Origin of the sequence: Marinomonas algicola, assembly GCF_014805825.1 — a bacterium.
Lineage (GTDB): Bacteria > Pseudomonadota > Gammaproteobacteria > Pseudomonadales > Marinomonadaceae > Marinomonas > Marinomonas algicola.
On sequence record NZ_CP061941.1, the window covers coordinates 576,716 to 807,401 of the forward strand.

Annotated in this window: 188 protein-coding genes, 2 pseudogenes and 1 CRISPR repeat array (1 of these 191 only partly in view); of the genes and pseudogenes, 123 read left to right on the forward strand and 67 right to left on the reverse strand. The window is 41.9% G+C overall.

The window, feature by feature from the left end:
- From IEZ33_RS02620 to IEZ33_RS02655, 8 genes are all read left to right on the forward strand, one after another.
- Window positions 1-395, forward strand: the 3' portion of a protein-coding gene (locus tag IEZ33_RS02620) for a hypothetical protein (protein WP_191602182.1). Its footprint begins 484 nt before the window's first position; 395 of the gene's 879 nt are visible here — the last part of the coding sequence; the start codon falls outside the window, past its left edge; its stop codon occupies window positions 393-395.
- Window positions 395-1,585 carry a type IV pilus secretin PilQ gene (locus IEZ33_RS02625; protein ID WP_191602183.1) on the forward strand — a complete coding sequence of 397 codons (1,191 nt, stop codon included), beginning with the start codon at window positions 395-397 and terminating at the stop codon, window positions 1,583-1,585. Before IEZ33_RS02620 ends, IEZ33_RS02625 begins: the two co-directional genes overlap by 1 nt.
- Before the next feature lie 42 nt (window positions 1,586-1,627).
- Window positions 1,628-2,170 (forward strand): shikimate kinase AroK, encoded by a 543-nt coding sequence (gene aroK, locus IEZ33_RS02630; protein ID WP_191602184.1) that lies wholly within the window; start codon window positions 1,628-1,630, stop codon window positions 2,168-2,170.
- Window position 2,171: 1 nt separating this feature from the next.
- Window positions 2,172-3,263, forward strand: coding sequence for a 3-dehydroquinate synthase (gene aroB, locus IEZ33_RS02635; protein ID WP_191602185.1), 1,092 nt, complete (start codon window positions 2,172-2,174; stop codon window positions 3,261-3,263).
- A 67-nt stretch (window positions 3,264-3,330) separates the two neighbouring features.
- Window positions 3,331-4,932, forward strand: coding sequence for an SPOR domain-containing protein (locus tag IEZ33_RS02640; RefSeq protein WP_191602186.1), 1,602 nt, complete (start codon window positions 3,331-3,333; stop codon window positions 4,930-4,932).
- A gap of 357 nt (window positions 4,933-5,289) precedes the next feature.
- Window positions 5,290-9,741 carry a glutamate synthase large subunit gene (gltB, locus tag IEZ33_RS02645; RefSeq protein WP_191602187.1) on the forward strand — a complete coding sequence of 1,484 codons (4,452 nt, stop codon included), beginning with the start codon at window positions 5,290-5,292 and terminating at the stop codon, window positions 9,739-9,741.
- Window positions 9,742-9,848: 107 nt separating this feature from the next.
- Window positions 9,849-11,270 (forward strand): FAD-dependent oxidoreductase, encoded by a 1,422-nt coding sequence (locus IEZ33_RS02650; protein ID WP_191602188.1) that lies wholly within the window; start codon window positions 9,849-9,851, stop codon window positions 11,268-11,270.
- Between the two features lie 215 nt (window positions 11,271-11,485).
- Window positions 11,486-13,033 carry a methyl-accepting chemotaxis protein gene (locus IEZ33_RS02655; protein WP_191602189.1) on the forward strand — a complete coding sequence of 516 codons (1,548 nt, stop codon included), beginning with the start codon at window positions 11,486-11,488 and terminating at the stop codon, window positions 13,031-13,033.
- A 90-nt stretch (window positions 13,034-13,123) separates the two neighbouring features.
- On the opposite strand, the gene IEZ33_RS02660 is transcribed toward IEZ33_RS02655, so the two are convergent.
- Window positions 13,124-14,722 carry a cation:proton antiporter family protein gene (locus IEZ33_RS02660; protein WP_191602190.1) on the reverse strand — a complete coding sequence of 533 codons (1,599 nt, stop codon included), beginning with the start codon at window positions 14,720-14,722 and terminating at the stop codon, window positions 13,124-13,126.
- A gap of 138 nt (window positions 14,723-14,860) precedes the next feature.
- Complete coding sequence (locus tag IEZ33_RS02665) at window positions 14,861-16,750, reverse strand: methyl-accepting chemotaxis protein (RefSeq protein ID WP_191602191.1); 1,890 nt, start codon at window positions 16,748-16,750, stop codon at window positions 14,861-14,863.
- 350 nt (window positions 16,751-17,100) lie between these two features.
- On the opposite strand from IEZ33_RS02665, the gene IEZ33_RS02670 reads away from it, so the two are divergent.
- The 7 genes from IEZ33_RS02670 (at window position 17,101) to IEZ33_RS02700 (ending at window position 25,751) form a co-directional block, all read left to right on the forward strand.
- Window positions 17,101-18,432: an MATE family efflux transporter gene (locus IEZ33_RS02670; RefSeq protein WP_191602192.1), complete on the forward strand. Its 1,332-nt coding sequence runs from the start codon at window positions 17,101-17,103 to the stop codon at window positions 18,430-18,432.
- A 164-nt stretch (window positions 18,433-18,596) separates the two neighbouring features.
- The gene (locus tag IEZ33_RS02675; RefSeq protein ID WP_191602193.1) at window positions 18,597-20,582 is read left to right on the forward strand and encodes a TonB-dependent receptor plug domain-containing protein; all 1,986 of its coding nucleotides are present in this window, start codon (window positions 18,597-18,599) and stop codon (window positions 20,580-20,582) included.
- 55 nt (window positions 20,583-20,637) lie between these two features.
- Window positions 20,638-21,837, forward strand: a complete 1,200-nt coding sequence (locus tag IEZ33_RS02680) for an HmuY family protein (protein WP_191602194.1) — start codon at window positions 20,638-20,640, stop codon at window positions 21,835-21,837.
- 27 nt (window positions 21,838-21,864) lie between these two features.
- On the forward strand, window positions 21,865-22,929 hold the full coding sequence (locus tag IEZ33_RS02685; RefSeq protein WP_191602195.1) for a hemin-degrading factor: 1,065 nt from the start codon (window positions 21,865-21,867) through the stop codon (window positions 22,927-22,929).
- Window positions 22,926-23,837 carry a heme/hemin ABC transporter substrate-binding protein gene (locus IEZ33_RS02690; RefSeq protein WP_191602196.1) on the forward strand — a complete coding sequence of 304 codons (912 nt, stop codon included), beginning with the start codon at window positions 22,926-22,928 and terminating at the stop codon, window positions 23,835-23,837. Before IEZ33_RS02685 ends, IEZ33_RS02690 begins: the two co-directional genes overlap by 4 nt.
- Window positions 23,838-23,841: 4 nt before the next feature.
- Window positions 23,842-24,897 carry a FecCD family ABC transporter permease gene (locus IEZ33_RS02695; protein ID WP_240009612.1) on the forward strand — a complete coding sequence of 352 codons (1,056 nt, stop codon included), beginning with the start codon at window positions 23,842-23,844 and terminating at the stop codon, window positions 24,895-24,897.
- Between the two features lie 83 nt (window positions 24,898-24,980).
- Window positions 24,981-25,751 carry a heme ABC transporter ATP-binding protein gene (locus IEZ33_RS02700; RefSeq protein ID WP_191602197.1) on the forward strand — a complete coding sequence of 257 codons (771 nt, stop codon included), beginning with the start codon at window positions 24,981-24,983 and terminating at the stop codon, window positions 25,749-25,751.
- A 15-nt stretch (window positions 25,752-25,766) separates the two neighbouring features.
- Here the strand turns inward: IEZ33_RS02700 and mltA are convergent, their stop codons facing one another.
- The 3 genes from mltA to IEZ33_RS02715 all read right to left on the reverse strand — a co-directional run bounded on the left by mltA (window position 25,767) and on the right by IEZ33_RS02715 (window position 30,257).
- Complete coding sequence (gene mltA / locus IEZ33_RS02705) at window positions 25,767-26,954, reverse strand: murein transglycosylase A (RefSeq protein WP_191602198.1); 1,188 nt, start codon at window positions 26,952-26,954, stop codon at window positions 25,767-25,769.
- 78 nt (window positions 26,955-27,032) lie between these two features.
- Window positions 27,033-29,504 (reverse strand): EAL domain-containing protein, encoded by a 2,472-nt coding sequence (locus IEZ33_RS02710; protein ID WP_191602199.1) that lies wholly within the window; start codon window positions 29,502-29,504, stop codon window positions 27,033-27,035.
- 156 nt (window positions 29,505-29,660) lie between these two features.
- Complete coding sequence (locus IEZ33_RS02715; RefSeq protein ID WP_191602200.1) at window positions 29,661-30,257, reverse strand: DNA-J related domain-containing protein; 597 nt, start codon at window positions 30,255-30,257, stop codon at window positions 29,661-29,663.
- A gap of 137 nt (window positions 30,258-30,394) precedes the next feature.
- On the opposite strand from IEZ33_RS02715, the gene IEZ33_RS02720 reads away from it, so the two are divergent.
- Window positions 30,395-31,066, forward strand: coding sequence for a zinc metallopeptidase (locus IEZ33_RS02720; RefSeq protein ID WP_191602201.1), 672 nt, complete (start codon window positions 30,395-30,397; stop codon window positions 31,064-31,066).
- 136 nt (window positions 31,067-31,202) lie between these two features.
- On the forward strand, window positions 31,203-33,140 hold the full coding sequence (locus IEZ33_RS02725; RefSeq protein WP_191602202.1) for a bifunctional 2',3'-cyclic-nucleotide 2'-phosphodiesterase/3'-nucleotidase: 1,938 nt from the start codon (window positions 31,203-31,205) through the stop codon (window positions 33,138-33,140).
- A gap of 66 nt (window positions 33,141-33,206) precedes the next feature.
- Here the strand turns inward: IEZ33_RS02725 and betA are convergent, their stop codons facing one another.
- From betA to IEZ33_RS02740, 3 genes are all read right to left on the reverse strand, one after another.
- Entirely contained in the window at window positions 33,207-34,874 is a 1,668-nt protein-coding gene (gene betA / locus IEZ33_RS02730; protein WP_191602203.1) for a choline dehydrogenase, read from the reverse strand.
- Between the two features lie 12 nt (window positions 34,875-34,886).
- Window positions 34,887-36,344 (reverse strand): betaine-aldehyde dehydrogenase, encoded by a 1,458-nt coding sequence (betB, locus tag IEZ33_RS02735; RefSeq protein WP_191603506.1) that lies wholly within the window; start codon window positions 36,342-36,344, stop codon window positions 34,887-34,889.
- 190 nt (window positions 36,345-36,534) lie between these two features.
- Window positions 36,535-36,840 (reverse strand): isoamylase early set domain-containing protein, encoded by a 306-nt coding sequence (locus IEZ33_RS02740; protein WP_191602204.1) that lies wholly within the window; start codon window positions 36,838-36,840, stop codon window positions 36,535-36,537.
- A 323-nt stretch (window positions 36,841-37,163) separates the two neighbouring features.
- Between IEZ33_RS02740 and IEZ33_RS02745 the strand changes: the two genes are divergently transcribed.
- Complete coding sequence (locus IEZ33_RS02745) at window positions 37,164-37,313, forward strand: hypothetical protein (RefSeq protein WP_191602205.1); 150 nt, start codon at window positions 37,164-37,166, stop codon at window positions 37,311-37,313.
- Window positions 37,314-37,384: 71 nt separating this feature from the next.
- Here IEZ33_RS02745 and olsF read toward each other — a convergent pair whose 3' ends face one another.
- The 5 genes from olsF to IEZ33_RS02770 form a co-directional block, all read right to left on the reverse strand.
- Window positions 37,385-39,124 carry a bifunctional ornithine lipid synthase OlsF gene (gene olsF / locus IEZ33_RS02750; protein ID WP_240009613.1) on the reverse strand — a complete coding sequence of 580 codons (1,740 nt, stop codon included), beginning with the start codon at window positions 39,122-39,124 and terminating at the stop codon, window positions 37,385-37,387.
- A gap of 125 nt (window positions 39,125-39,249) precedes the next feature.
- Window positions 39,250-39,726: a LabA-like NYN domain-containing protein gene (locus IEZ33_RS02755; protein ID WP_191602207.1), complete on the reverse strand. Its 477-nt coding sequence runs from the start codon at window positions 39,724-39,726 to the stop codon at window positions 39,250-39,252.
- Between the two features lie 12 nt (window positions 39,727-39,738).
- A complete protein-coding gene (locus IEZ33_RS02760; RefSeq protein WP_191602208.1) occupies window positions 39,739-39,930 on the reverse strand; it encodes a hypothetical protein in 192 nt (63 codons plus the stop codon).
- A 130-nt stretch (window positions 39,931-40,060) separates the two neighbouring features.
- Window positions 40,061-40,762, reverse strand: a complete 702-nt coding sequence (locus IEZ33_RS02765; RefSeq protein WP_191602209.1) for a ChrR family anti-sigma-E factor — start codon at window positions 40,760-40,762, stop codon at window positions 40,061-40,063.
- 5 nt (window positions 40,763-40,767) lie between these two features.
- Window positions 40,768-41,340: a sigma-70 family RNA polymerase sigma factor gene (locus IEZ33_RS02770; protein WP_191602210.1), complete on the reverse strand. Its 573-nt coding sequence runs from the start codon at window positions 41,338-41,340 to the stop codon at window positions 40,768-40,770.
- A 354-nt stretch (window positions 41,341-41,694) separates the two neighbouring features.
- On the opposite strand from IEZ33_RS02770, the gene IEZ33_RS02775 reads away from it, so the two are divergent.
- From IEZ33_RS02775 to rlmF, 11 genes are all read left to right on the forward strand, one after another.
- Window positions 41,695-42,162 (forward strand): nuclear transport factor 2 family protein, encoded by a 468-nt coding sequence (locus tag IEZ33_RS02775; RefSeq protein ID WP_191602211.1) that lies wholly within the window; start codon window positions 41,695-41,697, stop codon window positions 42,160-42,162.
- Between the two features lie 72 nt (window positions 42,163-42,234).
- Window positions 42,235-42,987: an SDR family NAD(P)-dependent oxidoreductase gene (locus IEZ33_RS02780; protein ID WP_191602212.1), complete on the forward strand. Its 753-nt coding sequence runs from the start codon at window positions 42,235-42,237 to the stop codon at window positions 42,985-42,987.
- 47 nt (window positions 42,988-43,034) lie between these two features.
- Complete coding sequence (locus IEZ33_RS02785) at window positions 43,035-44,285, forward strand: NAD(P)/FAD-dependent oxidoreductase (RefSeq protein ID WP_191602213.1); 1,251 nt, start codon at window positions 43,035-43,037, stop codon at window positions 44,283-44,285.
- Complete coding sequence (locus IEZ33_RS02790) at window positions 44,286-45,089, forward strand: DUF1365 domain-containing protein (RefSeq protein WP_191602214.1); 804 nt, start codon at window positions 44,286-44,288, stop codon at window positions 45,087-45,089.
- 15 nt (window positions 45,090-45,104) lie between these two features.
- Window positions 45,105-46,394, forward strand: coding sequence for an SAM-dependent methyltransferase (locus IEZ33_RS02795; RefSeq protein WP_191602215.1), 1,290 nt, complete (start codon window positions 45,105-45,107; stop codon window positions 46,392-46,394).
- A gap of 32 nt (window positions 46,395-46,426) precedes the next feature.
- Window positions 46,427-47,023 (forward strand): DUF2878 domain-containing protein, encoded by a 597-nt coding sequence (locus IEZ33_RS02800; RefSeq protein WP_191602216.1) that lies wholly within the window; start codon window positions 46,427-46,429, stop codon window positions 47,021-47,023.
- Window positions 47,024-47,085: 62 nt separating this feature from the next.
- Window positions 47,086-47,808, forward strand: a complete 723-nt coding sequence (locus IEZ33_RS02805; RefSeq protein WP_191602217.1) for a hypothetical protein — start codon at window positions 47,086-47,088, stop codon at window positions 47,806-47,808.
- A gap of 40 nt (window positions 47,809-47,848) precedes the next feature.
- Entirely contained in the window at window positions 47,849-48,409 is a 561-nt protein-coding gene (locus tag IEZ33_RS02810) for a DUF3833 domain-containing protein (protein WP_206696894.1), read from the forward strand.
- Between the two features lie 247 nt (window positions 48,410-48,656).
- The gene (locus IEZ33_RS02815) at window positions 48,657-50,282 is read left to right on the forward strand and encodes an EAL domain-containing protein (protein WP_191602219.1); all 1,626 of its coding nucleotides are present in this window, start codon (window positions 48,657-48,659) and stop codon (window positions 50,280-50,282) included.
- Between the two features lie 53 nt (window positions 50,283-50,335).
- Entirely contained in the window at window positions 50,336-50,683 is a 348-nt protein-coding gene (locus IEZ33_RS02820) for a DUF6164 family protein (RefSeq protein ID WP_191602220.1), read from the forward strand.
- Between the two features lie 155 nt (window positions 50,684-50,838).
- On the forward strand, window positions 50,839-51,831 hold the full coding sequence (gene rlmF, locus IEZ33_RS02825) for a 23S rRNA (adenine(1618)-N(6))-methyltransferase RlmF (RefSeq protein WP_191602221.1): 993 nt from the start codon (window positions 50,839-50,841) through the stop codon (window positions 51,829-51,831).
- Between the two features lie 61 nt (window positions 51,832-51,892).
- Here rlmF and IEZ33_RS02830 read toward each other — a convergent pair whose 3' ends face one another.
- Together IEZ33_RS02830 and IEZ33_RS02835 are read right to left on the reverse strand one after the other, a co-directional pair.
- The gene (locus tag IEZ33_RS02830) at window positions 51,893-52,804 is read right to left on the reverse strand and encodes a pseudouridine-5'-phosphate glycosidase (protein ID WP_191602222.1); all 912 of its coding nucleotides are present in this window, start codon (window positions 52,802-52,804) and stop codon (window positions 51,893-51,895) included.
- Window positions 52,805-52,846: 42 nt separating this feature from the next.
- Complete coding sequence (locus IEZ33_RS02835) at window positions 52,847-53,950, reverse strand: PfkB family carbohydrate kinase (protein ID WP_191602223.1); 1,104 nt, start codon at window positions 53,948-53,950, stop codon at window positions 52,847-52,849.
- Between the two features lie 405 nt (window positions 53,951-54,355).
- On the opposite strand from IEZ33_RS02835, the gene IEZ33_RS02840 reads away from it, so the two are divergent.
- The 3 genes from IEZ33_RS02840 to IEZ33_RS20930 all read left to right on the forward strand — a co-directional run bounded on the left by IEZ33_RS02840 (window position 54,356) and on the right by IEZ33_RS20930 (window position 58,161).
- On the forward strand, window positions 54,356-55,000 hold the full coding sequence (locus IEZ33_RS02840) for a methylamine utilization protein (protein WP_191602224.1): 645 nt from the start codon (window positions 54,356-54,358) through the stop codon (window positions 54,998-55,000).
- Between the two features lie 29 nt (window positions 55,001-55,029).
- Window positions 55,030-57,348, forward strand: coding sequence for a bifunctional diguanylate cyclase/phosphodiesterase (locus IEZ33_RS02845; protein WP_191602225.1), 2,319 nt, complete (start codon window positions 55,030-55,032; stop codon window positions 57,346-57,348).
- Between the two features lie 66 nt (window positions 57,349-57,414).
- Window positions 57,415-58,161 (forward strand): 1-acylglycerol-3-phosphate O-acyltransferase, encoded by a 747-nt coding sequence (locus tag IEZ33_RS20930; protein WP_338040937.1) that lies wholly within the window; start codon window positions 57,415-57,417, stop codon window positions 58,159-58,161.
- Window positions 58,162-58,263: 102 nt separating this feature from the next.
- Here IEZ33_RS20930 and IEZ33_RS02855 read toward each other — a convergent pair whose 3' ends face one another.
- Window positions 58,264-59,262: a branched-chain amino acid aminotransferase gene (locus IEZ33_RS02855; RefSeq protein WP_191602226.1), complete on the reverse strand. Its 999-nt coding sequence runs from the start codon at window positions 59,260-59,262 to the stop codon at window positions 58,264-58,266.
- A 256-nt stretch (window positions 59,263-59,518) separates the two neighbouring features.
- Entirely contained in the window at window positions 59,519-59,992 is a 474-nt protein-coding gene (locus tag IEZ33_RS02860) for an Lrp/AsnC family transcriptional regulator (RefSeq protein ID WP_240009614.1), read from the reverse strand.
- A gap of 180 nt (window positions 59,993-60,172) precedes the next feature.
- On the opposite strand from IEZ33_RS02860, the gene IEZ33_RS02865 reads away from it, so the two are divergent.
- The 16 genes from IEZ33_RS02865 to IEZ33_RS02940 all read left to right on the forward strand — a co-directional run bounded on the left by IEZ33_RS02865 (window position 60,173) and on the right by IEZ33_RS02940 (window position 79,958).
- The gene (locus tag IEZ33_RS02865; protein ID WP_191602227.1) at window positions 60,173-61,165 is read left to right on the forward strand and encodes a DMT family transporter; all 993 of its coding nucleotides are present in this window, start codon (window positions 60,173-60,175) and stop codon (window positions 61,163-61,165) included.
- A 49-nt stretch (window positions 61,166-61,214) separates the two neighbouring features.
- Window positions 61,215-62,396 (forward strand): amino acid aminotransferase, encoded by a 1,182-nt coding sequence (locus IEZ33_RS02870; RefSeq protein WP_206696895.1) that lies wholly within the window; start codon window positions 61,215-61,217, stop codon window positions 62,394-62,396.
- Window positions 62,397-62,420: 24 nt separating this feature from the next.
- The gene (galE, locus tag IEZ33_RS02875) at window positions 62,421-63,491 is read left to right on the forward strand and encodes a UDP-glucose 4-epimerase GalE (RefSeq protein WP_275672792.1); all 1,071 of its coding nucleotides are present in this window, start codon (window positions 62,421-62,423) and stop codon (window positions 63,489-63,491) included.
- Between the two features lie 177 nt (window positions 63,492-63,668).
- Complete coding sequence (glmU, locus tag IEZ33_RS02880) at window positions 63,669-65,033, forward strand: bifunctional UDP-N-acetylglucosamine diphosphorylase/glucosamine-1-phosphate N-acetyltransferase GlmU (protein ID WP_191602228.1); 1,365 nt, start codon at window positions 63,669-63,671, stop codon at window positions 65,031-65,033.
- Between the two features lie 134 nt (window positions 65,034-65,167).
- Window positions 65,168-66,994, forward strand: a complete 1,827-nt coding sequence (gene glmS / locus IEZ33_RS02885) for a glutamine--fructose-6-phosphate transaminase (isomerizing) (RefSeq protein ID WP_191602229.1) — start codon at window positions 65,168-65,170, stop codon at window positions 66,992-66,994.
- Window positions 66,995-67,200: 206 nt separating this feature from the next.
- Complete coding sequence (locus IEZ33_RS02890) at window positions 67,201-69,099, forward strand: beta-galactosidase (protein WP_191602230.1); 1,899 nt, start codon at window positions 67,201-67,203, stop codon at window positions 69,097-69,099.
- A gap of 224 nt (window positions 69,100-69,323) precedes the next feature.
- Entirely contained in the window at window positions 69,324-71,168 is a 1,845-nt protein-coding gene (locus tag IEZ33_RS02895) for a hypothetical protein (RefSeq protein WP_191602231.1), read from the forward strand.
- A complete protein-coding gene (locus IEZ33_RS02900) occupies window positions 71,168-72,124 on the forward strand; it encodes a glycosyltransferase family 2 protein (RefSeq protein WP_240009615.1) in 957 nt (318 codons plus the stop codon). Before IEZ33_RS02895 ends, IEZ33_RS02900 begins: the two co-directional genes overlap by 1 nt.
- On the forward strand, window positions 72,121-72,507 hold the full coding sequence (locus IEZ33_RS02905) for a GtrA family protein (protein ID WP_191602233.1): 387 nt from the start codon (window positions 72,121-72,123) through the stop codon (window positions 72,505-72,507). Before IEZ33_RS02900 ends, IEZ33_RS02905 begins: the two co-directional genes overlap by 4 nt.
- A gap of 95 nt (window positions 72,508-72,602) precedes the next feature.
- Window positions 72,603-74,216, forward strand: a complete 1,614-nt coding sequence (locus tag IEZ33_RS02910; protein ID WP_191602234.1) for a hypothetical protein — start codon at window positions 72,603-72,605, stop codon at window positions 74,214-74,216.
- 106 nt (window positions 74,217-74,322) lie between these two features.
- Window positions 74,323-75,282, forward strand: a complete 960-nt coding sequence (locus IEZ33_RS02915; RefSeq protein ID WP_191602235.1) for a glycosyltransferase family 2 protein — start codon at window positions 74,323-74,325, stop codon at window positions 75,280-75,282.
- Window positions 75,283-75,461: 179 nt separating this feature from the next.
- Window positions 75,462-76,544, forward strand: coding sequence for a dTDP-glucose 4,6-dehydratase (rfbB, locus tag IEZ33_RS02920; protein ID WP_191602236.1), 1,083 nt, complete (start codon window positions 75,462-75,464; stop codon window positions 76,542-76,544).
- Between the two features lie 15 nt (window positions 76,545-76,559).
- Window positions 76,560-77,441 (forward strand): glucose-1-phosphate thymidylyltransferase RfbA, encoded by an 882-nt coding sequence (gene rfbA, locus IEZ33_RS02925; RefSeq protein WP_191602237.1) that lies wholly within the window; start codon window positions 76,560-76,562, stop codon window positions 77,439-77,441.
- A 17-nt stretch (window positions 77,442-77,458) separates the two neighbouring features.
- The gene (gene rfbC, locus IEZ33_RS02930; RefSeq protein ID WP_191602238.1) at window positions 77,459-77,992 is read left to right on the forward strand and encodes a dTDP-4-dehydrorhamnose 3,5-epimerase; all 534 of its coding nucleotides are present in this window, start codon (window positions 77,459-77,461) and stop codon (window positions 77,990-77,992) included.
- A gap of 48 nt (window positions 77,993-78,040) precedes the next feature.
- Window positions 78,041-78,916 (forward strand): dTDP-4-dehydrorhamnose reductase, encoded by an 876-nt coding sequence (gene rfbD, locus IEZ33_RS02935; protein ID WP_191602239.1) that lies wholly within the window; start codon window positions 78,041-78,043, stop codon window positions 78,914-78,916.
- Between the two features lie 64 nt (window positions 78,917-78,980).
- Entirely contained in the window at window positions 78,981-79,958 is a 978-nt protein-coding gene (locus IEZ33_RS02940) for a glycosyltransferase family 2 protein (protein WP_206696896.1), read from the forward strand.
- 3 nt (window positions 79,959-79,961) lie between these two features.
- Here the strand turns inward: IEZ33_RS02940 and IEZ33_RS02945 are convergent, their stop codons facing one another.
- The 3 genes from IEZ33_RS02945 to IEZ33_RS02955 form a co-directional block, all read right to left on the reverse strand.
- Window positions 79,962-81,341 (reverse strand): tetratricopeptide repeat protein, encoded by a 1,380-nt coding sequence (locus tag IEZ33_RS02945; RefSeq protein ID WP_191602240.1) that lies wholly within the window; start codon window positions 81,339-81,341, stop codon window positions 79,962-79,964.
- A gap of 175 nt (window positions 81,342-81,516) precedes the next feature.
- Complete coding sequence (locus IEZ33_RS02950) at window positions 81,517-83,547, reverse strand: CHASE2 domain-containing protein (RefSeq protein WP_191602241.1); 2,031 nt, start codon at window positions 83,545-83,547, stop codon at window positions 81,517-81,519.
- A gap of 2 nt (window positions 83,548-83,549) precedes the next feature.
- Entirely contained in the window at window positions 83,550-85,226 is a 1,677-nt protein-coding gene (locus IEZ33_RS02955; protein WP_191602242.1) for a FecR family protein, read from the reverse strand.
- A gap of 555 nt (window positions 85,227-85,781) precedes the next feature.
- On the opposite strand from IEZ33_RS02955, the gene IEZ33_RS02960 reads away from it, so the two are divergent.
- On the forward strand, window positions 85,782-86,477 hold the full coding sequence (locus tag IEZ33_RS02960) for a Crp/Fnr family transcriptional regulator (RefSeq protein WP_191602243.1): 696 nt from the start codon (window positions 85,782-85,784) through the stop codon (window positions 86,475-86,477).
- A gap of 354 nt (window positions 86,478-86,831) precedes the next feature.
- Here the strand turns inward: IEZ33_RS02960 and IEZ33_RS02965 are convergent, their stop codons facing one another.
- Both IEZ33_RS02965 and IEZ33_RS02970 read right to left on the reverse strand, forming a co-directional pair.
- Window positions 86,832-89,096: a glycosyltransferase gene (locus IEZ33_RS02965; protein WP_191602244.1), complete on the reverse strand. Its 2,265-nt coding sequence runs from the start codon at window positions 89,094-89,096 to the stop codon at window positions 86,832-86,834.
- 8 nt (window positions 89,097-89,104) lie between these two features.
- Window positions 89,105-90,343 (reverse strand): glycosyltransferase family 2 protein, encoded by a 1,239-nt coding sequence (locus IEZ33_RS02970; RefSeq protein ID WP_191602245.1) that lies wholly within the window; start codon window positions 90,341-90,343, stop codon window positions 89,105-89,107.
- Between the two features lie 446 nt (window positions 90,344-90,789).
- On the opposite strand from IEZ33_RS02970, the gene IEZ33_RS02975 reads away from it, so the two are divergent.
- The 4 genes from IEZ33_RS02975 (at window position 90,790) to IEZ33_RS02990 (ending at window position 100,164) form a co-directional block, all read left to right on the forward strand.
- A complete protein-coding gene (locus tag IEZ33_RS02975) occupies window positions 90,790-91,605 on the forward strand; it encodes an ABC transporter permease (protein ID WP_191602246.1) in 816 nt (271 codons plus the stop codon).
- A complete protein-coding gene (locus IEZ33_RS02980) occupies window positions 91,595-94,414 on the forward strand; it encodes an ABC transporter ATP-binding protein (RefSeq protein WP_206696897.1) in 2,820 nt (939 codons plus the stop codon). Before IEZ33_RS02975 ends, IEZ33_RS02980 begins: the two co-directional genes overlap by 11 nt.
- Entirely contained in the window at window positions 94,411-95,505 is a 1,095-nt protein-coding gene (locus IEZ33_RS02985) for a PIG-L deacetylase family protein (protein WP_191602247.1), read from the forward strand. Before IEZ33_RS02980 ends, IEZ33_RS02985 begins: the two co-directional genes overlap by 4 nt.
- A gap of 684 nt (window positions 95,506-96,189) precedes the next feature.
- Window positions 96,190-100,164 carry a beta strand repeat-containing protein gene (locus IEZ33_RS02990; protein WP_191602248.1) on the forward strand — a complete coding sequence of 1,325 codons (3,975 nt, stop codon included), beginning with the start codon at window positions 96,190-96,192 and terminating at the stop codon, window positions 100,162-100,164.
- Between the two features lie 316 nt (window positions 100,165-100,480).
- Here IEZ33_RS02990 and IEZ33_RS02995 read toward each other — a convergent pair whose 3' ends face one another.
- Both IEZ33_RS02995 and IEZ33_RS03000 read right to left on the reverse strand, forming a co-directional pair.
- A complete protein-coding gene (locus IEZ33_RS02995) occupies window positions 100,481-100,663 on the reverse strand; it encodes a hypothetical protein (protein ID WP_191602249.1) in 183 nt (60 codons plus the stop codon).
- A gap of 475 nt (window positions 100,664-101,138) precedes the next feature.
- Window positions 101,139-102,107 (reverse strand): transposase, encoded by a 969-nt coding sequence (locus tag IEZ33_RS03000; RefSeq protein ID WP_191602250.1) that lies wholly within the window; start codon window positions 102,105-102,107, stop codon window positions 101,139-101,141.
- Window positions 102,108-102,405: 298 nt separating this feature from the next.
- Here IEZ33_RS03000 and IEZ33_RS03005 point away from each other — a divergent pair, with 298 nt between their 5' ends.
- From IEZ33_RS03005 to IEZ33_RS03015, 3 genes are all read left to right on the forward strand, one after another.
- Window positions 102,406-103,452 carry a hypothetical protein gene (locus IEZ33_RS03005; RefSeq protein ID WP_191602251.1) on the forward strand — a complete coding sequence of 349 codons (1,047 nt, stop codon included), beginning with the start codon at window positions 102,406-102,408 and terminating at the stop codon, window positions 103,450-103,452.
- A gap of 185 nt (window positions 103,453-103,637) precedes the next feature.
- Window positions 103,638-103,982: a DUF6447 family protein gene (locus tag IEZ33_RS03010; protein WP_191602252.1), complete on the forward strand. Its 345-nt coding sequence runs from the start codon at window positions 103,638-103,640 to the stop codon at window positions 103,980-103,982.
- Window positions 103,983-104,046: 64 nt separating this feature from the next.
- On the forward strand, window positions 104,047-104,634 hold the full coding sequence (locus IEZ33_RS03015) for a hypothetical protein (protein WP_191602253.1): 588 nt from the start codon (window positions 104,047-104,049) through the stop codon (window positions 104,632-104,634).
- A 123-nt stretch (window positions 104,635-104,757) separates the two neighbouring features.
- Here the strand turns inward: IEZ33_RS03015 and IEZ33_RS03020 are convergent, their stop codons facing one another.
- The 4 genes from IEZ33_RS03020 to IEZ33_RS03035 all read right to left on the reverse strand — a co-directional run bounded on the left by IEZ33_RS03020 (window position 104,758) and on the right by IEZ33_RS03035 (window position 110,480).
- Window positions 104,758-106,173: a TolC family protein gene (locus IEZ33_RS03020; protein ID WP_191602254.1), complete on the reverse strand. Its 1,416-nt coding sequence runs from the start codon at window positions 106,171-106,173 to the stop codon at window positions 104,758-104,760.
- Window positions 106,174-107,676, reverse strand: coding sequence for an HlyD family type I secretion periplasmic adaptor subunit (locus IEZ33_RS03025; RefSeq protein ID WP_191602255.1), 1,503 nt, complete (start codon window positions 107,674-107,676; stop codon window positions 106,174-106,176). It lies immediately after the preceding gene.
- Between the two features lie 79 nt (window positions 107,677-107,755).
- Window positions 107,756-109,471 carry a type I secretion system permease/ATPase gene (locus tag IEZ33_RS03030; RefSeq protein ID WP_191602256.1) on the reverse strand — a complete coding sequence of 572 codons (1,716 nt, stop codon included), beginning with the start codon at window positions 109,469-109,471 and terminating at the stop codon, window positions 107,756-107,758.
- Window positions 109,472-109,667: 196 nt separating this feature from the next.
- Window positions 109,668-110,480, reverse strand: coding sequence for a SapC family protein (locus IEZ33_RS03035; RefSeq protein WP_191602257.1), 813 nt, complete (start codon window positions 110,478-110,480; stop codon window positions 109,668-109,670).
- A 300-nt stretch (window positions 110,481-110,780) separates the two neighbouring features.
- Between IEZ33_RS03035 and IEZ33_RS03040 the strand changes: the two genes are divergently transcribed.
- Window positions 110,781-112,175: an undecaprenyl-phosphate glucose phosphotransferase gene (locus IEZ33_RS03040; RefSeq protein ID WP_191602258.1), complete on the forward strand. Its 1,395-nt coding sequence runs from the start codon at window positions 110,781-110,783 to the stop codon at window positions 112,173-112,175.
- Window positions 112,165-113,442: an O-antigen ligase family protein gene (locus tag IEZ33_RS03045; protein ID WP_191602259.1), complete on the forward strand. Its 1,278-nt coding sequence runs from the start codon at window positions 112,165-112,167 to the stop codon at window positions 113,440-113,442. The genes IEZ33_RS03040 and IEZ33_RS03045 overlap by 11 nt, the downstream gene beginning before the upstream one ends.
- A gap of 147 nt (window positions 113,443-113,589) precedes the next feature.
- Here the strand turns inward: IEZ33_RS03045 and IEZ33_RS03050 are convergent, their stop codons facing one another.
- From IEZ33_RS03050 to mqo, 3 genes are all read right to left on the reverse strand, one after another.
- Window positions 113,590-114,327 carry a BamJ family beta-barrel-assembly machinery protein gene (locus IEZ33_RS03050; RefSeq protein ID WP_191602260.1) on the reverse strand — a complete coding sequence of 246 codons (738 nt, stop codon included), beginning with the start codon at window positions 114,325-114,327 and terminating at the stop codon, window positions 113,590-113,592.
- Between the two features lie 177 nt (window positions 114,328-114,504).
- Entirely contained in the window at window positions 114,505-114,765 is a 261-nt protein-coding gene (locus IEZ33_RS03055; RefSeq protein WP_191603513.1) for a hypothetical protein, read from the reverse strand.
- A gap of 101 nt (window positions 114,766-114,866) precedes the next feature.
- A complete protein-coding gene (gene mqo, locus IEZ33_RS03060; protein ID WP_191602261.1) occupies window positions 114,867-116,348 on the reverse strand; it encodes a malate dehydrogenase (quinone) in 1,482 nt (493 codons plus the stop codon).
- Window positions 116,349-116,653: 305 nt separating this feature from the next.
- Between mqo and IEZ33_RS03065 the strand changes: the two genes are divergently transcribed.
- On the forward strand, window positions 116,654-116,818 hold the full coding sequence (locus tag IEZ33_RS03065; protein ID WP_191602262.1) for a hypothetical protein: 165 nt from the start codon (window positions 116,654-116,656) through the stop codon (window positions 116,816-116,818).
- A 113-nt stretch (window positions 116,819-116,931) separates the two neighbouring features.
- Complete coding sequence (locus tag IEZ33_RS03070; RefSeq protein WP_240009616.1) at window positions 116,932-117,360, forward strand: CBS domain-containing protein; 429 nt, start codon at window positions 116,932-116,934, stop codon at window positions 117,358-117,360.
- A gap of 10 nt (window positions 117,361-117,370) precedes the next feature.
- Here the strand turns inward: IEZ33_RS03070 and hslO are convergent, their stop codons facing one another.
- Window positions 117,371-118,231: an Hsp33 family molecular chaperone HslO gene (gene hslO / locus IEZ33_RS03075; protein ID WP_191602263.1), complete on the reverse strand. Its 861-nt coding sequence runs from the start codon at window positions 118,229-118,231 to the stop codon at window positions 117,371-117,373.
- 335 nt (window positions 118,232-118,566) lie between these two features.
- Here hslO and IEZ33_RS03080 point away from each other — a divergent pair, with 335 nt between their 5' ends.
- From IEZ33_RS03080 to ppk1, 3 genes are all read left to right on the forward strand, one after another.
- A complete protein-coding gene (locus tag IEZ33_RS03080; protein ID WP_191602264.1) occupies window positions 118,567-120,486 on the forward strand; it encodes an ATP-binding cassette domain-containing protein in 1,920 nt (639 codons plus the stop codon).
- 66 nt (window positions 120,487-120,552) lie between these two features.
- On the forward strand, window positions 120,553-121,545 hold the full coding sequence (gene hemB / locus IEZ33_RS03085; RefSeq protein ID WP_191602265.1) for a porphobilinogen synthase: 993 nt from the start codon (window positions 120,553-120,555) through the stop codon (window positions 121,543-121,545).
- A gap of 143 nt (window positions 121,546-121,688) precedes the next feature.
- Window positions 121,689-123,908 carry a polyphosphate kinase 1 gene (gene ppk1, locus IEZ33_RS03090; RefSeq protein WP_191602266.1) on the forward strand — a complete coding sequence of 740 codons (2,220 nt, stop codon included), beginning with the start codon at window positions 121,689-121,691 and terminating at the stop codon, window positions 123,906-123,908.
- Window positions 123,909-124,019: 111 nt separating this feature from the next.
- On the opposite strand, the gene IEZ33_RS03095 is transcribed toward ppk1, so the two are convergent.
- Window positions 124,020-125,537: a Ppx/GppA phosphatase family protein gene (locus tag IEZ33_RS03095; protein WP_191602267.1), complete on the reverse strand. Its 1,518-nt coding sequence runs from the start codon at window positions 125,535-125,537 to the stop codon at window positions 124,020-124,022.
- A 439-nt stretch (window positions 125,538-125,976) separates the two neighbouring features.
- On the opposite strand from IEZ33_RS03095, the gene rho reads away from it, so the two are divergent.
- A complete protein-coding gene (gene rho, locus IEZ33_RS03100; RefSeq protein WP_191602268.1) occupies window positions 125,977-127,242 on the forward strand; it encodes a transcription termination factor Rho in 1,266 nt (421 codons plus the stop codon).
- 172 nt (window positions 127,243-127,414) lie between these two features.
- Window positions 127,415-128,131, forward strand: coding sequence for an NAD(P)H-flavin reductase (locus IEZ33_RS03105; RefSeq protein ID WP_191602269.1), 717 nt, complete (start codon window positions 127,415-127,417; stop codon window positions 128,129-128,131).
- 124 nt (window positions 128,132-128,255) lie between these two features.
- On the opposite strand, the gene IEZ33_RS03110 is transcribed toward IEZ33_RS03105, so the two are convergent.
- A complete protein-coding gene (locus IEZ33_RS03110) occupies window positions 128,256-129,191 on the reverse strand; it encodes a LysO family transporter (RefSeq protein ID WP_191602270.1) in 936 nt (311 codons plus the stop codon).
- Between the two features lie 202 nt (window positions 129,192-129,393).
- On the opposite strand from IEZ33_RS03110, the gene IEZ33_RS03115 reads away from it, so the two are divergent.
- On the forward strand, window positions 129,394-130,761 hold the full coding sequence (locus IEZ33_RS03115) for an MATE family efflux transporter (protein ID WP_240009617.1): 1,368 nt from the start codon (window positions 129,394-129,396) through the stop codon (window positions 130,759-130,761).
- Window positions 130,762-130,874: 113 nt separating this feature from the next.
- Here the strand turns inward: IEZ33_RS03115 and IEZ33_RS03120 are convergent, their stop codons facing one another.
- Window positions 130,875-132,383: a cobyric acid synthase gene (locus IEZ33_RS03120; RefSeq protein WP_191602271.1), complete on the reverse strand. Its 1,509-nt coding sequence runs from the start codon at window positions 132,381-132,383 to the stop codon at window positions 130,875-130,877.
- 87 nt (window positions 132,384-132,470) lie between these two features.
- Here IEZ33_RS03120 and cbiB point away from each other — a divergent pair, with 87 nt between their 5' ends.
- From cbiB to IEZ33_RS03150, 6 genes are all read left to right on the forward strand, one after another.
- Entirely contained in the window at window positions 132,471-133,415 is a 945-nt protein-coding gene (gene cbiB, locus IEZ33_RS03125; protein ID WP_191602272.1) for an adenosylcobinamide-phosphate synthase CbiB, read from the forward strand.
- Window positions 133,385-134,494 carry an aminotransferase class I/II-fold pyridoxal phosphate-dependent enzyme gene (locus IEZ33_RS03130; RefSeq protein ID WP_191602273.1) on the forward strand — a complete coding sequence of 370 codons (1,110 nt, stop codon included), beginning with the start codon at window positions 133,385-133,387 and terminating at the stop codon, window positions 134,492-134,494. Before cbiB ends, IEZ33_RS03130 begins: the two co-directional genes overlap by 31 nt.
- A 1-nt stretch (window position 134,495) precedes the next feature.
- Window positions 134,496-135,020, forward strand: a complete 525-nt coding sequence (cobU, locus tag IEZ33_RS03135; RefSeq protein WP_191602274.1) for a bifunctional adenosylcobinamide kinase/adenosylcobinamide-phosphate guanylyltransferase — start codon at window positions 134,496-134,498, stop codon at window positions 135,018-135,020.
- 157 nt (window positions 135,021-135,177) lie between these two features.
- Window positions 135,178-135,672 carry a xanthine phosphoribosyltransferase gene (gene gpt, locus IEZ33_RS03140; protein WP_191602275.1) on the forward strand — a complete coding sequence of 165 codons (495 nt, stop codon included), beginning with the start codon at window positions 135,178-135,180 and terminating at the stop codon, window positions 135,670-135,672.
- Window positions 135,673-135,850: 178 nt separating this feature from the next.
- Window positions 135,851-136,261, forward strand: coding sequence for a DUF2914 domain-containing protein (locus IEZ33_RS03145; protein WP_240009618.1), 411 nt, complete (start codon window positions 135,851-135,853; stop codon window positions 136,259-136,261).
- 70 nt (window positions 136,262-136,331) lie between these two features.
- Window positions 136,332-136,664, forward strand: coding sequence for a DUF1904 family protein (locus IEZ33_RS03150; protein ID WP_191602276.1), 333 nt, complete (start codon window positions 136,332-136,334; stop codon window positions 136,662-136,664).
- Window positions 136,665-136,739: 75 nt separating this feature from the next.
- On the opposite strand, the gene astB is transcribed toward IEZ33_RS03150, so the two are convergent.
- The 4 genes from astB to IEZ33_RS03170 form a co-directional block, all read right to left on the reverse strand.
- Entirely contained in the window at window positions 136,740-138,089 is a 1,350-nt protein-coding gene (gene astB / locus IEZ33_RS03155; protein ID WP_191602277.1) for an N-succinylarginine dihydrolase, read from the reverse strand.
- 93 nt (window positions 138,090-138,182) lie between these two features.
- On the reverse strand, window positions 138,183-139,679 hold the full coding sequence (gene astD, locus IEZ33_RS03160; RefSeq protein ID WP_191602278.1) for a succinylglutamate-semialdehyde dehydrogenase: 1,497 nt from the start codon (window positions 139,677-139,679) through the stop codon (window positions 138,183-138,185).
- A 30-nt stretch (window positions 139,680-139,709) separates the two neighbouring features.
- The gene (gene astA, locus IEZ33_RS03165) at window positions 139,710-140,747 is read right to left on the reverse strand and encodes an arginine N-succinyltransferase (RefSeq protein WP_191602279.1); all 1,038 of its coding nucleotides are present in this window, start codon (window positions 140,745-140,747) and stop codon (window positions 139,710-139,712) included.
- Window positions 140,748-140,802: 55 nt separating this feature from the next.
- Window positions 140,803-141,816 carry an arginine N-succinyltransferase gene (locus tag IEZ33_RS03170; protein WP_191602280.1) on the reverse strand — a complete coding sequence of 338 codons (1,014 nt, stop codon included), beginning with the start codon at window positions 141,814-141,816 and terminating at the stop codon, window positions 140,803-140,805.
- A gap of 211 nt (window positions 141,817-142,027) precedes the next feature.
- Here IEZ33_RS03170 and IEZ33_RS03175 point away from each other — a divergent pair, with 211 nt between their 5' ends.
- The gene (locus IEZ33_RS03175; RefSeq protein ID WP_191602281.1) at window positions 142,028-142,294 is read left to right on the forward strand and encodes a DUF1653 domain-containing protein; all 267 of its coding nucleotides are present in this window, start codon (window positions 142,028-142,030) and stop codon (window positions 142,292-142,294) included.
- Window positions 142,295-142,365: 71 nt separating this feature from the next.
- On the opposite strand, the gene IEZ33_RS03180 is transcribed toward IEZ33_RS03175, so the two are convergent.
- The 3 genes from IEZ33_RS03180 to IEZ33_RS03190 form a co-directional block, all read right to left on the reverse strand.
- A complete protein-coding gene (locus tag IEZ33_RS03180; RefSeq protein ID WP_191602282.1) occupies window positions 142,366-143,340 on the reverse strand; it encodes a LysR family transcriptional regulator in 975 nt (324 codons plus the stop codon).
- A gap of 69 nt (window positions 143,341-143,409) precedes the next feature.
- Window positions 143,410-146,490, reverse strand: coding sequence for an efflux RND transporter permease subunit (locus IEZ33_RS03185; protein WP_191602283.1), 3,081 nt, complete (start codon window positions 146,488-146,490; stop codon window positions 143,410-143,412).
- The gene (locus IEZ33_RS03190; RefSeq protein ID WP_191602284.1) at window positions 146,491-147,600 is read right to left on the reverse strand and encodes an efflux RND transporter periplasmic adaptor subunit; all 1,110 of its coding nucleotides are present in this window, start codon (window positions 147,598-147,600) and stop codon (window positions 146,491-146,493) included. It lies immediately after the preceding gene.
- A 234-nt stretch (window positions 147,601-147,834) separates the two neighbouring features.
- On the opposite strand from IEZ33_RS03190, the gene IEZ33_RS03195 reads away from it, so the two are divergent.
- Together IEZ33_RS03195 and IEZ33_RS03200 are read left to right on the forward strand one after the other, a co-directional pair.
- The gene (locus IEZ33_RS03195) at window positions 147,835-148,449 is read left to right on the forward strand and encodes a COG3904 family protein (RefSeq protein ID WP_191602285.1); all 615 of its coding nucleotides are present in this window, start codon (window positions 147,835-147,837) and stop codon (window positions 148,447-148,449) included.
- A gap of 47 nt (window positions 148,450-148,496) precedes the next feature.
- Window positions 148,497-148,781 (forward strand): DUF1289 domain-containing protein, encoded by a 285-nt coding sequence (locus IEZ33_RS03200; protein ID WP_191602286.1) that lies wholly within the window; start codon window positions 148,497-148,499, stop codon window positions 148,779-148,781.
- Window positions 148,782-148,803: 22 nt separating this feature from the next.
- On the opposite strand, the gene radA is transcribed toward IEZ33_RS03200, so the two are convergent.
- From radA to glnK, 4 genes are all read right to left on the reverse strand, one after another.
- Window positions 148,804-150,192, reverse strand: coding sequence for a DNA repair protein RadA (gene radA / locus IEZ33_RS03205; protein ID WP_191602287.1), 1,389 nt, complete (start codon window positions 150,190-150,192; stop codon window positions 148,804-148,806).
- 164 nt (window positions 150,193-150,356) lie between these two features.
- On the reverse strand, window positions 150,357-151,892 hold the full coding sequence (locus IEZ33_RS03210) for a carbon-nitrogen hydrolase family protein (protein ID WP_191602288.1): 1,536 nt from the start codon (window positions 151,890-151,892) through the stop codon (window positions 150,357-150,359).
- A 191-nt stretch (window positions 151,893-152,083) separates the two neighbouring features.
- Complete coding sequence (locus IEZ33_RS03215) at window positions 152,084-153,346, reverse strand: ammonium transporter (RefSeq protein ID WP_191602289.1); 1,263 nt, start codon at window positions 153,344-153,346, stop codon at window positions 152,084-152,086.
- Window positions 153,347-153,383: 37 nt separating this feature from the next.
- A complete protein-coding gene (glnK, locus tag IEZ33_RS03220) occupies window positions 153,384-153,722 on the reverse strand; it encodes a P-II family nitrogen regulator (RefSeq protein ID WP_191602290.1) in 339 nt (112 codons plus the stop codon).
- 390 nt (window positions 153,723-154,112) lie between these two features.
- Between glnK and IEZ33_RS03225 the strand changes: the two genes are divergently transcribed.
- From IEZ33_RS03225 to IEZ33_RS03240, 4 genes are all read left to right on the forward strand, one after another.
- On the forward strand, window positions 154,113-154,349 hold the full coding sequence (locus IEZ33_RS03225; RefSeq protein WP_191602291.1) for an accessory factor UbiK family protein: 237 nt from the start codon (window positions 154,113-154,115) through the stop codon (window positions 154,347-154,349).
- Window positions 154,350-154,443: 94 nt separating this feature from the next.
- Window positions 154,444-157,356 (forward strand): M16 family metallopeptidase, encoded by a 2,913-nt coding sequence (locus IEZ33_RS03230; protein WP_191602292.1) that lies wholly within the window; start codon window positions 154,444-154,446, stop codon window positions 157,354-157,356.
- Between the two features lie 220 nt (window positions 157,357-157,576).
- Window positions 157,577-157,954 carry a hypothetical protein gene (locus IEZ33_RS03235; protein WP_191602293.1) on the forward strand — a complete coding sequence of 126 codons (378 nt, stop codon included), beginning with the start codon at window positions 157,577-157,579 and terminating at the stop codon, window positions 157,952-157,954.
- 50 nt (window positions 157,955-158,004) lie between these two features.
- Window positions 158,005-158,673, forward strand: coding sequence for a hypothetical protein (locus tag IEZ33_RS03240; protein WP_191602294.1), 669 nt, complete (start codon window positions 158,005-158,007; stop codon window positions 158,671-158,673).
- Window positions 158,674-158,792: 119 nt separating this feature from the next.
- Here the strand turns inward: IEZ33_RS03240 and IEZ33_RS03245 are convergent, their stop codons facing one another.
- Entirely contained in the window at window positions 158,793-159,008 is a 216-nt protein-coding gene (locus tag IEZ33_RS03245; RefSeq protein ID WP_191602295.1) for a TIGR02450 family Trp-rich protein, read from the reverse strand.
- A gap of 160 nt (window positions 159,009-159,168) precedes the next feature.
- Between IEZ33_RS03245 and IEZ33_RS03250 the strand changes: the two genes are divergently transcribed.
- On the forward strand, window positions 159,169-160,680 hold the full coding sequence (locus IEZ33_RS03250) for a YifB family Mg chelatase-like AAA ATPase (protein ID WP_191602296.1): 1,512 nt from the start codon (window positions 159,169-159,171) through the stop codon (window positions 160,678-160,680).
- Window positions 160,681-160,706: 26 nt separating this feature from the next.
- On the opposite strand, the pseudogene IEZ33_RS03255 reads toward IEZ33_RS03250, so the two are convergent.
- Both IEZ33_RS03255 and IEZ33_RS03260 read right to left on the reverse strand, forming a co-directional pair.
- Window positions 160,707-160,862 (reverse strand): annotated as a pseudogene (locus IEZ33_RS03255) (transposase); the annotation flags it as partial.
- Window positions 160,863-161,051: 189 nt separating this feature from the next.
- Window positions 161,052-161,513 carry an Lrp/AsnC family transcriptional regulator gene (locus IEZ33_RS03260; protein WP_191602297.1) on the reverse strand — a complete coding sequence of 154 codons (462 nt, stop codon included), beginning with the start codon at window positions 161,511-161,513 and terminating at the stop codon, window positions 161,052-161,054.
- Window positions 161,514-161,702: 189 nt separating this feature from the next.
- Here IEZ33_RS03260 and IEZ33_RS03265 point away from each other — a divergent pair, with 189 nt between their 5' ends.
- From IEZ33_RS03265 to IEZ33_RS03280, 5 genes and pseudogenes are all read left to right on the forward strand, one after another.
- Complete coding sequence (locus IEZ33_RS03265; RefSeq protein ID WP_191602298.1) at window positions 161,703-162,317, forward strand: LysE family translocator; 615 nt, start codon at window positions 161,703-161,705, stop codon at window positions 162,315-162,317.
- Window positions 162,318-162,368: 51 nt separating this feature from the next.
- Window positions 162,369-162,464 (forward strand): DDE-type integrase/transposase/recombinase, encoded by a 96-nt coding sequence (locus IEZ33_RS20965; RefSeq protein ID WP_420844874.1) that lies wholly within the window; start codon window positions 162,369-162,371, stop codon window positions 162,462-162,464.
- 58 nt (window positions 162,465-162,522) lie between these two features.
- A pseudogene (locus tag IEZ33_RS20935) lies at window positions 162,523-162,657 on the forward strand (NadS family protein); the annotation flags it as partial.
- Window positions 162,658-162,962: 305 nt separating this feature from the next.
- Complete coding sequence (locus IEZ33_RS03275; protein ID WP_191602299.1) at window positions 162,963-164,048, forward strand: isocitrate/isopropylmalate dehydrogenase family protein; 1,086 nt, start codon at window positions 162,963-162,965, stop codon at window positions 164,046-164,048.
- 201 nt (window positions 164,049-164,249) lie between these two features.
- Window positions 164,250-165,176: an AEC family transporter gene (locus tag IEZ33_RS03280; protein WP_191602300.1), complete on the forward strand. Its 927-nt coding sequence runs from the start codon at window positions 164,250-164,252 to the stop codon at window positions 165,174-165,176.
- A gap of 113 nt (window positions 165,177-165,289) precedes the next feature.
- On the opposite strand, the gene IEZ33_RS03285 is transcribed toward IEZ33_RS03280, so the two are convergent.
- From IEZ33_RS03285 to IEZ33_RS03295, 3 genes are all read right to left on the reverse strand, one after another.
- Window positions 165,290-165,970: a GntR family transcriptional regulator gene (locus IEZ33_RS03285; protein ID WP_191602301.1), complete on the reverse strand. Its 681-nt coding sequence runs from the start codon at window positions 165,968-165,970 to the stop codon at window positions 165,290-165,292.
- Between the two features lie 30 nt (window positions 165,971-166,000).
- Complete coding sequence (locus IEZ33_RS03290; RefSeq protein WP_191602302.1) at window positions 166,001-167,035, reverse strand: Gfo/Idh/MocA family protein; 1,035 nt, start codon at window positions 167,033-167,035, stop codon at window positions 166,001-166,003.
- 139 nt (window positions 167,036-167,174) lie between these two features.
- Entirely contained in the window at window positions 167,175-168,164 is a 990-nt protein-coding gene (locus IEZ33_RS03295; RefSeq protein ID WP_191602303.1) for an SMP-30/gluconolactonase/LRE family protein, read from the reverse strand.
- Window positions 168,165-168,341: 177 nt separating this feature from the next.
- On the opposite strand from IEZ33_RS03295, the gene IEZ33_RS03300 reads away from it, so the two are divergent.
- The 6 genes from IEZ33_RS03300 to otnC all read left to right on the forward strand — a co-directional run bounded on the left by IEZ33_RS03300 (window position 168,342) and on the right by otnC (window position 174,083).
- Window positions 168,342-169,364 (forward strand): tripartite tricarboxylate transporter substrate binding protein, encoded by a 1,023-nt coding sequence (locus tag IEZ33_RS03300; RefSeq protein WP_191602304.1) that lies wholly within the window; start codon window positions 168,342-168,344, stop codon window positions 169,362-169,364.
- Window positions 169,365-169,451: 87 nt separating this feature from the next.
- Window positions 169,452-170,198 (forward strand): tripartite tricarboxylate transporter TctB family protein, encoded by a 747-nt coding sequence (locus IEZ33_RS03305; RefSeq protein WP_191602305.1) that lies wholly within the window; start codon window positions 169,452-169,454, stop codon window positions 170,196-170,198.
- The gene (locus IEZ33_RS03310) at window positions 170,198-171,715 is read left to right on the forward strand and encodes a tripartite tricarboxylate transporter permease (protein ID WP_191602306.1); all 1,518 of its coding nucleotides are present in this window, start codon (window positions 170,198-170,200) and stop codon (window positions 171,713-171,715) included. Before IEZ33_RS03305 ends, IEZ33_RS03310 begins: the two co-directional genes overlap by 1 nt.
- Window positions 171,716-171,831: 116 nt before the next feature.
- On the forward strand, window positions 171,832-172,125 hold the full coding sequence (locus tag IEZ33_RS03315; protein WP_191602307.1) for a putative quinol monooxygenase: 294 nt from the start codon (window positions 171,832-171,834) through the stop codon (window positions 172,123-172,125).
- Window positions 172,126-172,170: 45 nt separating this feature from the next.
- Window positions 172,171-173,436 carry a 3-oxo-tetronate kinase gene (gene otnK / locus IEZ33_RS03320; protein ID WP_191602308.1) on the forward strand — a complete coding sequence of 422 codons (1,266 nt, stop codon included), beginning with the start codon at window positions 172,171-172,173 and terminating at the stop codon, window positions 173,434-173,436.
- Window positions 173,433-174,083: a 3-oxo-tetronate 4-phosphate decarboxylase gene (otnC, locus tag IEZ33_RS03325; protein ID WP_191602309.1), complete on the forward strand. Its 651-nt coding sequence runs from the start codon at window positions 173,433-173,435 to the stop codon at window positions 174,081-174,083. Before otnK ends, otnC begins: the two co-directional genes overlap by 4 nt.
- Window positions 174,084-174,446: 363 nt before the next feature.
- Here the strand turns inward: otnC and IEZ33_RS03330 are convergent, their stop codons facing one another.
- On the reverse strand, window positions 174,447-176,045 hold the full coding sequence (locus IEZ33_RS03330) for a sigma 54-interacting transcriptional regulator (protein ID WP_191602310.1): 1,599 nt from the start codon (window positions 176,043-176,045) through the stop codon (window positions 174,447-174,449).
- 424 nt (window positions 176,046-176,469) lie between these two features.
- Between IEZ33_RS03330 and IEZ33_RS03335 the strand changes: the two genes are divergently transcribed.
- Window positions 176,470-177,699, forward strand: a complete 1,230-nt coding sequence (locus IEZ33_RS03335; protein ID WP_191602311.1) for a trans-sulfuration enzyme family protein — start codon at window positions 176,470-176,472, stop codon at window positions 177,697-177,699.
- Between the two features lie 11 nt (window positions 177,700-177,710).
- On the opposite strand, the gene IEZ33_RS03340 is transcribed toward IEZ33_RS03335, so the two are convergent.
- Together IEZ33_RS03340 and IEZ33_RS03345 are read right to left on the reverse strand one after the other, a co-directional pair.
- The gene (locus IEZ33_RS03340; RefSeq protein ID WP_191602312.1) at window positions 177,711-178,262 is read right to left on the reverse strand and encodes a rhomboid family intramembrane serine protease; all 552 of its coding nucleotides are present in this window, start codon (window positions 178,260-178,262) and stop codon (window positions 177,711-177,713) included.
- Window positions 178,255-178,533 (reverse strand): DUF6471 domain-containing protein, encoded by a 279-nt coding sequence (locus IEZ33_RS03345; protein WP_191602313.1) that lies wholly within the window; start codon window positions 178,531-178,533, stop codon window positions 178,255-178,257. Before IEZ33_RS03345 ends, IEZ33_RS03340 begins: the two co-directional genes overlap by 8 nt.
- A gap of 194 nt (window positions 178,534-178,727) precedes the next feature.
- On the opposite strand from IEZ33_RS03345, the gene IEZ33_RS03350 reads away from it, so the two are divergent.
- The 6 genes from IEZ33_RS03350 to IEZ33_RS03375 all read left to right on the forward strand — a co-directional run bounded on the left by IEZ33_RS03350 (window position 178,728) and on the right by IEZ33_RS03375 (window position 182,939).
- A complete protein-coding gene (locus IEZ33_RS03350; protein ID WP_191602314.1) occupies window positions 178,728-179,132 on the forward strand; it encodes a DUF2170 family protein in 405 nt (134 codons plus the stop codon).
- Window positions 179,129-179,827 (forward strand): PspA/IM30 family protein, encoded by a 699-nt coding sequence (locus IEZ33_RS03355; RefSeq protein WP_191602315.1) that lies wholly within the window; start codon window positions 179,129-179,131, stop codon window positions 179,825-179,827. The genes IEZ33_RS03350 and IEZ33_RS03355 overlap by 4 nt, the downstream gene beginning before the upstream one ends.
- Before the next feature lie 162 nt (window positions 179,828-179,989).
- Entirely contained in the window at window positions 179,990-180,637 is a 648-nt protein-coding gene (locus tag IEZ33_RS03360; protein ID WP_191602316.1) for a YjfK family protein, read from the forward strand.
- A gap of 104 nt (window positions 180,638-180,741) precedes the next feature.
- Window positions 180,742-181,155: a DUF350 domain-containing protein gene (locus IEZ33_RS03365; protein WP_191602317.1), complete on the forward strand. Its 414-nt coding sequence runs from the start codon at window positions 180,742-180,744 to the stop codon at window positions 181,153-181,155.
- Window positions 181,156-181,165: 10 nt separating this feature from the next.
- Complete coding sequence (locus IEZ33_RS03370; protein WP_191602318.1) at window positions 181,166-181,771, forward strand: DUF1190 domain-containing protein; 606 nt, start codon at window positions 181,166-181,168, stop codon at window positions 181,769-181,771.
- A gap of 1 nt (window position 181,772) precedes the next feature.
- Window positions 181,773-182,939 carry a glutathionylspermidine synthase family protein gene (locus IEZ33_RS03375; protein WP_191603517.1) on the forward strand — a complete coding sequence of 389 codons (1,167 nt, stop codon included), beginning with the start codon at window positions 181,773-181,775 and terminating at the stop codon, window positions 182,937-182,939.
- A gap of 123 nt (window positions 182,940-183,062) precedes the next feature.
- On the opposite strand, the gene IEZ33_RS20970 is transcribed toward IEZ33_RS03375, so the two are convergent.
- The 4 genes from IEZ33_RS20970 to IEZ33_RS03395 form a co-directional block, all read right to left on the reverse strand.
- Entirely contained in the window at window positions 183,063-183,272 is a 210-nt protein-coding gene (locus IEZ33_RS20970; RefSeq protein ID WP_420844875.1) for a GNAT family N-acetyltransferase, read from the reverse strand.
- A gap of 69 nt (window positions 183,273-183,341) precedes the next feature.
- Window positions 183,342-183,929, reverse strand: a complete 588-nt coding sequence (locus IEZ33_RS03385) for a Crp/Fnr family transcriptional regulator (RefSeq protein WP_191602320.1) — start codon at window positions 183,927-183,929, stop codon at window positions 183,342-183,344.
- Window positions 183,930-183,939: 10 nt separating this feature from the next.
- Window positions 183,940-184,953 carry a DMT family transporter gene (locus tag IEZ33_RS03390; protein WP_240009619.1) on the reverse strand — a complete coding sequence of 338 codons (1,014 nt, stop codon included), beginning with the start codon at window positions 184,951-184,953 and terminating at the stop codon, window positions 183,940-183,942.
- Entirely contained in the window at window positions 184,953-185,828 is an 876-nt protein-coding gene (locus IEZ33_RS03395; protein ID WP_191602321.1) for an arylamine N-acetyltransferase family protein, read from the reverse strand. The genes IEZ33_RS03390 and IEZ33_RS03395 overlap by 1 nt, the downstream gene beginning before the upstream one ends.
- 163 nt (window positions 185,829-185,991) lie before the next feature.
- On the opposite strand from IEZ33_RS03395, the gene IEZ33_RS03400 reads away from it, so the two are divergent.
- From IEZ33_RS03400 to IEZ33_RS03415, 4 genes are all read left to right on the forward strand, one after another.
- Window positions 185,992-187,086: a bifunctional transcriptional activator/DNA repair enzyme AdaA gene (locus IEZ33_RS03400; protein ID WP_275672793.1), complete on the forward strand. Its 1,095-nt coding sequence runs from the start codon at window positions 185,992-185,994 to the stop codon at window positions 187,084-187,086.
- A gap of 137 nt (window positions 187,087-187,223) precedes the next feature.
- The gene (gene rep / locus IEZ33_RS03405) at window positions 187,224-189,272 is read left to right on the forward strand and encodes a DNA helicase Rep (protein WP_191602322.1); all 2,049 of its coding nucleotides are present in this window, start codon (window positions 187,224-187,226) and stop codon (window positions 189,270-189,272) included.
- A 350-nt stretch (window positions 189,273-189,622) separates the two neighbouring features.
- On the forward strand, window positions 189,623-190,915 hold the full coding sequence (locus tag IEZ33_RS03410; protein ID WP_191602323.1) for a cation:proton antiporter: 1,293 nt from the start codon (window positions 189,623-189,625) through the stop codon (window positions 190,913-190,915).
- Between the two features lie 316 nt (window positions 190,916-191,231).
- A complete protein-coding gene (locus tag IEZ33_RS03415) occupies window positions 191,232-192,524 on the forward strand; it encodes a multidrug effflux MFS transporter (protein ID WP_191602324.1) in 1,293 nt (430 codons plus the stop codon).
- A 123-nt stretch (window positions 192,525-192,647) separates the two neighbouring features.
- Here the strand turns inward: IEZ33_RS03415 and IEZ33_RS03420 are convergent, their stop codons facing one another.
- A complete protein-coding gene (locus IEZ33_RS03420) occupies window positions 192,648-193,538 on the reverse strand; it encodes a helix-turn-helix domain-containing protein (protein WP_191602325.1) in 891 nt (296 codons plus the stop codon).
- A gap of 284 nt (window positions 193,539-193,822) precedes the next feature.
- On the opposite strand from IEZ33_RS03420, the gene IEZ33_RS03425 reads away from it, so the two are divergent.
- The 8 genes from IEZ33_RS03425 (at window position 193,823) to IEZ33_RS03460 (ending at window position 202,384) form a co-directional block, all read left to right on the forward strand.
- Window positions 193,823-195,325, forward strand: a complete 1,503-nt coding sequence (locus IEZ33_RS03425; protein ID WP_191602326.1) for an aldehyde dehydrogenase — start codon at window positions 193,823-193,825, stop codon at window positions 195,323-195,325.
- A 73-nt stretch (window positions 195,326-195,398) separates the two neighbouring features.
- Window positions 195,399-196,691, forward strand: coding sequence for an ABC transporter substrate-binding protein (locus IEZ33_RS03430; protein WP_191602327.1), 1,293 nt, complete (start codon window positions 195,399-195,401; stop codon window positions 196,689-196,691).
- Between the two features lie 10 nt (window positions 196,692-196,701).
- Window positions 196,702-197,448, forward strand: a complete 747-nt coding sequence (locus IEZ33_RS03435) for an ABC transporter ATP-binding protein (protein WP_191602328.1) — start codon at window positions 196,702-196,704, stop codon at window positions 197,446-197,448.
- Window positions 197,435-198,154 (forward strand): ABC transporter ATP-binding protein, encoded by a 720-nt coding sequence (locus IEZ33_RS03440; RefSeq protein ID WP_191602329.1) that lies wholly within the window; start codon window positions 197,435-197,437, stop codon window positions 198,152-198,154. Before IEZ33_RS03435 ends, IEZ33_RS03440 begins: the two co-directional genes overlap by 14 nt.
- A complete protein-coding gene (locus IEZ33_RS03445; RefSeq protein WP_191602330.1) occupies window positions 198,151-199,062 on the forward strand; it encodes a branched-chain amino acid ABC transporter permease in 912 nt (303 codons plus the stop codon). The genes IEZ33_RS03440 and IEZ33_RS03445 overlap by 4 nt, the downstream gene beginning before the upstream one ends.
- Window positions 199,052-200,110, forward strand: coding sequence for a branched-chain amino acid ABC transporter permease (locus IEZ33_RS03450; protein ID WP_191602331.1), 1,059 nt, complete (start codon window positions 199,052-199,054; stop codon window positions 200,108-200,110). Before IEZ33_RS03445 ends, IEZ33_RS03450 begins: the two co-directional genes overlap by 11 nt.
- A gap of 28 nt (window positions 200,111-200,138) precedes the next feature.
- Window positions 200,139-200,927 (forward strand): coniferyl-alcohol dehydrogenase, encoded by a 789-nt coding sequence (locus tag IEZ33_RS03455; protein ID WP_206696898.1) that lies wholly within the window; start codon window positions 200,139-200,141, stop codon window positions 200,925-200,927.
- Between the two features lie 11 nt (window positions 200,928-200,938).
- Window positions 200,939-202,384: an aldehyde dehydrogenase gene (locus tag IEZ33_RS03460; RefSeq protein ID WP_191602332.1), complete on the forward strand. Its 1,446-nt coding sequence runs from the start codon at window positions 200,939-200,941 to the stop codon at window positions 202,382-202,384.
- Between the two features lie 111 nt (window positions 202,385-202,495).
- Here the strand turns inward: IEZ33_RS03460 and IEZ33_RS03465 are convergent, their stop codons facing one another.
- Window positions 202,496-202,768, reverse strand: coding sequence for a 4a-hydroxytetrahydrobiopterin dehydratase (locus IEZ33_RS03465; protein ID WP_191602333.1), 273 nt, complete (start codon window positions 202,766-202,768; stop codon window positions 202,496-202,498).
- A 42-nt stretch (window positions 202,769-202,810) separates the two neighbouring features.
- On the reverse strand, window positions 202,811-203,614 hold the full coding sequence (gene phhA / locus IEZ33_RS03470) for a phenylalanine 4-monooxygenase (protein ID WP_191602334.1): 804 nt from the start codon (window positions 203,612-203,614) through the stop codon (window positions 202,811-202,813).
- A 218-nt stretch (window positions 203,615-203,832) separates the two neighbouring features.
- Here phhA and IEZ33_RS03475 point away from each other — a divergent pair, with 218 nt between their 5' ends.
- The 11 genes from IEZ33_RS03475 (at window position 203,833) to IEZ33_RS03520 (ending at window position 219,093) form a co-directional block, all read left to right on the forward strand.
- Entirely contained in the window at window positions 203,833-204,669 is an 837-nt protein-coding gene (locus IEZ33_RS03475; protein ID WP_191602335.1) for a BrxR family transcriptional regulator, read from the forward strand.
- Between the two features lie 137 nt (window positions 204,670-204,806).
- On the forward strand, window positions 204,807-205,799 hold the full coding sequence (cas1f, locus tag IEZ33_RS03480) for a type I-F CRISPR-associated endonuclease Cas1f (protein ID WP_191602336.1): 993 nt from the start codon (window positions 204,807-204,809) through the stop codon (window positions 205,797-205,799).
- The gene (cas3f, locus tag IEZ33_RS20580) at window positions 205,796-207,949 is read left to right on the forward strand and encodes a type I-F CRISPR-associated helicase Cas3f (protein WP_206696899.1); all 2,154 of its coding nucleotides are present in this window, start codon (window positions 205,796-205,798) and stop codon (window positions 207,947-207,949) included. The genes cas1f and cas3f overlap by 4 nt, the downstream gene beginning before the upstream one ends.
- Window positions 207,950-208,023: 74 nt before the next feature.
- Entirely contained in the window at window positions 208,024-209,211 is a 1,188-nt protein-coding gene (locus IEZ33_RS20585) for a P-loop NTPase family protein (RefSeq protein ID WP_206696900.1), read from the forward strand.
- 11 nt (window positions 209,212-209,222) lie between these two features.
- Complete coding sequence (locus IEZ33_RS03490) at window positions 209,223-210,707, forward strand: type I-F CRISPR-associated protein Csy1 (protein ID WP_191602337.1); 1,485 nt, start codon at window positions 209,223-209,225, stop codon at window positions 210,705-210,707.
- A complete protein-coding gene (gene csy2, locus IEZ33_RS03495) occupies window positions 210,704-211,657 on the forward strand; it encodes a type I-F CRISPR-associated protein Csy2 (RefSeq protein WP_191602338.1) in 954 nt (317 codons plus the stop codon). The genes IEZ33_RS03490 and csy2 overlap by 4 nt, the downstream gene beginning before the upstream one ends.
- A gap of 36 nt (window positions 211,658-211,693) precedes the next feature.
- The gene (csy3, locus tag IEZ33_RS03500) at window positions 211,694-212,731 is read left to right on the forward strand and encodes a type I-F CRISPR-associated protein Csy3 (protein WP_191602339.1); all 1,038 of its coding nucleotides are present in this window, start codon (window positions 211,694-211,696) and stop codon (window positions 212,729-212,731) included.
- A gap of 9 nt (window positions 212,732-212,740) precedes the next feature.
- Window positions 212,741-213,352 (forward strand): type I-F CRISPR-associated endoribonuclease Cas6/Csy4, encoded by a 612-nt coding sequence (gene cas6f, locus IEZ33_RS03505; RefSeq protein WP_191602340.1) that lies wholly within the window; start codon window positions 212,741-212,743, stop codon window positions 213,350-213,352.
- Window positions 213,353-213,482: 130 nt separating this feature from the next.
- Window positions 213,483-214,771: a CRISPR direct-repeat array (repeat unit 28 nt; unit sequence GTTCGCTGCCGCACACGCAGCTTAGAAA).
- Window positions 214,772-215,029: 258 nt separating this feature from the next.
- The gene (locus tag IEZ33_RS03510; protein WP_191602341.1) at window positions 215,030-217,129 is read left to right on the forward strand and encodes a ferritin-like domain-containing protein; all 2,100 of its coding nucleotides are present in this window, start codon (window positions 215,030-215,032) and stop codon (window positions 217,127-217,129) included.
- 159 nt (window positions 217,130-217,288) lie between these two features.
- Window positions 217,289-218,209: an MNIO family bufferin maturase gene (gene bufB, locus IEZ33_RS03515; RefSeq protein ID WP_240009620.1), complete on the forward strand. Its 921-nt coding sequence runs from the start codon at window positions 217,289-217,291 to the stop codon at window positions 218,207-218,209.
- Between the two features lie 29 nt (window positions 218,210-218,238).
- Entirely contained in the window at window positions 218,239-219,093 is an 855-nt protein-coding gene (locus IEZ33_RS03520) for an HvfC/BufC N-terminal domain-containing protein (protein WP_191602342.1), read from the forward strand.
- Window positions 219,094-219,212: 119 nt separating this feature from the next.
- Here the strand turns inward: IEZ33_RS03520 and lpdA are convergent, their stop codons facing one another.
- Complete coding sequence (gene lpdA, locus IEZ33_RS03525; protein WP_191602343.1) at window positions 219,213-220,634, reverse strand: dihydrolipoyl dehydrogenase; 1,422 nt, start codon at window positions 220,632-220,634, stop codon at window positions 219,213-219,215.
- Window positions 220,635-221,021: 387 nt separating this feature from the next.
- Complete coding sequence (locus tag IEZ33_RS03530; RefSeq protein WP_240009621.1) at window positions 221,022-221,468, reverse strand: c-type cytochrome; 447 nt, start codon at window positions 221,466-221,468, stop codon at window positions 221,022-221,024.
- A 284-nt stretch (window positions 221,469-221,752) separates the two neighbouring features.
- Here IEZ33_RS03530 and IEZ33_RS03535 point away from each other — a divergent pair, with 284 nt between their 5' ends.
- Window positions 221,753-224,539 (forward strand): EAL domain-containing protein, encoded by a 2,787-nt coding sequence (locus IEZ33_RS03535; RefSeq protein WP_191602344.1) that lies wholly within the window; start codon window positions 221,753-221,755, stop codon window positions 224,537-224,539.
- Window positions 224,540-224,567: 28 nt separating this feature from the next.
- Here IEZ33_RS03535 and IEZ33_RS03540 read toward each other — a convergent pair whose 3' ends face one another.
- Window positions 224,568-225,956 carry an MFS transporter gene (locus tag IEZ33_RS03540; protein WP_191602345.1) on the reverse strand — a complete coding sequence of 463 codons (1,389 nt, stop codon included), beginning with the start codon at window positions 225,954-225,956 and terminating at the stop codon, window positions 224,568-224,570.
- A gap of 341 nt (window positions 225,957-226,297) precedes the next feature.
- On the opposite strand from IEZ33_RS03540, the gene IEZ33_RS03545 reads away from it, so the two are divergent.
- Window positions 226,298-228,061 carry an ABC transporter transmembrane domain-containing protein gene (locus IEZ33_RS03545; protein WP_191602346.1) on the forward strand — a complete coding sequence of 588 codons (1,764 nt, stop codon included), beginning with the start codon at window positions 226,298-226,300 and terminating at the stop codon, window positions 228,059-228,061.
- A 104-nt stretch (window positions 228,062-228,165) separates the two neighbouring features.
- Here IEZ33_RS03545 and IEZ33_RS03550 read toward each other — a convergent pair whose 3' ends face one another.
- Complete coding sequence (locus IEZ33_RS03550) at window positions 228,166-228,861, reverse strand: response regulator (RefSeq protein ID WP_191602347.1); 696 nt, start codon at window positions 228,859-228,861, stop codon at window positions 228,166-228,168.
- Complete coding sequence (locus tag IEZ33_RS03555; RefSeq protein WP_191602348.1) at window positions 228,858-230,507, reverse strand: ATP-binding protein; 1,650 nt, start codon at window positions 230,505-230,507, stop codon at window positions 228,858-228,860. The genes IEZ33_RS03550 and IEZ33_RS03555 overlap by 4 nt, the downstream gene beginning before the upstream one ends.
- Window positions 230,508-230,686: the final 179 nt, after the last annotated feature.

Genomic DNA, 230,686 nt, shown 5'->3' on the forward strand with positions numbered 1-230,686 from the left:
TCGCCTTGAATCAACTGGATGAATTCGCCCATTTTTTTCCCGTCGCCATGCGGTGGCGGCGTGTCGATCATAAGGCGGTTGAAGGTACGCTGAGGTTGCAGATTATAAAAAATACCGCTAATCGATTGGCTCAGTCATTTTATCCTTTTGCTTTTTACCCCGATGCTACTTTTTCAGATGACATTCAGCTGGTGGGGAGTGCGTTTACGCAGCACACATGGCGGAGCTTATTGGTTATTGATGGCCACAGCGTATCGGTAGGTGTGGGCGATTGGCTACCAGATGTATTGGCCAGTGTGGTGTCCATTGATAAACATAAAATAGAGTTGGAATATTTAAATGGAAAAACAGTCTTTGTGTTTTTACGCCATCAGCTTAAAGGAGAGAATATCTAATGGTCTTGCATTTTTTCCGTTATTTGACAGTTATTTTCTGGATAGTACTGAGTCGTACCGTGTTTGCCCTAGACGTCCAAATCAATGATCGAGAAATAAATGAGGTATTGCCGTGGCTTGCTAATGAAGCCGGCGAGAGTCTCGTCATGAGCCCAGATATATCTGGGAGGCTGAGTTTGGTTTTATACGACACCAGTTGGCGTGAGTTTTTACAGATCGTTTCAGAAAAGCAAGGTCTTGAATTAACATGGCAAGGTAAAACCGCTCTTCTAGCCAAGACGACTGTTGCAACGCAGTCAACATCCGCATCCGTGCAATCCGACTCTTGTGTAACGCATTTCGTGTCATTAGAACACGCTAAAGCCGAAAAAGTCGGTGGCCACCTAAAAACGCTTTTTCCTAAAATGAGCGTCAGTATTGATGAGCGTACAAATTCCTTAATAGCCATAAACTGCCAATCAAAAGAAGAGCTAATGCGTGTTGTACGTTGGTTAGACAGTCCTCTGCGACAAATTGAAATCAGCGCTCGAATTGCGCAAGTAAGAGGCAATGCGCAATCTCAGTTTGGGGTGAATTGGGAAACGCAAACAGCCAATACCCTGATTGAATCAGGTTTTGGCGGTGCGATTGATCTAGGTGCCTTAGAGGCTTCAGGTGCTTTTACCTTTGCATTGACAAAAGGGGAGAAAATATTAGCACTGACTTTGGATCTACTTGAGAGTGAAGGTCGCGCTAATATTATTTCTGAGCCAAAAATCGTGACGGCCGAAGGGCACGCGGCCCGAATTGAATCGGGAACAGAGGTGCCGTATCAGACACATGAAGACGATGCGGTTAGCGTTGAGTTTAAACAAGTGGGTTTAATGTTAGAAGTTACCCCATTTGTGAAAGACGGTGATAAAATACAGCTAAACTTAACCATTCACCAAGATGCTGTAGGTGATTTAGTTAATGGTATACCGAGTTTAGAAACAAATCGCATTAAAACGCAGGTTGTTGTAGTGGATCAAGAAACCTTGGTGTTGGGTGGTATCTTTAGAGATGAAAACTTGATCAGTGAAAGTAAAGTGCCTCTGTTGGGCGACTTACCTTTATTGGGTGGACTCTTTAAAAGACGCATTGAGCGACAAGAAAAAGTGGAATTACTTGTATTTATTACTCCAAAGCTGCTACAAATGACAACTAACTAGGTGTAAGCCTAAATCCGCTAAATATCAATATAAAAAAAGACCATGATTATTGCCCCCAATATAATTCTAGTGGGCCCAATGGGTGCTGGAAAAACGACAATAGGTCGTTTACTGTCACAATCTCTCGGTAATGAGTTTTACGACTCGGACCGAGTGATTGAAGAAAACGCTGGGGCTGACATCCCATGGATTTTTGAAAAAGAAGGTGAGGATGGTTTTCGTCGTCGCGAAACACACGCCCTTTACGAGCTAACCAACAATATGGATAAACCCATTGTATTAGCCACGGGTGGTGGTGCGGTTATGCGAGAAGAGAACAGAGCTATTTTGCATGATGGTGGTTTGGTTGTTTATTTGTACGCAACAGTAAATCAGCAGTTAGTTCGAACGTCAAAAAGTAATCACCGGCCTTTGTTGCAAAATGGAAACCCGAGAGCCACTTTAAGTAAATTATTTGCATTACGTGACCCCTTATATAAAGAAGTGGCTCATATTGTAGTGGAGACGGATACGCGCCACCCAAAATCAGTGGCTAAAAAAGTGTGGGATGCCATCGAACACTATGTGAAATTGGAGGACGCTTAAAATGCGTACATTAGAGGTAGATCTTGGAGATCGAAGTTACCCTATTTATATCGGCTCTGGGATTCGTCATTCGAAGTCGCTATTTGATCAAGCGATACAAGGTAAGCAAGTGATGATAGTGACCAATGAAACGGTGGCTCCGCTTTATCTTGATGCATTGGTTTCCCTATTAGCAGGTGACTATCAAGTTGATACTTGTATATTGCCTGATGGTGAGTCTTTTAAGACACTTGATACCTATCAAATGATCATGACGCGTTTACTGGAAGTGCGACATAATCGAACCACCACCATTATTGCGTTAGGCGGTGGCGTTGTTGGCGATATGGCGGGTTTTGCAGCCGCAACTTACCAAAGAGGGGTGAACTTTATTCAAGTGCCCACCACTCTACTGTCACAAGTGGATTCGTCTGTTGGTGGTAAAACAGGTGTGAACCATCCTCTAGGCAAGAATATGATAGGCGCCTTCCACCAGCCGCAAGCGGTAATTATTGATATTGATTCTTTGGTCACCCTACCGAGACGAGAATTGTCCGCTGGTATGGCGGAAGTCATCAAATACGGTTTGATTTGTGATGCTTCAATGTTTGATTGGTTAGAAGTGAATATGGCTGAGATAATGGGCTTAGATTCTGATTTAATTACAGAGGCTATTTATTTGTCTTGTGTGGCTAAAAGTAAAGTAGTATCCCAAGACGAAAGAGAAGGTGGAATTCGAGCGATTCTAAATCTTGGGCATACTTTTGGTCATGCCATTGAAACTGAAATGGGGTATGGTGTTTGGTTACATGGCGAGGCTGTTGCGGCTGGATCAATGCTAGCATTAGACCTGTCTTGGAGAATGGGAAATCTAGATAACCGTGATTTAGAGCGCAGTGCTGATTTATTTAAAGCCGCGGATTTGCCTATTCTGCCTCCCAAAGAAATGCGTCTAGACTCGTTTGTAGCGCGTATGTCTGTGGATAAAAAAGTGCTTGATGGAAGCCTTCGCTTGGTTCTTTTGGAAAAGCTTGGTACGGCTATGGTCACCTCAGACTTCCCATTAGACTTATTTAATGAAACAATTTTAGATGCGTTGGAAGCGGTTAAGTAAATGTTAGCGTGTCAGAGTATAAAGGTATGATTAGTTGTCTTTGTTAGCGGGAGATGAAATATAGGCTATGGCCGAACCGAACTTTCAGTTTGATTTAGAAAGTGCGTTAGATCAGCAACCCAGAGGAGTGCTGAGAGACCCTTTTGGCTCAAATAATACGCCTTACTTCACAACGGAAGTTCGTAATCAACAGTTAGCGATGCTAGAACACTTGAGCCGCTACAGCTCTATGTTGCTTGTCGTGGAAGGTGAACAAGGAAGCGGCAAAACCGCTTTTATGAAAGAGTTCGCTGTTCATCAAACTGAATCGGCTGTTATCAGCCAAGTTTATGGCTCCATGTTGATGACGGCAGGGCAGTTGTTAAGCGCTATTTACAGTGGCTTTGACCGTGCTCTAGATCATCTGAGCCCAGATTCTACTTTTGGCCCATTATTGGCTTATGCTAAAGAACAGGAACAGACAGGGCTAGTTGCGCTGATTATGATTGATAATGCGCAAGAGTTAAATACTGACGCTATTATTATGTTGCTGGATATGGTGTCAATGTCCAGTGAACATCAAGCGGTGCCGCATGTCTTGCTTTTTAGTGAATACCCCCTACAGCGTAATTTAGATACATTTCAAAAAAATCGCTTTGAACAATTAAGCCACCATCAAGTGTTACAGCCTTTTACATTGGAAGAAACAAGAGCGTATTTGCTGCATCGGGTTCGAAGTGTCAGCGGTGAGATTAACCTGCCTTTTACGGATAAGCAGGTGCGCGGGATTTTTAAAGAGTCCAAAGGTTTACCTGGTCGAATAAACCATGTCGCTCAATCACAACTTGGCATAGGAACAGCGAGTGCGGCCAATAGTAAGGCGAAATTCAAAATGAATTTTGCTTTGGGTTTTCCGATGGTTCATATGGTACTTTTATCGTTGATCATGTTTGGTATTTTAATCACTGTTGTGTTCTCTGGTAGTGACGATGAAAAAGCATCCAACGTTACTGGACGTTCTATTGCTTTAGAGGGAAATGCTATTTCTCAAAATACCTCTCCAACCATTGCTAAAATAGAAGAGATGCAAAAACGTTTAGGCCGTGCTGAAAACACGCTTTCCTTACCTCCTATTCCTGATGATGTTATTCTAAAAGACAATGCGACTGATCGTTCGCAAAGAGAGGGGACCTCTAATGGAGGCATAGTGGCTGCACCAATTAAATTGAATGAGCCAGCGCCATTAGCACCGATCCCGTTGGAACCAACAAATGTGGGTGTTCCTCGTGTACAAAGTCCTGTTCTACAAACATCCCCTGTCGTGCAAAATGGTTCATCGACGCTTTCTAATAACGCAGAGAAAACGCCTATAGAGGAGCCCTCTGACCGGTTTGAGAAAACTTCGTGGTGGCTGACTCAAAGCCCAAACCGTTATTCTTTGCAGTTATTGGGAACCTACAATTTAAAAACAGTAAAGGAATTTATTCGTGATCAAGGAAGTCTTGATGGATTCAGCTACTTTCAGGCGGTTCATAATAATAGGGACTGGTTTGTTGTAGTGTATGGGAACTATCGTAACCGCAGTGAAGCGATTGCGGCGGTAGAGACCCTGCCTCGAGAATTGCAGTCTCTTAACCCATGGGCAAGGAGTGTCAGAGGGATACAGCAAGACATTAGAAAGGCTCAATAAGCTAAAGCCGCCTGTTTTTTGATCGCTGAGGCGACAAAAGGTAAAAAAAGTAAAAAAAACCGTATTTATTAAAAAAACTAGATTCCCTAGTGGAATTTCCTGTCTAGAAAAAATCCAACCATAGATAATCCTACTAAGAGGATGGTTAAGCCGCATTAACCCCACTCAATCGCCTGAAAACAGCCCTCTCTTCTCGCTTGCTCATTTGAGCACTGAAAATTATCAAGGTAAGATTGCCATCAATTTTAGTATCGGAAAAATTGGCTGCATAAATGTTTGTATTTTTATAAGTGAAAAAAGCAGCCTATTGCGCTTTCGATTTTTTGTTCTTCTTAGATATCTTGTGGGAGTTGGTGTATGAGTACAGGCCTTTATCGTCCTGGTGAATTTAAAGACAATTGTGGGTTCGGATTAATTGCCCACATGGAAGGCACAGCCAGCCATCACCTATTAAAAACAGCCATTGAATCGCTTACTTGCATGACTCACCGGGGCGGCATTGCCGCCGACGGTAAAACAGGTGATGGTTGTGGATTACTTATTCAAAAACCAGATAGCTTCTTACGTAGCGAAGCACTGTCATTATTCAATCATACCTTTTCTGATTTATATGGTGTGGGTATGGTGTTCTTCGATCAAGATGAAACACTTGCAAAAGAGCAAAGAGAAACGCTAACAGCGAAACTATTAGATCAAGAAGTGAATGTTGTTGGGTGGCGCGAAGTGCCTGTTGATGCCGCTTGTTTAGGCCGAATTGCAGAAGACTGCTTGCCTAGAATTGAGCAAGTTTTTATTGATAGTAACCGAATGGATGCCAGAACATTCTCAACGCGTTTATTCGTGGCTCGTCGCCAAGCTGAAATTGCTTTGTCGCATTTTGAAAACTTTTATGTTTGTTCTTTGTCAGATAAAGTGCTGTCCTATAAAGGCTTAATGATGCCTGTGGATTTGCCTTCTTTCTATAAAGACCTTGGAAATGACGCATTAAAAACCGCGATCTGTGTATTTCACCAACGTTTCTCGACGAATACTCTGCCTAAATGGCCGTTGGCTCAACCGTTCAGAATGTTGGCTCACAATGGTGAAATTAACACGATTGAAGGTAACCGGAACTGGGCTTTAGCAAGGGCTAATAAGCTACTTTCTCCTTTATTACCTGAACTGAAAGATTTGCAGCCATTAGTTAACCTGACCGGCTCTGATTCCTCATCGATGGACAATATGCTGGAAATCATGGTGATGGGTGGTATGGACATTTTCCGCGCATCACGCTTGATGATTCCGCCTGCTTGGCAAAATGTGGAAAACATGGACCCTGAGCTACGTGCTTTTTATGAATACAATTCCATGCATATGGAGCCTTGGGATGGTCCTGCGGGACTGGTTCTATCGGACGGTCGCCACGCTGTTTGTATGTTGGATCGTAATGGTCTGCGTCCAGCTCGTTGGGTGATGACGAAAAATGGGTATTTAACCGTGGCTTCTGAAATAGGCACATATGCCTACGAACCTTCTGACGTGATTGCGAAAGGTCGAGTTGGTCCTGGTCAGATGTTGGTGGTAGACACTCAAAGCGGTAAAATCATGCATACGCAAGATATTGATAATCGCTTGAAAGTGGCTCATCCATATAAAAAATGGTTAAAGCAAGAAGTTATCCGTATTGAGACCATGTTGGTTGAATCAAGCCAAGAGTTTGATCACTTTACATCGGAAGAGATGTTGACCTATCAAAAAATGTTCCAAGTGAGTTTTGAAGAGCGCGAACAGATTTTCCGTCCTTTAGCAGAAAGTGGTCATGAAGCGGTTGGTTCTATGGGTGATGATACACCTATGGCCGTGATGTCTAGTCAGACTCGTCCCGTCACCGATTACTTCCGCCAAAAGTTTGCTCAAGTGACTAACCCACCAATCGACCCGTTGCGTGAGTCTGTGGTGATGTCGCTTGAAACCTGTATTGGTGTTGAACGAAACCTTTTTGAAGAAACGCCGAGGCATGCGAATCGTATTATCTTGTCTTCTCCCATTCTTTCGCCACGTAAGTTCAGTCGATTATTGGCGTTAGAGGATTATCGCTTTCGTTTGGTGCGTTTGAATACCAATTATAATCCTGATGACGTTACTTTAGAGCAAGCGATTAAAAACTTGCAAATCAGTGCTGAAGAAGTGGTTAAAAATGGTGCTGTTATTGTTGTGTTAACGGACCGAGATATAGAAAAGGGGCATTTACCTATTCCTGCGCCCATGGCGACTGGCGCTGTGCATCACCATTTAACCAAAGTGGGCTTGCGTTGCGATTCGAATATTATCTGCGATACGGGATTTGCACGTGATCCACATCAGTTTGCTGTTTTACTCGGTTTTGGTGCAACGGCTGTGTACCCTTACTTAAGCTATCGATTAATCAATGACATGATTGATAAAGGTGAAGTGTTGGGCGACCCTATAATGTGTCACAGCAAATACCGTAAGGGCATTAATAAGGGGTTGATGAAAATTCTTTCAAAAATGGGGATTTCCACTGTTGCTTCTTACCGTGGTGCTCAGCTTTTTGAAGCGGTTGGTTTATCGGATGCGGTTACTGAGCTGTGCTTTAAAGGCGTAGCGAGTCGCATTAAAGGGGCTTGTTTTAAAGATTTCCAAAAAGAGCAGACCCGTATTGCGAATTACGCTTGGAAACAACGCAAGCCAATACAGCAAGGTGGTTATTTAAAATATGTGCATGATTCGGAATATCATGCCTTTAATCCAGATGTTGTGCGTAATCTGCAAAAATCGGTATCCAGTGGAAAGTTCGAGGACTTCACTGTCTATGCGGACTTGGTAAATACTCGCCCAGCTTCTATGTTGCGTGATTTATTTACCCTTTCAGATAAGGCAAAACCCATTGCTTTAGATAAGGTAGAATCAATCGAATCAATTTTACCTCGCTTTGACTCGGCTGGTATGTCTTTAGGTGCTTTGTCACCAGAAGCTCACGAGTCACTTGCTCAGGCAATGAATGAGTTAGGTTGTCGTTCTAACTCTGGTGAAGGGGGGGAAGATCCAGCCCGCCACGGTACGGAAAAACGTTCTAAAATCAAACAAATTGCCTCCGGTCGATTTGGCGTAACACCAGAATACTTAGTAAACGCAGAAGTACTGCAAATTAAAGTGGCGCAGGGGGCTAAACCTGGAGAAGGTGGTCAGCTACCGGGCGGTAAAGTAAACAGCTTGATTGCAAGATTGCGTTACTCGGTCCCAGGTGTCACTTTGATTTCTCCGCCACCACATCATGATATTTATTCGATTGAAGATTTAGCACAGCTGATTTTTGATTTAAAACAAGTGAACCCAGAGGCATTAGTCTCTGTGAAGTTAGTATCTGAACCGGGAGTGGGTACCATTGCCGCTGGTGTAGCGAAAGCCTATGCCGACTTAATTACCATATCTGGTTATGACGGTGGAACAGCCGCATCGCCAATCACGTCTATCCGTCATGCTGGTTCTCCATGGGAGTTAGGTCTAGCGGAAGCGCAACAGGCGTTACGTTCAAATGATCTACGAGGTAAAATTCGTTTACAAACAGACGGTGGCTTAAAAACCGGTTTGGATGTTGTTAAAGCCGCCATCCTTGGCGCTGAAAGCTTTGGTTTTGGTACGACGCCAATGATTGCTATGGGGTGTAAATTCCTCCGTATTTGCCATTTGAATAACTGTGCAACAGGTGTTGCAACACAAGATCAGCATTTACGTGATGATTTCTTCCTTGGTACGGTTGCTATGATTAAGAACTTCTTCTTATTTATGGCCGAAGATACGCGTCAATGGCTCGCTAAATTAGGCGTTGCAAGTCTCGGTGAATTAATTGGGCGAGTGGACTTATTGGCATTATTACCGGGTGAAACGGAGAAACAATCAGGCTTAGACCTATCGCCGATACTTAATAATGATGCGATCCCTGCGGATAAACCACAATTCTGCCAAGTGCCTTTTAACCCACCACACGATAAAGGCCTAATGGCGTTGAAAATGTGGGAAGCGGTGCAAGAGGTTATTGAAGAAAAAGAAGGTGGTGAATTTGAATTCACTATAACCAACTGTGATCGTTCCATTGGTGCTCGCCTTTCTGGCGAAATTGCCAAACGTTATGGTAATCAAGGTATGAGTGACACACCGGTTACATTACGTCTTAAAGGTACGGCAGGACAAAGCTTCGGTGTTTGGAATGCTGGTGGTCTTAACATGTATCTTGAAGGCGATGCTAACGATTACGTAGGCAAAGGCATGACAGCGGGTAAGCTGGTTATTTACCCACCGAAGGGCTCTCTATTCGAATCGCAGAATACCGCAATTATTGGTAACACCTGTTTGTATGGTGCGACTGGCGGTAAGTTGTTTGCGGCCGGTACAGCGGGAGAGCGATTCGCTGTCCGTAACTCTGGCGCACACGCTGTTGTCGAAGGGGCTGGTGATCATTGTTGTGAGTACATGACGGGCGGTTCTGTGACCATTTTAGGGCCAACTGGGTATAACTTTGGTGCTGGTATGACAGGTGGTTTTGCCTATGTACTGGATATGGATCGTACTTTTGTTGATAAATACAATCATGAGTTAGTTGAGATCCACCGCATCGGGACTGAAACAACAGAAGAATACCGTTCACACTTACGAAGTGTAATAGAAGAATATGTCAGTGAAACCAACAGTGAATGGGGGCGCGAGCTCTTAGAAAACTTCTATGATTACATTGGTAAATTCTGGTTAGTGAAACCTAAAGCGGCGAGTTTGAGCAATCTGTTAGCGAATACTCGCCAACGCCCAGAATAAGATATTGAGATTTGATTGCAGAGGTGAACCTAACCTCTGCAAATTTGATTTTTTACTGTTTAGCAAGAATGGCATTCTATGAATGTCTTCAGAGGAGTTGGCTGCTTATGTCTGAGCGCTTGAATAATGTATTTCAATTTGTAGAGGTCGATCGCAAAGATCCAAAGAAAAAACCTCTTATTACTCGTAAAGGGCAGTTTGTTGAAATTTACAAGCCCTTCCAAGAAGAAGTGGCTAAAGACCAAGCCCATCGTTGTTTAGAGTGTGGTAACCCTTATTGTGAGTGGAAGTGCCCAGTACACAACTATATTCCTAACTGGCTGAAGTTGGTTAGTGAAGGCAATATTATGGAAGCGGCTGAGTTGAGTCATCAAACCAATTCTTTGCCAGAGGTGTGTGGTCGTGTCTGCCCTCAAGATCGACTTTGTGAAGGGGCCTGTACGCTTGGAGAAGGGGGTTTTGGTGCCGTAACAATAGGGTCCGTTGAAAAGTACATTACGGATACCGCCTTTGCACTGGGTTGGAGGCCTGATATGTCTAAGGTTGTCCCTGTTGGTAAAACCGTGGCGATTGTCGGTGCTGGTCCGGCTGGATTAGCGTGTGCGGACATTCTTGTTCGTAATGGGGTGAAGCCTGTTGTCTTTGATCGTAACCCGGAAATTGGTGGTCTACTGACGTTTGGTATTCCAGAATTTAAGTTAGAAAAGTCTGTAATGACGCTTCGCCGAGAAATTTTTGAAGAAATGGGCGTTGAGTTTGTACTTGGAACCTCTGTTGGTGATGATGTGCCATTTGAGCATATTTTGGCTGAGTACGATGCTGTATTCCTTGGAATGGGAACCTATAAAGCCATGAAAGGTGGGTTCCCTGGTGAAGCATTACCGGGTGTATATGAAGCGTTAGACTTCTTGGTGTCAAATGTGAATCATTGCCAAGGTTATGAAGAAGATGAAGAGGATTACATTAACCTGAAAGGCAAGCAGGTTGTTGTTTTAGGCGGTGGTGATACAGCGATGGACTGTAACCGTACCTCGATTCGCCAAGGCGCAAAATCGGTTTCTTGTGTTTATCGTCGTGATGAAGAGAACATGCCTGGTTCTCGGCGTGAAGTGAAAAACGCCCGTGAAGAAGGTGTTCAGTTCTTATTTAATCGCCAGCCTGTTGAAATTATAGGCAAAGATAAAGTGGAAGGCATTAAAGTAGTTGAAACCGTTATGGGGGAGCCCGACGAAAATGGGCGTCGCAGGGCCGAAATCGTTGCAGGCAGTGAACAAATTATACCTGCAGATGCGGTTTTGGTGGCGTTTGGTTTCCAAGCAAGTCCATCCCCTTGGTTCAAAGAGTTTGGTATTGATACAGATTCTTACGGGCGTGTTGTTGCGCCGAAAAAAGCACAATACATGTACCAAACGACCAATGAAAAAATCTTTGCCGGCGGTGACATGGTACGAGGTTCGGATTTGGTGGTCACCGCCATTGATGAAGGTCGAAAAGCCGCCGAAGGTATTATGGATTATCTAGATATTTAATCTCTCTAATAGTGTAAAATTGTTTGGTAAATTTTGAAAAACAGCGGCCTAGGTCGCTGTTTTTTTGTTTTTTTGTTTTTTTGTTTTTATGGCCTGATGCTCTCTAAATAGGATGCCGTTTACCTATTCTTAGCGTATTTGAAAAAAAATTGTTCGTTAGAGGTTTACTGATCTAGTCTGTAAGTACCTATTGAGAAAAAATAAGGAAAAAAGTCATGAGTTCAGGTAAAGAAGTCACATTTCCAGATGGTATACAATTGGTATCTACCACTGACTTAGACAGTATCGTGACATACGCTAATCAATCATTTTGTGACATTGCAGGTTATTCAGTCGATGAACTTATTGGAAAGCCACACAATCAAGTGCGCCATGTTGATATGCCGAAGGACGCTTTCGCAAATATGTGGTCTGATCTTAAAGCCGATCGATCTTGGCGTGGTCTAGTAAAAAACCGCTGTAAAAATGGTGATTATTATTGGGTAGATGCGTATGTTTCCCCTGTATTTGATCATGGTAAAAAAGTGGGTTATCAATCTGTCAGAGTGAAGCCAACTCGGGAGCAAGTCGTAAAAGCTGAGGTGTTATACACACAAATTAAGAGTGGAAAACGAGCGGCGTCCATTAAAACACATTCATTTTTTGGCCGCTTTTTTGTGCATTATGGTTTGTTTTGCGGTATATCGGATCTTCTGTTATACGCCTCTGGAATGATCGATCTAACGACCCTTGGTGTCATGATATTATTGCAGCTAGTGGCGTTGTTATTCACTTTACCAATGGTTAAAAAAGTCAAGGCATTAAAAGAGCTAAGCCGCCAGGTCTGTAATAACCCTCTTATTCAGAAAGTCTTTTCAGGTTCAATGGATGAGATTGGGCATGCTGAATCCAGTATAGGCATGTTGCAAGCACAAAATAGAACGGTTGTCGGTCGATTAGACGATTATTCCTCTCTGATGTCGGCCTCGGTCAGTCGCACTAAGCAAGCCATGCTTGAAGCTTATAATGGCAGCACCAAAATACAACAACAAGTTGAAATGGTGTCATCGGCTGTGAGTGAATCTGCCAGCGCAACAGAAGAAATTGCTCACAGTATCAGTGCAACATCAGAAGCAAGTAAAAAAGCGTCTTCAACCGTTCAGCAAGGTCTAGAGAACGTTTCTAAAGTGCAGTCGAATATAGAGGCGCTTAACGCTAATATGGTGATGACTTCTGAAAAAACCTTAACCTTACAAAGTAGCACGGATGAAATTGAAAATATTTTATTGGTCATCAGTCAAATAGCAGAGCAAACAAATTTATTGGCACTAAATGCCGCTATTGAGGCGGCTCGCGCGGGCGAGCAGGGGCGAGGCTTTGCGGTTGTTGCTGATGAAGTTAGAAATCTAGCCAGTAAGACTCAAGGGTCAACAGAAGAAATTCGCTTAGCGATCGAGCAAGTTCAGTGTTCTGTAAAAGAAACGGTTAATAATATTAAGAGTAATCAAGAAAGCTTAGCGGACCTTTCTATTGGAGTGAAAAGTAACAGTGAACTTTTTTCTGCATTAAATACACTAATGACAGAAGTGTCTGATAGAACCATTCAAGTGGCGAGTGCCGCCGAAGAGCAATCTTCAGTAGCGATTGAAATTCAAGATAATATGTTACAGATTCAAGCTGGTGTAGAAGTGAATCTTGAGTCTTCTAAGAAGACTCAAGATCAAAGTGATCGGCTGGGTAAATTAGCAGGCGATCTTGGATCAATTGTGACGGCTTTTAAGTAAGAGACTCATATAAAAACTCAGGCTTTGTCTTAAACAGACCTGAGTTTTTTATAGTGAAAATCAATAACAACGATAGGTTCATGGTCTTATTTATGTGGCCTGCTGTTCGCTGGCGGCTGTGCTCGATAAACCAATGAGTTGTAAACTTTCTTCCGCGAAGCCCGTTCCAGCTTCGGTGTAAAAGTTAAAGACATTGTCTATATCCGCCGCGAGCAATTCTTCTCTTTCATCTTGGTAGCGAGCAATGGCGGCGATTTGTTTGCTGTAGCCCGCTTTACGTAATTGCATGGTAATGTTACTGCTGTCTTTTATGGTAGGTAATGCCAATAAGACAAGCTCTATTTCTCTTGTATCCAGTTTTTCCCATAAGTCAGCGTCCTCACCGTCACCAAAGAAAACATTGTCTCCTTCTTTTGCCATGGATGTTATTCGAACCCGATCGGCATCCATCCCAGCGACTTGGTTTCCTAGTGTTTGGCGTAACGATTCAAATGCGCCACGGCCGACACGGCCAAGACCAACAACTAATATACGGACGTCCTTTGGTTGGATGAAATGGTCTTCGTCTAAGCAATCGGCTAGTTCAACGTGTTTAATCGTTTCTTTATGGCGTAAATACAGTTCATGAGCATTTTTATACAGTATGCTGGTGACAATAAAAGAAATTGAAACAGAAAGCGCTAAAATAACCAGCCATTCTTTGCTCAGCCAGCCACTGTCGACACTGAGTGCGGCCACAATTAAGCCAAATTCACTGTAATTGGACATAGAGAGCGCGGTGAGAAACGCGGTACGCCCTCTGAGCTTTAAACGAGTAAAGATGATAAAGAAGAGTGCAAATTTGATAATCAAAAACAAGCTTAAGATCATCGACATTCCTAACATGGCTAGGGTGGGAAGTGCGGTAAACCCTATCGACAAAAAGAACCCAATTAAAAAAACATCTTTGAAATTCATTAAGGCTTTATTTAGTTCTGATGCTTTTGAGTGTGAGGCGAGTAATATTCCGAGAATGAGAGCGCCTAGATCTCCTTTCACTCCAACAGCATAAAATAACTCGTAGCCGCCAAACGCAAGAAACAAGCCGGCGAGTGGAAGCATCTCGCCATGGCCTACTTTGTCGAGCAATCGATATAATATAGGTCGAACTAACAGTAATCCAAACAGTCCTAGAGCCCAAATCGTGGGTATCTTTCCTGTTGCAAGCACTAAGAATATGACGGCAACAATATCTTGCATGACCAATACGCCAAGTGCAATTTGACCATGGCGAGTTTTCATTTCACCGGCCTCTTCCAAAAGCTTGATAACGCATACTGTGCTACTAAAACTTAATGCAAAGCCTATGATTAAGGCCGTTTTGAAATCGAGATCGCTGAAGTAAGGTAAATTTAACGCTGTAAAAAATAATAAACAGGAAGCGATTATTATGCTCCACAATGCTTTATGGGAAAGGGTTCCTGCCCATATTTCGCTTTTTAATAGATCTTTTACATGCAGCTTTAGACCAATGCAAAACAGCATTAGTGTGATACCTACATTGGCTAATGTGTCTAATGATGAAGAGGCTTCAATACCTAAGAAGTTGAGCAAGAAGCCGGCGGCTAAGAAACCAATCAGGGGCGGCATATTGAGCACCTTCACCCCTAAGCCACACAAAAATGCACATAATATCCAAATAAACTCCATTAAAAGCCTCTATTTAAACGATCAAGATAACGTAATAATAAAACAATCTAAGAGTAAACGGAGATTGTTTTCACAAAAAAAGGCTAAGTAATAATGTACTTAGCCTTTTAAAATACATGGTAGATGAGAAGGTGTTAACTACACTTTAAATTTATCTAATGCACTTGATTGTTGATTGGTTAAATCAACCATCGTTTTACACAAATCCTCTTGATGTTTTGCACTTTCAGCAACGGATTGGCTGATATCTCGAATATTTGTGGTGTTACGATTAATTTCATTTGATGTCGCACTTTGTTGCTCGGCTGCTGTCGCAATTTGAACGTTCATATTATTGATTTCAATGATACTTTCTCGAATGGCATTCAAAGAGCTACTTGCTTTACTGGCCACTGTTTGAGTGGCATTTGCATTCTCGCGACTGGTTAAAATAACCGATTCAGCGTTACGCACACCGACTTGCAGCTGATTAATCATTTTTTGGATTTGTTCAGTAGATTCTTGTGTTTTCGAAGCTAATGTTCTTACTTCATCGGCAACAACAGCAAACCCTCGACCTTGTTCCCCTGCGCGTGCCGCTTCAATAGCCGCATTGAGGGCAAGCAAGTTAGTTTGATCAGCGATATCGGTAATAACGGTTAAGATAGATTCAATATTATTACTGTAGTTCACCAGCTCATTAATCGTGGTTACGACACTGCCCATTTGGTCGGTTAATTCCACAATGGAAGACGTCGTTTGGTTAACAATGTTGACCCCTTCTTTAGCTGCAATATCGGCTTTGTTTGCTCTATCCGCCGCTGTTTGAGCATTGTCAGCCACATCATGAGCCGTGGCTGACATCTCATGCATGGCCGTTGCCAATTGATCCAGTTCATTAAGTTGCATTTGCAATTGCGATGCAGAATGAGAGGAAGAGGATTCTGTCTCATTGGTGTTTGAGCGAACTTCAGTAGATAAGGATTTTACCTCTATTATCAGTTTTTGCAGATAATCTATGAATTGATTAAAGGCTGAAGATACTTCGCCAAACTCGTCATTACTCACAACATCTAGGCGCTTTGTCAGGTCTCCATCACCGCTATTGATGTCTTGTAATGAAGAGCGAAGTGCCTGCAGTGGTAATAGCAGCCGAATGACAACGAGGTAAAGAATAATAGAACAAATGAAGGCCGCTATAATAGTGCTAAAGAAGGCGGTCCAGCCGAACTCTCTTACGTCTTTCAATACTTTGTTCTGATCTAATGCCACCCCAATATACCAATCAGTACCGTATAGGTTTGGTAGAGAGTTGAAAGAGATAAATACATCGCTACCATCAGTTAACTTTGCTTCGGAGAGGTCTGTTGTGAGCTCTGGCACTCCGCCTGCTAAAAACTCAGAGACAGACTTACCATTCAATTCCATATTTGGGTGACTCACGATGGTGCCTTTTTTATCTAATAGGAAAGCGTAGCCAGTATTATTAAAATTTAGTGTGTTAATCGCATCAGATACCGTTTTTAAGCTTAAATCTCCACCAAACGCACCTTTGAATTTGCCTTTATCAGTGAAATTCGCAACGGCAGAGATTAATATCTCACCTGTACTTGCATCAGCGTAAGGAGGCGTTAATACGGCTCTATTATAAGATTTAGCTTCGGCATACCATGGTCGTTTTCTGGCGTCCCAACCTGGAGCAGGAATCCAAGAAGGATCATTGCCTATGGCTTTGCCTCCTTCGGAGTCCAGTCCGCCAAAAATGAGAATAAATTCATTTTTGTAAAGAGGTAGATTAAAGGTGTTTTGTATTGTATCTTTGTTAAAATTGGCATCGATATTTTGTGCCGCAAGATCAATTAAACCGACCTTGGCATTTAGCCAATTATTAATTTGTAAGGCGAGTGCTTTACTGGTTTCTTGAGTGCTTGTTGCTGTTTTTTCAAAAAGCGCATTCCGTAGGCTATTATATTGCATCCATGAATACAGAGAAAACATGATAACAACGATTAGGGACGCGCACAGTGCGACTTTATGAGATACTTTCATTCAAACACCATATTAGTTGGTAGTGATCATATTTTTTTGGTTGACAATTGTCAGTATATTTCACTTTTAAAGAATTGCCTTTGTTTAAAGCAATTAATTTGCCATTTTAGTTTTTTTTATTAATGTATACGATCGTTTTATACATAAAGCCGTGATTATATATGTGTTTTGACTGTTTAAAGAAAGGGCGTATCAACGAGTTGTAAGAATTAGTGGAATACGAGGTAATTGTTAGAGTAAAAAGCGTCTTCCCCCCCTCAAGATAAAGTATAGATATCTAGCTTGTTATACTAAAGTAACCGACTATCACGTAAAATAACCGCATTCTAATTCACTGGCACACTTTCATTATGTTTTTTGGTAAACCCTCTTTCCAGTCCCCGTTAGCAAAAGAATTGTGGCACATGACTCTGCCAATGGTCTTTGGTATTTTTTCTTTATTAAGTTTTCAATTGGTTGATAGTGCGTTTATTGGACAGCTAGGCGTTCAACCTCTTGCCGCTCAAGGGTTCACCTTACCGATTCAAATGATCATTATTGGGCTGCAAGTCGGTTTGGGAATTGCGACTACTTCGATCATTTCTCGTGCATTAGGTGCTAATAATACTCAATATGCTCGTCAATTAGGTGGACTGGTGCTTCTCATTGGAGGCGTTGGGATTATTCTTTTCTGTTTATTTATTTGGGTGTATTGGCAAACAATTCTTTCGTTTTTAGGTGCTCCTCAATCGCTTTTTGGCGTGATTGAACGCTATTGGCCACATTGGTTGTTAAGTGCATGGTTAGGAGCCTTTATCTACTTTTTAAACAGCATTTGTCGAGCTAATGGCAATACTATGTTGCCTGGAGTCATGATGGTGGTAACGAGCATTGTCAATGTGATTTTAGATCCTTTGTTTATTTTTACCTTTGGACTTGGCTTAAATGGTGCGGCTATGGCGACATCTTGTGCTTTTTTGGTTGGCATTATAATGGCTATGTTGAAAATCTGGCAAAGCCATTGGGTGTGTTTTAAGTGGAGCAATTTGGATATTGCCTCAAGTGTAAAGTCAATCTCCCATATTATGGGGCCAGCTTTGATTAGTCAGTTATTACCTTCGATCTCGGCTGTACTCGCCACAAAACTCATCGCTACTTTTGGCGCTGTCGCCGTAGGAGCGTGGGCGTTAGGCACTCGTTTCGAATTTTTCTTATTGGTGGTTGTGCTGGCGTTAACTATGTCAGTTCCGCCAATGGTTGGTCGATTATTGGGAGCAAAAGATTACCATCAAATAGAAGCTCTGGTTGGTATTGCCGTTAAATTTGTTCTCTTATTACAAGTGTTCTTCGCGTTGATTGCTTTTGTTTTTTCTGGATTATTAGCTGGCTGGGTAACAAGCGATCCAAATGTTGAAGACAGTTTGCGCGTTTATTTGATGATTGTTCCTATCAGCCTGAGCTCTTTAGGAATAGGTATGTTAATGGTGTCCGTGTCGAATGCTATGGGTCATTCTTATGTGGCGTTAACCATGTCGGCTTTAAGGCTGTTTGCTTTTTTCCTTCCTTGTATTTGGCTTGGTGCTTGGATTGGTGATTTAGAAGGTGTTTTTGTTGGCGTATTATTCGGTAATGTTTTTGCAGGCATCGCTGCTTGGATAATGTATAAGAATGTGATGCGGTCTCTCCAACAAGGCACGGTATAACTTTATTTAGTCATGCGTTAATTGATTTAGGAAAGGCGCTCTTTGGCGTCATCGTTCTTGCTATTGCGTTTTTAACCTGACTAATTTAAATGATAATCATTATTGACATAGAAAATTAAAAAGCAAATAATAACCATTATCATTTATGTGTTTTGGCTATTATCATGCGATTTTTTCTAACCACAACTCTTATTCTTGTAAATTTATCTGTTTATGCTTCAGAGCAAGAAGCGATCTCTAAGATTCAATTAGACCCATTTGTCGTTACTGGAACGCGGTCACAAAAAGCGCTTTCAGACACCCCCGTACGTACCGAGGTTATTACCAAAGAGCAACTGCAAAATCACAACGCCAAAACGGTCGCTGAAGCGTTAAAAGGTACACCAAATATTCTCTTAAAACCGATCCATGGTAAAAGTGGTTTTGAAGTCTGGATGCAGGGATTGTCAAGTGATCGAGTAAAGGTGCTTATTGATGGATTGCCAGTATCGGCCACCACCGGTTCAAGTGTCGATGTTACGCAAATATCGACAGTGGGTGTTGATCGAATTGAAATCGTTAAAGGAGCGACCTCTGCTTTATACGGCAGTTCGGCCATGGGAGGCGTTATTAACGTAATAACCGATAAAACCTCTCTTACTGGACCACATTATGCTTTATCCATAGAAAGCGGAAGTTTTGCTGAAGATAACCCTGATGGTGAAACGTTTAGTCCCGCTTTTCGTCGTTTGAGTGCGACGGGAGTCGGTCATTCTGGTGATTGGAATGGGCGTCTGACAGCCGACATAAGTGATTCAGATGGTTTTGATGCAACCCCAGAAAATTGGTCGACTCAAGGCGCCAGAGGACAGCGTTCAACTGTGGGTGTTGATCTAGTATGGGATAAAACGACAAGCAGCGAGTACACTTTTGGCCTTGAGCGTTATGCAGAAGATTTAAAAAGTAACCTGCAAGACAATGTGGGGGGGAAGTCGATAAACAAAATCAAATTGGAAGACACAAGTCGTATCAGGCTTGATGCTACGGCGAAATGGATTTTAGATGACAGCGTATTAAGTGCGTCCATTATGAGAGAAACTTTAGCGAACACTACCTTCCAAGATGTGATTATTACGCCTGAAAAAGAGCAACGAAGAGAGGCCGAGTTAGCCTTTAGTCAGGTTAATTTAGATTGGATGCGGCCTATTTCTGATAAGAGTACAGTAAATCTAGGCGGTCAAATCTTTGAAGAAACACTTGATCAGACAAAAGAACAGCTAAATGAGGTGGATCCTAATAGTAAACGAAGCAGTGCGGATTTTTATGCGCAACATGATGTTTTTTATGGGAACTGGGAGTTTCTACCAGGTGTGAGAATGCAGGATGACAGTGATTTTGGGTTTCATCTTGCGCCTAAAGTAAACCTGAGATACGACTTTGATACGGCCTCTGAATGGGAAACCTATTTAAGAGCTGGAGTGGGAGCTGGATATCGCGTCCCGAATTTAAAAGAGCGACATTATCTTTTTGATCACAGCCATTTGGGCTATATCGTTAATGGAAACAATGACTTAGTTCCCGAAGAGTCGCTAAGTTATCAGTTTGGTTTAGGGTTTGAGAACGGCCAAAATCAGCGCTATGAAATCAATGTTTTTGTTAATAATATCAAAAACATGATCAATACAAGCTTTGACTCAGAGAGCACCGCATCAAGAACGGATAATGTCCAGGTATTTCGCTATCAAAATACTGAAAAAGCGCGTACGTACGGCGCGGAATTTAGCCTTCAACAACAGCTCTCCAGTCATGTATTTTTGCAGGCTGGGTACACTTGGATGCAAAGTGAAAACCGAAAAACAGGCCATTCATTAACTCGCCGACCAGATCATCAAATCAATCTCGCTTTAGAAGCTGAGCTACCTAAATGGGATGCTAAAGTCTCTCTTTTAGGTCGATATCAGTCCTCTGAATATGTGGATGAGTTATCCACAATGCGTTCTCCATCTTGGAGTGAATTTGATATTAAATTAAATAAAGCATTGGGTGATCGATTCAGCTTCTTTACTGGCCTAAATAATCTCGCGGATACTCAGCGGGATTTTTCCAGTGGTGCTGATTTTAGACCAGAAATTGGACGTTATATTTATCTTGGATTTACTTATTCGGGCTAATAAACGGTTTATAAAAATCTAGTTAACAATAAATGTATGAATAAAAGAGGGGTTTATGTCTGTCCTATTAAAAACGGGTTTTTCAAAAGCAATAGTGTGTCCAACGAGCGTTATTTTGGGGTCTATTTTATTGGTTGCATGTGGCGGAGGCGGTGATGGCGGTAGTAATGATGCTAATACAGCAACGCCGCCAGAAGAAAATAACAGTACCTTGTCGCAAATTATGGATGCCAGTGACTATGATGCTTTTACCTATTTTAATTTCGATACAAATCAAGTGGTTGAGTTGACGGCAGAAGAAGCGAAAACGTCTCAAAATTGGCATATAGGGTTTCGTCGTACCGAGATTGTTTTAAATGGTGGGACGTCTGGTTCAGGTAATGTTGCTGGAGCCTTAGCCGCTGTTCAAGCCGACTTTTATAATCAAGAAGAGCCGAATGCCAGTGTATTTCTAAATGCGACGCCGGAAGCCGAGCTAGAGCATTTAACCTCTACTATTGAGTTAACGGATTTAGTGTATCAGACAGATGCTTTTTCTTATGCGGTATCTGGGTCAGGAGAAACCCAAGGTACCAGTCTTGATATGGGGTGGTATAACTATGATTTCACGACGCATGTGATCAGTGCCAATACCAACAATATGTGGTTACTGAAATCGTCTACAGGTGACAGTTACGCACGCTTTTCTACCCATTCTTTGGAATACGGAGATGAGCTAACGGTTACCTTTAGTTTTGATGTACAGGCGAAAGATACGCATCAATTTGTGGATAACAGTGCGACTTTTACCGCATCTATCCCCAATACGGGAGGCAAAGCGTGCTTTGATTTTGACACTAACAGGTCGGTTGATTGTGACCTCAATGAAAATTGGGACCTACAGTTAGTGCTGCAAGGAAGAGATTTTATTCTTAAAACCAATAGTGGACCGTCTGGAGCAGGCCGTGGCGGAGCGTTTGGTCCAATTTTGATTTCAGATAAATCAACCTACTTATCCGGTACAACAACGGCCACAGGTGCGGACATTAGTCGTCATTATGTGGGCGACAGTAATGCGGGTATTTTTTCTGATCAATCTTGGTATGCCTACAACCTTGAAGGCGGTCATAAATTATGGCCGAACTATCGTGTGTACATTATCGACACCGATCAAACGGATGAGCAATCCACTCAATATAAGCTGCAAGTGACGAACTACTACTCCGATACTGGAGTAAGTGGTCATCCTAATATACGGTTCCAAGATGCCAATTAAATGGCTTTTAGGTAAGGAGAAAAAAATATGTCTATACAAGAAGTTGGATCATCCAGTAATGAGAATGCTGTGGCCTTAAAGCAAGGGTGGAATGGGTTAAAAGAATCGGAGCCAGGCATTCGCATTCGTAATGCCGCCGAAGCACTTAATGTTAGTGAGCTTGAGTTACTACTGATTCAACCATTAGAGCTGCGTATTAGATTGAGAGCAGAAATTGAAACCATTTTAAAGAAGGTTGAAACGTTTGGTGACGTAATGGCGTTGAGTCGCAATGACCACGCGGTTCACGAAAGAAAGGGCGTTTATAAAGGTTTAAAAGTCTATGGTGGTGCCATGGGGCTGTATTTGGGCGATATTGACTTGAGGATGTTTTTGACTCATTGGCAGCATGTTTTTGCGGTATCTGAATCCATGTCGAATGGCATTCGTCGTAGTCTGCAGTTTTTTGACGGTTCTGGAGCGGCCATACACAAAATCTATGCGACGGATAAAACAGAGGTATCAAAGTGGGACCAACTCGTTGAAGACATGAGGGACAAAGATCAAACAGAACGTGTGAGTTTGCAAGAGAGTCCACAAAGTCGTTTTGCCAACATTGGTAAAGTAACAGAGCAAGAGGTTAAAGAGCCTTGGTCTAAATTAACCGATGTGCATGAATTTAATGATCTATTAAAAAGCCTGCAAATAGACCGACTTGAAGCATTGGAAAAAGTGGGTGAAGAGTACGCTCAGCCGCTTCATTTAAACAGTGTTGAGCGGGTATTAGAAGCCGTGGCTAAAACGCAATTAGAGATTATGGTGTTTGTTGGCAATCGAGGCATCGTTCAAATTTATACCGGGTCTGTTAGTCGATTGCTGAGGATGAATCAATGGTTCAATGTATTGGATCCTCAGTTTAGTTTGCATTTAAATACAGCAAAAATTACGTCTTGTTGGCGAGTAAAACGCCCATCAAAAGATGGCATGATTACCTCTATAGAGTGTTTTAACGCCAAGCGAGAGCTGGTAATCAGTTTGTTTGGTGCTAGAAAGCCCGGCCAGAGGGAACTAGAAGGATGGCAGCAATTAACAGGTGAATTGGAGGCGTTATGAAATGGTATACGCCAATGTGCATCACTTTTGTTAGCCTGTTATGTTGCGCGTCTTTATTTGCATTTGCTTTTCAAGCGTCCAACGCCATATCGGCAGAGCAACCCCATTTATCGGGCTCAGTTGAGCCCGTGCCGGTCAAGGTGGTGAGTATTGGAGGGGCTAATACAGAAATATTATTTAAGTTAGGGCTAGGAAATAGGGTCATCGGTTCTGATACGACCAGTTATTATCCTGAAGAGGCTCAAAAAATGCCAAAAGTTGGGTACATGCGTGCGCTTTCTGCTGAAGGTATTTTGTCTTTAGAGCCGGATGTTATTTTTGCTTCCGAAGGCTCTGGCCCAGTGAAAGTATTAACTCAATTAAAAGACTTATCGACGCCTTGGGTAACGTTACCAGAGGTTACATCGCTGGATGTTTTGTATAAAAACATTGCCAAAATAGGTCAAGTTATGTCGGTTGAAACTCAATCATTAGCGTTAATCAATGCGCTAAAAAAAGAGCAGAGCCTACTTGAGGGTGTTATTCAACACGATACGCATAAGCCGAAAGTTCTGTTTGTCATGCAGCACACAGGGACGCCTATGGTGGCAGGCAATAACACCGCTGCAGATCGTATAATTCGTTTAGCAGGAGGTGAAAATGTTGCGGCAACAATAGAGGGCTATAAGCCTTTGACAACCGAAGCGTTAATAGCGCTTAACCCTCAATGGATTTTGTCCACATTTTTTGGTGAGGGCAAGCAGGCCAGTATAGAAGGGATTAGCAAGATCCCAGGGCTCTCTTTTACAGATGCATCTGAGATAAGTCATATTATTGCAATGGATGCTTTGTTACTGGTTGGATTTGGACCAAGAACCATAGACGCGGCCAATCAATTAAGAGCATCTTGGCAAGCGGGTAAGCGTTAGTTTTATGATCAAAGTCGAAAGAAGAAACCGCCAGCGACCATCTTGGTTGATGGTTTTTTTTCCTAATAAAGTCTTATCCATATGGGCGATGGCGTTATTAGGTTTAGCGTGTGTTATGTTCTGGTCTTTGTCCATTGGCGCTTATACGTTAAATTGGGGAAATATTTTACGATCTGGATGGAATAATCGAGATGCGTTGATCTTATTGGACATTCGTTTGCCAAGAGTCTTGTTGTCGGCTTCCGTTGGCGCGGCTCTCGCTGTCAGTGGAGCCGCATTACAAGGGCTATTTAGAAATCCTTTAGCCGATCCAGGCTTAATAGGCATCTCCAGCGGGGCGGTTCTGTCTGTTGCTTTGGTGATTGTTGTTTTTCCTGCGTGGACGGCGTGGAGTGGCTTGTATGGTTTGAGTTTTGCGGCTTTTATTGGCGGTGCTTTAACCTGTATGTTGATCTTTAGGATTGGCCGCATAAAAGGGGCAAACTCAGTGTTACAACTGATTTTAGCGGGTGTGGCGATTAATGCTTTAGCGGGTGCGGCGGTGGGTTTTTTAACCTATTTGAGTACAGATTCTCAATTAAGGACGTTAACATTTTGGACCATGGGCAGTTTTGGCGGTGCTATGTGGCCTGCCGTTTGGCTGATTAGCGGTGTTACCATGGCGTGTGTTGGTTTCTTGATGCATCAAGCAGGCCACCTTAATCGCTTACTTTTAGGTGAGGCTGAAGCTCGTTTCTTAGGCACAGATACCAAGAAATTAAAGCGAAGGATTATCTTTTTAACGGCTTTAGCTGTGGGGTGTGCTGTGGCTGTCTCTGGAATAATTGGCTTTGTTGGATTGGTCGTACCTCATTTGATTCGTTTAATGTGGAAAGCCGATCATCGAGTTTTAATTCCCGCTTCGGCCTTATTAGGTGCGGGGTTAATGGTTTTAGCCGATACTTTTGCACGTATTGTGGTGACCCCTGCCGAGCTTCCAGTTGGCATTGTGACCAGTCTCTTAGGTGGCCCTTTTTTTCTATGGTTACTTTTTAGACCAAATCAATCGATGTCTTCTTGATGGTGTTTCGTGTCTATTTAATGGCCTATCTATCTGGTCCTCTATATTGCGTTTTTTGTTAGATTTTCAATGAGGTGAAGTAAGTGTTAGAACTGCAAGCCGTCTCTTTAAAGAAGGGCAATAAGTATTTATTGAATACTCTCAATGTGCGTATTCAGCCGGGAGAATTAACCATTATTCTAGGACCGAATGGCGCGGGTAAATCCACATTATTGAACTGTATGACAGGCGCGGAACCAGATTATCATGGATGTATTCAATTTGAAGGTAAAGCACTACGAGACTGGTCTATAGGTGAGTTAAGTAAGAGGCGTGCTGTACTTTCTCAATTGTCGGCGATTACTTTTTCTTTTTCGGTATTGGAAGTGGTGCAAATGGGGATTCAAAACGACGCCATACTAGAAGACAGTCGAGCGGTTTGTTTGGATGCACTAGATCAAATGGGGGTAATCTCATTAGCCGATACATCGTATCCCTTACTGTCCGGAGGTGAGCGGCAGAGGGTTCAAATAGCGCGTACTTTTGTACAATTAGCAACCAGTGAGGACTCACTGACAAAATATTTATTTTTAGACGAACCAACGTCAGCCTTGGATTTACATCATCAGTTAGCGCTTATGAAAAAGTTGAAAAGGTTAGCAAACAATGGCATGGCCATCGTCTGTGTGTTACATGATTTGCAGTTAGCATCTCAGTATGCTGATAAAATCATTCTACTAAAACAAGGTGAGCTTGTTGGCATGGGGGATGCGTCGACTCAATTAACGGAGCTCACTATTGAATCTCTGTATCATGTGCCAAACCATGTTATTGCACATCCCACAAGTGGTCGCCCCATGGTGCTGTTAAAATAACCTGATCAGTAACGTTTATTTGGCTATTGTGGATTCACGTGGCAGTAATAACCAAACATTGCCGAAGTGCTTTAACTGCCCGGCTAATACTTTAGCGTCTGCGCCAATTCCTTGATACCAATCTATGTGTCCTGGCCCTTTAATTGCACCGCCTTTATCTTGCGCTAACAATAAATGAAATTCATGGTCAATTAAATTTCCTGCTGCGTCTAACTTTGGTAATTTTCCTAGTAGAATTGAGCCAAGAGGAATAACGCTGGGGTCTACAGCAATGGAATACCTGGGTGTTAAAGGCAAATTAGCGGCACCTACTGGCGTCGTTGGGCCTTCAGAAAAAAATAAATAGCTTGGATTAGTCGACATAATTTCTCTTTGTCGCTCAGGGTGATCGGCTAACCATTTTCGAATCGCTTGCGCTGACATCTTGCTTTTTTCTATTTCGTTTCTCTCTATCAGCTCTTTTCCTAAGCTACGGTATGCGTGTCCATTGACTCCCCCCCAAGAAAGCAGTCTCTTTTGACCATCTTCATATTCGACAACCCCAGACCCTTGGACATGCAAAAAGAAGTTATCAACGAGACTATTGGTGTAAGCCAGTTCTAAATTCATTCCGTCTAGCGCACCGTCAAAATCAATTTCTTCTCGACTTGGTAAGGGTTTACCTTGAGGCCAAATAGGCGCTTTAGGCTTTTTATAAAGTGGGAATTTATAGTCATTATCTGGAGTATGCCTGACCGATAAAATAGGCACATAATACCCTGTTATTTGTACATTAGCTCTTTGGTCTTGGCCAGAGATTTGATGCGCTACGAGCTGAGGGGTATAGGTTGGATTTTGTAGCCAAAGATTAATTTCATTGGTGACTGATAATAATGAAGACTTACTAAAGTTCAGCGTATCAAGCTGGTAATCTTGTTCTTTTATTCGGTTGAGATAATGTATTTGTTGTTGTAATCCTTGTTGAAATTGCGGTGAAGGATAGGGCAGACCTGGCGACATTTGCTCTTCTAAGTACAAGGCTTTTCTTTTTTGAGCCGTCAGGTCTCTACCATTATTATCAAAATGGTTACTGTCATCAATTTCTAATTGTGTACAGGCATTAAGTAAAGAGAGAGCGCATAAAGCGGTGCCTAATTTAATCCATGGTTGAATTAGGCCTTGGCGAAAAAAGAGTGCGTTAAGAAAGATTTTTGACGTGATCATAGGTTGCAGTACTTACTTCAAGTTTTTAAAAAATGGGTCTTATCTCTAAACAATTGAGATGATTGGTTAGAATCCAAGTCATGGCGATAAACTACTTAGACAATCTTCATGATTGAGTAATGCTAAATAGTTTTCTGGAGGCATAGGCTTATGAAATAAATAGCCTTGTCCCACTTGGCAAGATAAGGCTTGTAATGTCTGCATTTCCTCAACTGTTTCAATCCCCTCCGCTGTACTTTGAGATCGTGTTCTTTCACATAGATCAATAATGCAGTTACTGAGAATGTAATTGATTTTAGACTGATCAATGTCTTGGACAAACATCCGATCAATTTTAATTTCAACAGGTTCTAAAGCAATCACGTTATGCATAGAGCTGTAACCCGTACCGAAGTCATCAATTGAAAAGTTAAATCCATGCTGCCTTAGTAAAGATAAATTTATTCTGAACGTTTCATTGTCTTCAAATATTGAGGTTTCCGTTACTTCTAAAATAACGTTACTCGCTGGAATGTTATAATGCTTTTTCATGGCTATTATCTTCTGAGAGAAATCGGCAAGCAAAAGGTCTTTTGCCGAAATGTTAATAGAAACATGTCGGTGTTGAACCAAACTTGGGTTTTCACTAATCCATAAAAACACTTCCTGGATAATGAACTGTGTGATTTTAAGGATTAAACCGGTTTTTTCGGCTAAAGGAATGAACAGCGCAGGGGATACATGGCCTAGCTCATGATTATGCCAGCGCAATAGAACTTCAGCGCCAACGATGGATTTGTCTATTAAGCTAACTTGAGGCTGAACATGAAAACTCAATTTTTTATGTTTCAAATCTCGGTTTAGTAAAGACAATATATTAAGTTGATTCTTATGATCGGATTTGAGTTTTCGATCGTATGCCGTCCAATCGTTTTGACTATGCTGGTTGGCTTCTGTTGCTAGCTGTGCGTTTTGAAAAAGCTTCTCTACATTGTCGGCATCTAAAGGATATTGAGCGATACCCATGTTGATACTGTGTTTGAATTCTAAATCGCCAAACCAAATGCTTTTTTCGAGTGTTGGCATCAACTTAGTGAGCAGTGCATCAATATCCTTAGAATAGGTTAAAAATAGGCAATTACTTGAGCCAATTCGAATTAATTTTACGATTGATCGCTCTACCCAGTGAAATTTTACGATATCGTCAAGCGTCATTAAGGCCTTATTAATTTCTAGGAATGCTTGCCCGGCGGCATTGTCTGCACTGGCTGGTCCTACCGCTTGGCTAAGAGTATGGTGGTCAGCGAGTCGAATTAACACCAAGCTAATAATGCGATTGTCTTTGCGGGCTTTTTTAAATACTGAGTCTAGCTGAGAAAGGAAAAACTGACGATTGGGTAAGCCTGAGACTGAGTCAATAAGAGAGTGTAAATGACGATCCATATCGGATTGCCTTACTCTGGCACTGAATGCAAAGGAAAATCCAAGTAACTGAATGATTGACGATAAGAGGAATGAGTACTCTGTGTAGCCATTGTAAGGAATAAGGTTCCAGTAAATACCAGAACCGATTAAGGCACCAATTAACATGACCCCCCAAGAAAAAATATACAATTTAGTGGCTAATGTATGGGTGGATTTTGTGTAAAAAGCCCAATAAGCACATAGGACTGAAATCATAATTTGCAAAAACAGAAAGATGGGAGCCATCGTACTTTCGGTAAGAAAATAACTTATGATGACGAAGCCAAATAAAGAGGCATCCACTTTGAATCGATGCACCCAAAAAATAGGGTGATGTTTTTTTAGGTTAAGGAAGAGCAAACTAAAGCGATAAACCGCCCAAATCAATACAGTGTGTAAGGTCAATAAGTGTAAGGCAAGCCATTGAAATAGAAACTCGTTAGGCAAGAACCACCTGCCAAAGCCTAATATCATTCCAAGAGAAACAATCAAGCCGATATTAAAGGACACATAGTAAATAAACGCAGAGACTCGAGTGAGTAAATAAATCACAATATTGTAAAGCAGCAAAATGGTTAACGATGTGAAGGCAATAACCCAAAAAGTGTGCTGTTGTTTCTTTCCTGCCTCAATATTGGACTCATTATAAAACGAGATCGGAAAGAGAATGGGGCCATTACTCTGTCTGCGAATCAAGAGGTGGGTGGGGCGATTTTGATCAAACTGAATCGGTATCCAGATACCGTCATAGAGTTTGTCTGTATTCCATTCTTGTGTATCTCCATAGACCCATTCCTGCACCCGCTCTTCGCCATGAAACAGATAGAAATTCAAATTATCTATCATGTAATTACTTATTTTTAAATAAAGGACATGAGGGTCTTCGTCTACGTTTATGGGGAAAGACAGTTTGTGCCAAAAAGTTTTGTCAGAGAAACTTATGGCAGATGGATAGGCTTGTGGGGTAAAGGTTTGTTGTAACGCTTGATCGGAAGACAGTGGCGTTTTGGTTTCTACCCATGTGGGTAAGGGCTTATGGTAAAAAGAGCCATCAGCAATCGGTGTTTCAAGCCCACTGACAGAAATTGAAAAAAATATACTAATCAAACTGAGTAAAAACCTAAGCATCCTGTGCGGCCTTTTATTAAACAGCGCTATATAAATAACGAGTTAATTTACGTTAGAGTGAATGTAAAACTATCTTATCGGTACTATCGTATCTTTTAGGTCGAGCTGTCACTGGCGGCCATGGTATTTTATGTATTACTTACGACTAGACAAGAGTTCAAATGCTTCTCGTAATTCAATGAACTCAGTGGCCGAACCGCCTTTGTCCGGGTGAGATAAACTCGCTAATTTACGGTATTGATTTTTTATCTCGTTATAAGAGGCGTTTTTATGGAGTTTTAACGTTTTATAAGCATGCTCAGTTGCAGAAGGATTATGCAATCCTTTAAAAAAACTCTGCAATAGCGCTTCAACTTCTGCCTCATCCGTTTTAATGTACTCATTCCAATCTAAATAATAGCTTATGATTTTCGCTTCTGCCGAATCTTTTACTTGAGTTTGGCCTTTTTTTTCATTGACGTTATTTTTTGGCCTTTGGTTGAAATTAATTTGGATATGAGTGGGTGAAATAGACAAGGTTAAACCCTCTTCCAGCCATAATTGTGTTTGTAGCTGATAGAGGGCATTCATCACTAGGAAATGCTGCCGAAATAAACATAAACTTGATTCTTTTGCTAATGAGCAAAATTCGGGAAACTGTATCTTCAGAGCACGTAAAATTTCATACTCAGAAAGCCCATCAGGGTGTGTCTTTAAAATGCTTAAGATAGGTAAAATAAATGGATTTTTCATAATGTATAATGTTTGTTGTCGGGGACGGGTGGCCGTATGATTGACGACAATGATGGCTTTAATAATAAATTGACTAAACTAAGCGTAACGTTTTTAGGCTCTTAATTGAATGGTTTTCTTAACCTTAAGGATTGTCTGTGTGGGTTTTATTGCTCGTTTTATTTGTCCTACTTGCTTTTGGACCAAGTCTTTGGGTTCGGTATACATTGAAGCGTTACGCCTATAACCGAGACGATTTTCCTGGAACCGGAGGGCAATTTGCCCAGCATTTAATTGATAAATTTGAGTTACAGGTTCGTGTGGAAAAAACACGGCAAGGGAAAGATCATTATGACACGGTGGACAAGACGGTTCGTCTTAGCCCCAGCTATTATGATGGTAAATCATTAACGGCCATTACGGTCGCCGCTCATGAAGTGGGTCATGCAATTCAATATGAAAAGCAGGAAAAGATTACTCGCCTGCGTATGAGATATTTACCGTTGGCGCATTTTTTAAAAAAAACGGGGTCTTTTGTGTTGTTTGGCTGGCCCGTTGTAACGGCTCTTTTACAGATACCTTATGCGGTTCCTTTACATATATTCGCGGTTGGTGTGACAGGGGTAGCAAGTGTTCTGGTGTATGTTGTCATTTTGCCTGAAGAATTGGATGCCAGCTTTCGTAAAGCATTGCCTATTTTAGTGGAAGGGGGCTATATTGAAAAGCAAGATATAACAGCCGCGAATAAAATTCTTAAAGCCTGTGCGTATACCTATATTGCAACGGCCTTGGTTAATATGATTTTTATATGGCGTTGGCTGAAACGTTGAGTTTACCTCGGACGCCTTTTTCTGTTTGTCATTAACCTGTCATGATTTTAATTCACATTATTTTACTTTGTTGATAATCTGTCTATTAGGTCAAGATTATATTTTTATCATAACAAGCGAATTGTGGAGAGAGTACATGAAATCAAGGTTATTTTTAAAAACCTCTATTGCCTCATTTATGGCCATTACCATGGCCGGTGCTGTTCAGTCTCAAACAATAAATTTACGAGTTCTGGAAACAACCGATATTCATATGAACCTTGTTGATTATGATTACTATGGCGATAAGCAAAGTAATACGGTTGGACTCTCTCGCGTTGCCAGTTTGATTACTCAAGCGCGTTCTGAAGTGAAAAACTCAGTGTTAGTCGACAATGGAGACCTGCTTCAAGGAACGCCATTAGGAGATTACATGGCAAAAGGTCGAGTATTACGCTTTGGTGAGATTCACCCAGCTTACAAAGCCATGAATTTACTAAATTATGATGTTGGTAATATTGGTAATCATGAGTTCAACTTTGGTTTAGATTTTCTTGCAAAATCCCTTCACGGAGCCAATTTTCCTTATGTATCATCCAATGTATATGCCGATGATGGCGATGATAATCCAGATAACGACCAACCTTACTTCCAACCCTACATTATCAAAGACAAAAAGTTAATTGATAGTGAAGGCAATGAGCAAATCGTCAAGGTGGGCTACATAGGTTTTACACCACCACAGATTATGAATTGGGATAAAGACAATTTAACTGGAAAGGTCATCGCGAAAGACATTGTTGCGAGCGCCAAAAAATATGTACCGGAAATGAAGTCAAAAGGCGCAGATGTTGTGATCGCGATTCCTCATAGTGGTATGTACAATAATCCTCATAAAATAGGGGAAGAACATGCAAGCTATCATCTTGCAAAAGTAGAGGGTATTGATGCTATTTTATTTGGGCACTCTCACCGCGTTTTTCCAGGAGATAAAACCATTGGTGCCTATGAAGGGGTCGATAATGAAAAAGGCACCGTGTTTGGCATTCCAGCGACTATGCCTGGATTCTGGGGTAGTCACCTTGGTGTGATTGATTTAATTCTTGAGCCCAATGGCGAGGGATGGAAAGTCCAAGACGGGACGGGATCTGTGAGAGCCATTTATCGCCGCGAAGGAAGAGATAAGCTGCCTCTAGTTGAAGCCGATGAGCGTATCAATGAAGCGGTTCGTCATGAGCATGAAGGAACACTTGAGTATATGCGTCGAAAAGTGGGTGTAACAACATCGGATATCAACAGTTTCTTTGCTCTAGTGCAAGATGACCCTTCTATTCAAATCGTTAATAACGCTCAAATATGGTACGCCAAGAACATTGTTCGCGGTACGTCTTACGATAATATGCCGATTTTATCGGCGGCCGCGCCATTTAAAGCCGGTGGACGAGGTGGCGCGGATTACTTCACGGATGTGCCAAAAGGAGACATTGCGCTAAAGAATGTGAGTGATTTATACATTTATCCAAATGACTTGAAAGTAGTGCAATTAACAGGCGCTCAAGTAGTTGAATGGTTAGAGCGATCTGCTGGACAGTTTAATCAAATTGATCCAGGTTCTTCTACTAAACAAGCGCTTATTAACTCGACTTACCCAACTTATAATTTCGATGTGTTAGATGGGATTGAGTATAAAATTGATGTAACACAGCCTAATCGTTACGACGATAAAGGGGGGTTAATAGCGGCTAACCATCGTATTAAGAATGTGACTTATATGGGAGAGCCAATTGATTTAAAACAGGATTTCCTCGTTGTAACAAATAATTATCGCGCTGGTGGCGGTGGCAAGTTTCCTAGTTTAGATGGTTCAACAGTTGTGATTCATGCTCCCGATAAGAACCGCGATGTGGTGGCTAATTACCTTCTATCTCAAAATACGATTGACCCTAAAGAAGATCAAAATTGGTCTTTTTCGGACACCTTTGGCAAGGCTGAGGTGAGTTTTAAAACCTCTCCAAAAGCCCGAGCTGTCGCGCCTGATTCAATGAAATTTGTTGATGTGGGTGAGGATGGTTTTGCTGAATTTATTTTAAACTAAGACAGTCTAAAGCAAGATGCCATTTAATCATGTATTAAATGGCATCGGCGATTTTTATAAAGAACCTTATCTTTGTTGAGTTTCCCAGTTAGGGTGAATCCAAACATCGACATTATTACTGGCTAAGGCCGGTTTCTCTAAAATCATATCCGCGGCTTTTTCTGCAACCATAATGGTCGGTGCATTGAGGTTACCATTGGTAATCGTAGGGAAAATAGAGGAATCCACAACACGAAGTCCCTCTACGCCCCTGACTTTGCAAGACTCATCCAAAACGGCCATAGGGTCCGTATCAGAACCTATCTTGCAGGTACAAGAAGGGTGATAGGCACTTTCTACGTTTTCTTTTACCCATTGATCAATTTCCGCATCCGTATTAATGTCTTTACCTGGTTGAATCTCATCACCACGAAATGCATCAAATGGCTGCTGTGCAATAATCTCTCGAGTTAAACGAATGCAATCACGCCAATCTTGTTTGTCTTGATCCGTTGTTAAATAGTTAAACAGAATACGTGGTTTGGCTTTTGGATCATTTGATTCAATCCAAACACGTCCACGACTTTCTGGTTTATTGGGTCCAACATGGACTTGAAAACCGTGCCCTTTTACAGCGGCTTGACCATCGTAGCGCATGGCCGCAGGTAAAAAGTGGTACTGAATATTTGGTGCTTTTAGGCCCGCACGAGAACGAATAAATGCACAGGATTCAAAGTGGTTGGTTGCACCCAACCCATCTTTAAAGAGTATCCAGCGAGTACCAATCATGCCCTTACTGATAAGGTCGAGTTTACTGTTCAAACTCACCGGCTGTTTGCAGTAGTATTGAAAATACACTTCTAAATGGTCTTGAAGGTTTTCCCCCACACCAGGTAAGTCATGAACCAAGGGCACATTAGCCTGCTTTAATACGTTGGCAGGACCAACGCCAGAAAGTTGCAGTAACTGAGGGGATCCTATGGAGCCCGCAGACAAAATAACTTCTTTGGAAGCGAGGGCTTGTTCAACAGAACCTTCTTTTGAATATTCAATGCCAGTGGCGTTCTTACCATCAAACAATACTTTATGCGTCAGTACCTTAGTACGAACAGTGAGGTTTGAACGTTTCATTGCGCGACGTAAATAAGCATTAGACGTGGAAGCACGGACACCGTTTTTAACCGTCATGTGCATCGCGCCGAAGCCTTCCTGACGATAGCCGTTGTAGTCCTCTGTTCGGCCATAACCGGCGGCCTCACCTGCTTTTATGAAAGTCTCATAAAGCGGGTTTAGCTTCATATCATTACCATTATTGGTGCTTAATGGTCCCGAGTCGCCACGGTAAATGTCACCTCCCTGAATCCAGGTCTCCGCTTTTTTAAAATAAGGTAGGCACGTTTGGTAATTCCAGCCTGACGCGCCACTTGTTTCCCACTCATTGAAGTCTTCTGCATGACCACGGACATACACCATGCCATTAATAGAAGAGGACCCCCCCAATACTTTGCCACGAGGACAATGCATTTCACGATCATCCACTCCTGGCTCTTTATCCGTATGAAACTGCCAGGCATATTTCTCCGTGTTCATTGGGTAAGAAAGGGCCGTTGGCATTTGAATAAAAATGCTTTTATCACTGCCACCCATCTCAAGTAGTAGGACTTTATGCTGCCCACTTTCGGTTAAACGATCCGCCAGTACGCAACCAGCCGATCCAGCACCAACAATAATGAAATCAAAGGTTTCTTTAGACATTGAAGGTTCCTATTAGTAAGGGTTCGGGATGTCATCTAAAGAGACAAACACACTTTTGTTTTGAGTGTAGTGGTATAAAGTTTCGATGCCGTTTTCACGACCTATACCAGATTCTTTATAGCCGCCTACAGGCATTTCAGCGGGTGATGCCCCCCAGTTATTGATCCAACAAATACCGGCTTGCATTTGACCTATTACTCTATGAGCGCGGCTAATGTCTTTGGTAAATACGCCAGCCGCTAGTCCAAACTCAGTGTCATTGGCTCTTTTAATCACCTCTGCTTCATCGGTAAAGCTTAAAACAGACATCACTGGACCGAAAATTTCTTCGCGCACTTGCGGCATATCGTCTGTGCAATCAGTAAAAACAGTAGGCACAACAAACGCCCCTTTATCCAAACCATTTTCTGTGGCTTGGTAACCACCGCACAGCAAGGTCGCACCCGCTTCTTTCGCGGCTTCTACATACCCTAGCACTTTTTCCATATGTGCTTTTGAAATAAGCGCACCGACTTGGGTTTCTATATTCAAAGGATCACCCACTACCATGGCTTCTGTGCGAGTTTTGAGTTCCGCATTAAATGCCTCTAGGATGTCGGCATGAACGAATACGCGTGTTCCATTGGTACAGACTTCACCTTGAGTATAGAAATTCGCTAGCATGGCGCCAGAAACGGCTTGATCGATAGGCATGTCAGGGAAGATAATTAGTGGTGATTTACCCCCTAATTCCATCGTTACTTGTTTTAACGACTGTGCTGAAGCCGTCATAACTTTTTTGCCCGTTCCACACTCACCGGTGAAAGAGACTTTAGCAATGTCAGGGTGGTTGGTGATCAGTTGACCGGTACGAGCATCACCTTGTACGACATTAAATACACCGTCCGGTAGTCCAGCTTGAGTATAAATCTCGGCCAGTTTTAAGGCGGTTAACGGCGTTTCCTCGGAGGGTTTAAAAATCATGGCATTACCTGCGGCTAATGCAGGGCCTGACTTCCAGCAAGCAATTTGAATCGGGTAATTCCACGCACCTATCCCGGCACAAACGCCAAGAGGCTCTTTGCGCGTATAATAAAAGTTGCCATCGCCTAGGTCTTGGTATTCACCTTGTATTTTATTAGCAAGCCCTGCGTAATACTCAATAACGTCGGCGCCACTTTCTATATCGACGCAAATGGCTTCTTGTAATGGTTTGCCAGTATCCAATACTTCTAATCGAGCCAGCTCTTCATTGTGTTCTCTTAGTAGTTGCGCTGCTTTGAATAAAATTCGGCTACGTTCAACAGCACTCATAGCCGCCCATACTTTTTGGCCTTCTTGAGCGGCGGCAACGGCGGCATTTACTTCATGAGCGCCTGCCAGTTCAATAGTATCAATTATTTCGCCTGTCGCTGGATTGATCGTATCAAAGTGTTCATTTGTAGTTGAAGCGTGGTAACGACCATTAATATATTGTTGTTGCATGCTGATAACCTCATCTTGAAATGGTTTTTATTAAACGTGCATTTAATAAAAACAATTGTACCGTTTTTTTTCAATTAGGTCAGCAAATGAACAGAAAATTAATTGGTCGTTATATTTTTGAATAAAATAAACAATAAAAAAGCACGCTAAATCAAAGGTTAACGTGCTTAAAAAAAGATATTAATGATGTGAAGGTTTAAATTGATAATAAACCATTTTGCTCTTTTCCTATATTTGCAGGCACATAGCGGTCTGCATTTTCATCATTTATCCATACTTCGCCATCAAGAACATAGCGAAATTGGTAGTCTTCATTGATTTTTAAATCGATTGTTGAGGCAAAATTACCGGTCTTTTGTTTTTTTAAAGGATTGGCCGATGCATCCCAGTTATTAAAATCACCAACAACGGAGACTGTTTTCGCTGACTCGGTTTCATTTTTAGCGAGTGAAAATTTGACTTTGCAGATGGGCTTACTTTTAAGATACTTTTTCTCAATCATGTTGATCTCCACATTCTTTAGCTTACTAAACCTACATTTTAGCAAGACTTAGGCCATGTCTTAGGTCGTGTTGTTAATCTGTCCTAGAGTACAAGTTTAATGTGACAATCAGGCTAAAATATAAAATTGAGCGTTTTTTTGTTTTTATGCTGTTCAAAAAAAGTACCGTTTTCTGTTGCTTGCCCATAGGCGGTGCAAGTTAGCTTAACTGTAACATCCGATTTATGGAGGCTCATTTGCTGTTTAAGTGTTGTAAGTCATCTCGTTGTACCACACGAAGTGCTACACTCAATTGTCATATGAATGAAAACAGGAGAATCGCAATGAACCCAACTAGCATCGCGCTTTGGTCTTTAGGTGTTTTATTTGTATTGAAATTGATTGGTTATCTGGTTTATAAACATTTGAGTAAAAAAAAGCGCCGAAATGATAAGCAAGAAATGAGTAAAGAGAATAGCGACAATAATAAGTGAGCTTAAACAGAATAATCGCATGTTTGATTGCACATCATTACTCTTTAAACTGGATGATGTGCAATCTATCGTTAGGTTAGATCCGCACTGTCCTCTAAGGGGTTGATCCCTCGATAACGTTTATTTTTGGCGTCTTTAACTTGGCTTAGATCAACAAGTACAAGACCATCGATACAAAAACCAAAGTCAGCATCAACGCCAAAGTCTAAAAATCGAACGCCATTATTGTCGCATAATTCACTGTACTGTTTGTATAAAGTGGGTACCGAAACGTTTAAATGATTCAGCTGTTCTTTCAGTGTTTTAAAGTCTTCGTCGTAGGCTTTTCCCTTGATGAGAGAGGTAACGTAGTTCTTATTATCTAAAGATATTTGATAAGGGGAAAAAGACGACGCTAATGAATCTGTATCTGGAAAGTGCACTGAATAGAAGTAAACCAGTAAATCTTTTGCTAACTGGGGATAGTTATTACTTAGGCTCACTGGTCCAAATAAATATCTTACTTCAGGGTGGCGGTTTAAATATGCTCCTATACCGTACCAAAGATAATCTAGACTTCTCTTCCCCCAATATTTCGGCTGGACAAAACTGCGTCCTAATTCAACCCCTTGTTCTAAATAAGGAATCATGTCGGGTGACAGTTGGAATAGATCTTCGGTATAAATAGCGTGGGTACTGCCACTTTTAATGTATTTATTAATTTCTCCGATACGGTACGCGCCAACAATTTCAAGTTGCTCTTCATCCCAAAGAACCAAATGTCGATAGTATTGATCAAACTTATCGAGGTCAGCGCTTTGTCCTGTGCCTTCTCCTACCGTGCGAAACGAAATCTCTCTTAACCGACCAATTTCCTTGATCGTCGAAGATTGGTCGAGATAGTCGAATAAATAAATGTGTTTCCCGTCTTTGGTGCTACCAAGAAACTCGGAATGACTTAATTCCGCTTTTATTCGCTTGCTGTCTTGTGGGTGGGAAATGGTGGTTTCCGTTTGTAGCAGTGGCTTTTTACCCTTTGCAATACGGTAAAGGTGGCGCTTGACGAGTTTATTTTTTTCTTTATTACTCAGAGGTAATTTGGCTAATTCTTGAATCGGAATTTGTTGGCCTATTTGAATTGGCACATGGCGATTCTGCTGTTTAAACATTTCATGGGCAAGCTGAATAGTCGATAAAGGGCGGTAAATAATAGAGCTAGTGTAAAAGAGCAGAGAGTTACGGCCGTTAATATAAACAGGGAGTAGGGGGCTATTGGTTTTTTGAGCCAATTTTAGGTAACTTGCACTCCATTTTTGATCTTTAATGCCACTGGGTGAGAGGCGGGAAACTTCTCCAGCGGGGAAAATAATGACGGCTTGCTCTTTTCGCAGACAGTCAATAATGTTTTTGAGCTGTTTACTGCTGCTTTTCCTTGAAAGATTATCGACAGGCAAGATCAAATTTTTTAAGGCGTCAAAATGCATCAACATGTCATTAGCTATGATTTTTACATCATTTCTGACTTCACCGACAAGCCGTAATAACGCTAAGCCGTCAAGTGCTCCCAAAGGGTGATTGGCGATAATAATAACGCGACCGGTTGCCGGAATATTTCGACGATCTATCTGACTGGCTTGATAGTTAAAGTTAAAGTGATTTAACACGCGATCGATAAACTCGAAGCCTAAACAATCTTTGTTTTGATCTAAAAAGTTATTTACTTCTTGCTCGTGAAATAAATGCTTCAAAATTTCCAGTGTTGGTCTGGTAAATAATGGGTGTTTTTGCAGGAAGTTGGGGGACTTTTCCGCAATAATTTGCTCTATGTGCATCAACGTAATGTCTCCAGTGCCCTAAATTGACAGAGTGAATCTAGAGTAGAGTGAAGAAGTGACATTTAGGTGACAATTGAGTTTCAAAAATAAGACGAAATGCTATTCAGAATAGTGAGGGAGGATTAGTTTAAAAGCAGAGACGCCTCAATTTCTCGAAAGACATCACAAGCACGTATAAGTGATTGAGCCGTGAGTTTATTGACACCATACACCCGCGTAGAGACCGCGTGTTTGTCCTTGACATGAGTGAGTAAGCGATCAAAATCACCATCACCAGACAAGAGGATAATTTCATCGACTTTGGAGGCATTGTCTAGCACATCGATTGTGATGCCAACATCCCAATCGCCTTTGGCCGAGCCATCACTTCGCTGAATGAACGGCTTAAGCTTGACATCAAACCCGATGCTTTTAAGTATGTTTTGAAATTGGTGCTGTTTACTGTCGCCGCGATCAATCGCATAGGCAAAAGCACAGTGGACTTCTCCTATCTGGCTAATTTCACGCCAAAATGTGGAATAATCAAAGTGCTTGCCAAATGTGTGTTTTGTTGTGTAGTAAATATTTTGTACATCAACAAAAACCGCGATTTTTTTCAATGCAATTAACGACTAGGATTTTTTGTTTAGGGTAATGTGCTTAGGACCTGCAACACTGACTTGTCCGCTCACTCCTGATTCGATTACATCTATTTTACCACCTGATGCTAAGAAGGCTTCCATTTGAGATTCTATTGACGCTGATGTTTCGGATGCCGCAGGTTGCTTTTTCTTAGATGTCGAAGATTTAGGTTTGGCTGCCATGATTTGGGCCTTCCATGTTATAAATTGAATCCACAGTATACCCTATTTTTAGGTCGGGGTCGCCTACAGATAAAAAGCCTGTGACAATCGCGTGTATCACAGGCTTTTATGGATTTATATTTATTGAAAACTACCCTCTATATGGGTGTACTTTACGTAACACTGGATTCAGTAAACGGGTTAAAAAACCAGTAAACTGGATGGGTGCATCGACCACAGTTAAACAAATGCATTCGGCGTCCCGAGTGACGACAGGCTGATGTGTATCTTGCTCATTAAGTTGAACAAAATCCCCTCTCTTGTAAATACCGCTTTGATCGGAGAAACTTCCTTCTAAAACCAAAGTGAACTCATCACCTGTGTGTTTATGAGTAGGTATATGGCTACCCGCCTTAACCCGAGTAAGCGCAATTTGTGTGCCATTTTCCTCGTTAGATAAAATAGCGGTTTGGAATGAAGGCGATATACGTATCCAATTTAATGCATCATATCCGTCTGGCACAAATTGTCTAAGGCTTCTTGGAACATTGTAACCTTCTGGATCTTCTGCTGTGTGTTTCTGTGCAGAAGCGTTTGCTTTCTCTGTCGCTTGGTTCTGTGCGTCTAATCGAGCAAAGAGAGCGAGTTTCAGTTCATCGATATTTGAGCTGGTTTTTTCTAACGGCTCTATTTCATCGAATAAAACACTACCAACTTGCTCCAATTTCTTAATTTGCTTACGACATTCTTGGCACTGCTCTAAGTGAGTGGCAATGCACAATGAGTAAGACAAGGCGAGGGAGCCCGCCGCGTAGTCGGTCAATAGTTCTATGGTCGGATGGTAGTTAAGCATAGTGACTACCTCTTAATGTAAATAGTGAGTTTATGTAATGCCAAACGAACACGAGACTTAATCGTGCCAAGTGGCAATCCAAGTTCTTCAGCCGCTTCTACGTGAGTTTTACCTTCTAAGTAAACTTTCGCTAAGACTTGCTTTTGATCTGTGGGCAATTGCGCTAAGCCAGCATTGATCCGCGTTTTATCTCTGGCTTGTTGTGCATCCCTAAATAAATCGACACGGTCATCTTCGATATCGCCCCATAAAAGCTCAGGATCAATGTGCGATGTATGTCGTCCATTTTTACGCAGATAATCAATACGAGCATTACGAGCTATGGTAAAGATCCATGTGTTTAGCGAAGCGGCAGATGGATTAAAGGTATCCGCTTTATTCCACACTCTGATCATCACTTCTTGAGCAATATCGTCTGCCATTAGGGACGCTCCGGGCTGCGCGGCCAAACAAAAACCTCTAATTTTTGGGACATAATGATCAAATAAGCGCCCCAATGCGGCTTGGTCACGTTTTGTGGCGACTGCAACAATGTCATCTGCCAGTGTCGAGTCTTGCTGGCCTATCGCTCTGTTCATTCTATGTGACTCCAGAGTGTTGAAGTAAGTAAGTAAGATAATTATATATAGTGACTTTAACGAAATAGTACAGCACAAAAGCCTGTCTAACAGTGTTACTTCCTATAAATTCAATACTATTCATTATGAGAACATAAGGCTTTATACGTCCAGCAAAACCCACTGGATCACTTTTATTTGGGTTTAAACCTACTCACTTTTATTTGGGTTTAAATCTACTGAATAGCCCGTTGTGCTATTTTTCGAGTTTCTATTAAGTGCTTGGTGATCCAAAGAAGAGGAATCAGGCGTATAAGTAATGAAACGCTAATCCAAACTATGGCCGATTTCTAGCCAAGGTACAGGTAAAAAGATATGGAAAAAGTAAGTCCGAATAATGATGCCGCGAGCAGGTTACACCAACATGCATTAATCGACCGCTTTAAAGCCTTTTATAAGGATGTGAAAAACCCTCCTTTGAATGATATGGGGGACGTTTATTCTGACACGATTCATTTTAAGGACCCTGTTCATGAAGTGCGAGGTATGGATGCTCTGTATGCCTACATGGAAGACGTTTGTCACAGTGTAGAGAGCGGTCGTTTTGAGTATTTGGACGAGTTAGTAGGAGAGGGCAAAGCTTACATTAAGTGGAATATGTACTTCAAGCACCCAAAACTTGGCAATGAAACTATTGTGGTTCGTGGGATGTCACAGATTCAATTTAATGAACGGATTTATTACCACGAAGACATTTATGATTTGGGTGAAATGCTTTATGAACACATTCCGGTGGTTCGCTTTTTAGTAAAAAAATTGAAGCAAAGATTGTCTAATCAATGATCTAAATATTCGTCCAATCGACAATTCTCATCACATTTTTTCAACGCCAGCATGAATAAAGGTTGCCACATAATGCAAGCGAAAACGGCTCAACTTAAAAATGAAACAATTTGGATTACCGGTGGTAGCTCTGGAATTGGATACGCCTTGGTTGCAAAGCTAGCCGAGCACAATAAGGTTATTGTCAGCGCAAGAGATCAATCTAAGTTAGAGGCCATGTCTGAAAACTTACCAAATGTGTCTTTTGTGGTGTTTGATGTCTCCGATAAAACTCAGATTGACAGGGTAACCAATGAGTTAAGCCAAATCACGCCACATATAGACAGAGCCATTTTAAATGCTGGGCATTGCGAATACCTAGATATTGACCAGCCAGATTGGGACATTATGGAAAGAATGATGGCGGTAAATTTTTTAGGTATGGTGAATTCGTTACACGCTTGCTTATCATTATTAAAGAAGGCGCCTCATCCTCACCTTATTGGTGTCAGTTCTCAGGCCATTGCGGCACCCTTTACCCAAGCCGAAGGGTATGGTGCGTCAAAGGCCGCGATACAATACTGGTTGGCGTCTTTACGAATCGATCTGGTCAAGTTCAATATTGATGTAACCAGCATCATGCCAGGCTTTGTTGATACCCCACTAACACAAAAAAACACCTTTGATATGCCTTTTATAATGAATTCTGAGCAGGCCGCGACCAGAATTATCGACGCCATTGATAAGAGAGTCCTTAATTGTGCTTTCCCTAAAAGGCTTTCGGCCATGTTGTGGTTTGCGAGAAAAATGCCCCGTTCTTGGATGAAGTTGCAACAGCCAAAATAAGCCTTCATCTAAACTAAAAATAACGAATAATACCTAAGGAGAATTAGGTGAAAATAGCCATTATTGGAACAGGTATTTCCGGTTTATCAGCGGCCTACCATTTATCCCAGTCTCATGATATTACTCTGTTTGAGTCCGCCGACAGAATTGGTGGTCATACGGCCACTATTGATGTGGATTATCAAGGAAAAAAATACGCCATCGACACGGGCTTTATTGTTTACAACGATTGGACTTACCCTAAGTTTATTGAGCTAATGACGGCCTTAAATGTAGAGTCTTCGGCGACTGAGATGAGCTTTAGTGTCAGTTGTGAATATTCCGGTTTAGAGTATGGCGGTAACAATTTAGATACTTTGTTTGCGCAACGCAAAAACCTATTCAATCTCCCTTATCTACGCATGTTAAAAGACATTGTGAGTTTTAATAAAAGTGCGATTGAGGATCTGGAAAGCGGCCGCTTAGACGAATCAACCACCTTAGGAGAATATTTAAAAAAACAAGGTTATGGAAAACTGTTCGCTAGCCATTATTTAATCCCTATGGGAAGTGCTATCTGGTCATCGACTTTGGCTGAAATGTTGGATTTTCCTCTGGTTTTTTTCGTCCGATTTTTTAAGAACCATGGATTGTTAAGTGTCAATAATCGCCCCCAGTGGAGAGTAATCAAAGGCGGCTCAAGAGCGTATTTGGAACCACTAACGGCCGGTTTTAAGGACAGAATTAAACTCAACACTCGGATCAAACAGGTCGTTAGAAACAATGACGGTGTCGAAATTTATTTTGATGACCAATCTCATGATGTGTTTGATCAAATTGTCTTCGCTTGTCATAGTGATCAGGCGCTTTCACTACTGAATGATCCCTCGGCAGAGGAAACCCGTATCTTGAGTGCTATGCCGTATCGAATGAATGAAGTCGTTCTGCATACGGATGACAGCATCTTACCAAAAGCGAAGAAAGCTTGGTCTAGCTGGAACTACCATTTAGGTGAAGACAGTAATCGTCCTGCTACACTCAGTTATAATATGAATATTTTGCAAGGTATCGAAAGCAATACCACTTTTGTTGTGACTTTGAATGATGATGGAAACATTGCAGCAGATAAGGTAATAGGTCGTTATCACTATGCCCATCCGGTCTTTACGTTGGAAGGTATTGCCGCCCAAGGTCGTTGGTCTGATATTAACGGTGTCAATAAAACGTGGTTTTGTGGGGCTTATTGGCGTAATGGATTCCATGAGGATGGTTGTATGAGTGGAATACGTGTAGCTGAAAAAATACAGGAGATGCATTAAGTGAACTCTCAACCCATGGGGCTGAAAAGCGGTATCTATCATGGTTGGGTGCGTCACCGTCGCTTTACGCCTAAGCAACATGATTTTAAATACCAGGTTTTTATGATGTATTTAGACCTTGATGAATTGGATAAGGTATTTTCTCAATCCTCTTTATGGTCAATGAAACCCTGGGGGGTTGCTCGCTTTAAACGCGCTGATTATTTGGGTGACCCTAAAACAGATCTTGCGCAGGCCGTTCGGGAAAAAGTAAAAGCAAGCCTAGATATAGAGCTTGATGGCCCAGTTCGAGTGCTGACCAATTTGCGTTATTTTGGTTTTATCATTAACCCTATTACTGTCTACTATTGTTTTGATCAGGTGGGCGCTTTACAAGCCATGGTGTTAGAAGTAACGAACACACCGTGGGGAGAAAAAATTCAATATGTTTTAAATTGTGATCCAACGGGGCAAACGCAGCGTATAAGTTTTAATAAGGAGATGCATGTATCACCATTTCATCCAATGACACACTTTTATGATTGGCGAAGTAATTATCCGAACGAAAAAATCGCCGTTCATATGGAGAATAAAACCTGCATCGAGTCTGAAGATTTAGAAATTAATAGCGTGGTATTTGATGCCACATTAAGTTTGCAACGAGAGGAGATTTCTTCGGTAAGTTTACGGCGTATTCTGTTGCGTTATCCAATGATGACGCTGAAAGTAGTAATGAGTATTTACTGGCAAGCTTTTAAACTGTTCAAAAAAGGCATACCAGTTCAAGACCATCCTAAGAATGCCGCCGCAAAACAGAAGGAATAGAGGGGTCAACAGTGTATGGGTTCAGTAAATATCGCCAATCAAAAAGTGAGTGAAAGACGTTCCTCAAGCTTTTTAGATAAATTGGCTAAAAAGTATGTAATGAGAGCGCTAAGTAAACTTCGGGTCGGTCATCTTATCATAGAAGAGCATTTTCATGAGCCGGGTGAAGCGGATGAAAGAGTGTTTCATTTTGGTGAGCATAAAGACAGCGCAAAATGCATTGCTCATATCCACATACACGATAGGGCGGTCTATTGGGATATGTTTATGAATGCCAGTATTGGAGCGGGTGAAGCGTTTATGTTGAATCGTTGGACAACCCCTGATCTGCTAGCCGTAATTCAACTTATGGTAAAAAACCTCACGTTAATTAATAAGATGGATGGCGATCGTCCTTTTTTGAATCGAATCGCTACTAAGATTGCTCACGTGGTTAATGCCAATACTCAGAAAGGGTCGAGAAAGAATATCTCGGCGCATTATGATTTAGGTAATGATTTTTTCTCTCTTTTTCTAGATCCAACTATGATGTATTCCGCTGCGGTTTACCCTCACGCAAAGGCCACGCTGGAAGAAGCATCCACTTATAAATTAGATCGTATTTGCCAAAAATTAGAGTTGACCTCTGACGACCATTTACTTGAAATTGGTACCGGTTGGGGGGGATTAGCCGTGCATGCCGCTAAGTATTATGGCTGTAAGGTAACGACCACAACCATCTCTCAAGAACAATATGATTTTGCTAAAGCACGAGTTGTTCAAGAAAATCTAACGAATCAAGTAACCTTGCTACTTGATGATTATCGAGATCTGACTGGCCAGTACGACAAACTGGTTTCCATCGAAATGATCGAGGCCGTTGGTCATGAGTACTATGACAGCTATTTTTCTAAGTGCAGCAATCTACTTAAAGAAGACGGCTTGATGCTGATACAAGCGATTACCATTGCCGATCAGCGCTATAATTACGCTAAAAGGTCCGTGGATTTTATCCAACGATACATTTTTCCTGGTGGTTGTTTGCCTTCAAATGAAGTCATCGCATCTAAAGTGTCGAAAAAAACCAATTTACAAATTGTTGCGGTGGAAGACATTACGGAACACTATGCGGATACACTAAAAGATTGGCGTATTGCGTTTATGCAAAAAAAGCATCAAGTGCGTGAAATGGGGTTTGATGATGTTTTTTGTCGGATGTGGGAGTTTTATCTTTGCTACTGTGAAGGTGGTTTTAGAGAAAGGGCAATTAGTACAGGGCAGTTTCTATTTGCGAAACCTGACTGGCGTTTTCCGGCCAATCGATAGTCATTATTCCACTTCTATTAGGACGTTAAATTATGGCGAATTCATTAAGAGAAAAAGAGACTGACATCGAAAACGACAGTTTAAAAATTAATTCTATGCCATCGGATGTTGGCAATGCCATTTTTTTTCAAATTGTTTGGTTTATTTGTGTTGTCACTACGGATGTAATGTCACTTATAGCGGTTGCTGTATTACTGATTATACATTCTCGTTTTATGATTCGTGATAATCGTGAATGGTTGTTTATTTTAGGGTTTACCTCAGTCGGCATTTTAATAGACAGTTTTTTACAAAGCGTAGGCGTGATCCAGTTTTCTAAAGCCATAGAGGTCAGTGGTTCTGTTTCTATCATTCCTGTTTGGATGATGTGTTTATGGGTCGCCTTTTCTACCACCTTAATGCATGGTCTTTTCTGGCTTCATGGGAGGTTTCGATTTGCTATGTTAATAGGCGGTTTTGCTGTTCCTGGAAGCTACTATGGCGGCCTTATCTTATCGAGATCTTCCGCCATAGAGCCGATTTGGATTATGCTCATTATTGTCGGGTTGATTTGGGCGGCGCTTCTACCATCGGTGTTATTCATGGCTCAAAAATGTGGTTTAACGCGGCTTAGAAAGGTCCCTCTTTAATATTTTCCCGTTCCACCCAAGGGTTAGGCTCTACAATTCATCATCAAAAGGCTGATATGTTCATGATAAAACCGTCCACAATGTTATTGGGAGCCTTACTTTTCAGCTTCTCCAATCTTTCGCTGGCGCTAGATAAGGTTGATCAACTCATTACAGGTCGTGCTTATGATCTGAATACCGGTGAATTATTGTATACCGAGACCCATGAAAAGCCGTCTCTAAAGGAACATATTGTGACTTATCGTGAAGCGTCAGGAGAGGTGTTCGCGACCAAAGTCATTCAATATTCATACTCCCCCCTTGTACCTGATTTCTATCAAACGAATAAACGTAATGGTGAAGTCATTGATGTTAAAACCGAAGTGAATGATCGGTTAATAGTCAATTATCAAGCGTCGGAAAGTGACAAAGTAAAATCCAAGCAGATCAATATCAATAACCGCTTAATTGTTGATGCCGGTTTTGATAATTTTGTTAGAAACTATTGGAATAACTTAGCAAAAGGCGATGATTTAAAGGTCGATTTTTTAGCGCCAACACGCCAGATTGTCGCCCCTTTTAAAATAGTAAAAGCATCCTGTAAAGAAGGGGAAGACGATGCCCTGTGTTTGACTATGTCGCCAGATGCATGGTGGCTTAAGCTGGTGGTGGATCCCATTTACCTTGCTTATGATTTCAATACTCAGAATCTCAAGCGTTATTTGGGACGTGGAAATATTTCAGAAACGAATGGTGATTATCTATCCGTAGACATTCATTATCAATACCAAATAAGTACAGATTGATTCAGTAATGAACCGCCTAAAAGACAAATGGAGAAGGGTCATGCGCACTATTAATAGAGTAAATGTCAGCCGAATAGTGGGTTTGTTTACCCTGGTACTGTCATCATTATGGATTGCTTCGTGTTCTTCTGTAACGGTAGAAAGCTATTCTGGAAATTCCCCAAAACTCATTGTAGATGAATTTTTTGACGGTGACCTTAGTGCCCATGGCGTGGTGAAAAATCGTTCTGGAAAGGTGATTCGCTATTTTACGGCGGACCTAAAGGCTTACTGGAAAGAGGGTATCGGAACATTAGATGAGTCCTTTGTCTTTGACGATGGAGAACGACAAAAGCGTATTTGGACATTAACACCAAACCAAGGCAAAGGTTACACAGCAACAGCGGGTGATGTTGTTGGTTCAGGTGATTTAATGACATCAGGCAATGCTTTGTTTATGAAATACGTCTTACAGGTTCCTTATAATGGTGACCTTATTAATGTAAACGTAGACGATCGCATGTATTTAGTTGAAGATAATGTGCTATTGAATGAGTCAATACTGACAAAATTTGGTTTTCATGTCGGTTCGGTAACGTTAGTGATCCTAAAAAGCCCCTAGTCTGAGTGGTATTTGCTATCATAATGGAAAGCACCATAATGGGTTAGCGCATCCATTTCGTTATAACCTACTCGTGCCAATAAAAAGCATTTAATAGGCGAAAACTCGTCTAATAAATTGATTTAAATATCAAAATACCTAGCCGTTATTAATAGACGCGACATTATAAACCTTTGCAAACTGCATTATACCTAGATATATTCAAAAGTAAGACGTGCTAACTTCTTTGATTATATTTGAGGCCGGATTGATTTATTCTCCTTTAATGATAGGTTCTTCAAGTTTAAGTCGTTTTTACAAAACCATAGCGACTTCCCTATCTTATTACTTTTTTTTCATCTTATTTTGCTGGGGTGTATTTTCTTTATGGGAAACGCAGCGTGAGTTAGAAAATAGATCTCATTATGCCGCATTGATAATTGAACGCTTCCTAACATCCCACAAAGACGAGTTAGCGTCTTTGATCGTAGATCCAACAGAGTCTTGTAATGGGTCCACCGTGGACTTTTTAAGAAAGAAAACGTTTCAATCACCTTACGCTAAAGAACTGAGTTTAATTAAGTATAATGAAGATAAGCAGTTGAGTGTCTTCTGTACAAATATGGGTGAAATGGACATTCTCATTTGGAAAACGATTCAAAAAAGGTTGGAGAAAAATAGCGAAAATTTCACTATTTCATATACAGAAGCTAAATTAACAGGAGAACCTTCTCTTTTTGGTTTCTATCTCAACGGGCGAGGGTATGGTTCAAACAGTGTTATGCCATCAGGGCTACTGATTAAAGAAATTTTAAGTGAGTTAAAAAATGACGTTGTTTTCCGGTTCCATATCGGTAAAAAATTACTTTATAGTTCCCCTGTTTTATTAGATATAGGCACGGACCCTATTGAAAGATCGGACGGCATTTGGTCTGCATCGACGCATCAATTTCTTAATAAGGAAATACGGTTAGAGTCTGCCATTACAACCGATTATTTGATTGGTCGTTTATGGTCGAATTCCATTCTATTTCTATTTATTTGGATCGCCTGTGCGTCCGTGACCCAATTGGTCCTACTTTGGTACAGGGAGTATTTTCACTCGTTTAGACGTTATTTGAAGGTAGCGATAGAGAATCATGAAATGGAGTTGCATTATCAACCCATCATTGATGTGTTAAATAAAAAAACACTCAAAGTTGAAGCGCTATTGCGCTGGAATTCTGAGCGTTTTGGCTATGTTTCCCCGATATTAGTCGTGGAAAAAGCCATCGAATACTCTCTTATGGTAAACCTCACTAATATGGTATTCGCTAAAGCCGTACAGTTTGTGCTTCGAAACGATAAAAACTGCGCCGATATTATGGTTAATATTAATATTGATAGAGAGAGCTTTTTGAATGTGGATTTCATTAACCAGGTCGTCGTGACAATGGAAGCGAACCCCGCGTTAATAGGTCGAATTGGCTTTGAGGTGACTGAGAACAATGGTTTTAATGATGAAGAAATGAAAGTGGCTTTAACACAATTTCAACGATTAAAAAGGTGTGGAATTGGTTTGTCCATCGACGATTTCGGCACGGGGTATTCCGGACTGGATTTCTTGCGGCAATTCCCCTTTGAGGTATTAAAAATAGATAAGGTCTTTATTCAAAATTTGAGTAATGACAAAGTCACTACTCAAATTTTGGAGCATGTGATCACGTTGGCCCAAGAGCTTGATATGGCCTTGGTTGCTGAAGGCGTTGAGACAGAAGAACAATTGTCTTTAGTCACGGCAATGGGGATTCACTGCATTCAAGGCTATTACTTTAGTAAACCTCTACCGGAAGAGCGTATTTTAGAATGGCTGGTAAATCAGGGTAGAGATCTAAAGACGGTTGCATTGTCCTAATACAAGGTCATAATAGCGGACAAATTGTTAACAGCGAGTTTGCGTGAGTTCTTATGGCTAAATTGGTCTTTGCTTTGAAATACGTTCCTGATGACGAGGCGGCTTGTGTTCGACAAATTCTAAGCGAACATCACATTGAGTTCTACGAAACAACAGCGGGTCGCTGGCAAATTTCTCTCGCGGCACTTTGGGTACGTCATGACGCCGATTATCAAAGGGCGAGAGAGCTAATATACCAAGACCAGCTAAAAAGGCAGCAAGTCTACCAAGAACAAAAGTTGGCCTTTTGGCCTGCTACGTTATCCCATTTGAAAGAAAACCCGCTGGAATTCGCGTTTACTGTGTTTGCAATTGCATTTGTTACGGGTCTATCAACATTGCCTTTTTTTCTTACTTTATAGCCATGATAGGGTCATTTGTAAATGACTGTCACTGTAATCGAGCGGGTAAAAATTAAACGAGTGTTTTAGTTCTTTATTTTTTATTTACCTTGGTTCTGGATCTATCTTGTAATTTGATACATTCATTCATGAACAAAAATAGCTGATCTTCAAACATGAAAAAAAAGCCAAACATAAGGCAAAAAAAATCGTTGGATAGAGCGCCCTTTCCTAAAAACAAGCTTGAGCTCCATCCTCGAAACCCGCATAAAATGCGCTATGATTTTTCTTTGCTTGCCGATTCTTGTGCAGAATTAACTCAATATGTGGTGAAAAATGCCTATGGGAATGAGTCAATTGACTTTGCTAATCCATTGGCGGTAAAAGCCTTAAATAAGGCGCTATTAAGCCATTTTTATGGTGTCCCATTCTGGGACATTCCGGCGGGCTTCTTATGTCCTCCTATTCCAGGAAGAGCCGATTACATTCATTACTTAGCGGATTTACTGGCCGACTCCAACGATGATCTTATTCCTCGTGGTTCCACGGTTAAAGCGCTTGACATAGGAATGGGGGCGAACTGCGTTTACCCTATTATAGGAAATAGAGAGTATGGCTGGAAATTTGTTGGTTCAGACATTAACAAGATAGCGATTGATTCGTCCAAAATGTTGATTAAGTCAAATACCAACCTTACCGGAAATATACAGGTGCGTTTACAAACCAATAAAAACGATTTTTTTAATGGTGTATGGCTTGCTAATGAAAGGTTTGATCTTACTCTGTGTAACCCACCATTTCATGCTTCAGAGTCGGCCATGAAGTCAGAGTCAGAGCGTAAATGGCGCGGCTTAAAAGGGCAGCAAAAATCGACCTTGAATTTTGGTGGTCAATCTGATGAGTTGTGGTGTGATGGAGGAGAGGAACGCTTTATTTGCCGGATGATCCAAGAAAGTAAAGCCTATCACGATCGCTGCTATTGGTTTACCTCTTTGGTAGCTAGGCAGAGTAGCTTATCTGCAATATACAGAACACTGGAAAGTGTAGGAGCCGTTCAAGTTAAAACAGTCGATATGGCTCAAGGGAAAAAAGTGAGTCGTTTTGTGGCTTGGAGTTTTCTTGAATCGGACCAGCGAGATTACTGGCAAGATACCTATTGGACTGTTTGATAGTGGGAGTCGGATGATACGAGGCTGAACAGGTTTTCTCAGCCTCGTATCATCATCTCGCTTATTTAGCCATTTCCACGGCTACAGCCGATGCTAAACGGGCGTTGTTATAAACCAATTGAATGTTGCTCGTTAAGCTGTTACCGCCAGTCAGTTCGGCCACTCTAGCGAGCAAAAAGGGCGTTGATTCTTTTCCGCCAACACCTTGTTCTTCTAATTCTGTTAATGCTTGCTGTATGGCATTGTCTATACTGGCTTTATCCATCGCAAACTCTTCTGGGATTGGGTTTGTGATAACGACACCGCCATTTAATTCCATAGACCATTTTGCCTGTAAAAAATCAGAAATTTGCTTGGCATCGGTCAAGTTATAATCAACAGTATAATCACTTTCGCGAGTATAAAAAGCAGGTAAGGAATCGGTGTTATAACCTATCACAGGAACACCTTGAGTTTCTAAGTACTCTCGAGTCAGAGCTAAATCAAGAATAGACTTAGCGCCAGCACAAACAACGGCGACATTGGTTTTTGCCAGTTCCTGTAGATCAGCAGAAATATCAAATGTTTTCTGTGCGCCGCGGTGAACACCACCAATTCCTCCAGTTGCAAACACCTTGATGCCTGCCATCGCTGCAATAATCATAGTGGCCGCGACCGTTGTTGCACCATGCTGGCCTTTTGCGATCACGAAAGGTAAGTCACGACGAGAGCATTTAATAACAGATAAGCCAGCTTTGCCTAAAGTGTCTATTTCATCATGACTTAAGCCGGCTTTTAAGCGACCATTAATAATGGCGATTGTGGCGGGTACGGCGCCATTCTCTCTAATCAAATCTTCGACTTTTTTAGCCGTTTCAGCATTTTGCGGCCACGGCATACCATGGGAAATAATGGTGCTTTCTAGGGCGACAATTGGTTTGTTGTTAGCGAGCGCGTTGGCGACTTCTGGACTAATATCGAGAAATTTATTCATGGTTACTTCCAACCTCATTGAATTATTGTTAGATGATGTTATTTACAGTAGGGCTTTAGTAGATTTTGTTTTAATCCAGTTAAGCACTGTTTCTTCTGAAAGATTTGGATCGTTTGCCTGTTCGCATTCTAGTGTGACACCGGCACAAGCCACGGCAAACTCAAGCTTTTTTTGCAGGTCCCATTCTTTTGATTGTGCATGTATGAAGCCAGCAAAAAGCGCGTCACCGGCGCCGGTATCACTGATAGGCTTTGTTGAAAAAACAGGAACACGAAGATGGTTTTGAGCATTCTTAAAGAGAAGACCGTCGCTTCCTAGACTCAGTAAAACGGCTTTGACCCCTTGGTTAATCAAGCCATCAGCCAACACATCGTCGGTAACTGGTTGATCCAGAGAAAGGCCTTGCAAGGATTTAGCTTCATCACGATTGACTTTTAAAAGACTCAATCTTGACAAGATAGGCTGCAATCGAGAGGCTTTTGTTGCGGAAACAGCGTCCGCGTAAAATTCCACGTTCAATGATAATTTTGCTAACCACTCAATGCTGGCGGACGGTAAGTTTGCTTCGATAAGGATTCGATTAGTAGATTGCAGCAAAGGCATCTTGCTTTCTAATCGTCGACTATCCAGTGCATCAATAATTTTCATATCGGCAATGGCTGAAACCAGTTGTCCTTTCTCATCATTGATCGATAAGTAGCTGCTGGTATTAAATTCAGGATGACGAATAATGTCTTGGGTATTAATGCCACATTGTCTATTTTTTTCGAGTAACCAATCGCCTGAGCTATCCTGTCCAACAATGGATAAAAAATGCACTTGATTGTTTAAACGGACAATATTCTCAGCAATATTTCGGCCGACCCCACCAGCACTTTGTTGAATAATTCCTGGGTTAGAGTCGGCTAACTTCATCCTGTGGATAGGTGAGCCATTAATGTCGAGGTTACAACCACCAATGATTAACAAGGTATCAGGTTGAGGAATAATATAACCCTTCCCTAATATGTGTCCGGCACGAATGAGCCGCATAATATGTCCAGCAATTGACTCTCTTGTCATATTCAAGCTGTCTGCAATTTCTTGCTGAGTAGCTAAAGGAGACTGCTTAACCGCGGTGAGTACTCTTTCTTCTTGTTCTGTCATAATATTAAATCACGCTAATAAACAAAAGTTTTATTGTTAAACTTTAGTTATGTTGCTTTTGTTTTCTGACAAAGTCAAGTTCAATTAGCTGTCGTTTTTAGGTATGGTCACTCATTAAAGAAGGGGTAGAGCCAATTTTGGCTTAGGAGTGAGATATGGCTTTTCATCAATCAAACAAGTGAACAATCTTTTTTTAAGACGGATAGGATCTATACCAAACATCATTTACACTAATTTTACCGCTGTTAGGGGGGATTATTGTGTAATTTGATGCATGTATTTACCGGTGAAATCAGCAAAAAGACGATTTCTCCACTATAATAGAGCGTAAGTCTGATTCGAGCTCAAGATAAGGTGTGGGTTGTTCTCGACGTTGGAAAAAGTAATTTAATAGAGGTTTAAAGCGTGCCGCTGATCAACATTAAACGAGTGTTAACCGTGCTAAGTGCCTTTTGTAGCGTTTCTATTTTTGCCGCAGATCTAACGGTTACGGTAGGTGATCTTGATAACCAACCTATACAAAATGCGGTGGTTGAATTGTATAACGCAAAATATACGATGAGTGATACAGAGCTTGATAAACCCAAAGAATACGAAGTGGCTCAAAAAATGCGAGAGTTCACTCCTTTTGTATTGGCTGTTCCGGTCGGTTCAAGTGTGACCTTTCCTAATTATGATAAAACACGTCATCATGTTTACTCGTTTTCGGCTGTTAAAACGTTCGAACTCAAACTATTTTCTGGTGAGTCCCATGCTCCAGTTGTTCTTGATAAAGAAGGCATTGTTGCGCTTGGTTGTAATATTCATGATGCAATGCAGGCGTATATTTATGTAACCAAAAGTCGGTATGTTGCTATTACCGATGAGCATGGACAAGCGCATTTTACTGAGTTACCAGCTGATCTCTTTGATGTAAAAACATGGCATCCTTTACAGGAAGAAGCAGTGGATTCTAGTAAAATCACAACCAGAGATGGCTCTTTATCTATGGATGTAGCATTGTCTATTGTGGATACATTTGATGACACTGAATCAGAATATGCCTATTAATATTAGCAACACTTTATTTAAGGTCGAGTATGCTAGTTAGCTTCCGCTCCCGATTAATTGCCCTATTTATTGGCTTGCTGACCTTGGTTCAATTAGGGTCGGCAGTCGCTGTTTTAGATTCTATGAAGAGCGATAACTTAGAGCAAGGTATACAGAGTTTAAAAGTAGCCAGTAATGTATTTCAACTAACATTAGATGATAGGGCGACTCAACTGATTACGGGTGTGAGAATACTCGTTTCAGATTTTGGCTTTAAACAAGCCGTTGCCACAAGAGAAAACGATACCATCCGCTCGGTGTTAGAAAATCATGGAAAAAGAATCAATGCCGAAATTTCGTTATTGCTTTCTCCTCGAGGAGAGTTACTCACTTCTACCAAGGGGGTAATTAAGCAAGAGCAATTTCAAGATATTATTTTATTAGCGCGCCGAAGTGGTCGCTTGAGTGTAGCGAATATTGTAGAGGTAGAAAACCAAACGTATCAAATGGTGTTTGTACCAGTGAGAGCGCCAAATGTGATTGCTTGGGTAGGCATGGGGTTTTTATTGGATGATGCTTTGGCAAAGCAAGTAAAGAATGTCACTCACCTAGACATCAGTTTCTTAAATAAATCTCCTGAGTATGGTCGCTCCAGTGTGTCGACGTTACCAGCAGCAACGCAAAAACTGGTGTTATCTGAATTGATAGACTTGCAGGCTGTTTCTAAAGCCCCCCAATTTACCAATGATGAGGAATATTTATCGCTTTCTGTTAAGCTCAACGCTGATAATCAATGGGCTATTTTACATCTACCATTTCATCCCTGGTTAGAAAATTATCAAAGTGCACGTAATCAACTGATTAGTATTTTTGCGATGACATTAAGTTTGGCTATTTTGTCTGCTTGGTTTGCGGCTAAGTCCATGGTTAGACCCATTCAGGTATTGGTAGAATTTGCCAAGCAAATTGGTCGTGGTGAAACGCATACACCACCAAATATGAAAGGAGAATTTGGGGTTTTATCTGGCACCATGACAGCGATGCAGGCCGACATTGTTAAGCGTGAAGAAGAGCTCACTTATCGAGCCTCTCATGATCTATTAACAGGGCTTTACAATCGCTCTGCAGTAGAAAGGTTTTTATCGGAGTCTCTTCCTCGAGATAGCGGTTGTCTCATATTGATTAATATTCGTCATTTTAAAGACATTAACAATATGATGGGCTTTGAAAATGGAGATCGTCTTTTACAACTGTTTGCGAACCGTTTAATTGAAGTATCGAACCAAAGTGAGCTTTTGGCTCGTTTAGGTGGCGATGAATTCTTAATTATGCACTTAGACAATCTACCTGAAAAAAGCATTAAGGCGTTAATTCATTCTTGTTGTGATCAGTTTGAATTAGCCGGATCTTGTATAAATTTACAGTTAAGTGTTGGCATTCTGCCTTTTGCTCATTCTTCAAGTGATGTGAATAAAGTGATGCGTCGAATTGACATTGCGACGAATCTGGCAAAAGAAACATCGAATGGCATTGTTGTCTATGAAATGGGGCAAGATGAGAGTCATCAACGAGAATTGACCATTATTAGAGACCTACCAGAAGCACTGGAAACTGGCCAATTATTTATGGTCTATCAACCCAAGGTAAATCTTGCTAAGCGTCAATGTTTATCCTCAGAAGCCCTTATTCGATGGGTTCATCCTGTGCTGGGTTTTATCCCACCAGATGAATTTATTCGCTTAATAGAACAATCTGGAAATATAAAGCTGCTAACGCAGTGGGTAATTAAACAAGTCTTAGCTCAGCAAGTGATTTGGCAAAAGAATGGTCTTCAAATGCAAGTGGCTATTAATTTGTCGGCCCATGACCTGCAAGACACTCACTTGCCAAGGCAAATTCAGGCGTATTTAGATGAGTTCAATTTAGACGCTAGTTTGTTGGCTTTGGAAGTAACCGAAAGTGCCGTGATGGCAGACACAGAAACCGTTATCCACGTATTAAGTGAATTAAAAAAATTAGGTTGTAAACTGTCTATTGATGACTTTGGGACAGGACAATCTTCTTTGGCGTATTTGCGAGACTTACCAGTAAACGAAGTGAAGATAGACCGAACCTTTGTGAAAGACATTGATACCAATAAAAATGACGCCTTAATCGTCAGTGCAACCGTTAAATTGTCACATGGCTTTGGCTTCACCGTAACGGCGGAGGGAATGGAAAATCACGTTGGGCTTTCTATTTTGGAGTCTTTTGAATGTGATACAATTCAAGGGTATTATTTTTCTAAACCTTTGCCTGCAAATGATTTTGGTGAGTGGGTTATCGCGTTTAATGGAGATCATTCTAAATGGTGGCAATCTCGCTCTTAAAAAAGAGTGGTAAGCACATAAAATATGACTTAGCCTCGCTAGGTTATGCAAAATGATAGGTCATATATGCCGTTTTTTCTAAGCCCGTTGTTGTTTATTCTGCGTTCTCTTCTGTTGGTTTGTATCTTGGTATCCGTTACTTTTTTAGGATTAGCCTTTTTTATAATCATGTTTCGTTCATTGAATAAGGTGTACTACGTTTGTCATGCCTTCGCTTATTCCAGCCGGTTTCTGGGTATGTCCGTCGAGGCGCGCTTGTCCGATCAAGCGGAGCGACCAGAGCAAGCGGTTTACGTTGGTAATCACCAAAACAACTTCGACCTATTTATTTTTCCAACGCTTTTTCCAAAAAGAACGGTCACCGTGGGGAAAAAAAGTATTGTTTGGATTCCAATCTTTGGTCTTTTATATTGGGCAAGTGGAAATATTTTAATTAATCGAACCAATCGGCAAAAAGCCAGAGCGACTATTGATCAAATTGTTGATCAGATGAAGGTGAGCCATTTATCGATTTGGATGTTTCCTGAAGGAACTCGAAGCCGAGGAAGAGGGTTGTTACCTTTTAAAACCGGTGCATTTCATGCCGCCATAAAGGCGGGTTTACCGATTGTGCCCGTGGTTAGCAGCCTTACTCATAATAAAATTAAGTTAAGTCGCTGGAATAATGGGCGCTTTATCGTAGAAATGTTGCCGCCAATCCCTACAAAAAACATGACAGTTGAGGACATCCCCGCTTTAATTGAGCAGTGTCATCAAATGATGGAAGAGAGGTCTTTGTTATTGACACAAGAATGTGAGGCGTCACATAGATAGCGTTATTCGTTTATATTTCCATAAGTGCATTAAAAAGCCTCATTTCCTTGCGTGCTAATAAACAGCAAAGAAAATGAGGCTTTTTTAGTGGCGGTGCTTTGATTATTTAACTTGGGTTAACCAACCGTGTTTGTCTTCCGCTCTACCCCATTGAATATCATTTAATGCGGTACGAAGCTTCAGCATCGTTTGACCCACTTGACCATCACCTACTGTGTGTTCCTTGCCTTGATAAATGAAGGTGCCAACTGGAGCTAATACCGCTGCGGTACCAGAAAGAGCCGCTTCACAGCCTGGTTTTGCCGCACGTTCTAGTAACTCAGAAACTGAAATATCACGTTCCGATACCGTCATTCCCATATCTTTTGCTAAAATCAATAAAGAGTCACGGGTCACACCGTGTAAGAAACTCTCATCTAATGCTTTAGTGATAATTTCATTTCCATCAATAAGCAGGAAGTTGGCCGCGCCGGTTTCTTGAACATCGCCATCAGGACAGAATAATACTTGGTCTGCTTGAACGTCATCGCGTGCCCGGCTGATAGGGCCTAACGCACTCGCGTAGTTACCACCACTTTTGATCATTCCCATGTGCGGAGCACAGCGCATGCCGTTGTCTTCTAATAACAAACGTAACATTTTATCACCGCCAGCAAAGTAGTCTCCTACGGGAGACGTTAGCACGAAAAAGCAGGATTCACTGGAGGCAACAGCGGCTTTACCGATGGCTGGCTCGGTACCGAAATGCGTTGGACGAACATATAAGGAGCCTGGAGGCGAAGGGACTTCATCCGCAAAATGCGCAACCGTCTCTTTTATCATGTCTGCAACCGTCTCTTCATTGAGTTCAGGTAAAAACAGTAAGCGGCTGCTTTGTGCTAAACGCGCAATATTTTTATCCATTCTGAATAAATGAACAGATCCATCGTCATGACGAAATGCTTTTAAACCTTCAAAACACGTGCTGGAATAATGTAAGACATGTGCACCAGGATGTAGGCTAATGGAATCGCTTGGGACCATTTTGGATGGGCTCCAGCGAGAACCATCAAACCACGAGATTGCCATTTCAGGCATGAAAACGGTACCAAATGCTGACATGTTATGTATCCTCTACTTTTTATATTTAATTAAATCTGGCTTTGAAAAGGCCTTAAGTGGCATAAAATACTTGGTCCATACGTATTTTTCGTATGCGCTCTATCCTAAGCCGTTTTGCTCTATAAGACTATAATCACCCTAGATTAAAAATGGAATTGCTCAGCGGGAATTAAATCCTCGGGTTGGTGTTTGTTGGCCATTTTTTTGCGCTGTATTGTGCTCTATTCCATACAGATGAGTAAAAAGCACCGCATTTTCATTCATCTAGCAGTGGTAACGGCGCATCCGTCTTGATTGTTCGAATCGCAAAATTACTGTGAATGTCTTTAACAAAAGGCAAGGTTTGGATTTTTTTCAGAATAATTTCGTAATGTTGCAGATCTCTCACTACAACCTCTAAGTGATAGTCCGCCATGCCGGATATGACAAAGCAACTGATCACATTAGGCATATTTAATATGGCCTCTTCAAACGCCGTGCTGGCTTGATCTCGATGGTTTTCTAAGGTGACATCAACAAAAATCGTCATAGTAAAACCAACCTCTGTTCTGGCAACACTGGCTTTGTATCTGGTAATCACGCCTTGTTCTTCAAGCTTTTTTACTCTTCTTAAACAAGGTGATGGTGACAGATTTATTTTTTCTGCGAGTTCAACATTCGTTAAACGACCTTCTTTTTGAAGAATCCCTAAAATATTAAGATCTGTCTTATCTATTTCCATATTTGGCATAAATTCTCGAAAATTATCTCTAAAAAGCTATAGTGTGCCAAAAAATAGATTTTTTCAATCTGTATTAGCAAGGACATGCTCCGCTTGATCACCCCATAATACAGTCTGTTATATCAACCTTTCATTGACTCCATAAAGCATGTGATTGAAAGGCGTCATTATAGGCAGAGGAAAAACTGTATGTCAGATCAAAGAGTTGAAATACTTATTGCGAAACCGTCCACCATCGAACCAGAGTATCGTCGAATGGCAAGTGGCTTGGATCTTCAATTAGGTATCGCGGCGGCTTTTATTACCATTATGATTTGGGCTAGCTGGCTTATTTCTGTGAAGGTAGGCACCTCGTCTAATCTAACCACCTTTGATTTGGCGATAATGCGTTACGTTGCTCCGGCGTTGGTGCTTTTGCCCTTTCTGTATAAGTCATGGAGCAAAGTGATGGCCGTACCAAAACGGATTTTGGCGGGCATTGTGTTAGGCGCTGGGGTGCCTTTTTTCTTTTTAAGTTCGGCTGGCATGCAGTATGCGCCAGTCTCTCATGCGGGGTTATTAATTCCGGGTACCTTTCCGCTTTTTGTAACGGCCATTGCGGTACTGGTATATAAGGAGTCTCTTAGTAAGCAACGACTTATTGGTTTGCTATCTATTGGTATCGGCGTCTTTGCACTTGTCTTATTGTCGTTTTTAAAGAGTGATCAAGGTATTTGGAAGGGCGATTTATACTTTTTAGCGGCCAGTTTCTGTTGGGCCATTTTTACTATTTGTTTGCGTGTTGCCGGTCTACCCCCTCTAGCCGCAACCGCGGCATTGGGTCTGGTGTCAACGGCGTTATTGTTGCTACTTTACGCATTTGGTGTTGTTGAATCTGGAATGAGTCTGGTGTCTTCAGAAACCTTAGCGGGACAGTTCATAGTACAGGCCGTAATGGTTGGTTTGCTAACCGGTTTCACTTATGGGTTCGCAATTAATCGAATTGGTGCCGAAAGTACGGCGGCGATAGGTTCTTTGACGCCTGTTATGGCAACGTTAGCCGCCATACCCTTATTGTCTGAGTCCATCACGGTAGAGTCTGTGCTAGGCATCATTTTAATTTGCTTAGGGGTTTTCTTTGCCAGTGGCGTTAAGTTGCCGTTTAAAAACAAACACGGCGTGAATTCAAACCATAAGTGTTAATATAGTTTGCAATGGTTCAAGTGCGTTATCGCAGTGATTAGGATAAAACATGATTTTAGAAAATTTAAAAGAAGCACCAAAAGACCCTATTTTGTCGCTTTCTGCGGCCTGTAGACTGGATGAAAACCCAAATAAAGTGGATTTAGGCATTGGTGTATACCGTGATGAGCGGGGCATTACTCCGGTCATGGAGGCGATTAAGCTTGCTGAAGCCAAGCTATTACAAGAACAAAGCACAAAAGCTTATGTTGGTTTGGCTGGTAATGAAGCGTTTAATACGTCGATGATTGAACTCATGTTAGGCGATAGCCGCAGCAAGGAGCGCGCAGTGGGTGTACAGACTCCAGGGGCCAGTGGTGCATTAAGGATGTTGGCGGATGTTATTAAATCTTCAGCGCCAGATGCAACCGTGTGGTTAAGTGATCTAAGTTACGCAAATCATGCCCCTATAATGTGGACGGCAGGGTTAAAAGTTCGTTATTACCCTTATTTTGATACCACAACCAAGTTGGTGCAAACAGACGCCATGATGGACAGCTTAAAAGAAGCCGGCACAAATGATGTGGTGTTATTGCACGGTTGTTGCCATAACCCAACAGGTGCCGATCTTTCATTTGAGGCTTGGAAAACCATTACTGACATGGCGATTCAACAAGGTTTCTTACCCTTTATTGATATTGCGTACCAAGGCTTTGGTGACGGTATGGAGGAAGATGTTAAAGGGTTTCGATATCTAGCCGATCGAGTAGAGTCTTATGTACTAACAGGATCGTGTTCTAAAAACTTTGGTCTATACCGCGAGCGAGCAGGCATTGCGGTGGTTGCGGCAAAAACGATAGAGCAAAGTAACCGTATTAAAACGCGTATTTTAGAGGCGGCTCGCAGTACGTACACTATGCCACCTGATCATGGAGCCGAGTTGGTTAATATCATTTTAAACAACCCATTATTGAAATCCAATTGGCTAAATGAAGTAGAAACCATGCGCCTTAGAGTTGAGGGGCTAAGAAGCAAGTTGGCCAGCGCGTTGAGAGACAAAAGTGGTACGTCACACTACGATTTCATTGCCCAGCATAAAGGGATGTTTTCTGTATTAGGACTATCGGTTGAAGACGCTCACATTTTACGTGAAAAACAGTCTATTTATTTGGTTGATAGTGGCCGAATTAACATTGCAGGTATGCAAGAGAGTCAAATTGATTACATTGCAGAAAGTTTGCTGAGCTTGTAGAGTTTATGGATTTGGGAATGTGTCTTGTCATTCCCTTTTCTGGCCGATTCAACAAACACAGGAACAACAGGCGTGAAAACAATTTTAGTAACGGGTGGTATGGGGTTTATAGGGAGTCACGTGTGTGTGTCCCTTTTAGAAGAAAATCAACAGGTTATTATTGTTGATAATCTGTGCAATTCGAACAAAAAAGTGCTTAGTCGGATAGAGAAAATTACTGGAAAAGTACCTGCTTTTTACTCAGTTGATTTAATGGATGAGGAGGCATTGAGCTCGGTATTTAAACGCCATAATATCGATGCGGTTATTCACTTCGCGGCGCTGAAAGCGGTGGGAGAATCGTCACAGATTCCTTTGTCGTATTATCATAACAACATTACGGGTTCGTTAGTTCTTTTTAAAGTGATGGAGAAGTACCAGGTCTTGAACTTGGTATTTAGTTCTTCTGCCACTGTGTATGGAGAGAATAACCCCATTCCCTATGCTGAACACTTTCCTTTGAGTGCAACCAGTCCTTATGGTCGTACGAAAGTCATGATTGAAGATATTTTACAGGATGTATTTAAAGCAAACCCAAAATGGAATATTTCATTATTGCGTTATTTTAATCCTATTGGTGCGCACCCAAGTGGTTTAATGGGTGAAGATCCAAATGGTATCCCAAATAATTTAATGCCTTATATTGCCCAAGTCGCTGTGGGAAAAAGGGATGTGCTGAGTGTGTTTGGCGGAGATTACCCAACGCCTGATGGCACTGGCGTTAGAGATTATATTCATGTGGTTGATTTAGCCTCTGGGCATTCAAAAGCGTTGCAAAAATTGTTTGCGGCGGAGTTTCCCAGTATTGATGCTTATAACCTTGGGGCAGGTAAGGGCTACAGTGTATTAGATGTCGTTAAAGCCTTTGAAAAATCATCAGGTAAAGACATTCATTATGTGATCGTTCCTCGCAGAGAGGGTGATATTGCCGAATTTTATGCCGATACCACCAAGGCGGCTAAAGAGCTCGATTGGCAAGTAGAAAATTCGTTAGATGATATGTGTCGTGACACTTGGAATTGGCAGCAGAAAAATCCCAATGGGTATCAATCCTAAGCGATCATCATAAAATACAGCGCGTTTTATTTAAGGTAGAAATGTTGCTTTTACAAGGCGGTTTTGTTTTTTTGTCAATTTTAATGTGACAATTCATCTTGTTCACTTTTCCTTGATACGGTTTAATGCGTTCCTATAAATCAATCTTTCAAACGTTAGAAAAAAATAGGAATCACTATGAAGCAAGACATCGTAATTTTAGCCGCAGGAAAGGGCAGTAGAATGAAATCGGCGTTGTCAAAAGTATTGCATCCTATTGGTGGCCTATCTATGGTTCACCATGTTTTAACGACCGCTTCCCAGTTAGATAAGGCCAATTTGCATTTGATAGTAGGCCATCAAGGGGAGCAGGTAGTCACACATTGTCAGGATTTTTCAGCCAATATTGTCTGGCAAGACAACCCGCAAGGAACGGGAGATGCACTGCGCCGAGTGGCGTCTGATCTTTCGAAAGAGGGTCGTACCTTAACGTTATACGGAGACGTTCCGCTTATCAAGAAGAGTACGTTAGAAAAAATGCAATTGGCGGCCGATGAAAACACCTTGGTTCTGTTGACGGCTTTCTTAGATAATCCTACGGGTTATGGACGTATTGTGCGTGATTTGGCTGAAGAGGTTAAAGCCATCGTTGAGCATAAAGACGCAACACCTGAACAGCATCAAATAAAAGAGGTGAATACCGGCATTTTACTCACGCCAAATAAGCACCTAATTGGCTGGCTGGATCGATTAACGAATGACAATGCACAGGGCGAATACTATTTAACAGACATTATCTCGATGGCGTCTGCAGACGGGTTAAAAATCGTCACTGTGCACCCAGAAAGCATAGCGGAAGTTACCGGAGTAAACGATAGGCTCCAATTAAGCTGGCTTGAACGAGAGTATCAGCAATCTCAAGCGCAAAGATTAATGTCAGAAGGCTTAACGTTATTGGATCCAGCTCGTTTTGACTTGAGAGGCTCATTGGAAGTGGGGGTAGACTGTTCAATAGACATTAACTGCATCATTGAAGGTAAGGTAACCTTAGGTAATGGGGTGCGTATCGGACCAAACTGTCACTTGAAAAATTGCCATATTGGTAACAACTGCGACATTAAAGACAATACTTTAATTGAAGACAGCGCGCTCGAAAGCGGTTGTGATGTTGGTCCATTTGCTCGTTTAAGACCGGGAACTCAGCTTGGAGCGAACGCAAAAATTGGCAATTTTGTAGAAACGAAAAAAGCCCTCATTGGTACAGGCAGTAAAGTCAGTCATTTAAGTTACATTGGTGATACCACAATGGGTGAAGAGGTGAACGTTGGTGCGGGCACCATTACTTGTAATTACGATGGTGTGAATAAGTTCCAAACCAGTATCGGTGATCGAGTATTTGTGGGTTCTAATAGTAGCCTAGTGGCGCCAGTGACTATTGCGGCTGGTGCGACCATTGCCGCAGGCTCGACCATTACGAAAACCGTAGAGAAAGATCAATTGGCCTTTGCTAGGGCACGCCAGAACAATAAAGATAATTGGCCGCGGCCAGTAAAAAAGTCATAAAACGTGTTTAATAAAACGTCTTATCTGTCTAAATCTAAATAAACTCTGAAATAAAGCCATAAGTTAGTTTTATTTCACTTAGCTGTTTCTATCATGGGTAATGCCGTTTTAGGAAAGCACAATAGGAAAGTATTATGTGTGGAATTGTTGGCGCTATTGCTCGCCGAAACGTGGCTAAAATTTTATTGGAAGGCTTGAGTCGCCTTGAATATCGTGGGTACGACTCTTCTGGTATGGCCATCAATAATGCTAATGGTGTGCACGCACACAGAGCCGTTGGAAAGGTACAAGCATTAAAAAACAAATGTGAAGAGGCGCCTTTAGATGGGCATATTGGTATTGCACACACACGTTGGGCAACCCATGGCAAACCAACAGAAGTAAATGCTCACCCACACTTTTCTGGTGATGATCTAGCGATTGTGCATAATGGCATTATTGAGAATCATGCATTATTACGCCGAGAATTAATCGATAAAGGCTATCTATTTAAATCGGAAACCGATACGGAAGTCATTGTTCACTTAATATTTGATGAGCTTAAAGCCGGTAAAAATTTGTTGGAAGCGGTGCAAACTTCTTTGGTGAGGTTGGAAGGCGCGTTTGCTCTTGCGGTTACTTATAATGACGACAATGAACGTTTTATTGCGGCTCGTAAAGGCAGCCCTTTGGTTGTTGGTGTCGGTATAGAAGAGAGCTTTGTCGCGTCTGACCAGCTGGCGCTATTGCATGTAACGGACCAGTTTATCTTTCTTGAAGAAGGCGATGTGGCGGATGTGAGTCGTGACAAAGTGGTCATTTATGACGACAAAGGAAACGAGCAAGATCGTCCTGTAAGCCTATTTAACCACCATTTAGATTCAACCGATAAAGGTGAGTTTCGTCATTATATGTTGAAAGAAATTTATGAACAGCCAAAAGTGATTGCGGCTTGTTTAGAGGGTAGGGTCAGCGAAACCTCGGTACTAACAAGTTGTTTTGGTGCCGATTCCGATTTTTTAAAAGAAGTAGAGAACATTCATATTGTCGCCTGTGGTACAAGCTACCACGCGGGTATGGTGGCAAAATATTGGCTGGAAGAGTTGGCGGGTTTACCTTGCTCTGTCGAGGTGGCCAGTGAATATCGTTATCGTAAAGTAGCGGTACCAAAAAATACCTTATTTTTAACCTTATCTCAATCTGGAGAAACCGCCGATACACTAGCGGCCTTGAAAATGGCGAAACAACTCGGTTATTTAACCACGCTAGCCATATGTAATGTGCCATCGAGTTCTTTGGTTAGGGAGTCCGCCCTTACTTTATTGACCAATGCGGGTACAGAAATTGGGGTAGCCTCAACAAAAGCGTTCACAACACAACTGACCGCGTTATTGGTCACCAGTGTGGCCATTGCGGTACAGCATGGGTTAAGTGCGTCAAGAGAGGCTGAATTGGTGCGTAGCTTACGAAGCTTACCGGCCTACATTGATCTAGCCTTAAAACAAGACAGCTCGATTAAACGGCTCGCAGATCGGTTTGCCCATAAGCAAAATGCCATCTTCCTAGGTCGAGGGTCAATGTTTCCAATCGCGCTTGAAGGCGCATTAAAGCTAAAGGAAATTTCCTATATCCACGCAGAGGCTTACCCTGCAGGTGAATTGAAACACGGCCCATTGGCGCTGGTGGACGAAGAAATGCCGATTATTACCGTCGTGCCAAATAACAATCTATTGGATAAACTAAAATCCAATTTACAGGAAGTAAGTGCTCGAGGTGGTGAATTGTATGTCTTTGCTGATCTTGACACAGACTTCCACGAAGAAGTAGGAATTACCTTTACGGAAGTACCAAAAGTGCCCGATATCCTTGCACCAATAGTGCATACGATTCCGTTGCAACTTTTAGCGTATTACGTGGCTGTGGTTAAAGGAACAGACGTAGATCAGCCGAGAAACCTAGCGAAATCAGTTACGGTCGAATAAAGATTAGTTATACTAATGGGCATTAAGTAGCGGCTGATGTTATTAATGCCTTTGGTTGGCGTATTTCTTATTTTTGCCTAAAGGATTTTGTTTTTGAGCGTTATTGAGCATCCAATAAACACGGTGCTCATTATTTTTTAGTCGTTATTCACTCAGTTTATCTAAGAATGTCTTATTGTTCTGACATTAAAAAAGGTTAGGAAGCCATGTATTCATCAACACCAAAGTTTGTACCGATAATTTGCCTATCAGTTTTAATCTCTGCATGTGATCCTTCAAAGGATGATGATCTTAAAGTAGCTCAAAGACCATTAACCCAAGTTAAGACAGACGCTTCAACGGCTAAGCTAAATCGTGAGGAGCAACCTTATTTGATCGCGCCAATGATTGAAGGTCTTCATTACTGCGAGCAAGCGATTCAGACAGATCACGCATCTCCTAACTATCAGTACTGTCAAGAACGCAACTTCTCAATGACTGCTGAGTTAAGTGATTTACTCTCAACACTTGAGCCTGGAGGCGCGACAGGTCAGGTTCAAGTGGGGTATACCTATGGTATCCCTGTGTCCAGTCTGTACGAAAAAGTGAACGGGAAATGGGTTATAGAAAGGAAAAAAATCGAAACTATATTTAATAATATAGAGTCTGTTGATAGGCCTGTTGTTATTTACCCATTCATGGATCATTTTGATTCTAGTAGTGAGCTTGCAAAGGAATTGGCTTTGGATAACACCAACTTGATGCTTTTAAGTAATGGTGAGCCACCTATAGATAGATATTTCGACTCTTCCATTATTCCCTATACGTTATCTACCGATGAAAGTATCCCTGTAAATAAATACAGATTTGATGCATTTCGCGCCATTATTCGTTATTACAGTTCCCTGTCTGATGACCAGAAACAGCGAATTAAGGCCATCAGTCTAGCGGGTGAAACGCATCATATGTTTGAAGACTTTCAATCGGGTATGGGAAAGTTTGCGGATATAAAATTGACAGATTACAGTGATAGCAGCAAATTAGGCTTCAGGGAGTGGCTAAAAGCGAAGTACAGTACCATTGAAGATGTAAATGCCTTTTTATCGACTCACTATACTAAATGGGCTGACATAGAGCCGCCGAGTAAAGACATTCACACAGACAAACTGACTGACTTTTCAGAGCATATAGACAGCTATGCTCACGGAGTGCTCCCTATTTTCGGTTGGCTTTGGAATGATTCGGATAAACCTTTCCATGCCATACATGTTTATGTTGATGGCCAGTTGAGTGGCGAAGCGGATTACCATTTAAATCGCATGGATGTCTATCAAGCGCTTGATCAACTTCAAGACCCCAGTGTAGGGTTTAGATACGATTTAAATTTCTCACAATTAACGCCTGGAATTCATGAAATTCAGGTGGTCGCCTCCATAGGCAATAAACGATACGAACTGACTCAGCAAACATTTGCCTACGTAGATAGAAATCAAACAACACCGAAGACGGCGCCAGTAAAGTCAAATGATCTTGATATTGTGGCCGCCAGCGAGCTTGAGGGGTTACGTTTTTATCTGGATCATCCTAAAGGTTTGCAAGATGTCTATTACAACCCACTTGCTGATCTGTGGAATCAGTATCGGGGCTCTCAAGTTGAAGATTTTATTAACTATGTGTGGTTGCAAGCGATTAATAGTGGCGCAGAAAAACGTAAACTATTTTCACATCAAATACCGACTTACCTAAACTCTTCTTGGAATACCATCTTGTTTGCTACAGAGCAATCGGTTTCTGCCGAGTCAAATTATCTTCCTGGAGTGACTTTGTATGGCGGCAGTACGGATGGTATTGGGTTAACTAAACGGTTTCCATTTTTAAACGGCAGCCCATACAGCATGCCTGAATTCCATCCACAACAATATAAGTCCAAGATCCGTACGTATAATGCTCTTATGACGCACTATAATACATCGGCGGCCTTTGTAACCCCTTATTATATGTCAATCGTCCCTGAGTTTATTCGTTATTCAAGTCCTGCACATGCCAAATTTTTAATTGAAGATAAAAACGAACAGTACGGTTCTAACTATCTTTATCAATCTATTTTAGAGGCGGCCAGAATGTAGCGCGAATTCTATTCAGTGTGATTTTTTCATCTTAGGTTTTTAAATAACTTGAATCTATTTGTTCATTTGTTCACTTATTAATGTTTTAAGGCGATGGCCATCACGTGCTGTTTATTGATTACCTAGTACTAATAATCTAGTACTAATAATCTAGTACTAATAAGCACTCCCTAGGGGAATTGGAATGGCTGGCCTATAACGCTTTAGTTTATTTGAGAGGAAATATGGAAATTATTCCTACGGTTTTGGTTTATCTGCAAAGTTTGCTATTGGTTGTGTTGTTTTATTCTGTTTTTTACATGTCAGGGCATGTGTTAAAACAACAATTTTACGGGGCCATGTGCGCTCAAGATAGGCCAGCAAAAATAACGATTATTGATCTGTTTTTTACGGGTTTTTTAGGCTTTATTCTTTTTATCAAATGTGCATTTATTCTGGCATTGTTTGACGTTTTTTACGCGGAGCCTTTGCTTGTCTTAGCTTTTTTGATGACAGGATGGTTTCTATTTAACGCAAGAAAAGACAACAGAAACACGAGAAAAGACAATAGGCGTCGATTATCCTTTCATTTAGGTCATGGCTTAACCCTGATATTAATGCTTATTTTAGGGTTGAATGTAACCGGACTGCTTTTTGGTGCGGATGACCTGTCTTATCATTTGCCTTATTCACGAGCTTTTGTCGAAAATCATGGATTGGTTGTGCAAACGCACCTTATTTATCCGTTCCAGACATTAGAAATTAATCTTCTTTATGCTTTTGGTTTAATGGTAGGCGATGAATTTTTTCTAAGAATGTTGAACTTTTCTTTTATGGCCGTTTTAGTTCTGATGGTTTATGAGTTAGTGCAACAAAAAACCAATCCTTGGATTGCTTTCATTGTTACTGTTACCGTTTATTGTTCGACAAAAATTCAATCTCTATCGTGGGTTATATACGTTGATTTTGGGTACGCTTTATTTGCTAGTATTGCCTTTGTTGCATTCGTAAAATGGCAAGAGGCGACCTCGAAACGAGAGTCTTTATATTATTTAGTTGTGGCCGCTTTAGGCATTGCAGAAGCCGCGAGCACTAAATATTTCGGTTTAGTGTGTGGCTTACTTGTCTTTGTATTTTTTATGTATTACAGCAAGCAAAAAATAAAAGAAGCGACTGTTTTTTTGGGCGTATGTGCGTGTTTTGGTACTTGGTGGTATATCCGCAATATTGCGTTATCGGGTAACCCAGTTCATCCTTTTTTAAGTGATGTTTTTGGGTTTTATATATGGAATCAGGCGGATTTAAACTCAAACCTTGCCGAATTAAGTACCTATGGAACCGCCGAATCCTTCAATCATTATTTTAAACAACTTAAAAAAGCAACTTTCGCCTTTTCATATTATTTTTATGCCAGTTTTTTAGTGGCTTTATTTTTTAGAATAAAGCAGCCTCAAAATGCATTGGTAAGAATAAACTTCAATCTTGCGCTGATGACGATACTGTTTTCTTTATTTTGGTACTTTTCAGCGCATATTGATCGTTATCTATTGCCTGTCCTAGGTACAGCGTGTGCATCTATCGCGATATCAATGTATTTGTTATTAAGCGCGCTAAAAATTGAAAATAAAATTTATACAAAACTGTCCGTTTTTCTTGTGTGTTTTTATTTTGTATTACCCAGCATAAAAAGGGATGTGAATCGCTTTATAACCTACCCTGTACACCTACAAGAAGCGTTTTTGTCTGATGTCATCACGGGATACAGGTTATTAAAGAAAGCCAATGATTTAAATTTTCCGAATAGACGCATATACCAAGTTGGTTTTGCTGATAAAGCCTATTACTACAATGGTGTAGCGGCAGGGCATTGGACAGGGGAAGCTCGTTGGTCTGGCGTCGCATCTAATGTACCCGATGGTAGGTTTCTGATGAAGCCAGCAAAGGAACTAGTGCGTTATCTAAAGGAAAATGATTACAGTGCGATAGTATTGGTTGCTACGGCTATTTTTGATAGAGACGCGTTCTTGCTAGAATTTGATATTGTATTCGAAGATGATTTTGGATTAATTGCTGTACCTAAGGATTTATGATGAAAGTATCCGTTGTTATACCTTCATATAAGGTTAAGAAATTTGTATTAGAGGTGATCTCCCAAATTGGTCAAGAGGTAGATCGTATTTATGTTGTGGACGATTGCTGCCCAGAACACAGCGGTCAATATGTAAAAGATCAGTGTCAAGATAAACGAATAAAAGTCGTGTTTCATGAAGTGAATCAAGGCGTTGGTGGTGCGGTAAGCACAGGGTATAAGGCCGCTCTTGCTGATGGCATGGATGTTGTGGTGAAGGTAGATGGGGATGGGCAAATGGACCCAACGTTGATCCCTAAATTTATACAGCCGATTATTGACGGGCAAGCGGATTACACAAAAGGCAATCGTTTCTTCAATATAGACGATGCCAGTGACATGCCAAAAGTACGCTTTTTTGGCAATATCGCGTTATCATTTTTAACAAAGGTATCAAGTGGTTACTGGAAAAGTTTTGATCCGACTAATGGGTATACGGCGATTTCGACGAAAGTCTTGTCACTGATTAATATCGACAAAGTCAGTAAAGACTACTTTTTTGAAAGTGACATGTTATACCGTCTTGGTATTTATCGAGCAAAGGTTGTTGATATCCCCATGCTGGCTAAGTACGAAGATGAAGAGTCAAACCTAAAGATTAAAAAGATTTTTTTTCTGTTCCTAAAGAAAAACATCCATAATTTTAACCGCCGCATTGTATATAGTTACTTTATGAGGGATTTTTCAGCGGCTTCGGTAGAATTACTGGCAGGAACCTTTGCGTTTTTCTTTGGGGTTATTTTTGGTGCTTATCACTGGGGTGCCTCATCCTCATCAGGAATACCCGCTACCAGCGGAACAGTGATGATATCAGGTCTGTCGATTATTATTGGCCTGCAGCTCTTGCTCTCATTTTTAAATTATGACATTGGTAATGTACCGAAAGAAACATTACACACTAAGTTAAAAGACTTATGAGTCGGCAGTTCCTACTGTTTCTGCTCATAGGTGGGGTTCAATATGCATTGGACGCGTCCACGTTTGCTTTATGCATTGTGTTTGTTTCGGCTGAGGTAGCCAATGTCTTCGCTCGATTTATTGGAGCCATGTCGGGTTATTTTTTAAATGGTCTATTTACCTTTAAAAAACTAGACAGCAAACAAAAAATCGCGCCTAAAATATTGCTTAAGTTTGTCCTGCTTTGGTGTGTTATGACACTGCTTAGCACCTTCATGATTCAGTACTCTATCGGCTTTTTCGAAATTGAACGTTGGCATTGGGTTGTTGGGGCTAAACTGCTTGTTGAGGCTGTGCTGGTTGTGTTGAGTTTTTCTTTGCAAAAATTTGTTGTGTATCGATAGTATCTTATTGTATTCGATGAGGCGTTAATGCAAGGTATGCAATGTATCTGTTAACAACACTCGCTTAGGTTAGAGTGTATCAAGGACTTTTTATCATGAAAGTGTGGCCAACCCCCATATTTTACGCACTGGCATTAGCGTCGTTCTTAATTTTCTTTAGTCAATACAGTGCCTTATCCTGGGGGACCTTCTCTGACGACGACACTCATATGTCACAACTTTCTCTGTCTTACGGTTGGTTTGCGCCTTATTTCACTCCGGAAGTGTATCAACAACTTTCTATTGTTCATTTTACCCCTGTTGTATTGACACTCTATAAAGCCGTTTTGACTTGGTTTGGTTTTAATAATGTGGCGTTTATTATTGTGCAGCTAACGTTAATCTCTCTTATTGGCTTTACTTCAGCGTACTTATGTTCCAAAAAAACACAAAATGGCCTTGCTGGCTTTGCGTGTTTATTGCTCATATACAGCAACATGAGTGTGTTCCCTATGATTAGTCGTTTTTATACTGTCCACTATTTGCTAGGTGCTCTTCTATCGGTGGTCATTTTATTGCTCGTCTATCGAGCTTGGTATGCCAACAAACTCAATAATTATGTTTTTTTAACGTCGCTTTTTATGCTTTCGTTCTTTGCTTTATTAAGTAAAGAAATTTATATCATGTTAATCCCTTTACTGTGGTGTGTATTTTGGCGGATAAAAGCATGGAAGGCTTTTGCTCTAGTGAGTGTGTCGTTACTCACGTATTTCTGCTTACGTTTTTATATGCTTGGCGTTTCAGCTGATGGACGGGATGGGGAGGGCTTTGTTAGCAGCCTGTTGTCCTTATCGCTTGACTCTTGGATACGCTTTCTGGCCTGGTATGTAACGAATAAATGGCTAATTTGTCTTGCGGCTTTTATGGCGCTATTTTTTGCACCCAAAAAAATGCTTATCTACACCATGATGGCGGGTCTGTTTGCGGCACCATCTTTAGCTGCGCCGCATGCTTTTCAACATCCTGAGCTTCATGGGGACAGAGTTTTTTTTATGTTCGATTTGGCGCTTTCAATGGCCTCTATCCTAGCTGTTTTTTCAAGTGATAAGACGCGTATTCAGAGGCCATTGGCGCTTCAATATGGGGCGATTTGCCTGCCTTTAATGGCTTTGGTTTTTATCCAGCGCCATGAGCTTGTCTTATTTTCAAAAAGCCAAACCAGTACGCCATGGTATTTCATTAATGAGCAACTAATGCATCGGCTTGAAAAAAGACCAACCGTCGTGTTGACGCCTTTGGGTTATCTTCAAGGAGAAATCATGAATATATACAGGCTTTTGGGAAATGATTGGTTAGAAATAACGCAAAACTGCCAACAATTCATGGAGCAAGCGACGTTAAGTACAGCAACGTCATTTTTGGCATTTGATCAAGCCGGTCAAAGTATCTCTGTAACGCAAGTCCAGAAAAATTGCCAGCCAAGCCAGAATCACGTTAATATAAAAAAACCGCCTACTTTTGAGGACGGTGTCTTGTCTTGGTCTCTTGATTCTTCCAATGCAGAATCGGTTGGTATTTTGTTTCCTGATAGAGGCATTGCTGTTGGTGCGGCGGTATTCAAACAACGGCTGGTAAGGCCCAAGCCAAACGAAACCTATCAAGTCTATAAAAGAGAGCATGGGAACTCATGGTGGTTTTCAGACATAATGGCAATACAGGTTATTGAATAATTAAGGTGAGTGTTAGTAAAAACGTCACTCCCCAAAAGGCTTTTTATGCGAATCAACTGGTTCGTAAAAGTCATCATTCTGATTTAAGAGAACCCATTTTCTGTATATGAAAAAAATCACGATTCTTTGTCCCGCGTTTAATGAAGAAGCTGGCATTCAGTCCTTTCTTTCAGTACTAGACAGTACGCTAGAACCATTGTCTGCAAACTACCTGTTCCATGTCGTTATTTTAAATGACGGCTCTACAGATAAAACGGCGATGGCTGTCAGTCAATATGACGCCAAAAACCTTTCTATTACCTTATGCAATTTTACTCGAAACTTTGGAAAAGAAGCGGCAATTTATGCGGGCTTAGAGCGTTACTCCTCGGATGCCTATATTGTGATGGATACCGATTTACAGCATCCGCCAAGCTTAATTCCTCAAATGCTAGAATATTGGGAGCAAGGTTTCAAAGTGGTTGAATCGGTTAAAAGCGCACGTGGTAAAGAGTCTTTGCTCTATAAACTCTTTAGTACGGCTTTTTATAGAGGGCTAAGTCTACTAAGCTCTTTAGAGTTAGAAAATCACAGCGACTATAAACTACTGGATAATGAGATAGCCGAACACATTAATAAACTACCGGAAAAGCAACGGTTTTTTCGCGGCTTGGTCGAATGGCTGGGGTTTCCGAGTGTTCAAATTCCCTTTACGGTTCCAGAAAGAGAAGGGGACAGCTCTTCTTGGAGCGCATTAGGTCTATTCAAATACTCTATTCATAACATTGTTTCTTTTACGTCTGCCCCTTTACATCTAGTAACGCTAATTGGTTTTTTAATGTTAATCATTAGCAGTATTATAGGCAGTGTATCACTATATCAATGGGTTATAGGCGTTGCCGTGACAGGCTTTACCACGGTGATATTGCTACTGCTCTTTATCGGCAGCATACTCATGATTAGTTTGGGCTTAATTGGCCTCTATCTTGCTAAAATCTACGATGAAATTAAAGCACGACCAACCTACCTTGTTCAAAATGAAATCAACTACCCTCTGAAACAGAGAAGCCAGGAGGAGAGTCCGTAATCCAGTTACGCTTCAAACACGCATTTTCATTCTCGATGAGGTCGCCGATAGACTCCTTGCACGGATCCTAAATTTTTGCAGATAAAGAGGACACTTATTGTTCTCTTCAGCACAATAAATACAGGCGATTTATTCTCGTTTCAGGTACAATCAAGCCTTTATTTTTTGAGGGATGGGTCGTGAAAATACTAATCACTGGCGGTGCGGGTTTTATTGGAAGTGCATTGGTTAGATATATACTTTCAGAAACTCAACACAGCGTTATTAATGTCGATAAATTAACCTATGCAGGCAACCTTAATTCTATCCCTGACGCGTTACAAAGCAAAGATAGATATCGTTTTGAGCAATTGGATATTTGCGATTCGACCGCGATACGTAAGGTGCTTCAAGAGACTCAACCCACGGTTATAATGCATTTAGCGGCCGAAAGTCATGTAGATCGCTCCATTGATGGCCCTGGTGATTTTATGCAGACGAATATCATGGGGACGTTTGTTCTACTAGAAGAAGCCAGGCAGTATTGGTCTACCCTAGAAGGGGCGGCCAAAGCCGATTTTCGTTTCCATCACATATCAACAGATGAAGTGTATGGTGATTTGCCTCACCCGGATGACGTTCAAGGTGAGTTGCCTCTTTTTACTGAGTCTACCTCTTATGCACCAAGCTCTCCTTATTCAGCCAGTAAAGCCAGTTCTGACCACTTAGTACGAGCGTGGCAGCGAACCTATGGCTTACCTACCATCATTACGAATTGTTCTAATAATTATGGCCCTTATCACTTTCCTGAAAAGCTGGTGCCGCATATCATTTTAAATGCACTGGCGGGCAAACCTTTACCTGTGTATGGAAATGGTTCGCAAATTCGTGACTGGTTGTATGTAGAAGATCATGCAAGAGCGTTATTTACCGTAGTGACACAAGGTAAAATAGGTGAGACATACAACATTGGCGGCCATAATGAAAAACGCAATATCGAAGTGGTACGGACCATCTGTGCATTATTAGAAGACATGGTTCCCACTAAGCCTGCAGGTGTCGATCATTATCAAGATTTGATAACATTCGTGCAAGATCGTCCAGGTCACGACGCCAGATACGCCATTGATGCCAGCAAGATGTCCGCAGAATTAGATTGGGCACCGCAAGAGACGTTTGAATCCGGCATTAAAAAAACCGTCCAATGGTATTTAGATAATGCCACTTGGTGGCAACAAGTATTGAATGGCGAATACCAATTAGACCGTTTAGGTAAAGAATAATTCTAAGGTGAAAACGTGAAGAATCGTAAAGGTATTATTTTAGCGGGAGGGAGTGGTACCAGGTTGCACCCGCTTACATTAGGTTGCTCAAAGCAACTGATGCCAATCTATGACAAACCAATGATTTATTATCCGCTTTCCGTGTTGATGTTGGCTGGTATTCGTGAAGTCTTGATTATAACAACCCCAGAAGATCAGCAAAATTTCAAGAAAGTGCTCGGTGATGGGCAGCAATTTGGTATGTCTTTAGAGTATGCCGTGCAACCTTCGCCAGATGGATTAGCGCAAGCGTTTATTATCGGTGAAGAATTCATAGGAGAAGATAATGTCGCGCTATTATTAGGCGATAATATTTTCTTCGGTCAACGCTTTTCAGAAATACTTCAAGAATCGACTGAGCAGCAGACAGGCGCCACCGTCTTTGGTTACCATGTGACCGACCCTGAGCGTTTTGGTGTGGTCGAATTTGATGACAAGGGAAACGTTTTGAGCATCGAAGAAAAGCCACAAGAGCCACGTTCTCAATACGCTGTGACGGGCATGTATTTTTATGATAACGATGTGATTGACATTGCCAAGACGATCAAGCCTTCTTCTCGTGGAGAGCTGGAAATTACCGATATTAATTTAGCGTATTTGAAACGCGGTGATTTAAAGGTGTCGTTATTGGGACGAGGCTTTGCATGGCTAGACACGGGAACGCATGACGCCTTACTGGAAGCAGGGCAGTTTGTGCAAACCGTTGAGCATCGCCAAGGCTTAAAAGTCGCCTGCCTTGAAGAAATTGCGTTCTTAAAAAAATGGATTACCAAAGAACAATTAATTGAAGCGGGTACGCAATTACAGAAAACCGGCTATGGTCAATATCTATTGAAAATTGCCAACGGCTACCGATAAACAAACGGGAAAAAATAATGCAAGTAACCAAAACAGCCGTAGACGGAGTGTTAATTATCGAGCCAAACGTGTTCGGTGATGAAAGAGGCTTCTTCTTAGAAAGCTTTCAAGAATCCCGTTATCAAGAGTTGTGTGGCATCACCGATCGTTTCGTGCAGGACAACCATTCGCGTTCAGGCAAAAACGTACTCAGAGGCCTTCACTTTCAAAAATCAAAGCCCCAAGGCAAATTGGTTCGAGTCGTTCGAGGGGAAGTGTTTGACGTTGCGGTCGACATTCGAAAAGGCTCTCCGACCTATGGTCAGTGGGCTGGAGTGATGTTATCCGAAGAGAATAAAAAACAATTTTGGGTGCCACCTGGTTTAGCGCATGGTTTTGTGGTGTTGTCAGAGGTCGCCGATTTTGAATACAAGTGCACAGATTATTATGATCCCAGTGACGAGGGATGCCTTATTTGGGATGACCCTACGGTCGCGATTGAATGGCCTAAGGGAATTCGCCCTGTTTTATCAGAGAAAGACAAATTAGGTTTAAATTTCGTTGATTTATAATGGTTATAAATCAAGAATGTTGGTGTATTAAACTTCAGAGACAGTGGTATGAGAATCTTACTAATAGGTAAAAATGGTCAATTAGGTCGCTCTGTCACAGAGCAATTCAATTTATCTAATGTGGATAATATGGAATTAGTTTCATACGACTCGTCTGAATTTGATATCACTAATAAAGCGCAAATGGCACATCGAATTTTACAAGATAAACCCAATGTTATTATTAATGCCTCGGCTTACACTAAGGTTGACCTAGCGGAATCGGAATGTAAAGAGGCCGATAAGGTTAATCATCTCGGTGTGAAGGCGTTAGGAGAAGTGGCGGCGGCTCATACTATTCCAGTCATCCATGTGTCGACAGATTATGTGTTTGATGGTGACGCTGTATTTCCTTACAAACCAGACGATTCAACAAACCCTCAAAGCGTCTATGGTAAAACAAAGCTAGCAGGTGAAGACGCCTTACAGCAAGTAAACCCTCAGCACCTTATTATTAGAACCGCTTGGGTATTCAGCGAGTTTGGTAATAACTTTGTTAAAACCATGGTTCGCCTATCCGATAAAGAAGAATTGAGTGTGGTGGCCGATCAATATGGTTGCCCTACCTACGCCGGTGATTTAGCTAACTGTTTATTAACCTTATGTCAGGCAATCCAGGTTAATGAAGTCCAATGGGGTGTATATCATTTTGGAGGGGATGCAGAAACCAGCTGGCATGGGTTTGCAAAGACGATTTTTTCTATTGCACAGAGCCAAAACCGTATTAAATCAGCCCCAAAAGTCAAGGCGATTAGTACTGAGGAATACCCGACCCCGGCTTCAAGGCCTCAGTATTCATCATTAGATTGCCAAAAATTAGCGGTATATGGTATTCAGCCTTCAAATTGGCGTCTAGCACTAGTTAACATTTTACCTAGCGTTTAACCGAAATGATCTTTTTTAGCCTCTCTATTTTGCTTGTTCAGCTGCGTTTTATAAAGGGGACGATATGACCGTAGGTGAACCTAACATAGAGAGACACAACTCTTATCTGCCATTTTCGATTGTCATACCGACCTATAATGCCGGACCATTATTTAAACACGTTGTGGATAGTATTCTTAGATCGAGCCAACGACCTGAGAAAGTCCTAGTCATAGATTCAAGTTCAATTGACGCAACAGCACAGATTGCAATTGATGCAGGGTTTGAGTTGATGAGTATCCCTCAGGCTGAGTTTGATCATGGTGGGACTCGTAATTTAGCCTTATCTAAGGTCAATACAGAGGTTGTTCTGTTTATGACACAAGACGCCATTCTGCAGCATGAAAATACTCTATTACGTTTGTTAGTATCGTTTGAAAACACTCAAGTTACCGCGGCCTATGGGCGTCAGTTGCCCCACTTGAATGCTAAACCATTGGGTGCATTTGCAAGATTACATAACTATCCAGAGGACGGTTATCTTACGAGTTTAGAGTCGAGCCGTCCTAAGGGTATCCAGAAAATTTTTATGTCTAATTCTTTTGCGGCCTATCGTTATTCGTCGCTTCAAGCTGTTGGTGGCTTTCCTGAGAAGCTAATATTAGGTGAAGATTCCTATTTGGCTGGAAAGTTGCTTTTGGCTGGTGGCAAAATAGAGTATGTGAGTGAGGCGTGTGTGCAGCACTCTCATAATTATTCGTTAACAGAGGAATTTAAGCGTTATTTTGATATAGGTGTTTTTCATAGAGAGCAGCATTGGTTGTTAGAGACATTTGGAACGCCAGAAAAAATGGGTTTTCAGTTTGCTATTAAGCAAACCCATTTTTTAATTCGTCATAAACGGGCGTATTTGATACCCTATTCAGGGCTTTCTCTGGTCGCAAAATACCTTGGTTATCGCTTGGGAAGGTCATATCGGTCTTTGCCACATAACGTCAATGTCCTTTGCTCAATGCATAAGAAATACTGGCATAATAAATCGACTTCCAAGCCGTCAAATTAAACGTTAAAAGCTAAACGTTAAACCAATGTCTGCGCTTTTAGACTCTGTCTCAAACAAGGATAGATTGCTGCTTTGTTCTTGATAGTAAACGCCAGATTGCAGCATAAGGCTATTGGTTAGTGGATAGAAGAAACGCAAAGACGCGTTCGTTGTGTTCGTATTTCGTGTCTCATTGTTGCTTAAAAGGGGATTATACCCTTTTTCATCTTCTGTGGATGTGAAAGATACCTCAGATAAGAAGATGCCTTTCCCTAGGTTTTTTTTCCATTGCAAATTGACTTCTTTAATAAGTCGGTCACCACCAGGTCTGTTCTGTAATGACTCGTTGTGGGCCATGGAAAAAGAAAAATCAATTTGGTTGTTGGCTGGCCCACAAACAGCGCCCCATTTAAATTCTAAATCGGCTTCGTTAGATTGTGACTGATCAGGAAAGTACAAAGAGCTGAGTTCAGTGGCCACATAGGTGGAGCAACTTTCTTGTTTCCAGTAGCGATTAGCGCGGCTTGAAGAAGATAGGTAAAGGCCTTTTCCACCAAAAAAAATGTATTGTGAATCGATATCCCAAATAAAGGATCCATCTTCTAAAATTCGCTCTCTTTCATAGGATACGCCAACAGATTCAGTATCGACGCGCTCTAAGTCACTTAATCGACTGGCGGCACTAATGGATAAACGGCTTACCCCATTTTCCGTTAAGGCCGTCCTGTGCGTCGAGGCATTAATTCCTTTATAGTTTCCTGGTATCGGTCTAGAGTTCTTGTCGAGCCTAACGATTATGTCACGATCATCAAAGGTAAGAATTAAATCCTTTAGGTTAGCAACCCCGTTCAGGTTATTGTGATAACCGCTTGATAAGGCAATCTTATTTTGCCAATGGACTCTTTGTTGGTTCCATGTCTTCCCACGTTCTGTTAACGGTTCTCGTAAATAGCTCGGGAGATCCTCACGATTAAGTACCTGCTGATTCACTTGTATCGCAGCCAGCAGTTGATCCGAGAGATACAGTGCTTCAGCGTAATCTATCAGGGCACTTCCATTATTTGGGTCAATCAATAAGGCTCTCTCTAAGTTCTCAATTGATTGTGCCGTCAGTCCTGAATGCAATAGAGACGCGCCATATAAGGCAAAAAAAGCCGAGTCATTTAAACAGAGGTCGAGCTGCCTGCCAAGTTGGTGTCTAAGGTCAATCCACTCCTCAGTTGTTGGCTGGGCATGAATGTTTGGTAATGTTGGGCAAGAGGCATGGCCCTTTGTAGAGGTATCGGCGAATAAGGCTGACGAATTGAAGCCTAGGCCAATGGTCACCGTGATTGCCCCAAATAAAGAGTGGCAACTGAAATAACGAAAAAAATGATGTTTTAATAAATGAGGCGGCTTCTGCATAATGACGAATTATCCCGTAATCATGCCTAGTAGGTAAACAAAAAAATCGTAAGATGTGGAAAAATCTAAAGAAAATGTTAAGCCAATAAGAAAAGGAGTGGAATACATCTGTTTATAATCACTCTGGCGGTGAGATTATAACAATGAAACCCGTCTTTAAATAAGTTGGTTAGGGTTAATAATGTTTGCCGCCAGAGATAACACGCAAAGGAGTAACTTCTATGTTGTCACTAGGGTCTGTATCGTAGAGTTCGGCTGTATGGATAATTTTAGGGGCAAACAAAATATGGGGTGTGCGTAACCCATCAAGTAAATAGGAACCTTGTGATTCTAGTTCTTTATTGCTCAATGATCTTGCGGCGCACTCACCAATGAGAATAGGTTGAGCCAACTCCTGAGTCATTTCTTGGATGCGTAAGGTAATAGTAACAGTATCGCCTAAAATAGTATGGCTTCGTCGATGGGAAGGGCCAATTGAGCCAACTAGGGTCGGGCCTTTTTCAATGGCGATGCCAAGCGCCATTGGCTCAAGGCCAGCGGGAGGTCGACTTGGGATAACGGTTGAAATCATAGCTTGCAGTTCATTGGCGGCTTTTAGCGCCATAGTGGCCGCATCACTTTTATCGCACGCCCAGCTAGATAAAACAGAGTCGCCCTTAAACTCTTCTACTTGACCACCATTTTTTTCAATGATTTCAGAGGCCTGCACAAAAAAGCAATGCAATAGCGCGGCGGCTTCTTCTGGTGGTCTTGATTCTTCATAGGAAGAGAAGTTACGTAAGTCGGCGCACATCAAGACAAGTTCTGAGCGATGCGCTTCAACAGCACCGCTTGGCAAATTAAAAGCAATATTATGAGCCGCTTGCCCTGGTAGATAACTGCTTAAGTTATTAAACACTCGTTGCTTTTCTACTCGTACTCGTCCATGTTCAAGCAGCGCTAAAAAGCTGGCTGCAATTAACGCGTAAGTAAAGGGGATAAACCAACCTAGCCAAATACTGGATTGCAGAAACTGCATGTGTGTTATCAAGGTAACAACCGGAAGGATAACCGCCGCTAAAGGAAGACCAATGGCAGAGGATCTGTTTCGGCTAGAGGCGAGAAGCAATAAAATAGCGGTGATTGCAAAGCACTCAAATAACCAAATTATATTGGCGTTTGTCGGTGTGTAAGGCGTGTCACCATCCAAAAGACTCGTCAGTAGGCGAGCTTGCAACTCAACACCTGGCGTGGCGCCAGAATGGGGGGTTGGTACAATGTCACCTAACCCAAAAGCCGTGGCCCCGATGAGAGTCCAAGCACCATCAAGTAAATTGCTCGGCGCTCTATTCAGCAGGACATCCGCCGCCGAAACGACTTGAAAGGCATCTGGCTGTAATGAATAAGAAATTCTTACATTACCCTCTTTGTCTAAAGGTATTTTAACGCCAAAATAAGATGGAAAATGAAGGTTCCATGCCGGGGCAAAGAAGCCGCTACCCTTAGCAATTTGAATCGATTTTTCCGATTGTTTATTTGGAAGGTTCTGTAACAAGGCTTCTAATGATAATGAAGGATAAACACGACCTTGCACACAAATCAGAGGCGGTTGTTTGCGAATCATACCGTCAGCATCTACGATAGGGGTAATATGGCCTTTAGGAAGGCTAGCAAAAGTGGCGTGATTGGCTAAATAATTTGATGTACTGGGCAAGGGGGGTTGGCAGCGCATACCAGCCAGCTCACCAGACATGGTGCCTGTTTGGATGCTATTCGTATTCCCAAGGACGGGCACTTGCGCCAATACACTGTTATGTTGTTGCAATACAGAAGCAAGTAGGTCATCGCCGTTTTTTGACTCAGGCAAGACAATATCATACAGCTGCAAAGCCGCTCCAGCCTCGCCAAGTTTATTAGACAGCTCAGCAAGAACGTCTCTAGGCCAAGGCCAAGGCCCTATTTCAGAGAGACTTTGTTCGTCAATGGCGACAATAGTGACTCTTTCTTCAGTCTCGTTAGAAGGGAACAGAGTCCAGCCTAATGAACCGAATTTTTCTTCTGTAGAGTAACGCCATTCGCTAAAAAATGTGCTTAGAAAAACCGTTAGCATGCCAGCCAAAGCAACCACTGCAATTTTTGTCGCTATGGGAGGCATATCAAACACAGAAAGCGTATTAAGGCTCTCAGACTTTGATGCGGTGATAGGGGAAGCGTTCTTAAAAAACATCGTTAAGGTCTGCCATTCCAATACGTTAGACCTTCAATGGTTCCAAGGTCAATTTCCTTATTGAAAAGATAGCTTGCTTCCGTTCCGTCAAGAGACGTTGCACCACTAATACGTGTTCCATCACTGTTGCTATTAAAAAAACCTTTATTATTAATTTGTCCGGAAGACTGTATTGTCGTCTCATCCGTAAGGGTATGACTCAGAGATAAACTGGTATCAAACGTATTGTTATTAAAGTTAATGTTTAAACGGCCATCAGAAACTGACATAAGTTCTTTTCTGCCATCAATATTAAGCACCGCTTGAGCATCGACCAGATTGAATCGAACATCACCTAAGTTTGGCTCAACGGAATCGCCATTTGAACTGTCTCTGTATAAAACATACTCAGTCGTTCCAATTGTCGCAGAACGACCATCTACTATTTCTGACCTTATGGCAACGATACGGTCTGTGTTTTCAGTTTGATTGCTCCAGCGCCCCCAAACTAATTGCCTTTTATTCAGTTCGTCTGTATTGGTTGCTGTTGATGGGACATAGTTATCTGGTAGAGGTGAGATGCCTCCAACCTCATTAATAACTTCTTCTAAACGGTCTTTTTTTAGATCGGTTATTGAGTCTGTGTCGTCTTTCGAGTCCAAATCAGACGATGGATTTTTAGTGCTGTCATTCGAAGGGCTATAAGTGACGGTAGGTGTGGTGCTAGAGTCCACATCGCTAACGCTTTCATCAGAGAGGTCACTGTCTTCAGTGTTGCTACTGTCTTCAGTGTTGCTACTGTCTTCAGTTTGACCTGTGCTCTGTGCTTTTGAGCTGGACTCGTTTTCTGAAGCGTCGTTATCAGTGGTATTTACCTCATCAGTGTTTGAGTCAGACTTTCCATCTTCGCTGGCGCTGTCTTCATTGGTGCTGTTGTTATCTTCATCGGAATGGCTGTCGGAGCTGTCTAATGAAGAATGGCCATTGGACTGTTTTTCCATCAGCTCAGGCACAAACTTACTGGATAAAGGCACTAGGATGGGTTTTTCTGATAGGGCGCTCATTTCAAGCAGTTGTTTTGATATATCATCCAATTCAACAGAATTTGTTTCGCAAGGTCCAAAACCATCACTCGAACAGAGGTCAGAAAAAGGCGCGACGACAATCGCACCTTCATTAACGACAGCCTGTACTAGGTGGCTTTTTGCACTGACAACAAAGTCTGTGCCTCGTACACCAATCGCAGCGATAGGCGTATTTAAACGAAATTTATCGCGTGCCGCTTTAGCGCCTTTGCCGGAGATAGATCGTGCCACACCTTTAGATAAATCAAATCGAATAACAGATGCATTAGGATTGGTTTCATCATATTGATAATAATCAATCGCTAACTCGCTATTTGGTCTAACACTGACCATGGCGTTATCGATAAAACGAATGTGGACATGGCCGCCATTTGAGGTAGTGATATGATCGCCTTCAAAAATCGGCGTGCCACTTTTGACTCTAATGTTTTTCTTGTTCAGTGCCGTGTTGGATAAAAAGGCTTTGCCAATGACAAAAGACACATGGCCTGCGGGAGCGTCTGTTTGTTTTGCAAAAGTCATAGAGCAGATTGAAGCCAATAACAGCACAGATAAGGATTTTTTATACGCAAAAAAACTGGTATAAAATTTGTATATGTTTCCTATGGTTTTCATCGCTATATGACCTCAGGGCAATAAAATGGGTAATCCGCCCCCAAGCAACGTAAAAATGTTACTTGGTTTATTGTAAAGGCGACATTACCGAAAAAAATTATAGGATGAATCATACTCTTTGTAATGTAAAAGAAAGTGATGGCAATCACATCCTGTTCAATAAAAATGGTGAATGATGAAACTCGATATCAGCAATAGCAGGCCGTGGGCGACTGAAGTGTTTGTGTGCGAGTTTAATTCCCCATAATGAATTATGTTACTCGGTGTCTTGTCATGATAGGTGTCTTGTCATGATAGGTGTCTGCCATAATGTTTCCTCTCGTGTCTTAGTGGTCTCTGATTAGTTGTCACTGGTAGAATGCGGTTTTGTCGGCGCGGGTCGAGTTTTGTGGCGAGAGGCAATTTACGACCTCTTGTGCGGCGGTTTTTTGCCTATATTAAGGGCCCAACGGAAAGTCTATTCTCCGTTCGGCTAATGAATGGTAAATGGCAATGTAGGTGAGTTAGAATGGTGTCTGCATAAATGAGTGCGAGCAAATGCGTAATGAGGTGTAAATGGCCGTTTCAAAAGAGCTGTTAAAGCGTTTTGAAATTTTAAGTGATTTATCTGAGCCAGCCTTAGATTCTTTAGCTTCTTATGCGGTTCTTCGTAGTGTGGGGCGTCGCGGCATAGTCATCACGGGGGGGCAACGAAGTGACAGTGTCTGTTTTTTATTCGAGGGACGTTTGCAAGGAGTGGATTTTACGCTGGATGGCCGTGAGGTCGGTTTGTATTTTGTTGAACCCGGAGATTTTTGTGGCGAACTGGGGTTGTTTGACGAAGAGGGCCAGCCTGAAAGTGTGATTGCGTTGGCGAAGTCTCAGGTTGTGGTGGTCCCATCCTCAGCCATGAAATCTGTGTTACAGGAAAGTTATACGCTAGTAGAAAAAATGTTTGTTAGGATGGCTGGTCGAGTGCGTCAGTTATCCGCGCAACGGGCCTTGCTGGGTTTGCCAAGCACTACCGGACGGGTTTGTGGGCAGTTATGGATGATGTTAATGAAGCAAGAAAAAATAAATAAAGAGGAAGGTGTGATCTTAAACCCACCCACCCATCAAGAATTAGGCATAATGCTTAATCTAAGTCGGGAAACCGTGACTCGCGTCTTCCAAACGTTGCAGTCTAAGGCCATTGTGAAGCGAGATGGTTCGGCGAGACTTGTGATTCTCGATCCGGATGCCTTGAAAGATTTGGCCGAGTCTAAGGATTAACGCTTTCTAAAAAGTGTCAGATCGTCTTTAATGGATGGCTATCTTATTTCTCATTGTCGGGATAAATCCCGACCGCCATGGAGAGTGTAGGTCAGTCTTCAGGCTGACTCTTTTGGTGCTTATGTAGGTCAGTCTTCAGGCTGACTCTTTTGGTGCTTATGTAGGTCAGTCTTCAGGCTGACTCTTTTGGTGCTTATGTAGATCAATCTTCAGGCTGACTCTTTTGGTGCGTATGTAGGTCAGTCTTCAGGCTGACTCTTTTGGTGCGTATGTAGGTCAGTCTTCAGGCTGACTCTTTTAGAGCCTGTTATTGAAACAAGTCCCAATAACAGGCTATTCGTGTGTGGTGTTAATTTATTTCACCAGCTTTTCTTTTATGCGTCTTTGTAATGTGTGAGGGATCAGCTTTACAACCCGGCGAAGGATTTTCATTCCTCTTAGTGTATACAACAAGTTTAAAAGCCCAACCCGAGCTTTATCCTCAAGGGATTGCTTTGGCTTCCGTTGGGATAAAATGCTGTCAATCCAATCTTTTATTTCAATCGTGGTGAGTGTATCAATTTTAGTCAGATTGATTGGTTTTGTCAGTGCCAAATAATGTGTTTTATAGTGAAAGCTGTTTTCTGTAGATGGAATTTTGCTAAGGTACTTTGTTTGAGCCTGTCCCATAGACCCTTTGCTTAGTTGTTCTTTCAATTCTAAAAAGACAGTGGCAAAAGTGTGGGTGTCACTTTCCCATGGCACAATCCAGGCTTGATCATTTTGATACAAACGTTCAGGGAAGGCGCCGATATCGGGGGCAATAATGGGAAGTCCTGATTCAATGGCCGTACTGAGTGTATAGCTAAATGTTTCCGGCCAGAGGGCGGTGAACCAAATGGCATCGACTTGATGGTTGAGTATCTTGTCTTCAATGGATGTTAATAAATTACTTTCATTGTACCGGCCTTCAACATGCAAATGGCTATCAGGCAGGGTAAGTAGATTGCGATAGGCGTAACCAGTTAAGGTAAATTGAATGTCTAAGTGATTGTTTTTACAATGAACGGCCAGGTTTTCTAATAAGTCCGCACCCTTTATTTTGCTTAAAGCGCCAATCACTAAAACATTCAGTGTTTTTCCATTGTGATCGCTAGAGAGTTGTGGTGAAACGGTTTTAAAATCCTTTCTAAGGTGTTTGCCTTCTTGATGGTAGACGGTTGTGACCTTCGCTTCTGGGAAATAATGTAAAAATCTTTTTCTCGTGTCTTCGCTTGGCGCAAAACACAAGGTGGCTGAGGTTAAAAAGTCGCGAAACTGATTTCTCCAGTTGACAATGTCTGCACTGTCCTGCGGTAAATTTCTTTTGATGCAGCTATTGCAGGCCTCAATACCTTTTTCTTTGCAGTATTGGTCTGTTTCATCGGTTAATGACACTTGTGGGCAGGCCATATAGTAGTCATGAAGGCTAACAAACCAAGGTAAAGAAAGTTGGGTTCCTAACGTCTTAATCCATTCAGGCAATCCAATGAGGTGGTGATAGTGCAATGAACCTATAGGGAGGTTCGCTAATAAAGAGAGCAACGCGTCTTTGTCTTCTTGTTCGTGAAAAAATAAGCAATAATCTTTTTCTTCTGGGCAAAGTGCCGCGTCATGAGTGTGTACTTGGGAGAGTGTTAAATAGCCCGGTTTAGACGTGCTTGGCTTTAGCATGAGAGAAGCGGCTTGCGGCTTTAATTCATCGCTCAGCTCTTCAAGAAAGCGTAATGTCCCGCCCCCTCGATTGTGTGATACATGAACAATGATCGGTGTCGTCGAACACTTTAAGCTGGCGAGCCAGACCCGTTCACGGAAAGGCTTGGCCTTGTCGTCAAATATATGTTGTTGGACCTGCTGGTCGTAAGTTGGGTGTTTTGCGGTCAGCTTACCTAATGCCGCGTGCTTTAAATCATTGTGTTCATCACCAAAGCTGACGTTTCCGGTGTGTAAGACAAAAGTATCGAGAGCGAACTTGTTGCACCACCCAGCTTGAATGACTCTTTGGCAAAAATCATTCTCTTCGCCGTAACCCTTGCCAAAGGTGTCTACATCAAAGTAACCAACAAGGTCTAAGCAGGCGCGACGAATAAACATGCAAAAGCCAACACCGGTTGGAATGTCAATGCTTTCACCCGCATTACAACGAGCAAACACCTGATCCAATTCGGCTACGCTCCAGCTTTTAGGGAAGGCATTGTCTTGACAAAAATTGGGGTAACTGCAAATGGTGGCGTTATTGGAAAAAGGCGTTACCGTACCGACATTATCGGAAGCGTAAGCACAATGTACGATTCGATCTAACCAATCGTTGGCGACAACAGTATCACTGTTTAGAAGTAACACATCGCGTTCAGGGTGCTGTTGCATGCCTCTGTTGACTGTCGCAACAAACCCTAAATTTTCTTCGTTAATTAACAGCGTGAATTTGCCTTTTGCGGCTTCTTCTTTTAAGTAAGCGCTAACCGCCGGTTCAGGAGAGCAGTCATCAATTACTATGATTTCATAATCAGTTTTATAGTGAGCGGAATAAACGCTTTCCAAACAGTCCTGAACGTCTTTAAGTCCTTTATAGACTGGGATGATAATATTTACTGGTGTCATGTGGTTACTCAATTAATTAAGCTCTTTATCTTGCTATACAGTCGCCAAGTAAAAGTAGACTTGAGATGATTCAATTCCTTCTTTGTGGAAATAAGGGAATGATCTAAATTCTCCACTTGGTTTCTTAAATCTTCTATTTGACTGTTTGACTCTTTTATTGCAATTTCTTGTTCTGCGATTATCGTTTGATAATCAATGTTCTTTAATTCTAAAGTATGAATGTCACGGTTTATTCGCTCAATATCCAAATCTTTTGCTTCAATAACGCTAATAGCATGCTGGTATAAGTTATCTAGGTGGTCGATGTTATCATCTTTTGTTTCAATTGTATTAATCGCGTTTTTATAGAGTGACTCTAAATGCGCTATGTTTTTATCTTTTTGATGGATGACTGTTAGTGCGTGAGAGTGTTGTTCGCCAATTTTATTAAGTTGTTTTTGGTTTTCTTCTTGGATTGAGTGAATCTGTTCTTCTGTGTCAGTGTTGGCTTGTTGGATCAGTAGCGCGATTTCTGTAGAGGAAAGCGTTGGCAGCCATTTATGATAAAGGCTGAGGGCGGCGGCATTCGCTAAGGTATGATCATGAACACCAGAGGCGCCTTCATGGAGGCGATAAATGGCTGAAATCTCTGGGATGTGCTTGAATTGACATTTTTGCTGTATCTGCAACCAAAAGTCCCAGTCTTCAAAAAGATCAAATTGAGAGTCGAAACGCACACCTTCGTCAATCCAGCGTCTTAAAAATAGGGCGCTCATAATAGGGATGAAGTTATTTCTGACAAGGTGTAGTGGGTCAAAGGGGGTTTCAAATATGGATAAAAGGTGCTCCTCACCGTCATTATCGACTTTTACCGCTTTGGTTGAGCTGTAAACCACGCCCAAAAGGGATTCTTGGTTGTTCGCCGCTGATTCTGATAAAGGCAAAGCCAAAGTCTGCAAATGATGTGGCAGCCAATAATCGTCATCGTCTAAAAAGCAAAGAAAATCCCCTGTCGCGTGCTCTAGGCCCATATTGGCCGCCGCGGTTCGTCCAATGTTTTTTTCAAGTTCAATCAGTTTTGTGGTTAGGTTAGTGGGCAGCTGTTCTATAAGAGTTAAAACCGATTTGCCGCCGTCATTAATCACCACGATTTCGATAGGTCGATAGGTTTGTTTAGCGATAGAATCGATGCAATGACGTAAACTCTCTGCCCTATCCTTGGTTCTCACTATTACACTCACCAACGGCTGTGATGTAATGGCTTGCATTAGACTCTCCTAAGTAACTGAAAAAATAGCGAAAAAAACGCACGAAATCACAAGCGTAAAAAAGGGCTTGGGAGTGAAAAAAAGTAAACAGGTTTCCGAATGTAAATGAATCTTAGCCGTCGTATTCTACTGCGTTAACACGTCAGTTTACAAACCAGTGAAAACATCGGTTCAACATGTTCAAACATTGACACTTTTTTATCTGTTGAAGAAAAGCTCGGCGTTTAACGGTATGGATCTAATTTACACTGTTTGCTCATTTTAATGAATAAACAGTGTAAAGGATTCTAACCTGCTCTGAGCCTTCAATATGTGCATAGGGTCACATTTAGACAAAAAATCGTAAGTGGATTGTAATGCTATAAGTCGCCTTATTGCGTGCTTTATAGCATGGTGTTAAGGTAGCCGACTTCATTTTGGTCAGTTTTTTAAGGTTCGAGGGTGGTATGCTAAGAGTTAGATGGACGAAAGAATATCTCTTCCCCATTAAACATAAGGAACTGCTCTTTCAACTCATAAAGCGTGAAGTAAAACAAAAGTTTCAAGGCTCATGGCTGGGGCTTGGTTGGGCCTTGTTAACACCGATCGCGATGTTGGCGGTATATACCTTTGTTTTTCGTTCTGTATTGAAGGCAAAATGGCCAGGTAACGAAAGCGCGACCAATGCTGAATTTGCCTTGCAAATTTTTTCAGGACTGCTGGTGTTTACTTTTTTTGCGGAAGTGGTTGGGCGAGCGCCAACCTTAATATCGGATCAGCCAAATATGGTCAAAAAAGTCATTTTCCCCTTGTCTATTTTGCCATGGGTAAATGTAGGTGCCTCGGCTTTTTTTGCGCTGATTAGCTTGGTGGTTTTGGCGTGCGCGTCCATTATATCGAAAGGGTATGCGACCGAACATGTATTGGCGTTACCGTTAATTGCGGTGAGCTTTTTGCCGATTTTACTGGGGTTAGGGTGGTTACTCTCATCATTAGGGGTTTACCTAAGGGATTTAGGGCATGTAGTGGGGTTGGTATTAACGCCCTTAATGTTCTTGTCGCCTATTTTTTACCCTATCACGGCGTTGCCCGATTTTGTGCAGAGCCTTATGGTGTTTAATCCATTGGCGTTAATTATTGAATCGATTCGAAAGGTTGTGCTAGAAGAACAATGGCCAAATTTCCTAGCACTAGCCTGCTATTTTATCGTCAGTGGTTTTGTCGCGCTTGTTGGCGCTGCGTGTTTCCATAAAACGCGCAAAGGCTTTGCCGATGTACTCTAAAAACCGTGCATTACAAACAAGCGCTGAAGAAAATCAAGCCGACGCCCAAGAAAATCAAACGAACGCTCAAGAAAATATTGTTATGTTGACTAATGAGAATAAAAGTGAGTTGGCCGTGTCCGCTGATGACGGTGCCGTAACAGAAAGCAATCGGCCAAATAACACTTCAGAGCCGTCTAACCTTGATTTTGCGTTACGTGCCGTTGAGTTAGGCAAAACCTACCAACTTTACAGCACACCCTCTGACCGATTAAAGCAAATCCTTTTTGGTAAAAAGAAGCAATACTTTAAAGAATTCAGCGCCTTGAAAAGCATTAGCTTTGATTTACCTAAAGGCGAGGTCCTAGGATTGGTTGGCCGCAACGGTGCGGGTAAATCAACCTTACTGCAACTGATTTGTGGCACATTAACACCGTCACAGGGTGAATTGCAGGTCAACGGTCGTATTGCGGCTCTGTTGGAGTTGGGGGCAGGGTTTAACCCTCAGTTTACCGGGCGTGAGAATATTTACTTAGCCGCCACTGTGATGGGCATCAATCGACAAGAAATTGACGCCAAGATTGAAGGTATTATTGAGTTTTCAGGCATTCGCCCTTTTATTGAGCAGCCTGTGAGTACCTATTCAAGTGGTATGTATGTGCGTCTGGCGTTTTCGGTTGCCACCAGTGTTGATCCGGACATTCTCGTCATCGATGAAGCCTTGTCTGTTGGCGATGGTGATTTTGCCCGACGTTCTTTTGAGCGCATCATGTCAATGAAAGAAGCGGGTAAGACCATTCTTTTTTGCTCCCATTCTTTGTATCAAATAGAAGTGCTTTGTACTCAGGCCATTTGGATTGAAAAAGGCTCAGTTCGAGCCACAGGGTTACCCAGTGACGTAGTACCGCAATATCAAAGCTTTTTAGATCAATTAGGGGATTCCGAAGAACAGTCGAAAGCTCAGCTTAGAGAAAGTAAGGCGCAATCCATCCTAAATGAGCCGGCGCATGGGGCAGAAGACGACACGTTATCCAACAAAGAGCTTAACCTCGGCACACTGGAATCAGATTCGACCGTAACAGCCGGTGACGCGAATAAAGGCGTCGCGAATAAAGAAGGGCGGTCGTCTCAAAAAGAAACGCCAACCAGAGAGCTACATAAAGAAGGCGATGTAAATACCGGTGTAGATAACAATCTAGATAATGACAGAAAGAGAGACCCAAAGGCCAGCCAGCAAACCGGCGTAGGTGCTCGTCTTACTCGTGTCACCGGAACGATCTGCTCGCCTGATGGTCAAACGACATCTGGAAAAATACTCAACCTAGAAAGTCGAGTCACCAATCTAACCATTGAGGTGGAATTTCAATCCTACTTAGCCAATGAAATGCCTCAGGTGGCGTTAGCCATACACAGTGCTGGCGGCCAACTGATCACCAGTTGCGGTTGTTGGGTTGATAAGGTCACGCCCACACTCGATGCCGATGGCAAAGGCTATATTCAAATCCATTACCCTAACATGCCTCTCTTTAAAGGCACTTATTACGTGGGTGTGCTCTTGTTTTGTGATCGCGGTTTATTTTTACACGATGAAGCGGACCCCGCGATTACCTTGCATGTCTCTCAGCCAAATCAAGAGCGAGGCGTGGTTTACATTCCCCATTCTTGGCATGCTGAAACCATCAAATCAGGCGTCCCTTCCGAAAGTCCTTCTGAAGACGCAGCGCCCTTACCTCAACTCAATCCATCTCGCTGGCGTGCAGAAGACGCCATGATGGTGTCTCAACAGCAATTGTTCTCCTTGTTTGAACGTTGTTTTGGGCATGCCGTATCCGCTCCCTTGTGGCGCTGGAAGTACCAGCATACCGTATCACCAGGGGTCGCCGTGTTAGAGCAAGAGCGTCTTGTGGCGTTTAACGGCGGTATGCCTCGCTTAGGGCTGCTTTTTGGTAAAAGCAGTCACTTTGTGCAAATGGGGGACATTATGGTGGACCCCAAAACGCGTGGCGTATTAACCAAAAAAGGCCCGTTTTATGTGGCCGTTCAAGCGTATTTAGAGAACAACATTGGTGAAGGTAAGACCTACTCTCATGGTTTTGGTTTTCCGAACCAGCGGGCGTATTTAGTCGGTAAAAAACAAGGGCTATACCATGATATAGACACAGTATTAGAGCCTCATTGGCCCATGGTGTATCAGCCAACAGACAGCAGTTTGATGGACGACAGCGGCTTGCTAAGCCCAAAACCCGAGGTCGTACTAGAGCCTTTAGTGTGGTCGCTTGACCCGAGAGAAAATGTAAAAACCAATTATCAAATTGATCAACTCTGGCTAAAAATGTCAGCGTCAGTCAGTCATGTCGCTATAGGGAACCGTGATAGTCAATGGTTGCAATACCGTTATGGTTGCAAACCAGGGAACGATTATACACTCTATTGGGTGCGTTCTTCCGAAGAGGTGGGTGACGTTAGCTTGTCCACGCCAGATGCGCACGCTAATGAGCCAAATGAAGCCACTCTGTTCGGTCTTATTGTGGTGAAACTTCACCCAGATCAGGGCGTTGAGCTACTCGATTTTGTCGCTGAGCCACACCATGCCCAATTGATCATTGCCGCCGCGCAAAGGTTAGCAGGCAAGTTGGCGCCAAGTTTAACCGCACCATTTGATCTTTTTGCTTGGATGACCCCAAGTGTTATGGCATGGTTTGATCAATCCAATCCAGATATTAGAACCACGTCCATCACTATTCCTGGTTGTGCCCTTGACCGTCAGGAGCATGCCCTGCAAATAAAAGGGAAGTGGTGGTTGCTTGGTGGAGACAGTGACTTTCGATGAACAATTCAAATGATTCTATAAAGAAGACGAAAACCGTGCCGAGTTTAGAGCAATTTTTTATGCCATACAGCAGTCAGTCATTATTGCCTGGGAAAGTCATTTCAGAAGGCAATGCGCCGGCAAAGCGGGTACTGGTGTTGGCCCCTCACCCTGACGATGAAGTGTTTGGTTGCGGAGGGGCGGTATCTCAGTTGGCCTCCATGCACGCCGAGATTAAAGTCTTTATACTGACCGATGGCTTAAGTGGCTTGGCGGCGAATGATGGCAGAGGGTTAAAGAGCGCTGGAGACGGTGTCAATATCCGTCGTCGAGAATCCATTCAAGCCGCGCATTGTCTGGGTACACCTAAACCCACTTTCTTAGAGCGCCAAGATGGCGGGCTGATGCAAGATGCCGATCTACTCAAGGTTATTTTGGCGGCGTTAGGGGATTATCAGCCAGATTTGATTTTATCACCCTCAGTCTGGGAAATGCACCGTGATCACAGAGCCGTCGCGCATGCGGGGTTGGCCTTGGCATCTCAACTGCCCAGTGTGGCCAACGTGGCCATGTACGAGGTAGGCGTTCCCTTGATACCGAATGCCTTTATTGACATCAGCGAAACGGCCGCCAAAAAATCCCGAGCCATGCGCTGTTTTGAATCGCAAAATACCCAACAGGCGTACGCTGAACAAATCCAAGGACTCAACCGTTACCGCAGTTACACCTTAGGGATGAACGTAAAGTACGCCGAAGCCTACCATATTGTGGCGAAAGTGAATGTGGCGGACTTTATGCAACAGCACCCGACCGACATTAATAATCAGGCCTTGTTCCAAGCTGAGCAAAATCTAGCCGTGTTTCAGCAACAGCTCCAAGCGCAAGCGCAAGAAATTGAACCATTAAAGCAAGCGTTAGCCGCATTAGAAGAGGAAAACACCGGACTGATGCAGGCGAATCTTCATCAACAAGAATCGCATCACTCGGATAAAGAGCATTTAGAGAACGCCCGAGTGACCCTATCTCAACTAGAGCAACAGCTTTCGACAATGGAAAACACCCTAAGCTGGAAGATGACGGCCCCGCTACGCTGGATTCGCCGTTACCTATAAATAATGCATAGGTCGGGATTTATCTTTAATGTGTAGGTCGGGATTTATCTTTAATGTGTAGGTCGGGATTTATCCCGACAAAAGTATTCTCATACGTGATGTTGTCGGCCTGAAGACCGCTCTACAGGTCGTATCGGGATTTATTCCGATAAAAAATAATTTTTTCATGCCAATGTTTACAAAAGATTGCATTTACAGTGCCACTTATGACAACCTTAACGCCGTTTGCTTCCGGCTTAGGCTGGCAATGGCTATCGCCTTTACCTAAAATAAGGGCGGCAACAATGGGGAAAATAAAGAAAAGTGAGTAATGTGAGTTTGTGTGATGCTCATCACATAACAAAATGCTTTACTCAACTATTCTCTGTTTACCCTAAGGTGATATTTCATATTTGACGTGTCACCGAAGTGTCATAGAAAGACGTAATACTTTTTTCTGTTCGAGTCCGATAGGAAAAGAGCCTTAAAAAGCATTACGGCAACATAAGAGAGAGAAACGAAGAACGTCAATAGAAGTGATTCGTATCACAAAGTAAACCACACAGTGGTGCTACTCTTACATGATGCTAAATATTACTACTCGTGTCCCATTGTGGTGGCCGAGTATTAACCGTTAATTTTGCATGATCATCATGAAGATGATTGGGAAAATTAATAACCAACCTTGATCAAGGAGTTTTATAAATGGCTATCACGCTAACACAACGTACAGACCTAATTACAGCATTAGTAGGTCTTTTTGACGCAGCACCATCTTCTGAATTGTTGACTGGCTTCGTAGCTGGCATGGATTCAGGTGCTACTGTTGATTCTATGGTAAACAACTGGGGCAATTCAGCTGAATTCGCATCACTTTACCCAACTTACCTAACAAACGAAGAGTTTGCAGCAAAGTTTGTTAAAGCGCTTACTGGTAGCACACTTGATGCGGCTGGCGTTACTCTAGCAAACGATTTTGTTCTTGCTCAAATCAATGGCGGCGCAACGCAAGCTGAAGCAGCGCTTGCTGCTGTTCGTATTCTAGCAACTGTTGATCCTGCTGATGCCACTTTTGGTGCAGCGAAACAACAACTAACTAATAAAGTAGATGCGGCAACTTACTTCGCAACGACTCAAAACATCACGGGTGCAACATTTGCTCAGTTGAAGTCCGTTGTTGCAGGCGTTGACGCTACAGCAGACTCTTTAAACGCTAAGATGCTGTTGATTGATGCGGGTCTAAACTCAGTTACTCAAGATTTGACAACTGGCGAAGACAATCTAGTTGGTTCAGCTGCAAATGATATCTTCATGGCTGAAATCTTCGATAACCAGAACAAAGCGCAATCTGGTGATTCTATCGACGGTAAAGGCGGAAATGATACGCTTATCGCTGAAATTGGTAACTCTAACCAAAATGCCATCACGTTGAAGACTGAAAGCGTTGAAAATGCCTTTTTCCAAGCGCAAGCGAATGCGAACGATGATAATGCGAATGGTAATGAAATTGGCGATGCTCAGATTGACGCTGAGTACATGAACGGAACAACGGCTTTCTGGTCTAACAGTTCACGTGCTGATTTGGTTATCGAAGACATTCAAAACAAATCTCACCTAACAACCATTGGTTTCCGCGATGGCGATCAAGGTGATGTTGACTATTCTGTGTATTTCGACAACATTACTGCACCAGATGGCACAACGGCGGGCTCTCAGTTATTCCTAGAAATTTTGGATCTTGAAGCAGCAGCCGCTACAGGAGCTAAACTAACAAATAACCCATACGCTGGCGTTCAGTTGAAAATTGGAGATCAAACGGTAGAAATCCGTGGTACTTCTCCAGTGACAACATCGTACGCTGACTTGGTTGCTGGCTTAAACGCTTCTTTAGTCGCTCAGGGCTTTACAACTGTTACCGCTACTTTGGGTGAAGAATTTAATAAATTCAACTCTGATAACGGTCAAAAATATGCGGGTACTCAGATCGTTCTAACGAACACGGGTTCTGAAGCATTGACTGGTATTGGTTGGATTGCAGACGGTGTTGTACCAAAAGATACAAACGTTCACACTGCGATTAACGACGTTGCGCCTTCTACTACGAATGCGTTGACTCAAACAAACATTATTTTTGATAACGTAGGTCAATCTTCACAAGGTGGTGATTTCCTTGCGGGCAACATGTCTACTGGTAACTCTGGCTCAAATGGTATCCAGCAGTTCAATGTGACTGTTGAAGACACAAGCTGGTTGAAAACTGTAAATACTACAAACAACGATCTTGAAAGAGTAAATGTTGTAAACTCGACTTCAACTACAGCAGCAGGCGACCTTCGCATTGGTGATAAAGCCGGTAATGCGGGTCTTGTTGATGTGCAAACATTTGATGCTTCTGCAATGTCTGGCAAGGTAAACTTGCAAGCCTCTTTGGGCCTTGGCAATGAGACCTTGATTGCTAAGTACAATGACCTTGACGACACGCAATCAGGTGCGGCAAACGACAACGTTACGTTCTCTTACAAAACAGGTTCGGCTGATGACGTTCTAAAGTTAGATATTTCTGAAGAAGCGGTTGCTTACGAAGACCTAGTATTGACTCTAGAAACCGGCGCTGGTAACGACTTAGTTGAGTTCGAAGTTAAAAACAAAACGGTTGACTTAAACACGAATTGGGATGAAGACCAAGCGGCCTTGAAAAATATCACAATTTCTACCGGTGCTGGTGATGATACTGTTAAAGCACTAGGTGATGGTGTTGTAACGATTTCGACTGGTACTGGTAATGACACGGTTTACACTGACAACTCAGGTGACAAAGCGACTTGGTTGTTCAACGGTACAAATGTAGAGCAGGATATCTTGGGTCAAGGCGCAGGTGCTAAACACTTCCTATACAACGCTAAACTAACGGTGACTTTCTCTTCTGGTTCCGCTGATGCCAACGGTGGTGTTACAGTAGGTGATGCTGCGAAAACCGATAACGGTTTCGAATCTACAGTTGAGCTGAACTTAACAGATTACGTAGCTGACAACCTAGACATCGTTCAGGCGATTAAACTAGCGATCGAATCTGATGATACATTGAACAAACTGTTGACAGTAGAAGATGGCCCGAATGGTTCTGTTCTTGTTAAGTCTTTAGTGGATGGTGTTTATCAGTCTGATGATCTAGACGTTTCTATTGTTCAAGGTACTTTACCTGCAACAACAGCAACAGATTTCTCCTCTGTACAAGATGCGTGGGAAAAATTCAAAGGAAACTCTAACTCTGCAAACGTAACATCGCCACAACTTGCTACAGAATTAGCCGCAATCGAAGCTCAAGGCGTAGGTTTCAATGGAACGTCTCAGCTAGCAATCGGTGGTACTGTTGCTGCTATTACAGGTAGTCAAGCTCCTCAAGGTGTTGCTGCAGTACAAGAAGTTCAAACTGTGACGTTCACTGATGGTTCAATCACTGCTGATGGTAATATTACTGTAGGTGGTGTTACTGTTGCGGTTCTTGCTGCTGATACAGCGGCTCAAACAGCGACTAAAGTGCAAGTTGCTATCGATGCTCAAACGTTAACAGCTCCAGCATCAACTGGTAATGTTACTGCAACGGTCAGTGGCGGTGTTGTAACGGTTACTTTCCCTGCTACTGCAGGTGACATAGCTGATATCGTTGTAGCGGCTACAACAGCAACTATCGGTGGCGGTGCGGATACGCCTGTAATTGCAGAGACTACTAAAGGTGTTACAGAAACTCTAGAGAGTCAAACTATTGACGTATCAGGCCAATCTGTAGCGTCTGGTGGAACTCTAGTATTCACTGTAGACGGACAAAATTTCACCTACACAAATAGTACTAATGGTTCGTTAAGTGGTGATGCTTTAGAAGCTAATATTGCTTCTACATTAGCTGTAACGAACTACACAGTAACAAACCCAGGTGGTGCTGCAACGGGTGATTTAACATTCGCTCAAACTGCAACTAACGGTAAAGATATCGCTGATATTACTGCTTCTTCTACTGGTCTGTTGACAGGCTCCAACTCTAAAGAAAACGCAGCTGATAACACTATCAACGTTGGTACAGGTGATGATGTTCTAATTCTATCTACGAACGCGAACAGCAACGAAACAGTTGTTTTCACTGGCACTAACCTAGGTAATGTTGATATCTTCAACTTCGAAGATACAACAGTGTCTGGTCTAGATATACTTGACTTTAAAGCCTTGTTGACAACTAAGCAGTACGCAACAGGTTCTACAAGTGAAGTGTCTCAGTCTCGTGTAGCAACGACTGTAAACACTGACGGTATTGCTGAAGCAAACTCTGTAACAGTGATCGACTTTACTGCTGGTACCGGTAACGATTCTGCTGAGACATTCGCTGCATTGACGGCTAGTAACCTTCTAAGTGCATTGAACGATACGGCTCCAACAGCTAACTACGGTAGCATCACTGAGGCTGCACTTGACGCGCAAGCGACGACTGCGACTCAAGTAGGTGACTCACGTGACTACATCGTAATGGTTCATAACGAAGCAAACGATGGTCAATACAAAGTATTCCACCTTACATCTAGCGACGCGGCTCAAACAGGTACAACTGTTGGGGATTTCGCAACAGCTGAACTAGTGGGTACAGTTGACTTAGGTGAAGATGCTGCGTTTACTGTGGCTAACTTTGCTTAATTGTTGATTTAGCAAAATTTAAGGACATTTTTCCTTCGGGAAATAAACCCTAGATTTGAGAAAGCCCTATCTCTTTGAGATAGGGTTTTTTTTGCTTCGAAGTTTTTAACTTCAACAGGAAATTTTTTGCAAGACACCCATACGTTTTTTGTAAGACATATATGGACACTCTGATGTAGTCAAGTAAGTTTTTTGCAAGACACCCATTGTTAACTTCAAGATTTTTTGCAAGACACCCATTGTTAAACTTCAACAGGACATCCATTGTTGTCAGAACTTCAACATGTCAATTTTTTGCAAGACACCCATCGGAACTTCAACAGGACATCCATGAAGTTTTTTGCAAGACACCCATTGTTAGGAACAAGTTTTTCGCAAGACACCCATAAACTTCAACAGCAATTTTTTGCAAGACACCCATTGTTAGAACTTCAATAAACAACTTCATAACTATTTTTTGCAAGACACCCATTGTTAGAACTTCAATAAACAACTTCATCGCAAGACACCCATCGGTGAAACTTCAACAGGACATCCATTGTTGTTATTTTCGTGTAACAGCTTCAACAGGACATCCATTGTTGTTATTTAAAAACAAGAAGTTTTTGCAAGACACCCATTGTTAACTTCAATAAAGAACTTCAACAGGACATCCATTGTAGTTTTTTGCAAGACACCCATTGTAGAACTTCAGAACTTCAGCAATTTTTTGCAGGGAGAACTTCAACAGGACATCCATAGTAACTTCAACAGGACATCCATTGTTGTCATTTAAAAACAGTTTAGAAAAGGGCGCTCAGTATTAGGGGTTAAGAAAAGTGAAGCGTGTAGAATGAGGTCAGCCAGAACCTTAAAGAGGCGTGATATTCAGGTAGGCACACCTATTAAAGCGTCATAGCTCTGATTCTATCTCTATAAAACGAAGAGAATGAGTGACTATTGGGTAACAATGGTATTGAAAGAGTGTTTTTGCGCTAAGCAAGTAACCGGCAGCAGCGTTGATTCGGTCTAGATCGCGGCTGGAGGTTTTTATAACGTTTTATACTTTGCTCTTGCCCAACCACTCCATGGGTATTTTGCTCAAATTGAATGGCAATCGTTAGCCAATTTTCAGTGGCTATCCCAAGCCGTTGTAAAATGGGTGAAAGTGACAAATCAATTGCACCTCGTTTGTCTTGTCGAGTAAGGCGCCCTGTTGCGTCGACCAACTGCAGATAGTCCGTTAATTTAAATAAAATTCCTTCGTTTTTTTCTTTATGTTCATTCCCCACAAACGGATACAGTGCTTTGGGTTGAGTGCCTGTTTTAGCGGCCTTTACCCTTTGCTTGATACTGGTAAAATCAGACGTTTCAGGGGCTGTGGCGATATTCGCTCGAATAGGGTTAAGGTCAACGTAGGTCATGCAAGCTAAAACAGAAGCGTCATCTAACAGAGCTTGAGACTTAAAGCGACCTTCCCAAAAACGCCCAGTGCAGCCATCTTCAACATTGGCTTGTCGAGCAATGGGTTCATTTAATTCCCGCATAAACCAACTAATATCCGTTAACCTTTCTCGATAGGCTTCAGCAGACCGCTCCGCTAACTCAACAGCATAAGACGGCATGGTGTCGCCTCTGGCGTATTGTTGAGTGAAGAGCGTGCCTTTATGCAATGAATGCCAGCGGTTTAACACGTCTAGAGTAGACCAACGGCGAGCTTGTCTAACATTCACATGCAGCACAAGATGCAGGTGGTTACTCATGACCGCATAGGCGCAAATATCAATAGAAAAAATGTGTGATAAGAATAGGATACGTGACTCGATCCACTCACGACGGTGCTCATAGCTTTTTCCTGTTACAGAATCGTCGCCACATAAAAAAGCACGGCGAACACATCGAGAAATACAGTGATAGTAAGGGGTATCAGACAAACTGACCTGTTGGTTTCTTGCTCTTGGCATAACATTCTCCTCATCCTTGAGTTTCATTACTTTAAGTGTAGACAGTGACTAAAAGAACGTCAATAAAGTAATGGGTGTCTAAGGTAAATCACCTTATTGGCGTGATAGACTTGCTAAATGAACAGATGCTCACGGCCGAAAATTTTTTAAAGAAAAAAGGGGGGGCTAATAAGGTGAGTTTTATAAGGCGTGATTATATTACCCCCCTTTTAAGTGTGTTTTAAACAGTCTATTATTGACCCCTTGGTCATATTACATAAAGAAATATTCTAAAGAAACATCAATAAAGAGGGACGATATGTTACCAGCAACACAGAATTTATTAGCGAAACACGGTGTGAGTTTTGAAGAGGCTCGTGGTTTTATTTATGCGAATGTCGCTAATCCAGAATCAATCTATCAAACGGCGGCTCAGTTTGGCATTACTTTTGACATGCTGGCGGATTTATACGGTCAAGGTACAACAGGTGAGGTCGTTAGAAGCTTTTTCCAGCAGCAAGGCATGTCGATTGAAGGCGAGGCTCCATCTCAAACACCGGCACCAAGCAACGATGTGTCACAAGAGACAATCGATTTATTGTCTAGCTTGGGTGTAAGTTTAGAGGAAGCGCGTGCTTTTATTGAAAGTGTCGCCGGTCAACTTGAGTCACTTTATACGGTATCGGCTCAAAACGGCATTAGCTTTGATATGTTGGCGGAGTTATACGGCAATCTTTACAACAGCGAGGACGTAAAGGCTTTGTTTGCCGCTCAAGGGTTATCGGTAGAGGGCCGTGCGCCAGTGATTACTCCTGTCTCTCCTCCTACCACTCCCCCAGAGACAAGTTCACCTGAATTGGCTTCCTTTATGTCGAAATGGGTCAGTGGTATGGTGGCGGGCCTGAATGAATTGAATTTAGGTTCGTTCGCGGATCAATTATTAAGCGCTTATCAAAGCCAAGGCAGTAGCTTAATTGAGAACAACGATTTCCTTGAGTCTTGGACGGATTCAATGACCAATGCGTTGACGACGACTCTTGAGCCCGCTCAGATTAATCAATTCGTCAATAAAATGATGCCGATCGTACAGGAGTTATTCACATTTCAATTAAGTTTGTTTGGTGATTTGGGGGACGATAGTTCAACTATGTCGGAGTTTGAAGACGAAGACTTTGATGCGATCTTTGCGGCTCTAGAAAACCAAGAATTGTCACAGTCGGAGTTTGATGCGTTGTTAGCTGAAGCGTACAAAAATGCTGGCGAGTATTTTGATAACCTGACGCCTGGTCGTTCTGTTGCTTCATCAACAGAAATGTCTGCACTTGTGGGTGTGGAAGAGATGTCAGAAAACGATTTTTTTATCTAGAATACGGCTCGCATTTTTGATGTCGCCTTCCCTGATATTAATTTAATAAAAGCGCTTTAGTGTGCTTCTAGGTACTTATCACAGAAGCCATTAAGGTGCTTTTTTTATGGATCTGAATCTTCAGAAGCAGACACTGAGCTCGCTTTAAGCTAGTATAGCAATGCTATTTTTTATTCGGAGTATATATGGCAATTTTAACACTTAATGACAAGCAATATGATATCGAAAAACTCAGCCCTGAAGCGCAGGCTAAATTAAATTCTGCGCGTTTTTGTGAGCAAAAAATGGAATCTTTAGAAGCGGAATTGTCTGTGATTCGCACCGCACGGTCGACTTATTTACAAGCCTTACCTGATTTGGTTTCGGATGCCGCTCTTGTTGCTCCCGTTACTAAAGCCGCTGTAAAAAAAGCACCGGCTGCGAAAAAAGCGGCGGTCACGAAAAAAGCCCCAGCGGCAAAAAAAGCGCCAGCCGCTAAAAAGCCAGCGACACGTAAAACGGCAACAAATAAAGCAAAAGCAGCCGAATAATTCGGCTGCGTTTTCTGCGTAAATTGTTCCTCACTTTCATTGCAAATGAGATAGAAACACGGTTATGACTGAGAACCCCCCTTTCCCTGATGCTACGGCAAAACGACTACCCGTAATTGACCGTGTCACCTCTAAGTACGATGAAGTGCAGGATAGAATGCTGTTTGTGTGTGCTATGAATGATGAGTCTGTTACGAGTATTTGGATGACGCAGCGGCTGTTAACGCGTTTTGTGCCTATTTTATTAAATTGGCTACAAGAGCAAATGGATGTCTCTGATAAAGTTCAGGCGGAAGCATTTCATTCATTAGCGCAAACTCGAGCTCAGGTTGCCATGAAAGAAAATAGCCCTGTCATTGCTCCCACTAAAAGGGACGAAGAAGAGGTTCAACGAAACACCCCTGTTATTGTCTCTGGTCGAGCGGATGAGTGGCTGGCAACAACGATAACGCTGAGTAAACGCCCACAAGAATTGGTTTTAAAAATCAGTGAGGCCGATGAGGTTAATGCGGTGGTTTTACCGTTACCTGTAGCGGCACTGCGTCAATGGTTGTGCGCATTACAGTTATTGACAAAACGCAGTGAGTGGGCAGTTGAGTGGCCGACATGGCTAGCGACTGAAGAAAGTGCGCCTGTATCCAGCATACATTAGTTGCCAATTTCTTATGTTGCGACGTTTTTGTTTCTTTTTTCTATAGCCTGTTTTTTTTAGTTCAGAAATAATTAAGCCGTTAGACTGACCGCACTTTACGGTAAGTCTAACGAGCTACTTCATTTATTTAGCGGCCATTTCAAACAAATTGTCATAGGTTGCTAATCGAGAGTTGTCTAATTTGCCTGTTTCTAGCAACAAGCTTAGATCGGATAGCAAATAATCGTTAAGAGTCTGAGCAAATTGCAATCTAATATCAACAAGTTGTGTTCTGGCTTCAAGAACAGCGACTTGATCACCAAGGCTGAGTGATTGCTGACGCTCGGCGGCTTCTAATAAAGCGGCACTGGATTTTTCTGATTCAACCAGAGCGTTTAATCTGTCCTTAAAAGAAAGTAACCTGTTGTACGCCAGCTGAATTTGCTGAGTCTTATCAGAGACTAGGTAATCCAGATCTATTTGGCTGGCTTGGTATTCGGCTTCGGCTTTCTTGATGTTGGCCTGCGTTCTACCACCGGAATAAATAGGCACATTGAGCTCAACGGAGGCGACCAAGTCTTGACGTGTCCTTTGGTCATCATCGGACACTCTGTCGTAGTAGCTTAGATTAAAAGAAACGGTTGGCAGGTGCGCCGCCTTTCTTGCCGCGACATTGTGCTCTTGCTTTTCGATGCTGCTTTGAGCTTCCTTGACGCTTAGGTTGCTGTAAATGTCGGCTAGCCAGTCGCTTTCTTTACCACTGATAAAGTTGGGTATCAGGCTGTGACCATTTTGCACCCATTTTTGAGGGATATATACGGTATGGCCTGTGATATTTTGCAGTAATGTTTTTGCGTCTTTTAGCTCGCTCTGAGAGCGCAGTAGGTCACTTTTTGCCAAATCACGGCTTGAGGTGACCCGTAAGACATTGAGTTTATTACCAATCCCTAGCTCTTGGGTTCTTAATTCTTGGGTGCGTTTCAATTCAAGCGCTTCCAGCTTTTCTTGATTAAGGTATACTTTTTGGGAGGCCAGCAACACCGATAAGTACTGATCAGCCACTCGGTAGATGAGTTCTTGCTCGGCACGTTGATAGCGGTATTCCGATTCTTTTATAAGCGCTTTATCTCGTTGGTAGCCTTTGTAAGATGAATAATCAAATAAAGGTTGTCTAAGGCTAAGCTTCCAATAGTAATCATCCAATTCGCCTCCAGACCTTTCAAGGTCTGGATCATAGGAGGAAGAGTTTACGTCAGTGTAAATATTGTCTGAATCTTCGTATTGATAGGCCGCATTAAGGCGAATATCAGGTAATAGGTTGGAGAAGCTTATTTCATCTTCCTGCTGTTGTGCCTGATACTGATAATAGGCTTTTTTCAACATAGGGTCGTTCTGCATGGCAGCTGATAGCGTTTCTTCAAGCCCATTGGCAATGGTAGCAGCGCTTACCCCAATGCTGACGGATGAGAGTAGCAGTACCGTCGTAATCTTATTAAGGTGGCTAGTAGGGTACCTTACCCATTTGCCTATGTGTTTCTGTGCAGAAAATAAAGATGGCATTTATTTCTCCTTTAAACTACGAGCAAAACTGTCCGTAAGCGGCTTGGCTAAATAGCTAAACATGGTTCTTTCACCACGACGTATCATAACTTCAGCAGGCATCCCAGGTTTTAATTCCATTCCTTCAGACATGCTTGCATCCATGTCTTTGACGCCTTGCTCCGTCACTTTGATACGAGCTAAGTAATAAGGTGATTGGTCCCTTTCATTGAGCAATCTGTCTGCCGAGACATTGATCACTTCGCCTTCAATGACTTTGGTTATACGTGCATTAAAGGCTGAGAAACGAATGTCGGCCATTTGTCCAATGTAGACTTCATTTATATCTTGTGGCATTAGCTTGGCTTCAACAACAAATGAATCGTTATTGGGGACAATGTCAAGCAAGGTTTGGCCTGCTGCAGCGACGCTACCGATAGTGTGAATTTGTAAGTCCACTATGGTGCCGTCTTCTGGGGCTTTAATGGTTGACCGTTCGATGCGGTCTGCGGCAATTTCTTGACGTTCTTGGAAGTCGTAATAATTGTTCTGGCTTACTTTTATGCGTTCGCCCACATCTTTTAAATATTCTTGTTTACGAGTAGAAATTTGCAGGTCAGTTTCGGCTATTTGAAGGTTAAGACGTGCTACTTCTGAATTTAAGCGCCCAATTTCGTTTTTAGAAGACAAGATTGATCGTCTTAATTCTCGAGCACGTTGACCATCACCTAAACCTTCTTCGAAGAGTGTACTAAACGCTTCTTCTTCGTTCTCAAGTGAAGCGACTTGTTGTCTTTGAATTTCTATTTGTTCTTTTAGGCCTCGAATTTGTTCTTGAGTTTGGGTAATTCGAGTTTGAAATGCCTTGCTTTCCTGGTTGAATGCATTGAGACGGGCGCTTAGTAACTGCTGTTGTTGGGTAAGGGTGTTAGCAATGTCTTGGTCTTTTTCGGCTTGCCTTAATACTTCATCAGAAAAGGTTAATTCAGCGTTAAAATTTTGCTCAGCATAGAGGCGTTCTAACTCAGCTTTTGCCGTAAACAACCTTTTCTCATTGCTGTTTCGTTGAGCCTCTGTTTGCGTTATTTCAAGGCGAATTAAAGGTTGTCCGGCGACCACTTTGTCCCCGTTACGCACCATAATATCCTCAACAATACCACCTTCAAAATGCTGAATCGACTTTCTATAGCTATCAACAACGACTTCTCCTTGGGTTAACAGTGCGCTGCTTAGGGGAGCAAATCCGGCCCAAGCGGAGAATAAACCAAAGGTAAGTACTAAAAATACTATGCCAAACTTGATGTATTTCTTGTCGTCAGTCGGTACAGTTGATTTTGAGTGTGGTTGAGGTGCGCTCTGATTGAATGGAACAATGGTTTGTGCGGCCGCCACTCTTTCGTCCTCTGAGCGAGTATCTTCATGAGTTTCTTCTGCAGACGATTTATTTGGCACATCTGAAATAACAGCGTCTTCTACATCTTGACCTTGATAACGGTCTTTTTCTGTATCGGTTGGTTTAGTCATTGTATTTCTCTTTTTCCTTTCCCTAAGGAGGTGACGCCTTAGGGGTGGAGAATAGTTTATGGATTAATTCAATATCGCGTTAAGCGGGTGCTTGAGACAATTTTTCTTGCTCAGCTTTTTGTAGTGCTAATTTTTTCATGACCTCATCTCTAGGGCCGAAAAACTGCACCTGACCTTCACGCATGACAAGTAATTTATCGATACTACGAAGAATAGAGGTGCGGTGGCTGATGACAAATGTGGTTGTCTTTTGTGCTTTTAAAATTTGCAGTGTTTGGGCAAGTGCTCGTTCACCATGTTCATCTAAATTAGAGTTCGGTTCATCTAGTATGACCACTTTAGGTGAACCATACAGTGCGCGAGCAAGACCAATACGTTGTCTTTGACCGCCAGAGAGGGCGCCTGAATCTGTACCGATAACCGTATCGTAGGCGTTAGGTAAGCGTAAAATCAGTTCGTGAACACCCGCTTTTTTCGCTGCTAATACGACCTTGTCTGCGTCTACTTCACTAAAGCGGGCGATATTTTCACTGACTGTACCGCTAAAGAGTTCAATGTCTTGTGGTAAGTAACCAATATGAGGCCCAAGCTCATCACGGTTGTAATGCTGTATCTCCGCTCCGTCAATTCTGACCGCGCCATTTGATGCTGGCCAAATGCCTAGCATGGCTCTGGCTAGTGTTGACTTGCCTGCGGCACTGGGTCCAACAACCCCAACAAGATCCCCTGTTGGTATGTCTAGATTGATGCCTTTTATAGCGGGTGCCTTTGAGCCTGGAGGAACAACAAATAAGTTTTCAACTGTTATATTGCCTGTAGGCGTTGGTAACTGCATGTTGCGTTCATTCGCTGGTATGGCCTCAAGGATTTCGGACAAGCGTCCATAGGAAGTACGAGCATTATTAAAGCCAGACCAACTGCCGATAATTAAATCGACTGGAGCCAGAGCTCGACCCATCAAAATAGACCCAGCTATCATCATACCTGGAGACATTTCATTAATAACCACAAAGTAAGCGCCCATTCCCAGAATAAGGGATTGGAAGATCATGCGTAACACTTTACTCAGATTGGCATAAATACCGGCTTTGTCGCTGGCATGGGTTTGCTTTTCTAGAAAAGTTTGGTGCTGTTTGTGCCAGCGTCCCATGATATTAGGCAACATGCCCATTGCATGCAGTACTTCAGAGTTTCTTAAGTTACCTGTTGCCAGACTTTGTGCTTTAACGTTTTCGCCATTGGCTTCGGTAAGCAGCTTTTTGGTGGATTTTTCATTCAGTATGGCCACAATGACTAAAATAATAGCGGCACAAATAGCAAACCAACCAAAAGCCGGGTGAAAAAGAAACATGACACCAATGTAGATTGGCATCCAAGGGGCATCAAAAAAGGCAAACAGACCATTGCCCGTCATAAATTGGCGTAAAGTAGTTAAATCACTTAATGGCTGAGAAGTGCGCTGATTAGGGGAGCGCACACCTAACTCAAACATAGCCGAGTACACACGCGTACTTAATTTTTGATCCATTTGATTGCTAACTCGAACCAATATAAGCGAACGTACCCAGGTTAATGTGCCCATGATGGTGAACATCAACACCATTATCATGGTTAAAAAATACAGGGTTTCTAAACTGCGTGATGCAACAACACGATCATATACTTGCAGCATATAAAAAGGAGAAGTTAACATTAATAGGTTTATGAATAAACTAAAGAATCCCGCGGCCAAAAAACCTCGTTTACTTGCTGTGAGAGCGCCCTTGAGGTCGTTTTTTACATTGGTCTTGCTCATGATTTTCTCGGTTTTGTTTATTGAGTATTCCCACTTTTCATTAAATACAAATGGTGGTGTATTTAATGAAAAGTGACATCCGGTTTAGTCTTATCTACTCGTTAAGGTTATTTTCCTGACCAAAATGAGTGAAAACATTGTCGTGTTAATATGGGTTATTGCACATAAAAACAAGGACTGTGAAGTTCATTCGTTTTTAAAAACTAAATAAGTCTTCTTTTTCTCCGAATAATTCATCTAAGTCAGGTTCTTTTCCTTGTACGCTTTGCTGCTGCTTGAGATCAACATGCACTTTTTGTAGAGTGGACAGTCCTTTTACTCTCGCTTCTGAAAAAACTTGAGCATAAGCTATTTCGAGTGCGCCACTTCTATTTAATGTTGCGGCTACGGCAGGTTCCAAATTTGCTAAGGCTTTGATGTCTACGTGATATAAACCATTCAATGCTTTTTCTACTGGTTTATTATCTTCTTCTTCAGAATAGGTTATCGTCCAGGGTGTAATTAAGTTGGCTTCTTGTAACGCAGACATTAAGCGTAATGTGTCTTTTCGTCCGTTTAATGCTTTTTCTAAGAATTTAACGAAATTCATCATATGGTCTGATAAATTTGTTTCGTCTTTGAAAAACGCAAGATCACTGGGAGACATCTCGTATTTAATTGCACTTTCCTCAACGCACAGCTGCAGCTGAGCATTGTCCTGATCCATTTCTAACGAAAAAGGGTAGGCCCTGTAGAAAGCCGGTTTGTATCCCCCTAACCAACGACCATCAGGCAAAACGAATAGGTTCTCGTTTGGTTTTAATGCTTGTAAGCCAACCAACTCAAAAGACTCTGTGTTATCCCCATGTGTACGCTTTTGGAAAGCCACCCCCATGTGCTGTATTACATGGGACAGTTCCTCTCTTACAAGCGGTACCGTTGTCATTGGTGCAGCGTATTCCATGCTGATGGTCGAGGCATAGCCTGCTTTGTTATGCAGTGATCGCTGTAGAGGTACGTAGCGGGTCATAAGTTATCTCCATTACAACTTTAAAAATATGGCGCGTAGTGTAACATGCAAGAGCACATTTTATGTGATCAGAAACACTTAATCTTATGTTTTAATCGTGTAAATTATACGCCTTACATCATCTTAAATAGAGGGCGCTATTTTGTTATTTGAGCGTTTATACTGGATGCGTTGATCGTGCTCTGGATTCGTTTGAATGTCATTTATAATCTGGTTTATGGGTTTTATTTCTATTCAGTTGTCGCCGTTTAGTGTATTTTGGTCGGTTACTTTATCTTGTTTGTTTTTTGAGAATACATAGTGAAATCAGGTCGTGGTTTAAAAGAACACAGTGCGTCTATAGGTATTACGATACGCATACTCGATGCCATGGGTATTGTTACCGCTGGTTTTTGTTCTTTCTATTGGTTTTTTGATCACAACTACTTTGGTGGCTATTTTTATAACAGCTTACTTGTTGGTGTTCTTATGGGGCAGGTGGCTTATAGTTCATTAGGTGCTTATCAGGGTTGGCGTGGAACCAACTCAACCACAGAAGCCAGTCTGGTCTTTTGGTCGCACGTTGTTACATTCCTTTTAATTATTCTTTCCGCCTATGTGACTCAATATGGTGATTCATTACCTCGGTTGTGGGTGTTCTCTTGGTTTGTTTGGTCCCTTGTCTTTATTGCGATAACACGTATTGCGATCAGGCGAACACTCGGCTATTGGCGTGCCAAAGGTCGAAACATTCGTCGTATTCTCTTGGTTGGCAATGGTGACCTTGGGCAAAGGGTCATTGATAAATTGCAAAAAAACCCCAATTTAGGCCTTTCTGTGGTTGGATTTATCGATGATGCCCCTTCGTCTCCCGTACAAAATGCCGATTATCCTATTCTAGGCTCAATCGATGAAGTAGAGCGAATTGTTCATGAGAGGGGGGTTGACCAAGTTTGGATCACTTTGCCTTTAGGTGAAGTCCAGAAAATGGAAAAAACTCAGGCATTGTTGGCGACTTCTACTGTGACCATTCGTATTGTCCCTGATATTTTTGGGTTTCAACTGCTAAACCATTCTATTACTGAAGTAGCAGGGTTACCGTTAATAAATTTATCTACCTCGCCTATGTTGGAGGGGAAAAATAGGGTGTTAAAATGGTTAGAAGATAAGATACTCGCATCACTTATCTTGATCTGTATTAGTCCTGTTATGTTGCTCATTGCCATTGCGGTTAAGTTGTCGTCAAAAGGTCCTGTTTTTTACCGCCAAGAAAGAGTGAGCTGGAATGGACGTTCTTTTAATATGTTGAAATTTCGTTCTATGGCGGTGGACAGTGAAGCGGATGGCGTGAAGTGGGGAGGGGCGGCTGATATGAAGGTGACTCGATTTGGACGCCTTCTTCGTCGAACCAGTTTGGATGAATTACCGCAGTTTATTAATGTCTTGAAAGGCGATATGTCGATTGTTGGGCCTAGACCTGAGCGTACTGTTTTTGTTGAGCGGTTTAAATACGAAATTCCATTGTATATGAAGAAACACATGGTTAAAGCGGGCATCACTGGTTGGGCTCAAATCAATGGGTGGCGGGGTGATTCAGGGCTGCAGCAACGTATTGATTGCGATTTGTATTACATTGAAAACTGGTCAATATGGCTGGACTTGAAAATTATTATCTTCACTTTGATCAACGGTTTTTTCCATAAAAATGCAAAATAACATACAGTCTACGCCTGCTACTTCTGAATTGGCTCTTTTACCCTTCCTAGCTTGGCTGATGGCGTCTGTTTCTTTGGGGTTGAGCCTAGTGCTCAATGAAGGGATTTCCCTTGCTCCCTTATTCTTATTGTGTACTTTCTTTGTGTTGTTATTTGCGAAAGGCTCATGGGTATCAGATCGCCTAGATGGGTGGTTAATGGCTTCTTTTGTCACCTATTTCCTCAGTATGTTGCTGTTTGTTTATCTTGATGGTTGGCATACTAGAGAACTTGATCGACCTGTACGTTTCTTGTTGGCTATACCTGTGTTGTTTGTTTTACTGAGATTGCCCTACAAGCGAGACCTGCTTTGGTATGGGGTGATGATTGGCGCCTTAGGTGCATTTTGTTTTGCCGTGTACGATCGATGGATTTTAGGCTTGGATAGAGCGAATGGGTTTGAGCACCCCATTATGTTTGGTAATACGTCTTTATTATTAGGTGGTTTGTCGTTTTGTGCTTTTTTGTACTTTAAGGCACAAAAAGGCTGGCATAAACTGACGGTTTTTGCACTTCTGGCCGTCTCTTGTGGGGTGTTTGCTTCATTGCTTTCCGGTACTCGAGGTGGGTGGGTTTCTTTGCCTATTATTGTGGCTTTTATTTTCTGGCAAAGTAGAGATTTGTTAGATAAAAAGCTGCGTATCTGGGGAAGTTGTCTACTTATTGCGCTAAGTGTTGTGATCATTTCCGTGCCTCAATTTGGCGTGGCTAAGCGCTTGCATGAGGTTGTGACGGACATTGAGCGTTATCAATCTGGGGATTTTCTTTATAATTCAGTTGGTCAGCGGTTTGAAATGTGGAAAGCGGCCGTTTATATGTTCAATATGTCTCCGCTCTTAGGTGTTGGGGAGTACCACAGTGTCGAAATTAAGCAAGAGCTGGCGGATGAGGGTTTGATAAGTCAGTCTATTTTACGTTTTTCTCATGCGCACAATGAGTATTTAACTTCGTTGAGTTTAAGAGGGCTTATCGGGCTTTTCTTTCTGATAGTTGTGTATCTTGTTCCCTTAAAGCTATTTCTTAGAAAAATGCACCTACATCATCATAATTGGAATGTAAAAGCCTATGCTTTAGCCGGTGCTTTGATACCGATGAGTTACATGGATTTTGCGTTAACTCAATCTATGTTTAGTCACAATATTGGGGTGATGTTCTACGCTTTTTCAATTGTTTTTTTCTGGGCGGCCACACGCTGGGTAGAGCACTTTCAGCAGGCGAAGCATATATAGCGTATAGCGTTGGTTTCGTTCTTTTTGTATGTGATGTGTTTTTTGTAGACTTCGTTTTTGTCTGTATAAATGACACTAATAAAAAAGCCGAGTGACTGATTGTTTAAGTCGCTCGGCTTTTTTGTGTAGCCTGGGTATCAAGCGTTTTTATTGAGCGGTTTCTTCCGCTGTTTCTGTTTCAGTCTCTTCTTCTGTTTCGATGTCTAGTAGCTCCACCACAAACTTAAGTGGTGCATTTGGTGGGATTGGACCAGTACCGCCTGGGCCATAGGCTAGATCTGATGGAATATACAGTTCATATTTAGAGCCAACAGTCATCAATTGAAGGCCTTCTGTCCAGCCTGGAATCACTTGGTTCAATGGGAAGCTGATTGGCTCTCCGCGCTCATAAGAGCTGTCAAATACGGTGCCATCCACTAAGGAGCCTTCATAATTCACTTTTACAACATCTGTTTCGACTGGTGCAGCGCCTTCACCCTGAGTAATGGCTTTATACATCAGGCCAGACTCAGTTTTCATAACGCCGTCCATTTTTTCTAACTCAGCAAACCATTCGGCATTTTTGGCGGACGCTTCTGCCGCAAGCTTTTCTTGTTCACGCTGCGCTTCGGCTAGTTTTTCTTGTTGGAACATTTGAATGGATTCAGTAATCTCAGCTTCAGTTAGAGCCAACTCTTTTCCTGCATAGGCATCTTTAAAGCCTTTGATGAAGGTTTCAAGATCTAGGTCTGTAAAGTCTTGTCCCATACGGCCACCGAACATAGAGCCAACGCTGTAACCTAAGCGTTGTTCCTTGCTCTCTAGAGTTAATGAGCTGTCGGCACTATCGGCATAAGAGAATGTGGTAGAGGATAGGACTAACGCTGCAATTAGTGTTTTTTTCATGATTCGGTTCCAGTTAGTAAAATTAAAAGCAATGAAAGTTTTTGCTGTTCGTTTTTTCAAATAGACAGAATGCAAAAACCGATAGTCGTTTTGTCTCATTGCCTGTTTAATGAATCAAGTCGTTTTACGCAATCATTACAATGGGTTGCCGGCTTGAAAATAGCATAAATCAACGTCTTATTTGACGCTTTCTAGCAGGGATAAAATCTGTTTCTTGTCTTCTTCTGAAACAGCTTCCCTTGTTAGCGTATCATATAGCTCTTGACTAAAGCTAAGGTCGAACTCTTCTTTACCTTCGGCTTCAATGCCGCCGTGAACACCGAGTAGACCGAGTAAATACGCGCAATAAAACAAGGTATCTGAATCATCCGTTTGATGCTCAAGCGTTCGTAATTGGTCGCATAGTTGATCTGATCTTTCTGCAAATGAAATCGTCATAAACAATTTAGGCTAGCCTCCTAGATGGGCTAAGCCTTCCTCATGTCTTTTATTATTGAAAAATTGCTATGATCATCCTGTTTTGTGCATGATGACCGCAATTAAGGTTTTAATTTGAGCGTATTGAGTGTTCGTTCCCGTACCTTAAGTAACAGATCTGTATTTTCTGTTAATGACTCTCCATACGATGGCACCATGGTTTTTAATTGAGTCTGCCAATTCTCTGAAGCAATACGTTTAGGGAAACTTTTTTCTAAAATATTAAGCATGGTATTTACCGTGGTTGATGCGCCTGGAGAGGCACCTAATAGCGCCGCTAACGTTCCGTCTTTAGAGACAATGGCTTCCGTACCAAATTCCAGTTTCCCTCCGCCTTTTTCATCGTTTTTAATAATTTGTACTCGCTGCCCTGCGTAAGCCAAGGTCCAGTCTTTGTCTTGTGCATCGGGGTAAAAATTACGTAATGAATCGACACGGTCTTTATGAGACTGCATGACTTCGCTGATCAAATAACGAGTAAGGTCCATATTGTTCTTACCCACTGACAGCATGGGTTTCAGATTGCTTAATCTGACACTGAGAGGTAAATCCATTATTGAACCATTTTTTAGAAACTTTGTAGTGAAGCCAGCAAAAGGCCCAAATAATAAGGCTTTTTTTCCATCGATGATACGAGTGTCTAAATGAGGGACTGACATTGGTGGGGCGCCAATAGGCGCGGCACCGTATACTTTGGCGAAATGTTGGCTGACGATTTCTGGTTTATCGCAGACTAGCCATTGACCACTGACTGGGAAGCCACCATAGCCTTTACCTTCTTCAATACCAGACATTTGCAGCAGAGGCAGTGCACCGCCGCCGGCACCTAGAAAAACGAAGCCAGCATTGATGATTTCCTTTTTGCCTTTCTTATTGGTAATTTCTACTTCCCATGTGCCATCTTTATTTTTCGTTAAGTCGGTCACTGAGGCACTTAATTTTACATTAAAATTGTCTTGCTTCATTAAGTGATTGGCCATGAGCCGCGCAATCGCCCCGAAGTTAACATCGGAGCCATGTTGGATCCGTGTGGCCGCAAGAGGTTCATCGCTGTTGCGGTCCTTCATTATGAGGGGCATCCATTCCGCCAGGGTTTCTCTGTCTTCGGTGTACTCCATTTCTTGAAAAGACGGTAGTGCGCTTAGTGCTTCATAACGCGCTTTAAGCTCGGCGACATGTTTTTCTCCCCAAACAAAGCTTTTGTGCGGTACTCGGTTAATAAATTGGGTCGGTTCTGGAAGAATGTTATTTTCAACAAGATATGACCAGTATTGTAAGCTCACTTCAAAGGCGGCGTTAATATCAACCGCTTTGCTGGTATCAACACGGCCATCTGGGCGAGTGGATGTGTAGTTTAGTTCGCAGTAGGCCGCATGCCCTGTGCCGGCATTGTTCCAGCCATTGGTGCTTTCTTGCGCTATTTGATCAAGTCGCTCTACCATGGTCACGGTAAGACTTGGATCAAGTTGGTTAAGTATCATTCCTAGGGTGGTGCTCATTGCGCCACCCCCGACTAGCAAAATATCAACTGAATTTGAGGTCATTAAAGGTTCGCCATGTTAAAGCCAATGTAATTCGAGCGGCTGATGCTGTGGGCTTTTGGCCTGGGCATATCGGTAGAGAAAATATGTCAGTATCAGCACGTTTCTCGTATCAGGTTTCTTATAAATATTTGGGGTAATGCGATTTTTTAAACCCAAATCCTCATGATTTTTAGAAATTATCGAGAATATTTTTAAGAAACTGACGGGATTGGTCTAATTATACGTATTTTCGTTTAAATGTCTTGGTGGATATGGTGATATGAAGGATTCATGCCTTTTATGTATATTTATTTTGGGACCGTTGCGTGTACAAAAAGAATGATGATGTATGCGAAGTGCTTGAAGCAACGGGTTACACTGACGTTATTAATATAAGTAAATCGTCTGGAACCTTATCGATTTTGATGAGCCATTTTGAGTCAGGCATGTTAACTGTCCTTTTTTCTGTGTGTGTATTACTTTTTAGATAGGTTTTTTTACAGATAGGGCTTGTTACAAATATAATAAAAAATAGGAGTAAGAAAGGCTGTAATCACGCTAGGCTAAGAGATAGACGTCTTAAATTTACTCGGAGGTGGTTGACATGAATGCGATAACACAATTGAGAGTAATGGATTTAATGACAGCTCCTGTAATCAGTGTCTCTATGGACACTAAATTTGTGGAGATTCGACACTTAATGGAGTTGCATAACGTTCATCACCTACCCGTGGTGGATCAAGATAAAGTAGTGGGCATTATTTCAGATAGGGATATGTTGCGAGTGCTGAGTCCTTTTTTAGGGACGGCGGGTGAAATGCAAAGAGACTTGGATTCCTTCAACAGAGTGGCTCATCAGATTATGACGCGTCAGCCTATTTGTGTCGTAGAAGAAGATTCTATCGAAGCGGTACTGGCTTGGTTGAAAACGGTGGACATTTCTTGTGTTTTGGTCACTGACAAAGCCCAGCTTTTGAAAGGCATTATTACTTGGCGTGATTTACTCAAGCACGCCAAGTTCTCGGCTACTTAGCCCACGCTGATTAATGCGTTTGCGATTGATCGCCTAAAATATGGCTAAGATCGCTGTCTGTAAAGTCATACGTTTCAGCGCAAAATTGGCAGGTAGTGCTGATTTTGCCCTGTTCAATGATAATCTCTCTAAGTTCGTCGGGACTAATGGATGTCATGGCTTCAAGGGTTCTCTGGCGGGAACAAGAGCAAGCAAATTGCATTGCTTTTGGTTCATAAAGACGCACTTCCTCTTCATGATATAAACGGTGAAGTAGTTCTTCAGTGGCTACTGAAACGAGCTCTTCTTGTTTAACGGTTGAGGCTAATAGGGTTAAACGATCCCACGCATCTTCATCGCCACTTTTTTCTTGTTCTTTTGGTAAACGCTGCAAAAAAAGTCCGCCGCAGGCCGTACCGTCACAACCTAACCAAACGCGACTTGGCAATTGTTCAGACTGGGAAAAGTATTGAGCGATACATTCGCCTAGTGTTGCCCCAACAAGCTCGACAATTCCTTGGTAACGCGTACCATTTTTATGACTGATCGTGATGACAAGATAGCCGCCTTGTAAGGTTTCTTTTAAATCAATCTTTTCAGGGATGGCTTGAGTCTCATCCCACTGGGCTATCCCTCGAATGTTTCTGTGCTCATCGCATTCCGTCATGATGGTGCTTAAAAAACCATTACCTTTTGCTTGAATAGACAAATTGCCATCAACTTTAACCAAATCACGCAATAAAGCGATGGCGGCAATGAACTCGCCTAAAAGTTGCTCAATGGGGAGAGGGTAGTTTTTTCGCTTAATGATGTCTTGATAGGCCTTGGTTAATATGACGCGTTCACCACGGACGTTTGCGTGGTCAAAGGAAAAGCGTTGAATTTCGTTCACGGGGTCACCTTGCGCTGATGTGCGCCTAATAAAACTGGGTTTTGTTTGTGATTTAATTGAGTCTCATTTTACGCTGCTTGGCGTGTTTTTGAAACTCTCATGCTGTTTTGAGTCTAGAGGTGCTTAGTTTTTTTTGTTATTTATGATGCCGTATTTGGTAATACTCGTCAGAATGTTTCTTTAATGGTTTTAATGTGGCCAAGCTTCAAGGGGGGGCTTTGTCGAAAATAAGTGCTTTTCTTTTGGTTTGCTATTTTGTTTAAGGAGTGAGCACTTTAAAATGCAGGTATTCCATTCTATTTTATTTGTCAGTGACAGAGAGATAAGCGCAAAGCATGATTCAATTTTCTCAAGTAAGTTTACAACGCGGTACTCAATTTTTATTAGAAGACGCGGATTTAACGATTTTCGAAGGGCAAAAAGTGGGATTAATTGGCGCTAATGGCGCTGGAAAATCCTCCTTGTTTGCTATGGTTAGAGGCGATTTATCGGCGGACACAGGAGAGCTCATCCTTCCGGGGCAGCGTCGTATTGCTTTTATGGCTCAGGAGGTCGAAGAGACTCAACGCAGTGCTTTAGATTACTGTTTGGATGGGGATGATTGGCTCAGAAAAATAGAGTCGGAGATTGTGAAAGCGGAAACAAATCATGATGCCAACGCGCAGGCTCATTGGTTAGGTGAATTTGAGTCCGCTCATGGTTACAGCGCGCGTTCTCGAGGCGAAACCTTATTGCAAGGGCTGGGCTTTAAAATGGAGGATATGATTCGTCCAGTGTCTGATTTTTCAGGTGGGTGGCGCATTCGATTGAACCTAGCGAAAGCATTGATGTGCCCTTCTGATGTATTGTTGCTGGATGAGCCAACGAACCATTTAGATTTAGATGCGGTGATGTGGTTAGAAGGCTGGTTGCGCCAATACCCTGGTACCCTGATTCTGATTTCTCATGATAGGGACTTTTTAGACGCTATTTGCAGTCATATAGTGCATTTATATCAGAAAAAATTGGTGCTTTATAAGGGGAATTACAGCAATTATGAAAGACAACGTGCCGAGCATTTAGCCCAACAGCAGGCGACATTTGAGCGTCAGCAGGTAAAACGTGCCCATTTGCAGCAGTATGTGGATCGCTTTCGTTATCAAGCAACAAAAGCTAAGCAGGCGCAAAGCCGTTTAAAAATGCTGGAGAAAATGGAAACCATTGGCCCCGCTCATATTGATTCTCCATTTTCTTTTAGTATCCCAATGGCGGAAAAAACATCTCAACAGCTTATTCAATTAACACATGCGGATTTAGGTTATGTGACCGAAGACGGCGCGCAAAAAGTGCAGTTATCACACACTAATTTTGGCATGAGAGATGGTCAAAGGATTGGTTTGCTTGGGCCGAACGGGGCCGGTAAATCCACTTTGATAAAGTCTCTTGTGGGTGAAATAATGAACTTGTCAGGAACCTTAGTATGTGGTGAAAACCTGAACGTTGGCTACTTTTCACAACATCAGTTGAGTGCATTGGATCTAACCGCTTCACCCTTACTGCACATTCAAAGGTTAACGCCCAAAGTATTAGAAAACGAAATACGCCGTTACTTAGGTGGCTTTGGTTTTATCGGTGATGATGCGTTGCGTGAGGTCAGTGGTTTTTCTGGTGGTGAAAAAGCGCGTTTAGCCTTGGCGTTAATTGCTTGGACAAAGCCTAATCTATTGGTGCTGGATGAACCGACAAACCATTTAGACCTTGAAATGAGACAAGCGTTAACGGAAGCCTTGCAAGCTTACCCTGGTGCCATTCTAGTGGTTTCACACGATCGTCATTTATTAAACAGTACTGTGGATGAATTCTATCTTGTGGCGGATAACACAGTGACTTTATTTGATGGTGATTTACCAGCTTACCATGCTTGGTTGCAAGCGCGTCAGCAAGCCATGAACCGCGCTGAAAAAAGCACACTTGCGCCCGTTGATAAAGTAGACCGTAAAGAAGAGCGTCGAAAAGCGGCGGATCTTAGGCAGCAATTAAGACCCTTGCGAAAAGACATAGAAAAGCATGAAAAAGCCGTACATAACGCACAGACAAAGCTGGATGCCATCACTGAGCTAATGGCTGATGGTTCACTTTACGACGCTGAAAATAAAGATACTTTACAGCGCTTGCTTGCCGATGAAGCCAGTTGGAAGCAAACGTTAGAGGAAAGCGAAGAGGCGTGGTTTGAGGCTCAAGAAAAGCTTGAAGAAGCCGAATCTCAGCTTAGTTAATATTTCCTGTAACGAAAATGTCATAAAAAATCGTTATTTTAACCTACAATTATAGGAGTTAGGTACATGACCTTTCCATTTGTCCGTATGCGTCGTATGCGTAAAGATGATTTTTCTCGTCGTTTAATGCGTGAAAATCAATTAAGCGTAGATGATTTGATTTACCCCATGTTTGTTATTGAAGGGGAGAATCAAAGGGAAACGGTTGCGTCTATGCCGGGCATTGAGCGAGTCTCTTTGGATCAGTTATTAGTGGAAGCGGCTGAGTTGGTGGCGCTTGGAATCCCCGCTATTGCTTTGTTTCCAGTGGTGTCTTCGGAGAAAAAATCTTTAGAAGCTGAAGAAGCTTATAATTCAGATGGATTGGCTCAGCGAGCCGTGAGAGCATTAAAAGAAGCGTTTCCTGATTTAGGCGTCATAACAGACGTTGCCTTGGATCCTTTTACTACTCATGGCCAAGATGGTGTTATTGATGGTTCAGGTTATGTATTAAATGACATTACAACCGATATTTTGGTGAAGCAGGCGCTGTCTCATGCCGAAGCGGGTGCCGACGTTGTTGCACCATCCGATATGATGGATGGCCGTATCGGTGCGATACGAGAGGCGCTTGAGTCACAAGGTTACATAAATACACGTATTATGGCTTATTCAGCCAAGTATGCGTCTGCTTATTATGGGCCTTTTAGAGACGCTGTAGGTTCCAGTTCAAATTTGGGTAAGGGAAATAAATTTACTTATCAAATGGACCCAGCTAACTCTGATGAAGCGATTCGCGAAGTCTTGCTTGATATTGAAGAGGGCGCGGATATGGTGATGGTTAAACCCGGTATGCCTTATTTAGATATTGTTCGTCGTGTGAAAACTGAGCTAGCGGTGCCTACGTTTGCGTACCAAGTAAGTGGCGAATACGCTATGCAGGTGGCGGCCTTTCAACACGGTTGGTTAGATAAAAACAGCGTTATGATTGAATCGTTATTAGCGTTTAAGCGAGCCGGGGCCGATGGGATTTTGACCTATTTCGCAAAAGATGCGGCTCGTTTATTGCTTGCAAAGTAAGTGTTTTGTCAGGAGATAAAAGCGTAACATTTAACCATCACTGTCATGGCTAGATAGGACAAGTACGTCATTCCTAGCCATGTTTATTTTGAGCATGGAATCATTAATTTTTTTAGGTTATTAGTCAGGAGTAAATAAAGCTCATGTTAGAGTTACCGGTGTCAGAAGCAATTGATAAAGACGTTAAAACTACGGTTGTTGTAGAAGACGCGGATGAGCTGGTATTAGAGCCTATCCCAGAGCAACCATCAGACTCTAAAAAAATTGCCATAGAAGAGCAAAGCCCTGAAGAAATTAATTTAAATGACCCTGAGTTGTATTTTAACCGAGAATTAAGCCACATGCAGTTTAACTCTCGGGTGTTGGAACAGGCGATGGATGAAAATCATCCTATTTTAAATCGCTTAATGTTCTTGTGTATTTTTAGCAGTAATATGGATGAATTTTTTGAAATTCGCGTTGCTGGTTTAAAAAGCCAACTTGAATACAGCCGCGAAAAAAATGGCCCTGATGGCCTGCACCCTAAAGAAGTGTTACGTCAGATAAGTGACCAAGCGCATAAATTGGTGCGCCGCCAGTACCGAATCTTAAATGATATTATTTTGCCGAAACTGGCTGAAAATGATGTGAAATTTATTCGTCGCACTCGCTGGTCTGATGCTCAAGCCGCTTGGGTTAAGCGTTACTTTAGAGACGATGTATTGCCTATTATCAGTCCAGTTGGTCTTGATCCTGCGCACCCATTTCCTCGTTTAGCAAATAAGACTTTTAACTTTGTTGTCGAATTGGAGGGGCGTGATGCTTTTGGGCGCGAAAACGGTTTAGCCATTGTGCCTGCTCCAAGTTCATTACCTAGGTTGGTTCGTCTACCCGATGAGGTGTGTGATGGGGGCGATAACTTGGTGTTCCTTTCATCGATTATCCATGCGCATGCGGATCAATTATTTCCAGGCATGACGGTGAAAGGTTGTTACCAGTTCCGTTTAACACGAAACGCGGATTTGGAAGTGGATTCTGACGATATTGGTGTGGATTTGGCTGGGGCGTTGAGAACGGAATTGCAAAGTCGTCATTATGGTAGCTCTGTGCGTTTGGAAATTGCTCAGAACTGTCCAGATGAAGTTGTCCTATCTTTACTGAAACAATTTGATTTGCACGAAGCCGATTTGTATCGTATAGACGGGCCAGTGAATCTCAGTCGTTTAATGGGCGTATTGGATTTGGTTGATCGACCTGAGTTGATGTATTCACCTTTCTCTCCTGGTTTGCCAAAGAAGTTAGCGGGCGGAAGTGATATTTTCGAAGCCATTCGCTCACGTGACTACTTATTAATGCATCCATTTGAAAGCTTTTCTCCGGTGGTAGACTTTCTCACCAATGCGGCTAAAGACCCAAATGTTGTGGCCATTCGTCAAACGCTTTATCGTACTGGTGCTCGTTCACCTATAGCCAACGCTTTGGTGGATGCCGCACGAAATGGTAAAGAAGTGACGGTTGTTATTGAGTTAAGAGCCCGTTTTGATGAGGCGGAAAACTTGGCTTTAGCCAGTCGTTTACAAGATGCGGGTGCCGTTGTTGTTTATGGAGTAGTAAGACATAAAACCCACGCTAAAATGATTTTGATTGTACGTCGAGAAGGGCACGTTCTTGCTCGTTATGTACATTTAGGAACGGGGAACTATCACGCTGGTAATGCGCGTTTGTATACGGATTACAGTTTTTTAACCAGCGATCCAGATATCGGTGAAGACGTTCATAAGGTGTTTCAGCAATTAACGGGTATGAGTAAAGAGCTTAAAGTGAAGAAGTTGCTGCATGCGCCTTTTACTCTTCGTGACCGTTTGTTAGATATGGTTCAACGAGAAGCCGAGAATGCTCGAAAAGGTGATCCTTCACGTATTATCATTAAAGTAAATTCTTTGACTGAGCAGCGTTTAATTCAAGCCTTATATAAAGCGTCACAGGCTGGCGTCAAAATAGATTTGATTGTTCGAGGCATTTGTACATTAAGACCGGGTGTTAAAGGTGTGTCCTCAAACATCCGTGTGCGTTCTCTAATAGGTCGCTTTTTAGAGCATACGCGAGTGTATTATTTTTATAATAACCGCAATCCTCTCGTGTATTTATCCAGTGCCGATGGTATGGATCGTAACTTAAATAATCGTATTGAAGTGGCTTTCCCATTGCAAGATCAAAAATTGGCTCGTCGTGTGAAAAAGGAATTAGAGTGTTATTTGGCTGATAATACCCAAAGTTGGGTGTTACAAAGCGACGGCTCTTATCAATTAAATAAACCCCGTAAAGGCCTTTATCGTAGTGCTCAACGTACTTTACTTGCTGATCTGGCAGACAATACGCGGTAACTCGATTATCTTGATGGCTTGCTATTTACAATAGACAGAGATAAAAAAACCTCTTACTCAGGCACTTGGGTAAGAGGTTTTTGTTTGTTGCGTAAACGTTAACCTTTTTTCTTAGCTGAAACTTAATTTATAACCTTCAGCGGCCAAATAATCTGCTTCTTGTTGAAGTGTGGCTTCTGTTAATGGTCTTGATTCAAGCCATTCCGGTAAAAATTCAAGTCTAATTGTTTTGTCTTTTGCTTGCAGTGTGAAAATCGGCATATCACCTTCTTTTCTATCATGGTGCATCACAATGGATAATCGTAAAAGAATCGCCAGTTTGTCCAATTCTAGTTGGTCGCTTTTTGTGAAACGATACATGAGTGATTGGCTGAATTTTCGTCTATGGCGCAAGACTAAACTAGCGAGTGCTTGTTGCTCTTGTTGGGAGAAGCCAGGTAAGTCAGATTCTCTGATGATGTAGGCGCCGTGTTTATGGTATCGGCTGTGAGAGATACCGATGCCAACTTCGTGAATCAACGCGGCCCATCTGAGTAAATCTTCTACCAATACACTATTTAGGTCCCAGGCGTCTTTTACTTGAGCGAGTGCTGAGATGGCGGTGTTCATGACCAGTTTTGATTGTTGAGTGTCAATATGATACTGATTTAGCAGATATTGAATTGTGCTTTCACGTATGTCTGTTTCAGTATAACGGCCAACAATATCGTATAGCACGCCTTCGCGTAATGCACCGTTTGAAAAATCCATTTGTTTAATGTCGAAGCACTCAAATACAGCGGTAAGGATGGCGATCCCGGCGGCAAACGTCGATTTACGCTCTGGCTTTAGGCCGACTAAATTGATGTTGTCTGAATGTCCGGCTTCAAAAAGCGCTTTCTGGAGCATTTTAAGTGCTTTGAGAGTGATGCCCTTTTTGCTCCAGGCGTTTTCCTTGATGATGTTATAAGCCGCTTTAACGGTGCCTGAGGAGCCGATAGCAATGTCCCATTTTTCCTCTAAAAAATCATCTTGAATACTAAATAGTTCAAGTCGAGCTGAGGTAACGGCCTTTTGGAAATTGGTTTTATTGATGGTGCCATCTGCAAAAAAGCGTTGTCGGAAGCTGACGCAACCCATATGCAAGCTTTCTGTTAGGATGGGTTTTAACTGTTGACCAATAATAAATTCGGTACTACCACCGCCAATGTCGACCACTAGGCGTTTTTGATCACCATGATCCATGGTATTGGACACGCCGACGTAAATTAAGCGCGCTTCTTCTCGTCCCGCGATAATTTCCACTGGATGTGAAATGATGTCCATGGCTTTGCCAATAAAATCATAACGGTTATCAGCGACTCGCAGTGCGTTGGTGCCGACAATACGGACGGAACCAAGAGGCATGTCTTCGATTACCTGTGCAAAGCGTGCTAGGCAGTCTAAGCCCCTTTGTAGTGCGTCATCTTCTAATACATCATTGACTAACCCGGCCGCTAATTGGACTTTCTCACCATACTCGTTTGTGATGCGAAGTTGGCCATGGTGAAGTTGTGCTATTACCATGTGGAAGCTGTTTGACCCTAGATCTATAGCGGCAATTTTTTCGAACGGTAAATCATGAGTTTGTTGCTGAAAGAGTGATTGCATTCGTTAAGCCTTTCCCAATCGTCGAATAAGGGCAAGAGTATCTTAGTATCCAGTGAAAGTCATGATTTTGACCTCTGATCAAAAAATTCTCAAAAAAAATCAAATTCCTGCTTTTTTCCTATAGACCTAAGCGATAAGTCGATCTATAGTAGGGATGTCTTTATTGAATGACGTTAATTTTTTAGTTTCATTCAATGTTTATTTACGAGACGGCCAATCTAATTGTTTCGACTACTATGACTTAGTCATCTGTTTTATTATTTCCTTGTAGAGAGTTTATAGGGTAATTTGTAAAGACTATAATATGGATTTTTTTGTCTAGTACTCGTAATAGTAATATGACTTCAATAAAAAAATTATATATTTATTCACATTAACGTATTTATCTGAAGAGTAGACCCGTCCATTGTCCCTTAATGAGCAAACGCAAAATCCGTTTATGAACCTTACCGAATTAAAACAGAAATCAGTACAAGAACTATTAGACATTGCTGCCGAAATGGGTCTAGATAATATCGCCCGTTCTCGGAAACAAGATGTAATTTTCGCAATCCTTAAGCGTCATGCTAAAGGTGGTGAAGATATTTATGGCGATGGTATTTTAGAAATTCTGCAAGACGGCTTTGGCTTTCTACGCTCCCCTGACAGTTCTTACTTAGCTGGTCCTGACGATATATATGTTTCTCCTAGTCAGATTCGCCGCTTTAGTTTACGTACTGGTGATACGATTTCTGGAAAAATCAGACCTCCAAAAGATGGCGAACGTTATTTCGCTCTTTTAAAAGTTAATGAAATTAACTTTGATAAACCTGAAAGTGTTCGTAATAAAATTCTTTTTGAAAACTTAACACCGCTATTTCCTGATGAACGTTTATTGATGGAAGCGGGTAATGGTTCAACAGAAGATGTCACATCTCGTATTATTGACCTTGTGGCGCCTATGGGCTTAGGTCAGCGTGCTTTGGTTGTTTCTCCGCCAAAAGCAGGTAAAACCTTCATGTTACAGAATATTGCCAATGCGATTACTCGTAACTCACCTGATTGTCATCTGATTGTCTTGTTGATCGATGAACGCCCTGAAGAAGTAACAGAAATGTCACGTACTGTACGTGGTGAAGTGGTTGCCTCGACTTTTGATGAGCCACCCAGTCGACATGTTCAAGTGGCTGAAATGGTGATTGAAAAAGCCAAACGTTTGGTTGAGCATAAACGTGATGTGGTTATTCTTTTGGATTCCATTACGCGTTTAGCGCGTGCTTACAACACCGTTATTCCTTCCTCTGGTAAAGTATTAACCGGTGGTGTTGATGCGAATGCATTAGAGCGTCCGAAGCGTTTCTTTGGTGCGGCACGTAATATCGAAGAAGGAGGCAGTTTAACCATCATTGCTACGGCATTGGTAGATACTGGCTCTAAAATGGATGAAGTTATCTTTGAAGAATTTAAAGGTACAGGTAACAGCGAACTTCATCTAGACCGTAAAATTGCCGAGAAACGTACTTTCCCAGCGATCAATATTCGCCGTTCTGGTACTCGTCGAGAAGACTTATTAACCTCTGAAGATGAGTTGCAACGCATGTGGATACTTCGCAAGTTGTTAAATCCTATGGAAGACGTTGCGGCAACAGAATTCTTGATTGATCGTTTAAAAGTGACTCAGACGAATGATGAATTCTTTGAGTCAATGAAAGGTAAAGGCAAGTAAGTTGTAAACTTGCTTTAAAAAGCCACTATCATTAGTGGCTTTTTTGTATTTAATATCATGGTCAGAGACTTGAGTTCTCTGCCATACTGTTCCTATTGAGTTTCGATTTTTTCCCTTTTTATTGAGTGTAAAAAGAAGCGACAAATAGCAACGCTAGCTTTGGAGTTGTGGTGTGAAAGATGTAATAGCCCAAGTGGGTACAATTGAACTGATTAATCAAAACGTTTACCAAGTTACTCTAAAGGTTGAAAACCAAAGTTTTATTGCTGGTCAGTATTTAATGATTGTATTGCCTACTGGTGAATCGGTTCCTTATTCTATCGGCAGTGCACCACACGAGTTGCCTGAATTGACTTTATTTATCTTAGTTAACGATGAGGCATCGCTTGCTTATAGAGTGATTGACTTTTTAAAAAACCATACCGATATTACGCTAAAAATGCCAGGTGGAGACAGTCATGTAGCGTCTTCTCTTATCACGCCAGAGGTTGAGCATATATTATTGATTGCTGGTGGTACTGGGTTTTCGCAGATCAAAAGCATGTATGATCACCTTAAGCATCAAAAATATTCTGGAAAGGTCTCTTTCTATTGGGGAGTACGTACGCCAGCCGATATTTTTCAGAAGCAATGGCTGAAGTCCATGGCGGATTCTGAAAATGGATTTACGGTAAACATTGTCGTTAATGAGCCTGATGACTCTTGGGGTGGCCGTTCTGGTTGGTTATACCAAGCTATTCAAGACGATTATGAGGATCTTAGCAACAGTGTGGCTTTTATAAGTGGCTCGGTTGCTATGGTGTATGGCACATTAGACCAATTAAAATCCTCAGGGTTGCAAGATGCGCAATGTGCTTCGGATGTTTTCGCTTATGCCCCTCGTCCTTGATCTTATTTTGTAACGGCTACTGGTTGGGCATGTCAATGTAGCGGCATGGCCCTTTCAATTGCTCTATCTGTTTCTCTCTATTGTCTTGGCGCGTCTTAACCTCCTAGATGCTTGGTTGACGTGATTACATTTCAAGAAATAAAGGAATTAGAATCGGTGTGAGCAGACTCATAATAAAGCCGCTGGCTATGCAAATAGGAATAACATGTGAATTATGAAATTTACTAAGCATGGGCAGTGTAAAGTCCATCGCGGTTGCCCCTGAGAAGCCAATGGATAAATGCGTGTTTATTTTTGCAAAGATCGGAATCAACATGAGGGCTAAAATTTCCCGGCTAAGGTCTAGTAAAAAAGCCGTTGTCCCTAAGACTGGATTCCCCAGGCCAGTGATTAAAATCCCAGACAGACTGTACCAACCAAAACCAGAAACAACGGCGAGCCCATGTTGCCAAGGTAATCCAATAATAAGTGCGGCAATCAACCCAGCTAACAGCGTGCTAAAAATGGTGACAGCGGCAATAATAAGACCTTGGCTATTTAAGAAAAGTTTACGCAGACGGTAATTTCCTTGACGCAACTGACAGCCGATCAAAAAAAGCAATACATACAAAAGAAGCATGACTAGACTATCTATATGCGTAGCAAAACCAGAAAAAAAGTAACCTAAAATGCCTCCCGAGATCACCCAAGCAAGTGTTTTTCCGGCTTCATGGAAAATGGCCCAACTTATTATACGGCTTGTGGTGTGTTCGCTCTTTGTGATGCTTTCTTGCATGCTCTCTTGGGTGGATGGGATCAGATAACGACCTGACAAATAAAGTGCGGTTAAACTAAATAAGCAAATTATGACCAAAAAAATCACGGCTTGAGCGCCTGCTGTAACGAGTTTTTCGGCAAAATTATCTAATGCGCCTAAACTGAATCCAATTAGGCTTAAGATTAAATAAGTGAGTTGACTTAGTAATGTGCTGACTCTTGATTGCGTTAAGGGAGGGACGTTAATCCAATAACCTAAGAGTAACGCCAGCAACAGTGGTCCTAGTGTGGAGAGAACGGTCATAAGATCTCAAAATTCCCTTTAATAAGAATAAATTACACGTAGGTATTTTCTCTGTCGGCTCGCTTAATAGCAAGCGGCTTGTCGTATTTTCGTAAGTTTCCAATTGATTTGTCAAATGTGACTTAAAGCCAGATTAAAGCTGGATTATCTTAAGTAAAATGCTACATTGTAGGCCGTTTTTTTTGTTTCAGGGAATTGAGTCGTGTTAAAAAAGTGGCCTAATTTAAGAGAGGTGTTGTTTTTACTGTTTCCAATGGTGCTGACGATGACATTGGAGTTATCGACGAGCTTAGTCGATACCTTGATGTTGGGCCGTTATGATGCCTATCATCTTGCGGCGGTAGGATTAGCATCCAGTTTATGGCTTCCCATTGGTTGTTTTTTAATTGGGATGTCATTTGGTTTGACGCCTCTGATTACTAAGCATTTGCATGGAAGGCAGATAAAATTAGTCAATATCTATATGTCCCAAGCGGTAGGAGTGTGCTTGTTTCTTGGCACCATGGGGGCTCTTCTGACAGCGTTTATTGCGCCTTTAGTGGTGCCTTTTATGGCTACTGAGGACGTTACTCGGGATGTAACCATTCGTTATTTATGGCTAATATCGCCACTTATTCCTATGTTAGGCATGATGACGGCTTATAAAAACTTATATGAATCAGCAGGTAGGCCGCACTTTCCCATGCTGGTGGCCTTTATGAGTCTGTTGTTGAACATCTTTTTTAATTATATATTGATTTTCGGTAACTTAGGTTTCCCTGAAATGGGTGCTGAAGGCGCCGCTATTGCGTCAACATTATCCATATGGATAGCGGTACTTTATTTCTTTATCTACGATCGATTCATTAATAAGCGGCCTTTATTTACCAAGTTAGTGCGGCCTTATGTCAGGAAATGCGGTCTGTTATTAAGTGTTGGCATACCCGCCGGCTTTGCTTTTTCATTTGAAGTGGCGTTGTTTTCTTCTCTGATGTGGTTGATCTCATCTTTTGGAGATTATGCATTGGGCGCTGGACAAATTATTATGTCTTATACGTCTATTTTATTTACTCCTATGATGGCGATGAGTGCCGTTACGGCCATTGTTATTGCTAAGGCACTTGCTCAAGAAGGTGTAAACGGTGTTAAGCAGAGGATGAAGGTTATTATTGGATTGGGCACGGGGTATTTCTTAATTTGCTTTACCATTACACAATTCTTTAATGACGAGATTCCTTTCTTATATACGGCGAACAAGGAAGTCGCCTTAATGGCCGCGAATATTCTAGTGGTAACGGCTTGTTATCAATTTTCTGATGTATTGCAGACTGTGTTTACTGGTGCATTAAGAGGCTTTAGGGACACTCGAGTAGCGATGATTTCATTTGGTGTTTCTTTGTTTGGACTGAGTATGCCATTAGGCTATTGGCTGTCTCATTTTAGTCCATGGGCTGATTCTTTAGGGGTCTTAGGCTTTTATATCGGGCTATGGGCAGGATTAAGTCTGCTGGCTTTATTGTTGATTTTGCGCTTTCGATTTGTCTATAAGCGCGCCCAACAAAGGCTATTAATGAAGGGAAGTGCACTGTAGATAAGAGCCTAGAAAAGTAAGTCGATGATCCCTTTAAGTAGACTGTTTTAGTACTAAACGTACAGGATATTTCCCATTCCACAGTCTACTTTTATTTGGCCTTCACGGTTAACTTAAACAGAGAGTGTAAACTCTTCTGCTCGTCTCAACAATGCATCAATGTCTATGTGTTCTTCACAAGAATCAGCTAAACGATCAATTTCGGCATTACGATAAATGTCATAATCAAAGGTCGATTGGCTTTTCATCCCTGCCCAGTTTAGTAAGCTCAGGAGCGCTTCTGGATGATCGAAAAGTCCATGTAAATAACTCCCTATAATCTGCCCATCTGCACTTATGTATCCTTCTTTTTGTTCGTTTTCAAGTTGTGCAAAAGGGTCGTAAGGAAGGTTATGGGTAGAGATGCCTGAGTGGATTTCATAACCCGAAACATCCGCACGGGTTAACCAAGGTGATGATGTATTGAGTTTTCCTTTCTGGAGATGCAGCCGCTTTTCTATAGCAAGCTCTGTTGTCATATTGATAAAGCCAAATCCACTCATTTGCTTAGGTTGATCATTTTCTAAACCTAAAGGGTCCTTTAAATCTGTTCCTAACATTTGATAGCCTCCACAAATACCAATAACCTTGCCGCCGTAGCGTAGATGTTTATTGAGATAGTGTTCCCACCCTTGGGATTTCAAATAGGTTAAGTCAGCTTGTACACTTTTACTGCCAGGTAGAATAACTAGGTCGGCGGGCGGGATTTCTTGATTTTGTCTGACCAAGGTAACCTGCACCTGTGGATGCAGACTCAGCGGATCCCAGTCAGTGTGATTGCTGACTCTTGGGGTAATTGGAATGACCACTTTCAATACTTTGTTGGGTGTATTTTTTGTGTCGGACTGTCTGTCTAGCGGTTGAGTCACGGCATCTTCAGACTCAAGGTAAAAGCCTTTTAGGAAGGGCAACACACCTAAGACAGGCTTTCCTGTGCGTTCTTCCAGCCAATCCAGTCCTGATTGAAGCAGGCTTATGTCGCCTCTAAAACGATTAATGACAAATCCGATGACTCGATTTTGCTCTGATTGACTCAACAGTTCGAGGGTGCCAACTAAATGAGCAAATACGCCACCCTTATCGATATCAGCAATAATAATAACGGGGCAGTTTACGCTTTCAGCAAACCCCATATTGGCAATGTCGCGAGCACGTAAGTTAATTTCTGCAGGGCTGCCAGCGCCTTCGACTAACACCCAATTGTACTGCTTACATAAGCGAGTAAAGGACTCAATAGACGCTTTTTTTGCGATCAACTTATACTCGTGATATCCCACGGCATTCATATTTCCAATGGCTTTACCTTGGATAATCACTTGAGCCCCCGTATCCGTATTGGGTTTTAACAAAATAGGGCTCATATCCACATGGGGTTCAAGACCCGCCGCATAAGCTTGTACCGCTTGCGCTCGGCCGATTTCTCCTCCATCCGGCGTAACCGCACTATTGAGCGCCATGTTTTGAGGCTTAAAAGGGGCGACGGGAATCCCTCGCCTTTTTAATAATCGACATAAAGCCGTAACAAAGGTGCTTTTGCCTGCATCGGAAGTTGTGCCTTGTACCATTAAACATTTAGGAGACATGAATCGTTATCGCTGTTGATGACATTAAGGTGGTAGAATTCTACCTGATTATTTTGTTCAACACGGCAATTATGAGAAAAACTCTGTATGATTTTTGAATGGTTTTCGGCGACTTTTTTATCCCTTTTAGGTGCGTTAATACTGGATCGTCTTATCGGTGAACCAAAATCGTGGCATCCGCTTATTTGGTTTGGCAAATGGGTAGACAGCGGTCGCCTACAATTACAAAGACCGCTAACGGACTGCGAGTCTACCCAAAAGCGTGCTGGCGTTTTTGCGTGGGGGCTGGCGGTCATTCCTTGGCTTATCGTATTATTCATTTCTTTTAGTGTTTTACCCAGCGCGTTGTCTTGGCTGTTATCTACGCTCGTTTTGTATTTCTGTATTGGTTGGCAAAGCTTGCGAGAACATGCGCAAGCCATTGCGTTCCCATTAGCAAAAAAAGAGTTAGTGAAGGCTCGCACAGCCGTTGGTTGTATTGTGAGTCGTGATACAGATAATCTAACGAATGAAGACGTGGCAAAAGCAGGGATAGAGTCCGTATTAGAGAATGGTAGTGACGCTGTTTTTGCCCCTATTTTTTGGTTTTTTATTTTTGGGGCTCCAGGCGTCTTAGTGTATCGATTGGCTAATACTTTGGATGCCATGTGGGGCTATAAGACGGATGAGCTGAAATATTTCGGGTGGTTTGCGGCTAGAGCGGACGATGTACTGAATTTTATTCCAGCGCGTTTGGTTGTTTATACCTATGCCTTGTGTGGCATGCTCTGGGGGAATGGCGCTAGAGCAAGACGATGCGCACGACAGCAATCTTTGTATTGGAAAAGCCCTAATGCAGGTCCAGTCATGGCGGCAGGCGCAGGCGCATTAGGGGTAAAACTGGGCGGTGATGCTGTGTATTTTGGTAAAAAAGAGTCTCGTCCTATATTAGGCGAAGGCCGTGACCCTAATGCTGACGATGTGACTCGGGCTGTCACCTTGATTGATAGAGGAGTAATAGTGTGGGTTGTCTTCATTTACGTGCTGATATAATTGGGTTGAAACACGGTGGGAATGTAGAGGGAATAAAGCGAAATATCTCCCTAGAGGAAGGGGTGAAGTGGTTTGATTTGTCCTCTGCTGTCAATAAAGAACCTTGGTCTGTCCCTGTTGTCGATACACAAATGTGGGCCGAGTTACCAGATTTATACGATCTGACTCAAGCCGCTGCTCAGTATTATGGACGTGATAATTCAATGGCTCTCTCAGGTACTCAGCAAGCCATTGAGTGGTTGCCTGTGCTACTCCCTCAAATTTCTCAGTACCTATCGGCTCAAAACTCAATCAATGTAATGCTGCCAAGTATTGGCTATCAAGAGCATGCGGATGCCTGGAAAAAGTGGGGCTATAAAGTACTGTATTATTCGACGCTTGAAGAGCTACTATCGTCGTCTTGGGATATCGCTGTTGTGATTAACCCTAATAATCCCACTACCGATTTAACAACGTCTGTTGAGCGTGATGCTCTGGTTAAGCTAAGTGACGAAAAGCATAAATTCGTTATTTTGGATGAAGCTTTTATTGATCCAACCGCACATCACAGTGTATTGACGTGTGCATTTGATCTAGGCTGGCCTGAAGGCTTAATTGTATTGCGTTCTGTGGGGAAATTTTTTGGATTAGCGGGCGCTCGGGTCGGGTTTTGTTTTGCGTCTAAATCGATATTGAGTGCCATGCAGCGGGTGATAGGGCCGTGGCCAATTTCAACGGTTTCAGCCTACCTGACTACCTGTGCTTTACAGGATATTACTTGGCAAAAGCAAGCCATTGACTCATTAAAGAGACGGCGTTACCTATTTGAAGAAATGATACAGCCTTTGCTTTCTAAATGGTTTGTCTTATTGGGAGGTCAAGGTGAGTGGCGCAGTTCGACATTGTTTTTTAGTGTCTTTCTAGAGAGGCATGTAGCGGAAAAAGCATTTGAATTGCTCCAAAAAAAAGGTATCCATATCCGTTTAGGTGAGGGATGGTTGAGGTTCGCTTTACCTGCAAGTACAGAATTTACACAATTAGAAAAGAGAGTGCTAGCGATTGTAGAGTCATCATTAATTGATAATACGAAGGTGCTATAGTGTGAAGCATTTAGTCTTAGGTGGTGTACGTAGTGGCAAAAGTAAGTTTGCTGAGAGTTGGGTTTGTTCTCGAAGTGAGCAATCTCTAGCGACGGTGGCTTATGTGGCCACCTCCCAAGCATGGGATGACGAAATGCGCGCTCGTATTTCTTCTCATCAGCTAAGCCGACCTACCGATTGGTTGTTGTTCGAAGCGCCCTTGTCGTTAGCGGCGGCATTAAAAAAAGTCGACGATGGAGGCCATTGTGTCATTGTTGAATGCATCACTCTTTGGTTAACGAATTTATTATGTCTTGAAGATGAAGAGAGACTGGCATTTGAAAAACAGCAATTATTGTCGAGATTAAGTGATTTTAAAGGTGACCTTGTTATAGTGAGTGGAGAAGTTGGCTTAGGTATTATGCCAATGAATGCACTGGCTCGGCGTTTTGCTGATGAGATTGGTATGTTCAATCAACAGCTGGCTCAAATATGCCAACAAGTTACTTTGGTTTCGGCTGGTCTGCCCTTGTTTTTAAAGAAGTAAGGCATAAAATTCACTCAAAAAAGAGAAACTTGAACGAATAGTTAGGTAAATCGGCTTCATTTTGGTTAGAATTTACGACCTATTTTTACTGTTTGGTGAAAATTTTCTGTGTTAATCATCTTAGTAACGCTGATTTTGTCTGTAGAGGAATTGTAAAATGGATCCATATTCAAAAGATTTCCCTGTTTCTTGGGAAGAGTTACATCGTAATGCACGGGCGTTATCTTGGCGCTTGTTAGAAAAAGGGCCTTGGAAAGGGATCATTGCGATTACTCGAGGTGGACTGGTTCCTGCCGCTATTATTTGTCGGGAATTAGACATTCGTTTAATTGATACAATTTGCATCGTTAGCTATTCTTCAGAAGGTAAAGAAGCTAAGCATCAAGGTGAATTGAATGTTCTTAAAGGCGTCGAAGGTGACGGTGAAGGAATGTTACTTATTGATGATTTGGTTGATACGGGTAGAACGGCGCAAAAAGTAAGAGAAATGTTACCGAAAGCTCACTTTGCAACCATCTTTGCAAAACCGGCTGGAAAGCCTTTGGTGGACACATTTGTAACAGAAGTGAGTCAGGATACTTGGATTCGTTTTCCTTGGGATATGGAATACACTTTCTCCAAGCCACTGGCAGACCGAAAAGAGCCAGTTTAAGTTATTTTGCTAACGAGTCTTTTTATTTTTATAAAATAGTACCCAGTTAGATAAATTTTCACCTAAACTGATTAATCTATTAGAAGTATTCATAAGAGTCATGCTTTTTGTTCATATAGGTCTGTTAAAGCATTACTTTGGATGACGTATTATTTTATAAATTAAATAGGGATTATGTATGATGTGGCGAACAATAATTAAGTTATGTTCTTTGGGCATTTTGTCGTTTTGTTTAGCTCAACCAGCTATGGCATTAGTCGCTCGTGCTCAATTTTCTAATGATGTTATTGATCGAGAACCCATTAATGATATTGGCGATACCATTAAGGTTGCTTACGGTGAAATCCAGCGTGTGTATTTCTTCACGGATTTAAGGGATATGTCGGGTCATACAATATTGCATCGATGGTTACTTGATGGTGAAGTGCAGGTCGAATTAGCCTTTGATATTGGTGGTGATCGTTGGCGTGTTTGGTCAAGTAAAAAATTGATGCCAGGTTTTGATGGTCTATGGACAGTTGAAATTGTTGATGATGGTGTGGTTATTGAATCTCGCTCATTTAATTATGTCGATGATTTCGATTCGTAAGACTCAGTGTCGTGTTATATAAAAAAGGCTTATTAAATTAGGCCTTTTTTATATGTTATAGGAGAGAGTTATGCCTCATATTCGTGTTAGAGGAATGTCGTTTGAAACATTGGAGTCTATCTCTGAATCTTTAATTGAGTCATTAGCAGACATCACCGATACGCCGAATTCCCATTTTACATTGGAGTATCAAGCGGCAAGTTACCTTGTCGCAGGTGGATCTTCCCCCGCTTATCCTTTTTTTGAAATTGTTTGGTTTAACCGTGGGGGTGATGTAAAAGCAAAGATAGCGGCTTATATTGATGATTTAGTTAGACCATTAATCGTAACTGGGCAAGATATCACAGTGATGTTCCATGATACTAAAGGGGCGGACTACTTTGAAAATGCGGAGCATTTTTAAAACTCTGATTATTCATCCTACCCACCTATAAAAAAGGCGCTTATAACTAAAGCGCCTTTTTTTCATCGTGAGTCCTTAACCTTTTTGAAAATCGTATACACTGCCAAGCTGCATAATTTGTGTTAATTCATCAAGCGCCGTTCGGCTTTCCATTAACAACAATGGGTCAGCTAGATCTTTTTCGATTAAACGATCTCGGTAGTGCTTATCGACCCATTGATTCAGTGTCATGTATAAGGTGTCATTCATTAAGCAATGGGGATTTACCGCGGCATGCTCAGCTGAATTCAATACGACTCTTAGGCGTAGGCAAGCCGGTCCACCACCATTACTCATACTTTGCTTTAAGTCATATACTTTAACGGCATTTATCGGACCATTTCCTGCCACGAGGCTATTCAGGTAGTTCCATACAGCTGGAATATTCTGACATTCACCTGGGACAACAATAGTCATATCATTAGCACCATGACTCAGTAGTTGGCTATTAAACAAGTAAGATTTGACACAGTCTTCAACTGAAACGAGAGCACTCGGTACTTCAATAAAGTGGAATTTTTCTGCACTGTTGCCCCAAGCAGAAAGAATGTCTTGTTGCATTTTTTCTGTATTGAGAAAGGCTTCTTGATGATAAAAGTGCGCGTTACGATTACCAACCGCAATAACATCGTTGTGGAACACACCCGCATCGATTACTTGGGGGTTTTGTTGAGCGTAAACGGTTTTGTTTTCTGACAAACCGTGCAGACGAGCGACGGCTTGAGACGCTTCTAAAGTGTGTCTTGCCGGGAACTGAGAGGGTCTTGGCATAGAGGCGTCAAATGCGGCCATGCCGTAAACAAAAAACTCAATGCCTTGCTCGCCGTATTCAGGGCAAAAGCGAGTGTGGTTAGCGGCCCCTTCATCACCAAAGTGATCAACACTAGGCAAGGCTGGATGATGAGCAAAGAATTCAGGGTTATTAAATGTGGCCGCTAAAATCGCTCCGGTCGTTTCATGCTCGATAGAGCGATGGAACTTATTAACAAGATTCGCTGGTGTAAAATGAATACGCCCATCTTGTGTGTCGGTACTGGGTGAGACGGTCGCCGCATTTGCCGTCCACATACATGAGGCCGAACTGGCGGCGGCAAGAATTTTAGGGGCTTGTTTGGCCGCTTGTTCGAGGACTTTTGCATCCGACCCAGTAAAGCCTAAGCGACGTAAACTTGGAATATGAGGGCGTTCATGTGGCGCTAGAACACCCTGAATAAATCCCATATCCGCTAAGGCTTTCATCTTTGTTAACCCTTGTTTAGCGGCTTCTTTCGGATTAGAGGGTTGATCAACGTTGTTTAATGAAGCGACATTGCCAAATGAAAGGCCGCTGTAATTATGTGTTGGTCCGACTAATCCATCAAAATTTGCTTCATTTGCCTTATTCATTAGAACCTCTTGAAATAGAAAAAGGCGACTGAATCTTTACTGATGAAACAGTCGCTTAGTGAATGTTGTTACATCACATGGCTTAGTTTTTACTTACAAGGTTAGACCTGGAACGAGCTTTTCTGGTACTGCAAGCGTGTCTACTTCAATACTGGAGACTGGATAAGCGCAATAGTCTGCCGCGTAGTAAGCGCTTGCTCTATGGTTGCCGCTTGCACCTGTTCCTCCAAATGGAGCGGCACTGGAAGCCCCTGTTGTCTGGCGGTTCCAATTAATTATACCGGCACGGCTATGGCGGAAAAACCAATCGTATTCTTCTGCATCATCGGACAGAATCCCTGCTGATAAACCAAATTTAGTGTTATTGGCAATCGTCATGGCCTCATCCAGTGACGTGTAACGAATGACCGTTAATAATGGGCCAAAATGCTCATTATCAGGCAATGAAGCCAAAATCTCTGTTGCATCCACAATACCAGGCGTAATAAACCCGGTAGCGCTTGGTCCACGACTCATTGGATACAAAGGCTGTGCGCCTAACGTGATGAGGTTATTATAAGCTTGCAATAGACCATCAGCGGCTTGGGATGACACAACAGGACCCATAAAGGGTTGTTCTGCAGCGTCGAAACGGTCGATGTTAAGTTTGCTGGTTGTCTCGAGCAGTTTGGCTATAATGGCATCACCGTGTGTCCCTGTTGGTACTAACAAGCGACGAGCACAGGTGCATCGTTGGCCAGCAGAAATAAAGGCTGATTGGATAATTTCATGTACTGTTGCGTCTATGTTCTGTGTCTTTTCAGAGACCAGAAGAGGGTTATTTCCCCCCATTTCTAAGGCAAGGATTTTACCCGGATGCCCCGCAAAATCGTTATGCAGTATATGGCCCACTTGAGGGCTTCCTGTGAAAAATAACCCATCAATACCTTCATGGTTTGCTAACGCAACGCCGGTTTCACGTTCACCTTGAACCATATTTAGAACACCAGAGGGAAGACCCGCTTGTTGCCAAAGTTGGATGACGAAGTCCGAGGTGGCAGGTGCTTGTTCACTTGGTTTAAGGACAACAGTATTACCCGCCATTAAGGCTGGTACTATATGACCATTAGGCAGGTGGCCAGGAAAATTATACGGGCCAAATACGGCGACCACGCCATGAGGTTTGTGGCGAAGTCGAGCTGTAGCGCCGGGCATCGGTGTTGTTTTCTCTCCGGTTCTTTCGTTATAGGCCTGTTTCGAAATCGCTACTTTGCCGACCATGGCGGCGGCTTCCGTACGCGTTTCCCAGATTGGCTTACCAGTCTCACGGCTAATGGTATGGGCGATTTTTTCACTGTTTTCTTTTACTAACTCAGCGAAGCGGTCAATAATCATTAAGCGATCTGTTAAATCCGTATTAGCCCAACCTGCAAAAGCACCGCGTGCGGCTTTAATCGCATCATTAACCTGTTCCGCGCTAGCGCTATTACTTTCCCAGACCAAAGAGGCGTCAGATGGGTCTATTGAGCGACTTGGACTACCTTTACCTTCTACCCATTCTCCATTAATGAAATGAGCTTGTTTAACTGAGTCTACTAAAACTGTGTTCATGGATTGCTTCCTTCATGAGTAACGTTGGAGTTAATGGCGAGATGACAATTCAACAATGCGGACTGTGTCTTTATGTTTAATACACAGATTATCAGCTTCTTCTTGGTTCAAAGTAATGGAGCTACCTGGAGTGTCAATACGTTGGATGAGAATGCATCGGAAATTCGCCAGCTTGGTGTTTGACACCATAAAGTAGGTGCCTTCATTGAGGCTTTTGGGTTGCCCAACATTGGCAATGGCTAAGCGACTGTTACGAACCGCTCGAATATCTTGCACTCTTGCCTCTATTGTTGGTCCACCATCAAAAATATCGACGTAGTTTTCGTATCGAAAACCTTCTTGCTCTAAAAGGCGTAATGCGGGTGCTGTTTTATCATGAACTTTTCCGAGAACATTTTTTGCTTCGTCGGTTAACAATGAGACGTAAACTGGGTTGTTTGGCATCAGTTCGGCGATAAACTGCTTTCCTCCAAGAGAGGTCATTTCATCGGCTTTTTTGAAATCAATAGAAAAGAAGTGACGCCCTAGACTTTCCCATAACGGAGAGCGTCCATTTTCATCGCATATGCCTCTCATTTCAGCGAATACTTTTTCGGTAAAACGTTCTGGAAACTGAGCTAAGAACATAAAACGGCACTTGGATAAAAGCTGGCCGTTCTTAGAGTGACGATAACCTTCGTCTAGGAATAATGTGCAAAGCTCACTAAAGCCAGTGTAGTCATTGTTGAGTACAAGCGTTGGCATGATGTTATGAACATTTAGCTCGCGAGAGGAGTGCACTAGGTTACCTAAGTGGTAGCTGTAGAAAGGCTCGTCTAAGCCTACCGTTCCTAGAATGCCGCTAGTACCGACAATTTCACCTGTCTCTGAGTCTTCTAATACCAGCAGATAGCTTTCATCAGAAGGTTCATCAATATTTTCTTTTTCAAAAGAAGCGACGGACGCGTCTATTTTTTTTGTCAGAATGCTGTTATCGGGAATTAAAGACGTGAAACCGACGCCTGTTTTTTCGGCGAGTTTGTATAAGGCTTCTAGCTCGTCTTTTTGTATTGGTCTAATGATCATCATAATCTTAAGTCTCGTAAATGGCTAAAATAAAGCGTATTAAATGGATGGCATTATTTTATAAAGTAATCCATTGGATTTGTTCGCCTTCACTAATTTGGAGGCGCTGTTGTGTGGCGGTTTCTATTGTTAATTGATCCTGATGATCATATGCTGGGGCGACCGTTGCTCGAAAGTCTCCCAACTTTCCTTTTGCAATTAAATGCATAGGGGCATTACTTAAGCCTTCATCTATTGTCATCGAGCCCGTTTTGCTGTTTACCACAGTGTGTATATCTTGCAATTTTGATTCTACTGTCGGCCCGGCATCGAAAATATCGACGTAATTACGAAACTGGAAACCTTCTTCTAAGAGTATTTCGGCACTCTTATCCGATTCCTCATGCACAACTCCGATCACGTCTTGTGCTGCTTGCGGCAACGTTGGTACGTAAATTGGGTAGCGTGGCATTAGGTCAGCGATAAAATTTTTATTGCTGACCCCCGACAAATAATCCGCCTTTTGAAAGTCCATAGAGAAAAAGTGCTTTCCTAATGAATCCCAAAATGGTGAGAAGCCATGACGGTCACTTTCACCCCGCAGTTCGACAAAAATTCTTTTGGTAAATCGTTCTTGATGTTTTGCCATAAAAAGCAGCCTAGCTCTTGAAAGTAAAGACATCGCAATATGGTTTTGATGGGCTCTGTCTACCACAAGAGCCATCATGCGGCTGGTTCCATTGTAGTCATGACATAGAAACAGTGCGGAAATTCGGTTGTGAATCTGCATTTGTGGTGAAGCGTGTACCACTTCATCAATACGATAGCTATAAAAAGGAGTATCCGTACCAACCATGGCTTCTAATCCACAGGCTCCAACAATAACATCACGGCTTGTATCAATAAGAACGAAGCTGTATGACTCTTCACCTGGTTGTTCTATATTGGCCAACATAGAACGTTTTGATGAGGCGATAAGGTCATTTAGTCGATCTCTGTTCGCCGGGAAATTCGTAAACCCTATTCCAGCTTGTTGAGCGAGGCGCTCCAATGCCGGTAAATCGGAGAAATCAACTGGCCTGACTAAATACATGATTAATCTCCTCGTAATGGGTTGAATAAACTTTTGCTATGCGTTATTAAATTTAGTCTTTATATTGGTTTGATAAAGGTTTTCTTATGCACATAATAAGGTAAGTATTATTCAGTAATATGAATAATGAAAGTAGATGCAAACTTTCAAATTTGCGACAAAATATTCTAAATAATGATCTTAAAGGTCAAAAATTCAAAAGAAGAGGTTTATGGAAACGATTGAAGCGGGTTTATATCGTCACTTTAAAGGAATGGAGTACTTGGTTGAGAATGTGGCCAGGCACAGTGAAACAATGGATCAATTTGTTGTTTATCAGGCATTGTATGGTGATTTCGGTTTATGGGTTCGTCCCATAGGCATGTTTAAAGAAACGGTTGTTATTGGTGGAGAAGAGATTCCCCGATTTCAGCGAACCGGAACCTTAGAAGACGCTAAAGAAAGACTTGCTCACCTTTTGAAACACCCTGCTGAGTAAGCAAAAGGTAAAGCAAACTGTTGTTAATATCAGGTCTTTTTGGTTTATCAAAAACACGACTTTAATGTTGTTTAGGGTGGTGTGATCCAAGGCGTTTCTCTCATTAGTTGAATCACTTTTTCTCTGAACCAGCGATGCGCAAGATCATTATTATTTCTTTCATGCCAGCATATTTGGATCGGGTGACGCTCTTCATAGGGAGCTATTTCAGAGACTTCTTTTGGCAAAGGGAAAATTTTAACCCTTGAACCTTTGTCGTTCATGACGGTACGGAAGAGTTCACCGACTGAACGAGAGACAAGAAACGCCATACCACGTTTCACCGCTTTCATTGCAACCATTAAACTTTCCGTTTCGAGAGCGGGTTCTAAATTGTAACCTTGCTGCTGTAGCTTATCTAATGTGTTGTAAAAGTAGTAATCATTGTTGTGGTGTTTGATATGATGTGTGGCAAATTTATGACTTATTAACTCTTTTAAAGACAAGGTTTCATTATCAAACAAAGGATGTTGAGCGCTCAAAATAATGCAGCCTTCGGTGTGGCCAACAAGTTTCGTTCTGATGTGGCCTGGTGTAGTGACTAAAGGACTGATGCCAATATCGACGATTCCATTCAAAATACCGTCAAAACTGCTTTCGGACCAAGTGCTAATTGACATGAGCGTATTGGGCGCTTCAACATGGAGATAATCCAATAGAGGCTCAATAAAACTTTCTAGCTCACAGTCGCTTACGGCCAATCTAAAGCGTCTATTCAGGTTATGAATATCTAGGGAAGCGGGCTCCATTAACTCCGTCAAAGATCGTAAAATAGGCTTTACTTGTTGGTGGAGTTCGCTGGCTCTTGACGTTGGGCTGAGTCCATAGGCTTGGCGAGTAAAAAGCGCATCATTGAATAAATCTCGTAACCTTTGCAAACTTTTACTGAGTGCCGGTTGGGTAAGATTTAGTCGTTCAGCGGCTCTTGAAACACTGCCTTCTTCCATTATGGTAACAAAGGCGATCAATAATTTAATATCGAGCTTTGAAATGTCTTCTATACGCATAATTTTCTCGCATTTAATGATCGAATAACAGAGAGATACCGTTCTCTATTATTCGATCAATGTTACGTTTTATGAAAAGTCTTTTTGTGGACGATATTTAACTCGGAACAACAGTGAGTAAAATACAGGGACAGCCACCAAGGTAAGAATGGTCGCAAAACCTAAACCAAAGGATATGACAACGGCCATCCCCTCAAAGAAGGCATCAGACAATAATGGAATCATACCTAAAATGGTGGTGATTGCCGCCATACAGACGGGTCTTACACGACTGACAGCCGAAAGAAACACGGCTTCGTATGTTTCTGTTCCTTGGTCAATTTCAACGTTAATTTGATCCGCTAAAACAATGCCGTTTTTGACTATCATGCCGGATAAGCTTAAGAAGCCAAGTAAAGACATGAATCCGAAAGCCGTGTTCATCGCAAGTAAGCCGAATGATACGCCAATCAGAGCCAAAGGCACGCAGAACCAAATTACGAGGGGAACTCTAATTGAGTTGAATAACAGTATTGAAATAATGAACATAAACAAGTATCCCATTGGCAATGCCTTAAAGATATTGGCTTGCGCATCCGTACTGCTCTCATACTCGCCACCCCATTCCAAACTGTATCCTTGAGGTAATTCAAGCGCTTCAACGGGCCCTCGGATGCGTCCGAAAACAGCCATCGCGGTTTCATCTCCAAGAATTTTAGGGTCGGCTAATATAGAAATGGTGCGTTTACGGTCTAAACGTTCAATAATGGGGTCTTCCCATACCACTTCAAAACCAGAAACCACATTGGATAATGAGATATAAGCACCAGAGGCTGGGCTGTATATCTGTAAATCACGTATCTGATCGATTGAAAGTCGCTCATTTTTTGGGGACGTTTGTATGATTGGCAGAAGGTCCGTACCAGAGCGGTAAGTGCCAACACGAGAGCCAGTAAAGTTAGTTAACATCACATTGTCTAGGTCGGTTTTGCTAATGCCTAAACGACGAGCTTGAGCATCATCAAAAATTGGGCGTAATACTTTTACTCTTTGACGCCAATCGTCTTTAATGTTTTCTAGCCCACCATCTTGATGGTAAATATCTTGAATTACTGTACTGTATTTACGTAAAACATCCGGATCTGGGCCAATGATACGTGCTTCAATTTTTGCACCGCCAGCTGGCCCTAATTGTAATCTCTCAAGCTTTACCTCAAGGTCAGGGAAGTTTTCTTGCATTTTGTAGTACAGATCTTCAATTAAGCTTGGTATGACCTCAGAGTTTTTTGTACGTATGATAAATTGAGCGTAACTTGAGTTTGTTTGCTCCGCGTTGTACGTCAACATAAACCGTGGCGTACCCTTACCTGTAGTAGAAGTAACAAACTCGATTCTTTCATCTTCAGTTAATACGGTTTTTTCAATGTCTTTTACGGTTTCGTAAGTGGAATTAATATGGCTTCCTTCAGGAAGTTGAATATCCATATACAACATTGGCGTCGTAGAGGGTGGGAAGAAAGCTTGTTTAACAAACTGAAATGCCCATCCTGCTGTGACTAATGTGATGATTAACAACAGCACAGTAACCCAACGAAAACGCATGGCTTTATCTAACAGCCATTTATACGCCGTGAATAAAAAGCCTGCATAAGGGTCTTTTGTTTCGTGGTTACTGTCATTACTTTTTAACGTTTCTTTAAAGAAAAGATCACAAAAAAACGGTGTTAAGGTAATGGCGGTAATCCAGCTCAAGAATAATGAAATAAGAAGAACATAGAATAATGACCCAACAAACTCTCCGACGGCGTCTGGTGATAAACCAATAGGAGCGAAAGCGGTAATGGCGATGATAGTCGCGCCTAAAAGTGGCCATTTTGTTTGTTTGACGACAGAGCTGGCGGCTTCTCGTTTTGTCATGCCTCGTTGCAAGCCGATTAGAATACCTTCAGTTACGACAATGGCATTATCCACCAGCATTCCCAGAGCAATAATCAGACCCCCTAGGGAAATACGTTGTAAGTTGATGGCAAAATAATCCATGACAATAAAGGTGCCAAGGATGGTTAACAGTAGAATTAAACCAATTAGTATGCCCGATTTGATGCCCATGAAAACAAGCAAGACAAGCACAACGATGCCGACAGCAGCAAAAAGATTGAATAAGAAATTAGACACAGAATTGTCGACTTCTTTTGACTGGAAGTAGACGGTATCCATGCTAATGCCAATAGGCTGTTGGTATTGCAACTCATCGATACGTTTTTCTAAGGTCTTGCCAATATCAACAACATTGACGCCAGAGGAGAATGACACTCCTAAAAGTAGGGCGCTTTCACCATTGTAGTTGATAAAGTTGGTTTGCGGCTCTTGGTACTCTCGTTTGACCGTAGCTATATCGCTTAAACGAATCAGATTACCTGAGATTGGTGTGCCAACAACCAGGTTTTCAAGCTCCGAAATGTCCTTGAATTCGCCCGTTGGGCTGATTCGAATGTACTCAGAGCCAACGGTTACATTACCTGCGTTAGACACGTTATTTTGAGTCGCTAGCAGATTTTTTATCTGATCGGGAGAGATGCCCATATTAGCCAGTTTCGAGCGAGAAATCTCAATGGTGACTTGCTCCGTTTGTTCTCCAGCCACCGTTACCCGGCTTACACCATCAACTAACACTAGCTCGCGCTTGATGTAGTCAACGTAGTTCTCTAAATCTTTATAGGGATAGCCTTCACCGTGTATGGCCAGCATGACGCCATACACATCGCCAAAATCGTCCGCAATAATCGGCGTTTGCACACCTTCTGGGAAGGTTGGTGTGATATCACGAATTTTTTTACGCATTTCATCCCAGATTTGCTTAAGCTGATCGGCACGGTACGTTTCTTTAATCGTTACTTGAATTAAAGAGTAACCTGCTTTTGTGGTTGATTTTATTTTATCAACGTACAGCAGATTCTGTAATTCCGTTTCTATCTTGTAAGTCACTTCTTCTTCGACTTGCTCAGGCGACGCGCCTGGGTAGTTGGTAATCACTAATGCGTCTTTGATGGTAAATTCAGGGTCTTCTAATTGACCTAGATTCGTAAAGGCGACCGCACCACCAATTAAGAGGATAAGTGTAATCATCCAACTGGTGACTTTTCGTTCTATGAAATAAGCTGCAATATTCACTTATATGCCTCTCTCTCTAGTCCAAGGACGAACGGGGGTATCTTGATTTAGGCTGTGTACACCTGCAGATACAATACGTTCACCGTCCTTAAGCCCTTCAACGATCTCAATGGTGCTTTCTTGTAAGGTACCTGTTTTAACAATTCGACTTTCTACTCGATTTGTGTCTGGATTAAAGACCCAAACAGTACGATGTGAATCACCTGTTTCAGTGTGGGTTTCTAAAACCGATTCTACTGGTACCAGAATGTTTTGTTTTACCGCTAACAATTCACCAATATTGATATCAACACTGGCGGTCATGCCTGGTAGTAAAGTGATGCTATCATCGTGATTTTCTTTAAGGCTTAAGGTGACGTCGTACGCTTTTGTCGAATTATCCGGCGTTGTGTTGTGCTTTTTGTATTGGCTTTTGAAGACATTGCTTGGTGCTGCATCAATCACAACATTAGGTTGATAGATCACTTCATGACTTTGAATATTAATAATTAATTTTTCAGGAACTTGGAAGACAACATCCAATTGTTTAATATTTTGGATATGAATTAACGCTTGTGTTGCGTTTACATATTGAAAGTTTTCAGTAGAAACGGTTGCGATAACGCCATCAAACGGTGCGGTTAATTTGGTATAAGACAGCTGATTTTTGGCCTGCGTCAACGCGTTTTCTGCTTGATCCAAATTGGCTTTGGCTTCATCAAATTGAGCTAGCGTTGTTGCATTTTGCTTATAAACAGACTGTACTCGGTTAAAGGTGGCTTTTGCCAAACGGTAATTCGCTTCAGCTAGGTCTACCTTTAATTGAAAGTCTTTTGGATCAAGTTGCGCTAAGAGATCGCCTTTTTTAACCTGTTGCCCCGCAATGACATTAAGGGTTGTCAGTTGGCCACCTACACGAAACGCTAAATCCGCTTCTTGGCTCGCTTTCAGTTCTCCGGGAAAGCGTCTTATATTGAGTGCGTTTTGTGAGTTAATGGTAAAAAGCTTTACCGGACGAATAATATCTGGTTTAACGTCTGTTTCAGCCTTTTCACCTGAACATGCACTTAATAATAGAGAGGCGAGTAGAGCCGTGCTCATTGCCAGCGAATGTTTGAAATGGTTTTTCATTAAATTCTCCGAGAGGAACTTAGGTAATTGTGAATAACTCTATTTTATATCTCTTTATTGTAGATATGAATTTCTATTTAGGTATGCTTGATATGAAAATAAGGCATATCTCTTTGAAAAAAACTTGAAATAAGTAAATATCGTGCAAAGAAACGGTTTTTTAAAAGGAGACATTGTGCGCTAGAAACAATAAGATTATTTCTATCGAATGATCTTGTCTGAAAGAGAGTTGTAATGAAATCGTTTAATTTTCAGAGTATTACTTTTCTCATTATTTATGGGATCAGTTTTCTATTGCTATCGGCGTGCAGTAATCAGCCTGTTCCAAAAACGAATACGTTCATTTTGAGCGAAGGGCTAACCTTTTTTATTGAAGACAATACAGCCTACATTTCGGGCGTGTTGGGTCATAACTCAAGAGACGATTTATCGTCTATTATTAACAATAACCCGAATGTATCGACCTTGGCTCTAGTGGATATTCAAGGCTCTTTGGATCAACAAGAAACGATGGAGGCGGCGCGTTTAATTCGCCGCTTAAAGCTAGACACTAGAATTGTTAAAACGGGTTACGTTGTATCCGGTGGTGTGGATTTGTTTTTAGGGGGGGTTAATCGAACCATTGAACCTGGTGCCGGTGTTGGCGTGCATTCATGGTTAGATAAATACGGAGTGGATCCTCAGACGTTAAATATAGCGGATCCGATTCACGCAACCTATGTGAATTTTTATTTGGAAATGGGTGTGCCGGAACGCTTTTATTGGTTTTCATTGGACGCTTCGCCCCCAGAGAGAGTCTACTTTCTATCGCCCGAAGAAATATACGACTTTAATTTAGTGACTTTTTAGTCACGTAGGGCTTTTTATTATTTTAACGGGTTTTAGGGGGGAGGGGTGTGGAACAAATTGAGCTGTTTCAAGTTGAAAGCCCTTGCCGAGGTGTGTGTGAAAACAGTGCGAAAGGGTTTTGCAAAGGGTGTTTACGCAGTCGAGAAGAACGTTTTCAATGGTTTCGTTTGACGGACCGTGAAAAAAGAAAAGTATTACAAATTTGCAAACAGCGTTGGCAACGTTTACTGAAAGCGAGGCAAGATCGCATGGACTCTTTGAATCAGCGGAGTACTTTGCCTTATGGTATGACAGAAGACAGTGTCCAAAGCTTGTTCGATGATATTGAATGAACAAGCTTTGAAAGGGAATAGACTAGTTCTCGAAAATGGCATCCAAAGCCTGCGACAATCTCTCAACACCTATTATTGTCATTCCCAGAATGGTTTTTTTAGGAACATTGCCTTTCGGCACTACCGCTTTAGTGAAGCCGTGTTTAGCCGCTTCACTGATTCTTTCTTGACCCGATGGTACTGGACGAATTTCACCTGATAGCCCGACTTCCCCGAGTACGACTAATTCATCTGATAACGCTCTGTCTCTAAAGCTAGAAACAACGGCGGCGATGGCCGCTAAGTCGCCACTGGTTTCCAGGACTCGGACCCCACCGACCACATTTAAATAGACATCTTGATCTGATGTTAGCAATCCTCCATGCTTATGAAGTACCGCTAACAACATCGCCAGGCGGTTATGATCGAAGCCAACAGTAACGCGCTTAGGGTTGCTAAAAGCGGAGTCATCTACCAAGGCTTGTAGCTCGACAAGTAAAGGACGCGTTCCTTCCCATACCACCATAACTAAACTGCCTGCGGCGGGATGCTTACTGCGGTTAAGAAAAATAGAGCTCGGGTTTTTGACTTCTTTTAAGCCTGTTTCCAACATCGCAAATACACCCAATTCATTGACAGCGCCAAAGCGGTTTTTCATGCCACGGAGCGTTCTAAAACGAGAATCTTCAGAACCTTCTAATAGAACAGAACAGTCAACCATGTGCTCCAGTACTTTTGGGCCAGCTAGGGTGCCGTCTTTGGTTACATGACCAACAAGTAAAACGGCCGTTTGTGTCTGCTTGGCAAAACGCGTTAATACGGCGGCACTTTCACGTACTTGAGAGACACTGCCTGGAGCAGATTCAACACCATCAAGATGCATAACTTGAATGGAATCAATGACGATGATTTTGGGTTGCAACTCTTGGGCTACGTCTAAAATACGTTCAACATTGGTTTCCGATAACATTTTTAAGTTCTGTGTCGGCAGACCCAAACGCTGAGCCCGCATGGCGACTTGTTGAAGAGACTCTTCGCCTGTGACATAAAGTGCGTTTTGTTGTTGTGCAAGCAGACACATTGTTTGTAGTAGTAGGGTACTTTTGCCTGCTCCTGGGCTGCCACCAATTAATACGACGCCACCAGGGACTAGACCTCCGCCCAACACACGGTCGAATTCGCCCGCTCCTGAACTGAACCTCGGGACATCCGTTAGATCAATATCTGAGAGATTTTGAATCCCTGTTTTAGAGCCCGCATAACCCGCGTACTTTGTATCTTGGGAAACCGCAACACGAGCTGATGTTTTACTGCTGCTGACTTTAAATTCGCTTAATGAATTCCATGCCCCACAGTCATTACACTGCCCTTGCCATTTTGAGTAGTCTGATCCGCATTCGTTACAGACGAAAGCAACCTTAGCCTTTGCCATGTTTATTTCTTCACTATGTTATGAGTAAGTTGATGGTGTATGAGTAGATGTTTAATTGGCCGTGAGGTAAAGATCCCCGCTTAATGATTTCATATAAGAGTCATTGAAACTCAATTAAGCGGGTAGGGCAATATCAAAATAACAGTCGGTTCTCTTTAAAAATACTAGGCTTTATCGACCTTTTTACGAACGAGCGTATACAGGTCATGTCGGCGGTCCTTTAGATTATTAACAGAACCTTCGCTACGAGTAAGCTTTAACTTATCTAAATCTAGGTCAGAGAACATGATCATTTCTGTGTTAGGGGTGGTTTCTGACATAACCGCATCATGGGGGTACGAGAAATCAGAGGGTGAGAATACCGCACTTTGAGCATACTGGATGTCTAAGTTTTCCACCTGAGGTAAGTTACCGCAACTACCACAAATAACAACATAGCACTCATTTTCTATGGCTCTTGCTTGAGCACAGCGTCGTACGCGCAAGTAACCATTTTTCGTGTCGGTCCAGAAAGGCACAAACAGAATGTCCATGTCTTGGTCCGCTAACAATCGGCCTAACTCGGGGAATTCGACATCGTAACAAATTAAAATTCCAACGCGTCCAGCATCCGTGTCAAATACGTTTAATTCGTCCCCCCCTTCAATGATCCAATCACGACGTTCGTGGGGGGTAATATGAATTTTTCTTTGTTCTTCAATCGTGCCATCTCGGCGGCATAAGTAACTCACATTGTACATGACCTCATCTTCCAATAAAGGCATGGACCCTGTAATAACGTTAATGTTATAGCTGACAGCCAATTGCGACATTTCCGTCTTAAAACGTTCAGTAAAGCTGGCTAAAAAACGTACCGCTTCAGTTTGGTTCGATTGGTCTGGGCTTAACCCCATCAGGGGCGCATTAAAGAATTCAGGAAAAATCGCAAAGTCACTTTTGTAATCTGACACGGCATCAATAAAATACTCAACTTGCTTAAGTAGCTCATCGACACTTTCTACTTCACGCATTTGCCATTGAATGGCGCCAGCACGAACCAGCGTTTTTCTAGATTGAATGACGGTCGTTTCTGGCTCAAAGAAAATATTCTTCCATTCTAGAAGCGTGGCATAACCTTGAGACTTTTCATCTTCGGGCATGTATTGTTTTAACAAACGAGTGACTTGAAAATCATTGGATAATTGAAACGATAAGATCGGATCGTAGATTTTACGTTCTTTTACCGCTTCTAAATATTCCAGCGGTGTCATTTCATCCATGTGTTCGTAATAACTTGGAATACGGCCGCCAGCAAGAATGGCTCGTAAATTATGCTGTCTACAGAGCTCCTTTCGTGCTTCGTACAAACGTCTGCCCAGACGGTAACCTCGATAATCTGGGGAAATAAGCACATCTAGGCCATATATAGCATCGCCTTTCTTGTTGTTCAGTATGGTTTCCCTGTGCCCGATCAAATCATCATAGGTATGTGGGTTACTAAAGCGTTCATAATCAACTTGAGAGGATAAGGCAACACCGACAATTTGATCGTGATCGATTAAGCAGATTTGACCTTCAGGAAAGTCTTTAATCAGTTTTTCTATGGTGTGTAGAGGCCATGCTCCTCCAATATCATCGTACACGCTATCCATTAATTCTTTTAACTGTGGGTAATCTTCAGCAGTGATATTACGAATTTTAAGATGCAGATCTTCTAACATGAAACGTCCTATAAATGGTGATTAATCTTAATCATTCATATGAATGCGGGCTGAGTGATTTTACGCAGCATATAACAATACAATGGGGCGCAGATAGTGATTAATAAAGGCGGTATAAAAGAAAACCCCTGCACTTAACAAAAGTGAGGGGTTACCTTAGACAGCCTTACACTTGAGAAATAAGTGTGGGACTATTTTTTAAACTCTGGGTAAGCTTCCATACCACATTCTGAAAGGTCTACACCTTCGTATTCTTCTTCCTCTGATACACGAACTCCCATAACCATTTTGATAACAGACCAAACAATTAAGCTTGCTATGAATACCCAAAGGAAAATAGTTAATGCACCTGCGATTTGTCCGCCGAATGTTGCGCCGTCATTTGTGAATGGTACGGCTAATAGACCCCAAAGACCAACAACACCGTGTACAGAGATGGCACCTACTGGATCATCAATTTTGAGTTTATCGAGAGTCAGAATGGATATAACAACGATTAAACCACCGATGGCTCCGATTACGGTTGCACCAAGCGCTGTTGGAGTCGATGGCTCAGCCGTAATCGCGACTAGACCAGCAAGAGCGCCGTTCAATAGCATTGTTAAATCGGCTTTACCAAACAAAATACGACCTAATGCTAATGCGGCAATCGCGCCACCTGCTGCCGCTGTATTGGTGTTTAGGAATACCATGGCAACAGAGTTTGCGTTTGCTATATCGCCTAATTTTAAAACAGAACCACCGTTAAAGCCGAACCAACCCATCCATAAAATGAATGTTCCAAGTGTCGCCAGTGGTAAATTAGCACCAGGAATAGCACGAACTTCACCGTTAGGACCGTATTTACCTTTACGAGCGCCTAGTAGCAAAACACCTGCTAGAGCCGCCGCGGCACCTGCCATGTGCACAATACCTGAACCTGCGAAGTCAGAGAATCCCATGTCACCTAGGTTGTACATACCGAACACATCATTTCCACCCCAAGTCCAAGAACCTTCAAGTGGGTAGATAACCGCGGTCATGACAACGGCAAATGCTAAGAATGACCAAAGCTTCATACGTTCAGCAACGGCACCGGATACGATAGACATAGCGGTCGCTACAAAGACAACTTGGAAGAAGAAGTCAGATGCACCAGAATAAATAGAGCCGCCTTCGAAGCCATCTTCGCGACTCGCAAAGTCACCCAAAGTCGACGTTACATCAACATCTTGAATACCAGATAAGAACCAAGTACCACCGTACATGATGGAATAACCGCAAACGAGATACATGATGCATGAGATGGCAAACAAAGCGACGTTTTTGGTTAAAATTTCTGTTGTATTTTTGCCGCGTACTAAACCGGCTTCTAGCATGGCAAATCCTGCTGCCATCCACATAACTAATGCACCACATACCAAAAAGTAGAATGTGTCCATGGCATATTGTAAATGAAAAATTTGATCTTGCATGTTGCGCCCCCCTAAGGCTTATAAAATGGAGACCGTATCAAACGGCATCTTCACCTGTTTCGCCGGTACGAATTCGAACCGCTTGTTCAAGATTTACGATAAAGATCTTACCGTCACCAATTTTGCCTGTGTTCGCTGCACCAGTAATGGCTTCAACAACTTGATCAGTCATGTCATCAGCAATGGCGAGCTCAATTTTTACTTTTGGTAGGAAATCTACAACGTATTCAGCGCCACGATATAGCTCGGTATGTCCTTTCTGGCGTCCGAACCCTTTAACTTCTGTTACTGTGATACCCTGCACTCCAATTTCTGAAAGTGCTTCTCTTACATCATCCAATTTAAATGGTTTGATGATCGCTGTTATAAGCTTCATACTTACAGTCTCCTTAACAAGTCTGTTGCGTGTCGTCGTTGTAATTCTTAGGTTTCTCTCATATTCAAGGACTGTGCCAAGAATCTGCAGCCCAATAATGACGAGGGTTCTAGCGATTCATGAACTTTCTGATATAAAAAAGGATGGCCGGTGCGCTTTTTTCGTGCGGCATCATGGGGAGGAATAGGTATTGGGCGCTCTTTTTTTGTGCGTTTGTGTTTTTGTCTAGTAATTAAGCGATAAAATAGTCTTTTTAAATAAAAAACAGACACGAATCTCATTTCAGCTTGTGCTACCATTTGGTTTAAACTTTACCTAACAAATATAGACTTAATATGAATCGTTACATTGTTAACCGTTCCAAGGTGACCGTAATCAAAAGGCGACAGTATGATTGATCAATTTATAAAACAGTTTGGCTCGGGTCTAGAGCAAGCCGCTACTCAGTTGAGCAAACTTCCAGCTGAAGAGGTACAACTGCAATTACAGGCGGTCGTAAAGACAACGTTGTCTAAAATGGATTTGGTCAGCCGGGAAGAGTTTGAAATACAAGCGGCCATGTTGGCGAAATACCGTCAGCGTTTAATTGAACTAGAAGAAAAAGTGAAGCAATTAGAACAAGAGTGAGGCTTGATTCTGACTGGATTTTGTGAATATAATCCATTAAAACGCATCCTAGGAAGGAGGCTAAATTGCTATTTAAATATGAAAGGACTCTATTTTGGCTATTTTTTCGCACCTATTTCACTATACACTTTGGTATTGCTGCTCTCTTTTTTTTGTTTTCTTCGCTAAATTTTATGTTCAAAAAAAATCGTATTTGATGGCGTTTTGTTGGTTATTATTAATACCAGCCTTTACCACAGCGTGCGTCGGCTCACAGAAAACACCCGATGAGACGATAGCGGCAGACTCTGATTCAGACTCCATTAAAGTAACCAAAAACGATTCAAATATAGACACCTTTACCTTAGATAATGGCTTAGACATTATTTTATGGCCAAGAAACAGCGACTCGGCGACATTTAGACTATTGGTTCACAGTGGCAGTTTACAAGAAAATGATGATCAGCTTGGCCACGCTCATTTTGTTGAGCATATGGCCTTCAATCAACTAAATGACAAAGGTGAGCGCCCAATTCAGGAGCAATTAGATGCGTTGGGATTGAATATGGGCAAGCACGCAAATGCCTATACGTATTTCGATCATACAGAATATAGCTTATCCATTAAGCAGAACGACTCAACTAAAAGCCTTCAAGCGTTAGAATTACTCAGTAACTTTGCGTTTAATACTCATTTTGATTATCAAGAAGTTGAAAAAGAAAAGCCCATTATTATTGAAGAGTGGCGTTTAAGAGACCCTAATAATGATTCTATTTCTCAGCAATTAGTGAATGACATTCTTGAAGACAGCTACTACTCCAAGCGTTTTCCTATTGGCACTTTAAAGCATATTAAAAACACAACAGCAGAATCGCTTCAGGTGTTTTATTCAGATCACTATCGTGCCGATAACGCAACATTGATCATTACAGGTAATATCGATCGGAATAAAATTAAACAGCGTATTCAAGAGCGCTTTCAAGGTTGGAGATCATCGGGTAAAGGTAAGTCATCTCGCTTTGACTTACCTAAGGCAAACAATACAGGCGTTGCTATCTATACTGATGAAACGATTAATAAGCATGTCGTAACACGTTCCCATACATTCGAAAAATCGTTTTTTAACAGTCAATCAGGCCTTATTCAAAAGGATCAGCTAAGCGCTCTCATCGCTATTTTTAATGATAGGGTTAAACATCGTTTGGTGGAAACTCAGGGGAATGTGTCATCCATTTTTGCTGAATTCGTGTCTGACCCTGCAATTTATCGAACGAGTCTTAACTTTACCTCCATGAGTAATGCCGATGGTGTTCCGCAAGCCAGTCAGATCATAACAGAAGAAATCGCTAAAATGATTAAATATGGTGTGTATGGCAAGGAGTGGTTTGCTTGGCGTAAAACAAGATTGAATCGTCTTTCTGATGATTTTAATGCTCCTGATTATCTGGCTTATGTGGCGTCACAATATGCATTAAATAATGGGGTTATGCTAAGTGAGAAACACTACGTACGTTTACTTAACGATGCACACTTAAATACAGAGCTAGTCGATCTACAAAAATTGGCGAAGACCTTTTTCTCCCTCCCTAGTAACGTTATTTTGATGCATAAGCGAGGTCAACCGGCACCTTCAAAAGACGTGCTCTTAAGTTATTTTTCAAGTTCCACCAAGCCTATTCTGCCGATTAAAGCCGTTGTAAAAGACATTCACTGGCCGCTATCGAAAGCGCCTGGAAGCATTCTGCAAAAAACAAACCTTACGAATGGGATTGTTGAGTATCGGTTAAGTAATGGTTTGATGGTACGCCTTTATGAAACACAACAAGAGCAAAATAATGTCGCTTTGCAACTGGTTGGTTTAGGTGGACTTAATGAAATGCCTGAAGACGATGTCTTGGCAGCACGCTTAGCTACGTCTGTTATGGGGGCCAGTGGCTTAAGAGACATGACAGGATCGGAGCTAAAAGATTGGTTGTCTAACACTGATGTTGGTTTATCTCATCATTTTACTTTTAATTCGAGAGAGTTAGAGATGCGCTCTTCTACGGAAGATCTGGCTGTATTATTAAGGCTTATGCATGTTGCATTAACAGAAGTGAAAGTTGATCCAAACGTATTTGCCCATATTCAGAAATTAAATTTAGATCAACTGCAACAAATGAGCCAGACGCCCACAAATGACTTCACTTTACGTGCGGAGTCGGTACTAACAAACAACGACCCAGCCTTTCGTCGTATGACAGCGGCTGAAGTATCAAACATCGATGCTGAACGAATGACTACTATCTACGAAACGTATTTTAAGGGAACACAAAACTACGTTTTAACCCTTGTTGGCGATGTTACGCCTGAACAGTTAGAACCTCTATTAATTCACTCTGTCGCGAATATTCCTCAAACAGAAGCGCAAAGAGGCATGCCCAGAGACAACCCTATCGCTCCTCAATCTATCACTGTTGAAGGCGATGGATCAAACGTGAAGGCAACAGGCGTGACCATTATCAAAACATTGCCTAAACACGCATTTGCAGATGATTTTCATCCAGATGTCTCTTGGATTCAACAGCATTTTAATAAAGTCTTGTTTAACGAAATACGGGAAGAGCAAGGACTTGTATACGCTATCAATGTGACTGTTGAAGGAACGAACCCTGCTTCAACGGCTTACTCTCTTAGAATCGACTTTTCAACGGACCCTAGTAAGGCGAAGCAGGTTGTTAAGGAAATTAATAAGGTCTTATTGAACGCCTCTGATGCGAAACCGACAACCGATGAATTAAGGAAAGCTATAATAGAAAAACGTCAACAATATGTTAAAGAGCTCGATGACATAAAGACATTGTCTGTATTACTTGCGGGCGCCGAGTTTCAAGGCTTTACCTTAGACACTATTTTTTCGGCTGAAGACTATATCCCTCAAACAAACAGTCAATCGACGCATACTCTTATGATAACGCTGTTGTCTGAGGAAAGTATCGACACCACTTTTATTTTAAACCCTTTAATAAAAACAACGGATGACAGTTGATTAGATGGATGTATATTTCAGGTGTCAATATTTAAATAACGTTGCGCTAGAATGAGTGCATTGAGCAGACAGTAATTATAAAAAAAGTCTTCGATTAGTGGATATTAAAAGGAATTAACGATTCGATAGGAGTAGAAGCGCTCCTATTACAAGCAAGTGACCTCTATATGAGAGTCACTTTTTAAATGTGAATTAAACACACAATAAAGGAGTATTGATTATGTCACGTATATATAAACAGGCCAATATCATTGGAGTTAATACACTAATGGGTATGGCATTTGGTGGTGGTGGTGGTGGTGGTGGTGGTGGTGGTGGTGGTGGTGGTGGTGGTGTATCAATGGCTCAACATGATTATGCGTCAGCTATGAAAGAGGCTGGTTGGGGTTACACTCCAGACTATAGTATTTCAGGGAAAGATGGATATATGTCTTCATCAACAAGCTCTACCACAACATCATCATGTCTCTACGCTGGTCAAGGCGGTAATAGTGTTCAGACATGCGTGAACAGTGACGGTTCAACCTCAGTTACAATTTGTGCTGGGACTATGACTCCTGCTGGAATTCAGTCTTGTTCTACAACAACCTATAAGTAATGAAAACAGCCTAACATCATGTGGTGTTAGGCTAGTTTACAGGGGAAATAATGATTCATTTTATCTTTTTATTATTGTTAATTTTTATTTCTAGTATGGCTAATTCTGATGATGTAAATGAAAAATTCAATGCTGTTGACTTTTTCATAGAGGAGAAGGCTTTTGGGGGACGAAAACATTTCTTAAAATGGAATTATCCAGTCGGTATTTTTTTTACAGGAGAGCTGAGGGAGGAAAAAATATTTCTAAGGTCTGTGGAAAGTATTGAAAAGATTGCCGCTTTAGACATCTACTCAATATCTAAAAATAAAAGCACAATAAATGTTTTGTTCTCAAAAAAACATGAGGGTTTATCTGGTTTTTTACCTCCTTATCAGGTTGATAATTTTGATTATAATCAAACTTGCTTGGTATGGTTGGACCATAAACAAAACGTAGCCATCATTGATCTGTTTGATACCCGTCCCGAGAGAGTAATAGTAAGTGTAGACTCAGATAAAATTCGCGAGGATAGGTGCCTTCCAGAATATCTTGCTAGAGCCACATTCTTCATCCCATACTTAAGTGATAAATGGGAGCATGAGTCAATCTTTTCCATTAGCTCAATATTAGAGCATTCGTCTGAAATTGACCGTGAAGTTATTCGATTTATAGCCAGTGATCTAGTCAAAAATGGGGATCATATTGATAACCTTTACAAAAGTAGAATGAAAAAATGAAATTTGGGGGTGTAATTTAGCGGTACTTTGATCGTTTCTGCCGACAAACAGTATCGACACCACTTTTATTTTAAACCCGTAATGAAAGGCTATAGATGTTCGATGGTTAAAGGGGCGCTTTACTTCCAACCCATTAACCAGTGAGCTTCTTGCTTAAGGTCTTGCCAATCAAGAATGAACTGACGCTTACTAAAAACGGATTCTAAAATGCATTGCACGATGGCTTCATTTTCATCTTTAACCAGTTTCACCACAATAAAGTGCTTTTCCTTATTTTTTGGTGTTACGGCTGTCCATTTGCTAAGGTACAGCTTATTTGGGTTAATTCTAATCATTGTGTCCAATCCACTATTTTTTGGGTTATGTTTAACATGATTTATTCATCTCTATACGAAGACAGGCGTGTTTTGGTTCAATGGCATCATGAGTGAGTTATAGCAGCAATTAATCTTCAATCACAATCAATCTAAACAAGTATTCGATCAAGGAGTGATCATGAGTTTAGCGACTTTATATTGCCGTGCCCGTGTCGGCATTGACTCCCCATTAGTGACGGTAGAAACACATATATCAGGTGGGTTGCCTGCGTTAAACATAGTGGGGCTTCCCGAAGCGGCGGTGCGTGAAGCAAAAGACCGTGTGCGCAGCGCTATTATTAATAGTCAATTTGATTACCCCACACAACGTATTACGATTAATCTTGCACCTGCTGACTTACCTAAAGAAGGTGGACGTTTTGATTTGGCCATTGCGATCAGTATTTTGTACGCTTCGGGCCAATTGGGTGAAGTGGATTTAGATAAGTTTGAGTTTATTGGTGAGTTATCATTAGCCGGAGCGATTAGACCTGTATCTGGACTTTTACCTTCTGCCGTGGCGTGTGCGAAGGCGTCGAGGCAACTGGTGTTACCACAAGAAAACCAAGGAGAAGCGGCTTTAGTCGAAGCGGATCATTTGTGCGCGCAGCATCTCACCCAAGTGACAGCGTTTCTTTTGGGGATTACTAAACTTTCGTCATGCCAAGCTTTGATGGAAGAGTCTTTAAAGGTTAATTATAAAGACATGGCCGACGTAAAGGGGCAACCTTTGGCTAGAAGAGCCTTAGAAGTGGCGGCGGCTGGTGGTCATAACTTATTGTTTATCGGTCCTCCTGGAACAGGTAAAACCATGTTGGCGTCACGGTTACCCAGTATTATGCCATCAATGACCGAACCGGAGTCGCTTGCTGTGGCATCGGTACAGTCTATTTCTGGACGAAAAATGGGCGTTGACTGGTATTGGCGACAACGTCCATTCAGATCGCCTCATCACAGCAGTTCGGCGGCGGCTTTAGTTGGCGGCGGCTCAATTCCAAAGCCAGGTGAGATTTCGTTGGCGCATTGTGGTGTGTTGTTTCTTGATGAGCTTCCAGAATTTGACCGTAAAGTATTGGAGGTGTTAAGAGAGCCTTTAGAAAATGGTGAAATTCATCTTTCAAGGGCGCGTAGCCAAATGACATATCCTGCACGGTTTTTACTGGTGGCAGCAATGAATGCCAGTAATGAAGCCTATTCAGGTGAAGAAGATTATTACCAATCTCAAGCAACAAAAAAATACCTCAGTAAACTCTCAGCGCCGTTTTTAGACAGAATAGATTTACATGTGGAAGTGCCTCCTTTACCGTCCGATATTTTGGTGAATGCACAAGAGCAGGGCGAATCGAGTGCCGCGGTAAAAGAAAGGGTAGAGCAAGCCGTTGCTCGCCAGAGGGCTAGGCAAGGTTGTCAAAATGCACAACTTTCAGGTCGGGAATTGGAGTCGATTTGTAATTTGTCTGAAGCGGACAAGCATTTTATGCAGCAGGCCTTAGAGAAGTTAAAATTATCCGCCAGAGCGTATCATAGGGTCTTGAAGGTGGCTTTGACACTGGCTGATTTATCAAAAGAGGATAAAGTAGCTCGTCATCATCTAATGGAATCGCTAGGTTATCGAAAGATGGAACAAAAATTGGCTAAATTAGTTGGTTAGGCCTGGGATATGGCTTAACCATTTAATTAAACTGTTTCGATGAATGCGCTAGGAAAAAGCATCGCCAGTTTGTTATCATTTTTCTCTAAGCCACGATAGATCACTTTTCTAAAACCAAACTGTCGCTTTATGACCCGAAACGGGTGTTCTACTTTTGCTCTAATACTGGCTTTGATGTATTCCGTTCGGAGAGGTGGCTTGTGTAGAAAAAGACGGCATAATGGATAACGTTTATCCGGATAATGAGTCCCTTTAAAGTTTATCATTCATGCTGCTCGGCTGGAAAATTAGCGAGTATCGTATTGTCAACAACGTAAAATCAATAACTTACAGAATAAAAAATAAACCGATCACTGGTGGTTTATGCTATTTTAATTAAGCAAATTTAAGTCGTCAGGCGATGATATAGCACGCTGTTTAATGGGATGAGACATTACGATAGAAGTTCGGGTTTCACCGAATACATTGATAGTACCAACAAACTCTTCTAAGTGTTTTAAACTAGTGGTAATAACACGTATAAGGTATGAATCTTGTCCAGTGACATGTAAGCATTCTAAAACTTCCGGCATCTCCTGCAATCGTCTAATAAAGCGTAATTTATCTGGTTGTGCGGTTGTCATACCAATGACTGCCATTACCCCATAACCAATGGCCTCGTGATCAACACGAGCGCAATATCCTTGTAATATCCCCGCCTCTTCTAACCGTTTTAATCGCTCAGACGTAGCTGGTAGAGACAGCCCAACTTTACCAGCAAGTGTTTTCAGTGATATGCGACCATCATTTTGCACCACACTTAAAATTTTCCATGATATTGCATCTACATTCATAATTAAGGCCTTTTTTTAAATAACCTTAATAGTTTAGCTTATTTTAGATTTTTTCCATAATTAAGTTATTCACCAAAATTCTAATCTCAGTAAAATAGTCAGCAGATTATCTAATGATATTCGCGTTATTTAATCGTTTAAACACAATTTTTTTAATCACAATTAGATAAACAAATACTGGAGACTATTTTGGACTACTTACTCTTATTAAAAGCGGCTATTATCGGCCTTTCAATTGCCGCTCCTGTCGGCCCGATTGGACTGTTGTGTATGCAGCGCACCTTAACTGACGGACCAAAAGCTGGTTTTGTATGCGGCCTAGGCGCCGCCACGGCCGATGGTGTCTACGGTATAATTGGAGCGCTTGGTCTCACCACTCTCACCCAGTTTTTTACGTCTGCGGCGACCCCTTTAAGTATTTTTGGCGCAACATTTTTAATTTGGATAGGTGTAAAACTATTAAAGGAAAAGTCACAGGCACAAAGCTCTACCATAAGTGCGAATCGCAGTTACTTTAAATCATTTTTATCAACGCTGTTACTGACCCTGGCAAACCCATTAACCATACTTTCTTTTGTTGCTGTTTTTTCGGCACTTAGTACGCGCGGATTAAACTACGATAATGCAATCACAATGGTGGTTGGTGTGTTTCTCGGTTCAGCTATTTGGTGGCTTCTGCTCGCAGGTGGCGTATCGGTAATTAGACACAAAATTAACGCCCACATTATGCAGAAAATAAACCAAGGTGCCGGCGCGTTACTACTAACTTTTGGCATATGGCAGCTATCCAGCGTTATTTTTTAATATTTTCAATGGCTGCGGGTTGTGTCGTAAAGTTTACCAAGTTACTGGATAATAACGTCTGTTTCGTGGCGAATAGATGAGACTTATATCAAGGTCAAAGGATCATGGTGTTACTACTATATCTCCTGCACGAGTAACTCGCCATGAACTGGCAGATATAAAGCTTATTGGAACTGACTTAAGTGTAACGTAACAGGAGTTTGCAAAAGCACTAGGCACTGGCGTTGATACAATTAAGAGCTGGGAAAATGGACGGAGAACCCCCGCAGGCCTAACTGCGAAAGTGTTAGCAGCAATACAGGACAACCCTTCGTTGTACAGTGAAATTTCTTTGCACTGATGATAGTGAAGACAGATAACTAAATTAACACAAAAGCAAACGCTTTTGATTAAAGTTGTGTGAATAAAATCATCATAATCTATTGATTTTAAATGATAATTTATTTTTTCTTTCATTTGTGACACGCTTTCAGTCTCATGCTAGGAGGGTGCTCACTTGCATATTTCTCCACACAACCATTCAAAAAATTTAAAAAGAAATTTTTTAATGTATACATTGACATATGTTCTGCTGGATGTGATATTTGATATACGAATTTGTAATGGTTTTATTGGTAAATAATATAAGAATAAATGGAGAATTTAATGAAAAAACTTACAGTCGCTGTAATGCCTGGAGACGGAATTGGAACTGAGGTAACTCCACCTGCAGTTGAATTAGTTAAAGAAGCGGCTCGACAGCAGGGGGTTGATATCCATTTTCAACACATAGATGCTGGTGCTCAGTATTATGCAGATACTGGCGAATCATTCCCAGAAGATCATTATAACGAAGCTGTAAAAGCAGATGCTATTTTTTTGTCTGCAATGGGTCATCCAAATATTCGTTACCCTGATGGGACGGAAATAGGGCCGCAACATGACTTACGTAAACGATTAAACTTATATGCAGGTGTCCGTCCTTGTCGTACTTTACCGGGGTTGCCATTACCACTTGTGGATGTGCGTAGTAAAACATTGGACTTTGTTATTGTTCGAGAGTCTACGGAGGGCTTATTTGCTTTCGCGCGCGGTCATGAGTTGGATGATGATGAGTATGCTCATAACTTAATGCGCATATCTAAAACCACAAGTAAAAAATTGTATGATTTTAGCTTTAATCTAGCCAGACGTCGTGCTGAACAAGGTCGAGGGCACAATCTAGTCACTCACATTGATAAAGCCAATGTGTTGTCTTCACAGCATGTTGCAAGGCGATGGTTTTATGAAGCTGCTGAACACCATTCTGATGTGGCTTCAAACCATCAATATGTTGATTTTGCAGCATTAGATATGGTTCGTCGTCCTTGGGTCTTTGATGTTATGCCTACTGAGAATCAATATGGAGATATTTTATCCGATATTGCGGCTGGTTTAATGGGCGGTATGGGGATGGCTCCTTCTGGAGAAATTGGAGACACTCATGCAGTGTTTCAACCATGTCATGGATCCGCTCCAGATATTATGGGTCAAGGTAAGGCTAACCCTACAGCAATGATTCTATCAGGAGTTATGATGCTAGAATACTTGGCAGACAAAGAGAGTTCACCCGAATTACTTAAAGCGGCTAAAAAATTAGAATCTGCTGTAGAGTCTGCGTATGAAACCGGAAGTTTACTTCCATATGAATTAGGTGGTACGTCAGGTCTACGTGAAATTAGTGAGCTAGTTGCCAAAAAATTATCTTTATAGCGCTACTACGTGAACGATTGGAGATGCTCAGTGCCCTGTTAATAAATATTAAAAGTTACGTAAAGTAAAATCTTTTCTTTTTATCTTAAAATAAGATCGATTTACTCTTATTATATTGATGAAAAGGGAAGGTTTTATTATTTATTTTCTGCTTTAATTATGAAATTAATAGTTATAATAGATTTTATCGGATAGTGATAAATGGTTGAAGTTTTATTGGAAGTTCTTCCTTTGTTTTTTTTAGTTACTCTTGGATTTTTATTTAAAAGTAAATTTACATATAGTGATATTTGCATAAAATATTTAACTCGTTTTGTTATGTATGTCGCTTTACCAGCGGTTCTTTTAGAGAAACTTGGAACAACAAAAATCAATGAATTAATTGAATTTAGTTTTTTATTTTCGTATTTGATTTCTTTTTTTATAGTGATGCTAATATCGGTTTTATTTATTTATTTTGTTTTTTCTAAGGATATAAAATTTAGCGTCATGCTTGGCCTAGGTGGTGTTTACGGGAATATTGGATTCCTTGCTATTCCTGTGCTTTCCTTAAGTCTTGGTGAGTGGGTCTCTGTCCCTCTTGCATTAATGCTAACATTAGATTTGCTCATTTTATTACCGGTATCAACGTTTTTACTAAAATTCAATTCAAATACTGAAAAGAGTAATATGACTCTTTTAAAAACTTTATCAAGATCTTTCTTAAATCCTCTTATTTTATCTATAGTGGTAGCGTTTATTTTATCAATTTTTCAGATGACTTTACCAAGTAATATAATTGATGGTCTTAGTTTTTTGGGAAGTGCTGCTGGTCCTTGTGCAATGTTTATCGTGGGGACAGCCATTTATGGTAGGAAAATTAGTAGCAAGCCAATTGCTGCGGCTTATATTTCAACGGTTAAGTTGATTGTTATGCCACTTGTGGTTTACATATTTATGAATCTATTATCGGTCAAATCAGAATGGATTATTGCGGCGACATTAGGTGCTGCTATGCCTTGTGCTGCAGTATTGAGTGTTATAGCTGAAGAGCATAAGACAATTCCTCAACAAGTATCTGCAGCGGTATTAGTTACAACGATTTTTTCTGTATTTACTGTTCCATTTTTAATATTTATTTTTAGTTGAAAATGGTTGGAAAATATTTGTTGAAAATTATATTTATCACTTAGAGATGTAAATTCCCCATTCTTTTATTTTAGAATGAGGGGTTGAATTAATTCTTATGATTTTTATAAATTTCAAATGTTATCTAAACCATATTTTTTCAAAAGATCTATAAGCATATGACCACTTGCATCACGATGATTATGATGTATCAATCGTGCTTTCTCTGCGTCACGAGCTTCAATGGCTAATATTAAATCCAAATGATCTTTGTTAGAATTTGTTGGTTTTGGTCGAAATTTTAACGTCATCATTCTTGCTCGATGAGATTGTTCAATAAAATTACCTACTAAAATATTTAAGCGTTTGTTATTGCTAAATTCTACTAAATAGCGATGAAAGCGCTCATCAGAGCTAGCCCATAGCTTTAAGTCATCTTGTAGTAAAGCTTTGTCCATTTCATCCACTGCATCTCTCATCAAGGATATCTGATCATCTGTTAGGCCTTTTTTAGCGCAGAGCGCAGCTGCTGTGGCTTCAACTCCAGTAAGAATTTCGTATATTTCCTGCATATCAATTATCGATATAGGTTTGATGCGCATGCCATGTCTAGGTATTAACTCTATTAGTCCTTCATTAGCTATTCTTAACATCGCTTCGCGTGTTGGTGTTCTGCTCATGCTTAGTAATTCGGAAACTTCAGCTTCTATCATTTGTTTTCCAGCATGTAGCTCATTATCTAGAATTTTAGCTTTTAACTGTCGATAAGCTTTATCTGATAATGACTCTTTGTTTTTTAAATTTTTTATGGCCATTAATACTGCTCGATTCTTAAGTTTTATGCTCTAAAATAAATCTAATTTCTGTTTTAGCTGTGCTGAACGATAAATACACTCTTCAATTCTCAAATTCTGGATATATTGTTGAGCGCTATTATGAAGTTCTAAACCATATAGTAAATGATCTGCAACATGTCTTTGAAGAGTATAGACACAATCACCACCGAAATTGTTTGTTGTGTAATTGTAATTATGAGGCGTCCAATAACTTTCACCTTTTTGACGTATGCTTATTTTGCCACTGCCTTCTAGCTTTAGGCAAGCTTTACTCCCTTCAATGAGCATTTCACCCATAGTTACACGTGTATTCACAGCGGCATGATCCGCTAAACGATTGCCATCAAATGTTGCTCGAACCTGATCTTCAAATTCAAATAAAATGATGCCGGAATCTTCTCCTTTAATTACTGGGTTACGTTTCATTAAATCTGCGTAAATACTTTTTACTTCACCCAAGAGATAGCGAAATACATCAACCCAGTGAATGGCTGTTTCATGAACTAAAAACCGTTCCATTTGTTGGAAATAAGGCTGCCTTTCTAAATATGCTTCTTTGCCTTGTCCATCACCTGGTCTCATCATAAACGTAGCTTGGTATAGTTGGCCAAACTGTTCGGTTTGTAAAAGTTTTTTTATTTCCTGATACCAAGGCTGAAATCGGAAGTTTTCATGAATTACAACCAAGGTCTTATTTTCTTCAATTTTTTGAGCTAACTTTTCAGCTTGAATAAATGTCGGAGTAAATGGTTTTTGACAGATGCAAGGTATGCCTCTCTCAATTGCAGCAGTAACAAAATCAGTATGTGTTTCTGGTGGAGTGATAATATCTATAAGATCCGGCGTTTCAGAGTCTAACATTTCAATATAGTTAGTATAGATATTTGGAATAGAATATTTTTTTGCAGTTTCAACTGCTCCAGTGTTGCTACGATTGTAAAGCGCTATGATTTCTACATCATCCATCCGATGCCAAGCGTCATAGTGGAACTGGCTAAAATAGCCTGTTCCAACGGTTACCACACGAAGTTTCTTTTTTTGCACTTGAGTCTCCTCGGCTACTTAATTCAGTTCACTGCTTTAATTTATAGTGTGCGGCAGCTGAGTGATTTTTTAAGTTATGGTTCATGTTTGCCAATCCTGCATCGTTGCTACAGATTGGAATTTTTGTCTATTATGGAATTTACACCTTATTAGAGAGTCTTTTAGGGCCTTTAAAATTCCAGTGACTTGGTGCTAATCCTTTTATAGATTGTTTTAAAGAGGCTATTTGGTGCCCAAGCAAACATCCAAAATAAAGGTTTTTTAAATCGTCGCCTCCAAAAGCCAAGCTTGATATATTTTGTAAAAGAATACTTTTTACGTTGTCTAGGTGAGGTCTACCCATGCTATGACTTTGAAAGGCTTTTTCGACCCATTCTAAGTGCTGGGGATCTACATCAATGAGCATGGTTTCTTGTTTTTTACCGTCTTTAGAGACTCTAATAACTTGGTTACTAATGATACTGGTAATCCAAAAATTTTCTTCAGCATCAAGCACCAAACCATCAGGAAAAACACCTTCTTCAAATGTTGCGATAGTAGTTTTATTTGAAAGGTCACCATTTTCTGCAATATTAAACCGTGTAAGGCGTCGAGAAAATGTTTCATTAACGAATAAAAAATTTCCGTCTGGCGAAGCAATACATTCGTTTGTATAACCTAAATTATCTGCGACTATGCGTGCTTTATCACCATCAAAAAGTATGACAAAGCCATTGCAAACATCAGATCGGTAGGCATCAGCTCTTGGTTGAGTTCGTGTGCTTACAGTGATCCAAACTCTTCCTTGAAAGTCTAAATGGACGTAGTTAGTTGGAGGTAATGGTTTGCCATCAACATCTAACAAAAAGGGAGATAGCTCTCCATTTTGCTTTAAGCAGTATACTCCACCTTCTTCATTTCCAAGATGAGCGATTAAAAAATCGCCATTTTCTAACAGGCAAATGCCATTAGGTTTTAGCTCAAAATCACTATTTTTCGCTAGAAGAGACCATTGGTAACCATCTGGTTCTATAACGCTAACACCACCGTCCCAATTAGAAGTAAATATTCTATTATCTGCATTTGTTAGTACGCATTCAGGGCGCTTAAGATTTTCCCCAAGAAAAACGATTTGATCTAAAGAGTGCATTATTAATCCTCACTTTTTATTTTAATATGGTTTTGAAGATTGAATCACAATAACGAGTTTGAAAAAATATTGCAAAATAAATTTATTAATGTATAAATTAAATTCGATCCTACCTTGAAAGGGGTAGGAAGGGTGTTTCTATTTAACGATAACAATAAAAAACAATTGGAGATGAACATGCAAAAACTCATTACAACATTAGCTGCGGGTTTTATAGCAACAACGCTAGCAACCAGCGCTTTAGCTGCTGACCGTTATCCAGAGCGGGATATAACAAACGTAGTTGTTTGGTCTGCTGGTGGAGGTACGGATGTTGTTAATCGTATGATTTCCGCTGAAATGGCCAAGTCTTTGGATGTGAATATCAACGTAACCAATCGCCCTGGAGGTGTTGCTGGTTCGTTAGGTATGAGCTATGTAAATAAGAAAAAAGCAGATGGTTACACGTTAGTTGGTTTATCTGAATCGGTTGTCGGCTCTGCAGTACAAGGCGGGTGGAACCAAAAAATGAACGTTTGGTATCCATTCATTGTTGGGGGCTCTCCAGACTTAATTTCTGTATCTGCGAATTCCAAATACACCTCTTTAGAAGAGTTGATAGCAGATGTGAAACAGAACCCGCGCTCTATCAAAGCGAGTGCTGGGGGGGCAGGTTCGATTCACCATTTGAATTTATTGGCCCTTATGAACGGCACGGGCGCTGAATTTAACTACATTCCTTATCCTGGCTCTGCTCCAGCTCAAACCGCAGCAATGACGGGGGAAGTTGAGTTGGTAATTACTTCTCTTGCTGAACAGCAACAATTAATAAAAGGCGGACAGTTAAAACCATTAGCTATGTTGGTTGAAAATGATCAGAAGCTGGATGGTTATGGAACAATCCCTTCTGCGTTTACTGCGTTTCCTAGCCTTGAAAAACACTTGCCAATTATGCAGGCAATTGGCTTGGCTGTAAGTCAAAAAGCTCCAGATAGTGTGAAAGAAAAGTTAACCAAAGCATTCCAAGAGGCTATGGCAAGCCCTGTAATTCACAAATGGGCTGAAGATAACTTTTATGTGTTATCTGGTCTAAGCGGCAAAGAAGCAAGTAAAGAATTTGCTTTCTTAGAGTCTTTATTCTCTTGGACACTATATGACCTTGGGGCAGCGAAGGTTGTACCTTCTGAATTAGGTATTCCTAAAGTCTCCGATCTAAAATAATACCGTTTAAATAATAGAGGAATGTGCCTGCATTCCTCTTTTCTTTGTGTCAAACCGTCCTATTTTGGGACGTCTAGAGGTGGTTGTATGCAGCCTGAAGATCTAATGGCTTTACGTCGTGCGGATATGAAAACAGCATTAGTATTAATGATTGTTTCTACTTTCGCGATAATAGAAAGCCTAAGCTTTCCATTGACAGGTAATTATGCTGGAGTGCAAAACGTCTGGTACGTATCTCCTGCTCTTTTTCCCATTATTATTTCTTCTGTTCTTTTTTTGTGTGGCCTTGTGTTGATGATTAAGAGCATAATTTTTATTAAACAGAATGCTTTAACAGCAACGGCGAAAGAAAGTACGGCGAGTTGGTGGCGTTTTTATGTTTTAGTCTCTTTAATCGCTGGGCAAGTTTACGGTTTTGTTCCATTAGTTGATTTTGCTTTGTCTTCATTTATTTTTCTCTTTGTTTTTATTTTTGCATTTTACTCAGATCGTGCAATATTTCAAAAACGTATTTTTGTAATCTGGACTTTAGTATGTGGATTGTTGGCGACAGTGACTTTCAGTACTGAGTTAACAGATGAAACACGACTGCTGTTTGATTGGGCTACATTGGTGTTTATTTGTGTCATGGTTATTACTTTATACAAATGGGCTAAACAGTTTAATCAATTGAAAGTATGGAGAATCAGCTGGAAAACAGCTCTCATAGTTACTTTAGTTGTTTGTCCCGTGTTTCGCTTAGGAATGCTTGTTCCTCTACCTACGGAAGGTATTGTCATTAATCCAATGGTTGATATCAAATATGTTGTTCGTGATGTGTGGAGAGAAATGTAATGGATATATTAGCTTCTTTTAGCGTATTTGGTAGCACCTTATTATCCCTTTTGTCATCACCAGCAAACTTACTGATTCTGATGGGGGCCTCATTCTGCGGCATCATTTTTGGGGCATTACCTGGCCTTACGGCTACTTTGGGAGTGGCACTATTAACGACTTTGACTTACGGCATGGATGTTAGTACTGCACTCATTGCTTTATTAGGTTTGTATGTTGGTGCTATCTATGGTGGATCTTATCCTTCGATTTTAATAAATATTCCAGGAACTGCGGCCGCTGCAGCGACAGCATTAGACGGTTTTCCTTTGGCCCAAAAAGGTGAGGGAGGTCGCGCATTGGGCTTAACTACAACGGCTTCGCTGATAGGTACGTTATTAGGCATTTTGGTTCTTGTCATTGCGGCTCCGACAGTAGCAAAAATGGCGTTGCAATTTACCTCTTTTGAATTCTTCTTGTTAGCTTTGTTTGGCATTCTGATCAGTGGTACATTGACAAGCCCTGATTTAGTTATAAAAGGGTGGATTGCTGGTTTAATAGGACTAGGATTGTCCACTATTGGCCGTGATCCGTTACAGTTTTTCCCCCGCTTCACGTTCGATATGCCCGACCTTGATCAGGGGCTAGAAGTAGTCCCGGTGCTAATCGGTGCGTTTGGTATTCCTCAAGTAATTAAGGCATTACGTAATAAAGAAAGTTTAGGCGTAATGAAACAATTTGGGCGTATTTTACCTGAATGGAAAACGCTCTTTAAAAATCGCATAAACATCACTCGTTCTTCGATGATAGGTATCGGTATTGGTGCTGTTCCTGGAATTGGTGAAGATATTGCGGGTTGGGTATCTTACGGTGCCGCGAAGAATACGTCTAAACATCCTGAAACATTTGGTACTGGTGAGCCTCAAGGAATAATCGCTTCTGAAACAGCTAATAATGCTTGTATTGGTGGTGCATTGATACCTTTGTTAACCCTAGGGATTCCTGGGAGTCCACCAGCCGCCATGTTGTTGGGTGCGTTGATGCTTCATGGTATTACACCTGGGCCTATGATTGTAATAGAAAACCCTGACTTCTTAATAGAAGTTACCGCCATTCTTGTATTGTGTTCAGTCGCCATGTGGCTAAATGGTATGTTCTTGGCAAAGCAAGTGGTTAAGGTTTTACAAATACCAGCATCCATTTTCCTTCCTGTCGTGACTTTGATGTGTATTTTGGGGTCTTACGCATTGGGTTTAAATATCTTTAATCTATATCTTATGGTCATTGTTGGTGTATTTGCCTACTTCTTAGATGAAATGAAATATCCAATTTCTCCACTAGTGATCGGTGTGATTCTTGGGCCAATGGCGGATGAAAATTTACGCCGAGCATTAATGGTGTCAGAAGGTAGCTTGATGCCATTTATTGAGCGTCCTATATCCATAACATTAATTACTATTATTGTTTTAATTGTCATGATGAAGATGCCACTTTACGAAAGCTGTAAAAAGTCTCTGATCTCATTATTTAAAAAATAATAAGCGCAACAGGATATGTGAAACGAGTTCATTTAGAAGAAGTAGATGCAGCTTGTTTCACTTTTGGTTCCTTTTCACGAAGGAACATTTTTACTACTTATAGGTGAGGTCTTCCGGTGTATGTAATTACGGTGGTATTTTCTGTATATCAAGAAAACATGGAAGAATTTTCTACACTGGTGAAAAAACAGGCAGAGGATTCATTAAAACAAGAAAGCGAGTGTCACACTTTTGATGTCGTAATAGGGGAAGGGGACGGAATAACGGTGCCTTTTTTCCTATATGAAATTTATAGTACAAAATCTAGCTTTGACGTGCACTTAGCCACAGATCACTTTAATAATTTTAGTGATAAAACGGCCTGTATGGTTGCAAAAAAAGAAGTCCAAGCGTGGAACAAACTGAATTAGGTTTTCCTACTCTCGTTAGGGCTATTTATAAGTAAGGAGTTTATAGTGAGCGTTTTATTAGGTTGCATTGCAGACGATTTCACTGGTGCGACAGATTTAGCAAGTTTTTTAGTTCAATCAGGCATGAGAACGGTTCAATTAATCGGGACCCCAACAGACTTTGTTGATTTATCTAATGTGGATGCTGTAGTGATTGCGTTGAAATCACGAACACTTCCATCTCAACAAGCGATTGCCCAATCTATTGAGGCACTTGAATGGTTAAAAGTACTTAACTGTGAACAGTATTATTTTAAATATTGTTCGACGTTTGACTCCACTGCCAAGGGCAACATTGGTCCTGTGACCGATGCTTTGCTGGATAATTTGCAAGAAAACTTCACTGTGCTTTGCCCTTCATTACCTGTCAATGGTCGTACTGTATACAAAGGTAATTTGTTTGTGAACGATGAGTTACTCAGCGAAAGCGGTATGCGTAATCATCCTTTAACTCCTATGAAAGATGCAAATTTAATGCGTGTTATGGCGTCGCAGTCATCTGGGGATGTTGGTCTGGTGCCTTTTGAGGTTGTTTCACAAGGGGCCAAAAATGTGAAAAAAGCCCTCTTAGAGTTAGCCAAAATGCATCGATACGCGGTGGTTGATGCTTTATCTAATGATGATTTGCACACAATTGGTGAAGCCTGCGCTAATCTTAAGTTATTAACAGGTGGTTCAGGATTATCAGTTGGCCTTGCCAAAAACTTTGTTGATAAAGGTTTGTTTGAAATTCGTCACAACTCGGCACAACTTAGTAACGTAAAAGGTGACGTTGTGGTTTTATCGGGCAGCTGTTCGGTGATGACGCAAAAACAAGTAGCGCGATTTAAAGAAAGTTTCTTGTCTATGAAAATTTCTCCCCTTGATCTTAAGTCTGGAAAGAGTTCTGTAGCAAATGCTCTTGCCTGGTTTGAAAAGAACCGTAATGTTGGAGCCTTAATGTTTTACGCCACAGACACACCTGAAAACATCCGATTTGCTCAGGAGCAACTTGGTGCGAGAGAGGCCAGCGAATTGATTGAAAACTTTATGGCGGAGTTGGTCTCTTCTCTTGATGAAAGAGGTGTGACGAAATTTATTGTGGCTGGTGGTGAAACTTCAGGCGCTGTTGTTAAAGCGCTTAATCCCAAAATGTTAAAAATTGGTAGTAGCATTGCTCCAGGTGTTCCACTTGCTGAAATGGTTGGTGATTCCCCTAAATTGGTGGCTCTAAAATCTGGTAATTTTGGTGATGAATTATTCTTTGAAAAAGCCTTAGAGGTGATGCAATGAGCACAGTAGAGAACAAACAACGTGAACAAATTTGTATCATGGCAAAATCTTTATTCGATAGAGGCTTAACATGTGGGTCGTCAGGTAATATCTCTGTAAGAACTGAGGATGGAGGGTTACTGGTGACTCCTACAGGGAGTTGTTTTGGGCGACTTGATCCGGCTATATTGAGCAGGTTGGATAAAAATGGTCAACTTATTAATGGCCATCAACCAACCAAAGAAATGTCCTTACATGATGCTTTTTACTCAACTAGGTCAAGTGCTAATGCTATAGTGCATTTACATGGAACTTGTTCTGTTGCCTTGTCTATGATGCCTGATGTAGATGAAGACAATTTTTTACCACCATTAACGCCATATTCCATCATGAAGCTAGGTAAGGTGAAGCTCTTGCCTTATTTTATTCCTGGTGATTCTAAAACCGGTGATGCAATTCGTGGACTGGCCGGAAAACGATCTGCAGTGATGCTTGCTAACCATGGCCCAGTGGTAGCAGGGAAAGATCTTGAAGCGGCCGTGTATGCTATTGAAGAGTTAGAAGAAACGGCTAAGTTGGCCATAATGATGAGAGGGCTATCGCCCAAAATGCTTGATGAATCACAAATACGGCACATTATCACGAAGTTTAACGTTGAGTGGGACTAATAGACTTTCTGGGGCGCATTAGCTCAAGTTGAACTGATAACCTTAATATTCTGAAAAGCTCAATTGCAGTTAGTAATATGGCTGATTTATCAAAAGAGGATAAAGTAGCTCATCATCATCTAATGGAATCGCTAGGTTATCGAAAGATGGAACAAAAATTGGCTAAATTAGTTGGTTAGGCCTGGGATATGGCTTAACCATTTAATTAAACTGTTTTGATGAATGCGCTAGGAAATTTAAAGAAGACATAAAAATCGACGATTCAGCCCCTCCTTTTCAGAGTACTTATTAGATGAAGAACTTTGCTTTCTCTTCTTGCTAACCCTGTTTTTCAGTGAGTTAACGATAGGGAATAACGAAATTTTATTTAATGATCCCATGCTCTTTTAACTTCATGGCAATTTTATTGTGAGAGACATTTAGACGCTGAGCCAATTTTCGGGTACTCGGATAAAGTGGGTACAATGCTTGTAGTAACTCCCGTTCAAATCGAGCCTGAGCACTCTGCCAATCCAGAACGTCTGCTTCTACAGAGGCTAATGTTTTGGTTTTTTTGTCAGACGAATCGATGAAGCCTGCATTAATTTGGTTATTATCCGGTTCAGGGTTTTCACTAGCGGAAATCTCGCACGTTAGGTTTAAATGGAGTTTGATGTGGGAGGGGTCAATACTTTCTCCCGAATTGAGAGCAACAATCCTAAATAGGGTATTTTGCAACTGCCTAATGTTGCCCGGCCATCTGTGATTTTGTAATAGGGCTAATGCGCCTACTGTTATTGATGGCATTGTTTGGTTAACTTGATGGGCGGCATTTTGAATGAAATGTTGAGCTAATAAAGGTATGTCGTCCTTACGCTCTCTTAGGGGAGGTAAAGTCAGGTTCAGAACGTTAAGTCGATAGTATAAATCTTCCCTAAACCGTTTCTGCTCGATTAATGACGGTAAATCTTGATGAGTGGCGCTGATGATTCGGACTTTTACTTTAACTTCTCGGTTACCTCCAACTCGACGAAAAGTAAAATCTTGTAAGAAACGTAAAAGTTTTGCTTGTAAATAAACAGACATTTCGGCTACTTCATCAAGAAATAAGGTCCCACCGTCAGCTAATTCAAATAAACCAGGTTTACCACCTTTTTGAGCGCCTGTGAATGCCCCGGCCGCATAGCCAAAAAGCTCACTCTCTAGCAAGTGCTCAGGAAGCGTTGCGCAGTTAATAGCAAGAAAGGCGGCTTTATTGTATTGACTTGATTGATGCAGAGCGCGGGCGATTAATTCTTTACCTGTGCCTGTTTCTCCATTAATTAAAACGGGTAAATCCAGTTCAGCAAAGCGAATAGTTTGTTGTTTTAATAGTTGGATTTTTTCACATTCACCAATAATGCAGTCGATACCCTGATTCTTCTTTGATTGCAAAATCGATAATTCCCTGCCCAAGCTCCCCATGCTTGTCAGGGTAATCACGATGCCAGTAGTTAATCCATACGCCACGACCGGATGTATTTCAGCAAGGTAAGCTTGATTGTGAAACAGTAAACTGCAGCTAGTAACTTTATCCGTTAGCAGGGTGTTAACGTCTTGGTCTATGAAGCGATTAATGGGTTGCCCTTCAATCTTTTCGGTCAGATTGGATAGTAAAGATTTTGTGGACTTGTTTATCGCTAGAATATGGCCAGATTCATCGATATCAATAATTGGGTTAGGGATGCGATCCAATAACGTCTGTAAGTGATTTTCTCGGCTTTCTGAAGGCATTAAATCAATTTCTCTACATTGAATAATGCCCCTTATAACCAGCAGGCTTTGTTTTACATCGTCAAACAGTAAGTTCTCATCTTCGAGATGAACGTAGGTGAAGCCGGTGATGACTTCTGTCGAACGAATGTTCCAAGCTCGTTGAGCAAAAATTTGCAGGATTTCTTGGCTAATGCCAATGCGATCATTTGACTCGATGATAATACGCATAAAGATCTTTTTATAGTTTCATACTAGGAATGTAATAATTGAGTGACTTGTCATTAATTTATTACACTTGCTCCTAAATAGCTATTTTTTGTTTTTTTATCCTAAATTTCGCAAAATTAGTCAACAAATTATCTTATTTATAATGTATTTGGCGTTTGAAAAATAATGAATTTTGCTTGAACTTGAATTTTTTGTAATAAAAACATGACATTTTCAATGTGCTTTTATCTGTGTTTGAATGATTTTTTCTTAACGTTATGATTTCAAAGGAAAATAATAAATTGGCCGATAAATTGCTGTTCCTGTAATCGTTAACCATAAAATAATAATTATTCAGACATACGTAATGTGAGTGAATGGCTCGTCTTGTTAAAGAGCCAGTTTACTGAAAACGCATGTCTACTTTGTATTAAGGATTACTATCATGGAACACAGCAAGCATATTGAGACACAAGCGATTCACGCTGGTCGTATTAATGATGAGCAGTTTGGTTCTCTTGCAACACCGCTTTATCAAACATCTACTTTTATGTTTGATAATGCTCAACAAGGCGCAGATCGTTTTGCTGGCGACGCTGAAGGTTATATATACAGTCGTTTGGGTAATCCAACAACACGACAGTTGGAAATGCGAGTAGCGACATTGGAGAAAATGGAAGATGCGGCAGCAACAGCCACCGGCATGGGCGCTGTATCAGGGGCGTTATTGGCTAATTTACAGTGTGGTGATCACATGATTGCCTCTAAAGCCATATATGGCTGCTCTTATGCTCTAATAAGTCATATGTTGACCCGTTTCGGTATTGAAGTGAGTTTTGTTGATATGACAGAGCCAAGCAATATCGAGTCTTACGTGCAAAGTAATACTAAACTGATTTTTTTAGAAACGCCTGTTAACCCTAATCTAGTCGTTTTTGATTTAGAAGCCATTGGCGCTATGGCTAAAAAACATAAATTAATTTCTGTGGTGGATAACACTTTTTTAACACCTGTACTGCAACAACCAGGAAAATACGGTATTGATATTGTGGTTCATAGTGCAACGAAATATCTAAATGGTCATGGGGACGTCGTGGCAGGGATTATTTGCGGTACTTCTGAAATGATCAACAATATTAAAATGACGGTGCTAAAAGACATTGGGGCGACGATGAGCCCACATGATGCCTGGTTGATAATTCGCGGCATTAAAACGCTGCCTGTTCGGATGGAGAGGCATTGTAAAAATGCTCAAGCGATTGCTGAGTTTTTAGAGGGCAGTCCGTACGTTGACAAAGTGCATTATCCAGGGCTAAAGAGCCATGAAGGGAATCGATTTATTGGCACACAAATGCAAGCCGCTGGAGGGATTATTTCATTTGAGTTAAATACCGATCTTGAGGGTGGTGCCGAATTTATTAACCGTATGCAACTGTTTTCAATTGCGGTAAGCCTTGGCGATGCCGAATCATTAATTCAGCATCCTGCTAGCATGACTCATTCTCCATACACACAAGAAGAGCGACTGGATGCCGGTATCAGTGATAGTTTAATTCGTATCTCTGTTGGACTGGAAAATTCTGACGATTTAATTGCGGATTTAAAACAGTCCTTGGAAAAGGTTCAGGTGTTGGATAATTCATTATTACCAACTAAATCACAGCAAGTAGCTTGATATAGTTTCCATTATGGGCGTTTTCTGCCAATAAAATAGGACAGTAAAATGCCCGTAGTGAATCCCCAAAAATGTGCTGACCAAGAGATATGAGGTAAAAAGCTTACCAGTGAAAATAAAGCGCTGCCATAAGCAAAGAAAGAGAGAATGGCAAATAGCCAACTGCGTAAACTGGGATTAAACAGCGCATCCGCAAAAAGGTACCCTAAAAAGGCGAATACCATCCCTGAGGCACCTACCACTAAAGCGTTTGATGCCAATAGCCAAACACCGACTCCAGAGCCGATGGCTCCAAATATCATAACTAAGCGAAGTTTACTGGGGCCAATGGCGGTTTTCAGCAAACTTCCTAAAATCAGTATCGCCATTGAGTTAGATAACAAGTGATAAAGGCTCGCGTGTAAAAAAGGCGATAATAAAATACCCATTAGCCCTTCTATATTTCTAGGCCGAATGCCAAAGTAATTAAAATTAATACCAATGAGTAGGGTGTCTATTAGGAAAACGGCCCATAGGGTAATAACAAACCAAAGTATTTCTGGTGGTATAAATCGCTTAAACATTGTGGGTCTGCTTTAAAATATCTCGTAACGCGTCTTCCTCAAGTTCAAGGACATCAATAATTGCCGCAAATAGATCCGCTGAAAACATGCCCTTATGAGTTTTGCTACGAAGGTTTTCAGGCGTCATCACTATGCCTTTATTATTAAGTGCGTCACTTAAGTCATCATATTTTAATCCCTTTAGAGCCAATGACGATCGGATATAGCGAGTGATGGCTAACTTATAAGGAGACAGTGCCTGGCGGTTTTTAATACTTTGATCTTGGTTCATACTTCTGTCCATACGATGCTACTATTTGATGAGAGTTTGGTTGAAATCGTACTCATTTAAAACGCTCTGTTTATATTACCTACCCATGTGAATTATGGCAACGTATATAATTTATGTTTGACATAGTCTCTTATAGTGCTATATTTGTGACTTATGTTACACGCTCATATGTTATTTTAAATAAGGAAAACAATATGTCTTGGAACAAAGATACTTTATTAACACTGATTGAAGCTCAATCTAATTGGGTTGTAGAGTCAGAAGGTGAATGCCTAACTATTTCAAATGATGAAGGTGTTGATGTCTTTGTATATGTGGGTAATCAGCAAATGATTGTTGAGACGGCGTTGTTCTCAGCGGCAAGTGTAAAAGATAAAAACACCTTAAATGAGTTGATTCTTCGCAGTCATCAACTTGTTCCTTTAACGACTATCGGCATTAATAAGATAGGCGACGATGAATATTATGTGGCTTTCGGTGCGTTATCTACCGACAGCAAAGACAGCGTGGTATTAGAAGAAATTGAAACTCTTTTTAACAATGTGCCTGAGTTTCTTGATCTATACAGTGATTATTTAAATGTTGAGGTAGCAGTATGAGCTTAAAAAAATTATGGACAGCACTACGAGGTGCGGCAAATGAGGGTGTAGAAGCCGTGGCTGATACCCAAGCAATTCGTATTTTGGATCAAGAAATGCGTGAAGCAAAACAAGAACTGCAAGCGTGCGATGAAAGTCTTACGCGTATCATGGCGAAGCGGAAGCTTGCCCAAGGCAAAGTTGACTCTTTGAATGCCGATATTGAAACCTATACCAATCATGCGATTGCCGCCAGTGAAAAAGGGGACGATGCGTTAGCTTTAGAGTGTGCTGATAAGGTTGGTGAATTGGAAGCCACATTGGAAACAGAGCAAAGCATTCTTGCGAGTTTTCAATCTTCTGAAAAAACACTGAAAGCCAATATATCAAAAGCAAAGACCAATGTTCGTCGTATGGAGCAGCAAATTGAACAGGTAAAGGCCACTGAGTCTGTTCAAAAGGCTCAAGTAGCGGTTTCAACTCGTCACATGGGAGCAAACAGTAAAGTTAAAACGGCCTTGAGCAGTCTTGATCGCATTAAAGAGAAGCAGCAACAACGCAGTGCTGAACTTGAAGTGGCGGAAGAATTAGCCAATGAAGAGAACGGCTCTGATCTTGATGCAAAATTAAAGGCGGCGGGTATCAAATCTGGCGGCAGTCAGCCAAGCGGCAGCGATAAGTTAGCGCAAATCTTGGCGGCAAAAAAAGCTCAGTAAACTTTTTTTACAAGATGATGTTAACAAGACCCTTTAAAATGGCTGCTTTTATAAAGCGGCCATTTTTATTGGTACTTTAGTCAGTCGATTGTTGAAAGCGTTTGCTAACATCAAGAATTCGCCCATAATAGTGATAAATTTAGAACCAAGAGTAGGGATAACATGTTTTCTTCATTCTTTAGTAAAAAAAAGGCCCAAGAGCCAAAAGCCACCGCGCCTTCTATAATGGGGCTTCGCTTAGGTGGTAGTTTTGAAATTGATTCTCTTTTGATGCGTATGATCGAAGATCAGTTAACCACTAAAGGGGCGGCATCCACGTATATTATTAAAGCGGTTGGCTTAGCTGAATTAGATGGAACTTGGATGTTCCGCTTTTACACAGATGACGATGCTTTTCTACAAGTGATCTGCGAAGGTGGTAAAGCCGACGAAGATGTGGTCGATGTGAAACTGTTTCATTTTTACGATACTCAAGATGTACCAAACCAGTTTGTTTGGGATAACTTACTGAATAAGAAAATAGGCACCCAGACCTATGAATTAGAGGGACTAGCATACCATCGCGTGTGGACCTCAGCCAGTGAGTATCATAATCCTGTATATATCCAAGAAAAGACTTATGATGATGAAGGTGACACCTCAACGACAGACCAATTCACCATGTTGTTTGAGCGAGACATTGCGGATGGTCGCACCGAGTCTTTATTCTTATCGGCAGAAGAAACGGAAAGTGAAAGTGGTTTAAGTCGTTGTTTTGTTATAAGTACGGGCATTACACTTACACCAGCACAAATTGATATTCACGGTTAATACCAGCTGGTAGTTTGGTGTTAACAAAACAGCCTACCTATTCAATTCTTTAAATAGGTAGATTTTTCAAAGTTTGAACATTTTAGATTCAATAAGGATTCCTCATGGTGCAGCAAGACCTTTTTTCCAGTGTAATTAATTTCAGTATTTACTTTGGTTTAGCCTTAGTATTTGTCATTATTTTTAAAGTGATTTATAGCTTTTTGACACCACATGATGAATGGCAGCTTATCAAGGAAGATAAAAACACCGCGGCGGCTATTGGTTTCGGTGGCGCTATTATTGGTTTTTCTATCGCTTTAGCCGGCGCGGCCAGTAACTCTGTATCTTTATTAGATTTTGCCATTTGGGGTCTAGTCGCATTGGTCGCTCAATCCCTAGCCTTCTTTGTTGTACGCTTTATCTTTATGCCAAAAATAGTCACTCGTATTATTGCGAACGAAGTCAGTGCGGGCATTATGTTAGCGGCAACCAGTGTTTCTGTTGGTCTGCTTAACGCGGCTTGCATGGCTTACTAAGGAGTAGACTGTGAAAAGAAGTAAATCCATAAATCTTGACAGTATGCGGAAAGTGAAACCGGCTTCTCCGCTAATGCGTCCTCTTACTTTGGCCGTTGCATCCATTACTTTAGCGGCGTGCAGTTCTTCGGAAGAAGAAGTGAAAATGGTGTCATCAGTCGAAGATTGCACCGCTAGCACCACCATGACGCAAGCTCAGTGCGAAGTGGCTTATCAGCAAGCCCTACAAGAAGCGGAACGCACCGGACCAAAATACAACTCTCAAGCCGCTTGCGAAGCCGAATTCGGTTACGATCAATGCAATCGCTCTAGCCAAGGCAGCTTTTTCACCCCATTTATGGCGGGTTTTTTAGTCAGTAATTTATTAGACAGCGGCAGAAGCAATCGCTATAACCCCGTTTATCATTACTCTAAAAGTGGCTCATATAAAGATCGAATCATGACGGCGGATGGTCAAGTTATCGGTAAATCTGGCCAACGTTCTTATAAAGTTAACCCATCTACATTGAAACCCAAGCCAACCGTTTCTCGTACCGTTTCTCGTGGCGGCTTTGGGTCAGTTGCTTCCGCTAAGTCAAGCTGGGGTGGTGGCAAAAAATCAAGTTGGGGCGGCTAATATGTTGCGTATTCCCATTGCAGAACGACCTGATTGGCAAAAGCGAGCTCAAGAGTTTGGTTTTGAATTCCACACCATGTACGGTGAAAAGTACTGGGATGAAAGTGCCTATTATCAGTTTTCATTAGAGCAAATTGAACACGATTTAGAGGCACCGACTGAAGACGTTCATCAAATGTGTTTGGCTGTGGTTGATCAGGTCGTTAAAGAAGATGCTTTGATGCGTCGCTTCTGTTTACCAGAATCTCAATGGGATTTTATTCGTCGGTCCTGGCTCAATGGTGACCCAAGCCTGTATTCTCGATTGGATTTTGCGTATTCCGGTAGGGGTCATGCAAAGCTCTATGAAAATAATGCTGATACCCCTACAAGTATTTATGAAACCGGTTTTTGGCAATGGCTTTGGCTGCAAGATAATGTGGATGCTGGGGTATTATTGCCCCATGCGGATCAGTTTAATATCTTGCAAGAGAAGTTGGTTAATCGTTTTAAAGACATTTGTTACCTAACGCCAGACCGGGTCCTGCATTTTGCCTGTTGCAAAGGTACGCCAGAAGATCGTGGAACCGTTCAATATCTAGAGGATTGCGCCAACGAAGCTGGGCTAAGTACGGAATTCGTTTATATAGAAGACATTGGTAGGGATGTTGAAGGTAACTTTACCGATACCAAAGATCAAATTATCCGCTTTATGTTCAAACTCTATCCATGGGAGTTTATGTTCCAAGAGGCATTTTCCGAACAACTTGGGAGCAATAACATCCGCTGGATTGAACCCCCTTGGAAAAGTATCTTATCGAATAAAGCCCTGTTACCTATGTTATGGAAAATGTTTCCGGATCACCCTAACTTACTGCCCGCGTTTTTTGAAGATGAGCTCCATCTTGCGGCAGGTATTGACTCGCTTGTTAAAAAACCTATTTTTTCACGTGAAGGGTCAAACATCTCCTTTATTGGCGATGAAAAAGGTGTGGAAGCGTCCTCAGGCCCCTATGGAGAAGAAGGCTTTATTTATCAAGCGACTCACATGCTGCCTAAGTTCGGTAATAGTTACACCCTAATCGGCAGCTGGCTAGTTGATGACGAAGCGGCTGGGATTTCGATTCGAGAAGATCACAACCCCATTACTCAAGATATGAGCCGATTTTTACCGCATATTATTGTGTGAGAAGGTAGCGTTAATGAAGGGCAAGTCGACTGTAATGTCGAGACATCGCTTTCTTTATCCATCGCTATTACAGCCCCAGAGGGTGGAGAGATAAGTTGTAAATAACACTTTTTACGGGTTACCTCATTCTTTGTGTGTCATTAATTTCATTTCCATAATGCAGGGTTCAAAGCCCTGTTTTTGATAGGATCGTACTGCGGGTGCGTTGCTGGCGAGCACCTCTAAGTAAAGGTTAGTTATGCCTCGCTCTTCACTCCAACTAATCAGTTTATCCATTACCTTTTGGTTTAAACCTTGTCCTCGATACTCGGGCGACACATACATAAAGCCCAGATAGGCGTGATGACAAGGTTATCAGTAGCGCAAGGTGACTGAAAATAGACTGGGTGAGGTGAGAGGCGCTTAGGCTCTTTTTAACCTTTGTCTAATACGACTTAACGCAACAGGGGTAATACTGAGGTAAGAGGCGATTTGCTGTTGTGGTAATTTGTCTTTTAACTCAGGGTAATCTGCACAAAAATCGAGGTAGCGTTTTTCGGCCGAGTCTTTGGCAAAGGCGCTTTCTTTTTCTTCTTTGATGATAAATATGTGCTCAAGAAAATGGCAATAACATTCTAAAAAACCTTTATCTTGACGCATCTGTTGAAAAAAATCTTTCCAAGAGTAGGACAGGATAAGGCTGTCTTCTAATGCTTGAATGCCAAATAAGACGGGCGTTTCATGAACCATAGCTCGGGTTGAACCAATGATTCTCGGTCCTTTGGCAAAGGTTTGGGTGTATTCTTTGCCTTCGTGAGAGAGGCTGACATAGCGAACTAACCCCGTATGTAAGAAGTAAAAGCGCTTTATAGAATCGCCTTGTTGAAACAGGTAATCACCTTTTAGTACCGAATGGATCTCCATAGGAAGGGACAGTCTATTCCACTGGATGTCACCTCCCATATTATTGAAATAGCTTTGAAAACTTAGCTGTAATTGTGTCTTATCCATTCAATTTTGCCTATTTCGCCTCATCTGTAACGATACCTGCCATTCCGTTTCGAGTGTGTGGACTGGCTAGGTTTACCTTGTTAACGGATGATCCATTGATATGGATGCGTTGTCTAGAAATTAAATACAGTGATGCTCCTAAACAAACGACACCCAAAACAAAGCCAATATTGAGTAAAGTGGACAGGCTTGATTCAGCAAAAGCGGTATAGAACGCGACCCAAACAGGGATAGTATAAGAAAACGCCAAGAGGCGGTTCGCGCCTACTGTGCTGACTAAACGTTGTTGTAAAACAAAAGTGAAGAGGGTCGTGAAAATGGTCAGATAAAGCGCATTAACCCAAAAACCTGAAGCTCCCCATTGGACCTGATCTAACTCGCCCCAAATTAACGTAATTGGCAGCAACCACACACTACCAAACAACATAATCATAAAAGCCCCTGGAAAGGGCTTTAGACGACTTCCCCATTTTTGAACTGATACCACATGAAAGGCAAGTAGCACACAGGAGCCTATATACAAGAGGTCACCTTGATTCCATTGGAAGGATTGAAGGTCCTGTAAGCTGTGCACCTGGGTACTAAAGAGAACGCCAGTTGCCCCGATTGAACCCATCATAAAGCCACCGACTTTTATCCAAGGTGTCGAGATGTGTAACCATATTTTCGTAATGATGACGCCCATTAATGGAATTAGGGTATATAAAACCGACGTGTTTAAAGGGGTTGTTGTTTCTAACGCCATAAAAAGCCCGATAAAAAAGCCAACGAGAGAGCCGCTAATCAATAGGTAATGCAAGGTGTGTCGTGGCGAATCAAATAACGCTTTAAATTCCTGTCGAATCGGCCGTTTAGCCTGATACCAACTAAAGAGCAGCACCAAGAGCATCATGATTAACGCCAATAAAAAGCGAAACCCTGTTGTGGCGATTGGGCTGGCGTAATTCACCATATGCCCGGAAACCACAAAGGACGAGGCCATTAACCAAGCCCATAGTAAGAGGGTAAAAAAAGCGTTCATCATCAAGCCTGCTCTTTCTTAGTTAATTCGGCTAATGTTGGCGCTAAGAAACGGTCGAATAAATGGTCGCTGATGGCAAAGTCGACGTTTAATTTAAAGTCTATTGTGAGCCTTTCGTGTAAGCCGAGGGACGTTGTTATATTGAAAAAGGTTTCTTGTTCGGCCATTCTTACCATAAAGGAATGGTTTTTTAAGGCAATAACGCGATGGTCATTTTTTAAACTGACAACCAAGTTATTAACAAATCCAGCTTCTGGAAATTTGTGTGAATAAAAATGCCCTAATTGACAATCAGCGTCTGAATAATCGGCTAAATCGAAACGATATAAGGTAAAGAACCCCCCATTTTTCCAGATTTGTACATCGTACTCGGTTGTTTGGATCTGCATCTCGTCAGACAAGGAAAGAATGCGGTACATTTCTGCCCCTATCCTTTGGGGCTTATTCGTATTCAGTAATAAAGGGGCATTTGGCCCGTAGCAACCAAACCCGGTATCGACTAAATAGGTCGAATTTTGATGGTGCAATAGGGTGACCCTGTGCGTTCTTGGCGCTTTTTTGCGTTGATCTTCATTTTCTGAAATGTAAAGCACACGAGCGAGCTTGAGTTCAACGTCATAACCCAATGCATGCAGTAATTCAAAAGTAAGTTTATTATGTTCAAAGCAATAGCCTCCTAATCCACGCGTGACAATTTTTTCACTGAGATCATTGATATCCAGCGACATTTCTTCGCCTAAAGCAACAGACAAGCTGTTAAAACTGTATTTCGCTATGTGTTTATTTTGCAGCTCAGTGACAAAATTAAGAGATAACTCTTCCGGTGTTTCAAGCTTTAGATCGCTTAAATAGTTTTGTAACCCCGTGGATAATGTCATATAGGTGTGCTCCTGCGTTTTTTCGTAATTAAAGTAATAGGACTAAGAATAGAGGAGAAGCCATCAGAAAAAATTAACTTGGGTTAATTCTGTGAAATTAAAAAAATACCTGTTCAGTTTTCGGTTGAGGCATTTTTACGAAAGCGCGTATTATTGAGCTTAAATGAAAATTAGGTCGTCCAAAATGCGAGTGATAGACAGTAAAACCGTCGCTTCTTATTATAAAGCCTTAGTCAATCGAGAAGCCGATCATGTTGGTATTTTCTATGTAGGAGTAAAAACTACGTCAGTATTCTGCATCGCCACGTGTCGAGCTCGCAAACCAAAAATTGAAAATGTGGAGTTTTACACAGAATGTAAAGACGTGCTTGCGGCGGGTTATCGCCCCTGCAAAATCTGCAAACCGACAGAAAACGCGAATGAAGCACCGGAGCCGGTCCTTACGGCCATGAAAATGGTGCGAGAAAATCCCAAGCAAAAAATTGCCGATTGGCAGCTGCGAAAAGCGGGGATTGCTCCAGAGTTGGTCAGACGATGGTTTAATAAGCATTATGGTATGACTTTTCATGCTTACCAACGTATGTACCGCATTAATAACGCGTTTCAAGAACTTAAAGACGGAAAAAAAACGACTGAGACGGCATTTGAAGCGGGCTACGATTCATTAAGCGGTTTTGGTTATACTTATAAAAAACTCATTGGGAAATCACCAACAAAAAGTATGGATAATACGCTTATTTTAATCAGCCGTTTTACTACCCCGTTAGGGCCCATGTTTGTTTGCGCTACGGATGAAGGCATCTGTTTATTGGAGTTTGTTGAGCGAAAAATGCTGGAGACAGAGTTCAAAGATCTGCAAAAACGCCTTAACGCCACCATCGTTACCGGCGAGAACGAGTTTATTAGGCAAGCGAAGCAGCAAGTGGGGGAATATTTCGAGGGTAGCCGTATGGAATTTAGTTTGCCTTTAATCACCCCAGGCACAGAATTCCAAAATGACGTGTGGCAATGCTTACAAGGCATTCCTTATGGTGAGACCCGCTCGTATCAGCAACAGGCGAAAATCATTGATCGTCCAAAAGCCGTCAGAGCGGTGGCTTCCGCCAATGGCAATAATCGCATTGCCATTGTGGTTCCCTGTCATAGAGTGATCGGTAAAGACGGCTCATTAACTGGGTACGCAGGTGGCTTGGAACGTAAACGTTGGTTGTTAGATCACGAGAAAAAGCATCTTAAGCAGGAAAATACAAAGGGTTAAACCGGTCTCCGACATCGGTTGGCAAAAGAGAGGCCTAAAGAGACCAATTGTCGTTCGTTCATACTGACAAAGTGGTGTAGAATCCCTGTTCTTTAGCTTTGTCTCCTTATCTTTAGCTCTTTATTATTGGGAACAGTATGAACGCGATACCTCCAGCCATTCAGCAACGACTCAGAACCTTAAACGAACGCCAGTTGGATGCCGTTAAGCGCATTGAAGGGCCTTTGTTAGTGTTGGCCGGAGCGGGCAGTGGTAAAACCAGCGTAATCACCACTAAGATCGCCTATCTCATACAAGCGTGCCACTTCAAAGCCAATTCCATTATCGCCGTTACTTTTACCAATAAAGCGGCGCGTGAGATGAAAGAACGAGTACAAAGCATGTTGAGCAAAGCGGAAAGCCGAGGCTTGCAGATCTCTACATTTCATACCCTAGGCTTAACTATTTTACGTAAGGAATACCTAAAAGCGGGACTGAAATCGGGCTTTACCTTATTTGATTCGCAAGATTCTCTCTCTCTGGTAAAAGAGATCTTGGATAAGGAGTTTAATCAGCAGACCGATGAAGCGGCGTATTGTCAGCATACTATATCGGCTTGGAAAAACGACATGACCGCACCCAATCAGGCGGTAACCAATGCGGACACAGAAGAGCTGTTGCTCGCTGCACAAGTTTATACCCAATACCAGCGGTACCTAAAAGCCTATAATGCGGTGGATTTTGATGATCTGATTTTAATGCCAGTACAATTACTGCAAGAACAAGAGGCGTTAAGAGATAAGTGGCAAAAGAAGGTGAGGTATTTATTGGTCGATGAGTGCCAAGACACCAATACCAGTCAATATGAGCTGATTCGCATTTTGGCCGGTTACCGGAAAAATTTCACCTTAGTGGGCGACGATGACCAATCCATTTACGCTTGGCGTGGCGCTCGACCCGAAAACCTAGAGCAACTGCAACGGGACTACCCTAATTTAAAACTGGTTAAGTTAGAGCAGAATTATCGTTCTACAAAAACCATTTTGAAAGCCGCTAATACCTTGATTGCCAATAACCCCCACGTTTATGAAAAAGCATTATGGAGTGACCTAGGTGTCGGCGACCCGATACGAGTGATGGTCACGCGTAATGAAGAAGCCGAATCGGAACGGGTTGCCGCCGAAATTCAATCGCGACACTTAAGACATGAGATTCCCTATAAAGATTTTGCGGTCCTTTATCGTGGTAATCATCAGGCTAGGCTGCTGGAAATTAAACTGCAAGCGTATCGCATCCCTTATAAAATCAACGGCGGAACCTCCTTTTTTGCCCGTGCTGAAATTAAAGATTTGATGAGCTATCTGCGTTTATTGGTGAATACGGATGATGATAACGCCTTTTTAAGAATCATTAACTTACCTCGCCGTGATATTGGCCCGGCCACGTTAGAAAAAGTCGGTAATCTTGCCACCGAACACAATGTGAGCTTGTTTGAGGCCAGTGGTCTCGCCGAGTTAGAAGAGAGAGTAACGGGCAAATCCCTCCGTAGTTTGCAAGAATTTGAGCGTTGGTTACGGCATTTAAGAACGCGTTTAAAAGGCGCTTCCCCTGTGCCTGTAATCGAGCAAATGATTCATGACATTGATTATTATGGTTGGTTACAAGAGCAAGCCAGTACCCCAACAGCGGCGGATAGACGCATTGATAACGTGCGCTTTTTACTCGATTCCATTCAGCGAATGATGGAAAGCGCCTGGGAAGAAGACCCGAACGCGGAGTTGGACCAAGCCATCAGTAAATTGTTGCTGATAGACATGCTTGAGCGACAAGAAGAAGAGGAAGATGAAGACAAGGTGCAACTGTTAACCTTGCACGCCTCCAAAGGGCTGGAATACCCGCATGTTTTTTTATTGGGTTGTGAAGAAGAGCTGCTGCCTCATCGAAACAGCATTGAAAACGACGATATTGAAGAAGAACGACGTTTGGCGTATGTGGGGATTACCCGTGCTAAACGTACCTTGTGCATTACTTTAGCGTCAAAGCGTCGTCAATATGGGCAAGAAATTGATTGCTTACCGAGCCGATTCCTTGATGAGCTGCCTCAAGAAGATTTGCAATGGGAAGGACGTGGTGATGAATCTGAAGCCGTTAAAAAGGAGCAAGGCAAAGCCTCTCTATCGGCACTTAAAGCCATGTTAAACTCTTAATAAGGCATTTTTAATAGATGATTCTAAAAGGGTGTTTTACTTTTAAAATGTCATTAGATTGAATAATCTCATGACACGGGCGTCTAATAAAACGTAAATAACACTTAAAAATTATAAAAAATAAAGTAAATCAACGTGTTCATTTTATCGGATGGTTTTTAAAATAGTCATCCTATTTAATAAATGGATAATTTAATTAATTCAAAAAAATAGAGTGAGCAGGCGATCAGCATCCTTTTTTAATTTTTTGAAAATTTCAACAAAAACATCCCTTTTTAAAATAAAGGAAAAGGTTATAATGCCTCCCCATTGAATCAACCTTCTGAAAAACTTATCGATTAGGCACACCAATGAACGCGTGGTATCTCATCTGTTTTCTATCGGCATTAGCGGTATTAATCGCTTTTACCAATCAATTTATCCTCAAAATGCAAACAACGATTGCGATAACAACAGGGTCCGTGGTGATCTCATTGCTATTGATCATTGCGGTGAAAATGCTAGGGGATGAAACCGCCTTGTTTATTACTCAGGTTGTCTCGGGTATCGATTTTAATCAATTGTTATTAGAAGGCATGCTGGGTTTTCTTTTGTTTGCTGGGGCATTAGAGATTGATTTGAATGCCCTAAAAAAACAAAAATGGGAAATTACCATATTGGTGTTATTTTCCACGCTCACCTCGACTTTTATCGTCGGTTTTTTAAGTTATTACACCTTTCAGTTGTTTGGCTTTCCGGTCGACTTTATTTATTGCTTACTCTTCGGCGCCTTAATTAGCCCGACTGACCCGATTGCCGTATTGGCGATTATTAAGCAAATGAATGCCCCAAAAGGCATTTCAATTCAGGTAGAAGGGGAGTCATTATTTAATGATGGTGTTGGATTAGTCATATTTACCACCATTTTTTCTGTGGCTTTTTATGGTACTGAAGCCAACGTTGAAGGCATTGCCGAGCTCTTTTTGGTGGACGCTATAGGGGGTATTGTTTTTGGTTTTGTGATTGCCGTAATAGGGCATTTTGTCATTATCAACTGTCGTGACATGAATATTCGTTTATTGGTTTCCTTAACCATTCCATCCGCGGGGTTTGCCTTAGCAAATATCTGGGGGATTTCGGGGGCATTGGCAATGGTGACCTGTGGTATTTTAATGGGCAATATTACCCGCGCCAAAGCGTCCAAAAGAAGAGGGCCAGATGGCACTCGTTATGTGCAAGACTTCTGGCATGCAACCGATAGCTATTTAAACGCACTTTTGTTCCTTATTATCGGGATGCTGATCGTTACTATTCCTCTAACCTGGGAGATACTTGGCTTAGGCTTACTGATGATTCCGATTGTACTCTTTGCTCGCTTTATCAGTATTGGCAGCCCTTATCTTGTTTTTAAGCGTTTCCGTCAATACGACAAACACTCGGTGAAAATTCTGACATGGGGTGGTTTACGAGGCGGCTTAGCGTTAGCCATGGCCGCCGCCATTCCGTCTGAACAAATTGCCATTCTTGACTATGATCTTCATGATTTAATGGTCGTCATTACTTACACCGTAGTGATCTTTTCTATCATTGTTCAAGGTTTGACCATCTCGCCTTTAATCGAAAAAAGTATTCAAGCCGCTGAAGAGAAAGCAAAAGTAGACTAGGACAACACCTTTAAACGTATCTCGTAAGCTCCAAATTACCCACGCGCTTATCTGTTTTATAGAAAGCAGATAGGCGCGTGAGCTACACGAACCATCCTCATGAATAAATTTATAACGTGTTGGATGATTCACCTGCCTTTATAAACAGTCGTTTTACAAGGAGTCAAAAAGTGTGCACTATTTTAGTCTCGGAAAAGATAACGCATGTTAGTTTTTCGCGATGCAATCAGCAGGAAAAATAAACATATCAAGAGGTTTAGTATAAATAGGGTCCCTAAATGTGGGTTAAGTTTTCTTATTATTAGAAGGAATTTATATGCTGTTGTCTAAATTACTTAGCCGTCTTAAAACCTGTTTCTCTGAACTGTCAATTAAAAAACGGCCTGAAAACTTGTCTGAAAACTTGCCTGAAAACTTACCTGAAAACTTACCTGAAAAAGAGTTCATTGCGTTATTTGCTCTGATGATATCGCTAACAGCCTTAAGCATGGACTCCATGCTGCCCGCTTTTCCATACATTGCCGAGTCATTGGCCATTGATGACTATCAAAAAACACAATGGATCATCTCCGTTATGATTTTTGGAATGGTGTTTGGGGAAGTGGTTTTTGGCCCCTTATCCGATGCAATCGGTCGGAAAAAGAGCATTGTTATCGGTGTCAGCATTTATATCATCGGCACCATCATTGCGTTATCGGCGGCCTCTCTCAGTGTCTTTTTATTCGGACGTTTTGTTCAAGGGTTGGGCGTGTCAGGGCCTAAAATTGCCTCCAGAGCCTTGATTCGTGATATCTACAAAGGCTCTGCGATGGCACGCATTATGTCTTTTATATCGATATTTTTTATATTGGTGCCGTTGCTGTCACCATCACTAGGCCAGCTAATTATTTCCGTGGCCAATTGGCGCTGGATCTTTGTTTTCTTGATTTTTCAGGCGCTGGTCGCCATGATATGGCTGATCATTCGTCAACCAGAAACTCTGGCGCTTGAAAATCAAATCCCTCTCAATCTGACTCGCTTGCTAGCAGACGCAAAAATCATCTTAATGAGACCTGATGTGATGCCTTTTATTGTTTTATTAGGCTGTATTTTTGCTGGCATGATGCTTTATATCAGTACCGCCCAGTCTATTTTTCAAGACGTTTATCACACTGGCGATCGGTTTCCCTTGTACTTTGCTATGTTGGCAGGTGGCATTGCGATAGTAAGCTTTTCCAACGGTAAAATTGTTCAAAAAGTGGGTATGTTTCGCTGTGTTTTAATGGCGTTGACGGTATTGTTTCTAGCGTCGTCTTGTTTGGTTGTCTGCGCGTTTTATTACCAAGGCGTACCACCGTTTCCATTATTTATGGCCTTGGGGATGATCATGATTTCTTGCATTGGCATGGTGTTTGGTAATGTCAATGCCATGGCCATGGAACCGCTGGGGAAAGTGGCGGGGTTGGGGGCGTCGGTTATTTCCTCTTTATCCAGTTTGATTGCCATCTTTCTTTCGGTAATCGCCGGTCAGTTTTATCATTTCAGCATTACTCCCTTTGCGTCCGGTTTTATGATTTTTTCCGCCATTGCCATCATCCTGTTGTTTTATGGCAATAAATGTCGACAGTGACCCATTCTTTCAGATCAAAAACGGTACGTTCAGTTTATCGGGAAAGACGGTTACTAATAAAGCGTTTGCTAATAAAGTATTTGCTGTCAAAACGGCGCCTGGAAAGCATAGGGTTTGCAGAGATTAAGGCCAGTCGGAGAAGTTAAACTCGTATTTATTACCCTGTGAATCTGTGTTGAGTACAGTATTTTTTCTAAACTGATTAGGAGAAACGCCCGTTTCTTTTTTAAAAAAATGGCTGAATTGACTGGCATCATTATAACCTAATTGATTGGCAATCATTTGTATGGAATCGGCAGGCCTTTTTAAGCGTGTAGTCACTTCAATCAGCACACGGTTGTTAATTAATTGAAGCGGCGGTTTGTTTAAGTTGCGTTGGCAAATAGCGTGAAGTCGGTCATAGGTCACATTGAGTTTATTGCAATAATAGGTAACGGGTTTACGGTTCTTAAACTCGATCTCTACCAGCTGTCTGAAGCGTTGCAAGACCAGTTCATCTGGCGAGTGGTTTAATTTTATGGAGTCGATATTTGTAAGCCGATAGGTGTTAATTAATAAAATACGAATAATTGAGCAAATAATGGTCTGAGAACGGTTTTTACTGTAGCCAACTTCCAGATTAAGCAGTTTTAGTAAGGGTAGAAAAGTATCATCAATGTCTTCCTTTTGACACTGAGTGATGGACAATTGATGCATCAATATATCCAATTTTGTACTGTCTAATTCCGTTCCAATGACCAAACTGCTGAGTTCATCACTGTAACCGATTAGCCAAATCTGACTGCCAGCCGGCACTAACACTTTTGCACTTTCTTTATGTGGAATACAAAAAATGGAAGACTCCGTAACGCTGTGTTGTTCGTTATCATAGAGTACGGAAATACGGCCTCTTTGTACGACACCAATTAAGTTGAAGTGAGTGAAATTTCTACTTCCAGTACTAAAAGTACGTGTTTGTAAGCCAGGCTGAATTTCCTCAAAGCGAACCATAGAACCAATAATATTCGTCAACATTCTGTTAACCCCTGCTAAAAATACGCAACATCAAGCCATAATTTAACAATAATAACCCATAAATTAACATTTCTGTAAGAGAAATTACTGTTAACCTGTTTCCACTCGCTCATTTACTTACAAAAATAATTAATAAAAAGTGTTTTTCTGTGTGATGAATACTGTCAAAACGACGCAAAAATAGATTCTTATTTAGCCTTATAAAATACGGCGTAACGTCTGTTTTTTAGTCGCTATTGGCGACGATACCATCAGGTAAAACCGTTAATGGGATGCATAATATTGTGAATACGATCAATGAAAGTTTAACTTCTTGCCTCGCCCCTGAGGTGAATTTGTTTGTTGATGGGCAGCATCAGCCAGCATTGGGTGGTGGTTATTTTGATCGCTTAGATCCAAGCAACGATTTGGTCGCCTCGCGCGTTGCTTGTGGTCGACGTGAAGACGCAGAACATATGGTCTCAATTGCAACGGCCAGCTTTCCTAATTGGTCAGCTACTCAAGTAGAAGAAAGGGCGGCTATTTTGCTGCGAGCAAAGACGCTTATGCCAAAATACCGTAACCGTTTTGCTGAGTGTATGTTGAGAGAAATTGGCGCAACCAAGGACTGGGTCGATTTTAATATCAAAGTCGGTATGGATGCGATTGATGCCGCCGTGGATCTTGCGCTGCATTATTTATCTGAAAACCAATTAACCCCTCCTCATCAAGCATCCTTACAAAGTCAAACACATCAAACACAAGATTCTTATATTCAGCGTAAACCCGCGGGGGTCTGTTTAGCCATTGCGCCATGGAATGCACCAATCGTGCTTGGATTGCGAGCCGTCGCTTTTCCTTTAGCTTTTGGTAATACGGTTATTTTAAAAGCGTCAGAGTTTTCTCCTGGAACCCATGTTCTATTAGCCGAATTACTGCATGAAGCAGGCCTACCGGATGGGGTTATAGGAGTGATGACAAATGCTTCTGAACACTCAGAAGAAGTGATTACTAGCTTAATTTCCAATCCAGCCGTCAGACGCGTTAATTTTACCGGTTCGACCCGAGTTGGAAGAATCATTGCTGGCATGGCCGCCAAACACCTTAAACGTTGCCTTTTAGAGCTTGGTGGCAAGTCTCCCTTAATTATTTTACAAGGTGCCAACTTACAGCTTGCTGCCAAAGAAGCCGTTTATGGTGCTTTTTTGAATCAAGGGCAAATTTGCATGGCAACAGATCGGATTATTGTTGAACAAAGTGTGGCGGATGAGTTTATTGATATTTTAAAAGGGTTAGCCGCCGAACTTGTTTCTGGTGATCCAAGGCGTAAAGGGATAAAACTGGGCCCTGTTGCCAGTCCTTCTATTGCGTCTCGACTGTCCGCTTTAATTGAAGATGCTATTGATAAAGGGGCGACGTTGTTAACTGGCACTTCTCGCCGGGGGCAGTTTATTGACGCCACTTTGCTTGATCACATCACTCCTATGATGCGTATTTATTCCGAAGAATGCTTTGGCCCAATTGCCGGCATTTACCGTGTTGATTCTCCTGAGGAAGCCATCACTGTGGCCAATGACTGTGAATACGGCCTGGCCGCGGCGATCTTTACCAATGACATTGCGTTAGCGGAGAGTTTGGTTAATCAGCTCGAGTCTGGCATCTGCCACATTAATTCCTCTACGGTAAAAGACGATCCTTTTATGCCATTTGGCGGTTTGAAATCAAGCGGTTATGGGCGCTTTGGCGGCGATGCCTGTGTTGATGAGTTTACCGAGTTACGTTGGGTGACCGTAAACCGAAAAATGTAGAGCCCAAGCACTTTGCCTGCAGGGCTCTAGATTGATGAAAATACCTGAACTAAAAAAATAACAAGAGGTTTTTATGAAAAGTAATAAGCGACATTCATCTGAAGTTTGGTTCACGAAACTGTTGGTTCCCGTGCTTGCTGCGGGGAGTTTATCCATGCCTGCTAGTGTGCTAGCGGCCGATGACGGAACCATTAATATTGGTTTTATCAGCCCAAGAACGGGGCCGTTAGCGAGCTTTGGTAAAACGGATGGTTTTATTTTGGAGCAAGCGCGTATCGCTTTAGCCGATGGCATGACCATTCAAGGTAAGCATTATAAGGTCAATATTCTTGATCGTGATAGCCAATCGGATCCGGCGCGTGCAGGACAGCTAGCCAAAGAACTGATCAACCAAGGTGTGGATCTGATGTTGGCGGTATCAACGCCAGAAGTGATTAACCCGGTTGCCGATGCCAGTGAGGCGGCTGAGGTCCCCATGTTATCAACTGTGATGCCATGGGAAGCTTGGTATTATGGTCGTGGTGCAAAACCAGGTGAACCAAGCCCATTTAAGTGGACCTATCATTTCGGATTTGGGGCAGGAGAATTTTATAAAACCTATATGTCCCAATGGGATTTGTTAGAAACCAATAAACGTGTCGGGGTTATGTATCCGAATGATGCGGATGGTAACGCGATTCGTGGCGCTCTGGTCCCGCGTTTTAAAGAAGCCGGTTATACCGTTATTGACCCTGGTGCTTATGAAACAGGCACGACGGATTTCTCCAGCCAAATTGCGACATTTAAAGCCGAAAAAGTAGAAATTATTAATACGTTTCCAATTCCCCCGGATTTTGCGGCTTTTTGGCGTCAATCCGCGCAACAAGGCTTACATCGTCAAGTTAAGATTATCCAAGTAGCTAAAACCGGTTTATTTCCTGCCGATATTGAAGTGTTAGGGTCGTTAGGACCTAAAATTGCCTCGGCGGCCTATTGGCATAAAAGCTTCCCGTATAGCTCATCGTTAACGGGGCAAAATGGAACACAGCTCGCTGACCTATGGGAAAAAGAGTCTGGTGAGCAATGGACTCAACAATTAGGCGCCACTTTGTCTTTATTAGATGCTGGTACGGAAGCACTTAAACGCGCGACAGACCCGAATTCTCGTGAAGCTGTCAGAGACGCCATCGCCACATTGAATACCACCACGATCGGCGGCAAGGTGGACTTCACTTCAGGCCCAGTACCGAACGTTTCACCGGGACCAATTATCGGTGCGCAATGGGTTAAAGGCACAGGCAAACACCAACTGGATTATGTCATTACCGAAAATGTCACGGATCCAAATGTGCCTGTGACACACCCACTGCTTCAGTATAACCGTTAGGAGCCATCTCGTGGAAAATACGTCTTATTCACAATTACAAGCGACGGGTATCTATAAATCTTTTGGTCGCGTGCAAGTGTTGAATGGAATCGATTTCTCCATGGACACCAACGATGCTATCGGCATCGTTGGACCTAATGGGGCGGGAAAATCGACTTTACTGAGTGTGTTATCAGGCGCTCAGCCTGCCACACAAGGAACAATCCTACTAAATAATGAAGACATCACTCATAGGCCAGCTCGTCAACGTGTCAGACAAGGCTTGGTGAGAACGCATCAAATACCGAAACCTTTTTCTGGCATAACGGTGTTTGAAAACGTCTTTGTGTCGGCGATTCATGCGGCGACCAATAATAGTGAAGAGGCTTATGATATCGCTTTAGAGTCGATCAAACTGTGTGGCATGTTGCATCTCGCAAATCGAGAAGCCGACAGTATCGGTCTTTTAGATAGAAAACGTTTGGAACTGGCCCGTGCTTTAGCAACCCAACCGACGCTTTTGTTTCTCGATGAAATTGGCGGCGGCCTCACAGAGGCGGAAGCATTAGAGCTGGTGGAAACCATATTGACTTTACGTGAGCGGGGAATTGGGATTATTTGGATTGAGCATATAGTGCATATTTTGCTACGTGTGGTGAAAAGTCTTATTTGCATGGACAGCGGGCAAATTATTGCACAGGGCAATCCGCAAGAGGTGATGTCTGATCCCACAGTGATCAGTGCTTACATGGGAGGAACCGCCGATGCTATCAGCTAAGCATTTAGATGTACGTTATGGACAGTTCAGAGCCGTGCGAGACCTCTCTTTAGACGTAAAGCAAGGGGAGATTATTGCTTTGATAGGTGCGAATGGTGCAGGAAAATCCACCTTGTTACGAGCCATTGCTGGCGCTTTACCTATCTATTCTGGCGAATTGTCATTTAAAGACAGCCGCATTACCCACAGTCCTTCGTGTGACCGAGTTCAGCAAGGTTTATCTCTGGTGCCAGAAGGTCGTCGACTGTTCTCAGAAATGACCATTGAAGAAAATTTATTATTAGGAAAAACCAGTAATCGACAAGGGGATTGGAACATAGATCGAGTGTTTGAGACCTTTCCAAATCTAGTTAAGCGTCGACATGCCAAAGCCGGTAGCTTATCTGGAGGAGAGCAGCAAGCCACCGCAATTGGGCGTGCCTTAATGTCGAATCCTGACATGTTGATTTTAGACGAAGTCAGCTTGGGCTTATCTCCGCTGGTTGTGGATCAAGTGTATGACTCAATCGAAACGCTACGCGAAGCCGGAACAACCATTATTTTGGTTGAGCAAGCACTAGACCGTGCGATTGCCTTCGCTAAACGTGCTATTTGCATGTTGGAGGGGCGAATTGTTCTGGACAAGCTCACAGCCGAAACCAATCGTCATGAAATCACAGACGCGTATTTTGGCCTACAGAAAAGTACAGCACAGGAGGCCTCATGATTAATACGCTTGTTCAAGCCATTTTACTGGGTGGCTATTATGCACTTATTGCCTGTGGTCTGGCTTTTATGTTTCAAGTTATGCGCATTATCAATTTAGCGCATGGTTCTTTGGCTATTTTAAGTGCGTATCTTGTCTGGATGATCACCGATGCCTTGTCTCTTTCACCCTTTGTATCTGTGTTAATCATTTTGCCTATTATGGCGTTGATTGGTTGGTTGCTACAGAGAGTGATTTTGGAACGGGCCACCCAAGGTGGCGAGTTACTGCCTGTGTTAACGACCTTTGGGCTGTCGATCGTGATTGACAACCTTTTGTTCCAACAATTTGGCGCCAATACACGCTCATTAGCATCGGCTGTCGGAGATTTGAGCTGGGAGTCCTATGAAGTCTTTGGACTGTGGATTGGTAAATTACCCGTCATCATATTAGGTACGGCGATCGTCGTTATTGGTGGTCTGGATTTGATGTTGCGCTTTACTTCCCTTGGTCGACAAATTCGAGCCACGGCGTTTGACCCTGATACCGCCGGTCTTGTCGGGATTGATGCTCGGAAAATAGCGGCGTTATCGGCGGCGATTGCCATGATGACAGTGGCCATTTCTGGCACCGCATTAGGGCTAAGAGGCACCTTTGATGCGTATGCTGGCGCGCCACAATTATTATTTGCCTTTGAAGCAACCATAATTGGTGGGGCCGGGTCTTTATGGGGGGTTCTTATTGGCGGCATGATATTGGCCATTGCTCAAAGTGTGGGCGCATTAATTCACCCTCAAGGTTTCTTACTGGGCGGACACTTTATTTTCCTCGCCTTCTTATTCGCACGAATTTACCTGACACGTGAGTTTTTTAGCTTACATCACTGGTTTGGAAAAGGGACAAAAAAGGTAGTAAAGCATGAAAATTAAACGCTCAAATGCCTATTCAAAGCTAACCCTTATTAGCTCTATGTTGCTGTTTGTTATGCTGATGATGGTGCCGTTTTTCGCTTCTGAGAACGTGTTAGAGCGTCTAACAGTGTTGTTTATCTACATTATTCTGGCCGCCATGTGGAATACCTTAGCCGGTTTTGGTGGTCTTATTTCCATTGGGCAACAATTGTTTTTTGGGTTAGGCGCTTACGCCACTATTCGTCTAGCAAATGCGGGTATTCCTCCCTTTACCGCCTTGCTTATGGCGTCTTTGCTGGTGGGGTTGCTTAGCTGGCCGATTTCTAAATTCATGTTGCATTTAAGAGCGGCGGAATTTGGAATTGGTATGTGGGTACTGGCGTCTGTAGGGCATTTATTGGTTAACCTGGATCCTTTGATTCAGGGGGAAACGGGCACCTCCTTGATCTCGCTTAATACCTACAATATCGAGGTGCGACGCATACTGATTTATCTTGTTGGTTTGGTTTGTATGGCTGGGTTACTTGTGGGGCTTTTCTATTTGCTTCGTTCTAAAGCCGGTATTGCTATGCAAGCGATTCGAGATAATGAAGACGCCGCGGATTCCATCGGCATCGATGCGCAAACTGTCAAAACGTGGTTCTTTATATTTGCCGCGTTTGGTACGGCTCTCGCTGGGGGGTTGTGGTTGGCACAAGCCTCATCATTTCAACCTAAAACCTATTTCTCCGTGCAATGGACCGCTTACATGATTTTCATGGTGTTAGTGGGTGGAATTGGCCGTTTTGAAGGGGCCATTTTAGGTGCTTTGCTGTTTTTCATCGTCGAGACATGGTTTGCCGCAACGGGTGTTTGGTATTTGGTTGGCTTGGGAGCCGTGGCCGTGTTTTGCTCTCTTTTTCTACCAAAAGGGCTGTGGGGCCTGATTGAAACACGTTTAGGGATTTGTTTGATACCTGTTGGATATCAGGTGAAGGGACATGTTCTAAAGGATGGCACATTCAAAGAGGATGTTTTTAACGAGGACGCTTTTAAAAAGGATGCTCTCAAAAAAGGTAAGCCTTGAACATAACAATAAAACATAGGAGTCAGTAATGATATTATTCGGAAAAACAATTGTCGTCACCGGTGTCGCAAGTGGTATTGGACGACGCACTGCAGAACTTGCCGCCCAGATGGGAGCGGAAGTGATTGGTATTGATCAGGTTCAGCCAGAACATATTATTGGCCGTTTTATTCCGGCCGACATTTCTACTCAAGCTGGTGTAGATGCGATCATTACCCAATTACCTAGCGACATTGATGGATTATGCAATGTGGCCGGGGTATCGGGTCAAGCGGGTGCGGCCATCACGCTAGCGATTAATTTTTTTGGGTTGAGAGCCTTAACAGAAGGATTGGTATCGAAACTTCGCACTGGCGCAAGTGTCGTGAATGTGGCTTCCGTTGCTGGGTTTGGCTGGCGAGAAAACAGTCAACGGGCCAGTGCTATCGCTCAGTTAGACGGTTTTCCAGAAAGTGAAAAAGTCGTACAAGAGTTTGATATTCCTAATGAAGCTGGCTATCCGGTATCAAAAGAAATTCTACTGGTCTGGACTATGTTGGCTGCGCATCAAGAGACCTTTAGGTCCCGTCATATCCGTGTGAATGCCGTCTCTCCTGGGCCTGTTGAAACACCCATCCTAACGCAATTTAGACAAGTGCTGGGTGACGAGAGAGTCAACTCAGATGTAGATCGAGTCGGTCGTGCAGGCAACGCAGGGGACATCGCCCCCGCTATTTTGTTCCTCTGCTCTGATGCAGCACGTTGGATCAATGGCCATAACCTTGCCACTGACGGTGGTTTAGAAGCCTCAATTACGATCGAAAAATTTTCACTTTAAGGAATAGTATTATGACTGTCTTATTAAGTATCGGTGGAAAAGATGCCCAAGCCGTTCAAGCAAAAACCTACACCCGTTTAGATCCAGTTACCAGAGAAGTGGCGTCGGTATGCGCCGCCGCTTCTTTGGAGGATGTAAATAATACCGTCAAAGCGGCACACCAAGCTTTCGTGCATTGGGCAAACGTAGGACCGTCTGAGCGCCGAACATTATTAAATAAAGCCGCCGACATTATGGATGCAAAAAGCGATGAATTTGTCCACGCCATGATAACAGAAACGGGCGCTACAGGGCCTTGGGCTGGCTTTAATGTGATGTTAGCCGCGAACCACATTCGTGAAGCCGCCTCTTTGACGACTCAAGTGGGTGGAGAAGTGATTCCGTCCAATAAACCGGGCACATTAGCCATGTCAGTTAATAAACCCAAAGGCGTATGCCTAGCAATGGCGCCTTGGAATGCACCGGTGATTTTAGGTGCTAGAGCTATCGCGACACCGCTGGCCTGTGGCAATACCGTTATTTTAAAAAGCTCGGAATTTTGTCCGTTAACCCATCGCTTAATTATTGATTGCTTTCTTGAAGCTGGCTTCCCTGATGGTGTGGTTAATCTGTTATCAAACGACCCAAGCGATGCCGCCGATATCGTAAAAGCCTTAATCGAAGCGCCAGAAGTTCGCCATGTTAACTTTACTGGATCCAGCGCTGTTGGCCGTATTATTGGTCGTTTGGCAGGTGAAAATCTAAAACCCGCCTTGCTAGAGCTTGGTGGTAAAGCCCCCTTGGTTATCTTGTCTGATGCCGATGTGGAAGGTGCCGTGAATGCGGCTATTTTTGGCGCATTTATGAACCAAGGGCAAATTTGTATGTCCACTGAGCGCCTTATTGTAGACGACAGCATAGCCGATGAGTTTGTGGCTCAGCTGGTTGAGCGCGCCGCGAAACTCCCGTGGGGAAATCCTCGTGATCAGGTTGTGCTGGGTTCATTAGTGAATCCTGAAGCGGCTGAAAAAATGCACCAATTAATCGAAGACGCCGTATCAAAAGGCGCTAAACTGGTGTGTGGTGGCGAAAACGAGGGCGCCATGTTTTCCGCCACTTTCTTGGATGGTGTAAACGAAACCATGCGTATTTACCGTGAAGAAAGTTTCGGTCCAGTGAAATCCATTATTCGCGTTAAGGGGGATGAGCAAGCTATAAACGTCGCCAACGACAGTGAATATGGCTTGTCCGCCGCGGTCTTTTCTCAAGACATAAACCGTGCATTGGCTTGTGCAAACTCGATAAAAAGCGGTATTTGTCATATCAATGGCCCCACAGTGGCGGATGAACCGCACATGCCATTTGGCGGTGTGGGGAACTCTGGCTATGGTCGTTTCGGTGGCAAAGCGGGCATGGCTGAATTCACCGATACTCGTTGGATCACCATTGAAGACCCAAAACAGCATTACCCTTTTTAATCTAATGCTTTGCTTGTCACGACTTGGTAAAAGATGACACCGGAGTAACGTTCAACAGTAATGTCCCTAATGTGTGTCAGGGACATTACTATTTGTGACGAGTTTACATTATTAAAACAATGCATCAATTCTTTGGGCCAAATGCACATCTTTTTCCGTTAATGTGTTTCCTTCATCATGGGTGGTAATGTGGATAACACAGCGACTGAAGCTGACTTCCATATCTGGGTGGTGCATGACTCTATTGGCTTCCCAAGCGACTGCGTTTACAAACGACATCGTTTTTAAAAAGCCTTTAAATTCAAACGCCTTGGTTAATTTTTTACCTTCTACTATCTGCCAACTGTCATCCAATTGAGCGATTGCATTGTCTAAATCCGTCATGAGTGATTTCCTACTGTTGATCATTCTAACCGTTGTGTTTATTTATGATGCTTGCTTTTCCGGTGCTATTTTTTGTGGGTAAAGCGCTGGGTTATCCCCAAGGGTTTTAGAGCGAATTAATAGTGCCAAGATATCCTGCTCTAGAATTGAAAATAAGTCGCTAAAATCGCTAATGACAAAATACAGCGGCTGAATTATATCGATGCGATAAGGTGTGCGTAACACGGTTAAGGCATCCATCGGTTGAATCATGGGCTTACCGGATAAACAAAATTGCGTTTCCCCAATAGAAGACAATATTCCTCCACCATAGGCACGCAATCCAGCGTCAGTGTCTAAGAGACCAAACTCAATGGTAAACCAAAATAACCGAAACAAACGCGAGCGATCTTTCGGGTCCGCCTGTAAGGCCAGCTTACCAAACTTCTCCATAAAATCCGCGTAATTCTGATTGGTCAACAAAGGCGTATGACCATAAATTTCATGGAAAATATCCGGCTCTTCAATGTAGTCAATGTCTTCTGGGCGGCGAATAAAAGTCGCGGCTGGAAAACGTTTATTGGCTAATAGCGTAAAAAACGCCTTAGGCTGAATAATAGCCGGAACCGGTTCAACACCCCATCCTGTGGCCGCATTCAAAATGCGATTAATATCCGGAATTTGAGGAATACGATCAACGGGGAAATCCAATTTCTCCAAGCCGTCAAAAAACGCCTCGCAGGCTTTACCCTTAATAAGCTGACTTTGTCTGTCGACCAAAATAGACCAGGTTTTGTTCTCTTCATCAGACCATTGAACGTAGCCATCTTTATCAACAGGTCTTGAAACATAAGTATGATCTTTCATCTTAGACACTCCACAATGGCCCACGACCTAAGTCAAAGCACCATTTTTTCGTTATTGTTTTTCTTTTAACTATATTATGGTGATGCTAAAAAGAGGAATGGAGAGGGGCAATTCAGTAAAGACTAAGAGGGTAAAAATCGTATAAAAAAATGGACGGTCTCACTGTCGTAGACATAATCTTACCGTAAAAAATCCGGTTAAATAAAGGACGATAAATCATGAAAGATCAAAGCCAACGTTTTATTTTTATTGAACATATTGTTGGATGGGAAGGCCAAATTAATTCAACACACATAAAGGATGAATTTCGGTTAACGCGACAAGCGGCCAGTAGCATTTTAAAAGCTTATTGCCAGCATTTTCCTTCTTATCTGTCTTACGATGCCTCCAGCAAAGCCTTTATTGCAACGGCCGACTTTGATCGTTATTTTTTGGCCAATACAGTGAAACAGTCTTTTGAACACTACTTAGCGACCATTACGGCTGAAGCTTCGACTCAAATAGAAGAAACATCTTTATTTTTTCATGAAGTGGAAGCGCCTTTTCGTAATATCAACCCTGTGCTTGTTAGGCCGATATTACGCGCGATACGAGAAAAATTAGCCATTGATATCGGTTATATTTCGCTTTCTAGCCCCGATTATTTAGACCGGATTATTCAGCCGCATTCGCTTATTTTTGATGGTTTACGCTGGCATGTGCGAGCCTATTGTAATAAAAACCAAGACTACCGTGATTTTACCTTATCCCGATTTAATGGTGAGGCAACATTTGAAGGAAAAGCCACCCATTTAATTGCACAAGATGACAATTGGAACACACTTATTGAGGTCACTATAGAGGCTGACTCTCGTTTTAGTGAACCGCAAAGGCGTATTATTGAACAAGACTTTCAAATGGATAACGGCCAAAAAACGATCCCTGTACGCGCTGCATTAGTGAATTACTTATTGCGCCGACTAAGGATAGACAGCCACAAAAAGAGCCCAGAAAAACAGCAAATCGTATTGACTCAAGCGTGTCGGCAGCAGATTAGTAATTACATCGTGGATTAAAGCACTTCACAACTGTTAAAAGCATGGTATACCTGTACAGTAACTTTACAGGTTTTACTTACAGTATTGTGATAAAGCGGAAGGACCTCTACTGTGTAAAGGATCAGATAATCAAAGGATGAAAGGAGCCTAGGGTAATGGAAAATTTTTCGCCAATGGATATGAAAGCCATATTGCACTCTAAACGTGCCAATATGTACTACCTAGAATATTGCCGTGTCATGCAAAAAGACGGACGGGTATTGTATTTAACGGAATCACTCTCTAATAAGAAGACGGGAGAAAACCAATATTTTAACATCCCCATAGCCAACACCACTGTATTACTTTTGGGGAATGGCACATCCATTACACAAGCGGCCATGCGTATGTTGGCTCAAGCGGGTGTGCTGGTGGGCTTTAGTGGCGGCGGGGGCACTCCCTTATACATGGCTTGTGAAGTCGAATGGTTCACACCACAAAGTGAATACCGACCAACTGAATACCTACAGGGCTGGATGCAATTTTGGTTTGAAGACGACAAACGCCTAAACGCTGCGAAGACCTTTCAAAATGTCCGAATAGAATTTTTAGAGAAAATTTGGACTAAAGACAAAGACCTCAAAGGCGAAGGCTTTTCGAGAAAAAATTCTATGTTAGAGGCTTCTTTCGAGACCTTTCGTAAACGAACCGGAGACGCCAAGAAACAAGCAGACTTATTGCTTACTGAAGCGCAACTCACCAAGGCGCTTTATAAATACGCCGCCAACACCGTTAATATCGAAAGCTTTAAACGCCAACATCAATCGACTGACAAAGCCAATGATTTTCTCAATCATGGTAACTATTTAGCCTATGGTCTCGCGGCCAGTTGCTTATGGGTCTTGGGCATTCCGCATGGTTTCGCTGTTATGCATGGGAAGACCAGAAGAGGCGCTTTGGTGTTCGATGTCGCCGACTTAATTAAAGACGCCATTGTCTTACCTTGGGCGTTTGTGTGTGCCAAAGAAAACGCCACCGAACAAGAGTTTCGCCAGCAAATTTTACAAAAATTCACCGAACACAAAGTCCTAGACTTTATGTTTGATACCGTCAAAAACATCGCCTTACAGGATTACACCTCAGAACAAATTGAGGAGCAAAACCTATGATAGTGACTTTTGTCAGCCAGTGCGAAAAGAACGCCCTGAAAAAGACAAGACGCGTGCTTGATGCCTTTGCCAACCGCATCGGCGACAACACATGGCAAACCCTGATTACCGAAGACGGCCTGCTGACCGTTAAAAAAATGCTGCGCAAGACCGCTAGCAAAAGCACGGCTGTGAGTTGCCACTGGATACGATCAAGAGCCCGAAGCGAATTTTTATGGGTAGTGGGGAATAAAAATAAATTTAATCAACAGGGCGTGGTGCCAGTGAATAGCACCAAACGTACTTTGTTAAATACAGATATTCAGAATGACTGGCATTATTTGCCGTTAATTAAAGCGCTTGTTGGTTTATCAGCCTTATTACACGATTGGGGTAAAGCTACCGCATTATTTCAAGATAAGTTAGATCCCAAAAATAAAGTTGGGTTTAAAGGCGACCCTATTCGGCATGAATGGATATCACTGCTACTACTCAATGCTTTTATCCACACAACGGATTCAACTACCGACGAAGCGTGGCTTAAAAAATTGAGTTCTGGTGAACTTGATGAAAACGTTTTAAAAAAACAGATTAAAGATAATTCAGTTAAACCACTAAGTAATTTGCCTCCTATCGCTAAATTGGTTGAGTGGTTAATTGTTTCTCATCATCGTTTACCACTGCCTGATAAAGAGCGCTGTAAGGGTTATACCTCAGAGTCTGCCGCTTCAATTGATGTCATGTTGGGTAGAATAACCAAAGAATGGGGATACGAAAACCGTTTTGATGAAAAAGAATATCAACAGCGATTAACAGCGTGTTTTAGCTTTCCTAAGGGAGTAATGAGCAATTCCAAACCTTGGTTGCGACAAGTTAAAAAATGGTCGCAGCGATTATTAGCTAACCAAGAGCAAGCGATAAAATGTATAAAAGACGATAGCTATCGTTTGCTTATTAATCATGCTCGGCTGTGCTTAATGTTAGGAGATCACTTTTACTCATCACAACAAGCGGATAAAAAATGGCAGGATGCAACTGGGTTATTCGCTAATACCGATAGGGCGACCAATACCTTAAAACAAAAGCTAGACGAACATTTGGTCGGCGTAGCAAAAAATGCCTTACAAACGGCGCACTTGCTGCCTGCTTTTGAGCAAGAGCCCCCTGTAGCGGAAGATATCGAAAGTCTAAGAAAACGCAGCCCCACAAAATTTAATTGGCAAGATAAAGCCGTTGAGAGAATTACCGCTTGGCAGCAAGACTACGCCAAACAAAGCCAACTAAAATACGGATTCTTCACCGTCAACATGGCGAGCACAGGCTGCGGTAAAACTTTCGCAAATGCCAAAGTGATGCGCGCCTTGTCGAAAGATCAAAAGAGCCTGCGTTTTATTTTGGCATTAGGGCTGCGCACCTTAACCCTACAAACCGGTGACGAATACCGCGAACGTGTTGGTTTAGACAATAGTGAACTTGCCGTGTTAATTGGTTCACGCGCAGTGATGGAACTTCATCAACAAGCGAAAATAGATCAACACCAACAAAGCTATGAAAGCAGCGGCTCAACATCACAAGAACCGTTATTAGATGAAGAATTAGATTATGAATGTAGCATACCGGAACAAGGCTTAAGTACCGTACTCACTTGCGAGCGCGATAAACAATTTTTATATGCGCCAGTGTTAGCTTGTACCATTGACCACCTCATGGCGGCGACCGAAACCAAACGCGGCGGTCGTTATATCTTGCCGACGCTACGCCTTATGTCGTCTGATTTGGTTATCGACGAAATAGATGATTTTACCGGTGACGACCTTATCGCCATTGGTCGCCTAATACACTTGGCGGGTATGTTAGGGCGTAAGGTGATGATCTCCTCAGCAACGATACCGCCTTATCTCGCTGAAGGTTATTTCAAGGCTTACCGCGATGGCTGGCAGTTATTTTGTAAAACTCGAGATACCAGCGGCGTAATTGGTTGCGCTTGGATTGATGAGTATTCGACACAAGTAACCAGCAATCATTTCGTTAACACAGAAAACGAAAATCAAGACGCAAAAGCCATAGGACAATACAGGCAAGAGCACGCTCAATTTATTCACAAACGAGTGGGTAAATTGCAACAACAAACGCCTAAACGTAAGGCCGATATTACCAACTGCAGAGCATAATTGACACGCATCAAGGTCGAAGTCATCACCAACAAGAGGTTGTTAGCAGTAAACAGGAGGCTTACTTTCAGTTGATGGCACAAAGTGCAATTAACAAACACCAAGATCACCACGTTATAGATGAGCAGAGTCAACTCAAAGTATCGTTTGGCGTGATGCGAGTAGCAAATATAAAACCTTGTGTTGCACTCACCCAGTACTTACTCGAAAAAGACTGGCCTGAACATACTGAAGTCAGAGTGATGGCCTATCACAGTCAGCAAGTTCTGCTGCTTCGCTCAATACAAGAACGACATTTAGATAAAGTGCTTAAACGCAAAGAGAAACAAGATGATGTGCCAGCCGCCTTAAAAGAACCGATTATTCGCGAACATCTCAACAGCATAAAGGCTAAAACAGCGGATGTTCAAAATGTGTTATTTATTTTGGTTGCTACACCAGTGGAAGAAGTTGGCCGAGATCATGATTTTGATTGGGCAGTGATAGAACCCTCTTCTTATCGTTCCATTATCCAATTAGCTGGCCGAGTAAAGCGCCACCGAGACAGTGAAACAACCCAGCCTAACATTGCCTTAATGCAATACAACTGGAAAGGCATTCGCGACCATCATAAAGAAGATGCAAAGGTGTTTAACCGCCCCGGCTTTGAAGGGGCAATAGGACTAACAAGTCACGACTTAACAAAACTGATTAATGAAAATGACGTAGCAGAACGCTTAGATGCCATCCCCCGTATTCAGCAACCCGAACACTTAAATGCCAGTTATTTACGTCCGTTAAGAGAAACCGACAACTTGGCAGAACTCGAACATGCCGCTACGTGGCACTGGCTTGCTAATTACAAAAGTTCAGGTGATGGCGCACAAACAGGGCCACAAACCTTACAAGGTTGGCTAACGCATCATTGGTTTTTAACGGCGTTACCACAACAGTTATCACCTTTTAGAAAAAGTGAACCGACCCTAAAAGTATTTTTAGTGTTCGATGAATACCAACAAACAAGCCAGTTCTGTGAAAAAGATGCACAAGGCTATGCCATTGAGCGCGAGCAGCCATTAAACATACATCGAGTAACATTGAACCAACAGGCGAGGCAGCGTTTATGGTTAATGCGAGACTTTGAACAAAGTTGCATCAGCTTAACGGATCAACAAGAAAGCACACAAAGGCGTATATCCTTGCGCTACGGGGAATTAAGCTTTAGCCATAACGAAAAGAAACAATATGGCTATAGCGACCAATTGGGATTAGTGGAAATTTAATAGGAGGGATTATGGTTGATGACTTTAAAAAACATATAGATAAGTTGATTAAAAGAAAACTAAAGGATAAAAAATATGAATTTGACTATTCGTCATGGTTAATTACTTTAGTAGAGCAAGAAATGGAAGCAATACATCCTCAAAGTGAGTTTCACTGGGAGCTTTTTGAAGTATTAAGTTTTGATGTTTTATATAAGCAGTCATTTAAGTCTCTATGTGATTCTGGCCACCCAGTTGCTAGGGAGAGCTTGGAGAAGTTAGGAATAAATGACAGTGAAATCAATTTAATCATAAATTCTGTAGAGAGTGTTGATAATTTATTTATAGAATATTGTGAATTATTTAAAGATGAATTACTTAATAAAGATAACTCATTAAATGAAGTTCATAAAAAAATAACAGAGCTTTCCTTGGATTGTTCTCAAGGGACAATTATTAGTCATTCGCCAAAAATGACCAATCCTTCGTGTAAATATCCAAGATTAAATATCACTGCATCGAACTCACCTGATGGTTTTGTTCGTTCAGGCAATAGTCCCGTAGATTTTGATATGCATATTAATGCAACTAAGCTAAAGGTGTTTAAATTTCTATCCTTAAAAATTAATGGTATCAGCCTTTTAGAGTTGATTAATGACAAAAATATAAATGTTATATCTAGTGTGTTTTTGGCAAATGAGCGACTTGTTAATGACTGGGTTTTAAATTTTAATTCTGGGCTTAATGAGCAGGATTTACGTACCCATTTTGCAATTAAACAAATCTATTTCCCTGTTGAAAAAGATTATCATCAATTGTCTATCTTGAGTCCATCTGGTTTAGTTTTTTCTTTGAAGAATAAAATTGACCATATTAATGATCGTTCAAAAGAAGCCTACTTAGGGAAAAAAGCTAGAAAAGAAAATCAGTATGTAATAAGTGGGTTCAGTACGATTGTTAATTTAACGGTTACAAGGCATGGTGGTGATCATCCTAAAAACATAAGCGGATTGAATAACAAGTATCAATCATACTATTTGTTGTCATCGTCACCACCCGCGATAAAAACCAGAGATCTTCACTTTCCTCGTACTGATTTTTTTGTACAAACCGTCAATTACTTTCAATGCAAACACGCATTCCATCAGCTACACACACTCTATAGCCGAGATGATAATAATATGCATATTCGGGCTGAGCGTGACGAGTATTATCAAAGTGTGGTGGATCACATTATTGAAAAAATGTGGCAAGTACGCAGCGTTGCACTAGAGCAATATATACCCACGGCAAGCCAGTTATCCACTGCTCAGAAAACGTGGTTATGCCAACAAGACGAAGGTAAAGTCCTGCGTGAAACCGCCGACGATTGGTTAGACGAAATCATTCAATCCGTTAGTACGTTTGTCTTTCATGGCTACGAAAAAATACTCGGTAAGAAAGCCATCAAATTGGGCTACGCCGAACACAAGCACATGCAGCAAATTGTCATAAAAAATAAGGAGGCGTTGAGATGATAGGCGAAGTGAAAAAACTACTCATTATTCCACACATTAACGTGCATAACGCCAATGCGCTTTCAAGCCCCTACACCATAGGGTTCCCAGCGATGACTGCGTGGCTTGGAGCGGTACATGCCTTGCAACGACAACTCAATGCACACGATATCCCCGTGGTATTTTCTGCCGCTGGTGTAGTGAGCCATGACATGGATTTACAAACCTACAAAGGTGAAAACGACTTTGTGCGCTCTATTGTGGGGACGGGCAACCCTTTAGATAAAACTGGTGCAAGATCGGCATTTATTGAAGAAGCCCGTTGTCACCTTGATGTGAGCTTGGTTATCCAATTCGATAATATCACCATTGATGAGCGTGACAATTTACTTGACGCGGTTAGCCATTTATTACACGCAAAAATGAAAATGGCGGGAGGTGATATTCGAGATTTTCAACCTCCTTTTTGTATCAATAGTGAGGAAGGGGTGACAGAAGACTTAATAAAACTACAGCGTGCTCTAATGCCTGGGTATGCCTTAATTGAGCGACGCGACCTGATGATTGATGCCATGGAAAATGGCGCAGATGCCCTCGATGCATTAATTGATTACTTGGCCATTCATCACCAGTGTGACAAGGACGAAGACGGCAAAGTAACGTGGAGCAGTTCACGTAAAACGCTCAATAATAAACCTGCGGGGTGGATAGTGCCAATTGCCACGGGTTTTCATGGCATCAGTGAACAGGGTAAAGCCAAAAACCAGCGTGATCCCGATACGCCACACCGTTTTGCAGAAAGCATTGTCACCCTAGGTGAATTTAAAATGCCTCATAGAATAAAGTCTATTGAAGATATTTTATGGCGTTATCACCAAGAGGGCGACTTATATCTATGTCAGCAAGCCGCACAGGTAGCTAAGGCTAAGAAGCGTGATCCTGAGCCGCACTCAATCGAATCCGAATTTTAACTAAATATTATTTAACACAAGAAAAGGAAGTTTATCATGGCTAGAAAAGACAACGTTGCATCGGTATTGGCATTTGAAAAAAAATTAGTAACAAGCGATGGATACATGTTTGGTACACAATGGGACAACCGCACTCAAATAGTTCCATTGGCACTACAAGAAAAGTCAGTACGTGGAACGATTAGTAACCGTTTCAAAAAGTCTGATGTCCAGTCATTTGAAAAAGACCCTACAAAGCTCAATGCAAAAGTAGAAAGTGCTAATTTACAACGAGTAGATAGTTGTGCATTAGGGCTAGAGCAAGACACCTTAAATTTACAGTTTAGCGTTAAAGTGATTGGCGGTATTACCCAGCCATCCGCCTGTAATAATGCCTTGTTTAAACAAGGTTACAGTGCAGCAGCTAACACTTACATTGCCGAGCAAGGGTTCACTGAACTCGCACGTCGCTATGCAGGCAATATCGCCAATGCGCGTTTTTTATGGCGTAACCGAGTCGGTGCTGAACAGATTGAAGTTCAAGTAAAAGCGAAAAACAACAGTATTGAGCAAGCTTGGACATTTGACGCTTACCAATTTTCGACCAAAGATTTTGATTCTAATAATGAACAAACTGACCAATTGGCCGCGCAGATAGCTAAAGTGCTTGCCAGTGAAGATGACTTTTTGTTGTTAGAAGTTAGCTGTTTTGTTTTAGTCGGTAAAGCGCAAGAAGTTTACCCGAGTGAAGAATTAGTGTTAGACAAAGGCAAAGGGGGGAAAAGTAAAATCCTTTATGACGTGAAAGGCATTGCGGCCATGCACTCACAAAAACTTGGCAATGCGCTTCGCACTATTGATACTTGGTACCCTGAATTTTCTGATCCTGAAACCAATGCTGGCCCAATTGCAATCGAACCGTATGGTGCAGTAACAAACTTAGGTAAGGCTTACCGCACACCAAAAGACAAACAAGACTTTTATACCTTTTTCGATAACTGGGCTAGAGGTGAAAAGTTGTCCAGAGTCGAAGACGAGCATTACGTCATGGCAACACTTGTGCGTGGCGGCGTGTTTGGTGAAAGTGATAAATAAGGAAGTGATATGAAATATTATCTCGATATTACTCTATTACCCAGTGACGACATTGGCATTCACTTTTTATGGTCAAAAGTGATTATGCAAGTGCACTTGGCCTTAGTCGAAATTCAGGATGCGGATAAAAAAGTACCTGTTGGTGCTGGCTTTCCGCAATATCGTGAGAAAAAAGCGGACAAAGCAGGCTTTGTGGGTAACAAGTTAAGACTCTTTTCTATTCACAAAGAAGACCTCGAACGGTTAGATATTCATAAATGGCTAAATCGACTGGAAGACTATGTTCATATTAAAGCCATTAATGAGGTGCCGAAAGACCTAAAAGGCTACGAAAACTTCAATCGTCGCAGCAAGTCTGGGAATGCCGAAAAACATATTCGCCGACGAATAAGCCGAGCCGAAAAGCACAATAATGAAACACCAGAACAAGCGGCTGAGTTTTTCAAAGACTATACTATGTCAGAGGAAGACAAAGCGCTTCCCTTTATCAACATGAGAAGCCTAGAAGGAAAAAAGGACTTTCGTATGAGCATCACGCGAAAAGTGGTTGAACCCTCCAACGCTCCAGTTAAATTCAATACCTATGGGCTTAGTAAAGAGGGGGTATTACCCAAGTTTTAACCAATAAAATTTGCTCTTTAAAAATAGACAATAAAAACAGTAAGTTATAATGTGTATAAAAAACATAGGTAGAAATGCGTATTTTTACCTAACAGCATGTTGTAACTTATTTTTTTGTAACTACACTGTAGTTCGCTGCCGCACACGCAGCTTAGAAAGTTTTACAACAGCGGCCTAAAACACGCACCGCGTTCGCTGCCGCACACGCAGCTTAGAAATCGCGAACGATTAGCGGTAATGTCGGCCTTAAGTTCGCTGCCGCACACGCAGCTTAGAAATCGTTTTTACACGGCATCCGTCTCGGATTGATGTTCGCTGCCGCACATGCAGCTTAGAAAAACAAAAAGGATTGGATAATGACACACGAAGAGTTCGCTGCCGCACACGCAGCTTAGAAACTTTGTCGGAAACACTCGCTTATACTTTCTTGGTTCGCTGCCGCACACGCAGCTTAGAAAAATACGAAACCCAGTCGGACGAAAAGCCTTGGGTTCGCTGCCGCACACGCAGCTTAGAAAAAGTAGGGCTTTTTTTTCGTCTCTTTTTTACTTGTTCGCTGCCGCACACGCAGCTTAGAAACTGATTGGTTCCACAGGAAGGGCAAACGGTATGTTCGCTGCCGCACACGCAGCTTAGAAAAAGAGGGCATTGAATCACCGTATTTTTCAGCAGTTCGCTGCCGCACACGCAGCTTAGAAATCATTCGGGAGCAATGGGATCACCGCATTGGGGTTCGCTGCCGCACACGCAGCTTAGAAAGCCACCCGTAGACACAACGAAAGCTGATTCTTGTTCGCTGCCGCACACGCAGCTTAGAAATGATCAACTCGCGTATCAGCTCGGAAGCCTTTGTTCGCTGCCGCACACGCAGCTTAGAAAACTCAAGGCGCTGGTTTTGATCTGTGGGATGAGTTCGCTGCCGCACACGCAGCTTAGAAACGTCAATATTCTCCATGTCCCCGTCAACCCTAGTTCGCTGCCGCACACGCAGCTTAGAAAGTGGATGTTAGAAGAAGAAAAGCCTACTTATTGTTCGCTGCCGCACACGCAGCTTAGAAATTGCGCGGTGCTGCGGAATGAGTTGGCCAGTTGTTCGCTGCCGCACACGCAGCTTAGAAACTGATTGGTTCCACAGGAAGGGCAAACGGTATGTTCGCTGCCGCACACGCAGCTTAGAAATTGCAGGGAGACTTTTTTATGGGTATGAGCACGTTCGCTGCCGCACACGCAGCTTAGAAATTGTTGAGTCGAAACAAAAGCGCGGATTGATTGTTCGCTGCCGCACACGCGGCTTAGAAAGTCAGGAAGAGCAATAGCTGCCTTGTCTAAGCCTTCACCGCCGAACACGCGGCTTAGAAAAGAAAGCGACAGTCGTAACTTTTCGAGTAATAGTTCTCTGCCGCACACGCAGCTTAGAAATGATGCGATCAGTGCCTTAGCCCAATTCTTCTCTTCACCGCCGAACACGCCGCTTAGATAGGATGTGTCAGTTTTGTCGTGTTGAGGCCGCGATTTACGTTTTAATGTTATGGACTGTAATGGCTATTTTTGTTGGATTCGGGGTATTTTTTGACAGGTGAGTTTAAAGAGAAGGCACTGTGCAGCTGTCTTTTCGTGACCTTTACTGAGCAATGAGAGAGTTGTTTGGTCGTCTTTACCAGTCAGGAGAGCGGTTCTATGTTACAGGAATATGTATCTAAATTTAAAAAGCGTGATGTGAGTTTTCTTGAAGCCGATTTAGCGTGTGCGCGCTCTATTGCTCAGGCGGCGGTGAATGTGGAGCTGTTTACCATTCCGCTGTATATGACATCGCTTTATTCTATTAAGGGCATGCATCAAATTAACAGTAAGGGCAGTGATTTGTATAAAGGTCGCTGGTGGCCGGGAGCTGGGGCGACGTCAGGGACCGCTTTGACGACCAATGAAACGGTGTTTAATAAGGTCTACAGTGTGTTTATTGAGGAGATGTTACACCTGCAATTGGCGTCTAATATGGCCAATACCATTGGTGTAACCCCTATTTTTACCAGTGGTGCGTTGCAAACAGAGGATTTCGGTTGGAAGTGCTATGAGAAAGGCGCCACGCAAATTCCGCATATTTTGGATTTTAAAGACTGGAAGGGCAAAGACCCAGATTTAAGCGGTCTGACCGTTGAGCTTAGAGCCATGAATCAGGCCCAGGTGGAGCTGTTTTTAGCGGTTGAGGAAACAGAAGACCTTGGCAAGGAGATGCTGCATAACCCTGAGGTGGATCGTGGGGAGGGTTGCAAGGGACATAAGTATTTTGAAAATGCGCCGTTTGATTGGTTTACCTCTAGCATGGGCGAAGAGGATTTGCCTTTGTTTGGCTCTATTGGGCACATGTACTTATGTTATTGGGATTATTTGGAAATTGAATACACCGATGGCACGGATCTGTTATCGCATTTAATGGCAAGGTTGCAGAGAGATCAGTTTAATAATGTGCCAGAGCGTGACGCGAAGCAATATCCAGGTATTAAAACGGAAATTGACAGCGGTAATACCGATCTAATAAAAGTGAAACTGCAATTGATCAATAACATCAATGCCATCACAGACCAAGGTGAAGGTGCCGATGTTGTGAAAACCATTGTTGAGCGTTGGAAGTCTCAAGCGTGGGCGACATCCTTTAAGGAATCCCAAGAGAAAAAAACTGGCTCCGTGGGTCGTGTCCGATACAAATTTCAGCCGAGTAAAGAGGGGTTAATTAAAGATTACCCAGGCTATGATGACGCGGGTAATCCGACGGCGGCGGCATCCGGTTCGGCACAGGCTCGTTTTGACAATGGGGACAAAGACCACTATGAGCTGTTTGCTGAAGTAAAAGAACTGATCAAGCATGAGGATTACATGACGTGGGATGTTTGGCATTTAGAAAACGCTTACGACCCATGGACGGCAGACATGTTAGGGGAGGATGGTGCGCCAAACCTTCCCGCCACAGCGGACATTGCGGCGGCGCTGAATCGCTTAGGTTCAGAGTCGAAAATTGATGACACTTTTACTACGTTCAGTCAATCGGCCGTTGGAACAATCAAAGGCATTACAACCTCGCTTAATAAATACTGGGCCAATCCTAAAGCGCAATTTCCGTCTCCAGCGATGGGAGGGTCTGGTGATCGCGTGTCGATTTGTTGGTCCGTTACGGGTCGATGTCCTGATCTGGTGTCTGGTATTGAAAATCAGCAGGCTGGTAAACTTTACCATGCCTGTCAGGGGATGATCATCGATGAAGTGGGTTTGACGCCAGAAGAAGACCAGAATCTGTGTGCGAATACCTTAACTTATCATAGCTGCAAAGGCTCGAATGATTGTAAAACGCAAGGTGGATGTGGTTTTGTGCAAAGTGCATCTGGTGGTGGCAATTGCAGCAGCTCGGCGGCTTCCGGTCTGAAAAGCGCGCCAGCTGATAATTTATGTGGCGGCTTTGGTGGTTGCGCTGTGCCTATTTCGGCTTCTCAATTGTACCCGGAACAAGCGGATGAGAACTCGTCAATGCAGTTGTATGAATTTGGCCCTGCGCCTACATTCCATGCGGATAAAACACAATGGCCAGAAGTGAATTCGGGTGTAGAGAGTGACGCTGAATCTATGCCATTTGCAAAGGGCGATGCCGTGTACGATATTGCATGGCAGGCGTATTGTGCGGCGAAAGGTCTTGTAAAAGTCGTAGATGATGGTGCCGACAAGAAGGTAGAAATGCCAACTCCACCCAAACCAAGTGACATTCGTTTGGCGTTACCTCCTTCGACTTAATGTATACGTGGTTGATACGGCACTCAGTCAGTGAATCATGACGCCAATAGAAAGATATCAGGTTTGGTGAGCGTCACTTGAAGTCAAATGGCTTGAGTGTTTATATCAGAATAGGGCTCCCGTAAAGGGGGCCTTTTTAACACAATAGGGAGTGATATTGTGTCTGAGCAAAAAAGGCAACCTGTCTCTATCGAATCGGGTTCGGGTTTGGGTTTTGGGGTTGGGTTAAGAACACCTCACTTTCCGCATTTGATGCAAAACGAGCATTGGAGTGTGGATTGGTTTGAAATTATCAGTGAAAATTTCATTGATAATTATGGCTTTGCGCGCCATGTGTTGGAAAAAGTACGAGCGCAAAAGCCGATTGTGATGCACGGTGTGTCGATGAATATCGGCAGCAGCGATCCGTTAAATCAAGTCTATCTTGAAAAACTGAAACAGTTGGCGCATGAAATTGAGCCTCAGTGGATATCAGATCATCTGTGTTGGACTGGAGTGATGGGAGTAAACAGCCATGATTTATTGCCCATGCCTTTCACTGAGGAGAGCTTGGGTCATGTCGCGGCCAGAGTGCAATGCGTACAAGACTATTTACAACGTCCCTTGGTGTTAGAAAACCCCTCTACTTATTTAGAGTTTCAGCAAAATACTTTTACAGAGTGGGACTTTTTGAGTGAGCTAGTCAAGCAAACGGGCTGTGGTTTATTGTTGGATGTGAACAATGTTTATGTGTCGTCTCATAATCATGGTTACGATCCGGAAACCTTTATTCGAAACCTCCCTCACGATCACATTGTACAAATGCATTTGGCTGGCCCGACGTTAATGGGAGACTGTTTGATCGATACACATGACCAACCGGTGCCGGAAAAAGTGTGGGCGCTGTATCAACTGGCTCAGTCCTTGGCGGGTGGTCAAGTGTCGACTCTGTTGGAGTGGGATGCCAACATTCCTGAATTCCCCGAGCTTGTTGCTGAGTTAAATAAGGCACGTGATGTGCTAAATGGTAACCTGCCTGCATCTAAAAAGGTCTTTAACGCCGTTGATGATAGGGTGCTGTCGACACCGCTGCCGCGCTAGAGAGTAGTTAACGAATAGGTTGAAATGATATGAACACGGTAACGCTAAAGCAAACCCAAGAATGGATGATGACCCTATTGACAGTGAGGGGAGACCTGAGACAAAAGGTCATGAGTGCTTCTTCTCATACTCAGTTGCCTTTGGGTGTGTTTGCTTCAGAGGATAGGTTTCCAGCCTTTTACCACCGGTTGAACATTTATACGGCGGGTTATGTGATGCGTCTGGTTGAATGCTTGAAGTCGGAATACCCAATGCTGCAACGCTTTATGGGTGAGCGGGTCTTTGTGGACTTTGCGAAAGCGTATATTGTTACTCTGCCGTCGGTTAACCCCAGTTTATACGATTTAGGCGCGGGATTCGCTGAGTTTCTTGAGACGACTCGACCAAAGGCAAATTACACGCCAGAAGAAGAGCCTTTTTTTACAGTACCGACTGAAATAGCCCGTATTGAAAGAGCGAAATTGGAAGTGTCATTAGCGAAAGGCTTTGAAGACGAGTCGTTTGATCGTCCAAATAAGTGGGCTGATTTTGCACTGTTTCAGCAAAGCTTCAAGGTGAAAACACCGTCTTGTCTACGGTTAATCTCACTTTCTCACACGGTGTTTCCTTTAATGAAGAGCATGGAGGAGGGCATTGAGTATGAGATGCCAGTCGCGGAATCGAATTTTTTAGCCTTGTCTCGTATGCATTATAAGCTGTGTGCTTTAGAGCTTGAGCCATGGCAGTTTGACTTTTTAGGGTTGTGTCAGAGGGAAACAGAGTTTTTGACTTGTGTTGCCGCCGTTAGTGAAAAGGCGGGGTTGGATCAAGGTGAATTATTGGCAAGTTTGATGTTTTGGTTACCGACAGCGGAGTCGAAAGGTCTTCTGAAAGTGGAGCGATAAACCAGCCTTTAAGTCCTGTCATTTACTGTTCATTACGGTTCATTTTTCTCTTTACCGATTAAACAGAAAAACACCTTAATGGTACTTTTCATTAAGGTGTTTGTTTTTGTCGTACCGTATTATTTCTTTTTAACGGCTTTAGGGTTTGGTAAATCTGTGATGGTGCCGTTGGCTAATTCAGCGGCTAAGCCAACCGTTTCATTGAGCGTTGGGTGTGCATGAATAGTGAGTGCAAGGTCTTCCACTTCGGCACCAAATTCAATGCCTAAACTGAGTTCCCCTAACAATTCCCCAGCGTTTTTACCGACTATCCCTCCACCAAGTAGGGCTCCATTGTCCTTGTTGTAGATTAACTTCGTTTTACCTTCACTACGATTGGCGCCTAATGCTCGGCCACTTGCGGCCCATGGAAAGACGGCGGTAGAAAAGTTTAGCCCCTTTTCTTTGGCTTCTTTTTCTGTAAGTCCTGTCCATGCGACTTCTGGATTAGTATAAGCAATAGAAGGAATGGTTAATGGGGCAAAGTAGGCTTTATGGCCAGCAATCACTTCTGCAGCGACGTGACCTTCGTGGGTAGCTTTATGGGCCAGCATGGGATTGCCTACGATGTCCCCGATACCAAAGATGTGTGGCACATTGGTACGTTGTTGATCGTCTACTGGGATAAAGCCACGTTCGTCTACTGTCAAGCCAGCCGCTGCCGCATTAATCAAATCACCGTTTGGTTTACGACCAACGGCCACTAATGCGGCATCAAATTTTTCTGTCCAAACCTTGCCTTTGCTGTCTTCTGCGGTAACGTAAAGCGCGTCTTTTTTAGCGTCAATACCGGTAACTTTGGTTCCTAAGCGCACATCAAAACGGTCTTTATTGTAGTTTTGATAGACGTTAACCAAGTCTTTGTCTGCCGCTGGAATTAATTGATCTGCAAATTCAACGACGCATATTTCACTACCAAGTTTTTGATAAATAGTGGCCATTTCAAGGCCAATGATACCGCCACCTAAGATCAATAACCGTGGTGGGACGGAACTGAGTGTAAGGGCGTCAGTGGAGTCCCAAATACGAGGGTCATCAGGTATGAAAGGTAACGAAACAGGGCGCGAACCAGCGGCTATAATGGCGTTTTTAAACTTAATGCGCGTTTCTTCATCGTTCTTCACAACACTTAATTCATGTGGTCCAACAAAAGTACCATAGCCATGCACTGTGTTGACTATACGGCCTTTAGCCATGCCCATGACACCTTGAGTTAATTTGCTAACGGTTTTGTCTTTAAAGGCGCGAATCTTGTCTAGATCGATAATAGGTTGATTAAAAGTAATACCAATGTCTTCGGAATGTTCCGCTTCAGTCAACACTTCGGCCACATGCAGTAAGGCTTTAGAAGGAATACAGCCAACATTTAAACAAACACCGCCCAGTGTCTGGTAATGTTCCACCATAGTAACGTTCATTCCAAGGTCTGCTGCACGGAAGGCGGCTGAATAACCACCAGGACCTGACCCCAATACTAAAACATCTGTTTCAATCGTTGTCATTTCTTTTTCTCCTTACCACATGGTTGTTTAGATGAATTAGTGATCATGATAGCACGCTATTTAGAGATTAAATGGTGGTTTTTTTATAGGCACTATTCGAGATTATTCATCGGTTTACTGTGTGTGAACGACTTGAGCAAGAATGATGAGACTGCTTTCGTGCAAATATTTTGAGTTGATTAACTGAGGTAGTGGTAGTGAGTTTAAGATCGCTCGATCATCACTTGGTGACTCGACGCTTGATTAATTTTTGCTTCAATTGAGTTGAATGTAACGCCGTGAATGTTGAGTTTTAACAGAGAGTGATTGAAAAATTGTCAGATTAAGAAAAGTTTTAGGCAATAAAAAAGCGCCCATTGAGCGCCTTTTTATTTCAATATCAAGTGACTACTGGCTATTTTCAACCATGTAAGTAACCGCACTTTCAATTTCTTCGTCCGTACATGTTGCGCATGTTCCACGAGCCGGCATCGCATTTAGACCATTAATTGCATGGCTTACGAGAGTCTCCATACCTTGAGCTATACGAGGAGCCCAGTCACCAGCGTTACCAAATTTAGGCGCATTTGCCACACCAATAGAGTGGCATGCTGTACAGAAGGTGCCGTAAATATCTTCACCTGAACGAGGGCCATCGGATGTTGCTACCGCAGCAGAAGCGACTTCACATTCTTCACCAGCAATACACACGTTACCAATTGGTGCTATACGTGCAGCTATTTCTTCAGGGCTTTGACCGTAGGCATTAACAGTCGAGCTAAGTAGGGCAGAAAAAGACGCAACAGCAAAAAATGCTACTATTTTGCGACTAATAATTTTGGTTAGCAAACTCACAATGAATTACCTCGATCATGAAACTATCTAGTTGGAATTTAAACCGCGTCAGTATAGCGAGAAATGCATTATGGGGGAACCTTAAGCAGAGTAATTTACGTCCAAAATGCCGTCATAAGTCAATGAATGTATTTATTGAGGTCGTTTAATGCTTACACTATTGCTATATATAAGCCTTTTACGTCTCTATATGGAAATGGCTCGATAATTATTTATTACGAATTTTCTTGTGATTTCTCTGAATTCATCTAAATTAAATGTGGTATGGGAAAAGGAGGGATTTTTTGTATCTAAAATTAAAGCTGAGCCAAAGGATTGTGATTGTGGTGATTTTATGTGTCGCCCCAAGCTTATTCCTCGCTGTATTCAATGCTTATTCCAGTTATGATTCATTGTTAAATCAGCTCAATCAAAATGCTGAGCGTTTTGCCGAGCAATTAACGCAGCAACACGTTACAAAAATAGAAGAGGGTAAAGAGATACTCTCCGCTATTTCTTTATTTCCGGAAGTGAAAAACCCACTTTATTCTGGATGTCAGGCCGTTGTCAGACGGCATGTCCAGCTTTTCTCTGTTTTCTCTAATATTGGTATTCCATTAAGAAATGGGGATTTGTACTGTAATGCTACCCCGATATCAGGCTCGGTTAATGTGGCTGATAGGCCTTATATAAAAAAAGCCATTCAAACGAAATCGGTATCAGTCAGTAATCTACTCTTAGACCGAACTCAGGGGGAATATAGCATTAATATGGCGCACCCTATTCTGAACAATCATGGCGAAGTGACGGCCTTAGTTGTGGGGGTGATGCCTTTGACATGGTGGGAAAAAAGTTTACAAAGTATTAATGAAAACCACTTAGATATTACGTTTTTTATTACGGACTCTAATAGTCGCGTTATTACTAACTACGGTGTAAACGCACCTAATTTAGGGTCGTTTTTTAATTTGCACTTGCAAAATAACGAGCGCATCTCAGTGACTAATGAGGACGATCATTTTGCGGGAAACTTGCCAAATTCCAGTGATACCAATTTCGATGGGTATATTGTATCAAGAAAAAGTGTCGGATTAGACGGATCTAATCAAGATAATGCGTTAACTTACTGGATTGCATTACCTAAAGAAGCTAGCTACAACAAGGCGATCTCCAAGTTACTGAAAGACAGTTTGTTGGTCTTAATTGTCTTAGTGATTACACTTTTATTACTTTGGCTTTCGGCTAATTTTTTATTCCTGAGCCCTCTTCGACGTTTTGCTGTGCAGCTTTTTCCTGAGATGGTTGACTCGAATAACAAGCCTAGACTATCGATTATGGCGTTAGACGAAAGTATAAAAGATGTGGTCAATCGACAGAAAATCACCTCAAAAACCTTATCTGATACAGAGCATAAATTATTAAATGCGTATAAAAAGCAAGAATTACTGTTGAACAGTTCGCCTATCGGTTTTATTGAGCTGGATACCAATGAGAGAGTATTAACCTGGTCTGATCGCTGTGAGTCTCTTTTTCATGTCTCTGAAGAAGAGGCGCGAAATATGAGTTTAGCTGACTTACAAAATGTGTGTTCTGATAAACAGTATAATGATTTATCTGAGTTAATCGCAGCGATAAAAGAGAATCAAAATGCGAGCTCTATTATAACCAATAGCACCTATTTTTTAGAGAAAAAGCCAAACAAACTTTATTTTCAATGGAATCTATCTAAATTAGAGGGGGAGTCATCCGGTTTTTCCACTGTGCTAACCGTTGAAGATGTGACACAGCAACAAATTCAAAATCAGGTTTTATCTGAAAGAGCCAGTAATGACTGGTTGACAAAATTACCGAATCGATACTCTATTATCGAATCAATAGAAAAACTTATTGCGTCTTTTAATACGGCGCGCTTTGCCTTAGTTTTATTTGATTTAAATGGGTTTAAATACATTAATGATAATTTTGGTCATGATGTAGGGGATGAGCTATTAGTCAATCTAGCGAACAGAATGCAGCGCTTGTTATTAAAAAATGAAATTATTGCCCGTTTAGGAGGTGATGAATTTTTATTACTTATTAAGGCGGATTCTTCCGATGACATTTTATTAGAGAGGGCTAATCGACTTTATAAGGCGTTTTTTCTACCTATTGAGGTAAAAGACAGAAAATTCCGCTTCTCTGCGAGCGCAGGCATCGCTGTGTACCCTAATGATGGTGAAGAGGCAAATCTTCTGATTAAGCGTGCCGATATAGCGATGTATCAAGCGAAAGAAAAGAAACGTTCTTTTTGTGAGCTTTATAACGAAGATATGGAAGTAGATGGACTAGCACGATATGAGCTTGAAACCGAGCTCAGGCATGCGGTAGAAATGAACGCTTTTACCGTTTATTATCAGACTATAGTCGATTCTCAGACGAATGTTATCACCAGTGCTGAGGCCCTCATTCGTTGGCCGCATGGTGATAAAGGCTTTGTGCCACCAGGAGAGTTTATTCCTGTGGCCGAAGAGGTTGGCTTAATCAATGAAATTGGTTTGTTTGTCATAAAAAAAGTGATCGAAGACCTTCATGGTTTGCGTGAGAAGCTTGGCTCAAGCCTACAGGTCAGTGTTAACTTATCTCCCCTTCAATTAAAAGATGCGGAACTAACGAATTATCTTACCGAGTTAGTGGCTAAGTCGCCGTCAATTTCCCAATATCTTGTTTTAGAAATCACAGAAAGCGTGTTTGTAGATGACCGTTCTGTCGCTAGGATCGACTTTTTAAGGTCATTAGGGTTCTTAATCTCTTTAGATGATTTTGGTACGGGTTTTTCAAGTTTAAGCCATATTTCTAGAATGCCGATAGACATTTTGAAAATTGATCAGAGCTTTGTGAGTAAAATGTTTGAAACCGAGCGAGATCAAAAATTGTTGAAAAATATTGTTGCCATAGCGAAAGATTTAGACCTTAAAACCATAGCTGAAGGGGTCGAAACGGAAGCGCAGCAGGCTCTTTTAGAACAAATAGGGTGCATTTCATTGCAGGGTTATTTGTTTGCGAGACCCGTGCCATTAGAGCAATTACCGAATGTTACTCAATCAGAAAAATAGCTAGGGTCTTCAGCGATGGTTTGAGAAGTTAACGCTTATAATATGAGATATAAGACGCCAGCAATGCTAGGGCAAGCGATACTCCAAATGTAATTTGCACGACAAGAAGTAACAAAGGGTAGTTCTCTGATTGAATGGCAACGTCCCCAAGTACAATAGACATCAACATGAGAACAAATGCTGTACTTAGCATGTTTCCCATGGTTCGCGACAAATTCATAATAGAAGAGACAATACTGAGTTTGTCTCCTGATACGGACCCTAATGCTGAGCTGTTATTTGGTGTCGAGAACAGCCCAAAACCAATTCCGAGCAATATCAGACTAATGATGATAAGACTCATTGATGTGTCCATGTCTACCCAGACTAATACCATAAAGCCAAGCGAAAACGTCAGCCCTCCTACTGTGGTAATGATTTTCGCACCATATATATCTGATAAACGTCCACTAAAGGGAGATAAAATCATCATGATGACGGTTTCAATCAGCAATAAGCTACCAGCTTCACTAGGAGACAAGTTGTGTATGTATTGAAGATAAAGGCTTAATAAAAAAACAATCGGAAAGTTGGCCGAATACATTAAAATACTGGTGTACATGGAGCCCACCAACGCCTTGTTTTCATTGAGTGCTTTTATGCGAATCAAAGGTGAATCCGTTCGGTTTTGATGCTTAATAAAGACCACAAATAATAGGATACCGATAATGGTATAAAGAATATGCAGAGGGTCTGGAAGCTCTGAAACACCAATGAAAAAAGCACTCACGCTTAACGCAAATAAAACGCTGCCAACCCAATCAATTGGGCCTGATTCCTCATTTTTCCAATCGCCTTTCACATTGCTAATAATGAGAAGTAAAGCCACCAGCATTAAAGGAATTGGCATTAAAAATACGCCTTTCCAATGGATATGCTGGGTAATCCAACCACCAACGACTGGACCACAACTTAAACCAAAATAGATTGTAGATGACGTGATTCCTATGGCCGTACCTCGGTTGGAATTGGCAAATACAGAGCTGATAATGGCTAATCCAGTGCCGAATATAAAAGCGGTTGAGAGCCCTTGGAAGACACGTAAAGCCAATAATGCTTCTATATTTTGGACTAAAATGACACTTAACGAGACGAAAGAAAACCCAATACATCCAATTAAATAGAGCTTCTTTCTGCCTTTTTTATCGGCCAGTCGTCCTATCGGTAACATGATGATTATGGAACCCCACAAGAGAGCGGAAGGAATCCAACTCACCGATACGGCATCGGCGTTTAAATCTTGAGCAATTGAGGGAATGGCAATATTGGCGGAAGACATGGTTAAACTGACAACAAATAAAGCAAGACAAACGCTGATTAATACTAGCCACCGTGCACGAGCATTATCATCATAATACGATTGTTGTTCAGCCGACATGATAGTTCCTTTGTTGATAATTTAGTCAACATTATAACGCGAGAATAAGCAGAATTCTTTCTTTAAAAAAAGATCTTATTTTGTGCTTAATCCGGCTTCTAACGTCCAACGAAAGATAAGTCATTTGAACACTTGTCGTAATGGAAATATGTAACTTAGTAACGTGTTAAATGAAATGCTTTTACCTTAAGAAAGAAAAGGTAATAAAAATACAAAAAATCAATTTCCTACTTTCTTACCTGATTAAGCAAGATAAAGTATTGTCGATTGGTCTTACAGACGCCATGATGGATGGAAATAAAGGGTATAAACCGCCATGTTTAATCTATTAAGGAAAGACTATGTCAGTATCATCAACCAACGGTTTTAAGACCTTGCAAAAATTATGGCCTTTTCTGCGTCCTTACAAATGGGTTTTAGTGGGTGCCTTGCTGTCTTTAGCGGTAACAGCGGGTACAACACTTACCATGGGAAAAAGTATCCAATTACTGATTGATCAAGGCTTTATTGGCGAATCTTTGGATCAATTAAATCAAACACTAGGTTGGATGTTTGCGGCTGTTGTGCTGATTGCCGGTGGAACTTTCGCGCGTTTTTATCTGGTGACTTGGCTAGGTGAACGAGTTACAGCCGATTTAAGACAGGCTATTTTTAGTAAGATCATTACTCTGCATCCGAGTTATTTTGAAGAAAACCGTTCGGGTGAAATAATGTCTCGCCTGACGACAGATACAACCTTATTGCAGTCTATCATTGGTTCCAGTTTAAGCTTTGCTTTGCGCAGTTTTGTGATGATGTTAGGTGGTTTGGTCATGCTTTTTATTACGAATATAAAGTTGACTTTAATCGTATTGGCCGTTGTCCCGCTTGTGTTGTTGCCTATTATTATCTTTGGTCGTCGTGTACGCAAACTGTCACGAAAAAGCCAAGATTCCATAGCCGATGTGGGTACCTATGCTGGTGAGATTATCCAGCAGATCAAAACAGTACAAAGTTATCGACACGAGGCGCTTGAAAACATCGCTTTTTCCAATGAAGTAGAGAAAGCCTTTGGTGTCGCTAAACAGCGTATTTTACAACGCTCTAGTCTGATCTCGATTGTGATTTTATTTAGTTTCACGGCGATTGGTGCCATGCTGTGGGTGGGTGGCTACGATGTCATGAATGGCAACATGACGGGAGGAGAATTAGCCGCATTTGTGTTTTATGCTTTGCTGGTGGCGAGTGGCGTAGCGTCTGTATCGGAAGTGTTAGGTGAAGTTCAACGGGCGGCGGGAGCAACAGAGCGGCTGATTGAATTAATGGACGAAGAGAGCCTTATCAGGTCTCCTGAGCAGCCTAATCCGTTATCGGCTCAGCATGATGTCCATTTAGCCTTGTCTAACGTCACTTTTAAGTACCCTTCACGCCCTGATACGGCGGCTTTGTTGAACGTAAACTTACAGATAAACACAGGGGAGTCCGTCGCTATTGTCGGCCCAAGCGGCGCGGGTAAGTCAACCTTGTTTGAGTTGTTATTGCGCTTTTATGACCCTCAAGAAGGGCAGGTTTTATTGAATGGTACAGACCTAAGAACGTTAAGTCTTGATGATGCTCGCGGCCAAATAGCACTGGTTCCACAACAACCCACTTTGTTTAGTAGTGATGTTTGGCATAACATACGGTATGGCAATCCGACAGCGACGGATGAGCAAGTTAGGGCGGCGGCAAAAGCGGCTTATGCACTGGATTTCATCGAAAAACTTCCGCAAGGGTTCAATAGTTATTTGGGGGAGAATGGTGTTCGACTAAGTGGTGGTCAGAAACAGCGTATTGTCATTGCAAGAGCGATCTTAAGTGATACCAATATTTTATTATTGGATGAAGCAACGAGTGCGCTGGATGGAGAAAGTGAATTTAACGTGCAACAGGCTTTGGAGACAGCCATGGAGAATCGTACAACCTTAATTATTGCTCACCGCTTATCGACTGTGAAAAATGCCGATAGACTGATTGTGATGGACCAGGGGGAGATTGTCGCTGTGGGCACCCATTCGGATTTATTAAAAACATCGATCTTGTATCAAAACTTGGCTAAGAGGCAGTTTTCAGAAAGCGTATTTTAGCCTGTGAGAAGTGCTAAAAATGAAGTCTAGACTTAGTGCTTCTCAGTCTAGACTTCATTCATTTTTTGTGGCGATCGATCAGACCGTGTTTGTCATCGTGATGATTATTTTATGTTGTTTAAGTAGCGCCTTTCTGGCCGTCCTACACTACCATAACTGACTTCGGCCATTAACTCTCCTCGGCTGACAAGGTATTCCAGGTAGCGTCTTGCCGTTGTTCTACTGGCATTGATTTCTTTTCCCACATCTTCTGCGTTAAGAGGTTCTTTTTTCTCGTTAATGACTTCGATAACCTTTCCAAGAGTCAGGGCATCAATTCCCTTTGGTAAATGCAATGCCGTTTGAATCGGAGGGGTGTTAATATTACTAGGGGTAAATTGGTCGACATCTACTTGGACTAAGGACTCCATTGCATGCAATTTATTGAGGTGAGTCGCGTAGTTACTTAAGGCATCTTTTAAGCGTTCAAATACCAGTGGTTTCAGAATGTAATCAAATATTCCGCCTCTTAATGCCGCGCGTAACGTATCGGTTTCACGGGCTGCGGTAATTAAGATCACATCGGTTGAGCTGTCTTCAGAACGAATATAACGCAGCAGTTCTAAACCATTACCTTTAGGGAAATGCACATCCAGCAACAAGAGTTCAGGTTTTAATACATCCACTAAATCACGTGCTTCATCGAGGCCATGTGCGACACCAACTAATTCAAACCCTTCAATTCGCTCTAAAAAACGTTTTTGAATTTCAGCTATTTGCACGTCATCTTCAGCAATAACAACACGTATAGTTGAATTCATATGATCTCTCCTGTCATCGTTTCAATGCCTGTTGTCGGTGCGTTTTTGGGTATATAAACCGTAAAACGGCTACCGCCAGTATCGGCAGGATCGATGGTTACGGTGCCACCAAGCCGATCGAGCAGTTTATATACTAAATGGAGGCCGATTCCATGACCAGACTTTCCTTTAGTAGAAACACCTCTTTCAAAGATACGTTCTTGTTCTTCAGGAGGTATTCCAGCCCCTTGGTCTTCTATCTCAAAGATTAAATCATTCCCGAGATCGGTCATGGTTAAGCAGACGTCACCGCCTGAACCTTGCGTAAGCAGTGTGGTTTCAAAGGCATTATCCAGTAAATTACCAATAATACTGACCAGTTGCTCTCTTGGTATGTGATTTGGAATATCGGTCATATGACTTTCTGGATCTATGGTTAGGGTTAACCCAAGTTCACTCGCTCTATTGTATTTTCCAAGCAAGCAACCAGCCAATATAGGGTCAGGTACGGCGGCCACCAGTAAGTGAATTAAGGCTTGATGATTTTCGGTTTCCTGCCCAATTAGCGCTAAGGCTTCTTTTGTCGCGCCTATTTGAATTAAGCCCGCAATAGTATGAAGTTTGTTGGAATATTCATGAGTTTGGCTGCGTAAGCTATCGGCATATTGCTTGATGCGAGTGAGTTTACGGCTGACCATTGCCAGTTCATCTTTGGGTCTGAAACTGGAAACGACTCCAATGATTTGACCTTCCTGACGAACCGGTAGGCGGTTCGTTATAAGACATAGGTCGCCTAGCCAAAACTCTTGGTCAAATTGAGGTTGACCGTCTTCGAGGACTTCGAACATTTGACTGTCTGGTAATATTTTTTGAATAGGCTCGCCTAATAGTGGCACATTATCGGATAAGTTTAAGGTATTCAATGCGGCCCTGTTACACGTAGTAATACGCCCGTCCGCATTGATGGAAATGATCCCTTCTCGAATGGATTCTAACGTGGCGTTTCGTTCTTCAAATAATAAGCCGATTTGCTCCGGCTCAAGCCCAAAAATGGCTTTTTTGAAATGATTAGAAAACCAAATGGCAATTAATATACTGGCCATGAAAGCGGAGAGCATCACAATTAATAAAGTGGTGCGATAGCGGGAAAGAATAACATCGACCGTATCCAGCATAAAGCCAACGGAAACGATACCAACTATTACGTCGCCTTTTTGATCAAAAATAGGTGCCTTCCCTCTGATTGAGGCACCCAAGCTGCCAGTCGCTTTTCGTACATACGGTTTACCCTCTAGTAACGCCGGTTCATTATGGTCACCTTCATCATCGTACATAGGCTTGCCAATGCGAGAAAATGTGGGATGAGATAATCTCACACTGTCGCTATCGCCTATGACCACAAAGCGAGCGTTGGTTGTGTCTGCTAAGTGCAGGCTAAGTGGCTGCAAGTAGGTGCTGTTTTTTTCTTCAACCGCCGTAATGATTTCAGGCATGGCCGCGATGACCTTGGCGACATCAAGAGCACGTTCCGCGACTTGTTCTTCAAGCGATTCATTCAAGTAATTTAGGGCAAACAGGCCTAAGGTGCCCGTTTGCAGTAAGGCCATCACACCAAGCATGAGGGTCATACGAGTTTTAAGCTTTAATAGTCGTAAAAAATTTGTCATACAGTAAACGCTCTTTTTCTCTCTATGGTATCTAAGAGTGCCTAAAACTTCCTGTGAACTTTATGAACAAAATGAATTTTAAGTATCATATAGCCTTTAAGCACATAATATTTGTAAAAAATGAATTGCCTAATATATTTAAGACTCTTAATTACAAATATAAAAAAAATGAGGTCACA

Coding starts and splice junctions, on each gene's coding strand:
- IEZ33_RS02625 (WP_191602183.1), top strand. CDS start 395: ATGGTCTTGCATTTTTTCCGTTATTTGACAGTTATTTTCTGGATAGTA.
- aroK (WP_191602184.1), top strand. CDS start 1,628: ATGATTATTGCCCCCAATATAATTCTAGTGGGCCCAATGGGTGCTGGA.
- aroB (WP_191602185.1), top strand. CDS start 2,172: ATGCGTACATTAGAGGTAGATCTTGGAGATCGAAGTTACCCTATTTAT.
- IEZ33_RS02640 (WP_191602186.1), top strand. CDS start 3,331: ATGGCCGAACCGAACTTTCAGTTTGATTTAGAAAGTGCGTTAGATCAG.
- gltB (WP_191602187.1), top strand. CDS start 5,290: ATGAGTACAGGCCTTTATCGTCCTGGTGAATTTAAAGACAATTGTGGG.
- IEZ33_RS02650 (WP_191602188.1), top strand. CDS start 9,849: ATGTCTGAGCGCTTGAATAATGTATTTCAATTTGTAGAGGTCGATCGC.
- IEZ33_RS02655 (WP_191602189.1), top strand. CDS start 11,486: ATGAGTTCAGGTAAAGAAGTCACATTTCCAGATGGTATACAATTGGTA.
- IEZ33_RS02660 (WP_191602190.1), bottom strand. CDS start 14,722: ATGGAGTTTATTTGGATATTATGTGCATTTTTGTGTGGCTTAGGGGTG.
- IEZ33_RS02665 (WP_191602191.1), bottom strand. CDS start 16,750: ATGAAAGTATCTCATAAAGTCGCACTGTGCGCGTCCCTAATCGTTGTT.
- IEZ33_RS02670 (WP_191602192.1), top strand. CDS start 17,101: ATGTTTTTTGGTAAACCCTCTTTCCAGTCCCCGTTAGCAAAAGAATTG.
- IEZ33_RS02675 (WP_191602193.1), top strand. CDS start 18,597: ATGCGATTTTTTCTAACCACAACTCTTATTCTTGTAAATTTATCTGTT.
- IEZ33_RS02680 (WP_191602194.1), top strand. CDS start 20,638: ATGTCTGTCCTATTAAAAACGGGTTTTTCAAAAGCAATAGTGTGTCCA.
- IEZ33_RS02685 (WP_191602195.1), top strand. CDS start 21,865: ATGTCTATACAAGAAGTTGGATCATCCAGTAATGAGAATGCTGTGGCC.
- IEZ33_RS02690 (WP_191602196.1), top strand. CDS start 22,926: ATGAAATGGTATACGCCAATGTGCATCACTTTTGTTAGCCTGTTATGT.
- IEZ33_RS02695 (WP_240009612.1), top strand. CDS start 23,842: ATGATCAAAGTCGAAAGAAGAAACCGCCAGCGACCATCTTGGTTGATG.
- mltA (WP_191602198.1), bottom strand. CDS start 26,954: ATGATCACGTCAAAAATCTTTCTTAACGCACTCTTTTTTCGCCAAGGC.
- IEZ33_RS02715 (WP_191602200.1), bottom strand. CDS start 30,257: ATGAAAAATCCATTTATTTTACCTATCTTAAGCATTTTAAAGACACAC.
- IEZ33_RS02725 (WP_191602202.1), top strand. CDS start 31,203: ATGAAATCAAGGTTATTTTTAAAAACCTCTATTGCCTCATTTATGGCC.
- betA (WP_191602203.1), bottom strand. CDS start 34,874: ATGTCTAAAGAAACCTTTGATTTCATTATTGTTGGTGCTGGATCGGCT.
- IEZ33_RS02740 (WP_191602204.1), bottom strand. CDS start 36,840: ATGATTGAGAAAAAGTATCTTAAAAGTAAGCCCATCTGCAAAGTCAAA.
- IEZ33_RS02745 (WP_191602205.1), top strand. CDS start 37,164: ATGAACCCAACTAGCATCGCGCTTTGGTCTTTAGGTGTTTTATTTGTA.
- olsF (WP_240009613.1), bottom strand. CDS start 39,124: ATGCACATAGAGCAAATTATTGCGGAAAAGTCCCCCAACTTCCTGCAA.
- IEZ33_RS02760 (WP_191602208.1), bottom strand. CDS start 39,930: ATGGCAGCCAAACCTAAATCTTCGACATCTAAGAAAAAGCAACCTGCG.
- IEZ33_RS02765 (WP_191602209.1), bottom strand. CDS start 40,762: ATGCTTAACTACCATCCGACCATAGAACTATTGACCGACTACGCGGCG.
- IEZ33_RS02770 (WP_191602210.1), bottom strand. CDS start 41,340: ATGAACAGAGCGATAGGCCAGCAAGACTCGACACTGGCAGATGACATT.
- IEZ33_RS02775 (WP_191602211.1), top strand. CDS start 41,695: ATGGAAAAAGTAAGTCCGAATAATGATGCCGCGAGCAGGTTACACCAA.
- IEZ33_RS02780 (WP_191602212.1), top strand. CDS start 42,235: ATGCAAGCGAAAACGGCTCAACTTAAAAATGAAACAATTTGGATTACC.
- IEZ33_RS02795 (WP_191602215.1), top strand. CDS start 45,105: ATGGGTTCAGTAAATATCGCCAATCAAAAAGTGAGTGAAAGACGTTCC.
- IEZ33_RS02800 (WP_191602216.1), top strand. CDS start 46,427: ATGGCGAATTCATTAAGAGAAAAAGAGACTGACATCGAAAACGACAGT.
- IEZ33_RS02805 (WP_191602217.1), top strand. CDS start 47,086: ATGATAAAACCGTCCACAATGTTATTGGGAGCCTTACTTTTCAGCTTC.
- IEZ33_RS02810 (WP_206696894.1), top strand. CDS start 47,849: ATGCGCACTATTAATAGAGTAAATGTCAGCCGAATAGTGGGTTTGTTT.
- IEZ33_RS02820 (WP_191602220.1), top strand. CDS start 50,336: ATGGCTAAATTGGTCTTTGCTTTGAAATACGTTCCTGATGACGAGGCG.
- rlmF (WP_191602221.1), top strand. CDS start 50,839: ATGAAAAAAAAGCCAAACATAAGGCAAAAAAAATCGTTGGATAGAGCG.
- IEZ33_RS02830 (WP_191602222.1), bottom strand. CDS start 52,804: ATGAATAAATTTCTCGATATTAGTCCAGAAGTCGCCAACGCGCTCGCT.
- IEZ33_RS02835 (WP_191602223.1), bottom strand. CDS start 53,950: ATGACAGAACAAGAAGAAAGAGTACTCACCGCGGTTAAGCAGTCTCCT.
- IEZ33_RS02845 (WP_191602225.1), top strand. CDS start 55,030: ATGCTAGTTAGCTTCCGCTCCCGATTAATTGCCCTATTTATTGGCTTG.
- IEZ33_RS20930 (WP_338040937.1), top strand. CDS start 57,415: ATGCCGTTTTTTCTAAGCCCGTTGTTGTTTATTCTGCGTTCTCTTCTG.
- IEZ33_RS02855 (WP_191602226.1), bottom strand. CDS start 59,262: ATGTCAGCATTTGGTACCGTTTTCATGCCTGAAATGGCAATCTCGTGG.
- IEZ33_RS02860 (WP_240009614.1), bottom strand. CDS start 59,992: ATGCCAAATATGGAAATAGATAAGACAGATCTTAATATTTTAGGGATT.
- IEZ33_RS02865 (WP_191602227.1), top strand. CDS start 60,173: ATGTCAGATCAAAGAGTTGAAATACTTATTGCGAAACCGTCCACCATC.
- IEZ33_RS02870 (WP_206696895.1), top strand. CDS start 61,215: ATGATTTTAGAAAATTTAAAAGAAGCACCAAAAGACCCTATTTTGTCG.
- glmU (WP_191602228.1), top strand. CDS start 63,669: ATGAAGCAAGACATCGTAATTTTAGCCGCAGGAAAGGGCAGTAGAATG.
- glmS (WP_191602229.1), top strand. CDS start 65,168: ATGTGTGGAATTGTTGGCGCTATTGCTCGCCGAAACGTGGCTAAAATT.
- IEZ33_RS02890 (WP_191602230.1), top strand. CDS start 67,201: ATGTATTCATCAACACCAAAGTTTGTACCGATAATTTGCCTATCAGTT.
- IEZ33_RS02895 (WP_191602231.1), top strand. CDS start 69,324: ATGGAAATTATTCCTACGGTTTTGGTTTATCTGCAAAGTTTGCTATTG.
- IEZ33_RS02900 (WP_240009615.1), top strand. CDS start 71,168: ATGAAAGTATCCGTTGTTATACCTTCATATAAGGTTAAGAAATTTGTA.
- IEZ33_RS02905 (WP_191602233.1), top strand. CDS start 72,121: ATGAGTCGGCAGTTCCTACTGTTTCTGCTCATAGGTGGGGTTCAATAT.
- IEZ33_RS02910 (WP_191602234.1), top strand. CDS start 72,603: ATGAAAGTGTGGCCAACCCCCATATTTTACGCACTGGCATTAGCGTCG.
- IEZ33_RS02915 (WP_191602235.1), top strand. CDS start 74,323: ATGAAAAAAATCACGATTCTTTGTCCCGCGTTTAATGAAGAAGCTGGC.
- rfbC (WP_191602238.1), top strand. CDS start 77,459: ATGCAAGTAACCAAAACAGCCGTAGACGGAGTGTTAATTATCGAGCCA.
- rfbD (WP_191602239.1), top strand. CDS start 78,041: ATGAGAATCTTACTAATAGGTAAAAATGGTCAATTAGGTCGCTCTGTC.
- IEZ33_RS02940 (WP_206696896.1), top strand. CDS start 78,981: ATGACCGTAGGTGAACCTAACATAGAGAGACACAACTCTTATCTGCCA.
- IEZ33_RS02945 (WP_191602240.1), bottom strand. CDS start 81,341: ATGCAGAAGCCGCCTCATTTATTAAAACATCATTTTTTTCGTTATTTC.
- IEZ33_RS02950 (WP_191602241.1), bottom strand. CDS start 83,547: ATGTTTTTTAAGAACGCTTCCCCTATCACCGCATCAAAGTCTGAGAGC.
- IEZ33_RS02955 (WP_191602242.1), bottom strand. CDS start 85,226: ATGAAAACCATAGGAAACATATACAAATTTTATACCAGTTTTTTTGCG.
- IEZ33_RS02960 (WP_191602243.1), top strand. CDS start 85,782: ATGGCCGTTTCAAAAGAGCTGTTAAAGCGTTTTGAAATTTTAAGTGAT.
- IEZ33_RS02965 (WP_191602244.1), bottom strand. CDS start 89,096: ATGACACCAGTAAATATTATCATCCCAGTCTATAAAGGACTTAAAGAC.
- IEZ33_RS02970 (WP_191602245.1), bottom strand. CDS start 90,343: ATGCAAGCCATTACATCACAGCCGTTGGTGAGTGTAATAGTGAGAACC.
- IEZ33_RS02975 (WP_191602246.1), top strand. CDS start 90,790: ATGCTAAGAGTTAGATGGACGAAAGAATATCTCTTCCCCATTAAACAT.
- IEZ33_RS02980 (WP_206696897.1), top strand. CDS start 91,595: ATGTACTCTAAAAACCGTGCATTACAAACAAGCGCTGAAGAAAATCAA.
- IEZ33_RS02985 (WP_191602247.1), top strand. CDS start 94,411: ATGAACAATTCAAATGATTCTATAAAGAAGACGAAAACCGTGCCGAGT.
- IEZ33_RS02990 (WP_191602248.1), top strand. CDS start 96,190: ATGGCTATCACGCTAACACAACGTACAGACCTAATTACAGCATTAGTA.
- IEZ33_RS02995 (WP_191602249.1), bottom strand. CDS start 100,663: ATGAAGTTGTTTATTGAAGTTCTAACAATGGGTGTCTTGCAAAAAATA.
- IEZ33_RS03000 (WP_191602250.1), bottom strand. CDS start 102,107: ATGCCAAGAGCAAGAAACCAACAGGTCAGTTTGTCTGATACCCCTTAC.
- IEZ33_RS03005 (WP_191602251.1), top strand. CDS start 102,406: ATGTTACCAGCAACACAGAATTTATTAGCGAAACACGGTGTGAGTTTT.
- IEZ33_RS03010 (WP_191602252.1), top strand. CDS start 103,638: ATGGCAATTTTAACACTTAATGACAAGCAATATGATATCGAAAAACTC.
- IEZ33_RS03015 (WP_191602253.1), top strand. CDS start 104,047: ATGACTGAGAACCCCCCTTTCCCTGATGCTACGGCAAAACGACTACCC.
- IEZ33_RS03020 (WP_191602254.1), bottom strand. CDS start 106,173: ATGCCATCTTTATTTTCTGCACAGAAACACATAGGCAAATGGGTAAGG.
- IEZ33_RS03025 (WP_191602255.1), bottom strand. CDS start 107,676: ATGACTAAACCAACCGATACAGAAAAAGACCGTTATCAAGGTCAAGAT.
- IEZ33_RS03030 (WP_191602256.1), bottom strand. CDS start 109,471: ATGAGCAAGACCAATGTAAAAAACGACCTCAAGGGCGCTCTCACAGCA.
- IEZ33_RS03035 (WP_191602257.1), bottom strand. CDS start 110,480: ATGACCCGCTACGTACCTCTACAGCGATCACTGCATAACAAAGCAGGC.
- IEZ33_RS03045 (WP_191602259.1), top strand. CDS start 112,165: ATGCAAAATAACATACAGTCTACGCCTGCTACTTCTGAATTGGCTCTT.
- IEZ33_RS03050 (WP_191602260.1), bottom strand. CDS start 114,327: ATGAAAAAAACACTAATTGCAGCGTTAGTCCTATCCTCTACCACATTC.
- IEZ33_RS03055 (WP_191603513.1), bottom strand. CDS start 114,765: ATGACGATTTCATTTGCAGAAAGATCAGATCAACTATGCGACCAATTA.
- mqo (WP_191602261.1), bottom strand. CDS start 116,348: ATGACCTCAAATTCAGTTGATATTTTGCTAGTCGGGGGTGGCGCAATG.
- IEZ33_RS03070 (WP_240009616.1), top strand. CDS start 116,932: ATGAATGCGATAACACAATTGAGAGTAATGGATTTAATGACAGCTCCT.
- IEZ33_RS03080 (WP_191602264.1), top strand. CDS start 118,567: ATGATTCAATTTTCTCAAGTAAGTTTACAACGCGGTACTCAATTTTTA.
- hemB (WP_191602265.1), top strand. CDS start 120,553: ATGACCTTTCCATTTGTCCGTATGCGTCGTATGCGTAAAGATGATTTT.
- ppk1 (WP_191602266.1), top strand. CDS start 121,689: ATGTTAGAGTTACCGGTGTCAGAAGCAATTGATAAAGACGTTAAAACT.
- IEZ33_RS03095 (WP_191602267.1), bottom strand. CDS start 125,537: ATGCAATCACTCTTTCAGCAACAAACTCATGATTTACCGTTCGAAAAA.
- rho (WP_191602268.1), top strand. CDS start 125,977: ATGAACCTTACCGAATTAAAACAGAAATCAGTACAAGAACTATTAGAC.
- IEZ33_RS03110 (WP_191602270.1), bottom strand. CDS start 129,191: ATGACCGTTCTCTCCACACTAGGACCACTGTTGCTGGCGTTACTCTTA.
- IEZ33_RS03120 (WP_191602271.1), bottom strand. CDS start 132,383: ATGTCTCCTAAATGTTTAATGGTACAAGGCACAACTTCCGATGCAGGC.
- cbiB (WP_191602272.1), top strand. CDS start 132,471: ATGATTTTTGAATGGTTTTCGGCGACTTTTTTATCCCTTTTAGGTGCG.
- gpt (WP_191602275.1), top strand. CDS start 135,178: ATGGATCCATATTCAAAAGATTTCCCTGTTTCTTGGGAAGAGTTACAT.
- IEZ33_RS03145 (WP_240009618.1), top strand. CDS start 135,851: ATGATGTGGCGAACAATAATTAAGTTATGTTCTTTGGGCATTTTGTCG.
- IEZ33_RS03150 (WP_191602276.1), top strand. CDS start 136,332: ATGCCTCATATTCGTGTTAGAGGAATGTCGTTTGAAACATTGGAGTCT.
- astB (WP_191602277.1), bottom strand. CDS start 138,089: ATGAATAAGGCAAATGAAGCAAATTTTGATGGATTAGTCGGACCAACA.
- astD (WP_191602278.1), bottom strand. CDS start 139,679: ATGAACACAGTTTTAGTAGACTCAGTTAAACAAGCTCATTTCATTAAT.
- astA (WP_191602279.1), bottom strand. CDS start 140,747: ATGATGATCATTAGACCAATACAAAAAGACGAGCTAGAAGCCTTATAC.
- IEZ33_RS03170 (WP_191602280.1), bottom strand. CDS start 141,816: ATGTATTTAGTCAGGCCAGTTGATTTCTCCGATTTACCGGCATTGGAG.
- IEZ33_RS03175 (WP_191602281.1), top strand. CDS start 142,028: ATGGAAACGATTGAAGCGGGTTTATATCGTCACTTTAAAGGAATGGAG.
- IEZ33_RS03180 (WP_191602282.1), bottom strand. CDS start 143,340: ATGCGTATAGAAGACATTTCAAAGCTCGATATTAAATTATTGATCGCC.
- IEZ33_RS03190 (WP_191602284.1), bottom strand. CDS start 147,600: ATGAAAAACCATTTCAAACATTCGCTGGCAATGAGCACGGCTCTACTC.
- IEZ33_RS03195 (WP_191602285.1), top strand. CDS start 147,835: ATGAAATCGTTTAATTTTCAGAGTATTACTTTTCTCATTATTTATGGG.
- radA (WP_191602287.1), bottom strand. CDS start 150,192: ATGGCAAAGGCTAAGGTTGCTTTCGTCTGTAACGAATGCGGATCAGAC.
- IEZ33_RS03210 (WP_191602288.1), bottom strand. CDS start 151,892: ATGTTAGAAGATCTGCATCTTAAAATTCGTAATATCACTGCTGAAGAT.
- IEZ33_RS03215 (WP_191602289.1), bottom strand. CDS start 153,346: ATGCAAGATCAAATTTTTCATTTACAATATGCCATGGACACATTCTAC.
- glnK (WP_191602290.1), bottom strand. CDS start 153,722: ATGAAGCTTATAACAGCGATCATCAAACCATTTAAATTGGATGATGTA.
- IEZ33_RS03225 (WP_191602291.1), top strand. CDS start 154,113: ATGATTGATCAATTTATAAAACAGTTTGGCTCGGGTCTAGAGCAAGCC.
- IEZ33_RS03235 (WP_191602293.1), top strand. CDS start 157,577: ATGTCACGTATATATAAACAGGCCAATATCATTGGAGTTAATACACTA.
- IEZ33_RS03240 (WP_191602294.1), top strand. CDS start 158,005: ATGATTCATTTTATCTTTTTATTATTGTTAATTTTTATTTCTAGTATG.
- IEZ33_RS03245 (WP_191602295.1), bottom strand. CDS start 159,008: ATGATTAGAATTAACCCAAATAAGCTGTACCTTAGCAAATGGACAGCC.
- IEZ33_RS03250 (WP_191602296.1), top strand. CDS start 159,169: ATGAGTTTAGCGACTTTATATTGCCGTGCCCGTGTCGGCATTGACTCC.
- IEZ33_RS03260 (WP_191602297.1), bottom strand. CDS start 161,513: ATGAATGTAGATGCAATATCATGGAAAATTTTAAGTGTGGTGCAAAAT.
- IEZ33_RS03275 (WP_191602299.1), top strand. CDS start 162,963: ATGAAAAAACTTACAGTCGCTGTAATGCCTGGAGACGGAATTGGAACT.
- IEZ33_RS03280 (WP_191602300.1), top strand. CDS start 164,250: ATGGTTGAAGTTTTATTGGAAGTTCTTCCTTTGTTTTTTTTAGTTACT.
- IEZ33_RS03285 (WP_191602301.1), bottom strand. CDS start 165,970: ATGGCCATAAAAAATTTAAAAAACAAAGAGTCATTATCAGATAAAGCT.
- IEZ33_RS03295 (WP_191602303.1), bottom strand. CDS start 168,164: ATGCACTCTTTAGATCAAATCGTTTTTCTTGGGGAAAATCTTAAGCGC.
- IEZ33_RS03300 (WP_191602304.1), top strand. CDS start 168,342: ATGCAAAAACTCATTACAACATTAGCTGCGGGTTTTATAGCAACAACG.
- IEZ33_RS03305 (WP_191602305.1), top strand. CDS start 169,452: ATGCAGCCTGAAGATCTAATGGCTTTACGTCGTGCGGATATGAAAACA.
- IEZ33_RS03310 (WP_191602306.1), top strand. CDS start 170,198: ATGGATATATTAGCTTCTTTTAGCGTATTTGGTAGCACCTTATTATCC.
- otnC (WP_191602309.1), top strand. CDS start 173,433: ATGAGCACAGTAGAGAACAAACAACGTGAACAAATTTGTATCATGGCA.
- IEZ33_RS03330 (WP_191602310.1), bottom strand. CDS start 176,045: ATGCGTATTATCATCGAGTCAAATGATCGCATTGGCATTAGCCAAGAA.
- IEZ33_RS03335 (WP_191602311.1), top strand. CDS start 176,470: ATGGAACACAGCAAGCATATTGAGACACAAGCGATTCACGCTGGTCGT.
- IEZ33_RS03340 (WP_191602312.1), bottom strand. CDS start 178,262: ATGTTTAAGCGATTTATACCACCAGAAATACTTTGGTTTGTTATTACC.
- IEZ33_RS03345 (WP_191602313.1), bottom strand. CDS start 178,533: ATGAACCAAGATCAAAGTATTAAAAACCGCCAGGCACTGTCTCCTTAT.
- IEZ33_RS03350 (WP_191602314.1), top strand. CDS start 178,728: ATGTCTTGGAACAAAGATACTTTATTAACACTGATTGAAGCTCAATCT.
- IEZ33_RS03355 (WP_191602315.1), top strand. CDS start 179,129: ATGAGCTTAAAAAAATTATGGACAGCACTACGAGGTGCGGCAAATGAG.
- IEZ33_RS03360 (WP_191602316.1), top strand. CDS start 179,990: ATGTTTTCTTCATTCTTTAGTAAAAAAAAGGCCCAAGAGCCAAAAGCC.
- IEZ33_RS03365 (WP_191602317.1), top strand. CDS start 180,742: ATGGTGCAGCAAGACCTTTTTTCCAGTGTAATTAATTTCAGTATTTAC.
- IEZ33_RS03375 (WP_191603517.1), top strand. CDS start 181,773: ATGTTGCGTATTCCCATTGCAGAACGACCTGATTGGCAAAAGCGAGCT.
- IEZ33_RS03385 (WP_191602320.1), bottom strand. CDS start 183,929: ATGGATAAGACACAATTACAGCTAAGTTTTCAAAGCTATTTCAATAAT.
- IEZ33_RS03390 (WP_240009619.1), bottom strand. CDS start 184,953: ATGATGAACGCTTTTTTTACCCTCTTACTATGGGCTTGGTTAATGGCC.
- IEZ33_RS03395 (WP_191602321.1), bottom strand. CDS start 185,828: ATGACATTATCCACGGGGTTACAAAACTATTTAAGCGATCTAAAGCTT.
- IEZ33_RS03400 (WP_275672793.1), top strand. CDS start 185,992: ATGAAAATTAGGTCGTCCAAAATGCGAGTGATAGACAGTAAAACCGTC.
- rep (WP_191602322.1), top strand. CDS start 187,224: ATGAACGCGATACCTCCAGCCATTCAGCAACGACTCAGAACCTTAAAC.
- IEZ33_RS03410 (WP_191602323.1), top strand. CDS start 189,623: ATGAACGCGTGGTATCTCATCTGTTTTCTATCGGCATTAGCGGTATTA.
- IEZ33_RS03415 (WP_191602324.1), top strand. CDS start 191,232: ATGCTGTTGTCTAAATTACTTAGCCGTCTTAAAACCTGTTTCTCTGAA.
- IEZ33_RS03420 (WP_191602325.1), bottom strand. CDS start 193,538: ATGTTGACGAATATTATTGGTTCTATGGTTCGCTTTGAGGAAATTCAG.
- IEZ33_RS03430 (WP_191602327.1), top strand. CDS start 195,399: ATGAAAAGTAATAAGCGACATTCATCTGAAGTTTGGTTCACGAAACTG.
- IEZ33_RS03440 (WP_191602329.1), top strand. CDS start 197,435: ATGCTATCAGCTAAGCATTTAGATGTACGTTATGGACAGTTCAGAGCC.
- IEZ33_RS03445 (WP_191602330.1), top strand. CDS start 198,151: ATGATTAATACGCTTGTTCAAGCCATTTTACTGGGTGGCTATTATGCA.
- IEZ33_RS03450 (WP_191602331.1), top strand. CDS start 199,052: ATGAAAATTAAACGCTCAAATGCCTATTCAAAGCTAACCCTTATTAGC.
- IEZ33_RS03455 (WP_206696898.1), top strand. CDS start 200,139: ATGATATTATTCGGAAAAACAATTGTCGTCACCGGTGTCGCAAGTGGT.
- IEZ33_RS03460 (WP_191602332.1), top strand. CDS start 200,939: ATGACTGTCTTATTAAGTATCGGTGGAAAAGATGCCCAAGCCGTTCAA.
- IEZ33_RS03465 (WP_191602333.1), bottom strand. CDS start 202,768: ATGACGGATTTAGACAATGCAATCGCTCAATTGGATGACAGTTGGCAG.
- phhA (WP_191602334.1), bottom strand. CDS start 203,614: ATGAAAGATCATACTTATGTTTCAAGACCTGTTGATAAAGATGGCTAC.
- IEZ33_RS03475 (WP_191602335.1), top strand. CDS start 203,833: ATGAAAGATCAAAGCCAACGTTTTATTTTTATTGAACATATTGTTGGA.
- cas1f (WP_191602336.1), top strand. CDS start 204,807: ATGGAAAATTTTTCGCCAATGGATATGAAAGCCATATTGCACTCTAAA.
- cas3f (WP_206696899.1), top strand. CDS start 205,796: ATGATAGTGACTTTTGTCAGCCAGTGCGAAAAGAACGCCCTGAAAAAG.
- IEZ33_RS20585 (WP_206696900.1), top strand. CDS start 208,024: ATGGCACAAAGTGCAATTAACAAACACCAAGATCACCACGTTATAGAT.
- IEZ33_RS03490 (WP_191602337.1), top strand. CDS start 209,223: ATGGTTGATGACTTTAAAAAACATATAGATAAGTTGATTAAAAGAAAA.
- csy2 (WP_191602338.1), top strand. CDS start 210,704: ATGATAGGCGAAGTGAAAAAACTACTCATTATTCCACACATTAACGTG.
- csy3 (WP_191602339.1), top strand. CDS start 211,694: ATGGCTAGAAAAGACAACGTTGCATCGGTATTGGCATTTGAAAAAAAA.
- cas6f (WP_191602340.1), top strand. CDS start 212,741: ATGAAATATTATCTCGATATTACTCTATTACCCAGTGACGACATTGGC.
- IEZ33_RS03510 (WP_191602341.1), top strand. CDS start 215,030: ATGTTACAGGAATATGTATCTAAATTTAAAAAGCGTGATGTGAGTTTT.
- IEZ33_RS03520 (WP_191602342.1), top strand. CDS start 218,239: ATGAACACGGTAACGCTAAAGCAAACCCAAGAATGGATGATGACCCTA.
- lpdA (WP_191602343.1), bottom strand. CDS start 220,634: ATGACAACGATTGAAACAGATGTTTTAGTATTGGGGTCAGGTCCTGGT.
- IEZ33_RS03540 (WP_191602345.1), bottom strand. CDS start 225,956: ATGTCGGCTGAACAACAATCGTATTATGATGATAATGCTCGTGCACGG.
- IEZ33_RS03545 (WP_191602346.1), top strand. CDS start 226,298: ATGTCAGTATCATCAACCAACGGTTTTAAGACCTTGCAAAAATTATGG.
- IEZ33_RS03550 (WP_191602347.1), bottom strand. CDS start 228,861: ATGAATTCAACTATACGTGTTGTTATTGCTGAAGATGACGTGCAAATA.
- IEZ33_RS03555 (WP_191602348.1), bottom strand. CDS start 230,507: ATGACAAATTTTTTACGACTATTAAAGCTTAAAACTCGTATGACCCTC.